We start from the raw sequence: 225,734 nt of genomic DNA, 5'->3' as shown, positions 1-225,734 counted from the left end.
TTGCCAGCCAGCGCGTAGTACAGGCTTTCCATCGAGGGTTGCGACGTCGTGCCAGACATTGCTGACTGGGCGACGTCCACGATATCGACACCGGCGCGGACGGCCTGCACGTAAGTCGCCACCCCATTGCCTGTCGTGTCGTGGGTGTGCAGGTGAAGCGGTACGTCAACGGCATCCTTCAGATCGGCGATGAGTTCGTAGGCGGCCTGCGGTTTAAGCAAGCCGGCCATGTCCTTGATGGCCAAAATATCGGCGCCGCTGGCCACCAGTTGCTTGGCCAGGTCCACATAGTAGGCCCGACTGTACTTCGGGTGCGTGTCGGCGAGGATGTCGCCAGTGTAGCACATCGTCCCCTCGGCCAGCTTGCCGGTGGCCTTGACCGCATCGATCGAGTGCGTCAGCTGTGGCACCCAGTTCAGGGAGTCAAAGATCCGAAATACATCGATGCCATTTTTAGCCGCCGTTTGAATGAACTGGCGAATGACGTTGTCGGGGTAGTTCTGGTAACCCACCGCGTTGCTCCCGCGGAACAGCATCTGAAGCAGCGTGTTCGGCATCGCCTGGCGCAACAGTTGCAGCCGCCGCCACGGGTCTTCGTTCAAGAAGCGGTACGCCACATCAAACGTTGCGCCGCCCCACATCTCCATGGAGAACAGATCCGGCAGCGCGTTGGCCATGTCCGGTGCCACCCGCAGCATGTCCCGGGTGCGCATGCGCGTGGCAAACAGGCTCTGGTGCGCATCGCGGAACGTGGTGTCCGTCAGCATCACCTTAGGCTGTGCCTTCAGCCACCGGGTCACCGCATCGGGCCCTTCGGTAGTCAGCAGCTGCACGAGGTTGATCTGCGGCACTGCCGGCGGGAACTGAAGCCGGTAGCGCCAATCCGGGTAGTACTTCTGCTCGTGACGCTCCAGGTCTGGGAACCCGTTAACGGTGATTTCGCCCACGTAAGTGATCAGCTGGCCCGTGGTGTTGCGCACCGGCTTGAACTTGAACAGCGCGGGGGTGTTGTCGATGAACGTGGTTTCGGCCAGCCCCTGCTGGAACGTGTCAGACTTCAACACATTTTCCAGGAATGGCAGGTTGGTTTTGACCCCGCTGATGCGGAACTCACGCAGGGCCCGCCGCATTTTGCGCACCGCACCGCCAAAACTGGCGGAGTGCACCGAGGTTTTGACCAACAGCGAGTCGTAGTACGGGCTGACGATGGCGCCGGCGTAGGCATTGCCGACGTCCAGCCGCACCCCGTAGCCACCAGGGCTGCGATAGGTGGTGATGGTGCCGGTATCCGGCATGAAGTTATTCGCTGGATCTTCGGTGGTGATGCGGCACTGGATCGCCGCGCCGCGGAACGTCAGCGCGTCTTGCTGGGGCAAGTCAAGGTCCGCAAACAGATCCTGCCCAGCGGCGACACGCAACTGACTCTGCACAATGTCCACATCGGTGATCAGTTCGGTGATGGTGTGCTCGACCTGCACGCGCGGGTTGACCTCGATGAAGTAGAACTGGTCGCCTTCGACCAGGAACTCCACGGTCCCCGCATTTTCGTAGTGCAGGCTGCTCATCAGCGCTACGGCCGCGTCACAGATCGCCTGCCGCAGCGGTTTCGGCAACCCGATGGCCGGCGCGATCTCGATCACCTTTTGGTTCCGCCGTTGCACAGAACAGTCACGCTCAAACAGATGGATCAGGTGGCCGTGCTGATCACCCAACACCTGCACCTCAATATGTTTGGCGGACTTGATGTACTTTTCAACATACATCCGGTTGTCGCCAAAACTCGCCACGGCTTCGTTCACCGCATTTTGGTACACCGCACGCAGCTCATCTTCCGAGTGGACGATGCGCATGCCCTTGCCCCCGCCCCCGCTGGCTGCCTTGAGCATCACGGGAAACCCATGCGCGTGGGTGAACGCCAGGATTTCATTGAAGTCTTCCGTCGGCTCCGGGGTGCCCGGGATCGTCTGTAGGCCGGCCGCGTGGGCCGCCTGCTTGGCCGCGACCTTGTCGCCGAAGATGTCCAGCAACTCGGGGCGCGGTCCAACAAAGGTCAACCCGGCTGCGGCCACTTTACGCGCAAAGGTCGCGTTTTCGGAAAGCAACCCGTAGCCCGGGTGGATCGCGTCCGCGCCACTCACCTTCGCAATGCGAATGATGTCGTCCATGTCGAGGTAAGCCGCGATCGGCGCTTTGCCGGCGCCGACCTGATAGGCCTCCTGCGCCTTGAAGCGGTGAATCGCCAGCTCGTCCTCCTCGGCAAAAATACCGACCGTCGCCAAGCCGAGCTCCTCTGCCGCTCGGAAAATCCGCACCGCGATCTCCCCGCGGTTTGCTACGAGTACTTTACGCATGTCTGCCTCCTTCAAGCCGTTTCTTCTCACTTGCACTGATGTTCAACATGATCCCCACACTGATTGAGAGCACTAGCATACTGGAGCCCCCGTACGAGATGAACGGCAGCGTCACCCCGGTCACCGGGAGCACGCCACACACCGCGCCCACGTTGAACACGGTTTGGATCAGCATCATCGTAGCTAACCCGTAAGCAATCAGCGCATGATAGTTATTTTTCGCGCGCACCCCAACGAGGTAAAAGCGCATGATCAAAAAGAAAATCCCCGCTAGGATCAGGGTCGCACCGACCAGCCCAAGCTCCTCAGTGATGATGGCGAGGATAAAGTCGGTGTAGGGTTCCGGTAGGTAACCAAGTTTTTGGCTGCTCATGCCCAGCCCGACCCCGAACAGGCCCCCATGGTCGATCGCCAAAAGCGAGTTGACCACCTGCAGGCCGTCCGTTTTGGCCATCTGGAAGGGGTGTAGGGCGGCCACCAGTCGCCGTACCTTGTAGCTTTCAAGCAGCGTCTTGGATAGCGTGACCTTGGACAGGCCATAGTACAGTCCCCCGACCAAACCGGCCAAGGCCATGCTAAAGCCCACCCCGTACTTGAGCGAGATGCCACTGGCAAAAAGCATGATCACCGTGATCCCCGTCAGGATCACCGCCCCACCGGTATCCGGCTGGTTGAACACCAGCGCGATACAGACCCCCACAAAGATCAGCGGCGGCCACAGCTCACGCACCCGAAAGTCTGGGCGCCGCATCTGGTCCTGCCGCTGGGTGAACATGTACGCCAGGTAGATGATCACGACCAGCTTGGCGAACTCCGTCGGCTGAATGTGCAACGGGCCGATCGGGATCCAGGCGCTGGCCCCGTTGATGGCAGCGCTTGGATCCAGCTTGCCCCACACCGCCAGGAAAAGTAACCCCGCAAAAATGGCCACCCACATCAGCAACTGCATGCCCTTACTTCGCAGCATCGACAGCTTGAAATAGAAGAAAAAGGCGATCAAAACAAGCCCGATCAAAACAAACAAAAGCTGCCTGATCATATAGGCGTTCTCGGCCAGCCCGAGGTGCACCCGCACGTAGTAGGCACTGGCCGAGTAGACCATGACGACACCGGTTGCGGCAAGCAACAGGAATGGCACGAGTATGTAGTAATCTAGATAATGGAGCTTTTTCAGCAAAGCACTCGCCCTTTCACGGCAAAATGTTGCCTGTATTATACCATACGATTCGCGGACTCGCGCCCCTTCCCTGCCTTCTCTCAGGCTGCAACCGTTCTCTTAGGCCCACTGCGCATCGCGGCCAAGCCCGCCGCACCAAAAAAGGACCGCCCCAGTCGGGGCGGTCCTGATCAAATCGGGTCAATTAAAGGTCTTTGGCCATCTTGCGGCGCTTGTCGGCCTTTTGGCGTTCGCCGGTGTTCAAGATCTTCTTGCGCAGGCGCACCGAAGTCGGGGTCACTTCGCAGAGTTCGTCGTCGTTCAGGAACTCGATCGACTCTTCAAGGCTGAGGTGCTTCGGGGTCTTGATGGCCGCCGCGTGGTCTTTACCAGAGGCACGCGTGTTGGTCAGGTTCTTCCCCTTGGTGGCGTTCACGGCGATGTCGTTATCACGACTGTTTTCGCCGACGATCATCCCTTCGTACACGTCGACCCCGGCATCGATGAACAGCTGGCCGCGGTCTTCAATGCTTTGCAGGGAGTAGGTCGTGGACTGGCCGGCGTTGATGGACACCAGCGCACCGGTGTTGCGGCCAGGTTCCCAGTTCTTGATGACCGGCATGTACTTTTCGAAGGTGTGGTTCATGATCCCGTAACCCCCGGTCGCGGACATGAACTCGCTGGAGTAGCCGATCAACCCACGGGAAGGCGCCAGGAAAATCATCCGCGTCTGCCCGTTGCCTTCGTTGACCATGTCGAGCATGTCGCCCTTACGCTTGGCCATCGCATCGATGATGGAGCCGGTGTATTCTTCCGGCGTGTCGATCTGCACTTCTTCGAACGGTTCGCTCAAGACGCCATCGATGTCGCGGTAGATGACTTCCGGGCGGCCGAGCTGCAATTCAAAGCCCGCACGGCGCATCTCTTCAACCAGGATGGACAGGTGCAGTTCCCCGCGCCCGGACACCATCCAAGCCCCCGCCTGATCCGTCGCTTCAACACGCAGGGACACGTCTGTCTGCAACTTGGAGTTTAGGTAGTCTTCGATCTTGCGTGCCGTGACCTTGTCGCCTTCGCGCCCGGCAAACGGGCTGTCGTTTTGCAGGAACAGCATCTGCAGGGTCGGCGGATCGATCCGCAGGACAGGCAAGGCTTCTGGGCTGCTGGCATCCGCCACGGTTTCCCCGACGAAGATGTCATCCATCCCGGACACGGCGATCAGGTCACCGGCCTTCGCGGTTTGGACCTCCACCCGCTTCAACCCGAAGAACCCGAACAACTTGGTCACCCGGAAGTTCTTCTTGGTGCCGTCAAGCTTCAGCACGGACACGGAATCCCCAACGGAAATCGTCCCACGGAACACGCGGCCGATCCCGATCCGGCCCACATAGTCGTTGTAGTCCAGCATCGCCACCTGGAACTGCAGCGGTTCGTCGGTGTTATCGATCGGGGCCGGGATCGTCTTCACGATGGTATCAAACAGCGGTACCATGGTGTGTTCCTGGTCCGCTGGGTCATCGGAGTAGCTGGACGTCCCGTTGATGGCACTTGCGTACACGATCGGGAAGTCGAGCTGGTCCTCTTCGGCGCCAAGGTCGATGAAGAGTTCCAGCACCTCGTCCACCACTTCAGACGGGCGGGCACCCGGGCGGTCGATCTTGTTGATCACCACCACAGGGGTCAGGTGCTGTTCCAGCGCCTTTTTCAGCACGAAGCGCGTTTGCGGCATCGTGCCTTCGAACGCGTCCACGATCAGGAGCACGCCATCGACCATCTTCATGATCCGTTCCACTTCGCCACCGAAGTCCGCGTGGCCCGGGGTATCCACGATGTTGATCGTGGTGTCGCCGTACTTAACCGCGGTGTTCTTGGACAGAATGGTGATCCCACGTTCCTTTTCAATGGCGTTTGAATCAAGCGCCCGGTCCCCGATGCTCATGTGTTCAGCCAGGGTATCGGATTGCTTCAGCATTTCATTGACCAGGGTCGTCTTCCCATGGTCGACGTGGGCAATGATGGCAATGTTGCGAATATCGTCGCGTGTCTTCACGTGTTTTAACTTCCTTTCAGCGTGTCGCTTTTGGTTACGGCATAAAAAAACGTGTCAGGTCGACACAGTCTTCGAGTAACCATTATAGCACAGACCCTATCGAAGTGGCAGTTTTCTGAAAACTTTATTTTGGTGTGGCGAAACTTACCGGCGGACGAATGTGTCCGAGGTCAGCCGGGCCAAAATCTCGGCGTGTGCGCGCGGCATGGCCGCCACCACGACACCTGGGGTCAGCAGATCCACCGGGCTACCGTCAGGGCGCGTCACCTGAAGGCCAAACGCCTGGCCGAAGGCCATGCCTGCGGCGACGTCCCACGGCTGCAGGTACGACACGTAGCCGACCTGCTGGCCTTGGGCAATGGCCAGGAACTCCATCCCAGCACTGCCCGTCATCCGGGGTCCAGCACTGGCCAGCGCCACTTGCCCGAGGTTAAAGCGATTATTGATGACCATCGGCGCATTCACACCCAAGAGCCCATCTGCTAGCGCTCGGTCTGGAACCAGTGGCAGCGGCACCCCGTTTTGGGTCAGCGGCAACTGCGGGCCGCCGGTGATCACCTCATCGCGCATCACATCGAGAATGGCGCCGTAAACGGGCTGGCCATCCTCGTACACGCCAATCATCACCGCAAAATAGGCCTGTTGCTTAACAAAGTTCATCGTGCCATCGATGGGGTCCACAAAAAAGACGCGGCCAGCCAGCGTGCTGACCTTTGCCGCGCTGCCTTCCTCCCCCTCGATCCGGGCCGTTGGATAGGCGGCCGTGATCCGGCTCACCAAGAAGCGCTGGTTGGCCTTGTCCACGTTAGTCACCAAGTCGTTGCGACCAGACTTCGTTTGTACGCAAACCGGCGCGGCCATCGCCGCGCGAATGCGCTTGCGACTCTCATCAAGCCAGCCCACCACCTGGCGATCCAGGTGGTGCAACTCAGCGGGCGTCATCAGCCATCACCTTGAGGCGTACCGTGTCGCTGGTGCGCGCCGCCTGCACGACCCGATAAAAGGAATACCCCGAGACCGCCTCAAACTCGCGCCCCAGCTGCCGCTCGGTGCCCTTATCCGGCACCACTTGCTTGAAGCCGTTGTAGGCTGCCAGCAGATTGGCCCGGTCCACCCCTTTTTCGTAGGCGTCTTCCACCTGCGCGTAAAACGTGGTGACCTTGATCATATCGGCCTTGGACCAGTCCATGTCCAAAGGATAGCCATAGTTTGGTTTCATGCGTTCTCCTCCTGTTCGATGATGCTCATCAGTTTGGCCTGCACGCCGGCTGCGATCGCATCCAGCTGCTGTTCCTCCGCATCGGCGCCCACGATGGGGGCGAGCAACGTGGCACCGCGCGCATCGACAAGCATCGGCTGGGCCAATGCTAACGCCGCCGTTCCCCGCGTCACCAGCGTCGTCACCGGGGTCAGCATGGCCTCACCCGCCAGCGCGGTCAAAATGCGGCCCACTGCCGTCGCCATGACGGTGTCGTCGGCCGCCTGCGCAAAGCGCTCACACGCCGCAATGGCCGCGCCCATCAGCGCAGCCGGGTCACGGTCTTTCAGCAAGCTCAACACCGGCGTCGCGCCGACGTATGCCCGACTCCACAGCAACGCGTAAGCCTGCTGCGTCCCCACCGCGTACGCCGTCACTGCCGCCTCGGGCACTTGCAGTTGCGTGGCCAGAAAGCGGGTGAACACCCGGGTCACCGCCAAGGTGCCAACGCCGATCACACTGGCTTTGGGCAACCCCGAAATGCGTTGCGCAAAAAAGGTGCCCACCGCACTGTCGCGCGTTGCCACCACAACAATGCCACCGAAGCCTGCTGCCATTGCCGTGTTCAACACCTGGCGCATCCCTGCAACGGTGACGCTTCGGCCGTGCTCGTCTGCGGCTGGACTATAATCTGTAAAGATCAGAATGTCCGCCGCGCCCAACACTTTGGGCGTGCTTTTCTGAAGCACGACCCCGTGCAACGTTGCCAGCGCCTGCAGCGCGTCAAGCGACATCTGGCTAGCCGGGGCAACTGCCACCCGCATTGCCAGTTCGCGTGCGATCAAGTGCGCGCACACCACGCCCACGCTGGTGTTCTGCCCGCATACCACTACTCTTTGCATTTGTGTTTCCTCCATTAAGGCTATTTTACGCATGTCATGGTCAAAACACAAAGAGAACGCAAAATCCCCCGATTCGCAGCCCACAAAAAAAACGCCGGCTTCTTCGGTCGACGTTACTCACTCAAATTACGTTTAGCTGAAGCGCCACGAGACAGGGTCCTGGTTATAGCGGAAGGCGGCTTCTTTAGCATCATGCCGCTCCGATCGAACCAGGGGCGCGCGGGTGTCCCCCACACGCATCAAAACTTGGGCTTGCATCCGTGCAGCCAGCGCGGGTTGTGCGATCAGAACCTGATTGCGGTGCATGCGCACCGTCACCTGAGCCTGACGGGCAACCGCCGCAATCAGCGTCTTCACCCCATCGGTCAGCCCCGCTAACACGCCTGTATCCCCCGTCATCATCAGGGCGTCACAACCCTGTGCGATGAATCGGTTGTCTGCAACAGCAAGTACTTCCACACGGGCGTCCGCAAGCAACCGGCTCCCGGCCAGCGCGATCCCGGTTGGCACTTGCTGGCCGGTCAGGGCGAGCACGACCCGCAACCACCCCGTTGGCTGTGCCGCAACCGGCGTCAACACATCGACCGGCAACAGCGTGCCGGCCTGAACCTGAACCAAGTCACCGGCAACCAAGTCGGTCACATCGGTGGCGCGGAGTAACCCTTCCCGGACCACCAACACCGTCTGATGGGCGTTGAACTGTGCAAGCCACCGCGCAAAGCGCCACTGGCTCAGCCCACCGGTAACCGTGATCAGCACGGCCAGCGCGATCCCGATCCATGCCGCATCGAATAACGCGTCGGCAACCAACCCAAGGCCGGTTGCCAGAATCAGGAGTGGCTTCAGTTGAAGCGCGGGGGCCAAGACCCCAACGCCGTTGACTTGGGCAAACTGCTTTTGCTTGACCTGAATCCCGGTCAAGCCACTACGTTCTTGCATCAACATCGTCATTCTCCTCTCTTCCCAGAGAGGTCAAGACGTGCCTCATTTATCTCATTGATATAAGTGGTGGCACACTCTCAAACCTTCCGGGATCTGCGTTATCCGGACTACCACCATCGATCGCTGTTTGTTTCATGCGCTCACCACCTTTCATTCACTCGCCGTTGTCCGCCGTTTTGCACTAAAAAAGCGCACACCGATTGGGTTTGCGCGCGATGACTGCATCCCAATCGTTTAGTTTTAGCACTATACGCCTAGAATTCCTTCAGTTGCATTAGCGCAAGCCTTTGTAGACAGGCGCAGTTGACTCATTGGCATCTCTGGATGTTTCTGAGCAGCAACATTGTACGTATAGGAGCCTCACCTAACGGAAAGCACTGGATTTGTTTACTCTTATATGATACGCAATTTAATTCGCCATGTCAAGGTCGGAGCTTGCAGAAAGACTTTTTTGTTCTCGACAGCTGTGGTAAGGTGAGAGGGAAACGATTAATTGGAGGTCATCCACGTGTATTTAATGAAAGATATCACCCGCGACGGGGCGCCGGTCCTGCGCCAGACTGCCGCACCCGTCACCTTCCCGCTTGCCGCTGAAGACCAGCAACTCGCGCATGACATGATGGAGTACCTCGTCATCAGCCAAGACGAGCAGCAAAACGAGAAGTACCAACTGCGGCCAGGCGTGGGCCTGGCCGCCCCTCAAGTGGGCGTGGGCAAAGCCATGGCTGCGGTGCTGGTACCCGGTCCGGAAGATGAGATCCTGTTCAAAGAAGTGCTCATCAACCCCAAGATCATCAGCCACAGCGTGCAAGACGCCGCACTCTCCGAGGGGGAAGGCTGCCTGAGCGTTGACAAAGACGTCCCCGGCTACGTCGTCCGCCACGACCGGATCACCATTCGTTATCAAAACCTGGCCGGCGAAACCAAGAAGGTGCGCCTCAAAAACTACCCGGCCATCGTCTGCCAGCATGAAATCGATCATCTGAACGGCATTCTGTTTTACGATCACATTGACAAGCAGCAGCCGTTCCACATGACCCCAGAAGGGATCCTGATCGACTAACGTCCCTCAAGCGTCGGAAGCGACGCTTTTTTACTGGGTCCACGGTGGCAATTGGGCCGCTTTGCGTTGCCCAATCGGCCAGACCGACTCAGACCCGCTCGACATCCATCACATACTCCGCGGTCGCCGCATTCGCGACGAACGCCACGTCAAAATGCAGCTGCGCCTCTCGCTGCCAAAAATCAGAAACCAGAAACGCTGGGGTCTGCGCGTCTAAGCCGTGAATGTCTGCCTCCACCGCCGCGGTCACCAGCGCCGCATTCAGTGCGGTCACATTCGGCGTTGCCGGCAGCGGAATCACGTACTCAAAGGCCAGAATGCCATGCCCCCACACGTCCGCCACCGGTTCAGAGACCAAGGGCCCCGCACTGACCCACTCAAGGTCCGCTAAGGCCCGGCGCACCGTTTGATCCGTGGTTTGCTGCGCCTGCCGCAGATATAACCGCAAGGCGCGCCGGCTGGCCACCAGCCGCCACCAGAACACCCCGGCCACCACCAAGCCGATGGCCAAAACTGCGATCAACCACCACATCGTCATCACCCTTTCTTGTCGCGTTGCCTGTCTTCAGTATACGCTATTGACCGACCCAGCTGGTAATCTGGCCGGCGCCAAGGGGCGTGGCATCACTGCCGGATGTATGATAAACTAATCATAACTGTTGAGCAGCCCTCAACAAACGACCGGTAAATCGCTGAGACACCCCGAGTGCGGGGCGTTCTTTGCGTAGACGGAAAGGAGCCGTAACATGATTTACAAAGTACTGTACCAACGCGACAAGGTTCGCAACCCGAAACGGGAAACCACAGAAACGCTTTACCTCGAGGCGGACTCTGCGGCATCAGCACGGGCACTCGTGGAAGACCACACCCCATACAACATCGAACTCGTGCAAGAGCTGACTGGCAACTTCTTGGATTTTGAGAAGCGCGAGCCAGACTTCAAGCTGACGGAGTTTTAATCTAGATGAAACTCAACGTCAAAAATAACGAAACCGCCGTTTTTGCGATCGGTGGTTTAGGTGAAATTGGGAAGAACATGTACGGGGTTCAGTTCCAAGATGAGATCATCGTCATCGATGCCGGGATCAAGTTTCCGGAAGACGACCTCCTCGGAATTGATTATGTGATTTCCGACTACTCCTACCTGGTGCAAAACCAGGACAAGATCAAGGCCCTCGTCATCACCCATGGTCACGAAGACCACATCGGGGGCATTCCCTACTTCCTGAAGCAGGTGCCCAATGCACCGGTTTACGCCCCACCGTTGGCAGCCGCGCTGATCCGCGGCAAGCTGGAAGAACACGGCCTGCTGCGCACCACCGAGTTGCATGAGCTCAAGGAAGACAGCGTGCTGAAGTTCCGGAAAGTCTGGATCGACTTTTTCCGGACCACCCACAGTATTCCTGATACGCTGGGTGTGGCAATTCACACGCCGCAGGGGGTCATCGTTGAAACTGGGGACTACAAGTTTGACTTGACCCCGGTAGGCGACCAACCGTCACCGAACCTCCAGAAAATGGCGCGGCTCGGTGAAGAAGGCGTCCTGCTGTTGATGTCCGACTCGACGAACGCTGAGGTGCCGAACTTCACCAAGTCCGAGCGCTTCGTCGGCCACTCGATTCGCCACCTGTTCGATGGCATCGAAGGTCGCATCATTTTCGCCACGTTCGCTTCCAACATCAGCCGAATTGCCCAAGCGGCTCAGGCTGCGATGGACCACGGCCGCAAAATTGCGGTGTTTGGGCGCTCGATGGAAACCGCGATGGTGAACGGCCGCGAACTCGGCTACCTGGACATTCCTGACGACGTGCTGATCGACAGCCACGAGCTCAACAAGATCCCGGCCGGCGAGGTCATGATCCTGTGTACCGGCTCGCAAGGCGAACCGATGGCCGCCTTGTCGCGAATCGCCAACGGGACCCACCGTCAGATCTCGATTCAACCGGGCGACACCGTCATCTTCTCCTCCAATCCGATCCCGGGGAACACGGTCAGCGTAAACCACGTGATCAACGAGCTGGAAGAAGCCGGGGCCGAGGTCATTCACGGGAAGGTCAACAACATCCACACCTCCGGTCACGGGGGCCAAGAGGAACAAAAGCTGATGCTACGGTTGATGAAGCCGAAGTTCTTCATGCCGATCCACGGGGAATACCGGATGCTGAAGATCCACACCGAACTGGCGCAGGAGTGCCACGTGCCGGAGGACCACTGTTTCATCATGGACAACGGGGACGTTTTGGCATTGACGCCGGACAGCGCCCGCCGTGCGGGCCACTTCCCCGCCGCTGATGTTTACATCGATGGCAGTGGCATCGGAGACATCGGCAATGCCGTCATTCGCGACCGGCGCCTGCTTTCCCAAGAAGGCCTCGTGGTCGTCGTGGCCACCCTCAACATGCAAAAGCAAGCGGTGTTGGCCGGCCCTGACCTGCTCTCCCGCGGCTTTATCTACATGCGTGAGTCCGGTGAGCTGATCAATCAGGCGCAACGCCGCGTCTACCGCACGATCAAGAGCACCTTTAAAGAGAACGAAAAGGTCACCGAGGCAATGCTCAAGGAAGCCATCACGGCTAACTTGCAGGAGTTCCTGTTTGACAAAACCGAGCGGCACCCAGTGATTCTGCCCATGCTGATCACCCTGTAACCCAAAAAGAGACCCGTCAGACCAATGCGCATTTGGCCTGACGGGTCTTTCTTATCGTTTCATCGCGTCAAATGGTCCCGACCACCGAGTCCAATCAGGGCGCCAATCCCGATGGTGCCCCAAACCCCACCGGCCACCGCCAGCAGTGCCGTGACTACGAGCAACGGCAGGTCGACATCACCCGTTCGCACCATGGTCCAGCCAACCAACCCGACTAGGCCGAACGCAAACACGGCAATGACGAGGTCCAGGACGATCAGACCCACCAGCTGCCCCTGCTGGGCTCGGGTGCGGTTTGGCTGGGCCAGCAGCGTTGTCAACCGCCGTGTCATCAGCGCAAAAGCCCCTCCTGCCGCCATTTTTTGCAAAAATCTTGGGGTCATCCCCTCACCTCCAGCTTCTGCCCTCAGTTTACGCGCGCCGGCTCACCCCCACCTCGGGCGCAGGGCTGATTCACGGGAAAAAGCGGCAGGGCAAAGTTTATGAGTTGTTTTATGCAAAACGGCCCGGTATAATCAACAATAGTGAAATTTGGAAGGGGTAAAGGCATGGCCGCTGTTTTTTTCTATATTATCTTCAACCCCGCCGCAGGTTCTGGCACCTCGGTGGCAACATTCAAGGCAGTGCGCAAGGTGCTCGATGAGCGCCACTACGACTATGAGATTCGGGTCAGTCGCTACGCCGGCCACGCCGTTCAACTCGGACACCAGATCAGTAGCTTCAACACGCACAAGAATGCCGTTGTCATGGTGATCGGTGGCGATGGCACGCTGAATCAAACCATCACCGGATTGCGTCAAAGTGACCAACCAGCACTACCGGTTGCGTACATCCCTGCCGGCTCCGGTAACGACTTTGCGCGAGGCATTGGTCTGCCGCAGGACCCGATGAAGGCGCTCGACCACGTGCTGGCTGCCACCCAGCCGGTCACGCTAGACATCGGCCGCTACACGGAACAGACCCGCCATGAAAGCGGCTATTTCGTCAATAACATCGGCTTTGGCTTTGACGCCGCTGCCGTTGCCGCGGCTAATCGCGGCAGCTACAAGAAGCTTTTGAACAAGTTGCACCTGGGCAGCCTCGCGTACATGTTCGGCGTTGTCAACGTCTTCTTCTCACGGCGCCCCTTCCCGGTCACCGTCCACGCCAACGGCAAGTACGAACACATTCCGCGGGCCTTTCTGTGTACCACCACGAACCATCCTTACTTCGGCGGTGGCATTCGGATCCTCCCCACCGCAACGCCGACAGATGGTGAGCTGGACCTGATCGTGGTCGAAAACCTCAACATCCCCTATTTCCTCTTCCTGTTGCTGGAACTGATTCGCGGCAAACACATGAAGTACAAGGCCGTGCATCACTTCAAATCGGATCACCTGGTCGTCGAAACCAATTCCCTGGAGTTCGGCCAGATGGACGGTGAGGAGATGGGTACGCGTGCGTTCCAACTCGACTTCAGCGTGACCCAGCAACCATTTTGGCTCAAACTGGACTAAACCCAAAGCGGCCCCGGCTTCCATACACTGGAAGCCGGGGCCGCTTTGGGTTAGGGTCAGAAGTAATCGGAGAAGTACGGTTCATCCATCGGGATCAGGTTTTCCAACAACTTCACGGCCTGCTTGGAGGCCTGAAGCCGCTCGATTTTCGCCAGGTAGGACGGCCGCCGGTAGCTCATCAGCATCGTCGTCAGCGTCTGAATGTCCAGGTGGACCGCTTCGCCCACCGGTCGATCGGTGACATGCAGGCCTGCTTTATCCCACCAAATGCCAAAGACGCCGTTGTTCCACTCAGCCAAGGGATCCGTGACGACAAAGTGTAGCGCGCCCGCTGGCTCCACGAACGGATAGGCCTTCAAGAATTCGGCCACATCCACGATACGCGCCATGTAGTACGGGTGAATGGTCTGCTGAATATCGCCGTCATCCAACAGAAAATGCAGCGGCTCGTTCTTGTAGATGTTCCCCTTAACGTGTTCGACCATGGAGAAGTGGGCCGCCACGAAGTTCCACAACCCGATGCGCGCCTCCTGCGTGTTGTACACCATTTCCTTGATGTGAAAGACCTCGTTGGCGATCCAGTACAGCACGTAGCCCTGCGGAATGTCATGGTCGTCGTAATAAACCCCGGCAATGCGCTCCTCTTCGTTTTCCCAGCGCCAGTACTCATCCCAGTTCAGCTGGTTACGGATCATCGCGCCATGGTTGTGCAGCGCAAAGCGGTTGTACGTCTCAATGACGTCCGGATCATCGATCTCCAGCCGCTCCACGTGCCCGGGCATGTTCGGCACTGCCTTGGGAAGCTGCGTATCACGCACATCGAAGGTCAGGTGGTCGGACATGATCTCCCACCCTTTTTTGCGGTAAAACGGAATGCTGTACGGGTACAAGTACGAAATCCACTGCTGATGCTCGCGCATGTGCCGCAGCCCCAGCTTGACTAGATCGTGCATCAGGCCGTGCCCTGCGTACTCAGGGTAGGTCCCGACCCCGGTCAGCCCACCCATCTCGTAAATCGTGCCGTGCAGGTTGACGCGGCACGGGTAAATCGCCAGCTGTGAAATCAGCTCATCCCCGTGGAACCAGCCGATCACGTCCGACTTCTCCAATACCGGGCGCTTGGCCCGCTCCAGCTCACCTTCCTCGTAGCCGCCTTCCTCCATGTCCTTGGCGGTCACCTGAAACACATACGCAAGCAGGTCATTGAATTGCTCAAGGTCAGCCGGCGTCAGTCGGCGAATCTCAAGTTCGGAACGTAAGTCTGACATAAAAACCTCTTTCTTATTCTTGGGCCGCGACAGTCTGCGGCGTGACCCCAGTCATCCCGATCATCGGGTCCACCAGGTTTTGGGTCACCATCGCCGTGGTCAACCGCGCAGGCGCAGCCGGCGGGTCAGCGATGGGGTCACTTTCATTATCCGCAGGCACCGATTCGCTGTCAACTTTGGTCAAAACGGTTTGCAACCGTTCGATCAAGGCGGTTTGGCGATTATCCGCCACGGCTTGCACCGCCAGCTCAAAGGCGCGCGGGTCGCCCATCAGGATCAGGAAGTCCTTGGCGCGCGTCACCGCGGTGTACAGCAGGTTACGCGCCAGCATCCGGCGACTGCCCAACGTCAGCGGCAAGACGACCACCGAGAACTCACTGCCCTGCGCCTTGTGGATCGAGGTCGCATAGGCCAGCGTGATCTTGGTCCAGTCGGTGCGCTTGTACGTCAGCTCGTTGCCGTCAAAGTCCAGCGTGAGCTCATCAGTTTTGGAGTCCGCTTGCTTGGCCAGCGTGATGCCGGCGACTTGACCCAGCTCGCCGTTGTAGACGTTGGCCTCCGGGTTGTTGACCAATTGGAGCACCTTATCACCGATGCGGTACACCCCGTCAACGGCCGCCACTTCCTTAGTCCGCTCGCTGCGTTTGGGGTTGAGGATCGCCTGGATCAGCGGATTCAACTGGTCGATACCGGCCGGTCCGCGGTACATCGGGGCCAACACCTGAATATTAGCCGGGTCAAACTTCTGTGCCGCCTTGCCGACCACCTGCCCCACCGCCTGGGCCAGCTGGTTGGGTGGACACAGGATGAAGGAGCGGTCGGCCTGATTATGCTGCCAATCCGGTGGCAAAACGCCGCGGTTGATGGCATGCGCCAGCGGAATGATCGAACTGTCGGCATCCTGGCGATGAATGTGGGTCAGCGCCATGCTTGGCAACGTGTGGCTACGCAGCATATCCGCAAACACCTGCCCAGGCCCAACGCTTGGTAGCTGGTCCTTGTCCCCGACCAAGATCAGCTTGATCCCCGGCTGCAACGCCGTCAGCAGGGTGCGAAAGAGGTACGTGTCGACCATGGACATTTCATCGACGATCAGCAACCCGTCCGGCAGGTCCTTGGGCTCAAACTCCTGCGTATCGACGGCCAACCCCAGCAGCCGATGAATCGTGCTGGCCGGCAACCCGGTCGCCTCCATCATGCGCTTAGCGGCCCGGCCGGTCGGCGCCGCCAGCATCAGCGGAAAGACCTCATCCTTGTACTGGTTAGGATCCAGAGACAGCCCGTTGAGCTCCGCGTACACCCGGACAATGCCGTTCACCACCGTGGTTTTGCCCGTCCCCGGGCCCCCAGTCAGCAAGAACACCTGCTGTTGCATCGCTGTTTGAATCGCCTGAGTCTGTGTGTCATCGTAGGTGATGCCTTCACGCTTTTCGATGGTGCGCAACGCCTTTTGGACGGACTTGTCACTGGGCGCGTCCGCGTTTTGCCCCAGCAGTAGCTTCAGCCGGTCTGCAATGGTCCCTTCCGCATCAAATAAGCGCTTCGGAAAGACGCGCTTTTCTTCGACATACAGCTGATTTTTGCGGGTCAGCGCGATCAGCGCCTCCGCCACCGCGTCCGGGCTGATCGCAACGTTGCGCGCCCCTTCCAAAAGCGTGATGGTGGCCTCGATCAGCGTTGCCAGCTGCGCGTAGGTGTCGCCGGTGCCGTCTGTCAGCTCGCTCAACGCGTCCAGCACCGCGCCCGCCAGCCGGATCGAGGCATCCGCAGCGATGTCCAACTTAGCTGCGATCGCATCAGCGCGCTTAAAACCGATCCCGTCCACATCGGCGATCAGCTGGTAAGGGTTATCGGCGATCACGTGCAACGCATCCGTGCCGTACAGCTGGTAGATGCGCGCCGCCATGTTACTGGTAAAGCCAAAGTCGTTGAGCCCGATGATCACCTGCTCCATGCCGAGGTTAGCGGTCAAGTTTTCGACCAGCACTGCCCGCTTTTGGGCGTTGAGTCCCAGTGGCCGCAGTACCGCCTCATCCTTGAGGATCTGATCGATCGCACTCATCCCCAGTGCGTCGACGATCTTGGCCGCTGTCTTCTGGCCGATGCCGAAAAACTTATCGGAGCTCAGGTAGTTGACCAGGCCCTGCTTACTGGTCGGCTTTTCCACCTGGTAGTTGGCCGCCTGAAACTGGCCACCGTACTTCGGGTGATTGACCAAGCTCCCCGTAAACGTGTAGGTCTCGTCCTCCTTGATGTCGCCAAAGCTGCCGGTCACCACGATTTCCTGCTCCGGCCAATCGAAGTCCTTGGTCTTGATGGCCACCAGCAGGATCTTGAAGAAGTTCGTGGGGTTCTGAAAAAAGATGGCCTTGACGCGGCCACTGACGGTGTGCGGCTCACTCATGCGCCTGTGCCTTCAAGAAGCCTGCGATATCGCGCACCTGCTTGGCCTGCTGGTCGTAACCGGCGGGGTCGAGCGCCTTAGCCGCGTCGAGCCACGCACTGCCATCGCGACCGGCACCGACTTGCGCCATGCCATACGTGAACAGCACCTTGGCGTCTTTCATCTTTAAAAATGGGGTCAGCATCGCGCCAGCCTGGTCGAACACACCGAGCGCCAGCAGGAGCTCCGCGGCCAACAGTGCCGCGTCCACGCGCGTGCGGTCCGCCTCGTGCGCCGTCAGCGCGAATGCCAGTGCCAGCTGTGGCTGGTCGAGCTGCTGGTAGCACAGCGCCAGCATGTACTGCGCATCGGCGCGCAGCGGATGCGCTGCAGTCAGCTGCTTGAAGTAACGTGTGGCCAACAGGTAGTTCTCCTGGGCATACGCCAGCAAGCCGGCGTCGTAAGTCAGCTCTCGGTCTCCCGGAAACAGTCCCTGCGCGCGCAGGATCAGCTGGCTCGCCTCATCGTAAGCGTGAATGCCGATCAGCATTGTGGCAAGCGTGGCGTAGCGCTTCGGGTCCGTCGGCTTGGCGTCGATGGCCTGCACGGCTGCCTGGATCGCCGCGTCGTGGTCTCCGCGGTTAAACTGCGCGATCATTGAATCTGCCATTATGGCCTCCTTGAAATCACTAAATCGTATCGGTGGGGTCAGGGGTGCGCGTCAAAAAGTGCGTGTCGTTCCAGCGAATCAGCTTGAACGGCAAGGTCGCACTGCTGGCCTCGAGGATCGTCACGCTGGAATTGGTCAACCCACCGTCTTTTCGCATCTGCGCAATGGGCGTGCCCAGCAGGCTCTGGATCAAGGCGACAAGGGCAGCCCCATGGCTGACAAACAGCAGGTTTTCACGCCCAGTTTCATCCGCCCTGACCGCATCCAGCACCACCGGTTGCATGCGGGCGATCAGCGCGGGAAACGTCTCCCCGTCGATCGCGGTGGGATCGTAATCAGCCGGCGCGTGCCGAAAGGCCTGCAGTTCCTTGGGGTAGCGTTTCGCGACGTCGGCAAACTTCATGCCTTCCATCTTGCCCAGATTGAACTCCCGCATCCCCGCCGTCGTGGTCGTCGGGATCGGTTGATCAAGGGCGGCGATCAGCGCAGCCGCCGTTTTTTGGGCGCGCGGCAGTGGGCTCACGTACGCGTGCGCGAAGTGGATCGGTCGCAGGCACGCGGCCAGTTGCGCGATCTGCGTGTAACTCTCCGGTAGCAACGGTGAATCCCCGTTAGCCCCCTGGTAGCGCCCCGCCAGATTCCACTGTGTCTTCCCGTGTCGAACAAAGTATAACCGCGTCACGTTTGGTCCCCCTTCGATTGTATCTCTTTAATTATCGCGATTCTGCGGCGACAATTCAAGGGTTCGGGCAGCGAACGTAGACGCCTGCCAGACATTAAAAGTAAAACAGCTCCTCAAAGGACACGTCGAGCGCCACGGACAGCACCAACGCTAACTTCGCCGTGGGCGAGAACTGGCCGGTTTCAATCGAGCTGATCGTGTTACGCGACACCCCCACAAGGTCTGCCAGCGCCTGCTGCGACAGGCCTTGCGCCGTGCGCGCCTGCTTGAGGTGCGTATGCAGCGTCAGCTGGTCCATCCGTGTGCCTCTAGCAGCGAGATGAGGCACAAGACTGTGCCGGCCACCGCCATCACGCCGGCGCTCCACGCTTCGATCCGCGGCCAGCCCACTACCCGCCCCGGTGCACGGCGCAGGCGCACCACCGCTTGCGCGCAGTCATCCCAACTCAGCAGCGCCAGTGGCAACCACGGCGTCACCCACGGTGTGGCGCCGCGCAGCTGCTGGATCAACCCTGCCAGCAACACGAGCAACAGCCCCCACCACACGATGAGGTGTCCCATCTGATCAGCGGCCGCCCGCACCTGCCGATCGCGCTCATCCCCCAGCAGGTTGGCGCGCCGACTGCGCGCCAAAATCGTTGCTTTTTTCATCCTTCCGCCTCCATTGCCAAGTTAACTTGTCAGTCCAAGCGTACGCTTGCCAAGTTCACTTGTCAATCCGATCATGCACACGATCGACTGGCACGCCCTCCAACTCGAGTAGCGCAACCTTGCGACGCAACCCACCGGCGTACCCGGTCAGCGCACCCGACACGGCCACCACCCGGTGACATGGGACAAACAAGCTGAGCGGATTATGACCCACCGCCCCACCGATCGCCCGCGGACTGGTCACACGGCCAGTATGCGCCAAGCGCGCGGCCAACGCCTGATACGTGACCGTGTGACCCCAGGGGATCTGCTGGAGCTGTGCCGCCACCGCCTGTCGAAACGGAGTCCCGGTTAGGCGCAGCGGCACCTTTTGCGTGGGTTGGCGCCCGGCAAAGTAGGCGTCCAGCCAGGCACTGGCCGCCTGCAACACCGGCGTCTCTCGATGGTGCGCCTGCGCGAGGTCAAACGCCCCGCCAAAGTAGGCCTGAGAATCAAACCAACAGCCCACCAAAGCGGCTTGATCGGCCAAAAGGGTCAGTGGGCCCAGCGGTGAAGCATAAGTGATGGTATCCATGGCGTCCTCCGTACATACGTTTGCTTTATTTTATCATCTGGCCACGCAAAAAGCAGCCAGCAAAGTGGCTGCTTCAGGATTAGATGTACTGCAGCACCTTGGCCTCGTTGTACGCCAGATCGATCGTGCCCCCACCGAGGCACTCCTCACCCTCGTACAAGACCACGGCCTGTCCCGGCGTGATCGCGCGCACAGGCTCGTCAAAGACGATCTTGGCGCGGTCGCCGTCAAGCGTCACCGTCACGCCGGTGTCGGCCTGCCGGTAGCGGAACTTCGCCGTGCAGTGAAAGGTCTGCGCCGGTGCGTGCCCGGTAAAGAAGCTCATGCCACTGGCGTCAAGGCTGGTCGCCATCAGGGCCGGGTTGTTGAAACCCTGGCCGACATACAACACGTTGTGGGCCAAGTCCTTGCCGACAACGAACCACGGCTCGGAGTTCTGGCTATTGCCGCCGATCCCCAGGCCGGAGCGCTGGCCGATCGTGTAATACATCAGTCCATCATGCTGGCCCATCGGCACCCCGTCCGTCGTCATCATCTGACCAGGCTGCGCCGGCAGGTAGGTCGAGAGGAACTGCTTGAAGTTGCGCTCACCGATGAAGCAGATGCCGGTGGAGTCCTTCTTCTTGGCGGTAGCCAACCCGTACTCCGCAGCGATCGCGCGCACCTCAGGCTTTTGCAGATGCCCGATCGGGAACAGGGCCCGCTTGAGCTGCTTTTGCGCCAGCTGACTCAAAAAGTAGGTCTGGTCCTTGTTGCCATCCGCCCCGCGCAACATGTGCACGGTGCCGGCCTCATCTGTGCGCGTCTGCGCGTAATGCCCCATGGCGATGTAGTCCGCGTCCAGTTCGTCCGCGTAGTCCAAGAACGCCTTGAACTTGATTTCCTTGTTACACATCACGTCGGGGTTGGGGGTGCGGCCGGCCTTGTATTCATCTAGAAAGTACTGGAACACGCGGTCCCAGTATTCCTTTTCAAAGTTGATCGCGTAGTACGGAATGCCGATTTCGCTGGCCACCTTGGCCACGTCTTCGTAGTCCGTGGTCGCGGTACAGACCCCGTTTTCGTCGGTGTCGTCCCAGTTTTTCATGAAGACGCCGACGACATCATACCCTTGCTGCTTCAGGAGCAAGGCGGTGACAGACGAGTCCACCCCACCTGACATCCCGACGACAACGCGGGTGTTGCTGTTGTCCAAAAAGATCACCATCATTTCAATCAGATTCTGGAGTTCTCCGATTTGAAGGTCGTCAATTCCAGTAGCCTTCATTATACCAGTGCCGCCGCCAAAAACAATCCTAACGAAAAGTTAGTGGCCCGCCGACCACGCAAAAAGGCTGCCTAAGCAGCCTTTTGCATCGCCTACAGCGCCACCAGCACCGACCGCTCGATCATGTTCTCGATCAAGTAGTGGTACTGTTCGACATTGTCTGCGGTTTTCTCATCCTTAAAGATGTTGACGGCCTTGAGCCCGTTACCGGTGGTGGCACTCATCTGAAAGGCGGACAGGTCCTTTTTGACCGTCACCTTGAGCTTGTTAGCCGCCGTGAACGGTGAGTTGGGATCCAAGCTGCGCTCCAGCTGGAAGTTGCCGTTCTTCGTCTGCACAAAGCCCAAGTCGATCAACGTGTACCGCTTCAGGTTCGGGCTAATTTGATAAGTCTTCGGGTCGCCCAATACCGACCCCGTTGTCGCTAATGCCATGTGATCACACTCCTCGCGTTGAATACCCTCTCATTCTACCATTGTCGTCGGTACTCGTGCACGCTACTTCTTGCGCAAACGGGTCACAATCTTGGTCAGCACCGTCGTGAACTGGGTGATTTCAAGCGCGGTCGTGGTGCTGCCGAAGCTGACACGAATCGATTCGGCAATACGGGGGCTCGCCGCCCCATACATCGCGGTCAGCACATGCGAGGGCTCGAGACTGCCCGCCGTGCAGGCCGACCCGCCGGACACGGCAAAGCCCGCCAGATCAAGATTGGTCTGAAGCGCATAGGTCGAAACACCCGGGAACCAGAGGTTGAACACGTGGTTGAGCGCATCGGCCTGAACGGTGCCGTTGACTTCAAACGCCACATCTGCCGCACGCAAGCCTGCCATGATCTGGTGCTTGAACCCGAGGTACTTCGCCTGCCGATCCGCCTTTTCCTGATCCGAGATCAGGCGCACAGCCTCGGCAAAGCCCGCGATGCTGACGACATTTTCCGTGCCGGCGCGGCGCTTCATCTCCTGCTCACCCCCGCGCATCAGCGGCGGGAAGTTGTGGTCGGCTCGCCGGTACAAAAAGCCAACGCCCTTGGGCCCATTGAGCTTATGCGCCGAGACGCTGAGCAGGTCAACGCCCAACGCGTCAACATCGATCGGCAACAACCCGTACGCCTGGGTCGCATCTGTGTGAAACCACGCCTGGTGCGCCGCCAACCGAGTCCCGATGGCCGCGATCGGCAAGTGGCTGCCCATCTCATTGTTCCCCATCATGACGGACACTAGGATCGTTTCGTCATCCAGCGCGGCGTCAAAATCCGCCAGACTGATCTGGCCGGTTTCGTCCACCGGCAGATACGTCACCGTAAAGCCTTCCTGCTCAAGCTGGGCCATCGGCTTCAAGACGCTCGGATGCTCAATGGCGGTGGTGATGATGTGCCGCCCGAGCGCCTGGCGGCTGTGGGCCGTTTGCAGGATGGCGGTGTTATTCGCCTCCGTCGCGCCGCTGGTGAACTGCAGTTCCGTCGGCTTAGCGCCAATGCTTTGCGCCAGCGTCTGGCGGCTTTGGTCCATCACCGTGTGGGCCGTGCGCCCGAACCAGTGCGTAGAACTCGGGTTGCCAAAATCCTGTTGCATTTGTTCTGCCATCACCGCGATGACCTGCTGAGCCATCGGTGTCGTGGCGGCATTATCGAGGTAAGTGTGCATGTTTTGAACTCCTTTAGACCGCTAGGCGGCCAGCTGCTGAATGTAAGCCAGAAGCATCGCGGCGCTTTGCTTGCCGGCCTCAATGATGAACGTGTCGAAGTTGACGCTGGCGCTTTCGTCCCCCGTGTCGCTCATCGCGCGAATCACCACGAACGGCACGTGGAACTGGCTGGCGACTTGGCCAATCGCCGCGCCTTCCATCTCGGCCGCCAGCGCTTCGGGGTAGATCCCGTGAATGCGTGCGATGGCCGCAGTGCTGTTGATGAACTGATCCCCAGAAACGATCAGGCCGACGTGGGTAGTCAAGGCCACCGTGTTGGCGGCGGTAGCGATCGCCTGCACCAGCGCCGGATCGCTTTCAAACCGTTGTGGCTGCTGTGGTAGCTGCCCCGGCAGGTAGCCAAACGCGGTCGAGTCGACATCGTGATAAGCCACGCTGCTGGCGATCACGACATCGCCAATGTTGAGTGCCGGGCCGATCCCCCCTGCGGAGCCGGTGTTGATCACGACATCCGGGTGATACTCGTTGATCAAAACGGCGGTGGTCATTGCCGCTTGCACTTTGCCGATGCCGCATTCGACCAGCGTGACAGCCACACCGTCAATGGTGCCGCTGTAATACGTTTGACTGGCAAAGACCTGTTCCTGTTGGTTGTCCAGTTGCCCCAGTAACGTGCGGATCTCTTCTTCCATCGCACAGATGACGCCTAACTTCATTGAATTCTCTCCTATCTTGCCGCACGCTTGACCGCGTGGGGCACAAGCCCTTATTTTACGCTCACTTTAAGTCAGTCACAACCAAAAGAGCACGCCCGCCACCAGCGCGATCAGCACGATCACAATGCCGATCGCCCAGTTCAGCTTCTTCTTGAGGCTGTTGACGCGCTTGTAGGTCACCTCATCAAAGCGCCCGGTGGTGGGGTGCGCCCGGTTTTCCTTCGCGTATTCCCGCTCAACCGATCGCCGCTTCGCATCGCGCGCGGCCGCTTCCGTTTCCTCGGTGTGTTGCGCCTGGCGGTATGCCTTGCGCGTCTTGATCTCAGCCATTGGTCCCCTCCATGCATTGCAGTTGCCACAACGCCAAGCCGATGACGGTTTTGGCGTCGCAGATCAGCCCCGTCGCTTGCGCCTGCTGCGCCTCCGCCAGTGTCAACCAGGTCCCGTCAAGCACCTCGCCGTCATCCAGCGGGCGCTGCACGTCTGGTCGGTGCAACTGATGCGCCTCAAACAGCGTCAAGTGCGCGTCAGAGAACCCGGCGCTTTGGTAAAAGGCCGTCAGCGGCTGCCAGTGGTTGGCCGCAAGCTGGCCCTCCTCGTTAAGCTCGCGCTTGGCGCAAGCGAGTGCCGTCTCACCAGGTTCGATCCGTCCCGCCGGTAGCTCCAGTGTCTCCTGGTTCAGCGGGGTGCGCCACTGACGCACGAACAGCACGCGCTCGCCGCGGTGCGCCAAGACCCCGGCCGCGCCATTGGTGTGCACGATCTCGCGCACTTGCCGGCGCCCATCGGGGAGCTCAACGCGCACCCTTGTCAGCGTCAGCACCCGACCTTCATATAATGTGGTTGCGTCCAGTTTGCGTTCCATCGTGTCTCACCCTTTCTGGTTCAATGATACCAATCTTGTGCCGCTTTACAAACGGCTTAATCAAAACTAAAGTAAAGTCCATCTTAGGGCGGATATTCCGCACTTTGTTCTATGGTAAACTTAAGGCACGATGAATAAGAGATTAGGAAGTGACGCGCCGTGAAAAAAACGCAAAAACGCATTCGCCTCTGGCGCATTGCCCTTTGGACGGTCGGCGGCTTCGCCCTCGGAGCGCTGAGCGGTCAATGGTGGCTTGCGCTGTTCGTGGCCGTGGTCTTCGGCGGAGCCCGGCTGATCGGGGAGCTGTCACGCCCCCGGCCACAAGTCCTCGAGGACACCCCACCGCTCACTGAAGCCATGGCGGCCCACTACGCGGACTCTGGCCTCAGTGACAGTGAAGTCGACCTGTTTCGGGACACCATGGACACCGCCGCCGAGCAAATTCGCCAATTCGATGCGATTGCCGATCGCGTTCCCAAGATCCGCGCGGTGGCCTTGAATCACGACCTGCAAGATGTCCTGCACGCCTACTTCAAGGCCGTGGTCAAAACGCCCGCCCAGCTGGCTAACGCCGGCCACTTTATCTACGAGCAGTTGCCCAACCTGGTGCGCATCGCCGAGAAATACGAGGAGATCAGCCACCACGAGGTCAAAACATCGGACACTTACACCGTGCTGACAACCGCCGCCAATACGCTGAGCGATCTGGCCGAAAGCATTCGCCAGGACTACGCGGCGTTCGTGGAAAATGACCTCGAGGCCCTGAGCGCCGACATCAACTTGGCGCGTAAGCAAACCACGCCGCGGCTGACCGAATCCACCGTTCAGCCCGGCCGCACCCTTTCCAAACAACCCGTTCAAGAAGAAATGGAGCATACGCATGAGTGACGAACAACCCCAAACCACCGATTCTCAATCCCTTGTGAACGACCTGCTGAGCCAGCCGTTTGCCGCCACCCCCCAGCCCACGCCAGCGGCCGCGGCTGAGGCGGCGAACCCCAGTGCGCGCCTGACCCCCGAGCAAGAGGCCCAGGCCCATGAGCTGGCCAAGCAGCTGGACGTCAAAACCCAAGACGCGGTGATGACCTATGGCGCGGCGGCGCAAAAACAGCTTGGGCAATTCTCCCAAACTATGCTGAACCAGGTGCAAAGCCAAGACACTGGCGCGGTCGGCGACGCGCTGACCAGCCTGATGGCCCGCCTGAACGAGGCCAACCCTGATGAACTGCGCGCCGAAAACAACAACATCTTCAAGAAGATGTTCGGCAAGGTGCGCCGCTCGATTTTTGAGATCACGGCCAAGTACCAGAAGATTGGCGCCCAGATCGACGCCATCGCCAGCCGCCTGGAAAAGGAGCAGCAAGGCCTGCTGACCGACAACAAGATGCTCGATGAGCTGTACGGCCAGAACAAGGCGTACTTTGACGCGCTGAACATCTACATCGCCGCCGCGCAGATGAAACTGCAGGAGCTGGACCAAACCACCATCCCCGCCGCCCTCGCAGATGCGCAGGCCTCCGGCGATCAGATGAAGGTGCAGGAAGTCAACGACCTCAAGCAATTCCAGGCCCGCCTGGAAAAGCGCGCCTATGACCTGCAGTTGGCCCGGCAGATCACCCTGCAGCAGGCGCCGCAGATCCGCCTGATTCAAAATACCAACCAAGCACTGGCCGAAAAAATTCAGGCCAGCGTCAACACGGCCATCCCGTTGTGGAAGAACCAAGTGGCGATCGCCCTCACCCTGTTGCGGCAAAAAGACGCCGTCACCGCGCAGCGCCAGGTCTCTGAAACCACCAATGACCTGTTGAAGAAAAACGCCGCCATGCTCAAGATCAGCGCGGTCGAAACCGCCAAGGAAAACGAGCGCGGCGTCGTGGACATCGAGACACTCACCCAGACCCAAAACGACCTGGTCGACACCCTCAAGCAGACGCTGCAGATCCAGCAGGACGGCCGTGCCAAGCGCAAAGCCGCCGAGGCCGAGCTTTCCAATATGGAAAACGACCTCAAGAACCACCTGCTCGACTACACCTCGGGCCGCATGCAGGGGCCGCAAGCTTAATCGTTCCCGGCCGCTTGACCACCGCCGCATCGCCTCGATCCTCACAAACTAAACAGGGCGGGCGCCTGATTCCTTCACGAGAAGGAGTCAGGCGCCCGCCCTGTTTGTGTGTGGTCGCGTTAATGCGCTTGCCGCTGCTGCCACATCCGCCACGCCGTCAGAAGGATCGCGACGAGGCACAGCACCGAGGCCACGTAGAAGGCCACGTGCATCCCGGTGATGAAGTAGTCCGGGTGCGTCGGCAGATAGGTGGTCACCTTGCGGCCGGCGGTCTGTCTCATGGACGCGAACAGCACCGTGGTCGCCGTGGAAATGCCGACCACCATGCCCAAGTTGCGCGCCAGTGCGTTCAGCCCACCGGCGATCCCGAGGTCGCTTGGGGCGACCGCGCTCATCACGATCGTGTTGTTCGGGGACTGGAAGACGCCGTTCCCAAACCCCATCACCCCGATCAGCAGCAAGAGCAGTGCCACCGGGGTGCTCAGGCTCAGCATCGCGTAGCCGATCTGGCTGACCAAAATCAAAATCAGCCCGACCAGTGTGATTTTGTACGGCCCGATCTTGTCCGATAGACTCCCTGCCAATGGGGCCACCACCACCTGAACGATGGGAAACAGCATCAGGATGTATCCCGCTGTCGTTGCGGAGAAGCCGCGCGCGTTTTCAAAGTAAAATGGCGAGATCACGTTGAAGAAGAAGTTCGTCACGAAGATCATAAAACCAGCAAGCAAGCTGATCGTAAACTCAGCGTTGGCAAACAGCTTGAAGGACACCAGTGGACGCGGATGCGTGCGCTCGATGTGGACAAAGGCCGCAAAGGCGAGCACCGCCACCGCAAACAGCGCCAGCACGCGCGCACTGCCAAAGCCGATGACCTGGCCCAGGTTGACCGCAAAGAAGAACGGCACAATGGCGACCACGAAGCTGAGGAAGCCCGGCCAGTCGATCGGCGCGTGGCTGGGTTCCAAGTCCTTCGGCAACACCACTTGGCCGATGATCATGGTCAACACCCCGATCGGCAGGTTGATCCAGAAGATGTAGCCCCACGGCAACTGCCCCAGGATCAATCCGCCCAGGCCTGGGCCGGCGATCGAGCCCACCGAAACGAACGACCCGATCAACCCGAGCGCCTTCCCGCGTTCCTTCATCGGAAAGACCTCGGTAATGATGCCATTGTTATTGGCCATCGTCATGCTGGCGCCCAGCGCTTGCACCACGCGCGCAGCCAGCAGCAACGCAAAGCTGTGGTTGAAGCCGGCAAACAGCGAACCAATGGTGAACAGGACCGTGCCCATGCGAAAGACCCGGATCTTGCCGATGGTATCGCCCAGTCGCCCCATCAACAACAGCAGCGCACAGATGACGATCAGATAACTGGACACGACCCATTCCGCTTGATTCATCGGAATCGCCAGGTCCTTAGCCATCACCGGTAGCGCAATATTAACGATCGACGCATCGAGCGTCGACATAATGGTGAACATCCCCACCGCGGTTATGATCCACCACCGGTTCTTTTGAACCTTGGGATCATTCACATAACTTGTCATGTTTGCCTCCATGTGGATTTTTTCGTGCTCACTCATTATACGCTGTGATTTTCAGAAAATGCAAAGGCGACATTTACAATCTTTACCCAACCGTAACGCATCATTTACGCCCATCGGAATGTCTTTACACGATTCTGCAGGCTTATTTACATGCACCGGGTATGCTTATCTCATCCCAAACATTGGAGGCACAATCATGAAAAAAACCGGTTTAGTTGTCGGGGTCGCCCTTCTCTTCGCCCTTGCAGGCTGTCAAAGCCAAGGCGCCCAAGGCACGGCCAGCAGTTCATCCAGCGCAACGAAGCAAACCAAAATTGTGGCAGTCGGCTCAACGGCGCTTCAACCTTTAGTCGAGGCCGCGGGCCAGCAATACACCGAGGCCACACCCGGGGCGGACATCACCGTTCAGGGTGGTGGCTCTGGCGCGGGCCTGAGCCAAGTGGCCAGCGGCGCGGTGACCATTGGGAACTCTGATATTTTTGCCCAAGAAAAAGACGGTGTGGATGCCACCGCCCTTGTTGATCATCAGGTTGCGGTCGTAGGGATCGCCCCGGTGATTCACCCCGGCGTCGGTGTCACGAATCTATCGCAAGCGCAGCTGGTCGACATTTTTACCGGCAAGGTCACGAACTGGAACCAAGTCGGTGGGACGGATCAGCCGATCGTGGTGATCAACCGGGCACAAGGGTCCGGGACCCGCGCCACCTTTGAAAGCCTTGCGCTCAAAACGGACAAGGTGATGACGGCGCAAGAACAGGATTCCAGCGGGACGGTCATGCAGATGGTCAAGTCGACCCCTGGTGCCATCTCCTACCTCGCGTTCTCCGCGATTCAAACCGGCGTCAACAAGCTGAGTATCGACGGGATCGCCCCGACCGATGCCAACGTCACCACAAACAAGTGGGTCGTGTGGGCATACGAGCACATGTACACCAAGGGCTCGCCAAACGCCAGCACGGCCAAGTTCATCAACTACATTCAGTCTAAGAAGGTGCAGGACGCGCTGGTTAAAAAGATGGGCTACATCACGATCACTGCGATGAAGGTCGCGCGGACACACGACGGCAAGATCGAAGACGTCAAATAGCATCACACTAGCACCGGCTACCTCCCCCTTGGCCGGTGCTTTTATGGCCCCCCAACACTGCACCACCTAAAAACGGCGGTCAACTCTTGCCAGAGTTGACCGCCGTTTGGGCTTTATTCGACGACCTTCACATTCGCCGCCTGCGGACCGCGCGGGCCCTCGATGATGACGAAGTCGACGATTTGATCAGGGGTCAGCGTTTTGTAGCCGCCTCCCTGAATGGCTGAGAAGTGGACGAAGATGTCCGGCTGACCGGGCACTTCAATGAATCCAAACCCCTTCTCTTCGTTAAAATTCTTGACCCGCCCCTTCATGCGTTAGGCCTCAAAGCCGTTCGCCACGGCTTCCGGGAAATTCTCGGTGACAATGGCCGCACAGCGCGCGCACAGCTGTGGGAAGTGGGCGTCCGCGCCAACCGTGGTGGTGGTCATGCGGCAACGCGCGCACACGTCGCCCTCGGCATGGGCGACCAGCACCGCCACATCGTCAAAGGTGACCGCCGTATCTGGGACGCTTGCGTCAACGGCCGCGATCGTCAGCGCGCTGGTGATCAGAAGCTGCGCCACGTTGGCGTCCAGCCCGGCCAGCAGGGCACTGACGGCTTGGCTTGGGTAAAGCGTCACGTGCGCCTCCAGTGACTTCCCGATCACCTTGGCATCACGCGCCATTTCAAGTGCCTTTTGCACTTCAGCGCGCAGGTGCATGAACGCGGTCCACTGGTTCAACAGCGCGTCCTGATCGGCGAACTGGGTCGCATCTGGTAGGTCACTGAGCGCGGCGTACTGTTCCGGTTGGCGCAGGTACGGCCAAATTTCCTCAGCCGTGTGCGGCAAGATCGGCGTCAGCAGCTTGGTCAGGCTCAACAGCGCCGCAAACATCACGGTTTGCATGCGCCGCCGGGCAAGCGAGTGCGCGCCTTCAATGTACACAACATCCTTGGCAAAGTCCAAGTAGAAGGCGGAAAGATCGTTGACCAAAAAGCTCGAGATGGTTTTTTCAACTGTGGCAAAGTCGTAGCGGTCGTACGCTGCCTTCACGGTGGCGATCACTTGGTTGAGCCGGACGGTCAAGTACTGGTCCACACTGCCCAGCGCCTCAAAGGCGACCCCGTCTTGTGCCGGGTCAAAGTCACTGGTGTTGGCAATCATGAAGCGCAGCGTGTTGCGAATCTTGCGGTAAGCTTCGGAGGTCTGCGCAAAGTTATCCATCGACACCCGCACATCGGAGCTGGAGTCCACGGTCGCCACCCATAGTCGGATGATCTCGGCGCCGAACTGCTTTTCAACGGTGTCCGGCACGATCGTGTTGCCCAAGGACTTGGACATCTTGCGGCCTTCCCCATCGAGCGTGAAGCCCTGCGAAAGGATCTGCTTGTACGGCGCGTGACCGTGCGCCGCAACACTGGTGATCAGACTGGAGTTGAACCATCCACGGTACTGGTCGGACCCTTCCAGGTACAGGTCCGCCGGATAGGTCAACTCGGGGCGTGCCTCACAGACGCCGGCCCAGCTGGAGCCGCTATCGAACCAGACATCCATGATGTCGGTTTCCTTCGTGAACTCGCCGTTCGGGGAGTGCGCGTTGGTGTAGCCGGCAGGCAGGAGGTCCTTGGCTTCACGCTGCGACCAAATAATCGAACCGTATTCCTCGAAGAGATCCGCCACGTGGTCGATGGTGGCCTTTTCAATAATCGGCGTACCGTCTTCGGCGTAGAAAATCGGCAGCGGGACCCCCCAGGCGCGCTGGCGAGAAATGACCCAGTCGCCGCGGTCCTTGATCATGTTGTACAAGCGGGTCTTCCCCCAGGCCGGCGAGAAGCTGACCCCTTCGATGGCGTGCAGGATCTGGTCACGAAAGGCGTCGACACTGGCGAACCACTGGGTCGTAGCGCGGAAGATGACCGGCTTCTTGGTCCGCCAGTCATGCGGGTAGCTGTGCGTGAAGAAATCGAGCTTCAACAGCGCGCCTTTTTCTTCCAGCGCCTGGGTGACCATCGGGTTGGCCTTGTCGTAAAAGACGCCGGTGAACCCTGGCGCGTCTTCCGTCATGAAGCCCTTCTCGTCCACTACGGACAGCACCGGCAGACCGTAAGCCATGCCGGCCTTGTAATCGTCTTCCCCGTGCCCTGGCGCGGTGTGGACCAGGCCAGTCCCGGCGTCAAGCGTCACGTGGTCGCCGAGGATGACCAGGCTCGTGCGGTCGTACAGCGGGTGCTGGGCCGTCATGCGTTCCATCTCGGTGCCCTTGAAGGTCTTGAGCACGTCAACATCTTGCCAGCCCAGCGTGGCTTGAATCGTCGCCAACAGCTCTGCGGCCACCACATACTTCTTGCCGTCTGCCAGCACCTGCGCGTACTCGAAGCGCGGGTTGACCGCGATGCCTTCGTTGGCTGGCATGGTCCACGGGGTGGTCGTCCAGATGATCAGGCTGGTGTCCTGATCAAGCAACCCCTTGCCGTCGACCACCTTGAAGGCAACATAGATGGATGGGGACTTGACGTCATGGTACTCAATCTCGGCTTCAGCCAGCGTGGATTCGGAGGACCAGGACCAGTAAACTGGCTTCAGCCCGTGGTAAATGTACCCTTTTTCAGCCATCTGGCCAAAGACGCGGATCTCTTGGGCTTCAAACGCCGGCTGCAAGGTAATATACGGGTTTTCCCAGTCACCCATCACGCCCAGGCGCTTGAAGTCCGCGCGCTGCTTGTCGATTTCCTTCATCGCAAACTGTCGACACAGCTCACGATAATCCGCCCAGCTCATTTCCTTGCGGTGCACGCCCTTTTTGGCGAGCTGCTGTTCGATCGGCAACCCGTGCGTATCCCAGCCGGGCACGTACGGGGCGCGGAAGCCGTTCATGGACTTGTAGCGCACGATAATGTCCTTGGACACTTTGTTCAAAGCGTGGCCCATGTGAATGTTCCCGTTGGCAAACGGGGGCCCATCGTGCAACACGAAGCTTGGCTTGCCTTCGTTGAGTTTTTGGCGCAGTTCATAGACGTGGTTTTCTTCCCACCCCGCCTGCATCTGCGGTTCCTTGGTCGGCAACCCGGCGCGCATCTTGAAGTCGGTTTTGCCCAGGTTCAGTGTGTCTTTGACTTTCATTGTTTCCTCCTTGTGTGCGTGAATCCGCCAGCGCAGTGCGTGGCAACAAAAAAGACCCCCATCCAGTTAGGACGAGCGTCTCGTGGTACCACCTAAGTTCGGGTCAAAACGACCCCTCTGACCCGATAACGGTGGTAGCCGGCCCAACCTACCTATCGGCGGGGCAACTGCGAACTGATATCTCACTCAGGGCCTGCCCGACTTTCACCATTCTCGGGTCGCTGTTCAGACTATCTGCGTCAGATGCGTGTTCATGCGTTTTTATTCTGCGTCAGGCAAGGTCGGCACAGCCGTGTCTGCGGCATCGGCCACATCTTCATCGGTTGGAAAGACGATTTCGGTGTACCGCGTCTCGCCGTCGCTAGAATCATTTGCCTCCGAGTGTACCGGTTCTTCCGGGGTGTTGTCAAGAGGGGATTCCCCTTGCGCCGGATCAAGGTACTCAGGCGCCTCCTGGGAGCTGGCCAACAGGTCCTTCCATTCCGGGCTCTTGACGACTTCCAACTGGCTTTCAAGCATCACTTGCAGGCGCTGGCGGAAGACGCGCGTCTGGCGCTTCAGGTCCTCGGTCTGCACGTTGATGGTCTTGGCCTTATCCGTGGCGTCACTCAGAATTCGGTTCGCCTTGTCGGTTGCGTCCGTCAGCAGGTTCTGCGCGTTCTTTTCGGCCTGTTGCGTGATCAGATCGGCTTCCTGGTCCGCATTTTTCTTGACCTTATCGGCCGCCTCTTGGGCGACGATGATGGACTGGTTCAGCGCGTCCTTCAGGTCAGTGAAGTACTTGATCTTGTCGTTGGTTTCCGCCAAAGACTTTTCGAGTTCCTCGTTTTGCTTCAAAACAGCGCTGTAGTCCTTGATAATCTGAGCCAGAAAATCATTGACCTGATCCTTGTCGTAACCGCGCATGCGGCTGTCGAAATCCTTGTTATGAATGTCTAATGGGCTCAATGCCATCGTCTTTTCCTCCTTAGCGTCACGGACGGCGCTTATTTATGAATGACCGAAACCGAGACGCGCTGCTTGCCCTTCTTGGTTTCGCCCGGTAGCGCATCAACGCGCACCCGACCGAACCCGCGCACGGAGACGATATCCGCCAGTCCCACTGCCAGGTCTGGGGCGGTGCTGACGGCAAAGTTCAGCTGGACCTTCTGGGCCTCGACCAGTGCTTTGGCCCGCGCCCGCGAAATGTTGAACGTGTGCCCGACTAGGCTGTCGAGGCGCACGCGCGTCATGGTGAGCTGGGCGGGCTCCCAGTCGTTCGTCGGCTGCACGACGGCAGCCAAGTCGATTGGCTCAAACCGCACCCCGATGCGGCCAATCTTATCGATGTTGCGCTGCGTCCAATCACTCATGGTGCGCGTCGTGAACACCTGCCACCGGGCGCCATCGGTGATGATATCACCGAACTGCGCGCGATCGATGCCACTATTGGCCAGTGTGCCCAGAACTTGACTGTGCGTCAACTCGGCAAACTTCGTCGGATACTTGAGCGCCAGCGGCGCCACCTCAAAGTCGCCCGGCGTCGGGGTGAAGTAGTCTGGGGCAAACAGCACGCGCACGCGCTCAGCCCCAGGGTAACCGCCAAACGCATGGGCCCGCACCTCACCATGTGCGCCGATCAACGTTTGGGCAATGTACCACTGCCGTGGGTCCAAAAAATCGGTCAGAACGGGGCGGTACTCCGTGGCTGCCTGACCGATGCTGTCTGCAAGCGCCGCGATCAGTGGCGCCTCGGACTTGCGAAAATGCTGATAAATCGCGTCCATTAGCCTAGCCCCGATTCATTGCGGCGGCAATCAGCCACCAAAGGAGCTGCTTGACCCCCTCGGAAATCACGCTAAGCACGAAAAACGCAATGATTGGCGAGAAGTCCAGCCCCATGATCGGCGGAATGAAGCGGAAAAGCCCCAAGAATGGCTCGACGATGCGGCCCAAGAGACGGCCTAACTTGGAGTCCAAGGCCCCTGGGAACCACGTCATCAGAATGTAAACGGCAATGGCGACCATGTACAGGTACAGGCCCCAATTGACGATATCATACAGGAGCGACAAAAATGTGATCATCGCGCCACCGCCTATTCTGGCAAGTCGGCGTCAACGCCGAGCGTGGCCGCCAAACTGCCATCGATCTGAAAGTTTGCCGGCGTTACCAGGAAGATCATCTCACCGATGCGCTTGATCTCCCCGTTGATGGCAAAAACCGTCCCCGTCAGAAAATCGACGATCCGCGTTGCCGAGGCCGGCTCGATCTGATCGAAGTTCACGACAACCGCCTTGTTATTCAGCAAGTGATTGCCGATCTCCTTCGCGTCGGAATAAATCCGGGGTTCGTAAACCACGATCTTGGCCGTTTTGGTCGTCGGTTCACTCATCGCAACCACCTTATTTCCCCGAAACGGCTTCGCTTGGGCCGCTTCGGTGTGGGTTGAAGCCGTTGCTGTCGGCGCCGCCGCTTGAGGGGTCTCAAGCGGGGCATCGTCTTCGGGATCCATGGCAAAAAACTGGTTAAATTTAGTTGAAAGCTTATCGAATGCCATTCGCTCACCTCCTGTGCGTCAGCTCGTGTGCCGGCTTACTGCCGCCGAAAGCGGAAGAATGGCGGCTTGTCATCGCCTTGATCCCCGTCCGTTGGATCCGGCTGGCTTTCAAAGATATCGAATTCTTTCTTCTCGGCCTGATCCAGGCTTGGGTCCGCTTTTGGCGCCGCAGCCCGCTGGCTTGGCTCACGCCGCATGTCCCAGTTGTCGCCAAATGGGTCGTCGGCGGTTTTGGCCGTTGGACCGGCTGCTGGCTTGGTTGCTGGCCGCTCTGCGTTGCGGGCCCCACGCGCGGTTTTGAGTGGCGCTTCTTCGATGCCGGTCGCGATGACGGTCACAACGACCTCATCCCCAAGCTCCTCGTTGATGGAGGTCCCAAAGATGATGTTGACGTCGCTGGTGGCTGCCTGGGCAACGATCTCGCTGGCGTCTTGGGCCTCAAACAGGGACAGGTCCGGGCCCCCGGTGATGTTCAACAGCACCTGCTTGGCCCCATCGATGGAAACTTCCAGCAGTGGGCTCGAAATCGCCTTCTTGGTTGCTTCGATGGTGCGGTTCTCGCCGGTGGCGGCACCGATCCCCATCAGCGCGCTTCCTTGGTTGGCCATCACGGTCTTCACATCTGCGAAGTCCAAGTTGACGTAGCCAGGGCTCGTGATCAGGTCGGAAATCCCCTGCACCCCTTGCCGCAGCACGTTGTCAGCGGCGTGGAAGGCCTCAAGCATTGGGGTCTTTTTGTCCACGATCTCAAGCAGGCGGTTGTTGGCGATGATCACCAGCGTGTCCACGTCTTCCTTGAGCTGCGCAATGCCCTCGCCTGCGTTCTTGGCGCGCTTAGGGCCTTCGAACGTGAATGGGCGGGTGACCACCCCAACAGTCAGTGCACCGAGGTCCTTTGCGATCTTAGCGACCACCGGGGCGGCGCCGGTCCCGGTACCGCCACCCATGCCGCAGGTGACAAAAATCATGTCGGCCCCTTCAAGGGCCTGTTGAATCGCTTCTTCGCTTTCTTCGGCGGCTTTTTGACCGATGTCCGGCGTGGAGCCGGCGCCCAGTCCACGGGTGAGCTTAGGGCCAAGCTGGATCTTGACTTCCGCGTTGGAGTTAGCCAGGGCCTGCACATCGGTGTTGGCCGCGATGAACTCAACGCCCTTTACATCTTCCGCGATCATGCGGTTCACGGCGTTACCGCCAGCGCCCCCGACCCCGATGACTTTGATCACCGCGCCCGTATCATTTTGTGCATCAAGTGAGAATTCCATTGTCGTTCCTCCTAAGTTTATTCGAAGAAGTTGTCGAAGAAGCGGTGGAAAATTCCCGGCTTCTTGTCAACGGGTGCGTCGGGTTCATCCGGCTGCGCCGCTTGGGGCGCGCTGGCCACCTTCGTGGGCTTGCTCGGCTGAATCGGCTTGGCGATGTCAATTGGCGTGGGCAACACGCTCGCCACCAAAGCGTCAATGTCGGTCATCTGCGCCGCGTATGTGATGAGGCCCAGTGCCTGCGTAAAGGCCGGGTGGCGCAAGCCCATTTCATCAGGCACAAACCGCTTGACGCGCACGGCCTGATCGCGCTCAGCACTGAAAATGTCCTCAGCTAACGCGACCGTTCCTGGCAACGCCGTGGTGCCCCCGGTGATCACAATGCCCCCGGGCAGATCCAGCGCATGCGCCTGGTCTAACTGTTGCTTGAGGCGGTTGAACACTTGGGTCAACCGGGCTTCGATGATCTCAGCCAAATATTTTTCAGAAATGAGGGCCGGCTCCGTCTTCCCCACTACCGTGACTGGGAAGCTGTTGTCCGCCTTGGCGGCCAGCGAATCGGCAGTGCCGTAGTCGCGCTTGAGCTTCTCGGCATCCTTCAGGTCCGTATTCAGCACCACCGAGATGTCCTTGGTGACGTACTCGCCGCCTTCAGGATCCACGGTCGCTAGCTTGAGCTTGTGGTCGTGAATGACACTCGCAGTGGTTTGACCGCCGCCAAGATCGATCAGCACCGTGCCAAAGTCCTGTTCCGCATCGGTCAACGCGACCTGCGCCGCAGCCAGTGGGTCCACAACGAGGCACTGGATCTTCAGGCCCGCCTTTTCGATGGCCTTTTTGGTGTTGTGCAACACCGTCTTTGGCACCGTGAAGAGGATCCCATGCATCTCCAGCCGCACCCCGACCATGTTCCGTGGGTCCTTGATGCCGTCGAAACCATCCACGATGAATTCCGTTGGCACCAGACTTAATGTGGCGCGCTCTGGTGGGAGGTTCCGCACCAAGGCGGCCGCAGCCACCGCTTGAACGTCCGCGTCGGTAATCTCTTTGCTCTGATCCCCCACGGCGATCATGCCGTTAACGGACTCAATTTGGAGCATGTTCGCAGGGACCCCTGCAACCACACTCGCAATTTTGATGGCGGCTTTTTCTTCCGCTTGGGCCACCGCGCTTTGAATGGCACTGGCCACTTTATCAATGTCAACGATGATGCCTCGAGACAACCCCGAGGACCGCTGACTGCCCACACCAATAATGTTTAATTGGCCTTGTACAGACTCGGCAACAATCACTTTTATTGAGGTGGTCCCGATATCAAGTCCGACGTACAAGGCTCGATTTTCCATGGCGACGGAACCTCCTTGCATTTCACATTATTTTTTTAAATGAAAACGTAATACTGGTTTTATTCTACCACAGGGCTACCATGTCTGTACCCCGTCGATTCGGGAAACATAATCAAAAATTGTGGTTTTTGCCTGTTATTTCGAATATGGGGTGAAGAACGCCCCGACTTCGAGGTCCACCGTCCCCTTGGCCTGCACCTGCGCCACGATGGCGGGATAGTAACTGATCTTCTCGGCCACAGTGCGGCTGTCGGCGATTACTGTGTTACCATCCGTCATAATCAGCGTGATCTGGTACGGATTACTGCCCCCACGCGTGCTGCGCACTTCGCTGATAGTGCGGCGAACCGCCGCCGGAAACTGGCGAATGGCCTTCGCCATCTTGGCCGCAGCCGCGTTGTTGAAGCCGGTGAAAACCGGGAAGTTATCCGCCGGCGTCTTGGAACTTGCCCGCATAATGGCGCCATTTTCGAGGATCATGTGATACGCGCCCTGCTTCACCACGTACCCCATCGGCACGAACTCTTGGACCTTGATGGTGAGCCGATTCAGATGAGTCAGGTGCAGGTTGACCGCCGCCACCTCCGGTACCGCCGCTTTAATCTGGCTGGCCAAGGCCGCCCGATGTGTGGCCACCCCGATCACCGTATCGGTTGGGCCAAGTTGGCTGGCGTCGATCACGGTTTGGATCGGGAGGTTCTGCGTCCCCGTCACGGTGATTTCCCCCACCTTGCTCAGCGGCGAAACCATGTAGCCAAAAAAGCCCAGCAGCAACAGAAGTGGCGTCAAGACGAGCACTAGGTTGCGCGTTCGGTGGTGGCGCCGCAGCGTGGTGACCTGCGGCAACGGGAGCTTGGGCCGGGCCCGGGTCCGGTGCGCTTGCTTGGCTTGGTATGCCTCCCAAGGCGTTAGCGGGTCGGTTTCGGCCGCCTTTTTGCGCCCCAGTTGAAACCAAGCCATAGTGTCACCTCATTTCATTACTTGTTCTAAAACCGCGATCACCTGATCACTGGCGTCTGGTGTACCCAGCGCCTTGGCCGCCCGCGTCATGCGCACGAGGCGCGCGTCATCGTCCATGAGGTCGATGATCGTCTGGGGGAAGCTGGCGTCTAACTCAGGCTCCGTGATCATCAGGGCCGCCCCTGCATCAGCCAACGATTTGGCGTTGACGTACTGGTGGTTGTGCGTAACGTTCGGGCTCGGGATCAAGACACTGGGCAGACCCAGCGCCGTCAACTCAGCCAGGCTGGTCGCGCCACTGCGCCCAATCACAAGTGCGATGTCCGGCAAAATCCCGGGCATGTCGTCAATGTAAGGCACCACCCGCACGTTTGCAGGCAAGTGCGCCAGGTGGGGCTTCACTTTCCCATAATTCGCGTTCCCTGTGACGAACAACGTCTGAAAATCAGCTTGGCCGAACGTCGGCAGCGCGGCCAACGCTGCCGCGTTGATCTTGGGCGCCCCGCGCGAGCCGCCGAAAATCAGCAGCGTGCGCTTCTTAGGATCGAGCCCAAAGTCCGCCAAGCGGTTGTTGGGCGTCAAGCCGGCCACCTGCTGGGCCCGAGGGTTCCCAGTGATCACCACTTTTTTAGCCGGAAAACTGGCTGCCACTTCCGGGAAGGTGATCGCGATTTTGTCCACAAAGTGTGCCAGAAACTTATTAGTCACCCCGGCGACGGAGTTCTGCTCGTGAATCACCGTGGGAATATGTTTTTGCGCGGCGGCAAACAGTAGGCCGGCTGATACGTACCCGCCGGTGCCGACCACGACATCCGGCCGGAAGTCTTTGATCAGCCGCTTCGCCTTTTTTTGCGAGGCCAAAAACAGCGTGAGCGTGCGGAAATTCTCAGCGGTCAGCTTGCGCTTGAACCCCTGCAACTCAAGGGTTTGAAACGGCAGGTTGGCGTTAGGCACGATCCGGCTTTCAAGCCCACGCTCGGTGCCCACGTACAGGACATCCTCGAGCAGTCCGCGCTCCTGGAGACGCTGGACCAAGGCTAAGGCTGGGTAAATGTGGCCGCCTGTGCCGCCACCAGAAATCATCAGACGCATGGTTAGTGCTCCTTTTTGTAGTGAGCGACGGCGGCGATGAATTCATCGCCGCGCGTCTCAAAGTTCGGGTACTGGTCCCAGCTAGCTGCAGCCGGTGACAGCAGGATCACGTCGCCGGGTTGGCTGGCGGCAAACGCCAGCGGCACCGCCGTTTTGACGTTGGCCGTGCGGGTGGCCGGAATGCCGGCCTGCTCGGCCACTGCCTCAAGCAGCGGCGCCGTCTCCCCGAAGGTCACCATGGCGCGCACGTGCTGTTGAATGAGCGGCAGCAGGTCGGTCATCGGCAAGTGGCGATCGAGCCCTCCCGCCAGAAGGATCAACGGCTGGTCGAACGCCTGGATGGCCACACTGGCCGCCTCCACATTGGTGGCCTTGGAATCGTTGTAGACTTTGTGACCCGCAACCGTGTCCACGTACTGGATCCGGTGCTTGACGCCGGTGAAGCGGCGCAAAACGGTCCGAATAGCGTCATCGGCCACCCCACTGAGCTTGGCCGCCGCAATGGCCGCCAGCGCGTTTTCGATGTTGTGGTCGCCTGGGATCTGTAACTCAGCCGCCGGCATGATCGGCGTGCCGTCAAAGCACAGGTTAACGCCATCGAATGTGGCCCGCGCCCCAGCCGCGTTTTGCCGGGAGAAGGGCACGATGGTGGCGTGGCTCTGCTTAGCCAGCGTGTGCATCTCCGGCAAGTCCCAGTTCATCACAAAGTAATCCGCTGAGGTCTGATTCTGAGTCAGCCGCATCTTGGCCGCAACATAATGAGCACGGTCCCCGTGATAGTCCAAGTGGGCCTCATAGATGTTGGTCAGTACCGCAATGTGCGGGTGCAGGGTCTGCGCGCCACAAAGCTGAAAGCTGGACAGCTCCGCGACGATCGTATCGGCCGCGGTCGCTTTTTGGGCGACTGCCGACACCGGAATACCGATGTTGCCGGCGTCGTATGCGTGCCCCACAGTCGCTCCCTCGTTGAGCATCAGCCCGATCAGGGTCGTGGTCGTCGTTTTGCCGTTGCTGCCGGTCACACCGATCCAGTGCGCATCAGAGACTTGGTACGCCAACTCAGGCTCCGTGATGATGGGGATGTGCAGAGCCTCAGCACGTTGCACCATCGGGTTGCTGTAAGGGATCCCCGGGTTTTTGACCATCAGGGTGAAATCCTCATCGAGTAGCGCCACCGGATGGCTTCCGGTGATCACTTTAATGCCATCCGCCAACAATTCCTGGGCTTGCTTGTTGGCCTCGAAGTCCTGCTTGTCATTGACCGTCACCAATGCCCCCAGCCGATGTAACAGCCGCGCAGCATTGACGCCACTTTTAGCCAAACCGAGGACGAGGACCTTCTTGTTCTGATACGTTGTGATTGATTTCATGCGCGCAAATTTGCTTCTTTCTCTAACGATTTTTCAGTCCATTGAATCCGTTAAAACAATACCAGGTACAGCACACTGCCCACGAGGCCGGTCAGCCAGAAGGTCACATCGACGCGCCACTCGGACCAGCCGAGCATCTCAAAGTGGTGATGGATGGGCGACATCTTGAAAATGCGCCGATGGAACACTTTGAAGCTAAACACCTGAAGCATCACGCTAGCGGTCTCACAGACGAATACGATGCCGACCAGGAGTAGCGACCACGGCCGGTTCAACAGTAGCGCGACCACGGCCAGCAAGCCACCCAGCGCCAGGCTCCCCACATCCCCCATGAAAATCTGGGCGGGTTTGTGGTTGAACAAGAAGAAGCCGACCATGGCGCCAACGGTGGTCAGGCAGATCAGCAGGACATCCGTGCGGCCTTCACGCACCGCGATCACGGCGTAAGTGGCAAAGGCAATCGCGCACAGTCCCGCGCACAGTCCATCAATGCCATCACTCAGGTTGACCGCGTTGGAAAAGCCCACCAGCCACACGATGGCAAACAGGCTGAACACCCACGCCACATCAAGCGTGCCCAATAACGGGATCGCCAGCGTGTGCGGAAAGCCTTCGTGGAAGTACGCGACGAGAAAGACGCCCGCACCCAGGATCTGGCCCAGCAACTTTTGCCAGGCGCGCAAACCTAGGTTGCGCTTCATCGCCACCTTGATGAAATCATCGGCAAACCCGAGCACGGCGTACAGCACCAGGATGAACAGCGCGATCCAGACGCTCAAGGTCAACTGATGCTGCCACATCGCGGCGCCGAGGGTCGCCACCACGATGGCCAGCGTGTTGATCGCGCCGCCCATGGTGGGCGTGCCGTTCTTATTTGCGTGCCACTTTGGGCCGACCTCGCGAATCGTCTGGCCCTCTTTTTTCAGGCGCATGTAGCCGATGAATAACGGCATCAAGATCACCGTGACGGCAAAGGCTGCCACCATCGGGATCAACATCTGTGTGAATTGCATGACACTCTCCTTGTGGTCGGTGTCGCACCGACGATTTATTGCGCGGTTTGTTTGAACGTGAGGGTGACCGGCTGATCCGTCAGCAAACTGCCGGCGGCCAGACTCTGATGCGTCACGTAACCGGACCCCTTCAACGTGAATTTTTTACCCGTCAATTGGGCTAATTTTAACACATCACTCTTAGACCAACCAGTGACGTCGGGCATCGTCATCGCCCCGTTGGTCAAGAGCACGACGCGCGCCCCGTCAAGTGCCGCCGCCCCCGCTGTTGGGAGCTGTTGGACGATGCGGTTCCCGGTCCCCACCGTGCTGACGGTCAGCTTGGCGGCCGTCAGCGTCGCCGTTGCCTTGGCGGGGGTTGCGTTGGTGACCGCGGGCACGGTCACCCGCACAGCCGCACCGGTGCCCGCGGCTTGCCCCTCATCTAACGCCAAGGCGCGCTTCAGTAGCGGCTGAAACACTTCATTGATGATCTGCGCCGCCGAGGCCGTTTGCTTTTGCGGCTCACGCATGTTCACGTAAACGACGTACTGTGGGTCACTTGCCGGGGCCACTGCCAGCACACTGTGGAGACTCGCCTCGGCGCCTTGAATGTAGCCCTTCCCGTCTGCCCGTGGCACCTGCGCCGTCCCCGTTTTCATCGCGAGGTCAACGCCATCGATTCGGTAAGGCACCCCGGTCCCATACGAGGCACTGACCACCTGCTTCATTTCATCTAGGACCGCACTAGCAGTGCTGGCCTTGATGGGGTGGCCCACCACTTGGCGCCCGTAGTTCGTGACCTTGCCCGTAGCAGACACCGTCTTGCTGACAATGCGCGGTTCGATCATGGCGCCTTGGTTCGTGATGGCGGTCACGCCGCGCAACAGCTGCATGACGTTGACCGAAATCCCTTGGCCAAACGCGATGTTCAGCCGCTGAAGCTCGTTGGTCAGGTTGTACGCGCCGGCATTTTCACTCGGCAGTGCAACGCCCGTTTTCTGGCCAAACCCAAATGCCTTCAGGTACTTGCTTTGGTTCTTGACGCCCACCGCCTGCTCGACCTTCACCATGCCGGTGTTGGCAGACCGCGCAAAGGCTTGACTGATGGGAATACTCCCCCAACCCTCTGGATCCCAGTCGGCCACGGTGCCCCCGGCCACCTTCATCGTCCCAGACTGGAAGGTCTCGTTTGGGTGGTAAGTCCCCGTGTCGATCGCGCTGGCCAGGGTAAAGATCTTCATGACCGACCCTGGCTCAAAAGCGTCCTCCACCAATGCGTTACGCCACACGGTCCCCAACCCTTCCCCGGTGCTCGGATCAAACGTGGGCCGTGAGCTGGCGGCAAGAATGGCCCCGGTTTTGGCGTCCATCAGCACAGCGTTCAGGACCTTGGGCGCGTATTCCGTTTCGACCGTGGTCATCAGCGTCTCTAGGTACGCCTGCAGGTTGGTGTTCAGTGTCGTGTACACGGCGCCGCCATCAACCGCCTTCTTGGTCGTTGCCTTCGTGTTCGGCAACGTGTAAGCACCTGAACTATCCGTCTGACGCTTAGTCCAACCGTCTGTGCCCTTGAGTAGCGTGTTGAACTGCTTTTCAAGGCCCATCACACCGGTCAATGCGCTATCGGTTTGCTCACTCGCCGCCCGGGCCAACCCGACCGTGTAACTCGCAAAGGCCCCGTTTGGGTACAGCCTTGAGGGACTGTCACTGAACCCGATCCCGGGTAACTTTTCCGCCTCGATCTGTTTCTTGATGGTTAAGGATAACCCGCGCCCGGCCAGACCAAATTCGACCTGTAACGTCTTCTTGTTGGCCGGCGTCAGGTAAGCCAAGATCTTGTCCTTCGCTAAGGGGAGGTACTTGGCGAGCACTGTTGCGGTTTTGTCCTTGTTCGTGACATACAGCTTGTGCTTCCCCACCACCTGCGTCTTGTCGAGCACCGCATATAAGGTGTAGGTGTTCGCGTCTTCAGCGATCACATTGCCCGTACTGTCGTAAATGGCACCACGCTTGGCCTTAAGAACCGTCCGCTTGTTGTAGTTCGTATTACGGTACGCCTGCAAGTTGTTGTTATCCACCTGCCCGCCAAGCGTAATGTACGCAAAACGACAAACGAACGCGAGCCCAATCAGTGCCGTTACGCCGATCAGGAGGATCCCGAAGCGCTTGCGGTTTCGTTCTGGGTGTCTCGCGTTCGTTTGTCGTTTGTGGGTTCTTTTTTTCATTTATTCGTCACACGCTTGATGTTGCCTTCGATCACCGTGAAATCGTGGGCCTTGGCATAGTTGTTAAGCCGACTGGCGTTCGACAGTTCCCCCACGGTCTGCTTGGCGTCTGAAACCGCCTGCTTGGCCACCGTGGTCTGCCGTTGCACGTCCTGATAGGTTCGACTGATGCCGGCCAGCTGGAACTGCCCGGTCAGGTATACCACCGCAACCCCCACCACCGCTAGGCCACAAAGCACCATCATCACGCGCTCCAGTGGGCTAAAGGCTAGGCGGCGCGCCGGCGCAGCGCTCGGTTGCGGCTGTGGGGCCGGGGTCGGCTGCGGACTCGGCTGAACGGCGGGCTGCGCCGCGTATAAGTCTCTTGCTGTATTATCGTTCATCCGTGGTGCCCTCCTTCAACTCTTTTTCGATCACGCGCAGCTTGGCACTGTGCGCCCGGTGGTTGGCTGCCAGCTCTGCGTCACTCGGTAGGATCGGCTTGCGGCCGACCAGCTTGAAGTCCGGCCGCGCACTGGCCGGAATCACCGGCAAATCGCGTGGGAGGTCCTTGAGACTGGTCGCTTCCTTGAACATTGTTTTCACCAGCCGATCCTCCAGTGATTGGAACGTGATCACACTGATGCGGCCACCTGGCGCCAGAAGAGTCAGCGCTTGCGTCAGCGAGGCTTCAAGGGCCCCGAGCTCATCATTGACGGCGATCCGAATGGCTTGAAAAACGCGTTTGGCCGGGTGGCCGCCGGTGCGCCGGGCCTTGGCCGGAATGCCGGCCTTGATCAGATCGACCAGCTCAAAAGTGGTTTCGATCGGCGCAGTTGCCCGCGCCCGTTCGATCTGCCGCGCAATTGGCTTGGCGAATTTTTCTTCTCCGTAGCGCGAAAAGATCCGTACCAGGTCCTGAAACGACCAGTCGTTGACCACCGTCTTGGCCGTCAACGCTTGGCTTTGGTCCATGCGCATATCAAGGGGGGCATCGAAGCGGTAGCTGAAGCCCCGCTGGGAGTCGTCGAACTGGGGCGAGGACACGCCCAAGTCGTACAGGATCCCATCAACCTGGGTCACCCCACGCGTCGCCAGTGCACTTTGAAGATTGCGAAAGTTCGTATGTATGAGGTGCAGCGCGGCCCGATCGCCTAGCGTTGCGCCGACGGCATCGATCGCCGCCTGATCTTGATCGAAGGCATACAGCTGCCCCGTCGTGAGCTGGCTGAGAATGCGCTCGGTGTGGCCGCCGCGCCCCAGCGTTGCGTCGACATATCGCCCGGTTGGCTGAATGGCCAGCGCATCCGTGGCCTCTTGAAGCAGTACGGTTTCGTGTTTGAATTCAGTCATCGTCATCACAACCCAAAGTCCATCAGATTTTCGGAGATTTCGTCAAAGTTTTCCTCGGCGTCTTCGGCAAAGCTTTGCCACTTCTCATCGCTCCACACTTCAATGCGGTTCGCGACCCCAACGAGGGTGCACCCCTTTTCGAGACCGGCGTGCGTGATCAACGGGTTCGGAATGTTGATGCGCCCTTGGCGATCCAGCTCGCACTCCGTGGCTGCTGAGTACAAGAAGCGGGTGAAGGTCCGCGCGTCCTTTTTGGTCAGCGGCAGGGTGGCAACCTTGGCCTGAAGCTTCTCCCACTCCGCCATCGGGTAACCAAACAGGCAGCCGTCCATGCCGCGGGTAAGCACGAAGCTTGCACCGAGCTGTTCGCGAAACTTGGCCGGAATAATCAATCGACCCTTCGCATCGATGCTGTGATGATACTCACCCATCAACATGGCGACACCTCCCCTAATATTGTTATTTCAAGTCTACCACATCCCCCCACAATCCACCACAATTCCTCCAAAAAAGCCTTGACAAAACTGGTGTTCGCCCCTTTTGCCCGTGAGCACACAAAAACGGCCTTGTGGTGACAGGCATCACAAGGCCGTTATTACGGTGGGGACTGGTGGGGGCTGGGCCCACTTATCTAAAGATTAACCCCGCAAACCACCAAAGCGTGGTGGCAAGTAACAAGGTGCGACTCAGCCAGTGGGCATACACTGGCATCAGCAGGTCGTGGTCGCGGCCGACCCGGTCGATCACCAGCAAAATCGCAATTGCCACGGCACAAAACAAACACGTCCAGATCAGGTCGCTCGTTGCCGGGGTGCGCATCACCCACAACGCGATCAGGTTGAACCCCACCGCCGCAAAGTAGAACAGATTATTCGCGAAGTGTGCCGCCACGCTCGCTAACACAAACGTCCAGCCAAACAAGGGCAGCGCAAACATCAGAATCGTCGTCATCGTCTTTTCCTCCCTTGCCACTATACCGGTTTTCTCGCCAGATGAAAAGCGGTCCCACTGGCATTGCATCAGGGTTGCCCTTCAGCGCAAAAACGGGTACACTGAAGCGTAAATGAATGGAAAAGGTGGTGCTTACGGTGAAACAGAAAAAGACAAAGTTCTGGTACATCACGCACATCGCCGCCGTCGCGATGCTCATCGTCACCGTCTTCGGCGCGGTTGCAGCTGCGTTTGCTGCTTTCTAAACAGCCCAAGCGTCAAAAACCGGATCGGCCCATCGGCCGATCCGGTTTTTGTTTACGGTGTGCGCTAAGCGTGCCCCAGCTTGCCGGTCGTTTTAGGCACGAACAGCTGCCGGACACTGGTGACGAGCACGGCCATCACGACTAAGCCTAAGAGCCCCGTTGCGATCGCACTGCCCCCGTTGATCACCAGCGAGTAAAGCCATGCGGGCATCCCCTTTGGCGCATACGCGCCCCAGAATACCCAGCCGGCCAGGAAGTGGCAGAAGTACTTGGCGACCACGCCGAGCAGAACGCCCGCGCTGGCCCAGCCCATGATCTTGTTGGTCGCACCGCCTTTGATCGCCTTTTGGAGCCGACCGGCAAAAACACCTCCGAGCCCGGCCACCGCGAAGGCCACCGGATACTCCAGCAACCCCTGAATCACGTTTAAGACGCTGCCTTCACCCATCCCGATCAAGAGCATATCCAGCAGTCCCCAGGTCAACCCAGCCGCCATACCTGCACCAGTCCCACGCCGCAGCGCCAGCACACTGATCGGGATGATCCCGTAACTCATCTCAACGGAGCTGATCCCTGTTTTGTGTGGCACATACTCCAGCGCCATCGCAAACGCTGCAATAATCGCAATTTCCATCAATACCAACAACTTGTCCGATGTTTTGGACATAAAAAGACCTCCCTTGTGATTTCCCTGTCCACAAAGAAGGTCGATCGCTCGACGTTCACAAATCCCTACGCTCGTACTAACGAACAGGTTCGAAGGGTCTGGGCTATGCCCACTCTCAGCGTTTCGCTCCCCTTTTGTGACGGTTCCTCACGTATTTAGTTTACTGGTTGACTATAGCATAGCCAGATTGAATTGCAAACAATCTGCCTTGTCTCCCACTGCCTATAAAATTGGCGTTAATAGTCGTGACAGCTCCTCACCCAAGCGCACCCGCCGCGGCTTACGCTTGGCCATCGCATGCGTGTAATGCGTGGCGTGGGCCAGGTCACGGGTGAACAGCGCCGTAGCTTGCGCCGCCAAGTCGGCATCATAGACAAATGCAGCAATTTCGAAGTTCAGCCGAAAACTGCGAATATCCAGGTTGGCCGTTCCCATCGCCAGGTACTGATCGTCCACGATAATTGTTTTGTTGTGCAGAAAATCATCATTATAATAGTAGATTTGCGCGCCGACCTGCACCAACCGGTCGAGGTAAAAGCGCGTGGCGCGGGCCATCATCGGCTGATTCGTGCGCCGCGGCACCATGATGCGCACGTCCACACCTGCGTTGACCGCGATCGCTAGCGCATCGATCAAGCTATCATCCGGCACAAAGTACGGGCTCTGGATCCAGATGCGCCGCTTGGCCATTCCCACCAGGCGTAGGTAGCCCAGCTTGATGGCTTCCAGTGGCTGCTCGGGGCCACCGGAAACGATCTGCAGCGTCGTCGTGCCGGTGTCTGCCGCCGGTGGGAAGTAATCCGCTTGGAAGTGCACCTTTTTGATCTGGGCGGTGGTGTTCCAGTCCATGAAAAAACGTGCCTGTAACACGGCGACCGCCTGGCCCTCCAGGCGCAGCTCGGTGTCGTGCTGAATCGGGGGATGCTTGGGGGAATGACCAAAATCAAAGCCCCCCATGTAGCCGATCCGACCGTCAATCACGACCAGTTTACGGTGATTGCGGAAGTTGATCCGCGGATCAGCGCGGCCAAACCGGGTCGCAATGAACGGTTCGACCAAGCCGCCGGAAAGAATCAGCGGCCGCCAAAATTTCTGGCTCAACCGGTGGGAGCCGAAGGGGTCGTAAATGACACGCACGCGTACCCCGGCCTGCGCCTTGGCGGTCAGTAGCGCCAACAGGCGACGCCCGGTGGCATCCGGCTCGATCGTGTACGCCTCAAGGTGAATGTGGTTGGTCGCCGCCGCAAGATCCGCGAACACCCGCGTCATAAACGTTTCGCGCTGCGCAATCAACTGGCACGCATTGAGCGTCGTGATCAGCGCCCCATCCGCTTGCAGCAATGCGCGGACCAGTTCAGGGACCCCGGCCGCCTGCGCCTGGGCCACCAATGCCTGCCCCGCCGCGATGGCCTCTTGCTGTGTGGCGACCATCTGGTCAATGCCCAGACGCTGTTGCGTGGCCAATGCGTTCAGTTTGCGCGTTGGGAGCTTGCGCCCAAACAGCCAGTACAGGCCAAACCCGACCACTGGTAGCAACAACAGCACCAGCAACCATCCCCATGTTGCAGAGATTTCGCGCGGCTGGCGCAGCACGGTGATCATTGCGCCGGCCGCGTTCACCACGACGACCGCCACGATCAGTCCCCATAACCACATGGTCACCCCTCCCTTCGTGACTTATTATACCAAACTCTGTGGCCGCAAAAACGCACCACCGCTCAACTGCGATGGTGCGTCTCACTTAATTCACGGTCGCCTTGCCGAACCACTTCTTGTTCAGCTTGGCCAGTGTCCCGTTTGCCTCAAGGGTCTTGAAGCCGGCGTTGATTTTGGCTTGCAGCGGCGTATCCGACTTGCGCATCCCGACTGCAAAATCCTCAGAGTCAAAGGTCCCGGACAGCACTTGGTAAGCGGTAGGGTCCTGTTGGTGCGCGATATAGTAGCGCGCGTACACCTCGTCCATGAAGATGCCTTGAATGCGGCCGGCGTTCAGATCCAAGAACGCGTCGGTGAAGGTGTCGTACAGCACCGGCTCCTGATTCTTGATGTACTGCTTCAACAGCTTGGGACTGCCATCAAGGGCGGCTGCGCCACTGGAGCCGGTTTGCACCCCCAACGTTTTACCGGCCATGTCAGCCATCTTCTTCACCCCTTCACTGGTCTTGGTGACCAGGATCTGGTGGTTGATCAGATAATCTGCCGAGAAGGCCACCTGCTTTTGACGCTCCGGTGTGACCGAGTAGCCGTTCCAGATCAAGTCGATGGTCTGGTTCTTCAACTCGGTTTCTTTCATCGACCATTCGATCGTCTGAAAGTCTGGCTTGATGCCGTAAAGCTTGAACACCGCCTTGGCCAGGTCGATGTCGTAGCCGGACAGCGAGCCGTCCTTATTCCGAAAGCCCATCGGCACGAAGGTGTCATCCAACCCGATGACCACCGTTTTGTCTTTTTCAATGCGGGCCCAGCTGTCCGCCGCTTTGGTGCGGGCACACCCGGCGACCGCGATCAGGGTCAACAGCAGGGTGGCGAGTGCTAGTAATCTCTTTTTCATCGCGGCCCTCCTACTTCGTGACGGTGTACGTGGTGTCGGCAACGCTTTGGGCAAAGTCCATATCGTGGGTCACCACGACTTGTGTGGTGCCCTGATCCTTCACGCTGTTGACCAGGTTCGCGACGCTTTGCCGCAGGTTCGGGTCAAGCGCGGAGGTCGGCTCATCATACAGCAGGATCTGGGGGTTCAGCGCCAGGGCGCGGGCGATCGCGACGCGCTGCTTTTGGCCGCCGGACAGGGAGAATGGATAAGCGTCCGCCTGGTCGGCCAAGTCCAAGTCGGCCAAGAGTTCAAGCGCGCGGTCCTTGGCGTCCGCCTCGCTTTGTCCTTGCAACATCGGGGCCAGGGTGATGTTTTTGAGCACAGTTAGGTTCGGAAAGAGCTCAAACCCTTGGAACACGACGCCGATGACGCCGTCTTTGCGCAGCTGCGCAGGGGTGGTGGCTTGGCCGTTCCAGATAAACGTGCCGCTGTCAGCCGCCGTCAGGCCGGCGATGATGCGCAACAGCGTGGTTTTGCCGGCACCGGATGGGCCGACGATGGCAAGGGTCTTTTGGTCTTCGATGGTCACCGACACGTCTTTGAGGACGACCTGGTCATTGAAGCGCTTGTTGATATTCTTCAGTTCTAGCATAATTGATCCTCCAAGGGCCCGCGGCCTATTTGTAGTAGTCGAACGACTTTTCGATCTTCTTTTGCGCAAAGGTCAACACCAGCGTCATCAGCAGGTAAATGACCCCGACCAGCGCCAGCGGCACCAGCGTGACATCGCGTGCGGTGGCGATATTGCCGGCCCGCAGCAGGTCGCCCAAGCCGATGACGTACACCAGGCTGGAGTCCTTGACCAAGTTGATCACTTCATTCCCCATGGATGGCAGGACGATCTTGAGCACCTGAGGGATCACGATGAAGCGCAGGGTCTGCCAACGCGTAAGATTCAAGACCGTGGCGGCTTCAAACTGCCCTTCGGCCACGGCGCCAAAGCCGCCGCGGAAGATCTCGGCGAAGTACGCCGCGTAGTTCAGGATGAAGGCAAATGCCGCGGCGTTGAAGCGATCGAACACGATCCCGATCAGCGGCAGTCCATAGAAGACAAAAATCAGCTGGAGCAGCAGCGGCGTGCCCCGGAACAGCCAGTCGTAGGCTTCGATCAAGCCCTTCAAGATGCGGAAAAACCACTTTTTAACGGCGCTTTCGCCTGCGGTTTCACGATGCATCAGGCCGACCGAAAGCAACATACCCAGTGGGATGGCGCCCACTAGGGTGAGGCAGAAGATCGACAGCGTCATCTTCGTGCCGGCAAGTAAAGCGGGTAAAATTGATGAAATGTAATCCATAATCAGTTCCTCCTCAGGATGCCTGTCATCAGGCGGATAGTGCTCGGTCGGCCTAACCGAGCGGGGTCAAAACGAGATTGGTCGGCGCAACGCAAAACGCGCCCCCTTATCCCAACGGATAAGAGGACGCGTCTGCGTGGTGCCACCTCAGTTCGTCGGTGCGTCACCACACCGACCTCACGTGGTTGAAAGACCCGGGGGAACCAAAAAACGCCCTCACACAGCTACTGCTGTATGAGGGCGCATCGCGCGGTACCACCTCAATGTCGCAACCTTGTCACCAAGGCTGCCTCACATGGTCTTTCAACCACAGCGATAACGAGCTCAACCGGCCTGACCTACTGAATTCAATCAGGCACTCTTGGATGTGAGGCGACAGGGGTGACGTCCGGCTTTCACCACTCCGGACTCGCTTAGGTCACTGGCCTTGCGCCATTTCCAATCAACGTTTTGAATGATTGTCTTAGATAATACTCATGCTTTTGCCATTTGTCAACCCTGGCGATGAAAAAGTCGCGCCCAAAAGCCCACTTTTTTTTGTTCGATGTTCAAAAGCGGCACGCTTTCGCCCAAAAGCCGCCGCGCAATGTTGCGGTAGCCCTGGCTTGCCAGATGATCGGGATCCATCACCACGGTTTCGCCCTTGTTCGAGCTGGCGATCACGTCGTCGTCATCCACGATGATGCCCAGCAAATCGATCCCCAGATGCTTGGTGATCTCATCGATGTCCATCGACCGGCCATCCGCCATCATGTGCTGACGGATCCGATTGATCACGAGGCGCGGCGGGAACACCATGTCGCGCTGCTCCAGCAGGCCCACGATCCGATCCGCATCGCTGACCGCGCTGATTTCCGGTGTGGTGACCACGATCGCCCCGTCTGCCCCTTCCACCGCGTTGCGGAAGCCTTGCTCGATGCCCGCGGGGGAATCCAAGATCACCCAGTCGAACTCAGGCCGCAACGCTTCCACGATGTCTTTGACCTGGGCGGGTTCAAGTGAATCCTTCTCGGCGTTTTGCGCCGCCGGCAATACATACAGCAAATCGTCAAAGCGCTTGTCCTTGATCAAGGCCTGGTGCAACTTGGCGCGGCCCGTGGCGACATCCACGATGTCATAGATGATCCGGTTGGACAAGCCCAGCACCACGTCCAGGTTCCGCAGCCCGATATCGAGGTCCAGCAAGCAGACGCGCTTGCCTTGCAGCGCCAGCGCGGTGCCGATGTTTGCCGTCGTGGTGGTCTTGCCGACCCCGCCCTTACCCGACGTCACGACCAGTGCATTTCCCATTACAAGTCCTCCAGTTTCCGGAATAGTTTTGGCCGCAGCTTGCCCAAGTCACTGAGCGCCCCGTGGTCCAGAATGTGCAGATCATTGATGTAACACAGCGTCTGGGGCCCATAATCATTGGCCTCAACGACCTCAACTGTGTCCGCGATGCGAATTTGGCCCGCCTTGCTGATGTCGCCGGCAATCACCGCGTCCTGGTCACCGGTGTAGCCGGCAATTAACAGCCCGGCAACCTCGCCGAGGACGAAAATGCTCCTGGTCGCGCGCAGGGTGGCGCTTTGGTGTAACGTGCCGACAAACAAAACGTCACCGGTGCAGTCGACCACCTGGCCGGAGCGTACGATCCCGCCGACAAGGTGGATGCTTTGGGCTAAGAAGCGCTGCCGCAGCGGCACCACGTGGTCCACCTCTGCGTGCACCGACTTGATCGAAAAGCGCGGGAAGTCATCAAACACGCGCGTCACTTCCGCCAGCTGATCGGCCCCCAAAACCCGGTCGCCGGTCTCGATCATAAAGTCCACATTGCCTTCCGGCGTATCCGTCGCAAGCCGCGCCAAAAGCGTCTGCAGTTGCGCCGTGAGTTCGCTGATGCCTGCCCAATCCGCCAGCTGCAGTTCAAAGCCCGCCTTACGTCCCTTAAGTGTGACTGCCTCCACGTTTTCACCCCGTTAATCTTAGTTGCTATCTTACCTATTATCGCACATTCCTACCCACTTTGGCGGATTAAAGCCAAACTTCTCCGGCCCGGCCCACCACCGCACCAGTGCAGGGCAGGACTCGGTCAGCTCGCACAAGCAAAACGACCGCCCGCACCCCCATGAGGGGGCACAGACGGTCGCGCAACACGGGCGTTAAACGGGCAGTTTGCCCATTCTCGCGTTAGGCACGCTGGTCTGGGCGCAACCGGTTCAGCACCTGCATCATTGGCGCGTAGATGACGGCGAACAAAACGAGGTTGACGGCCAGCCCGGGGCCCATGTGATGGGCGATCAGGTCAACCGGCGCGGCCGCCGTGAAGCCCAAAAAGCGGCTGACAAAGTAGTAAGCCCCTAGGTACACCGTCAGCGCAATGATCACCACGGAACCGACATACAGGGCCCCGCGCGGCACAAGCGGGGCCAGCTGTCGAATGACATACACCAACAGCGGCCAGAGCAGCATGTGCACTCCCAGCATGCCGGTGTAAAAACTGTCAAACACCAGCCCCGTGACCCCCGCGATGATGACGATATTGTCCTCTTCGGGTAGAGCCAAGGCGATCATCAACAGCGCGATCAGTGTCAGCTGCGGCACCCCCGTGAAGGTCGGGGTCATCAGCCACTGCGCCAACACCTGGCTGAGCGTGCCATCCAGGAGCATCGCCACCAGCAGGATCAAGGCCACCCAGCCGTGCCCAGTGAACGGCTTATCATTCTGCATTGCCGTCACCTTCGATCGTCCGGTCAATGACGGTCACCACCGCCGCGTCATTCAGATCAGCCGCAGGGGTCAGGTAAACCGTGTTGGCCAACCCAAAGTCGTCTTTTTTGATGCTTGCCACGGTGCCGATCAATAAGCCCTTTGGCGTTGCCCCACCGAGCCCGGACGTGACCACCTTCGCACCCTTCTTAATGGCTTCCGTGGTGTTGACCTGACCCAAAACGAGCTGACCCGTTTTTTCGTTGTAGCTGGTCACGATCCCGTTGATGGTCTTGCCCCCAGCCGTCATGATCATGGCCGCAAACCGATCAGCCGCCTTGTTATCTGTCGAGATCATCTCGACTTTGGCGTTGGTCTTGGCCACCTCCACAATGCGGCCGATCAGCCCAGAGCCGGACATCACCGGCATCCCCTTTGCGACGCCGGCACCGGACCCCTTGTTGATCACGAACACGTTGCGCCAATCATCCGGCGTGCGCGAGATGACCGTCGCGGAGATCTGCCCGTAGTCCATCAGGGTGGCATTCAACTTCAGCTGCTTTTTAAGCGACTGGTTCTCGCGCGTTAGGGTTTGGTTGCGGACCTTGGTCTGGGCCAGGTCATCGATCTGTGACTTCAAGCGTTTGTTCTCTTGGTACGCATTGAGCAGATCGTTGACCGAATCCAGCCCGTCTTTGACCCATTCGGCCGGTCCGGACACGACGCGCGCCCCGATGCCGACCACGTCGTTGCCGATCTGTTGCATCAGCGGCGGCGCGGCCTTATTGTTGCGCACCGAGATCGAGCTGAACACCAGGCCGAGGCTAGCCAGCAATGCGATCATCAGGATAATCATTTTTTTGTTGGAAAAAAACTTCTGCATGCCCTACCTCCAGCAGTTAGATACAAAGCCGCACGGGCTTTTGGGGGGCGTCGCGCGACGTGCGTCACGAACGCCGCACGCCATGCGCACGGCATCCGCGCCACCTCGCGCTGACACAAAAAAATGGGCCGGCCCACAACCAAGCGGTTGGTCACCGGCCCATGACCCCACAAGCAGGCCTAGTGCTTCTTCAATACGTCAATATTCTTGAGGGATTCGCCGGTCCCGATCGCTACGCAGTCAAGTGGGGCCTCCGCAACGAAGACCGGCACTTTGGTTGCTTCGGAGATGACTTCCGGCAGGTGCTTAAGCATCGCGCCGCCCCCGGTCAACACGATCCCGCGATCGATCACGTCAGCCGCGATTTCAGGCGAGGTCTCTTCCAGCGTCTCCTTGATGGCATCGATGATCGCCACCACAATTTCGTTCATCGCCGTGGCGATGTCGGTGGCGGCAATGTCGATCGTCTTCGGCAGACCAGTCAGCAAGTCGCGCCCGCGAATCGTCATCGCGTCGATATCCTTAGCCTTTTCGATAGACGCCGAACCGATCTGGATCTTCACGTCCTCTGCAGTTCGTTCGCCGATCAGCAGACTGAAGTTCTGGCGAATGTAGCTGACGATCGCTTCGTCGATCTTGTCGCCCGCCATACGAATGGAGCGGCTGGACACGATGCCGCCAAGGGAGATGGTCGCCACATCAGTGGTGCCACCGCCAATGTCAACGACCATGCTGCCGGTTGGGTCCATGACCGGCAACCCGGCGCCGATCGCCGCCGCGTAAGGCTCTTCAATGACAAACGCGTCCTTGGCGCCGGCCACCTTGGCCGCATCGATCACGGCACGCTTTTCCACTTCGGTGACGCCACTTGGGACGCAGATCATCACCTGCGGGTGGTTGCCCTTGCCGCCAAGCGCCTTGTCCATGAAGTACTTGAGCATCGCAGCAGTTGTGTCGTAGTCCGCAATCACGCCGTCTTTCATCGGCCGAATCGCGTTGATGTTCGCTGGTGTGCGGCCGATCATCGCCCGCGCTTCCTCGCCCACGGCAATAATTTCGTCTGTTTGTGTATTTTTCGCGACCACGGAAGGCTCGTGCGTCACGATCCCTTTCCCGTCAACGTACACGAGGGTGTTGGCTGTACCGAGGTCGATCCCGATGTTCTTCGATCCTAATCCAAGCAAAATGTTCTCTCCTTCAACTACTGCATCGTTTTTTCGGTCTTCATGATTATAGCATACCCCTGCAAGCGGCGCCCGGCTGATGCGATTTTCACGGCGAATTTGCAAAAACTTATATCTTCCCTGCCGCCGCAAACGAGAAGTAACGCCCACCGCCAACCACCAGGTGATCCAACAGCGCGATGCCGACCAGCTGCCCCGCGTCGGCGAACCGCTGGGTCAGGGTGCGATCCGCCGCCGACGGGGCCGGGTCACCGCTGGGATGATTGTGCACTAGAATCAGTTTGGCCGCATTAGCCAACAGCGCCTCGCGAAAAACCACCCGGGGATCGGCGATCGACTGATCGATCCCGCCTCGCGCGATCACCCGTTCCGCGATCACCGCGTTTTTGACGTCCAGTAGCACGGCGACTAGCACCTCCTGCACTTCGCCCGCCAGCCGGGCGATCATCTCAGTGCCCAGTGCCTGACTGGATAGGATGCGCCCCTGGCGGAGCACCTGGCGCGTCTGAATGCGCCGCCCAAACTCGACCGCGGCACACAGCAGTGCGGCCTTTCCCAATCCGATCCCAGGTAGTGCCATCAGGTCATCAACGGTCACGCGGGCCAACCCCACCAGTTGCGGGTAGGTGTCAGCGAGCGCCCGAACGGTTTGAGTCAGCGGAACCGTGGCCGAACCGCTGCCCAAAAGCACCCGAACCAGCGCCTCATCGGTCAACGTGCGCGCACCGTGCGCCTGCAATGCTTCACGTGGTTGCATCTTGCGTCTCCTCCTTGGCAATACACCGTTTAGAGAAGATTACGCCGTTTCATTTCCCAGCAATGTCTGACGCACGGCACTGACCAAGTATAGCGACCCGGCGATCACCACAGGGTCCTCACGCGCCGTTGCCAAGTGCGCCGCCAGCGCCGCCTGCCACGTCTCAAATGTTTGTAACTGCGCGTGCTGCGGATAATCGCTCAGCGCTTCGGCCCGCGGGGTATCAGGCACCGGCACCAACCAGAGCCGATACGGGGTGTGCGCCAACAGGGTGATCATCGTCGCCACATCTTTATCTGCCAAAATACCAACGATCAGCGTCAGCGGTTGGTGCCCGAACACCTGTTGAAGGGTGTCAACGAGGCCGCGAATGCCTTCCGGGTTATGCGCCCCGTCCAGCACGATCAGCGGGTCCTCACTCACACGCTCCATCCGCACCGGCCACGTGCTAGCGGCCAGCCCCTGACGGATTTCGCGCAGGCGAAGCGGCCAGTGCATGGCCGCCGCAGCGAGCTTGCTGGCCCGAATCGCCAAAGCTGCGTTGGTCAGCTGGTAGGGGCCGACCAGTGGCAGCTGCAGCCCCTTTTGCGGCCCGTCCTCGTCCCGGTAAGTGAATGTCTGCCCCCACCCCTGCAATCGGCCGGCATGCGCGTCAAAATCCCGCCCCGCCACCAGCCAGGTACTCCCCATGGCGGCGACGCGGGTGGCAATTGCCGCGGCCGCTTCTGGGGCCAAGGCCGCGGTCACCACCGGCCGCCCCGGCTTGATGATGCCCGCCTTATGCGTGGCCACACTCGTCAACGTGTGGCCCAGCAAGGCGGCGTGATCCAGCCCCACGCTTGTGATGACACTGACCAGTGGCGTGATGACGTTGGTCGAGTCCGTATCCCCCCCGATCCCCACCTCGATCACCGCGCAATCAACGCCGACATGGTCGAACCACCAAAAGGCCATTGCGGTGATGAATTCAAACTCCGTCACACCAAACGCGGCGTCCTGCGCCTGCAGTTGCGCCAACGCATCGGCAGTAGCGGTGTAGGCGGTCACCAAATCGGCATCGGCGATCGGAGTCGCATCGATCATCAGCCGCTCATTGAAGCGCATGATGAATGGCGAGGTGAACAGCCCCACCGTCAACCCACTGGCGGTCAAAATATGCGCGATCGCGTTGGCCGTTGAGCCTTTGCCATTCGTGCCCGTCACGTGCACAAAACGCCCGCGCGTCTGTGGGTCGCCAAGCGCCCCCAGCAGGGCCAAAATACGCTCGTGGCCGCCGGTTTTGGCCAGCCGCGGCAAGGCGTGAATCGCCGCCACAGCGGCCGAATAAGTTACTGACATACTTCTCCTCCACTTGTTGCGTCACTCAAAAACCGAGGCGGTGCGGACTCACTCCCGCGTGGGAGCAGTGCCGCACCGCCTCGGTCAACGGTCTGATGACTAAAAGACGATGACAGGGGTGCCCAGCGCCACCGCATTGTACAGGTTGGCAATGAATGCCGGTGGATTGTTCACACACCCGTGAGACCCGTGAGTCTGATACCAGGTGCCCCCGTACTGCGGCTGCCAGGAGCTATCGTGTAGCCCCACCCCGGTTGAATCGATCGGCATCCAGTAGCTGACCGGCGTTGAGTAATCCTCACCGTTCAGCGTGGCGTTGCGCTGCTTGGACCAGATGGAGAAGACCCCGCTTGGCGTTGGCGTTGACGGCTTACCGGTCACGACCGCCGTGTCCATGACCAGTTGGCCATCTTTGTAAAACCATTCGTGCTGATTCGCCTTATCGACTTCGATATAGGTATTCCCAATATCGGTGCCATCTTCGTGATACCCGGTCCCGACATGTGCCAAGGCGTGGGTGAAGTCCTTGCCTGCTTTGATCAAGGCCACCACTTTGGGCGTCTCGGCGGTTGTCGGAATGCTCCAACCATAGATCCCGGCCGGAACGGACACGACGCCACGCATGGTCGACGTGAACTGACGCGTCTTGGTGTAGGTCGCGTACTGCGTATTGATGTCCTGCAGGAACGCTTTGACCGCCGCATCGTTCACGGTGATCGCGCCGTTTTCGTAACTGATCCACTGGTGCAAGGTGGCCGTTGGCACCGTGACTTCGTGATTTTGAATGGTCAGCGTGGCCTTGATGCCACCGATGGCCTGAAACTTCTCAACCGCAGTGGTCAACGCCTTGTCAGTGTGCACCACCGCTGGCTGGATGTAAGCCTTCGTCAGGTTGACCTGCGTCTTGTTCGCGGCAATCGCACTTTGCAGCGTTGCACTGACAAGCTTGGCGTCCAGCTGGTTGCCGGCCTTTTCTTTTTCGATCACGTACTGGTCGTTTTGGTCCACGACCTTCGCGTCTGTCGGGGCCGTGCGCGTCTTATTCGCGGTCGCGACGAAGGCATTGACGTAATCGGTGAGCTTTTGGTCATCGGCCACCGTCAGCATGTCGGCTTTGTCGCTGCCAGCCAGCACTACGGCGTTGAAGCCCCATGGGTTTTGCTTCTTGAGCAGCGCCGTCAGCGGCTGCTTAAAGTCGCGACTGAGGCCCAGCTCGGTTCCCTTGACCGTTGCCACCGTCTGGCCCTTTTCCGTCAGCCGGTACGCGACTTTATCAAAGCGCTGCTTGATGGCGCGGTTGGCCGCACTCACGGTTTTATCGCCAACATTGACCCCCAGCACCTGGGTGTTCGGCAAGAACCGTTCCTGATAGTGCAACCCGCGCATTGTATAGACTCCGGCAGCGATCAATACCCCTGCCGCAAGCGCAATGAGCGCCACGTGCTTTTTTTTCATCTCGTCAAATCTCCTTGCTTCGCTTACCGCAATTGTCATCCAGTCGGTTGTCGTTCAGTATAGCATACTTTTAGTCAGTGACCGGCCCGACTTAGCCGTGCACACCCACTTCTGTCACCTTGAGTATACAATTATTACAGTTTCATGACAATGGGGCAATGCCGTAAAAAATGCCCCTCACACCGACCTAGTGTGAGGGGCATTCTCGGTCATTTTGGCGCCTACTTGGCCGCCTTCAGTTCAGCGATCCGCGCTTCGGTAGCCGCCAGCTTAGCGGCCAAGTCCGCCTGCTTGGCCTGCTGTTCCGCTACAACGGCCGCGGGAGCCTGCGCCAGGAAACCGGCATTGGCGAGCTTCTTTTCCACCCGCGTGATGTCTTGGGTCAGCTTCTGGCCTTCCTTGCCGAGCTTGGCGATCTCGGCATCCAAGTCGATCAGCTCGGCCAGTGGGACGTAGATGGTCGCGCCAGAGATGACCGCTGAAGCCGCCAGCGCAGGCGTCTCGAGGTCTGCACCGACTTCAAAGTGCTTACTGTGCACGAAGCGGTCGATGAAGTCGAAGTTCTGCTCGAACAAGTCACCCAACGCGGCGTCCTGTAGCCGCACCTGAATGTCCAGTGGGCTGGCCAGCGGTGCATTCACATCGGTGCGAATGCCTCGCACGGCCCGGATCAGCTCAATGATGGCCTGCATGTCCGTGATGGCCTGGTCGTTGTCGAACTCGGCGTGCACAACTGGATAGCTGGCCGTCACGATCGACTCGCCGTGGTGTGGCATGGTCAGCCAGATCTTCTCGGTCACAAACGGCATGATCGGGTGCATCAGGCGCAACACTTGGTCCAGCACATACATCAGGTTGACGCGCTTGGCCGCCTTGGCGGTTTCATCATCCCCGTACAGCACTTCCTTGGACATCTCGAGGTACCAGTCGGCCAGCTCGTTCCAGATGAAGTTGTACAGGTCACGTTCCGCTTCCCCGAATTCAAAGGTCTCAAACTTCGCAGTGACACTGGCCACCGTCTGGTTCAAGCGCGCAAAGATCCACTGGTCGGACAGGTCAAAGGTGGTCGGGTCTGGCTTTTGGTCTGCCGTCGTGTCGGCCAGGTTCATCAACACAAAGCGCGACATGTTCCAGATCTTGTTGACGAATTTCCAGCTGGCCCCCATCTTGTCCCACGAGAAGCGCGTGTCCTGACCAGGCGTGGAGCCGTTGACCAAGAACCAGCGCAACGCATCGGCACCGTACTTGTCAATGACGTCCATCGGGTCGATCCCGTTGCCTAGGGATTTGCTCATCTTGCGGCCCTGCTCGTCGCGAATCAGACCATGCAGCAGGACGTTTTTGAACGGCCGCTGCCCCGTGAATTCAAGCCCTTGGAAAATCATCCGGGCCACCCAGAACGGGATGATGTCATAACCAGTCACCAACGTATCAGTTGGGTAGTAGCGCTTGAAGTCCGGCGCATCCGTGTCCGGCCAGCCCATCGTAGAAAATGGCCACAGCGCGGAGCTGAACCAGGTGTCCAAAACATCGGGGTCTTGTTCCCAGTTCTCGGCGTCTTCCGGCGCGTCCATCCCGACGTACATCTCACCGGTTTGCTTGTTGTACCACGCCGGGATCCGGTGCCCCCACCAGAGCTGGCGGGAGATGACCCAGTCGTGAATGTTGTTCATCCAGTTCAGGAAGGTGTGCTCGAAGCGCTCCGGCACGAAGGTGACCTTATCGTCGCCAGCCTGATTCTTGACCGAGGCTTCTGCCAGTGGTGCCATCTTGACGAACCACTGGGTGGACAGCCGGGCCTCGACCTGAACGCCGGTGCGCTCGGAGTGGCCAACACTGTGGACGATCGGGTCGATCTTGATCAGATCGCCGCTGGCTTGCAGGTCCTTCACCAGGTTATCCCGGCACTCGAAGCGGTCTTGACCCTCGTACTTGCCGGCATTAGCATTCATCGTCCCGTCATCGTTCATGCAGTTGATGCGCGGCAGATCGTGGCGGTTGCCGACTTGGAAGTCGTTCGGGTCGTGCGCCGGCGTGATCTTAACGGCCCCGGTCCCAAACTCGGGATCGGCGTGCTCATCGGTGATGATCGGGATCCTGCGCCCGACGCCGGGTACGATGACTTCCTTGCCGATGACCGCTTGATAGCGCGCATCGTGAGCGTTAACGGCCACCGCGGTGTCCCCAAACATGGTTTCCGGCCGCGTGGTCGCGATCTCAATGCCGCCTGGCGTGCCGTCGGCGAACTTGTAGATCAGGTGGTAAAACGCACCTTGATCGTCCTGATGGATCACTTCGATGTCGGACAGCGCGGTGCGCGCCTGTGGATCCCAGTTGACGATGTACTCGCCGCGGTAGATCAGGCCCTTGTTGTACAAGTCAACGAAGACTTTGCGTACTGCGGTGGACAGCCCATCATCAAGCGTGAAGCGCTCACGGGAGTAATCCAAGGACAGCCCCATCTTGCCCCACTGGGTCTTGATGGTGGCCGCAAACTCATCCTTCCATTCCCAGACCTTGTCCACAAACGCGTCGCGGCCGAGGTCATAGCGGGTGATGCCTTCCTTGCGCAGCTTGGCTTCAACCTTTGCCTGTGTGGCGATCCCGGCATGGTCCATCCCCGGTAGCCACAGCGTGTCAAAGCCCTGCATCCGCTTTTGGCGAATGATCATGTCCTGCAACGTAGTGTCCCAGGCGTGGCCCAGGTGCAGCTTCCCCGTCACGTTTGGCGGTGGAATAACGATGCTGTATGGCTTGGCTTTTGAGTCGCCAGACGGCTTGAAGACGCCTTGCGCCAGCCACTTGTCATAGCGGCCGGCCTCGACCGCCTGCGGGTCGAATTTTGGTGCTAATTCTTCTTTCATGAGTACCTCCCAAAGTGTGATGCGAACAAAAAAACTCGCCCTAAAAATTAGGACGAGTCTGCTCGCGGTGCCACCTAAATTGGGGAAACCAGTTCCCCCAGCTCTGACCGATAACGGCGGTGACCCGGCTTCCCCTACTGCTTCAGGGAAACTGCTCGCAAGCTACAATCGACTAGTGGCTCAAGGCTCACACCCACCGCCTTGTCGCTGAAAACCCAGCTAGTCGACCCTCTTGTTCGTCGCGTTAAGGGCATTATAAACTAGTGAGAATGACCCGTCAACGCACAATCGCCCCGTGCCCGACTTTCTGATGCGCGGTGAACAGCAGGCTCTGCAGCTCCGAGGTCAGGTCGATGTAGCGGATCGTGGTCTGTGGCGCACAGGCCACCGGCTTGGGCGCAAACGTCAAGATCGCGTCAATGCCCGCGGCCTCCAGCGCATGGATCACTGCTGGCTGCGAGGCACTCGGCACCGCCAAAATCGCGGTATGCATCGCCGGGGTCAGATGCGCTGCCAGCGTGGCAAAGCTGTACACGGGAATGCCCGCCACCACACCAAGCTTGGCCGGGTCCGTGTCGAAGGCCATCGTGATGTTCAGGTCTGGATTGCGCCGGAAGTTATTCTGCATCAGCGCCGTGCCTAGGCCGCCAACCCCCACCAAAATGATTGCCTCTTTGGAATGTACATCTAAGAGTTTCCCGAACGCGTCCACCAGCGTGGTCACCTCGTAGCCGTAGCCACTCTTACCCAGTTCCCCAAAGCTGGAGAAGTCTCGGCGAATGGTGGCGGACGGAATATGGACGATCTCGCTGAGCTTGTCCGAGCGGATCCGACTGACGCCTTGCTGCTGCAACTGCTGAACAGCCCGATAGTACAGTGGAATGCGCCGGATCGTTGCCTTGGACACCTGCTCCCTTGCTTTTAACATAACAGCCACCCCTCGCGTATTGTTAGCGGTTTCACACAGTTAAGTTTACCACGCTGTTTGTGAACGGGCAAACAAACATTTTCGCCGACCACACAAAAACGCCGCTCGCAGGCGGCGTTTCGCTCAAAGCAATTCGGTGATCAGGGCCATGTTTTCGTTCATGTAGTCATCAGAGCTCCGCACCTCGGTGATGGTGATACCCTCAAGCGCGCGCTGCATCAGGCCGTCAACGTCTAGCTTGCTTTCATAGTAGCGGGCGCGGTCCATGTTTGGCTTGGTCTTCGGAGCCGGTGGGGCAAAAATCGTGCAGCAATCCTCAAACGGCATGATCGACAGCGCATAGGTGTCAATGTCCTCTGCTACCCGGATGATCTCGTTTTTGTCCATCGTTGCCACTGGTCGAATGATCGGCATCGTGGTTACATCGTTGATGGCCACCATGCTTTCAAGCGTCTGGGAGGCGACCTGACCGACAGACTCGCCGTTAAAAATCGCCAGCGCGCCTCGCTTTTGCGCGATCGCTTCGGCCAGCCGCAGCATCAACCGCCGCTGGATCGTCATCAGGTACCCTTCCGGCAAATTAGCCTTGATGGTTTCTTGGATCTCGGTGAACGGCACCTGAATGAACTTGATGGCGCCTACATACGGTGCCAGCTTCGTCGTCAGCTGCTTCGCCTTGGCCAAGGCCTGCTGGCTTGTGTACGGGGGCGAGAAGAAGTGCACCATCTCGATGTCCACCCCACGCTTGAGCGCGAGGTAGCCGGCCACCGGCGAATCGATCCCGCCGCTGAGCATCAGCACGCCTTTGCCGGCCGTTCCGACCGGCAAGCCGCCAGCCCCCAGCACCGTGTTGGTGGACAAGAAGATCGCCTCACGCCGCACTTCCACGCGCAACACATAATCGGGGTTCTTCATTTTGACCACGAGGTCCGGTCGCGCATCCGTCAGCATATCCCCAAGGTTCAGGTTCATCTCGTTGGTATCCAATTCAAAGTCGTGGTCAGAGCGCTTGGTCTGCACCTTGTAAGAGGCCCCGTTCGGCACCGTTGCCGCCATCAAGTCGCGAACAGCCGCGTGAACGGCCGGCATCTCCTTGGCAACCGCCACCGAGGGTGAGAAGCTCTGGATGCCAAACACCTTGCTCAGGCGCGCCATCACCGCCTCTGCGTCCTCGCCGTTGAGGTCGATGTGCAGCCGATCGCGCTTGGGGTGCATGCGCAGCGCGGGAAATTCGTGCAGCGCTTTGGTGACATTGCCGTTCAGCCGACCGATGAAGGCCTGCCGGTTCTTGCCTTTGGTGGAAAGCTCGCCGTAGCGAACCATGATTTCAGAGTATTGCACGGTTATTTATTCCTTTCAGCGCGCGTCAAAGCGCGGTTAGTTCGCCCGTGAAACGGGCTGCGTGTCGTCCTTTGGCATCAGTTTTTCAAACCCGGCGTACACCTGGTCGAACGCGGCATTGAACGCATCCGCCTCCGCCAGCGTGTTCTGGTCGTCCAGGCTGACGCGAATCGTGCTGGTGGCCACACTGCTTTGCACATGCATTGCGGCCAGCGTACTGGATTCGGTCCCTTTTTTGCTCGAGCAGGCACTGGTGGTGCTGATGTAGATGTCATGTTGCTCAAAAGCGTGGACGATGGTCTCACCGCGCACGCCGCGAATCGCGAAGCACAGAATGTGCGGAGCAAAATCCGGCGTCATCTGGCTAAACATCACGACGTTGGCGAACTGACTCACATGGTCGTAAATTCGCTGACGGATCGCCTGCTCATGCGCGACTTTCTGGGCCTCGTCCGTCAACAGCAGTCGCAGAGCCTTGGCCATGGCCGCAATGGCCGGCGTGTTTTCGGTGCCGGAGCGCAGGTTGTGCTCCTGGCCGCCACCGTTCAAAAGCGGCGCGATGTGGCGCCCTTCCTTCAGGTAGATAAACCCGGTGCCGCGGGGTGCGTGGAACTTGTGCCCGGAAAACGTGATGAAATCGATGCGCGGGTTGCGCAGCGTCGCCATCAGGTCTTTGCCGATCCCCTGCACGGCGTCAACGTGAAAATGGACGTTCGGGTACGCCTCAAGGATCTTGGCGCATGCGGCCAGCGGCTGCTTGGCGCCGACCTCGTTGTTGACCGCCATGATGGACACGAGAATCGTGTCATCGCGCAACGCGGCCGCTAAGTCTGCCGGGTCAATGAACCCCCGGTGGTCCACCGGCAGGTACGTGACCTCAAAACCCAGCTGCTCCAGCTGGTGCATCGTGTTGATCACCGCGGGGTGCTCGATCGCGGTGGTGATCAGGTGGCGGCCAAACTGGCGTTTTTCGATCGCCGTCCCTTTGATCACCCAGTTGTCCCCCTCCGTGCCGCAACTGGTGAAGACGATCTCACTTGGTTGCGCGTGCATCAAGTCCGCGATCTGCTGCCGCGCGCCTTGCAGCATCGCATCGCCCTTGCCGCCGACCGCATGCAGGCTGCTCGGATTGCCAAAAAAGTCCTCGGAGACCTTGCGGTACGTGTCCAGCACCGCTGGAAGCGCCTTGGTGGTCGCGCTATTATCAAAATAGATCATGCTTGTTCGCCGTTCCTTCCAAATTGTAAGTTCACTGGACACGATTATACCAAAAAACACCGGGATGCGGTAGCGCCGAATCACGCCACACAAAAACGCCACCGCGACTGGCGGTGACGTCCGGCCGCCCTAGAACAGGTCGGCCCCCTTACTGGCGTTGTAATCGTCTTGCACTTTCTTGACGCTTCCAGGTTCGATGCGTTCAAGCGCCGCACCGATCACATCTGCGGCCTGTTGGTAATTGTACTGCCCGTACAGCGTGTGAGCCGCCTCAACGGCCTTGCCGATGTCTTCGTGGGTGGCCTTGTAGCGGTTCGCGTACTGCAACAACTGCTCGGTCAGCGCTGCCGCATCGACCACATTGCGGCTTTCATCGCGCAACGTGTCAATGTCCGTCGCGATTTTGATCAGGAGCTTGGCGATCGCGTCCAGGTCGATCTTGATCTGGTTCAGGTCGTGATTCAGCGTGTCGACTTCCTTGGTGACGACCCGGAAGAATGCGAGGTAGTCCTTCGGGAGTCCCGGCAAGCCGTGGCGCGACACTTCATACTTAATGTCACGCAGGGTCATCTCGAACTGGCTCGCCTGATTCACAGCCTTTTGCTCGGTTTCTCGCAATCCTGCCACCGAGGTGTTGATCGCCTGTTGCTTCAACTCAATGGCCTTGAGGTCCTCTTTCATGCTAGCAAAGCTGTCGCGAACCTGCGAGAAAATTGCCGTATGGTCATCAATGCGGTCGATCGCCTGCACGTAACCCGCCTGAATGGTCTCGATCTGGCCGCGAAGGTCGGTGACGGTCTTCAGCTCATCGTGGTTCAACGCATACGACTGGTTCAGATGATCCAACTCGATCAAAAGCGTGTGGTTTTGCTTCAGGGCGTGGCTGATGAACTGGCGCAAGTCGCCGCTGGTCTGATCAACCGTGGCCTTGGCATCCAGTTCCTTTTCCATCAGGGCGTACAGGCCGTCAATCTGATTCGCGATGGTCGCCGTATTGGCGGACAGCGCGGTGACGTCCAGCGTCCGAATTTCTTCTTCCGCGGTGGTCACTAAGTCTCGAACCGCCACGACCCCATCCGGGACGGAATCCGTGAAGTGAAAATTACGTGCCGCAAGCTGCTCGTAGCCGCGTTCGATCTCGCTGAGCTGGGCCGGGAACTCGTTCACCACCGTGTTCACCAACGGTGGCAGCTGCTTGACCTGGTTTTGCACGGCGGCAACGGCCAGCTTCGCTTGATGCACCTGCTTCTTTGCGAGGTCGTAATCGCCTTCAACGTTGGTGGCGTTGATGGTCGCCAGTTGCGCCGAGATATCCTGCAACGCCGCCTCCAGCGGGGCCAGCGCCTCACCGTACGCAAAGCTCTTGGCCAGCACAGTCTTGCGCGCCTCCTGGTACGCATCGCGTAGCCGGTTGAGCTGGGCGCGATTCTCCGCCTCACTGGCCTGCAGCTGCTGCAATGCCGTGTGGATCACGCCAAGATGCTGCTGGGTGGCATCGCGAAGCTCGCCGAGCGTCTGCAAGTCTTCGCGCACGGCTTTGAACCGAAACTGCTTGTTGGCCTGCTCCACGTCGAGCAGTGCCGTCTGCAGATCGGTCAACGGCCCGGCGGCCAGCTCTTGATAGGCCTGCCGTTGCGCATTGAACTGCGTCAGGCTGGCCCCCGCCGTCCCAAGCTGATCGATGTTTCGAATCAGGCCGGTAATGGAGCCGTCGTCCAGCGTTGCCACCTGCGAATCGAGCTGTTGAATCGCCCGGTTGTTCTTGAGTTGGAAGCCCCAGATCACCAGCCCAATCAGAACGATGATCACGAGTATCGTAATAATGATCTCTAGCATATTTACACCTTCCGCACTTGCACCCAGATTGCATTTCACGCCTAACTTCGCTACAATTCACGTTATTGCACGGGCCAAAGTATTCCTCCTTAGTATCTCAAAAAGGGCCCAAACTTGAAAGGGTTAAATGCCGGTAAAACGCCGGTATCTCTGAATTTTTCGAAAGGTGGCTTCGCTATGTCCACACTTGATCCCCTGATTATCGCCCAAGTCGACGCTTTGTTGACCGATGAGCATAACCCGATTACGGCCCTCGCCAACGCGGCCGCACTACTTTACAACAGTATGAGCGACCTCAACTGGGCCGGCTTCTACCTTTATAGTGAGACGACTGATAGCCTCGACCTCGGCCCCTTCCAAGGGCAAGTCGCTTGCATGCACATCCAACCCGGCCGGGGCGTCGTTGGCACCAGCTACCGCCAAAACCAGGCGTTGCGTGTGCCAAACGTTCATGAGTTCGCGGGTCACATCGCCTGTGATGCCGCCAGTAACTCCGAGGTCGTCATTCCGTTGAGCGTTAACGGGCGCGTCATCGGCGTTTTGGACATCGACTCCCCCCTGCTGGACCGGTTCAGTGAAAGCGACCTGAAAACCTTGCAGGACTTCGCCCAAGCACTAACGCCACACCTTGACGCAACCATCCTTCGTAAGGTATACTGGCCTGCGAGTAATTTAATGCAGCAGTGAACGGCATGGTCGGCTCCAGTCGCGCACCCCACCCTGTGGGCGAGCGCAGTAACCGCGGCTGCATTGGCGAACCGCCTAGCGCGACTGCCCGTGTGCTGAGTTCACATCCCATTAACTTACTCCAATAAAATTTTTGGAGGAATTTCAATATGTCTCGTTATACTGGTCCTCGCTGGAAGCAGTCTCGCCGTCTCGGCCTGTCCCTTTCCGGCACTGGTAAGGAACTCGCTCGTCGTCCGTACGCCCCTGGCGATCACGGCGCCAACAACCGTCGTAAGATCTCTGAATACGGTCAGCAACTGACCGAAAAGCAGAAGCTTCGTTGGATGTACGGTTTGAACGAACGCCAATTCCAAAACCTGTTCATCCGCGCCGGCAAGATCAAAGAAGGGACCCATGGTGATAACTTCATGGTCCTGCTCGAACAGCGCCTGGACAACCTGGTATTCCGTCTCGGCCTTGCGACCACGCGTCCGCAGGCCCGTCAGCTCGTCAACCACGGTCACATCACCGTAGATGGCAAGCGCGTTGACATTCCTTCTTACGAAGTGAAGCCTGGTCAAGTGATCGGCTTGCGCGAGCGTTCCCAGAACCTCGCCATCGTCACCGAAGCCCTCGAAAGCACGGTTTCCCGCCCTGCTTACGTTACCTTCGACGACAACAAGAAGGAAGGTTCCCTGGTTCGTCTGCCGCAGCGCGAAGAACTGGAACCAGATGTTGATGAAGCGCTGGTCGTTGAATACTACAACCAGAAGCTGTAATTCAGCACCCCTGCCTGCCTTGGCAGATAAAAAAGCATTTGGCCGACTTGGTCAAATGCTTTTTTTGCATCTCTCGCGAATCATCTGGTCAGCAGGTTCACGTTGCCCGCTGATCTGCTTGCCGTGACTGCGTTGCGCTAATCCAACGCGCCCGTATACAGTAGCGGCTGGCCCGCGGCATCGACCATCACGGTCAGACCGCCGCCGCTGCCAAGTGACACGGCGAGGTACTGAACCCGAGTCTGACGGTCGACCAAGATGTCGACCACGTGCGCGCCTGCTAAGACTGCTTTTTCAACGACAACGAACCGCTTCTCTGCTTTTGCCATCATGCGCCTCCTCATTAAGTTGAATTCATCTTGGCAGTTCCGCTGACCAAATACAAGGGCTGAATCATGAGGACTCGCCAGATCGAAGCGTGCCTGCGCCCCCGATCATGACAAAAATTTTGGTCTTTCGGGCATATTACCTCGGTTTTAACTGATGTAAAATATTTTTGCTACACAAATCCGCCCGAAATCAATAGGCTGAGCATGAGGAGTGATGTGAGATGATTATTGGTGAACAACTACGCAAGGCGCGTTTAGCGGCCGGCATGTCGCAGGAAGAGCTGGCCGAGTTCATGGCGGTCAGCCGTCAAACGGTGTCGAACTGGGAAAACGCCCGGAGCTATCCTGATATTGAGCGTGTGATGCGCCTAGCCGAACGCTACCATCTCTCCTTAGATGAGCTATTGAGAGGTGATCAACAAATGGTGAAATCATGGCTGGACGCGGCAAACGTCGCGCGAACGGGAAAACTGCTCGCCGCCATGTTGGGACTTAATCTATTGCTAACGCTTGCCATCGTGGTAACCAGTCAGATCGTCTGGTTGGCTGCGGGGCTGCTGTTGTTGCTGGTTGGATGCATTGGCATGGCATTCTTCCTGATGATCAAACTAATTTGAGGTGCGGCTAATGATGCTTGGGTTACTACTGGTTCTTGTGACGGCGATGACGCTTGCCGTCTTCACACTGTGCGCTTTGCTGGCGCGGCTGCTGACCATTGACGCGACCGCGCGCCACCTGCCCCATCCGAAATTGATCGGGGTTTTGGCTGCCGGGGCGCAAAACGGTTCTGGATTACTGGCTTACCTCGCCCTTCGGCGGAGCCATCCGATTGATGCGATGAACGACCACCCCCAGTTGCGCGAACGGCTCAAGGTTGGCAGCCTTGGCACATTCGCCGTTCTACTCGTCAGCGGCCTCTGTGCGCTGCTGGTCTTACTGACGGGCCAATGGTAAATAGTGGAAAGCATTTGGCCGAGCGTCAGATGCTTTTTTCGTGCGCCAGCAGGTGACACGCGATTGTTCAGCACAGTTCCGGCACAATTTGTTCACACTTTCGGGATACGCTAAAAAACAATTAAGTGAAACACGGAGGATTACAAATGCTGGCATTCGACTTTCTCAACAAGGACACGCCGACCGGGCAAACTATGGTCCTGGATAAGGGCTTGGGCCTCAACGCAGTAGCCGACCTGATCGCCACGGCGGGGGCGTCGATCGACTTTGTGAAGTTTGGCTGGGGCACGGCAGCGACCATGGACCGGGCCCTGATTCAAGCCAAAACCGCGAAGTACCGGGCGGCCGGCATCATTCCCTACCCTGGCGGCACGCTGCTGGAGATTGCCAACCGGGCGGGCCAGTACACTGCGTTTCTCGCGGAGGCCGAGGCGCTGGGCTTCACCGGCATCGAGGTGTCAGACGGGTCCACCGAAATTGATGACGCCACGCGTGCGGCCTTGATCCAACAGGCACGCGCGGCCGGTTTTTATGTCATCACCGAAGTTGGCAAAAAGAATCCCGCGCTGGACCACCAGCTCTCGGCGGAGCAGCGGTTGGCCGCAATTCAGGCCGACCTGGCAGCCGGTGCCCATTACGTGATCTTGGAGGCGCGCGAAGCCGGCAAAAACATCGGCATTTACGATGCCAGCGGGGCCATCATTGAAGACGCGCTGGCGGCCGTGGCGACGATCGGCCCCGCGCACCTGATTTTCGAAGCGCCGCTGAAGGCCCAGCAGGTCGCGCTGATCCTCAAGTTCGGGCCACAGGTCAACCTCGGCAATATCGCGGTCGACGAGGCCACTGCCGTTGAGACCCTGCGCCGTGGGCTGCGTGGGGACACCGTGGGGCGCGTCTGATGCGGCGGCTGTTCATCATCCGCCACGGGCGGACGCAGTGGAATCAGGAGAAGCGGCTGCAAGGCGCTAGCGCCGATAGTCAACTTTTGACCGCCGACCTGACGGGCTACCATCAACTGGCAGCTTATCTGGACGCCTACCCCTTTGCCCAGGTGTACACGAGTCCCATCAGCCGCGCCGCCGAAACCGCTCGTATCGTCTGCACGGCCATGACGCAATCACTGCCGACCCCACAACCGCTGGCTGGGCTGGCTGAGCTGTCGTTTGGCCAGTGGGAGGGCCGTAAGCGAGACGACCTGATTGCTAGCCACCGCGCTTTGTTTGAGAAGCTGTCACGCCGCGAAAACGATCCGGGCTTAGCGGCGCTGGGTGTCGAGGACTTTACGCTGGCCCAGGCCCGTTTCGTGGCGGCACTCAACCAGATCGTCGCGGCGCTAAGCGACGACGAGAACGCGCTGATTTTTTCGCATGGCGGCATCAGCCAGCTGGGGATCCGCGGCGCCACCGGCAACGACCGCCTGCTGGGACTGAAAAACCTGTCCACCTCGATCGTGGCCAGCGTCAACGGGCAACTGTTCCTGGACGTCTACAACCAAACTGCTTACCTCGATCACGTGGCGCTGGACGAGGGTAACGTGTCGATCCTTTAACGCAAAGCACGCCCGTTCTGCCAGCAAGATGATTGCTGGCAGAACGGGCGTGCTTTTTGGACTCACTTGATGATCTCATTGGAGACGCGGCGCATGATGCGCAACAGCTCGCCGGCATCCGGCTGACCGATCACGTCCACCCACCGGTAGAAGCGCTCATGAATCGCTGTATTCAAGGCGTTGGTCACTTCCTCGCCCCGTGGCGTCAGCCGCAGGTAAAGGCGCCGGCGGTCCGTGGCGTCACGGTCTTGCACGATGTAGTCATGCTCTAGGAGCGTCTTGATCTGGCGCGAAATCGCCGCGCGAGTCACGCCGCGGTGCTTGGCCACATCGGAGATCGACAGGGTCCGCCCAGCCAAGAGGTCACGCATGATCAAAAACTGTTCGAACGACAGCTGATACTGCTTCATCGGCGCTGACACCAAGTCGCCGATATACTTAAAACTGGTCATGTAAACGTCGATGTAGTTGTCGAGCAGCTCATTGTCTGCCATAGCCTTCTCCTCCTTAGCCAAGCTCGCTGTGAATGTCGGTGGTGGTCGTTTTTTGCTTTGTGGCTTCGCTTGCCTTCAACTTAGCGGCCGTCGCCTCAGTGATCACGGGCAAATCAATGCGGAACACGGAGCCATGCCCCAGCGCGGAGTCCACTGAGATCTGGCCGTGGTAGCTTTCCACAAGTTGCTGGGCGATCGACAGCCCCAACCCATTGCCCCCTTTTTCACGACTACGCGCCTTATCCACGCGATAGAAGCGGTTGAAGACGCGATCGCTGTCCTTGGGGCTGATCCCTTCACCAAAATCCTGAACGGCCAGGGACACCCCATCGCTGTTCAGCGCAGCAGAGACGTGAATCTCCTTGCGGTCGGTCGAGTACTTGAACGCGTTATCCAGCAAGATGATCAGGATCTGCTCCAGATGGTTGCGGTAGACGCGCACCCAGGTCTCGCCTTTGAGGTCGTTATCCAGCGTAAACACGAAATCCGGGTGAATCATGCGAAAATCGTTGACGACTTGATTGATCGTCTGGTTGATGTCACACACGGCGTTCGGGAACTGCACGTCCACCTGGTCCGCCCGAGTCAGATCCAGCATTTCCTGAATCAGGCTCTTCATGCGCGTCACCTCTTGAAGACTGGCTGCCAAAGACTCGTCCAGCACTTCTGGGTCGTCTTTGCCCCAGCGGTTCAGCAACTGCAGGTGCCCCTCCAAGATGGCCACCGGCGTGCGCAACTCGTGGCTGACGTCTTGCACAAATTCACCCTGCTGGTCAATGAAGCGTTGGATGCGATCCAGCATCTGATTGAACTCGATCACCAGGTCACCGAGCTCATCGTTGCGCCGCAGCACCGGAATGCGAATACTGCTTTGCGGCTCCTCGTTCACCACATCGATCGTCTTGGTGATCAGTCGAATCGGCTTAAGGAAACGCCGGGCCATGAGAAAACCGATCAGCATGGACGCCAGTAGCGCCACCCCGAACAAGGCGATGATCAGTTCATAGACCTGCCGCATCGTGGTGAAAAAGTCGGTCATGTGATTGGTGACCTGCACGTAACCGATCATTTTGCCGGTCACAGTCGACACGATCGGCGCGCGGCCAAGCGTCCCGTTAAAATCGTGCGACCGGATCATCTCGATCTTCGTGGTTTGACTCCGCTGAAACGGCTGATCGCTGTGCTGCGAGGAGAAAAGTGTCTGGCCGTCTTTGTCAAAGATCGCCAGGCTGATATCCGCCCGCGAGATTTTCTGGATGACCGAGTCTGAAAAAATGCTCGCGCTCGGGGTATCCTCGATCGCGTTGGCCGGACCGTAATCGATGGTGGTCCCTTCAATGCGCGGCACCACGTTGGCCACCGTCAGATTATCAGCAGCGACTGGGGATAATCGCTGCTCAACGGCGCCGATGGTGTCACTCACGGCGTTGCGCTCCTGGGTCACCAGGATCTGGCGCATCACCGTGACCAGCACGAGAGACAACACTGCAAACGTCACAAAGACGCCGACCGCAACCAGCGCCGTCCACTTGAAGCCAAGTGGCATGCGGCGCCGCTGCGGTCGCGTCGACTGTGCGGGCTCAGCCATTAGGAGCGCATCACGTAACCGGTTCCCCGCACGGTTTGAATGTAACTCGGCTCGCCTTGACGGTCGATTTTGTTCCGAATGTAGCGCACATACACGTCGACCACGTTCGTCTCAACGTCGGAGTTGTAGCCCCAGACCTTGGACAGTAGCACGTCGCGCGCCAGGACCACGTTGATGTTTTCCATCAGTGTCAGCAGCAGTTCGTACTCGCGCTTGGTCAACTCGATGATGTCATCACCCCGACGAACGACCCGGTTTTCCTTTTCGATCGTCAGGTCGCGGTAGGTGATCGTGGTCTGCTTGGCCGCGTTGTGCTCCCCTTCGATGCTGATACGCCGCAACAAAGCGCGCAGGCGCGCCAGCAGTTCTTCAATGGCGAATGGCTTAACGATGTAATCATCTGCCCCGTGATCCAAGCCACTGACACGGTCAATGACAGAATCCCGCGCGGTCATCATAATGATCGGGGTGTTTTTGACCTGACGCACGCGCCGGCAGACTTCCAAGCCATTAAGTTCTGGCAACATCAGATCTAAGAGGATCGCATCCCAGTCTTCTGCCAGTGCCGCTTCCAACCCGGTGCGACCGTTAAAGTGCACGGCGGTCTCGTAGCCTTCATGCTTCAGCTCCAGTTCAACGAAGCGGGCAAGGTTTTTCTCATCTTCAATAATTAAAATTCGGCTCATTGTTCGACTCCTTAGGCATAATTGTGTGCGCTCGCAAAGTCGTGCTGACTTCTCATTATCCGAACGCCGCTTGCAACGGTTTTCTCATATCGTTCCTTGCCAGCCTAGTGTACCACAGGTTTTAGCCGTTGACTATCACAGAAACATTTAACGGGCGGCATTGAGACCATCAAGACAGGGACAGGGGTCGCCAATATCGGTATAGTCCAAATAAATCTATTGGACGTAATTAATTCAATTATCAGTTTTGGACTAGTCCAATATCGTCAGAACGGCCTTTAGCCCCGCAAAGCACGCCAAACAAACCGGTCGCCGCAAGGGCAGTCGGTTTGCGTGTATCAAATAAATGATAATTACAGTTTATGGGGCTTCGACCTCCTGGGTGTCCGCCGCCGGGGCCAGCGCCGTCCAATAAGTCTGGATCTGGAGCACCAGCAGCGCCGCATCCACTGCCATCGCGCCGGCGTCCACGGCAAACACCAAGAACGCCTCGATGGTATCCAGCACGATCAACGCCACCCCCACCGGCGCCGGTTGCAATGCTTCGCGCAGTTGACGCAGCCCACGCGCCACGAGCGTCGTCGTCCACGCGGGCATCGGCAGCCAAGTGATCGGCCGCATCACGACCGTCCACAGCTCACCAGTTGCCTCAAGCGCACTCGTCGCACCGGCCGCCGCCAATTCGCGGTAATACGTGGTCTGCGTGAACTGTTGCCACACCGCATCAAACGTTGGGTCTAGTTGTTGTCGCATGCCCATGCACCTCCAAGTCTTTTCCTAAGATTACGCAGCGCGGTCCCCCCATCCCCTCACCAGCTAAAAAAGCCTTCCCCGCTCGGAGGAAGGCAAGTCACGATCAGGCCTTGGCCTTAGCGCTCAGCTGGCGCAGCCCTGGCAGGCTCAGCATGGTGAGCAATGAAATGAGGTACAGCGCAGACAGGAATCCCATGGTGACCGTCAGCGTGTAGTGGTCCATCAGCAGGCCGATCACAACGGAGGAAAAGCCCCCGATGGCCCGGCCAACGTTCATGATGACGTTGTTTGCGGTGCTGCGAATGCGCGCCGGGTACAGTTGGCTGATCACCGCACCGTAGCCACCGAACATGCCGTTACTGCAGAACCCGACCACCGCACCGATGATCACCAGGATCGCCGAGCTGTGCGCCAGCGTGATCGCGTAAACGATCAGCGCGCTGGCCGATAAAAACGTGCCAAACGCCCAGCGTGGCCCGATGGCATCCAGAATGTTCCCAAAAACCACCATGCCGAGGCACATGCCAAAGATGGTCGCCACCATCCACAGCGCAGAGCCCGAGACGGATAGCCCCTGCTGCTTTTGAACGATGACCGGTAGCCAGTTCATCAGGCCGAAGTATCCGGCGATCTGCACGATCGTCATGACCATCAGTCCCAGCGTCTGGCCCGCTAACCGCCGCGTTTTGAACAGTTCGCCGAAGCTGACGCGCTCATGCTTGGCCACGGCTTCCGCACGCGCCGCCAAGAAATCGTCTGACTCCTTGAGGTGGCGCCGCACAAAGAAGGTCAGGACCACCGGCAAAACGCCGAGCAGGAATAACGCGTGCCAGCCCCACAGCGGCAAGATCCACCACGCAGCTAGTGCGGCGATGATCGCACCGACCTGGCCGCCGATCGCGGCAACCGAAGTCATCCGACCGATCTGGCGATGGTCAAAACTTTCTGCGATCAGCGCAATGCCGACCCCATACTCGCCACCAGCGCCAATACCGGCCAAGAAGCGCAACGCGTAAATCAGGGTGAGATTGTTGGCAAAGGCCATCAGCGCGGTGGCGATGGCAAAAATCAAGATGGTATGCGAGAACGTTTTGACCCGGCCGTACTTGTCGCCCAGTAGCCCAAAAAGCGCCCCACCAACCAGCATGCCGACGTTCGTGATCGAGCCGATCAGTCCGGCGGCCCCACTGGAAATGTGGAGGTCAGTGATGATCGGGGTCAGGGCAAACGAGAGAAACATAATGTCCATGTTCTCTAGCGAAAAGCCCGAAGCGGTGGATGCCATCACGAGTTTCTGCTCGTGACTCAAGGTCGTGGTGCGCAAAGATGCGTGTTCCATATTCAATTTTCCTCCCAAAACGAGCGCTCTCTGTCGCCCATTATTTTGTTCTGTAATAGCTTGCCACTTCTGCGACCGGCTTTCAAGCGCTGGGGCGGAAAAGATTCTGCTAGGTCACGCAAAAAGTGGCGACTGAAACAAAAAAGCCGCGCCTCTGCACGACTTGTCTGCTATTTGTTGGGCCGGGAATCGTAAGCCCGCTTGGACTTGTAGCCGGCGGCAAAGATGGTGCGCATCTGGGCCAGGTGCCGCGCCTGCGTTGCGGCTGCCTTGGCGCCCACGATGTAGCGCGCCCACTCGCGCTGGTACCCTGGGGTCAGCGCCGCGAAAAACGTTGCGCTGGCAGGATCATCCGCCAGTAGTGCCGCCACGGTTGGAATGTCTGCTGCGTAGTCTGCTAAGGGTTTGGTCATCGGTTTTCCTCACTTCAAGTCGGTATCGATCAAGACTCGGCCAACGCCGGTTTCATCATCAGATCTTCTGTTCAATGTCGTCAATGGTCACGACCAGTAGCCGCGTTAGCCACGGAAATTGCGCCTTTTTGGCGTCAAAGTCAGCGCCTTCAGTCACGAACGCCCCGGTGCCATGAACATGAAACCCGGCCCCAGGGCCAACGGTCCCTTCCACGGCCTTGGACCCAAAAGTCAGGGTCACGTGGTTGTCCGTAGCGAAGTCCGCCTCGATGCTGTGCATCCCGGCAGCGGGAATGAAGAGCTGACCGCCTTTTACCGTGACGTAGGACATCCACGTGTTCACCACATGTGCAGGGTTGCCGTTGACCGTGATGATGGTGACCGGCCCTTCGTGCTGCAGGACTTGCAAAAACTTCTCGTTCATCTGCTGACCTCCATTCTTTGATACCCCTACCTTACCATCGTGGCCACGTGCGGGCCTACCCAATCTGTTGTCGCTCGCTATCCTTTTGCCTCAAGCGACAGGCGGCGCAGGAGCGCCAAGTCTGGTATCATCAGGGTGGAGGCGCAAAATGACAACTAAAGATCAACTGGCCACCGCGCTCAAGCAGCTCATGCAGACCAAGGCGGTCGACCACATCACCATCAACGAGGTCGCCGATGCGGCGTTCGTGTCGCGCAACACGTTTTATTACCACTTCGCTGACATCCACGACCTGCTCGCTTACATCTACAACAACGAAATCATCGCCCAGCTCGACCATTACCAGAATCAGGCCGAGTGGAACGCCGGCCTGGCGGTGGTACTCGACTACATCGAGGCCAACCGTGCGTTTTGCCTGAACACGTTTCGCTCACTCAACCGCGACTTGCTGAACCAGTTCCTGTACCACCAGCTGTTTGCGATGGTGGCGGCGGTCGTGGATGAGCTTGCGCCGCACTGTTCGCGCGACCTGCGCGACGAAATCGCGAACTTCTACGGCTGGGCGCTGGTCGTTCAACTGATCCAGTGGCTCACGACCGACCTGGCGGAAGCCAAGAACGACTTTCTGGCGCGCATGTACGCGATGCTGCACACCACGATCGCCCACGTGCTGACCCAAAACACAACCTTAGACAGTTGACCGCGATTGTACATATCGAAACCCTTCGGCGTTCTCTACACTCGACAGTGAGGAAAACAAAGGAGGAATGATTATGTTCTTATTTCAGGACTTGAAACTCATCAACGTGGTGGCGTGGGTGGCCGTTGTGGCTGCGCTGATGCTGCTCAACGAACTGGCGCGCTCAAGCAAGGTCGCCTCAGTGCTCTCATTTTTGGTATTGCCCATCGTGCTGACCATTTTCGTTTGGCCAACCACCGCCGGCCCGCGTAGCAGCACCGGGACCTGGTTCCACTGGGCCAAGGTGTACTCGGCTTTGGCCGGGTGCTTGGGCTTCATGGCGTTGCGCTACTTTCCCACGCTACAGGCCAAAAAGTGGCTGCTGGCCTTTCCCCCGTTCATCTTGGCCTTCAACATCTGTGAAGCGGTCATCCGCGACTTTCAGGTGGCCGGCATGCACGGCATGGTCGATGGTGTCTTCATGAATGGCGGCGCGTGGAACATCATGAACGGTATCGCCGGGCTGATCAACATCGTCACCATCACTGGATGGTTCGGCATTCGCATCAGCCGCGACAAGCAGCATGACATGATCTGGCCGGATCAGATCTGGCCGTGGATCGTCGCCTACGATGTCTGGAACTTCGCTTACGTGTACAACTGCGTCGGCGACCACGCCTTCTACGCCGGTCTCGGCCTGCTCGTGGCGCCAACCGCGGCCGCCCTGCTGTTCCACAAGGGCACCTGGCTACAGGACCGCGCGCAGACCCTGGCGTTTTGGATGATGTTCACGATGAGCTACCCGACCTTCGTGACCGACAGTCCCTTTGCCATCGCGAGCGCGCACAACAGCACCGGCCTTTTCATCATCAGCTTTCTGGCGCTGGCCATCAACGTGGCCGTGCTCGTGATGCACATCTACCGCGTGCGTAAGTTCCACAAGAATGTGCTGACGGACGAAGTGTACGCCGGCACCAAGGCGTACAACGACGCCGTGAAAAACATCTAAACCCAAAAGCTGAGACCAATTGCGGCTTTACTCAGTGCACAAGCGAGGCGCCCCGTGAAACCTGAAAACTTAGGTTTCACGGGGCGCCTTACTGATCTGGAATGGACTTTTTGGACTGTCCCGGAATTGTATGCGCCATTCTTGGGTCGTTGATCCTGTCTGAAGCCCGATTGACCTTTTGGTGCCTACTTGACGCGCGGTGCGACCATGGTCAGCGCAATGCGTTCCCGCTTCAAGTCCACGGACTCGATCCAGACATCCACAATGTCACCGACCGCCACCACCGTTTTGGGGTCGCGGACGAACTTCGGCCCCATGTGGGACGCGTGCACCAGCCCGTCATGCTTCACACCGATGTCGACGAACGCGCCAAAGTCGACCACGTTGCGAACGGTGCCCTGCAGCTTCATTCCCGGGACGAGGTCGGCCATGGTCAACACATCCTGCCGCAGCAAAGGCGTCGGCATGCCGTCACGAAGGTCGCGGCCCGGATGGGCGAGACTGGCCGCGATGTCTTTCAGCGTCTCCAGCCCGGTAGTGGCACTGATCAGCGGCGCAAGCGCCACCGCCTGCAGCTTGGCTGTCCCGGTGACGGTACCGAGGTCGCTGGCTTTGAGGTCGGCCGCGGCCAGAAGCGTCAACGCCGCCGGGTAGCTTTCAGGGTGAATGTCCGTGTTGTCCAGCGGTTGCTTGCCCCCGACGATGCGTAAGAAGCCCACCGACTGCTCGAACGCCTTGGGCCCGAGGCGCGGCACCTTTTTGAGTTGCGCGCGGCTGGTGTAGCGGCCGTTTTCGTCACGGTAAGCGACAATGTTGGCTGCGGTGGTTTTGGTCAACCCGGAAATACGTTCCAACAACGGAACGCTGGCCGTGTTCAGATTCACGCCGACACGGTTGACCGCGCGCTCCACGACCGCATCCACCTCATCCGCCAGCGCCTTGGCGGGCAAATCGTGCTGGTACTGCCCGACCCCAACGGACTCCGGGTCGATTTTGACCAGCTCAGCCAGCGGATCCTGGAGTCGCCGCGCGATGCTGATGGCGCTGCGCTGCTCCACATGCAGGTCGGGGAACTCATCGCGCGCGATTGGGCTAGCCGAGTAAACCGAGGCCCCTGCCTCGTTGACAATGACGTAAAAGATGTCCTGCGGTAGCTCCTTCAGCACGGTCGCCACGAACTGCTCGGACTCGCGGCTGGCCGTGCCGTTACCGATCGCGATCATTTCAACGTGATATGCCAACAAAAGCGCCTTGAGCTCGCCGGCCGCGGCCCGGCGCTTGGCCTCCGGCGCCGGTTTGTGCGGGTAGATGACCGCCTTTTCAAGGAACTTGCCGTTTTCATCGACAATGGCAAGCTTGCAACCGGTACGGTACGCGGGGTCAAACCCCATCACGACCTTGCCCTTGATCGGCGCCTGCATCAACAGATGGTACAAGTTCTGGCCGAAGACTTGGATCGACTGCGCAGCGGCCTGCTCGGTCAGCGCCGCGCGCCACTCGCGCTCGATCGCCGGGCCGATGAAGCGCTTGTAGGCATCCGCGTAGGCCGCCTCGATGAACGCCGCAGCCGGACTGGTGGGATGCTGGCCGATCAGGCGGAAGTGGCAGTAGTTCAGGATCACGGCTTGGTCCACCGCAACCTTCACGCTCAGGATCTTGGCCTTTTCCCCGCGGTTGATCGCTAAGATGCGCGTGGCGGACAGGCGCTTGAGCGGCGCTTCAAAAGCGTAAAACTGCTGGTAGACGCCCAACTCGTCAAGCGCCTCTCCTTTGGGCCGTACGGTCACACGTAGCTGACCAGTGCGCCCCGTGTAGCTGCGCACCCAGTTGCGCACCGCGGCCAGCTCGCTGAACTGCTCAGCCAAGATCTCGTGGGCGCCGGCTAACACCGCCGCCACGTCAGGCACCTCCTTGTTGACGTAACGCTTGGCCTCAGCCTCTAGGGCCGTCGTTGGAAAACGCAACACCCAGTGGGCAAACGGTGCCAGCCCCTGCGCCCGGGCCACCGTGGCCTTCGTTTGGCGTTTCTGCTTGTACGGTAGGTACAAGTCCTCCACGACTTGTAGCGTTTGGGCCGCGGTAAGTTGCTTTTCCAGCGCCGGCGTCAGCTGGCCCAGCTCGGTGATGCTTTTGATCACCGCCGCCTTGCGGTCCTGCAACGCGGTGACGCGCTGGTAGGCCGCTTCGACCGCCTGGATCTGCACCTCGTCAAGGCTGCCCGTGCGTTCCTTGCGGTAACGGGCGATGAAGGGCACCGTATTGCCGTCCTGCATCAGGTCTAACACCGCGGCGACTTGCCGGTCGGTGATCCCGGTCAGGTCTTGTTGCATCAGTTGAATCGTTTGGTTTTCGGTCATGGTTGCCCCGCTTTCCGGCAGTCGCCTGCCCAGTGAGTCTATCTTAACAACCCAGCCCACTAGGCACAACAGTGACAACTTCCCCGATTTGATTTGATCAGCTGACTCACACCGGCGAACGTACCGGCCCTGTGCCGCTCAACGAGGTTCGCTCGGCGCAATCGCGGCAAATGCCTGAAGGGGTTTCCCCCAAGCTGCCAGCGCCGCGGCGAGCCCCGGAAAATTGGCCTCGGTGTAGTACGTTTGGGGGTGGCGCAGCGCCTGCCGCGCCACTCCCGTTTGAAGCCGTGCCAGCGCCCCAAGCTCGTCTTCTCGCCACTGCGGATGGCGACCAAGCGCGGTCAGAATATGCCTGCGGTTATCCAGCAGCGCATCGGCCAAGTGGCCCTCGCCTAGCTGCCAAAGCCCCACAATAATTGGCTGAGTGCGCGCCACCGCAGCGCCATCCGCATCGTCGAGCACGGTCAAATAAAATCGGGCCAACACATCGACCAAGTTATTCCCACGGTTTTCCCGTTGGGCGGTCACATAGGCTGCACGCGCCGACCGAACCCGCCCACGTACCGCATCATCAAAGCCACGCGTGAGCCACATGCTGGTGGCCGCCTCGGCAAACGGTGGGGTGTCCCGGTAGACTTGCAGGTCACGCCACAGCCGGTCACGAATGAGGTCACGTGCCGGTGGCTCAAAACGCAAGCTGATGAGCATCATCTTCAGAACGTCGCGAATCGACAGCACACTCGCCGATAGCGCGTAGGCTTTCAGCGTCGCCAGCTCAGCCGGTGTCAGCTCCCAGTCGATCCACCGGTTGAGCTTGGCGATGATCGCTTGTGCGGCGATGGCCTGCGGCAGGCGGGCCTGCGTCGTGGCGCCATGCGCGCGCTGCGCGGCAAACTCGGCGGGGCTCAACCCCAAGCGATGCAACAGCGTTTCAAGGTGATCCGCGCGCGGCACACTTTCCCCATTTTCCAGGCGGATCGCCTGACGCGGGGACAGCACGTCAGCATACAGTTCGGCTTGGCTGAGCCCCCTCCCCAGCCGCAGGCGACGCAACGTGGGCCCATAATCATCTGCCATTTTTGGCACCTCCTGTCTTTATCGTCAGTCTAGCAGACTAAGCTGGACGACAAAAGGAGGAACGCTCATGTTACAGCTTATTCGTCACCTGTACCGACCGCACCGCGGCCTGGTAGTCGCCTTGTTGCTGGCAGCGCTGGGCCTGAGCTTCGACGGGATCGTGCAGCCCTATGTCATCGGTCACTTCACCGACGCGATGACTACCCGTCACCTTGCCACCGGCCTGCGCCTGCTCGGACTATGGGCGATCGCGCTAGTGTTTCTCACCGCGTTCCAGTTCGGGTTTCAACTACTGCTGGGCCAAAATCGCCGCGCACTCAACCTGGATCTGCGCCAGCATATTGCCAAGATCGCACTCGCACCTGCCAACGCCACCCGCTCGGTCAGTCAGTTCACGGCCATGGCCCTCAACGAGGTCAAACAGATCGAGGCCGCGTTCGTTGACGCCTTGGCCTGGCTACTGTTTTGCCTGATGCAGGCGATCGTCACATTCACCTTCATCATGGTCACGAACTGGCGCCTGGGGCTCTTGTTCGTCGGGTTTGGCCTCTTGCCCACCATCATCTCACGCTTCACCAGTAAGTGGCTTCAAGCTGGCACCAGCGCTTGGCAAGCCGCTAACCAGCGCTACACCGAGCAGCTTGAGGAAACGCTGAGTGCCCGGCCGCTCATTCGCACGTATCAACTAGCACCCACGATGCTTCACCGCCTTTCGGTCAGCCTGCACCACAGCGAAACGCGCTACTTCCGCATGAATCTGCGGCAAAACGTGGCCAGCATGCTGGTGAGCCTCATGTACGACGCGGCCTTTCTGCTACCATTAGCACTCGGCGCCGTGCTGGTTGCACGCGGTCAGCTCACCATCGGCGCGCTTTTGACCCTGAACTCAGCAGCCGATCGCGTCACCACGCCGCTTGTCAACATGGCCCAGTACTACAACCGCCTCGTCTCTGCCAAACCGCTGGTCACACGGGTCCTCGCGACCCCAGCCGCCAAACCGCCGCGCGCGTTGGCCATCACCGCGCCACCGATTGTGCTCGCGTTACAGGCCCTTGAAGTCGGCTACACCACGCCGCTGACGCAACCCCTCACGCTCACCGTCACCGCCCAGGAACGTCTCCTGATCCAGGGCCCCTCCGGCACGGGCAAGTCGACCCTGCTCGCGACGCTGGCCGGTACGCTGGTCCCGCTGGGCGGCGAGCTGATGCATGCCGCCAACTGGGCCCAAAGCGTGGCATTGGTGGCGCAGACACCGTTTCTTTTTCATGACACGCTACGCTTCAACCTAGGCTTGGGCCGATCCTATGCTGACCCCGAGCTGCAAGCAGTCCTCCACCAAGTCGGCTTGGGCACGCTAACCCCACACCTCGATGCCACGCTTGGGCGCACCGAACGACCGCTTTCCGGCGGTGAGTTGAAACGCCTCGAGGTCGCGCGCGCATTGCTGGCCAAGCGATCGGTGCTCCTGGTGGACGAAGGGCTGAGCGGGCTTGACGACGCCACTGCGGCGCAGCTCAGTGCGCTTTTCCGCGCTTATCCAGGCACCGTCATCGAAGTCGAGCACCATGTGCCCGCGGCGACACGCGCGCAGTTTGACCAGGTGCTGGTGCTGACACCACGTGACGCGGGCTCGTCACAAAAGTTGCCTTAACAAAAATTCCATGTGTGGCCCATCATCGTTTTACCAGTTGATTAGCCTAATACTTCAGAATGCCAAGCGATTATTCAGTGTATTACCGGATGCGTAAATGATTATTTATTTTGAAATATTTACAAACTATATGTATTTTAGATCGTTATTCAGAAAAAATCGTTCTTTAACGCAATGTTATTCCACATTTTATGCAATTAACGGGTGAATCTAATTTACATTTGATAAATTGGGCGACATAAGTATTTTAGGCCTTGACTAATGATCTTGGTGCCTACTTTACTTGCTACATTTGTTGGGCGTCCGTTCACCAGTCCGGTACGCGCTTGTCACTGCGATGTCCACGCCGACACCGCCACCAGTCACTTGGAGGGGAACAACTATGCCAGAAATCGATCGTAACGGCCAGACCCACGCCGAAGTCAAGAAGTCGCGCAACGCTGCTTGGATCGAAAAAGAATTTGCCGCTAGCGTCTTCCTGTTTTTTATCAAGGGAAAGATTTCCGTTGATTACCGCGGGGTTCATGTGACCGAGCAGAATACCGTTCTCGGTTTGATTCCAGCCGGTCAGCGGAAGCAGACCATCCCACTCAACAATATCTCAGCAGCCACCATTAATACGGCTTACGTGGCCAAGCGCTTTATCTGGGGCTTCTTGATCGCCCTCTTTGGCCTGATGACGATTAGCAATTCACCTTTTGTTGGTCTGCTGTTTGCCGCTCTTGGTGTGATCACCTTCCTAAACGGAATCATGACCACCCTATCAATCGAAAAAAGCGGCAACACTTACGTTTTGAACGTACCATTCTTCAATAAGACTGACATCATGCAAGTTCAAGACGTCATTGAACAAGCGCTGAACACCGCGCAGGACAAGACCGACCAGAGCCTGTACCACAAGCGTCTGGCGGAAGACGAAATGAGCGAAATTGACTAACACACATCAAAAAAGCGTCACACCCCGGCTACAGCCGATGGTGTGACGCTTTTTCTGAATTCCTGGCGGGGATCATTCACCGACCCACGGTGGTTTTGTCACTCAACCACCCCCATACGGGTCGCCACGTCTGGTCGTTAGTCGGCGTCTTTCTTGACCAGTCCATGCGTAAAGGCGTAAATGGCCGCCTGCGTGCGGTCCTCGACTTCAAGCTTGGCCAGAATGTTCGACACGTGCGTCTTCACGGTTTTAAGCGTGATAAACAGCTCGGTCGCGATTTCCTGGTTGCTCTTGCCCTTAGCGATCAGCATCAGCACCTCGCGCTCGCGGTTGGTCAAGTCGTTGTACAGCGCTGGCTTTTGGGTCAGTCGGTTCATCATCTTGGTGGTGATCTGTGGCTCCAGCACCGACTCACCCTTGGCGGTTTGGCGAATTGCATCCGCGATTTCCTCAGCGGTCGCAGTTTTGAGAATGTAACTCGCTGCCCCTGCTTCAATGGCAGGATAAACCTTTTCGTCATCGATGAAGCTGGTCAGGATGATGATGCGCGCCTCAGACCAGGCGGCCAAGATCTTCTGGGTAGCCGTGATACCGTCCATATTGGGCATCACTAGGTCCATCAAGATGACATCGGGGCGCAGGGCCAAGGCCATGTCTAAGCCCTGCTGGCCGTCTTCGGCTTCGCCAATGACTTCAAGGTCGGGTTGCACGCCAAGATAGGTGGAAATGCCCAGGCGAACCATTTCGTGGTCATCTACGATCAATACTTTAATCATTTGCAACTTCCTTTGATAACGGGACGCGAATTTCGACGCTAGTCCCTTTTTTCGGGAACGAGATCACCTTGGCGCTACCGCCGATGCTGGCGGCCCGCTCGGTGATGTTCGACAACCCGTAACTCCCAGTGGTGTTTTCCGTTTTGGGGTCAAAACCGACCCCATCGTCAACGACGCGCAGGATCACGTTGGTGTCGACCCGGCGCAAGTACACCTCAAGCGATTGCGCCTTGGCGTGACGCAGCGTATTGCTCAAAAGCTCCTGTACGATGCGAAACAGGTTATCCTCCACCGCAGCGGGCAGATGCACATCGGCCAGCTCCCAGGTGATGGTGATTTTGATCTTGGTTTGCAACTCCTTGAGCAGTGCGATGATGCCTTCGCGCAACGACTTGCCTTCAAGGGTGGTTGGCCGCAGGTGCAACAGCAGCGCGCGCATCTCGGCTTGCGCCTCGTTGATCACGCTTTCGATGGTCGTGATCTGCTTGAGCTCTGGGGCGTCCGGCGTGTTCGCGTTCACCACACTGCGCAACGCTGAGAGCATCATCATTGCGGCAAACAATTGCTGGGACACCGAGTCGTGCAGCTCACGCGCCAAGCGGTGACGCTCCTGGGTCAGGATCTCCTCCTTGGACTCCCCAGCGACCAAAACCGGGGTGCTCGAGTAGCGCTCGATTTCGTGCTGCAGGCGGATCATTTTTTGGCGCAAAGCCTCCAACTGCTTGCCGACGTCTTGCCCCAGCGCATCGTTGGCTTGCGCGGTGCGCGCCAAGACCGGGGCCTCGTACTGCCCGGCAACGAGCTGGGTCAACCGGCGCGACAGCTGATTGTGCTGGGCGCGCATCATCGCATAGGTGGTGATGGTCACCAGCAGGGCCACCAGCACCGCCCCGGAAATCAGGTACGCCAACAGCGGACCGGCAAATACTGAGGCCATCAGCAGCGGCCAGAAATCTTGTTTGGTCGCAGTTGTCACCAAAAAGACGAGGCCCACTTCGAGCGCCGCGGTGATGCCAAGCGCGACCAAAAACTGCCAGATCAATCTGCGTTGCTTCATACGGACAGCACCTCCAGATCCCCCACGATGACGTTCGTGATGATGTGGACCCGCCGCGTTGCGGTGTCGTAATCGGGGCTAAAGTGCTTGACCGCTTCATTGTGCAGGGCCAACTCCACGCCGTCAAGGGTCAGTTCGCCAAACACGGCGCTGTGATCGACGAGCACGCCGACCCCAACCGGCACCAGAACGCGGGTTTTGCCAAACCCCTTGCGGATGACAACGGTGCTGTCGCCTTGGGGCAGCAGTGTGTTCCCCAGGTCAATGATGGTGTCGCCGGCCGCAACGGTCATGTTGATGTCGTCCCACTCGTAGACCGAGGTCCCGATGGCCTCATCGCCGATCCAAGTGTGGCGCCGCCGAGTCCCAGCCTTGGCGCTGGGCTCCTTGGTGCGTACGGCCACGTACTGCTTTTTGGCCCAGGGCACGATTCGATCGTGCTGACGCCCAGAAAACAGGCTCAGCAGGCCAAGCAAGGCAACGAACAGCATCACCCATACGATCGGGTTGATGAACACCGCCACCACCAGCAGCACCGTCCCGATCGTCAGCCAAAATGTGTGCCAAAAGCGGCCCTTCACGCCCAACAACAGCGCCCCCGCCCCGAATAAGACCTCGATGAGTGAGGTCGGGTTGGAAACGGTTTGATAGCCGAGCAGGAGCAACAGCACCAGCTCGATCAGCCAAAATATTTGCCAGCGTCGTTTCATTGCGGCCTCCTTCAGTGACTATTGCCATTATACGACAACACACAAGCCCATGCCTTAAGGCTTGCGACTGATTTTCCCCACCAAAAAAGGCGCGGGCGACTTCGCCACGCGCCATTCGTCTCAGTTACCCTTCGACTTTGGTGATCTTGATGGTCATGTCGCCGCCCGGCGTCTGCACGTTGACAGTATCGCCGACCTTGTGGCCGATCAGACCTTCTGCAATTGGGCTTTCGTTGGAAATCTTGCCGTTGAACGCGTCTGCCTCAGCGGCACCCACGATTTCGTATGTTTCCTCTTCCGTATCGCCGACTTCCACGAAGCTGACCTTCTTGCCCAAGCTGACCTCATCGGCCGCCGCGGCGTTGGCGTCAATAATCTGCGCATACCGCAACATGTTTTCGACGGTCACGATGCGCGTCTCAAGCGTGGACTGCTCGTCTTTGGCCGCTTCGTATTCCGAGTTTTCGGACAGGTCGCCAAAGCCACGCGCGATCTTAATGCGCTCGATGACCTCTGGGCGCTTGACGGTCCGCAGGGTTTCGAGCTCTTCTTCCAACTTGGCCTTACCGGCTTCCGTCATCGGGTACTGCTTATCTGCCATAGTTATTCTCCTCTTTGCCGCGTCAAGTCACGAAGGGGCGAGCAATCTGCCCGCCCGTCCGCGGCCTGCGCCGCGATTGGTATGTTCTCAATGAAATATGTTAGAAACAAACGGTGCGCTTGTCAACCTTTAGTCTTCCAGCCCACGCGTGGTCAGGATATCCTTGATCTTCGTCACGAGCAAGTCGATCGCCACGGTGTTGCGGCCACCTTCAGGCACGATGATATCAGCGTAGCGCTTCGTGGGCTCGATAAACTGGTGATAGGACGGCTTGACCGTCTTCAGGTACTGGCCGATGATATCATCCAGCGCCCGGCCTCGCTCCTTCATGTCCCGCCGAATGCGGCGAATGATGCGAATGTCGTCATCAGTGTCCACGTACACTTTGATATCCATCAGGTTGCGTAGCTCCTCATCGGCGAGGATCAAGATTCCCTCCACGATGATGACATCTTTAGGGGCAACATGCACCACCTGCTTGGCACGATTGTGGTCCGCGTAGTCGTAAACGGGCTTATCCACGGCTTCCCGGTTGATCAGCTGCCGCAGCTGCTGATGCAACAACGGCGTGTCAAACGCCAGCGGGTGATCGTAGTTGATCTTGCGGCGTTCCTCGAACGGCAAGTCGCTGTGCTTGTAGTAGGAATCCTGCTCAAGTAACAGCAGCGAGTGGCCCGAGAAGTGGTCAAAAATCGCGCGCGAAACGCTGGTTTTACCGCTTGCGGAGCCGCCCGTGACCCCGATGACGATTGGTTTTTGAACGGTCATGCGAAAGATTGCCTCCAGTGCGTGTTTTCTCATCGAAAAAGGGGGCGCGAGCGCGAGCCCCTTTTTCATGTCTCATGGTCAGTCGCGCGCCCAAAGTTCGCCGGCGGCCAACTGGTTCTACTGCGGCCGGCCTTGAACCCGGTTTGCCCCCCGTCGCTAGTTACCGTTATCTGCGGCGAAGCGCTGCGTGTTGATGTTGTGCTGCGCCAAGGTCCGGGCGTACAAAATCTCGCCCGTCTTCAGGTTTGCCACAAAGTACAGGTAGTCGGCATCGCGGTCCTTAGGTGACAACACCGCGCGAATCGACTCTTCGGACGGCTGGTCGAACGGTCCCGGACCATAGCCAGCGTTGACGTACAGGTTATACGGCGAGTCAACACTGGTGTCCTGGTTCGTCAGGTGCGTCTTGTGCGTGTTCAAGGCGTACATCACGGAGATGTCGGACTGAAGTGGCATCTTGATGTCAATTCGGTTCAAGAAGACGCCGGCAATCTTTTGGCGGTTCGTTTCATCGACCCCTTCACGCTCGACCAGGCTGGCCAAGGTGAGCACCTGCTGGACAGTCATGCCCCGCTTGGTGATCGTCGCGTAGTACGGACTCATCACGCTATCGGTTTTGGCCACCATGGTGGTGATAAGTGAGGCCGCGGTAGTTTTGGCTGCGACATCATACGTGGCCGGGAACAGGTAACCCTCCAAGCGATAGCGTACATCGGAAGCTTCCTGCGCGCTGGTCAACAGCTTCGGGTACTGCTTGACGAGGCTGTTGAAGAAGTTGTCGTCCTTCAGCACCGCCATCACCTTCGCCTTGCTCAGGTTGGCGTTCTTGGGCGCCAACTTGCTGATGCTGGTCGCGACCTCCTCGGCCGTCACCCCTTCACGCACGAGCACCGAGCCGATGGAACGATCAGACGCCGCGCCGCCGCGCAGGGCGAGCAAAATGTCATCAAACGTGTCCGCCTTCGTGAAGGTGTACGCTCCAGCCTGAAAGCTGGGCACGTTGTGAAACTTCACGTAGAACTTGAAAATCAGCGCACTTTGAATCACCCCGCGCTTTTCAAGCAACGTCCCGATGTCGCCGGTACTGGCGCCACTGGGAATCGTCACGGCGATTTTGGTTTTTGATTCGGCATCGAGCGGCTGCAGCGCGCGCCGCACATACAGCCCGACCATCAAAGCAATCGCCACCACCACCGTGATCGCGATACCGATGATCCACTTGACCAGTCTGCGGGAGACTTGCCCCGTCAGTTGATCGCGTTGCCGCTGCGGATTTTCGTTGGGAGATTTCGCCACGCCTTTGTCCTCCTAAAAAAGTTGCTCGCCCCATTATACAAAACCAATCTGTAAAAAGCGACTCCTGCCGGGCTTTACCCGCGGTGTAGCCGCGCCGACCCGCCACCGCTGAGGCGGGCGGGTCAGGGGCACAAGCCAAGGCCCACAGGCGGTGTCCAGCCCTGCGCCGGCTAGGTGATCCGGCTGGCCCCGCCGTACCGCCGCGTTGCCCGTCAACAGTCAAACAGGCCGAGAAGACTCGGCCTGTTTGCGAGTTAAGAATTCGTCAAGATTATCGGATCTGGGCGTTTAGGTCACGTTCCAGCGCTGCCACGACCTTAGCAAAAGCCGAGTTGACCTCGTCTTCCGTCAAAGTCTGATCATCACGCCGGTAGGTCAGGGTGTAGGCCAGGCTCTTCTGGTCGGCCGCGATCTTGTCCCCGGCGTAAACGTCAAACAGGTGGCTGGACTGCAGGTACTTGCCGCCAACGGTCGCGATCACTGCCTGAATCTGAGCGTTGGTAACGGTCGTGGCGACTTGCACCGCGATGTCGCGCGTCACGCTCGGGAACTTCGGCGCCAACGCCGCTTGCATCTCGCTGCGCGGTGCCGCCATCAAAGCATCCAGGTTCAGCTCGAAGACAAAGGTTTGCGGCAGGTTGTTGGCGTGCTCGAACGCCGGGTGCAGCCGGCCAACCAGCCCGATGACTTCATCCCCCAGCAGTAGCTTAGCGCTTTGACCGGGATGCAAGTCGGGATCGTCCGTCAGCGCTTCGTAACGCACAGGCGCCTCAAGCCGGTAATCCGCCAACAAGGCCGAAACGACTCCCTTGGCCGCGTAAAAATCAACGGGTTGGGCGCTTTGATGCCAGTTTTGTGCGATCACGTTGCCGGTCAGCGCACCACCGATGTACTCATGCTCCTCCGGCCGCGTGTGACCGGCCGAACGCGGAAAGACGCGGCCCTGTTCATACAGCGCCAGGTCGGTTTGCTTCCGCGCCACGTTGTAGGCGACGGCATCCAGTAAACCGGACACCAAGTTGCGCCGCAGCGTCTTGTGGTCCTCGGTCATTGGAAAGGCCACGCCGGTCGCTTCAGCCGGGGCCAGCGTGAAGCGCGCCGCCTTGGCGTCACTGGTCAGGCCGTAGCTGATGATCTGGGTCAGGCCAAGGCCTTCCAGCAGCTTGCGCGTCCGGCGCAGGCGCGCCTGCTTCGGCGTGAACTCACCGATGGTCATCGTGGTCGTCGGCAGCGTGCTCGGCAAGTTGTCGTAGCCGTAAATGCGCGCAACCTCTTCGATCAGATCGGCCTCGATGCTGATGTCCCAGCGCCGTGTCGGCACGGAAACGGCCAGTAGCCCGTCTGCAGCCGTCACACCAAAGCCAAGGCGCTTGAAAATGGTGGTCACAGTGTCAACGCTTAGGTCGGTGCCCAGCACGTGGTTGATCCGCGACAGGGAAATGTCCACGTTGGTCGGGGCCGCATCAATGGCGCTGGCCGAAACGGTGCCGGTGGCCACGGTCCCTTCGCCAAGCGCGGCAATCAGGCGGGCCGCTTCATCCAGCGCCGCGTTGATGGCGCCCACATCGATGCCCTTTTCAAACCGAGCCGAGGCCTGAGAGCGCAGGTTGTAGCGCAGGGCCGTCTTGCGCACACTGACCGGGGCAAACTTGGCGGCCTCCAGCACAACAGTGGTGGTGCTGGCGGTGATTTCGGAGTCGAGCCCGCCCATCACCCCAGCCAACGCGATCGGCTTTTGACCATCGGTGATCACAATGTCTTCGGGGTCAAGCGTGTGGTCGTTACCATCGAGCGTGGTCAGCGCCTCACCAGCCGTGGCGCGCCTCACCAGGATCTGCTGGCTCGGCAGCTTCTGATAGTCAAACGCGTGCAGCGGCTGGCCATAGCCGAGCATGATCAGGTTGGTCACGTCCACGATGTTGTTGATCGGGCGAATGCCAGCGTTCCACAGGCGCCGCTGCAGCCACAGCGGGCTGTCCTTCACCGTGACATCCGCCACCACCCGCAGCTGATAGGCCGGGGCATCGGCTGTGTCGGTGACCGTGGCGCTCAGGTAGTCGCTCACCGGCTTACCGGTTTCTTGCACCGGCTGGTCGTTGAAGTGCGGCACCGTATTGTAGGTGGCCCCGACTTCCCAAGCGACGCCGCGCATGCCCAGGGCGTCCGCGCGGTTCGGCGTGATCTCAAAATCGAGGATCGCATCATGCATCCCCAGTGCTTCAAGCGCGTCGCTCCCAGGAGTCAGGGGTTCGTCAAAGACGTAGATGCCATCATCGAAGGCTTTGGGCGCGACGGAATCGCTGAACCCGAGCTCCTGCAAGGCACAGATCATGCCGAGGCTTTCGACCCCGCGCATCTTGCCCTTCTTGATCTTCTCGTTGCCGCCAATGCGCGCCCCTGGCAGTGCGACCACCACGGTTTGGCCGACGGCGATGTTCGGGGCGCCACAGACGATTTGCCGTAGCGTCTCTTCGCCGACATCCACCTGCGCAATGTGCAGGTGGTCAGAGTCCGGGTGCTCGGTCAGTTCAACGACCTTGCCGACCACGACTTTTTTCATTTTCTGGTCGTCCGGGTAGCGCACGCTGTCAACTTCGATCCCCGTCCGCGACACCTTGTCCATCAGTTCTTCTGGGGTGGCTGGCACGTCCACCAATTCTTTGAGCCATGCATACGAAACGTCCATGAGTTAACCCTCCTGTTGGAACTGGGACAAGAAGCGGACATCGCCCTGATAGAAGCTGCGGATGTCGTCGATCCCGTACTTGAGCATCGCAAAGCGGTCCGGGCCAAGGCCAAAGGCAAAGCCCCCGTAGACATCGGCATCCACGCCGGCCGCGTTCAGGACGTTCGGGTGCACCATGCCGGCACCGAGCACTTCGATCCAGCCGGAGTACTTGCAGATAGCGCAGCCCTTACCGTTGCATCGGAAGCACGACACGTCGACTTCGACGGACGGCTCCGTGAACGGGAAAAAGCTTGGCCGGAGCCGAATTTGCCGGTCCGCGCCAAAGACGTGCTGCGCCAGGGCCAACAGCGTCCCCTTCAGGTCGGCCATGGTGATGTGCTTGTCGATGACGAGCCCTTCGATCTGGTGGAACTGGTGACTGTGGGTCGCATCATCGGTGTCGCGCCGGTACACGCGCCCGGGGCTGATCATCTTCAGCGGGCCCTGGCTGAAGTCATGGATCTCCATCGTGCGCGCCTGCACCGGGCTGGTTTGAGAGCGCATCAAGAGCTGCGAATCGATGTAGAAGGTGTCTTGCATATCGCGCGCCGGGTGGTCCTTGGGAATGTTCAGCATCTCGAAGTTGTAGTGGTCTTCCTCCACTTCCGGCCCGTCAACCACTTGGTAGCCCTGACCGATGAAGTATTCCTCAACGTCGTCCATGATCTGGGCCAAAATGTGCGGGGTCCCCTGCACGACCTGATCGCCAGGCAGCGTCACGTCAATGGTTTCCTGCGCGAGCTTCTGCTGAATTTCGGCCTGCTCCAAGGCCGCCTTGCGTGCCGCAATAGCGTCCTGTAGATCCGCCTTGATCTTGTTGGCAAAGGCGCCCACCTTGGGACGCTCCTCGTTGCTCAGGTCCTTCATGCCGCGCAAAACCTCGGTGATCGGGCCTTTTTTGCCCAACAGGTTCACGCGGATCTGGTTCAGCTCATCCAGGTCGCCGGTTTGGCTGATCTGCTGGTGGTTCTCTTCGAACAATTGCTCCAACTTGGTCTTCAGATCCATGCTGTTTCTCCTTTTCTTGTCATGGTCACGTCTCCGGGCACACAAAAACGCTTCGCCCTAAAAAGGGACGAAGCGTCGCATCGCGGTACCACCCTTGTTCACCCACTGCGGGTGCACTCAACATCATAACGGCAGGGCCGGAGCTTCCTTTCAGAAGTCTACTCGGGAAGTGAAAACATGCGCTTGACCTTGAGGCACCTTCCAGTCCATGGATGCCACTCCCTCACAAGGTCGCCCGCCTGAGCTTCCGTCATCGTATTTACGTCATCAATCTATCGCATTCAGTCTAGCACAGGCCCCCGGACCGCGCAAGGTGCGGCGGGTAATGCCGCCGCCAGCCCTGAAGTCCGCGGCGACTATTCCCCGCACTCCACATCGGTGAGCCAGCTGTCGCCCCACGTGTGCGCAGCGGCCATGACGGGCTGCAACGCCGCGCCTTTCGCGGTCAGTGCATACTCGATCAGAGAAGAGCCTTCGTGCGTCAGGCGATCGACCAGGCCTTCGCTTTCAAGTTCTTTGAGCCGCTCAACCAAGACGCGGTCGGAGCACTTCGCCACGATCCCCGCAATGTCCTTGAACCGGGATGGGCCATGGTTCAACAGCACCTCAAGAATCATCCCGTTCCACTTCTTCCCCAAAATCGAGAAAGTTTTCGTGAACTTGGGACAAAGCGTCATTTTCGTACAGTCTTCCGTCGCGGTCGCAATACTTTCAGCCATCTTCTTTTCACCTCATGTTAACGTCACTTACATTTAGATAGCATAAGTATAACGCAACCCTCAGAATTTACAAGCATCGAACGCAAAAACGGAGTGAAAGGTTCCCCTTTCACCCCGCCTGATCGGCTTCTAATCAGTTCACACTATATTTGAACGGGTGACGCACCTTGTGTAGCCAAGGGACGACCACCTCATCGACCGCCGCGTAATCATCGACTAACGACACCACCAGGCTCTCGCGGTAGCGCGGCACACCGAGGGTGGCCCCCCACATGTGCTTGATGATGATGTCTTTTTCCATCGGTGTCAGATCAGTCAACTTCTCCGCGTTGCGCAAGGCAATGCGGGGGTGGACATAGGCATGCGTGCCAAGGTCAAACTTCGTCGTCCGCCAGTCGTAGTAGAACAGATCGTGAAGCAGGCCCGCTCGAGCTAGCGCGCGGACATTCAGATGCCAGCGCTTACCGAGTAAGTAACTGCGGTAAGAGACGCTGATGCAGTGGTCCAACCGATTCGAGTAGTGGTGCTGCGTGTAGTCCGCCAGCCGCTGAACCGCCGGCTGATCTAACAGATCCTGGACAAGCGCCAGATACTCGGTGTCGTTGGTCCAATCAAGCTTGTCGCTCATTGAATATCCCCTTTTTACCAAAAATCGTTCAACACACCTATAGTATAACAGGTTCCCCCGTTAAAAGGCGGGGATTAAGCGATTCTTAACCCGCTAGGCGGTCAAGTGGAACAGGACCACTGCGGCCGCGATCGCAACGTTCAGCGATTCTGCCCGGCCCTTGATGGGAATGTATAGGTTGGTGTCGGTTTGCCGTAGCAAGCCCGCGTCCATGCCATTACCTTCATTCCCGACAATCAGTCCAAATTGGGCGCTCGGTGCCACCTCGGTGTAAGGCAAGGCGTTCACGTTGAGCTCTGTCCCATACACCGGCACGCCGGCCGCCTTCAACTGGTCCACCAGCGCCGGCAGTGGCGCGGTCACCAGGTTGACGTGGAACTGACTCCCCTGCATGGCGCGTAGCACTTTCGGGTTGAACGCATCGGCGGTACCGTTACCAAAGACTACCGTGCCGATCCCGGCTGCGTCCGCAGTGCGCACCAGCGTCCCCACGTTGCCGGGGTCCTGAATGCCATCCAGCAGCAGGAACTGACCGCTCAGCGTTTTGCTGAGCGCGCCGGGCACACGCGGCATCACGGCAAAAATGCCTTGAGGGGTCGGCGTCTCGGCCAAGTGATTGGCCACCTCCGGTGAGATTTCGGTGGTAATGTCATAAAACGGCTTGAGCAGCCGCTCGTTCAGGTACTTGTCCGTTGCGTAGAGCCGCTTGGGCGTCACACCCGCCTTGAGCGCCTCTTCCACCAGGTGCCAGCCCTCCAGTAAGTAGGCTTGCCCCTGCTTTTGGTACTTCTTGTTCGTCAGTTTCTTAGCCGCCTTAATGTGCTCGTTCTTCGGTGATGCGATGTATTCCATAGTTGCCTCCTTAAGCGTATGCTTCCTTGTCAGTCTATCATAGGCCGCCGGTGAATATGCTAAAATAGGAGAAGAAAACGGAGGCGAGACGATGACAAAAATCGCAAAAGCAATTCGGGTCGAGGGTCGCGTGCAGGGCGTGGGCTTTCGCTGGATGACGTTGATGGTGGCACAGCAACTCCACATTGTCGGGATGGCCCAAAACGAGGCTGACGGATCGGTCACCATTGAAGCGGTCGGTGAGCCCGAGGCCATGGCCAAATTCACCGCAGCCGTCAAGGCCAGCCCAAGCCCTAGCGGCCACGTCACCCACTACACGGAACGGGTGCTGGACCCCGTCCCGGCCTACAGCCGCTTCTTAGTCCGGTAGGTGAAGTGACACCCAGTGATTTCAGCCTGTGGCGGGTTGAAAGCCGCCGCCCCTTCAAGTAGAATGGTGTGCAGTATGAGATGAAGGGAAAGACAACATGCGTAAATTAAAACAATGGCTCGTCTTAGGGGGGCTGGGGAGCCTGACCGTTTTGCTGGCCGCCTGTGGTAACACGGCCAAACACGCCACTCTCAAAGCCCCCACCGGCTTTTTTGGTACTTTTTATAACCTGATCGGTAAGCCGCTCCAGCACCTGATGGAATGGTTGGCGCAGCTTGTCGGCACCGCCAACGGCTACGGGATCGCCATCATCATTATCACCCTGGCCGTGCGCCTGATCCTGTTACCGCTGATGCTGCGGCAACAAAAGAACATGACCGAGTCGCAAGAGAAGATGAAGATCCTCAAGCCGCAAGTCGACCTGATCCAAAAGCAAATGAAAAAGGTCAGCTCGCAAGAGGAGCAGATGCGTCTCAACGCACTGATGCAAGACGTCTACAAGAAAAATGGTACCAGCATGATCCCCTCGATGGGGTGCATGACGCTTCTGATTCAACTGCCGATCTTCTCCGGCTTGTACCAGGCAGTCGCCTATTCCCCGGAGATTTCCTCCAGCCGCTTCTTTGGGATCGCCTTGGGCCAATCGAGCATGATCATCACGATCATCGCCACGCTCCTCTATTTGGCGCAAAGCTACATCATGCTTCAGATGTACCCACCTGAGCAGCGCAAGCAGATGCAAACCAGCGCCTTCTTGAGCCCGCTGATGACCTTCTTCTTCTGTATGATGTACAACGCTGGCTTGGGCCTTTACTTCCTTGCTGGGGGGATCATCATCCTGATTCAACAGATCATCGTCACCTACATGATCACTCCGGCCATCCGCAAGCGGATGGATGCCGAACTGGCAGAGAACCCACCGGTCATCGTCGTGGATGAGAACACCTTCACCAACAACGCCCCGATCGCGGCCGCTAACGTGACCGAAACCACCATCGACCCTGCCAGCCGCCCAGAGCGCAACGGCAAGGGCCGCAATGCCGGCAAACAGCGCCACCACTAATCAGTTTGCACGCAACGCCACCCGCTAACCGGGTGGCGTTTTTGCGTCCAGCACCGCACGTGACGCCATAACGGTAGGTCTTCGAACCGCGACTTTCGGCCTCGCTTCCTTCTTTCCGTGCTTTGTCGCGCGACGTGGCAATTATTGGTGCAGTCTAAGCCTTATAACCGCGCCCCTTTGCTCTGGTCAAAAAAAACGACCCATTGCGGGGTCGTTTCGCGGTAATTCGGATTGTTAGTGGTGCAGCTTGCGGGCGATGATGTCGCCAACGAACTGGACCAGAAAGACGATGACGAGAATGAAGATCAGGGCGACCCAGATCACGTCGTTTTGGTAACGCTGGTAGCCGATCGCGATGGCGAGGTTCCCCAGGCCACCGCCGCCGACTGCCCCAGCCATGGCTGTCAGCCCAACAACGGAGATGATGGTCAGCACACCGACGCGCACGAGCTCGGACAGGCCTTCACGCAGGTACACGCGGAAGATGATGCCCAGCGGTGACAGCCCCATGGCCTCGGCGGCTTCGATCACGCCAGGGTCCACGGTCAAAAGCGCGTTTTGCACCTGGCGCGCAAAGAACGGCGCGGTGCCCACGATCAGGGGCACAAGGGCCGCCGTTGGCCCGATGCCGGTGCCGACAATGGCCCGGGTGACCGGATTCATCACCGCAAGCAGCACGATGAACGGAATAGCGCGTAGCACGTTCACAACTTTATCTAGGATGAAGTAGAACGGCCGGTTGGCAAGCAGCCCGTCCTCATCGGTGAGGATCAGCAGAATGCCAAGCAGCAGACCCAAGATTCCTGCCGCCAGCGCGGTCCACAGCGTCATGTACAGGGTCTGTTCGATGGCCTGCACGACCCCGTTGTCCCCGCTCCAGATCGGCACCACGTTCGGGAAGATTTTTTCGATGACTGACATTAGGCTTCCTCCTGCTCATTTAAGGCTTGAACGGTGACGTCGTTAGCTTTCAGGTAGGCGAACGTGCGGTCGAGGTCAGCTTGCGTGCCGCTGAGCACCACGATCAGGTTGCCAAACGGGGTCCCCTGCAGAATCTGGATATCCCCAAACAGGATGTTGGCTGTGACGCTGAATTCCTTGTACAGCGTGGCGACCAGTGGCTGGTCGGTGGACGCCCCGACGTAGGTCAGGCGTACCAATTGATCCGGCGCCTTGAGCGCCTGAACCGCCGGCTGCTTGCGCACAGCGGCCAAGGCCGCGTCCAGCTGCAGCGTCGTGTCGATAAAGTCCTTGGTCAGCTGCTGCTCAGGTTTGGCAAAAATGTTCAGTAGCGAGCCGCGCTCGATGATGCGCCCTTCGTCCATCACCGCCACCTTGTTGCAGATCTGCTTGACGGCTTCCATTTCGTGCGTGATCAGCACAATGGTTAGCCCCAGCCGCTCGTTCAGCGACTTGAGCAGGTCCAAGATCGCGCTGGTAGTTTTGGGGTCCAGCGCGCTGGTGGCTTCATCGGAAATTAGGATCTCAGGATCTGATGCCAGTGCGCGCGCGATCCCGACCCGCTGTTTTTGGCCCCCAGACAGCTCAGCCGGGTACGCGCTGGCGCGGTCGGCCAGCCCCACCAGCTCCAGCAGCTCGTCGACCTTGGCCTTGATCTTGGCCGCAGGCGTGTGGCCCTTGAGCGGGAATGCCACGTTTTCCGCAATGGTGCGCGAGTTCATCAGATTGAAGTGCTGGAAAATCATCCCGATGCGCTTACGCTTGGCGCGCAACTGGCGCGCGTCCAGTGCGAGCATGTCTTGGCCCAGCACGGTGACCGTGCCGGCGGTTGGCCGCTGCAGTAGGTTGATCACCCGCACTAGGGTGGACTTGCCAGCGCCAGAGTACCCTACGATCCCGTAGATATCGCCGCGTTCAACGGTCAGATCCACGTGGTCAACCGCGTGGACGCTACGCGTTTTTTCTTTGAATTCAACGTCGATCTGGTCAAGCGTAATAATTGCATCGTTTGCCATGATTTACCTCGTTTCGATTGATTAGTCTTGTGTGTCCCAAGCGGGCACGGTTGAGCCCTTGTAGTACTTCTTCAGCAGTGCCGCCGTCTGGTCGGTTTGGTACGCCTTGACCACCTTTTGGTAAAGCTTGTTGGTCTTGTCCTTAGCAGACTTGGCCACGATGATGTTAATCCACGGGTGGGAGGACTTGGAGATCTTTTCCACCGCGATGGCGTCCTTCGGATCAAGCTTAGCTGCGGCTGCGATGTCGTTGTTCACGATGGCCGCGGCCACGTCCTTCAAGCTGCGCGCGGTCTGAGCAGCATCCAGCTCGGTGAACTTCAGGTTCAACTTGTTCTCGGTGATGTCACGCACGGTTGGCGTCGCCACATCTTTGACCTTGATCAGCCCCTGCTGTTGCAAAAGCGCCAGCGCACGGCCCTCGTTGGTCGCATCGTTTGGCACCGAGACCTCATCCCCTGACTTGAGGTCCTGAAGTGACTTGATGTTATCGGAGTACGCGCGGATCGGGCCGATGTAAGTGTTGCCGATCGCGGCCAGCTTCGTGTTGTGCTTCTTGTTCCAGTTATCCAAGAAGTCGTGATGTTGGAAGGAGTTCAGATCCACATCCCCGTCCACGAGCGCCTGGTTCGGCGTGTTGTAATCGGTGAACTCAACGAGCTTCAGCGTGATGTCCTGCTTCTTGAGGCGCTTTTGGATATCCTGCCAGATTTCCTTATCGTTGCTCATGATGCCGACTTTGACGGTTTGACTATCTGCGGCCTTGTCCCCGCAGGCAGCCAAGCCTACCAATGGTAATACGAGTGCAAGTGATACGGCAACCTTTTTCCATAATTTCATTGTGTGATCCCCCTGATGTGTGTTATTTCCAGGCCGGTTCTGCCGAGCCCTTGTAGTATTTCTTGAGCAACTTAGCGGTTTGGTCGGTTTGGTAAGCCTCGACGATCTTCTGGTACGTCTTGTTGTCCTTGTCCTTAGCGGTCCGGGCGGCGATGAAGTTGACGTACGGTTCGGATGTCTTGTTGATCTTCTCAACGGCGATTGAATCGGCCGGGTTCAGCTTAGCGGCAGCGGCAATGTCGTTGTTGACGATGGCAACGGCCACGTCCTTCAGGCTGCGCGCCGTCTGCGCTGGGTCCAGTTCGCTGAACTTGAGGTTCAGCGTGTTCTCGGTGATGTCCCGCACGGTCGGGGTCTTGGAGTCGTTGAGCTTGATCAGCCCGGCATCAACCAAAACGCCCAGGGCGCGCGGTTCATTCGCAGCATCGTTTGGCAGTGCCACCGTGTCGCCCGTCTTGAGGTCCTTGAGCGACTTCAGGTCGTTCGAGTAGGCGCGAATCGGGGCGATGTAGGTGTCCCCCAGATCCACAATTTTAGTGTTGTGTTTCTTGTTCCAAGTATCCAAGAAGACATGGTGCTGGAAGGAGTTCAGATCCACGTCCCCGTCTTGCAAGGCCTGGTTCGGTGTGTTGTAGTCGGTGAACTCGACCAGTTTGATGTTGATGTCGTCCTTTTTAAGGCGGCTTTGGATATCCTCCCAGATTTCCTTGTCGTTACTCATGATGCCGACCTTGACGGTTTTTTCCGCGTTGCCCTGGCCGCATGCGGTCAGGCCAATGACAGGTAACACTAACGCGGCGGTGAGCAGTAATTTTTTCCACAGTTTCATGTTGGTTTCCCCCTAAATATTATCCCAAACAAAAATCCGCTCCTAACAAAAGTTAGAAGCGGATTAACCGCGGTACCATTCTAATTCAGCGGGAATCCCGGGTTCCCGCCCTCACTAACGGGTCGTATTCAACCCGCGTGCAAGATAATGGATGCCAGCCATTGCAGCCTTACAAGCAAGCTTGTTCGGTGCACCGATCCGTGAGCCATCTTCACGCCTGTTCACTACCCCGCTCTCAGCATCTCGGGTTTTCTGGACAGTCCCACAGGCATTACTCTCTCACATCGTTCGTTTGGTTACTGAATTGTCTATGATAATACCGAGTTCCAAAGGCCGTGTCAACCCTTGAAGTGAGAAAAACATGAGAAATGTTCACATTTTTCGATGAAGCCACCAAACCCCGCCCAGAATCGTGACGGTCAATGCGCCCAGGCCCGCCCACCAGTACCGCCGGACGCCGGCGCGCCGCACCGAGACGGATCTGGATTGGGTGGGTGTGGAACGATGGCCCACGGCCTTCGCCGGTAGCGTCACCGTGTCCGTCAGCGCCCCAGCCGGCACCGCGGCAAGGGGTGAGGCCACGGTGACCGTCGCGTCCTGGGCTTGCGTTGCCCGTGACACCACCAGCTTGAAGGCCCCGGTGGCATCAAGCGCCCCGGTGGCCAGCGTTTGCGCGCCGCGCTGAACCGTGACAGGCTGCCCCGCTTGGCCCCCGCCGCTCACGTGACCCGCAAGCGTGACCCGCTGCTCGCCCAACGGCGTCACAGAGACGGTCAAGGCAACCGGCGGCACCACGGCAGGCGTCAACAGCCCTAACTGCTGCTTTAGTGTCAGCACCCGATTCACCGCCGTGGTGACGGTTTGCCGCGGCAGTGTGCCGTCAGCAACGGCCTGCTTCAACAACGGGAGCGCCACGGCATAGTCGTCTGCCATGATGGCGTCATTCCCCGCAAGAAGTGCGGTCAGATCCGGCGTTGCCTGCCCGTGGGCCTGCGCATACTGCGTGATAGCCCCCATGTCCAAGCCATCCGTCACGATCACGCCTGAATAGCCGAGCTGGTCACGCAGCAACGTCGTCACCACTGCGTGCGAAAAAGAAGCGGGATGGTCCGCATCCAGTGCCGCCATGACGATGTGGGTCACCATCACGGCGTCCACCCCTGCCGCGATCCCGGCCTTGAACGGGACCAGATCCTCTGCCTCAAGCGCCGCCAGTGGCTTCTGCAGGGTGGCAAATCCGGTATGCGTGTCCCCCGCCGCACCGTAACCCGGAAAATGTTTCAGCGTTGCCGCCACACCAGTTGCCTGAATGGCCGGCACGACTTGGCGAATATACTCCGCTGTTGTCGCGTAGGACGCACTATAGCCGCGCGCCGCGATGAAACTGGTTGGATCGGTCGTCACATCCGCAACCGGGGCAAAGTTCCAGTTCACGCCCAGCGTCCGCAGCGCTTGGGCCTGCGCCTGTGCCGTTGCGATCGCGGCGGTCAGCCCACCCGCCTGTGCCGGCTCTGGATAGTTCTGATTCGCGTAGGTCAGGCTACTGTTCAGGCGGGAGACGGTGCCCCCTTCCTGATCCGTCGCAATCAGCAACGGGACTTTGGCCTGCGCCTGCCAGCCGGCCACCTTGGCCGCAGTTTGCGCCGCCGTCTCACCAGACAGGTCTGGGGCAAACAGAATCAGCCCGCCCACATGGTACTGACGGACGGCTGCCTCAACCGCGGCCGGGGTCGCTGGCGTCCGGCTGATGAACAGTTGACCCAGCTGCTCATCCAGCGACATCTGCGCGACCGTGTAGGCGATATCCGCCGCAGAAACCGGGGTTGCCGCCGCCACGGGGCGAGCGGGAACGAGCCAGAGGGCGAGGAGCAGTCCCGCCATTGCTAAAATAAGTTTCAATTTTCTGCCTCTTTTTGCTTTTCTCCATCATACCCAAACCACCGCGCCGAAACAATGGCCCCTCATCGCGTATGCGGATGTCCTCACAATCAGCCTGGCACTCACGACGAGGCCAGGGCCCAAGCGTCAGGCTAGTCGTGAACAGGTGATGCGAACCCGTGTGTGACAACCTGCACGGCGTAGAATCCTCCGCTCATCGCTGCGCCACTTCGCGCTGGACACAAAAGGCGGCCAGGTCGGCCGCCTTTTTACGCCTGATTCACTTATGCCTCAAAGCCTTCGCCTTCGCGCGAAAACATGTAGCTCTGGTGGTGATAGCGCATGGAAAGCACCATCCCCACCGACAGCATATTGGCCAGCAAGAACGAGCCCCCTTGCGACACGAACGGCAACGGGATCCCTGTCAGCGGCAAGAGGCCGATGTTCATCCCGATGTTTTCGAACACGTGGAAGAGGATCATCATGATGACCCCAGTCGCGATGTACGCGTAGAACTCGTTTTTCGTGTCAAACGTCACGCGGATCATCTGATAAATCAGCAGGAAGTACAGCAGGATCAAAACCGCGCAGCCGATGAACCCGAAGGCCTCCCCGATCGCCGAAAACGCCATGTCCGACTCGCGCACCGGCACGGTCACCTTCAGGTTATTGAACCCGCGGCCGGTCATCATCCCTGAGCCGATGGCCTTCATCGACTGCCACAATTGATACGACGAGTTCGAGGTCGAGGCGCTGGGGTCCAGCCAAGCATCGATGCGCTTGAACTGGTACTCCTGAAACCCGACGTTCGCCAGGATCTTGCGGCCCCAGTCCTGCGTCACCAGCAGAATGGTGCCGGTGCCAATGCCCCCGGCAACCAACCCGATGGGCAGAATGATTTTCCAAGTGATACCGGACACCAGCACGACCCCCGCAAAAATCGCGGCAAATACCAGCGAGGTCCCGAAGTCTTTTTGCAAAATCATCAGCACCAGCACGGGAATGGTCCACAGGATCATCTCACCGATCAGCCGCCAGTCATTGCCCCAGGTGTGCTTAAAGCGCACGTTGTGGTTCGTGACCACGCGGGCCAGCATCAGGATGTAGGCCGGCTTCATCACCTCGGACGGCTGGAAGGTCACCGGGCCAAACTTGAACCAACTGCGGGCGCCCGTGCTGGCGGCAACGTTGCGGTCGTACAGGAACAAGACCGCAATCAGCAGGAAGATGCCGAGGCCAAACAGCAGCGGCGCCACGCGCCACAGCTGCTCCGCGTCAAACTGCATGACGAAAAAGATGCCCACCCCGCCGATGGCATACCACAGCAGCTGCATTAACATGGCGCGCATCGGGGTCGCCGAGGCATCTGCGGTGACGGCCATGTAGATGGCAGCCATCCCAAACAGCGCCAGTAGCATCACCGACATGATGATCCCGTAGTCGATGCGATCGCCTTTTTTCTCATTCGTGACAGCACGTGCCAATCGCAAACACTCCTTTTGCCTCACCACGAGGCTAACTGCCCCGCGCGAGCTCTTGTCCATTACACCAAAAACCGCGCCGAAGGACAACCCGGCGCGGCAAACACAGCGAATTCTTAACTGTGGTGAAGGTGGTACTCCGAAATCAGGAAACTGACCGCATCGTCCATGGTCTTGAAGCGGTTCGCGTTGCTGGAGCCGGCCAGGTAGGCCAAGAAGCGCTTCTCTTCGGTTTCAACGAAGCCGATTTCGTTTTTGTTCACCGTCAAAACGGAAACGGTGTGTCCGTTGCGGGTCACTTCTTCCTGTTGCACGGTGATTTTTTGTTCTTTTCCCATAATAACTCCTTTAATCGTGAGACCCGTGGCGGTGATAATCGCCAACCGCGGCATCGGCCATGTTCTTCTCGGGGTGTGGGTTGCGCCGCACCGTGAAGAAGTCGGGTACCGGATCAAGCCCACCGCGCACAAACGGATTGCACCGCAAGATGCGCGCTATTCCCATCACGGTCCCCTTGATGGCCCCATGCTTCGTCAACGCCTGGATCATGTAGGTCGAGCAGGTCGGGTAGTAGCGACAACTCGGCGGCAAAAGCGGCGAGATGAAGCGCTGATAGACCCAGACGACCCCCACTAAAATACGCCGCATTCACTCACCTCAACTCAGGAAATCGAAAATGTGGGTCCAAGTGCTTGGCGCAAACACACGCCAGGGGTTGCCCCCACCGATTGCATAGCCGATCATGCTACCGCCGATCAGCGCCACCAGAATCAGCAGCAACCCGACCAAGAGGTGCTTCATCACCCGTTTTGCATACGCTGTGCTCACAAAAGTCCCCCGTTCTTATCACGCTTAGTACTGCTTGTGGTGGGCGATGTTGTCCAGCAAGACCCCGGTCCCGAGCGCAACCGCGTCCAGTGGGTCGTCCGCCAAAAGCACCGGCACCTTGAGTTCGGCGGCAAAGAGGTGGTTGACACCCTTCAAGAGTGCCCCCCCACCGGTCAGCATCACGCCGCGATCAATGATATCCGCGGACAGCTCCGGTGGCGTTTTTTCCAACACGTCCTTGGCCGCGCTGACGATCTGCATCATGGTTTCGTGCAGGGCCTCTTCAACCTCGGTGGCCGTTACCTCAACCTCGCGCGGCAGGCCGGTGGCGATGTCGCGCCCACGCACTTCCATACTGGAGGCAGGGTCTGCCTCATACACCGCACCGATCTGGATCTTCAGCTGCTCCGCCGTGTGTTCACCGATCAGCAGCTTGTGCTTGTTCTTGACGTACGCTGCAATGGCCGCGTCCATCTTGTCACCCGCCAGACGCAGGCTACGACTGGTGACGATCTCACCCATCGACAGCACGGCGACATCGGAGGTCCCACCACCGATATCGATCACCATGTTGCCCTGAGGCTGGAAGATATCCAACCCCGCCCCAACGGCTGCGACTTTGGGTTCGAATTCGAGGTAGACACGCTTGCCGCCAGACTTTTCTGCCGCCTGGATAATCGCCTTTTGCTCGATCGAGGTGATGTTCGTGGGCGCGCAAATCAGGATGTTCGGCTTGGACATGAAGCCCTTGACGTTCAGCTTGTTGATGAAGTACTCAAGCATCGCCTCTGTGATGTCAAAGTCGGCAATGACGCCGTCTTTGAGGGGGCGAATGGACTTGATGTTACCGGGCGTGCGGCCAACCATCTTGTACGCCTCTGTGCCGACCGCCAGCACTTTGCCAGTGTGCGTATCGATTGCAACGACGGACGGCTCGTTCAGCACGATGCCTTTGCCCTTCACGTTGATCAGGACGTTGGCCGTCCCTAAATCGATCCCAATGTCTTTTGCCATGGTTGATTTTCTCTCCTCAAAATGATTACTAACGATACATTATACCATACAACGTCACGCGTGCTTACAGCAAATAGCGCAGGTTCCCCGAGGCCGTCAAAAACGACAGGAAGAACTCGCTGACCAGATACCCCAAGGCAATCGCCAAAAACAGCATGAGCATGCGACTCTGTGCGACGTGGTTCGGCCGCAAGAGTTGTTCAAAGCGGAGCGCCTTAAGCAGGTGAAAGCTGACGCCGATAAACAGCACATGCGACAGCAGCGTCAGCAGCGCCGTCAAACCGAGATTGGTGTACATAGGGTCGTCTCCTTTGCTTAGTCCCTCCAAGGATAGCGAATTCACCGCGCGATTGCACGCGCAACTGCCGAACTTGGCAAAATATTCAGAGTTTCGAGTCGAATCGTTGGGCAAAGTCTATGACAGCGGTTACACTCGGGCTATCTCAGTTCTTCGCCGTAACAGAATGGAGGTCAACCATGTCCTACATGATCGGAATCGATTTAGGCACCACCAGCACGAAAACCGTCTTGTTTGACGCTGCCGGCCAAAATGTGGCCAGCGCAACTGTTTTGTACCCTTTGTATCAAGACGTGCCCGATGCCGCCGAGGAAGACCCGGAGGAGATTTTTCAGGCCGTCATCAGTGGCCTGACCACCGTCATGCGCAAGGGCCACATTCGGCCCGATGAGCTGGCCGGGGTCGGGTTATCCGCCGCAATGCACAGCGTCATCTTGCTTGATGCGGCCGACCAGCCCCTGACGCGCGTCATCACCTGGGCAGACAACCGCGCGGCCGCCTTTGCCGACCAGCTCAAAGCCCGACCAGATGCGCTTGAGCTGGTCCAGCGCACCGGCGTTCCGATCCACCCGATGTCACCATTGGTCAAGCTGATGTGGCTATCAGCGACCGATCCCGCCTTGGTGGCGCGAGCCAAACACATCGTGGGCATCAAGGACTACATCCTCTTTCGCCTGTTCGGTCAGTACGTGCAGGACTACTCACTGGCCAACGCAACCGGCCTGTTCAACCTGCACACGATGACGTGGGATCCACAGGCCCTGCAGCTCGCCGGTGTGCAGGCGGCCCAACTGCCGCAGCTCGTTGACACCGATTACCAGCTGCGCGGGCTGAACCCCGCTTACGCCACGGTGACTGGGGTGCCGATCGACACCCCGTTCATCATCGGCGCAAGTGACGGGACACTGTCCAATCTCGGGGTGAACGCGCTGGCGCCGGGGGTCTTAGCCGTCACGATCGGCACGTCCGGCGCGGTGCGGGTCGTGGTCGACCACCCCGTGGTGGATCCCAATGGCAAGTTGTTTACGTACTATTTAGCGCCGCACCGTTGGGTGGTTGGCGGCCCCGTCAACAACGGTGGCATCGTCTTTCGGTGGGTGCGTGACCAGCTTTTTGCGCCAGAAAAGCTGACGGCCGATCAGCTGCACTTGGACCCGTACAGCCTGCTCACTGAGATCGCAGCCACCGTCCCTGCCGGCGCTAACGGCCTGCTGTTTCACCCCTACCTGGGCGGTGAGCGCGCCCCACTGTGGAATGCGGCCGCCCGTGGGAGCTTCTTTGGCCTCACCCGCCAACACACCCGGGCACACATGCTGCGGGCGGCGCTTGAGGGGATCGTCTTCAACCTGTACGCGGTGATGCTCATGATCGAGGGCTTGACGGGCCGGCCCACAGCGATCCAGGCCACGGGCGGCTTTGCGCGCAGCGACCTGTGGCGGCAGATGCTCGCGGATATTTTTGAACAGGACGTGACCATCCCCGCCAGCTTCGAAAGCTCCGCACTGGGGGCCGCGGTGGTCGGCATGAAGGCGCTGGGCCTCGTCGATTCGCTGGACGCCGTCGGGGCGATGGTCGGCACCACCCACGTGCATCACCCGGACACCAGCACCTTCCCCACCTACCGCACGCTGCTGCCGATTTGGATTCGGTTAGGGCGCGAGATGGCAGGCGAGTACCAAGCCCTGGCAGAATTTCAACGCACACAACCGATGGAGGGAGACTAATGGCCTTACTGGTTTTATTCGCAGGGATTATTTTCCTGCTTCTGTTGATCATTCGCTTCAAGTTGAACACGTACGTCTCACTGATCATCACGGCAGTCGCGGTGGCGCTGGGCCTTGGCATGCCGGCGGCTCAGATCGCGACCAGCATTCAAAACGGGATCGGCGGCCAGCTCGGTGAGCTGGCGCTGGTCTTCGGCTTCGGCGCCATGCTCGGGCGGCTGGTCGCCGATGCCGGCGGGGCGTATCGCATCGCCCACACCCTGATCGACAAATTCGGCCGCAAACGGCTCCAGTGGGCCGTTGTGGTGGCGGCCTTCATTATCGGCATCGCCTTGTTCTTTGAGGTCGGGATCGTGCTGTTAGTGCCGATCATTTTTGCCATCGCGATCGAGGCAGGGGTCCCGATCCTCTACCTGGGGATCCCGATGGCCGCCGCACTGTCCGTGACCCACGGCTTCCTGCCCCCTCACCCCGCCCCCACGGCGATTGCCCAGGCGCTGCACGCCTCGGCCGGTGAGGTGCTGTTATACGGCATCATCGTCGCTATTCCAACCGTCCTGATCGCCGGACCGCTGTTCACCAAGATCGCGCAGCGCACCAGTCCCGCAGCCTTCACCCGCACTGGCAACCTGACCGCTCTGGGCACCCCGAAGCAGTTCAACCTGAAAGACACCCCCAGCTTTGGGCTGTCGGTGCTGACCTCACTGTTTCCGGTGATTCTGATGGCCATCACGACGCTGTACACCATGCTCGCGCACGGCGGCACCCTCCCCAAGAACCCCAGCGGGCTTGACAACGTTATCGCCTTTCTCGGGGCGCCGAGCATCGCCATGCTGATCTCGCTGCTGTTTGCACTGTGGAGCATGGGGATCCATCGTCACCTGCCGACCCCGCAGATCATGGCAACGATTGAGGAAGCCATTAAATCGATCGCCATGCTGCTTTTGGTCATCGGGGGTGGCGGCGCCTTCAAGCAAGTTCTGATCGACGGAGGCGTTGGCGATGCGGTCAAAACCGTGTTCCTGAACGTCAACGTCTCGCCACTCATCCTCGGCTGGCTGATCGCGGTCGTGCTGCGGGTCGCGCTGGGTTCTGCCACGGTGGCCGCGCTGACAGCGGCCGGGCTGGTCACCCCGTTGATGACGCAAAGTGGCGTCAACCCTGCCCTAATGGTTCTTGCCATCGGCGCCGGCTCACTGGCCTTTTCCCATGTCAACGACGCGGGCTTTTGGATGTTCAAAGAGTACTTCGACCTGAGTGTCAAGGAGACGCTTGCGACCTGGACGGTGCTTGAAACCATCATCGCCGTGGTGGGCCTGCTGGCCGTTTTGGCGCTGTCGCTGGTCGTGTAAGCCACGCAAAGAAAGAAGCTGCCAGCCTAAGCTGACAGCTTCTTTCTTTGCGTTACTTCCCCGTCTTGACGTGGATCCGGTTGATCGCCCGTTGCAGCGCGACCTGCGCCCGCTGGAGATCATCGGTATCAAGGTGCGCTTTGGCTTCTTCGATGCGCCGCTCGGCCCGCTGCCGCGCCGCTTGGGCCCGGTTCAGGTCGATATCACGGGCACGTTCCGCAGAATCCGCCACGATCGAGGTGATGTTGTTGGCGACTTCCATGAAGCCGCCGTTGACGGCGATCACGTCCTCGTGACCGGGGTTATCGATGCGGCGCACACGCACCTCACCGATGACCAGCGGTGCCACAACAGGCTCGTGGTTGGCCATGATGCCCATGTCCCCAGTGGTGGTCTTGACCACCACGAGGTTCGCGTGGTGATCATAGACTAAGCCGTTGGGGGTCACAATGTTGACGGTCATCACTTTCGGTTGTTCAGCCAAGAAGCATCCCCTCCTTAGTTTGCCGCCGCTTGCACGTCGTCTTCATCGGCAGATTGGGCTGGGTCATAACCCAGCGTCTTTGCCTTTTCAACCACGTCTTCGATGCGGCCGACCAGCCGGAAGGCTTCTTCAGGGTAGCCGTCCATTTTCCCATCAAGGATCATCTTGAAGCCCTTAACGGATTCTTCAACCGGCACATAAGTCCCTGGCAAGCCAGTGAATCGTTCGGCCACGTTGAAGGACTGGGACAGGAAGAACTGGATGCGCCGCGCACGGGCAACCGTGATCTTCTCGTCATCAGACAGTTCGTCCATCCCTAAGATGGAGATAATGTCTTGCAGTTCCTTGTAGCGTTGGAGCACTTGCTGGACGCGCGTGGCGACCTTGTAGTGTTCCTCGCCCACGATATCCGGAGTCAACGCACTGGAGGATGACTCCAATGGGTCAACGGCCGGGTAGATCCCTTGCTCAGTCAGGCGCCGTTCCAGGTTCGTGGTGGCATCCAAGTGGGCAAACGTTGTGGCAGGCGCCGGGTCCGTGTAGTCATCGGCAGGCACATAGATGGCCTGGATCGACGTGACAGAGCCCTTCTTGGTCGAGGTGATCCGCTCCTGCAGCTGACCCATTTCGGTCGCCAGCGTTGGCTGATACCCAACGGCGGACGGAATGCGGCCCAGCAAGGCGGACACTTCGGACCCCGCTTGCGTGAAGCGGAAGATGTTATCGATAAACAGCAGCACGTCTTGGCCCTGCACATCACGGAAGTATTCCGCGATCGTCAACCCGGTCAGGGCAACGCGCATCCGGGCACCAGGCGGCTCGTTCATCTGCCCAAAGACCATGGCCGTGTTCTCCAAAACGCCGCTTTCCTTCATTTCGAAGTAAAGGTCGTTCCCTTCCCGAGTGCGTTCGCCGACCCCGGTGAAGACGGAGATCCCGCCGTGCTCTTCAGCGATGTTGTGAATCAGCTCTTGGATCAAAACGGTTTTGCCGACCCCGGCACCCCCGAACAACCCAACTTTCCCCCCACGCAGGTAAGGTTCAAGCAGGTCGATGACCTTGATCCCGGTTTCCAGGATCTCAGAGCTTGTGTTCAGGTCTTCAAAGGCTGGGGCATCTTTGTGGATGCCATCGCGTTCGTGGTCAGGCCCAAATTCTGGACCGCCGTCGATCGTCTCGCCCAACACGTTGAAAACTCGCCCTAAAGTATCTTTGCCGACCGGCACGGAGATGGCGCCGCCGGTATCGGTGACGGCCATGCCGCGCACCAACCCATCGGTCCCATCCATCGCGATAGTCCGCATCACGCCGTCACCCAGTTCGAGTGCGACTTCCAACACCAGCTGCTTGCCGTCATCTTTGGCGACAGTCAGGGCGTTGTTGATCTGAGGTAAGTTTTCGTTGATTGGAAATTCGACGTCGACAACAGGGCCGATCACTTGCACGATTTTACCTAAATTACTCAATGAAATCGTCCTCCCTGTTGATTCGCCGTTGCCATCACTGGCAGCGGTCGTTATTCGAGTGCCGTCGCGCCGCCCACGATTTCCGTGATTTCGGTCGTGATCTGGGCCTGCCGGGCCCGGTTATAGGTCACAGACAGGCGCGAGATCAGATCGTTAGCGTTATCAGTTGCACTCTTCATTGCCGTGGTCGAAGCGGCGTGCTCCGCCGTCTTAGCGTCCATGATGGCCCCGAAGATCAAGCTTTCCGCGTACTGCGGCAAGATGGCTTCAAGCACGGCATCCGGATCAGGCTCCGTCAGGTATTCGATATTGGTGTCCGCCACCTCAGAGACATCAAGGTCTGTGATCGGCAGCATTTTCTCCGCCCGAAAGGCGGAAGTCAGTGAGTTCACGTGGTGGTTGTAGCACACGTAAAGCTCATCAAATACACCGTTATCAAACATCGTGACCGCGGTCCGCACGATCTCCCGCACTTCATCGAAGGTCGGAATATCGGAAACCCCGCGGTACTCGTAAGCCAGGTTCATCCCGCGACTCTTGAAAAAGTCCGCGCCGGTGCCGCCGACCGCCATGATCACAAAGTCTTCCTTGTGCTTATGGTCGTCGTCAAACATCTGCATCATGGCCTTCAAGATGGTGGAGTTGTAGGCCCCCACCAACCCGCGGTCACTGGTAATGACCAAATAACCCGTCTTCTTGACCGGGCGCTCCTGCAACAGGTTGGCCACCTGGAGCCGTTCGGCGGACACGTCCGTCCCGGCCAGGGCCTCGGTTTGCTGGCGCTCGATTTCAAGTAACTGGGCAGCCGCCAAGTGCGTGACGATTTCGCGCACCTTGGTTGCGTACACTTGGTACGCTCCGGCGCGCTTTTCGATCTGGCTCAACTTGGCCCCAGAAACCATCTGCATGGCCTGAGTGATCTGCCCCGTCTTCTTGGTCGACGCGATCTGGCGCTTGATGTCCATTAATGATTCAGCCATGCGGCACCTCCTTATTTGTCGGTGCTGCTAGAGAACCCGTCGACAAAACCCTTTACGAGTTCATCAAGCTTATCAGTCTCTGGCAATTTGCCGGTGTCCTTGATCTGGTTCAACAGGTCAGCCCCGTTGGAGTCCGCATACGCGAACAGCTCGTCTTGGAACCGGGCGATATCGTCGATGCCGACTGCGTCCAAGAACCCGTGGGTCAGGGCGTACAGGATCAGGACCTGCTTATCGACCGGCAACGGCTTGTGAACGGGTTGCTTCAGCACTTCAACAGTGCGGCGGCCACGGTTCAGCTTCGCTTGCGTTGCCGCATCCAAGTCAGAACCGAACTGTGTGAAGGCTTCCAGTTCACGGAAGGAGGCGAGGTCAAGCCGCAAGGTCCCGGCGACTTTCTTCATCGCCTTGATCTGCGCATCGCCCCCGACTCGGGAAACGGAAAGCCCGGCATCGATCGCAGGGCGCGTCCCAGAGTAGAACAGGTCGCTTTGCAGGAAAATCTGACCATCCGTAATGGAAATCACGTTGGTTGGGATGTACGCGGAGATATCCCCCGCTTGGGTTTCGATGACCGGTAGCGCCGTCATCGAGCCGCCCCCCAGTTTGTCGGAGAGCTTTGCGGCCCGTTCGAGCAACCGGGAGTGCGTGTAGAACACGTCCCCAGGGTAGGCTTCACGGCCTGGCGCCCGCCGCAGCAACAGAGACAATTCACGGTACGCGGTGGCTTGCTTGGTCAGGTCATCATAGATGATCAAGACGTGCTTGCCGTTGTACATGAATTCCTCACCCATTGCCGCGCCGGCATAAGGCGCGATGTAAAGCATTGGCGCAGGCTCAGACGGGCCCGCCGTCAAGACGATGGTGTAGTCCATGGCCCCGTACTTGCGCAGCGTTTCGACCTGAGTGCGGACCGTGGAGTCCTTCTGGCCGATGGCAACGTAGATACAGATCATGTTCTGGTCTTTTTGGTTGATGATGGTGTCGATCGCGATCGACGTTTTCCCGGTTTTCCGGTCGCCGATGATCAGCTCACGCTGCCCACGCCCGATCGGCACCAAGGCATCGATCGCCTTGAGCCCGGTTTGCAGCGGTTCCGTAACGGACTGGCGCTGCATGACGCCTGGTGCCTTCACTTCGATCGGCCGAGTCTTTGTGGTGTTGATCGGCCCTTGACCATCAACGGGTTGCCCCAGTGCGTTCACAACGCGGCCGATCAGCGCCTCACCGACCGGCACGTCCATGATCCGACCGGTTCGCTTCACCTGGTCGCCTTCGCGAATGTCGTCAAAATCCCCGAGGATGATGATTCCGACATCATCACTTTCAAGGTTTTGGGCCATCCCGTATGAGCCGTTGGCGAATTCCAGTAATTCACTGGCCATCGCGTTTTGAAGGCCGGTTGCCCGGGCGATCCCGTCCCCAACATAGGTCACGGTCCCAACTTCAGCCACGTTCAGGTCGTCTTGATAATTTTCAAGTTGTTTTTTGATCAGAGAACTGATTTCCTCAGTCTTGATGCTCATCCGGTTCACCTCTTTTGCTTAGTTGGTGAGCAACTGCTTTTGCAGTTTGACAAGGCGCGTGGCCACCGTGCCGTCGATGATCCGATCATCAGACACGACTTTTACGCCACCGATAATGCTCGGGTCGACCACTTGGGTCAACCGCACCGCACTTCCGTCAAACCGTTGCGCAATCGCTTGTTGCATTGCCTGCGCCTGCTGGTCATCCAGCGGGACGGCGGTGGTCACCGTGGCGTTCACAATTCCCGCGGTTTCTTCGTACCGCTTCGTGAATGCCTCGATGATCGCCACCAGGCCCCCAATGCGACCGTTGACGAACACAACATCGATCAGCTGTTGCACCAAGGGGCTCGCATCGCGCTTCAATAGCGCAAGCAGCGTTTCCTTGGCCGACTGGTCGAGGTCCTTGCCCGCCAGTGCCGGCAGCAGGTCAGGCGTTGCGTCGATCACAGTATTGAGCTGGGTCAAATCCGCCTGCGTCAAGTCAAGCCCATTTTGGGCTTGGGCCACTTCGAAGAGGGCCTTGGCATAGCGCGGCGCTACCATCTGATTAGTGACTGCCATTGGCATCACCTAAGTCCTTGATGTAGCTGTCGATCAGCTCTTTTTGGGTGTCGGCGTCTAATTCCTTGCCAATGATCTTCTTGGCGATCGCCAAAGACAGATCCGCAACATCGTTCTTCGCATCGTTCAAGGCATCTTGCCGCTCTTGGGCAATATCCTTAGCGGCGTTGGCCTTCAACGTTTCCGCTTCAGACTTGGCCGCTGACACGAGTTCCTGACGCTGCTTTTCGCCGTTTTCCTTCGCCGTGGTGACGATTTTAACGGCGTCAGCCTTAGAATTCTTCAGTTCCGCCTGCCGCTTTTCGGCCAATTCTTTGGCCTCTTGGCGGGCATTGTCGGCGTAGTCCAGATCGCCTTCGATCTTTTCTTGCCGCTGGGCCATGATCTTCGTGACCGGGCCCCAGGCGAAAATCGCAACAAGCACCATTAAGACAGCGAAGGTGACGATGGTAAAGAGCATATCGCCTGCAGTCATAATTGTTTGACTCCCTTCTAAACGCGCTCCGTGACGCTGATGGCAAGTGCTAGCACATCCTGACGCACGCCCCACCACAAACCGGTGGGACGCGTGTCAGGCGCGTCCAGCCCCAGCCATCACCCGCGTCACGTCGCGCTCTTGTCTTACTTGCTCAGCAACATAAATGCGATAACGATCGCCATGATCGGCACCGCTTCGATCATCCCGACACCGATGAACATGGTGGAGCGGAGTGAGCCGGAAGCTTCTGGCTGGCGTGCCATACCTTCCAGAGTCTTAGAGATAACTTGGCCGTTACCATAGGAAGCGGCGAGCGCGGCAAATGCGGCGGCGATAGCAGCTGCGATGTATTGCATGATTTTTCCTCCTATTATTCAGAAACTACCTTTTCGGACGTGTAAACCGTCGCTAAGGTGACAAAAATATACGCTTGGATCGTACCAATGAACACTGAGAACCCTTGCCAGATCATTTCGACCAAAAAGGCCCCAACGAACGACACAGCCCCAACGGCGCCATGCCCCGAGAACGCCAGCTGCTTAATCAGCAGCAACAGCACTTCCCCCGCGAAGATGTTCCCATAAAGACGCATCGACAGCGTGACGAAGTTCGTAAAGTTCTCAAGGATATTGATTGGGAGCAGAATCGGCACTGGCGAAACGTATCCCTTCAAGTACCCCTTCATGCCGTTAAAGACGACCCCGAAGAAGTGCGAAAGGACCATGACCATCATCCCCAAGCTCATGGTGATGATCGGATCTGCAGTCGCGGATCGGAACCAAGTCTTCCCCCCAACATCGACTTGGAAGATCAAGCCGATCTGGTTGTTCACAAAAATGAACAGGAACAGCGTAAAGGCAAACAAACCAAAACGACTGCCCTCCGCTCCTGGCATCGACTGCTTTACGATCCCATTAATGAAGTCGATCAGGTACTCCAGCACGTTTTGCTTACCGTTTGGCCGAATAGACGGCTTACGCGATAACCAGAACACGAACAGGAAGACGAGAACGGCACTCACAAGGATCGCCAGGTCGTTAGCCGGATTGAAGTGCAGTCCGAACAGTTCGAAGTCGGGATAACTTTCGTTCACAGAATTCACCTCCTTAACCGAAGCAATAGCCCCACGTTTATGTACGGACGAATTGACGGCGTGCAGTGGATGTTATTGTTTCAAAAATGTGGATTTCCGGATATCCATCCGTCAAACACACCAATCACTTTAACACCATTCCATGTAAAAGACAAAGCAAACCAAAAAATTTTCATGAATGCTTTCATGCCTTTTTCATCGATTATTTCACGGGTTCTCCCGCCTGGTGTCGTGCTTGGCGCATTGACCTGATTATGCCACACTCGCCGGTGCACAAGCAAGCCGTCCCGCGAACTCACAGCACGCTGGCCAGATTGGCGCAAGTGCCTATTGACACAGCCATTGGCCAATGGGCCCCAACATACAATAGTAGAAACACGACCAAGCGCTCACTGAACCAGCGCTTGCCCACAGTCTACCAGACGGCCTTGAGGCCTGTCGCCTGCCCACGCTCGGATCCATGGGTAGCCGTCAATTGGACTACCCACGGCTCCGGCGTGTTGAACGGCGCGCCCCTTGAAGCCAAAACAGCGCCGGCCCCCGCTTTACTGTGGGGTCGGCGCCGTTTGATAGGCTTACTTGGTGCCGAACAGGCGGTCACCCGCATCGCCCAGCCCAGGGAAGATGTAGCCGGTGTCAGTCAGGTGGTCATCGAGGGATGCCGCGTAGATGTCCACGTCCGGATGCGCTGCCTGAATGGCCTTAACGCCTTCTGGTGCCGCAACAAGCACAACGAGGCGCATGGACTTGGCCCCACGCTTTTTCAGCGCTTCGATCGCCATGTTTGCACTCCCACCGGTGGCGAGCATCGGGTCCACGATAATCAGGTCCCGCTGATCGATATCGGTCGGCATCTTCACGAAGTACTCATGCGGCAGTAGCGTCTGCTCATCGCGGTACATGCCAATATGACCCACCTTGGCCGCTGGAATGAGGCGCAACACGCCGTCCACCATGCCCAACCCGGCGCGCAAGATCGGCACTACGGCCAGCTTCTTACCTGCCAGCCGCTTTTGTGTCGTCTTCCCCATCGGGGTTTCGATCTCAACGTCTTCAAGTGGCAGATCGCGCGTGATCTCGTAAACCATCAACTCCGCAATCTCGTTGGCGATTTCGCGAAACTCCTTGGTCCCGGCGTTCTTGTCGCGGATCAGTGTCAGCTTGTGTTGGATCAATGGGTGGTTCAAAACCGTAAATTTGCCCATGTGCAAATGGCCCTCCTTTATTTATGGCAAACGCCAAGCCCGATTTCGGACTTGGCGCTTTTGGCATTGCTGCCCAAAACCTTATCTATGATAAAGGATGACGCCCGGTCAGCGCAAGTACCGATTGGCGAATCTGATCCAAAACTTCGCGGTTATCGCGATTTTGGATCGCTTGCGAGATCAGGTGCGCTACTTCTTTGCAATCTTCCGGGGTGAAGCCGCGGGTGGTGATGGTTGCCGTGCCGACCCGAACACCGGAAGTCTTGAACGGCCCGTTTTGTTCCCCAGGAATCTGGTTCTTGTTCGTGGTGATCATCACGGTGTCCAGTAGGTCCTGGACCTCGCGCCCGGTCACCCCGTAGCCGGTGACATCCAGCAGCACCATGTGGTTATCGGAGCCGCCAGAGATCATCTTGAGGTGCGCGTCTTCGGCAAAGCCTTCGCACATTGCCTGCATGTTGGTCACGATCTGCTGCGCGTAGTCCTTGAATTCTGGCCGCAGTGCTTCACCGAATGCCACCGCTTTGGCCGCGATCACGTGGTCCAGCGGGCCGCCCTGGATCCCCGGGAACAACGCAGAGTTGATCGCCTTACCGTACTGCGCCCGCGCAAGAATCATTCCCCCACGTGGCCCGCGCAGCGTCTTGTGCGTTGTTGTCGTCACGACATCGGCGTAAGGGATCGGGCTCATGTGCACCCCACCGGCCACAAGGCCCGCGATGTGCGCCATGTCGACCATCAAGAACGCGCCGACACGATCCGCGATTTCACGGAAGCGCGCAAAGTCAATCTCGCGCGAGTAGGCAGACGCCCCGGCCACGATCAGCTTTGGGTGCACGGCTTCCGCCTGCGCGGCGATCTGGTCATAATCCAACCGGCCCGTCTCAGGGTCCAAAGCGTAGTGGTAGAAGTGGTAGGTCTGGCCGGAAAAGTTCACGGCGGCCCCGTGGGTCAGGTGCCCCCCATCCGTCAGGTCCATCGCCAGCACCTTATCGCCATCCTCAAGGAAGGCGCGGTACACGGCCATGTTGGCCTGCGAACCGGAATGCGGCTGAACGTTCGCAAATTCGGCCCCGAAGAGTTCCTTCGCCCGGTCGATGGCGGCCTGCTCGATCACGTCGATGTACTCATTACCGCCGTAGTAGCGATGCTTGGGGTAACCTTCGGAATACTTGTTGGTCAACACGCTGCCCTGGGCGGCGCGGACGGCTGGGCTCACGATGTTTTCGGATGCGATCAGCTCAACGTTGTGCTGCTGGCGCATCTCCTCGTGTTGAATGGCAGTGAAGATTTCTGGGTCGTAACTCGTGTAATCCATGCTATCCCTCCTAATCGATTGTCCTCAGTATATCAGAACGTTCAATCCTCGTCAGGTTGAAAATGTTCGTTCCCAGCGGATTTTAATAAGCGGTTCATGTAAGCGACACCAAGCCCTTCCGGGGCAAACGCCTCGGCGAGAATCAGCGTGACTGTCGGATGAAGGTCGAACCAGCGCAGGCCGGCAAACAGGCTGCGGGTCGCCGAGGCCAGGTTCGCACCTAGGCTGTAGGTCGGGACCGCCGCAGGTAGCGTTGTCAGCACTGCGTCGGTCGCCATCACCCCGAATGGCTGGTGGTGCGCCGTCGCCCACGCAATGGCAGCCGGCCAATCTGCCGGATGATCGACAACGACCACCTGGGCAGTTGGCGCGTAGTGCTTATACTTCATCCCCGGCGCCTTCGGGGTTTCCTTGGCCCCCACCTTGTGGCGGTCAGTTGCTACCTCACCGATGTATGGCGCCAGCATCTGCGGCGTCACCTCCCCCGGCCGCAGGATCGCTGGCGGTTGCACCGTCATGTCGATGACGGTGGATTCCACCCCCACCGTGGTCGGCCCATCATCCAAGATGCCGGCAATCGCCCCATCAAAGTCGTGCAGCACGTGTTCCGGCCGCGTCGCGCTCGGTTTGCCTGAAAGGTTCGCCGAAGGGCCAACGATCGGCCGGTCCGCCAGGCGGATCATCTCACGGGTCAGGGCGTTGGCCGGCATCCGAAACGCTGCCGTTTGCAGGCCTCCGGTCACCACCATTGAAAGCGCCCCTGGCAGAATGTCTAAGATGATGGTCAACGGGCCCGGCCAAAAGGCATCCATCAGCTGCTGGGCCGCCGGCGTGATAGTCGCATAGCGTGCGACCATCGCCGGGTCCGCCACCGTCACGATCAGCGGATTATCCGCCGGCCGGTGCTTGGCCGCATACACTTTTAGCGCCGCCTTAGGGTCGGTGGCATCTGCCCCGAGGCCGTACACGGTCTCCGTGGGAAACGCGACGACCTCCCCGGCCTGAATCAACTTAGCGGCCGCGGCCACTGTGTTGTGATCAAAAACTTTGGTTTCCATGAGTTGTCTCCTTAGATTACACAAACTGCAGGCGCACCATTCGCGGGTGGCCAGCCATATCTTGGCGGAACGTCGCCGTGGCCTGTGGCACCACCGCCGCAAACAACGCGGCCAGCGCCGGCTGCTGGTGATACCCAAATTCTAAGTAAATGGCCCCACCGGGGGTCAGGTGCGCCGGAGCGGCGGCGATGAAGCGCTTGAACACCGCCAGCCCCTCGTCCTCAGCAAATAGCGCAAGCGCCGGCTCAAAGGCCAGTGTACTCGCATCCATCACCGCCGTTTCCGCGCGACTGATATACGGCAGATTCGCCACAATGAAATCGTAGCGCCCCGGCAAGGCGGCAAAAAGGTCACTATGCACAAACTGCACGGTGGCCTGCTGGACCTTGGCGTTGGCTTCAGCCACAGCCAAGGCGGCCGGCGATACATCGCTCAGCGTCATCGCGGTGCCAAGCTTGCGGCTGAGCGTCAGGCCGATGGCGCCGCTCCCGGTGCCGACATCCAAACCAGTCATGGCGTCAGTCTGGTCTTCGGCCACCCACGCAACCAGTTCCTCGGTGTCAAAGCGCGGGATCAACACCGCCGGCGACACCTGAAACAACACGCCGAAAAACGGCGCCACCCCCACGATGTACTGCGGTGGCTCATTGGCCAAAAGCCGCGCCACGTCTGCCTCGAACTGGGCGACCAGCGCGGTGGGCATGGCGTCACAAGCGTGCAGCCGCAAGCCGCTGGGCGTGAAGTGTCCCCGCATCTCCAACACGTAGCGCGCGCCGTCCGGGTCGATCCCGGCCGCAGTGAGCAAAGAAGACGCTCCACGGAGCGCCTCAGCATAGGTCTTACTCATTGACTTGTTCCAGCTTGGCGGTTTGGTCCTGAACGATCAGGGCATCGATAATGTCCTCCAGCTCACCGTTCATGATACGGTCGAGCTTGTTGAGCGTCAGCCCAATGCGGTGGTCGGTCACCCGGTTTTGCGGATAGTTATAAGTGCGGATCCGTTCAGAGCGATCCCCGGAGCCAATGGCTGTTTTGCGCTTTTCCGCGTACTCGGAGGCGTTTTGACTTTCGTAGTAGTCGTAGACCCGGCTGCGCAGGATCTGCATCGCCTTTTCCCGGTTCTGCTGCTGGGAGCGCTGGTCCTGCATGGTGACCACGATACCGGTCGGCAGGTGCGTCATGCGGACGGCACTGGAGGTCTTGTTGATGTGCTGACCCCCAGCCCCACTGGAACGGTACACATCCGTGCGAATGTCCTTGGGGTCGATCTCAAGCTCGACCTCATCGTATTCCGGCATGATCCCGACCGTTGCGGTACTGGTGTGCACCCGGCCGGCGGATTCGGTGGCCGGCACGCGTTGAACGCGGTGGGCGCCGTTTTCGTACTTCAGCTTGGAGTACACGGACTCGCCGGTGATCAGGACGGACACTTCCTTGTAGCCGCCAACTTCCGTGGGGTTCTCATCGATGATCTCCGTGTTCCACCCCTGCTTTTCGGCGTACTTCATGTACATGGTCAGCAGGTCGGCCGCAAACAAGCTGGCTTCGTCCCCGCCGGCGGCCCCGCGAATTTCCATGATAATGTTCTTGTCATCATTGGGGTCTTTGGGCAGCATCAGGATCTTGATCTGCTCTTCCAGTTCGCTTTGCTCCGGACGCAGGCTGGCGAGGTCTTCCTTGGCCAGCTCCTCCATATCCGGATCATGGCTTTCACGCAGCATCTCGTCAGCTTCAGCGATATCTGCTTTCACCTGCTTATAGCGCTTGTAGGCCGCGACCACCTCGCGCACGCTGCCTTCTTCTTTGGACAGCGCGAGGTACCGCTTGGTGTCTTGCAACACCTCGGGGTCAGACATCAGCTCCTGCAGTTCGTCGTAACGGTCCAACAGGCCGTCTAATTGTTCAAAAATCTTATCCATTGTTCCTCCTATACCGAACCTCACGCCTGCAAGTCTGCCGGTGGGAAGTAGTAGTGGTGTCGACAAACCGGGAAGTAGGACTCGTTGCCCCCGATTTGAATCTGCTCACCGGCATACACCGGCTGGCCTTCGTGCACCCGCAAGTTCATGATCGCCTTTTTGGCGCAGAACCAGCAGATGGTTTTCATCTCTTCGATTTTATCCGCGTACAGCAACAGGTACTTGGACCCTTCGAACAGCTCATTGCGAAAATCGTTCTTCAACCCGAACGCCATGACGGGAATATGAAGCTCATCGACGATGCGCGCGCACTCGTTGACGTGGTGCTTCTCCAAGAACTGGGCCTCGTCGATCAAAACGCACGCCGCTACGTCATTCAGCGCACTGACCAGCGCAAACACATCGGTATCCGAGGCGATCGGATGCGCGGCGCGTTCCATGCCAATGCGGCTAGCAACCACGCCAACACCCGAGCGGTCATCCAGCCCACTCGTCAGGATGATGACCTGCTTGTGCTGCTCCTCGTAGTTGTGGGCGACCTTCAGAATCTCAATGGACTTACCAGAATTCATTGCGCCATAGCGGAAAAATAATTGGGCCAAGCGAAGCACTCCCTCGAATCGAATTGAAAATACCCTTTCCAGTATACCGAAATTTTCGCTTTCAGTATACCGCAATTCACGCATTTGCCGGTGGGGATTGCCGCCGCGAACGGGGGCAAAATATGGTAGAATGAACCGGACACTATGAGAGGACGCAAGTTTATGAAAATTTCACTCAAGGCACACTGCGCCATCGCGGTCGGCCGCCTCGCTTACTGGTACCTGCACACCTTCCGCAACGGCGGGAGCGCCCTGCCTGGCAAGCTAGCCGCGCGCATCGACCCCGAAGTGCTGACGGCGCTCGGCCGCGGCCGTGACACCATCATCATCACCGGCACCAATGGCAAGACGCTGACCACCAACCTCGTGGTGAAAGTGCTCGCCCAAGAATACGATGATATCTTGACTAACCCCTCTGGCTCCAACATGCTGCGCGGCATCATCACCGCCTTCTTGGCGCACCGGCCTAAGCGCAACGCAAAGCGGGCCATCGCCGTGTTGGAAGTCGATGAGGCGAATGTTGCGGCCGTTTCAGCCGCGCTGCACCCGAAGGCGTTCGTTTTGACCAACATCTTCCGCGACCAGATGGACCGCTACGGCGAGTTCTACACCACCTACGAGAAGATCCTCACCGGCGTGCGGGCGAACCCGACGGCCGTGGTGATCAAAAACGCGGATGCCCCGATTTTCTCCTCACGTGAGCTGGTCAATCCACAGCGCACTTACGGCTTCGCGCTCAGCGATTTCACGGGTACCGACCAAGTGGCGCCCCCTAACACCGATGGCGTGCTCTGCCCGGTTTGTGAACACATCTTGCATTACAGCGGCATCACCTACGCCAACCTCGGGAGCTTCTTTTGCCCGCACTGCGGCTTCAAGCGGCCCGCGCTCGATAACGCCGTGACCGCGGTGCACACCCAGACGCCAAGCAGTGCCAGCTTCGCCATTGATGGACACGACTACGCGCTGCAAGTGGGCGGCACTTACAACATCTATAATGCGCTAGCCGCCTACGCGGTCGGCGCGGAGTTCGGCATTACCCCCGCGCAGATCGCCACCGCCTTCAGCTACGACGAGAAGGTCTTTGGTCGCCAGGAGCAGATCGTGATCAACGGCAAAACCGTGACGCTGATCCTGGTCAAGAACCCCGTCGGCCTCAATGAGGTCCTGCACATGATCGAGCGCCAGCCGGATGACTTCGCGTTTGCGATGCTGCTCAACGCGAACTACGCCGATGGCCGCGACACCAGCTGGATCTGGGACGGCGACCTCGAGCAACTGGTGGCTGACCCACAGGCCAAGACCTTCATGGTCGGCGGTGAGCGCCACGAAGACGTCGCATTTCGCATGCAAGTCGCCGGCGTCCCGGCCGACACCCTCATCGTCAAACCCGACCTGGGTGATGTCATTGACGCGATCAAAACCGTGCCGGAGCAGCAGGTTTACCTGCTTGCGACCTACACCGCGGTCTTGCAACTGCGCAAGAAGCTCGCCGCGGCGGGTTACATCAAGGCAGGGTTTTAGCCACCAAAAAGGAGATGCCGGCTGGCATCTCCTTTTTGGTAGCTTCAAGCGAGGTAGTCTTGTAGCGCCGGCAGCACCGCTTCGGCCTCGGCTCTGCCGGTTTCGTACAGCGCTCGCAGCTTGTTTGTGTCACTTTCAAGCCGGCTCACGTTGACCGGATTCTGCGGCGCGATCACAAAGATACGCCCCGCCTTCTCCAGCGCTTCTAGCTCGCTTGCCTGCTGATTATACATCGTCGGACGCGCGATGGCAGCTTGGACAAAGTCAGGATACGCCTCAAACGCCCGGGCGTACGCGCGAGCCAACACCGAACTGGTCGGCCGCTTGCGGTAGGCCCGCTCACGGGTGCGAATTACCACGATCCGGTCGACCCCAGCGCCCAGTGCATAGTGAAACGGGATCGAGTCCACGATGCCCCCATCTAAACACAGCCCATGCGTCGTTTGCGCCGGCGCTGAGATGAACGGCATGGCGCTTGACGCCTTCAGCGCCCCCACCAGCTCCGCGCCTTTTGGGGCCGTAAAGTAGATGGCTCGCCCCAAGGGTAGACTGGTCGCCGCGATCACGAAGCGCATCGGTGACGCCTCGTAAGTCGCCTCATCAAACTCTTCCCACTCGGCCCCATGCGGTGCGAACAGGTAGTCCAGGTTGATGATGTCCTGGCGGTGTAGCGCCCGGCGCACCGAGATGTAATTCTTGTCATGGCGATAAGTCACGTTGATCCGATTCGTTCGCCCCGGTTGCTGAGACACATAGTTGGTCCCACACAAGGCGCCGGCGGAAACGCCCACGACAAGGTCAAACAACTGCTGATGGGCCATGAAGGTGTCCAGCACGCCTGCGGTGTATTGCCCGCGCAGCGCGCCCCCTTCCAGAATCAAAGCGGTACTGGTCATGTGCGTCCTCCAATCATGGTACGATTTTTCGTTCGGGGCCTATTCTAACGCACCCCTCGCCTCATTGCCAAGTTGAACGCCCACACGCAAAAACGGGATCACAAGGATCCCGCTTTTTCGCCACCGCTTAGGCGTTCTCTTCTTCCAGTAGCTGACGGAACGGAATCAGGCTTTGTGCGGCATACAGCGACACGAACGCGTCAACTGCCGCAGGGTCCTGAGTGGCCTTGTCCAGCACCAGCTGCTCAACCGGCAGCGGCCGCAGGTCAGAAATTTTCACATCGATGACAACCGGGCCCTTGGCAGTTTGGGCCTCGGCAAACGCGTCCTTCAACTCCGCCAGCGTGTGCACCTCAAAGCCGGTGGCGCCCAGCGCACTTGCCGCCGTGCCATAGTCCGCGTCGATCAGGTCTACCCCGGAGTGCGGCTGGCGCGTGTCATCCTGCTCAGCCTCAATGAACCCCAGGCTTTCATTCGTCAAAATCACATTGATGATCGGCATCTGGTACTTCACCTGCGTCAGGATGTCCTGCATCACCATCGCATAGCCGCCGTCGCCGGAGATCGACCACACCTGCCGGTCCGGGAACTCAGCTTGCGCCCCGATTGCGGCCGGCAGCGCATAACCCATGGTCGCGTACCAGCCACTGGTCGTGAAGCGTTGATCCTCATCAATGGTCAGGTAACGCATGCCGTTGATGGTCACATTACCGACATCGACTTGGAAAATCGCATCACGGGTCGCCATGTCGTTGATCGCCTTGAAGACCGGCTCAACGCGCAACGGCGTGCTGTCGTCCGCCTCGAAACTCTTGATCCACGCCGCCCAGGTCGCCTTGTTGCGCAAGGCCGCCCGGTACCAGCCCGTTTCCGGCTGCTGCGTGCCGATGGCGAGCAACGCCTTCACCGTTTGCTTGGCATCCGCCAGCATCGCCAGGTCAACGTGATGCCGCCGGCCAAACTTAGTGCCGTCAATGTCGACTTGAATGTATTTGGCACTTGGCGCGATGAAGTACGGCAAAAATGGCATATCCGTTCCCAGGATCAGCACCGCGTCTGCTGCGCGCGCCACCTCAACCCCCGGCTTGGACGCCACGCGCCCAGCCGATCCCATGTAAGCTGGGTCGGAATCCGGGACAATGCCCTTGGCCAGTGCCGAGCTCATGATCGGCGCGTGTAACAGCTGACTGAGCGCCAAAATATCCGCCCGGGCCCCACGTGCCCCATTGCCGATATAGATCAGCGGACGCTTGGCAGCCTGCAGGATAGTCCACGCTTTTGCGACCTGCTCCGCGTCAGGCACCGGCAGGATCGGGGTCTGGTACAGGTTGGCGGACGAGACGTAATTGTCCTCGATTTCCTGCCAGCCCAAGTCCTTAGGAATGGTGACGACAGCCACCCCGCGCTTCGCGTACGCTTGACGAATCGCTTCATCCACAACGCTTGGTAACTGCGCCGCCGTCATCGCGGTGCGGTTGTACACCGACACGTCTGCGAACATCGGATTTTCGTTCATCTCCTGGAAATAGCTGGTGTTCATCGCGGCGGTCGGCACCTGGCCGACCAGTGCAAGCACCGGTACATGGTCGTACTGCGCATCATACAACCCGTTGAGCAGGTGCACCGCCCCCGGGCCCGCCGAGCCGAAGGTCACGCCCAGTCGGCCCGTGATCTTGGCCTCACCGACTGCGGCCAGCGCCCCCACTTCCTCGTGACGGACCTGAATGTAGTTCAGCGTTTTTTGCCGATTGTGCAACGCGTTCATCGTCGAATCGAACGATCCACCCGGTAACCCGTAAATATTCTTGACGCCCCAACTCTCAATGACCTTGAGCATTGCGTCTGATGCGTTGATCTTTGCCATTTGTTTTCGCCTCCGAATTTACTTACTTATTCCAAGTAATACGACCAGTATAGCCCTTTGCTAACAAAAAACAAGTGGGACAACTTGCCCTCTCTTCGACGATAACATGACTGTCGTGCAAACGGTAACAATATGCTCACCCAGTCCTCGCACCCACGCCAAAGGCCACCGCATGGTCGCGGTGGCCTTTGGGTGACACGGGATTCAGTTGGCTTGGTACTGCCGCTCCTGGCCAACCACGCCGGTCAGGACAAACGGCCCGCTGAACCAAGCCGGATTGGTGGTGTAATCCGCCGGCCCGTATGGGACCTTATCCGCGAAGAGCTGCTCGTACGTCGGGATACTGAGGGCGGCACGCGCGTCCAATAGGTGCGCATGGTCAATCCGGTGCAGGTGCGTCGCGTAGCCCGCCACCAGCGTCCCGCTGAAGAATTCACCGACCGCGCCCGAGCCATACGAGAACAGGCCGATGCGCGCACCTGCCGCCAGCGTGTCATCCAGCTCTAGCAGGGACAGCAGCCCCAGGTACAGCGAGCCGGTGTAGATATTGCCGATCCGGCGACTGTACTGGATGCTGCGGTCAAACCGGGCCAAAAGTGTGGCCTGCTGCGCCTCATCGGCGGCGGGTAACGCAAGCCGCAATGCCTTGAGCCCCATTTTGGTGTACGGCAAGTGGAAGCACAGCGCGGCAAAGTCCGCAACCGTCAGCCCGGTTTGGGCCTGATACTGCGTCCAGACGCGCTCGAAAAAGGCCAGGTACTGCTCGGTCGAGTATTTGCCGCGGGCAAGTGCCGTGTCCTGGTACACCGGCCGCCAGAAGTCCATGATGTCCGCCGCGTAGTGCACCGAATCATCCGCCAGCGCCAGGAGCCGCGGGTTGCTGGTGACAAGCATCGCCACGGCCCCGGCCCCTTGCGTCACCTCGCCGCCAGTGGCCAACCCGTAGCGCGCGATGTCGGTCGCGATCACCAGCGCCTGCCGCTCCGGATGCGCCGCCACGTAATCACGGGCCATCATCAGCCCGGCGGTGCCGCCGTAACAGGCCTCCTTGATTTCCAAGGCGCGCACCCACGGATTCAGCCCTAGTAGCCGCTGAATCGTCAGTGCGGCGGCCTTGCTGGCATCGATGCCGGTTTCCGTGCCGACCACGATGAGCCCGAGGCGCTCGGGGTCAATGGTGAGCTCACGCGCCGCCGCCGCCCCCATGGTGACCACGTCCTGGCTGCTCGGGGCCACGGCCTGCTGATCCTGCCCGATGCCGATCGTGTACTTGTCCGGATCATCGCCACGCGCCTGAGCGAGTTCCCGCAGGTCGATGTAAAAGTTGGGCGTGTACAGCCCCATTTGGTCAATCCCAATCGTCAAGTTGTCTCATCCTTTCGCAATGCGGCCAAAACAGCCTGCGCGTGTGCGCGGTCTTTCGGCACAGTTGCCAGTCCGGCGGCCACACGGTTGATTTCATCCCCTTGTGCGCCGACCGCAATGGCCAGCGCGCGCGCCTGCAACGTCATGTGCCCCGCCTGGATGCCGGGACCCACCAACGCGCGCAGTGCGGCGAGGTTTTGCACCAGGCCCAAGGCAGCCACCACCTGTTGGAGGGTCACCACATCCTTGTAGCCCCCAAGGCGCTGGGCCACTTGAGCGGCCGGCAGCGCACTGATCGCGCCGCCAACAACGCCGACCTGTAGCGGCAGTTTGAGCTCGCCTACCAGTGTGCCGGTAGCCGTCAGGTGCCACTGCGCAAGGGGCTGGTACTGCCCGCTGGCGGCGGCAAACGCCTGCACCCCGGCCTCCACGGCGCGCGTATCATTGCCGCTGGCCAAAATGGCCGCGTCGATGCCGTTCATGATGCCCTTGTTGTGCGTGACCGCACGGGCCACGTCACAGGTCGCCAGCTCACTGAGCGCCGCGATCCGCGCCGCGATGGCCGACCCATCAGTTGTCTTTGTCCCAAGGGTGGCCGGGTCTAACACCACCGTTGCCGTCGTCAGCTGCGCGCTGGCATTGGTCAAAATTGCTACCAGCGCCGGCTGCGCCAGCCACACCGTCAAGGTCGCGGCCACCGCCTCAGCAATTGTGTTGACGATGTTAGCGCCCATGGCAGCCTGTGGCGCCACAACCAGGGTGACTTTGAAGAAACGCCCCGGGGTTGACACCCGCACCGCCTGCAGCCCCCCGCCGCGGCGCACGATGGACGGGTGCGCCGCGGCGGCCACAGCCATGAGCTCGGCCGTCCGCGCGCGCACCAACTTGGCCGCGGCGACCGGATCGGCCACATGCTCAAACACGATCTCCCCTTCAACCAAGTGCGGCGTGGTGGTGGCCTGAACGCCCCCATTCAGCGCCGCCAACCGGGCCCCGTTGCTGGCCGCCGCAATGACGGACGGCTCCTCTGTCACCATTGGCACTTGGTAAGTCACCCCGTTGACCCGAAGATCTCGCGCAATGCCAAGCGGCAACGCAAACTGCCCCAGCTGATTCTCGGTCAGGCTGGCCGCCACCGCGGCCGGCAGGGGGGTGTCAGCGGCCAAAAATGCGGCGTCCGCGTCACTCAGCTGCCCCGCGTTGACCAGGGCAGCCAGGCGTTGTGCGCGCGTGAGCTGATAAAATTTCACCGGCGGACCTGCATCGCGACACCGATGCCACCACCGACGCACAGCGCCGCGATGCCGTTTTGCCCATCACGCTGCTGCATCGCATACAAAAGCGTGGTGAGCACGCGCGCCCCGGACGCCCCCAGTGGGTGGCCCAGTGCGATCGCGCCGCCGTTGACATTGAGCTTCGTCAGCGGTAGCGCCAACTCATTGGCCACCGCTACGCTTTGCGCCGCGAAGGCCTCGTTGATTTCGACCAAGTCAATGTCGGCCATTTCACTGGCCGTGCGCTTCAGCAGTTTCTCGATCACCCGCTTGGGCGCGTAACCCATGAAGTTCGGATCAATGCCGCCTTCATTGTACCCCGCAATGGTCGCGAGATAAGGAATCCCCTCGGCCTCAACTAGGTCCTTGCGCATCAGGATCAGCGCCGCCGCGCCATCGTTGATGCTGCTGGCGTTCCCCGCCGTCACCGTGCCATCCGCCTTAAAGGCCGAGCGCAAAGACGCGAGCTTGGTCAGGCTGGTGTCCGCCCGTGGCCCTTCGTCGGTGGTGACGGTCACGGGCCCCTTGCGCGTCTTGACGACCACTGGGGCAATCTCTGCGTCAAAGCGCCCGGCGGCTTGCGCAGCCACGGCCTTTTGGTGGGAGGCCAGCGCGAAGCGGTCCTGGGCCTCACGGGTGATGCTGAACTGATCGGCCACGTTCTCGGCCGTGATGCCCATCGGCAAGCCGGTGAACGCATCGGACAAGCCGTCCCGATAAAGGCCGTCCACGAATTCCACGTTGCCGAACTTATGGCCAAAGCGGGCACTCGGGGCGTAAAACGGGGCCTGACTCATGCTCTCGGTGCCACCGACCAAGACGATGTCGGCGTCGCCTAAAAGAATCGCACTCTGGCCCAGGCGCACCGCCTTCAGCCCGGAACCGCAAACCTCGTTGATGGTCATGGCCGTGCTGGTCGTTGCTAGGCCACTTTTGAGGGCGATCTGGCGCGCCACGTTTTGGCCCGAGTTGGCCTGCAAAACGTTCCCAAAAATCGCTTGGTCCACCCGTTCCGGAGCGAGCCCGGCGCGGTCAATGGCCGCGGTGGCCGCCACCGTGCCCAGGTCGACGGCGGATAAGCTGCTGAGCGCGCCCCCAAGCTTGCCGATCGGGGTGCGCGCGGCGCTGACAATCACTACTTCGGTCATAATACCCTCCAACTTATTTTTACGATTAGAAAATAATCACACAAATGGGCGCACGCGCCCACCGAATCTGTCTTGCTCATTATACGAAAAAGCACTGGCTGCGGCACGCCGCCTTAGGAAAACTTATAGAATCCATGCGTCCGCGCCCAAATGCGTTACAATGAAAGCAACCACTCTGATTGGAGGCTGCCATGCGCGTTTTAGACCTGCTGGCGCTGCTCAGCGATTACACCAAAAACACCGCCGTGCAACTCTGCATCGACGGTGCCCCTGTCAATATGGATCACTTCGAACTGACGACGGTGCTGGAAGAGCGCCGGCTCATCCTCATCCCCAAAGTCGGCGGCCACCCCCACAAGCTGTGGGAGTTGCGTCTATTGCTGGGGGCCCCCGCGCTGCGCACAGCGTACGTGTACCTGCAGGAGGCCGATGGGGTGCGGCCCGCGTTTGGCTTTCAGCAACGCCCCACCGCGCTGGTCATCAACTGACCTACGCTGGCAACCGCCGCATCAAGCGCCGCAACCGTGGCCGGTCGATCAGCATCACCCCGAGGTCCTCGGCCAGCTCCTTGGCCGAATCGCTGAACTCGGAGTTCGTGATCACCGCCGCCTCATCCAGCTTGTAGAAGTTGTGGCCTGTCCACACCTCCTGCACCGCTTTATTCCCCACGAAGCCCGTGTAGCGTTTGCACTGGAAGCCAATAGTTTTTTTCTTCTTCTTGGCGATGATGTCCACGCCTTGATCACCGGCCAACTGAGTGACCTGAATGTGCTTGAATCCGTTGCGGCGCAGCAGGTAAGCGCAAAAATGCTCGAACTCCTCGCCTTCCATCGCGTCGACCTGTTCCAGCTGAAGGTCGCGGTACTTGAAGTGCCAGCGATACAGGAGTAGCGCGTTACCCCCCACCCAGGTCGCGATCAAAATAAAGCTGGTCAAGTCGAGCTTGGCCTTGAACGCCACCGGCACATAATCGCGCCCGAGAAACGCGTAGCCCAGCGCCAGTGCAAAGCCGCCCGTGAGTAGCCAATACAGTTTTTTTAGGAATGCCCGCATGTTGTCACCTCGCCTACTAGCGTACCAGAAAATCGGGTGACTTGGCGGAATTTCGTTGATTCTTAACGCGTTATTCGGTACGATTGTAACAGATGCGAAAGGAAGCGGTTACAGTTGAAGATTGACTCAATGGTGTTCGTCAGACTGAGAGACGATGTCATTAAACAGTATACGTTAGAGAACGATAACGGGATGAGCCTCAGCTTCCTGACCTTTGGTGCGCGTGTCTCCCGCATGCGCCTGCCGAACCAAGCGGGCGACAACCCCAACCTAACGCTCGGCTACATCACCTTTCAGGATTACATCAATGAGCCCGGCTTGTTTGGCGCCACCGTTGGCCCGGTTTTTGGCGAACAAGGCAACCTGCCAGCCAACTCAGGGCGCACCGGCTGGCAGAACTGGAACTGGCAGGCAGAAACGCGCCAGGATGAAGCCCACGTTCAGATTCGGCTGACGCTCGCCCTCGGGGATGGTATGGACGGCCAGCCAGGCAGTCGCCGCATCGAAGTCCTGCACACACTCGACAACGACAACCACTGGACGATCGACTGGCATGTCGAAACGGACACTGCGATCCCGTGTCGCCCGCTCATCAACCTCCCCCTTGTACTGACCGGCGACCCAGCACAAACCGTGATGACCCAAAAACTCTTTTTGGATGGCGAACGGGTCGCGCTGCCAGCGGACCGCCCCTTGATCAGCGACGCCACCACCGCCCGACTGATCGGGAAGCACTGGGCGGCGACCCTTTCAACCGATGCCCTCGGCCTGACCATCACCACGTTTCCTGAGGTGGGGCCGACGAACTGCTTCAATGGGATTCTCGGTCAGCCGCACGTCGCGGTGGGCATTCGCCCGACCAACGGGAACTTCATGATGACGCCCGATCGACCATTCGACCGCCAAACCGTGCTGACACTGCACGCGCTTCACTAGGAGGACCCTGCCATGAAGCCCACTGACGCCGCGATCACGGCCCTCGCCTTGGTCGCCATTCAAACCGCAATTATCTTACGCCTCGTGCCGTTCAAGCGGCGCGGGCGGCTGATCCTCCTCACGTGCTCCGGCCTGCTTTGCGCCGGCCTCATCGCGATCTTGCTGCAACACTGACCGCCCCCACACGAAATGCCCGCCACACAAAAACGGCCGAACTCGCATGCGAGTTCGGCCGTTTTCAACTAAGTCTTTAGGCAAGTGCCTTCTTGGCAGTGTCTGCCAGGGCCGTGAAGCCAGCTGGGTCAGAGATCGCGATGTCGGCAAGCATCTTACGGTTCATGTCAATGTTTGCGACCTTCAAGCCGTGCATCAACTTGCTGTAAGAAATGTCGTTTTGGCGCGCTGCGGCGTTGATCCGGGCGATCCAAAGGGAGCGGAAGTTCCGCTTCTTGGCGCGACGGTCACGGAATGCGTAGCGATAGGAAACCATCACTTGGGCATTCGCAGCCTTGAACAGCAAGTGCTTGGCACCGCGGTAGCCCTTGGCGAGCTTCAGTACCTTCTTACGACGTTTGCGAGTTACAGTTCCACCTTTTACACGTGGCATCAGAAATTCCTCCTCAAATAATTAAGCGATAATGGTCCGTGTGAAGCAAAAGCGCGCAGGCGCAATTACTTCATCTGGCTGAGCATCTGGCGGATCCGCTTCATATCGGAGTGGGATACCAAACCTGACTTGCGCAGTTGACGACGTTGCTTCTTGGTCTTACCGTGGAAACGGTGGCTCGTGTAAGCGTGGCCCCGCTTCAAAGCACCACTAGCTGTTCGCTTGAAACGCTTGGCAGATGCACGGTGTGTCTTGAATTTTGGCATGACGATAATTCCTCCTAATGACTTAGTTGCTGGCTATTTCTTGTCAGCTTTTGGTGCGAGCATCATGAACATGCTCCGCCCGTCCATCTTCGGCCGGGCTTCAACAGCGGCCAAGTCCTTCACGGCTTCGGCCATCTGTTCCAGGACCTTTTGCCCGAGGTCCTTGTGGGTGATCGCACGGCCTCTAAACCGCACGGACACCTTCACCTTGTCGCCTTTTTCAAGGAACTTGGTGGCATTTTTCAACCGGGTGTTGAAGTCTGCCTCGCCGATGGTCGGGCTCAGGCGGATCTCCTTGATGCTGATGGTTTTTTGCTTCTTGCGCGCTTCACGCTGCTTTTTTTGCAGTTCAAAGCGGAACTTCCCGTAATCCATGATCCGGGCGACTGGCGGCTTAGCCGTTGGCGAAACCAGAACCAAGTCCAAGTTCGCCGTGGCAGCTAACTCCAACGCCTCGTGGGTACTCTTGACCCCGAGTTGTTCACCAGTTTGGGAAATCAGTCGAACTTCGCGGGAGCGGATCCCGTCGTTGACCATCATATCTCTTGCTATGGCAGTTCACCTCCGAAATTTTTTGGCGAAAAAACAAGAACGCGGAAGAGCCCACTATGAGCCCCGCCGCGTCGTTATATAACCGAACTATCAACCTAGCGGCCAGAGGCATAGGTGAGAAGCGGGAACTTCTGCTTGTTTTCTCAACGTTTAATAGTATACCTGCTGGCACGCGGGCTGTCAAACCCGTTTTGCTTAATCGAGCCCCTTGACCCCTTCACCGCGCTTGTGCTTGCCGTCGCGTGAGTAGTTCTTGACCTCCGCTTCAACGGCCTCCACGAACAGGGTGGCTGGCATGTCTTCAGAGTCGGCCTGACCGTACTTACGAACAGACACGCTGGCGGCATTCAGCTCGTCATCCCCCACCACTAACGTGTACGGGATCTTGTTGGTCTGCGCTTCCCGGATCTTGTAGCCCATCTTTTCGTTGCGGGCATCAAGCGCTGGGCGCAGGCCGGCCTTCAGCAGGCGGGCCTTCAAGTCCTTGGCGTAATCGAGGTGCTTGTCCGCGACCGGGATGATGGCCACTTGGGTCGGGGCCAACCAGGTCGGGAACGCGCCCTTGTAGATTTCGGTCAAGTAAGCGATAAAACGCTCCATCGTGCCCACGATCCCGCGGTGGATCATCACGGGACGGTGCTCCTGGTTGTCGTTGCCGACATAGGTCAGCTCAAAGCGTTCCGGCAGCATGAAGTCCAACTGGATCGTGGACATGGTTTCTTCGTTGCCCAGCGCCGTTTTGGTCTGAATGTCCAGCTTCGGGCCGTAAAACGCGGCTTCCCCTTCGGCTTCATAGTAGTCGAGGCCCAGGTCATCCATCGCGCCCTTCAGCATGGTCTGGCTGCGCGTCCACATCTCTTCATCATCGAAGTACTTCTCGGTGTTTTTCGGATCGCGGTAGGACAGACGGAAGGTGTAGTCGTTGATGTTGAAGTCTTCGTAGACATCCATGATCAGGCGCAGGATCTTCTTGAATTCTTCTTGAACTTGTTCCAAGGCCACGAAGGTGTGGCCATCGTTCAGGGTCATTTCACGCACCCGCTGCAAGCCGGACAGCGCGCCGGACTTTTCGTAACGGTGCATCATACCCAGTTCCGCGATGCGCAGTGGCAATTCGCGGTAGGAGCGAATGTGGTGCTTGTAGACCTGAATGTGGCTTGGGCAGTTCATCGGCCGCAGCTCCAGCAGCTCGCCATCACCCATATCCATTGGCGGGAACATATCTTCGCGGTAGTGGTCCCAGTGGCCGGACGTCTTGTACAGGTCCAGGTTGGCCAGCACTGGCGTGTACACGTGTTCGTAGCCATCAGCCAGTTCCTTGTCGATGATGTAGCGCTCGATCACGCGGCGAATCGTTGCCCCGTTCGGCATCCAGTAAGGCAAGCCGGCACCGACTTTGGGATCCACGAAGAAAAGGTCGAGGTCACGCCCGATGTTACGGTGGTCGCGCTCTTTGGCTTCCTGCCGCCGCTTGGCGTCTTCTTCCAGGTCTGCCGCTTTGTAGTACGCGGTGGCGTAGATCCGCTGAAGCATCGGGTTAGAGGACTTGCCTTCCCAGTACGCCCCGGCCACAGACAGCAGGGAGAAGTGGCGAAGGTCCTTGAGGCTTGGCAACAGCACGGTTTCTTCAAAGTCAAAGAAGTCGCCGAGCTTAAAGCCGCTCACGGTGTCGCCGGCCAGCTGATCGATCAGCTGCAGCTTGTAGGTATCCCCTGCAAACAGCGCTTGGGCTTCGGCCTTGCTCAGCGTCACGGCGTCAACGGCTGGGTCCGCCTTGGCGATCGCCGCCATTTTATCGGCAATGGCCGGCAGCTGGTCAACAGTCAGCTGACCGCCATCGCGGTCCGTGTCGTAGAAGAACCCGTCATCCGTTGCTTCACCGGCCCCGAGGCGCACGTCGCCATGCAGGGCCTTGATCGCGGCCGCCATCACGAATGCGCCGGTTTGCCGTAGCACAGTCAGGCCGTCCGCGGAATCCTTCGTGACAATCTCAAGGCTGGCATCTTCTGCCAGCGGTGCGTTGAGGCGGACCAGCGTCCCGTTGACCTTGCCCGCCACGGCCTTTTTGGCCAGGGAGGTGGAGATCGACTTCGCCACGTCAAGGACGCTGACGCCGCTATCGAATTCCTTCACGCTGTTGTCTGGAAATGTAATCTTAATCGCCATAATTCTTCTCCTTTTTCTGACTGCAACAGGGCCGCGGATAAAAAAAGTCCCGAATGTCATTTCTGACATCCGGGACGATAAACTCGCGGTTCCACCCGACTTGAAAGCACTGCTTTCCACTCATGCTGCGTATAACGACGCAACCCGGCCCACAAGGGGCACTCTCGGAAAGTGGTGCGGATCAGGTCCTGCTCGACTTTCAGCCACGGTCGAGGCTCTCTGGTGAAACATGGTCCTTATTGCTTTCGTCTTCGATACCTTGATTAAAACACGTTCGCCCGATGCGCGCAAGTCTTACTGGTCAAAAAAGTCTGACCTCGACTGACACGCGTTGACGCTTCGTGAACGCGTGTCAGCCGTTGCGCCGGTCGCGGCCGCCCACCTGGATCTCGGTGCTCAAAAAGCGCACCCGTTCCATGATCCGCTGCGCCTTGAGGCCCTCGTTGTTGCCGACATCGAGGCCCGCCAGAAAATCCGTCAGCTCCACCATCGTTTTGTTGGAGGTGAACAGCGTCGGCAGCTCCTCTTGCATGCGGTACTGCAAGATAATGCCGAGCACGTCATCACGGATCCACGGGCTGAGGCTTTCCGCGCCGATGTCGTCGATCATCAGCACCGGCGCCTTTTTGATCCGTTCCAGCTTAGGTAGCACGGTTTTGTCGCCGATGGCCGCCTTCATCTCCACTGTGAAGGTCGGAAAGTGCACCAGCGTGGAGGCGATGCCCTGCTTAGCCAGGTCGTTGGCGATGGCGCCCAGCAGGTAGGTCTTCCCCACCCCAAACGGCCCCGTCAGGTACAGTCCCTTCTGAAAATCCTTAGGGGCTTGGGCCACCGCCAGGGTGAAGTCAATTGCCGCCTCAAGTGCCTTATCGCGCGCCTGCGGGTCGTAGGTCGCGAGGCGCGCGCCGGCAATCGCCTTGGGCATGTTGATGGAGGTGATCAACGCGGCGCGGTCCGCCTGCGCATCCGCCGCCTGCTTCTCGGGCGTCGGCACGTAGGTGATGTCGATCAGCCGGTTGGACACCACCAGCTGCGGTGCATAGCCCGGTGCGATCAGCGGGTCCCCGGCGTGCAACCGGTTGCGCGCGGTCACGAACTCGTAGATCTTGGCGGCACTGCGGACCACCGCATCCGGTGCGAGCGCCTGCTGGTTGGCGGTCAAAAACGCCTGCACATCCGGATCAGCGACCGCCTGACGCATCATGTTGGCGTATTCGGTGCCCAGCTGCCGCTGGTTCATCAGCTTACTCAGTTCGGCCTTCATCGGCTTCATTCGCTTGTCCTCCCTCTTTTTCCATCGCCTGCAACCGCGCGAGTCGGTCTGCGATGCGCTGCCGGTTCGTGTCGCTGACCGGGGTCACCTCCGCCTGATAGTCTGGCTTCAGCCACGCCGGCGTCTGCTCCGAGCGCGTCGGGCGCGGATTGCGCCGCCCCGATTGCCGTGTCTTGCGGTTGGCAAAGGCGTGGATCTCGGCCAAGGCGCTTTCCGGCGTGGTCACATCGGCCTTCAACCACCGGTTGACGATCGCGTCAAGGAACGCCTGGTTGACGCTGTCGTTGGTCTGCAAAATGTAATCGATCAGCACGTTGATGGTGGCGTCCGGTAGCACGTGACGCTGCACCAGTTTGCGCACCGCGCTGATCTCGTTTTGTGCCGCGTACATGTTCGGGTTCTTGGCCTTCTTGGTCAGCTCAAGGAATTCCCGCACCGGCAGGCTGGCAGCACGCTTGAGCAGGTCCTGCTCGGCGGCGGTGAGCTTGCCGGCGGCCGCCGGGGTGCTGACCGCTGGGGTCGGCTCAGCGGTTTTGGTCCGCAACTGCGGCGTCTTAGTCGTGTAGCGCTGCTCGGCAAAGCGCCGCACCGTGCCCACGTTCAGCTGCCCGGTAGCAAAGTCAATGCCCTGCTCGATCAACGGGGCCAGCGCGGTCGGCCCCAGCCCGTAGAATTTGGCGATCTGGTACAGGGCCGCCTGATTGCGGTTCAGCTCCCCGTCCTTAAGATTGGTGCGCGCCAGCAGCTGGGCCAACAGCGCCCAGTCGTAGCCCTGCCCACTGCCCAGTGTCACGGCCGGGGCAGGCTTTTGCTGCACACTGGCATTGGCCGCCGCCGCCTTGGCATCTGGCAGCACACGTTGCAGGGCAAAGACATCCAGCAAGTTGGCCGAGATGTTGATCCAGGTGCTACTGTGCACGTTATGCAACGTGTACTGGTCGACCAACTCGTGGTAGCGCGCATCCCCCACCCGGTCGTACAGCAACAGCCCCAGCGTGGCATCGTTGAAAAACGCGTCCGGTGCCACCGGCCGGTGCAACTCGTAAGCGTAGTAACGCCCCAGCGCATCGGTGGTGGTGTAGGTCTGAAGCAGGCCCAACGCCTCCAGCCGCACACGGGCGTCATACAGCGCATCCACGCCGACCCCTAGCAGGTCCAGCAGGTAGGTCTGCGGCCGCCGGTCCGTAGCGGTTGGCGCCTGTTTCACGCGTCGCCACAGGCTGAGGTACAGCGCCAGCGCGGTCGGCCCGATCAGCGGCTGGTACAGGCACACCGCGACGTCTTGGTCCTGGTCGCTAAAATAGGTGGCCTGCGTGACGATGAAGTCATCCTGGGCCATGAAACTCTTGGGTCGATTCAAGTGGGGCTCCTTTCTTACCAGAGCGGCGTGGCACGGTTATGAGAGTTGGGCTTTCTACGCATGTCAGGCTGTCACTCACTGCGTTCGAACAGCCTGATCAAATCCAGCCTGACGCTTGCGCCCACATTTAGGCGCGAGTGGCAGGATGGCTTAGACCGCACCAACATAGCCACGCAGCTTGACGAACCAGGGCAAACGGCAACAAGCGGTTGCGCCCAGCAGATAAGCAAGCTGCCCCGCAAAACCCGCACTGAGGTTTTGTGGGGCAGCTTGCTTGGGCGGCCTGCGCTTCGTTGGCCCGCGTGACGAGCAGCCAACCGTTGGGGCGGTTTGGGTCGTCCTGGCCTAAAAAACGGGCGCATATCGCGCGGTTACGGAGGCTCAGCCGCTTTGACGTTGCGCCCAACGCGCGATCAGTGTTTGGTTTTCTCTTTTTTCATCATGTCCTGCAGCTCCTGCATGAACACGGACATGTCCTTGAACTGGCGGTAAACGCTGGCGAAGCGAATGTAGGCCACATCATCGACATCGGCCAGCTGTTTCATCACATACTCCCCGATGGCCTGACTGGACACTTCGTTTTCACCAATGGCGCGCAGCTTGTTTTCGACGGACTCGACAATGCTTTGCATCTGCTCCATCGTGACCGGCCGCTTTTCCGCCGCGCGAATCAGGCCCTTGAGGATCTTCTCGCGGTTGAACTCTTCGCGGGTCCCGTTTTTCTTGATGACCAAAAGTGGGGTCTGCTCAACGCGTTCAAAGGTCGTGAACCGAAAGCCGCAGTTTTCGCATTCGCGGCGGCGCCGAATCGCCCGTCCACCGTCTGTGGGCCGCGAGTCAACGACGCGAGAACTATTATGATGACAATGTGGACATTGCAAAGGGTCACCCTCTTAGTAGTTGATAACTCATTATAGCACACCAGATTTGGTGTTCCACCTTTGATTATAACAGCTCACTGCCGCGCCAAATGGGCAAGTAGCTCCGCGACCTGACGTTCGCGGGCGGCCGCCCCCTGCGAGTTATCCAGCAGGTAATCGGCCCGAGCGATCTTCTCCGCCAACGGGAGCTGCGCCGCGATCCGGGCCTTGGCCTGCGCTTCGGTCAACCCGTCTCGTGCCATCAGCCGTTCCAGCTGCAGGTGTGGGGGCAGCGTCACCACCGCGACCCCATCGAAGCTGGTTTCGTACCCGGTTTCGTACAGCAACGGGATCTCCCCCACCACCACCGGCACCCCGGTGGCCTTAGCTGCCGCCAGCGCATCGTTGATCGCCGCGCGCAGGTACGGGTGATCGATCGCATTGAGCTGCGCCAATTTTGCGGGATCATTGAACACAAGGTCCCCGAGCCGCTCGCGGTCCAGGCTCCCATCGCGCTTTTGCATCGTTGGTCCAAACGCCGCAACGATTTCGCGCAGCGCTGGCATCCCTGGCGCCACGATCTCGCGTGCGATCACGTCCGCGTCCACCACCGGGCAGCCGAGCCGCTTGAACACCGCCGCGACCGTGCTTTTGCCGGTGGCGATCCCACCGGTCAAACCAAGTAAATACGTCATCTGAGTTTTCGCTTCCTGAGGGGCTGACACTTGGGGCAGTAATGCGTCCCGCGTTGGCCCACTTTAATTTTTACGATCGTTGTGCCGCACCGGTCGCAGCCGGTACCTTCGCGGTCATAGACATGCAACCGTTCCTGAAAGCCGCCGCGTTTGCCGCTGGCGTCGACGAACGAGTGCACGCTGGTCCCGCCCAAGTCAGTGGCGGCCGCCAGCTCAGCGATGATCGCATCGTGCAGGCGCGCTGCCTCCTTTTGAGTCAGCGTGCACGCCGGCTGCTCGGGGTTGAGCTCGGCCAGCCACAGCGTTTCATCGGCGTAGATGTTGCCCACGCCAGCCACCACGCTTTGATCCAAGATGACCGACTTCACCGCCTGCTTATGGCGCCGCAGCTCGCGATAAAACGCTGGCGCCGCAAAGGTTTCAGCGGTCGGCTCCGGCCCCATTTTGGCCAGGCCTGCCACCGCTGTGGCCTCACTGCCGGTCGGGACCAGCTGCATGCGGCCAAACTTGCGCATGTCGTGGTAGCGCAACTGCGTGCCGTCGCTGAAGGTGAACCAGACGTGCACGAAGCGGTGCTTGGGCTCAGCGGGGTCCAGCACCAGCTGGTACTTCCCCTCCATGCGCAAGTGCGACACGAGGGTCAGCGCATTGTCAAAGCGCAGCAGCAGGTACTTACCGCGCCGTTCAACCGCCGTGACGGTGGCACCGGTCAGGGCCTGCTGAAAGCCCTCGAGGCCGCCCACTAGGATCTTGGCCCAATCTGTCCCCACCGCTTGCACCGTCTTACCGACGATCAGGGCAGTCAGGCCGCGGCGCACATTTTCAACTTCGGGTAATTCAGGCATTTTTTCTCCTTACTTTGCATCAAACCAGGTCGGGCCAAAGTGGCTTTCGACCTTCAGTGGGACATCCAGCGACACGGCCGAGTCCATCACCTGCGGCACCAGTGTCGCCAGCTGCGGCATTTCGGCTTCTGGCCCTTCAAAGATCAGCTCATCGTGCACCTGCAGGAGCATACGCGACTGTAAGTGATGCGCATCAAGCATCGCCTGCATCCGCACCATCGCGACCTTGATGATGTCCGCAGCGCTCCCTTGGATCGGCGTGTTCATCGCGGTGCGCTCAGCAAACTGGCGCAAGTTGAAGTTGCGCGAGTGGATCTGGCTGAGGTAGCGCCGCCGGTGGAACAGTGTCTCAACGAAGCCCTGTTCGCGCGCCAGGGTCACCATTTTGGCCATGTAATCACGCACCTGGGGGTACTGCTCAAAGTAGCCGTCGATAAAGGTCTTAGCCTGCTTGCGCGTGATGCCGATGTTCTTGGCCAAGCCAAAGTCGCTGATGCCGTACACGATCCCAAAGTTCACCGCCTTCGCCTGCCGCCGCATGTCCGGCGTCACATCCGCCGCGCGGTTGAGGCCGAAGATCTTCATCGCGGTGTTAGCGTGGATGTCGCGATCCTCTTTGAACGCTTCTTGCATCGCGGCATCCCCGGAAATATGAGCCAAGACCCGCAGCTCGATCTGCGAATAGTCGCTGGAAAAGATCTGCCAGCCCGGATGTGATGGCACGAAGGCCTGGCGCACCTGCTTTCCGTCGCCGCGCGCCGGGATGTTTTGCATGTTCGGGTCAACCGAGGACAGCCGCCCGGTTTGGGTCAGGGTCTGCAGGTAGCGCGTGTGGATCTTGTTGTCCGGCTGTACCGCCTTGATCAGGCCGGCCACATAGGTCGACTGAAGCTTGGCCACCGTGCGGTAGTCCAGAATGTCCTGAACGATCGGATTGGCATCGGTCAGCTGCTCCAACACGTCCACGCTGGTCGAGTAACCCGTCTTGGTTTTCTTGACGACCGGCAGCTGAAGCTTGTCAAACAGCACCTCGCCCAGCTGCTTCGGGGAGTTCAGGTTGAATTTCAGCCCCGCCGAACCGTAGATTTTCTCCTCCAGCACATGCATCGTGGTGGTCCACTCCGCGCCCATCGCCAAGAGCTTCGGCTGATCCAGCGTGATACCGGCGATTTCCATGCGCGCCAACACCTTAGCCAGCGGCAGCTCCAGCTCCGTGAACAGTTCCGTTTCCTTTTGGGCCGCCAGGTCTTCGGTCAGGTGCGGCCGCAGCTGACGGATCGCCTGCGCCTTTTGGGCAAAATGATTGAACAGCACCGGCTCATCCGGCACCTTGAGCTTGGCCCCCTTGCCGTAAACATCCACGTCAAACGGCAGCACGTAATCGTGATCCTGCGCGATCTGGCCGAAGTCATTGCTGTTTTGGTCCGGGTTCAGCAGGTAGGACGCCAGCAGCACATCAAAGTCGATCTGCGGCAGCGAGACACCGAGGCGGTTGGCCGCCACCAGGTTGCGCTTGGCGTCAAACACGCTCAGCGCGTGCGCCTTGAGGTACGCCTGCACCGCCGGCAGCGTCAGGAGCGTCACATCGCTGGACACGAAGGTCTCATTCGCCGTCCCGATGAAAAAGCCGATCATCTCCGCCGTGTGATAATTGTCCGTCAGCATTTCCAGCTCAAAGGTCACCGGGTCGCTGGTCGCCGGCAACTGGTCCAGCGTCTTGTCGCTCAACACGACATAGTGCAGCTGTTCGGTATCCTTCGGCGTCGCGCTCGGCAGCTTGGCCAGCGCCTGGCGCATGTCAAGCCGCGTGTAAAAGGCGCGCAGTCCTTCAATATCTGGCCCGGTGTAGGCAAGGTCGGCCAGGCCAATGGCGATCGGCGCATCTTGGTGGATCGTGGCCAGCGTCTGACTCAAAAAGGCGTTGGCGCGATCGTTGATCAGGTTCTCCTTCATCTTGCTGGCCTTGAGCCCGTCAACGTGCGCGTATAAGTTATCCAACGTCCCGTACTCGGTCACCAACTTCAGCGCGGTTTTTTCGCCGACCTTCGTGACCCCGGGATAGTTGTCGGAGGTGTCCCCCATCAGCGCCTTCACGTCGATCAGCTGACGCGGGGTGATGCCCAGCTTCTCCTGCATGTGCGCCGGCGTGAAGGCCTCAAGCTCGGCCACCCCTTTTTTGGTCACCTGCACCGTCACCGTATCGGTAGCCAGCTGGGTCAAGTCGCGGTCACCGGTCACGATGGTGGTCACCAGCCCCGCGGCCTCCGCCTCCTTGGCCAACGTGCCGATGATGTCATCGGCTTCGTAGTCCTGAAGGGCGTAGTGGGCCATGCCGTGCAGGGTGATCATTTCGTGGATCAGGGGCAGCTGCTCCAGCAGTTCGGCCGGCGCGTTGTCACGGTTCCCCTTGTAGTCGGCAAACAGCTGCGTGCGAAAAGTGCCGCCGCTTTTATCGAAGGCCACCAAGATCCGGTCGGGCTTCACCGCATCGACCAGATTATCCAGCATATTATTGAACGCGAACACGGCATTGGTGTGGATGCCTTCGCTGTTCGTGAAGCGGTCAAGCTGGTTGTACAGCGCGTAAAACGCCCGAAATGCGATCGAGCTGCCGTCGATCAGCAGTAATTTTTCTTTGGCCATGATGTCCCTCCAGATTGAATTCTGCCTTCATTGTACCATGCCATCCAGGCCAAGAAACCGCCGGTGGTGAATCCTCCGGCCGAAGCGAACCGCCGCTTGGCTTTGTCGCATCAAAAAAGCCCAAGCACGCGGCTTGGGCAAACGCATTCGGTCAGTTGCGGTCGGAACCGCCAAAGATCTGAACGATGGCTAAGAACAGGTTCAAAAAGTCGAGGTAAAGCCGCAGCGCCCCTTGCACCGCCAGGGCATTCAGCGAGTAGCTCGCCTGCCCGGACGCGTCAGCGGTCAGGTACATCCGCTTGAGGGCCTGATTGTCCCATGCCGTCAGGATGATGAAGATCACCAGGATCGCGTAGGACATCAGCAGCTGCATGCCACTGGAGTGCAGGAGAAACAGGTTGACCAGCGTCATCAAGATGACGCCCCAGATCGCTGTGTACGCGATGGCCCCTGCGCGGCTCAGGTCCTGCTTCGTCGTCCGACCCACCACAGACATCGTGATGAACACGACCGCGGTGGTGAACAGCGCCGCCGTCAGGTTGCCGATCGGGTAGATCAGAAACAGCGAGGCGTACGTGAACCCGAAGGAGGCGGTGATCATCAGGTAAATGATCGACGCATAGCCCGCGTTGGTGCGCGCCTTTTTGTTGTTGATCACAAAGGATAGGATCAGTGGCAAAAGCGTCATCGCGTAGAACACGATGTTGTTTTGCCGGATGAATGCGGTGTACTGGGCGGCAAAAACATTCCCCAGCAGGTAGCTGATCAGGCCCGTGACGCCGATGCCCAGCCCCACCTGGGCGTACACGCGGTTAAAAAAATCCGCTAAGCCAGTTTCATTGACAACACGACGTTCTTCCATCGTATCAGTCCTCTCTTTTTAAGTTGATAAGGTGATTATACCAGCTTTTGTTGATTTGTCAGTTGGACTTTAGGCTGATATCTGACAGCAGGTGCTCAAAGGCCACCTCGTACTGCTGAATATCGCCGGCCCCCATGAAGACAAATACGGCGTCTTGATAATCCAACAGCGGCGACATGTCGGCCAGCTCGATCACGTGGCCGCCCTTGGCCACCTTGGCCGCCAGATCGGCGGCAGAGACGCTCCCAGACTGCTCCCGTGCGGAGCTGAAAATCGGCGTGATGTACACGGCGTCCGCAGCGTTCAACGTCGTGGCGAACTCGTCCAGGTACGCGATCGTCCGCGAGAACGTATGCGGCTGGAAAACCGCCACGATCTGCTTAGTCGGGTACTTCTGACGGGCGGCATCCAGCGTCGCCTTGATCTCGCTTGGGTGGTGCGCGTAGTCATCAATAATGACCGCGTTGTTCATCTGCTTTTCGGAGAAGCGGCGCTTAACGCCTTGGAAGCTGGCCAGTTCACGCGCGGTGAATTCGGGATCCAGCCCTTCGGTGTACGCCACGGCCACTACGGCCAGCGCATTCAGCACACTGTGTTCCCCGAATAACGGCACATGGAAGTGGCCGATCAAGGTGTCCTTGTGGAACGCGTCGAAGCTGGACCCGGTGGTGGTGCGGCTGATGTTTTTGGCCACGAAGTCATCGCGGTCGGCGGTGCCATAATAGTACACCGGCACCGTCACGTCGAGCTTGCGCAGCCACGGGTCATCGCCCCAAGCGAAAATTGCTTTTTTGACCTGCTTGCCTTCCGCCTCAAAGGCCGAGTACACGTCCTCGATGCCGGTGTAGTAATCCGGGTGGTCGAAGTCGATGTTGGTCATGATGAGGTAGTCTGGTGCATACGCCAGGAAGTGCCGCCGGTACTCGTCGGCTTCAAACACGAAGAACTGCGAGTCAGGCGTCCCCTTGCCGGTGCCGTCCCCGATCAGGTACGAGGTCTTGGCGATGCCGCCCAGCGTGTGCGCGAGCAGGCCGGTGGTGCTGGTCTTGCCGTGCGCCCCAGCCACCCCGATGCTGGTGTACTGGCCCAGCAGTTGCCCGAGGTACTCGTGGTAGCGGTAAAACGGCAGACCGAGCGCCTTGGCCGCCTGCACTTCGGGATGGTCATCAGTGAAGGAATTCCCGCAGATGATCGTGTACCCTGGCTTAATGTTGGCCGCGTCAAACGGCAGCATCTCGATGCCCGCAGCGGCCAGGCCACGCTGAGTGAAGGTGTATTGCGTGATGTCAGACCCCAGCACGGTGTGCCCGAGGTCGTGCAGGATCAGCGCCAGCGCACTCATGCCGGAGCCTTTGATGCCGATGAAATAGTCAGTTTCTGTCATGTGTTCATGCTTCTTTCTTAGTACGCGCGAGGGTCGCGCGAGTCTTTGGGGGTGGGCAGGTCTTCTTTGTTGAAGTACACGTCGCGGGGCTTGGAGCCGTTGGCCGGGGAGATATAGTGCCGCATCTCCAGGTCATCGATCAGGTTCGCCGCGCGGTTGTACCCGATGGAAAACACGCGCTGAAGCTTGCTGGTGGAGACGTTTTTCTCGCCGGCGATGTACGTCAGCACGTCTGGAAACAGGTCGTCTTGCGCCTCGATGGCATCGGCCTTGGCCACCAGCTTATCCGGCTGGAACAAGTACTGCGGGGCGCGTTCGCCGCGAACGAACGCGACGATTGCGTCGATCTCGCGGTCCACGAACGTGCCTTGCAGGCGCAGGGGCTGGCTCGCCCCGTTGCCGAGGTACAGCATGTCCCCTTTGCCCAGCAGGCGCTCGGCCCCATTATGATCGATGATGGTGCGCGAATCAACCTGACTGGCCACCATGAAGGCCACCCGCGTCGGAATGTTGTTCTTGATGGTGCCGGTGATCACGTCCACGGACGGGCGCTGAGTGGCCACGATCAAGTGGATCCCGGCGGCGCGCGCTTTGGCGGTGATGCGGGCGATGTAATCCTGCACCTCACTGGCTGCCACCATCATCAGATCTGCCAGCTCGTCGATGATGATCACGATGTGCGGCATCACGAGGCCATAATCCCCGTGCGCCCGCGCCGACTCATTAAACTGGTCAATGCTGCGCACGCCGCCTGCGGCCATGCGCGTGTACCGCTTTTCCATTTCGTCCACGGCCCACTTCAGCGCGGCACTAGCCGCCTTGGGGTCAGACACCACCGGTGACACCAGATGGGGCAGGTCATTGTACACGGCCAGCTCAACCGCCTTGGGATCGATCAGCAGCAGCCGCACTTCCGCCGGGGTGGCCTTGTACAACAGCGAGGTCAACAGCGAGTTGATGAACACTGACTTCCCCGACCCCGTTGCGCCGGCGATCAGGCCGTGCGGCATCTTGTCAAGGGTGGTGACCACCGGCTGGCCGAATAAGTCGACCCCCAGCGCCACTGTCAGCGGCGACTTGGCGACCTTGAACTGCGGCGAGTTCAGCACCTCTTTGAGCATCACCGGCCGCGGATGCGGATTGGGGATCTCGATCCCAACAGTCGACTTACCCGGGATCGGCGCCTCGATGCGAATGTCCTTGGCCGCCAACGCGCGCTTCAGGTCATCCGTCAGGTTGGTGATCTTGTTGACGCGCACCCCAGCGTCCAAAGCAATCTGAAACTGCGTGACCGTGGGTCCGATCGTATGCGCCACGGTGTGCGCCCCCACGTGGAAGGCCAATAGCGTAGCGTCCAGCTTCTCCGTCTGGCTTTGCACCCAGGTCACCTGCGACGCGTCATCGATCACCACCGGGTCGCTCAACAGCGAAAGCGGCGGAAACTGGTACGCGGCCGGCGCGACGGTGGCACCCGGTTCCGCAAGGGGCGCCGAGGCCACCGGGGCCGGCGCACTCGGCTGGGTGGCGGCCGGTGCGGTGTGCTTCGCCGCCTTCTTAGCCTTCAAAAAGGCGCGCACGGTATCTCGCACCGCGTACGGGTTCGGCAACTTGCTTGGCCGCCCCCCTGGCACACGCTGGGCCTGCGCCGCGCGCGCCTCTGCGCGTAACTGCGGCTCAGCCGGCAGTGGCGTCGCCGTGTCAATCAGCTCAGACACCGTCGCGGGAACGGTCGGCGCTGGTGCTGGGTCACTTGATGCCGCCGGTACGGTGTCAGCCGCGGTGGCTTCAACGACCGGGGCTTCCGGCCGCACGTCACGCGCATTAACGGCATCGGCTTCATCCGGGACAGCAACTGCCGGCGCCGGCGCGGCGGCTGATGCCGCACTGGCCGGTTCCGTCACTGACGCATCGGCTGGCGTGGCCACTACGGCATGTACTGGCTCTTCCCCCGGCTCATCGGCCCGTGTGTCCCCTGCCGCATCGCGTTGTGCAACGGCCGGAACAGTTACCGGTGCACTGGCCTTCACATCAGCCGGCGCAGACAGTGACCCACGGCTTACGTCATTGATGGGCGCCTCGGCCGAGTCAAGCTGTGACTCAGGCGCCAACTTCGCCACGTCCCCACGCGACGTTTCATCGATCGCCCAGGGGGTCTCATCCGCCGCATCGCTCAGCAAATACAAGTCGGCCGCAGTCGGCTGCATCGTGGCCATAATTGCGGCGTAGTCCACCGCTTGCTTGGCCTGATGCCGGCGCGCGCGTGGCACGGCAATGAGTGCCGCCAGTGGGTCGACCGAATGCTGGCCCACCGCGGTCAGCGGCAGCTCCCGTGCCGGCGCTGGCTCAGCCGGCGTGGCCGGACGCCGCCGTGGGGTCCGCGGTGGCAGATCGTAACTTGGCTTCGACTGGGCCGGTTCCCGATTAAATGCCGGGCCATCATAGTGCGGCATATCATCAACTCCTTATTCACTCCGATGCACGCCGCCACACAACCAGCGCCGCACACCACTAATGGGACTATTTTACCATACGTCGCGGGGGTTCCCGCGTGCACGCACGAAAAAACCGCCGATCTTCACGATCGACGGTTTGCCGCTCAGGCTAAGCAGTCTGCGCCGCCACAACGGCAGTGGCCACCGCAAGGTCAAACGGCGTCCCAGCCGCTAACTCGTCTGGCATGATCAAGATCCCACGGGCCTGTGGTGCGCCAGGAATGGCCAGCTCCCGCGCCGCACACAGCATCCCATCGGATTCGACCCCGCGCAGTGCCCCAGCCCAGATGATCTTGCCATCTGGCATCATCGCCCCTGGCAAGGCCGCCACCACGGTTTGCCCCAGTGCGGCGTTGGGTGCCCCGCAGACGATCTGGGCCTGCGTGGCCCCCAAGTCGACTTGCGTCACGTGGAGGTGATCGGAATCCGGATGGTCCGCGATCGCGACGATTTTGCCAATCACAATGCGCGGCGTGGCTTCGTCAACCAGCTGACCGGCCAGACCGCTCGCCGAGATCGCCGCGTTGAGGGTCGCCACTTGGGCGGCGGTCAGCGTGACCTGCCCCTGCCCGCTAATGGCACCGAGCCACTGGCTCACATTGAAAAAATTGAAGCCGATCGCGGTGTCGGTCGCATCATAGATGCCAACGATATCGCCTGCTTGGCGGCTGGATTGGCTGGGGGTATCCGGCCCCATGACCGCGACAAGGGTGTCGCCCCAAGCGGCCGGGTTGTAGCTGGTGATCAACATGTTTAAATTCCTCCTCAAAAATGGCCGCACGTGGCGGCCAGGTTGTTACAGTGGCCAAGGCCACCGTGGGTTAAGCTGGCAACTCGTTGATGAAGGCTTCGACTTCAGCCTTCGTCTTCCGGTCGCCGTTCACAAAACGGCCGATTTCCTGGCCGTCTGCCAGAGCGATGAAGCTCGGGATGCCCATGACCCCTTTGTCTTGCGCGATTTCAATATTATCATCGCGGTCCACGTAGATGAAGTCGTAGTCTGGGTAGGCGGCTTCAATGGCGGGCATTGCCGGCTTGATGAAGGTGCAGTCCGGGCACCAATCAGCGGAGAAAAACAGCATCTTCTTACCGGGCGCGTTGGCCGCAGCGAGAATTTTTTCGTTCGAATCAAATTTTTGCATGCGTGACATCCTTTCGCTTACATATTATAAGTGTAGCATACACGGTTTTCGGCCGTTTGACAATGCAGTCAGTTTAGCTTTCGCGTATACTGAATGCAAGAAGAGAAAGAAGGGTCTCGATATGACGAAAAAAGCGCCCATCATCCTTGCCGCCGCAACCACCGCGGCGGTCGTCACGCTCATCGCAACGCACGCCCAAGGCTACTACTGGCACCACATCTTGCCGAATCGCCTGTTCAAGCAGATGCGCCGGCAACTGGCCGATGAGGCCAACGTCACCGGCGGCTGGATCAACATGCAACCCGACGCGGGGTGGCAGGACGATCGCCTGATCGCCGCCTACCGTGGTGGCATTACGACCACCACCAACACGTTCCGCTTCACGGTCAGCGAAACCGGCGCCCTCATCGACTTGACGCGCGACTAGAAGCGCGCCACCAGCTCGTAGATGCGGCCGCCCTTGGCGCTGAACTTGTGCTCGTACTCGGTTTCCACATTGCCCACGACCCGGTCGTCGTGATGTAAGTCGAGGGCCACGAGGTCAAACTGCATGCCAAAGTTGTTCATGCTGACCAAGGAGAACTCGAACAGGCCTTGGTTGTCGGTTTTGAACTGAAGCACGCCGTCTTTGGCCATGATCGCCTGGTACTGCGCCAGAAAGTGCTTGTACGTTAGGCGCCGCTTCTCGTGGCGCGTTTTGGGCCACGGGTCGGAAAAGTTCAAAAACACGCCGGCCACTTCACCCGGGGCAAAGTAATCCGTCAGGTCCGCCCCATCCCCCAACACGAGCTGCAGGTTCGGTAACTGCAACTCAACCTGCTTGCGCAAAATGTAGGCGATCGCGACATCCTGAATTTCCAAAGCGATGAAGTTCTGGTCCGGATGGGCCTGCGCCATCTCTGTGATGAACTTGCCCTTCCCGGAGCCGACCTCGAGAAACAAGGGACGGGCCTGGTCGAACTTAGTCTGCCAGCGGCCGGTCATCCCGACCGGGCGCACGGAAATGTACTCTGGGTGCGCAGCGATCAGGGGCGCCGCCCAGGATTTGTTACGTAATCGCATAAAGTCTCCTTATCGGGCCATGACGCCCTGAAAGGGCCGGGACAGGAATGTCTCGGCCCTTTTTTAGTCTTTGGGGTTCACCAGGCGATCTAGCTGCAAAAGCGCCCGGTTCATTTCGGTATAGTGTTGCTTCTCGTAGTTCTGCTTGATTTCGTTGAGCAGGTGGAGCTGGCCGTACCACTCGATGCGCGCCAAAAGCCCTGGCGTCAGCGTCGCGCCGTACGCCGCCAGCCACTGGCCCCACTCCCCGCGCGGCACATAGTTGATCAGCACCACACTGAGGTCAAAAGCAACATCACCCAGGCTCGCCTGATCCCAGTCCACGAGGTAGAGCTTGTTGGCGTCTGACAGCAGCCAGTTTTTGTGGTTCAAATCGCCGTGACAGACCCGCAACGTTGCCGGTGGCTGTGGCAAGGTCCGCAACGTCTGCGACACCGCCGCCACCAGCGGATGGTCGCGCAGTGCCTTGGGCAGATCGACCACGTATTGATCGCGCAACTGGGCCGGCGTTTGGCCGACCCCGCCCACTTTCTGAAGCATGCGCTTCAAAAGCGTCGAGCGGTGGACCTTGGCCAACAGCGTGGCGACCATCGTTGAGTTCATCTGCTCCCGTGTCAGTGTGCGGCCGTTCAGCCACTCCTGCGCCGTGAGCACATCACCGGTTGAAATGCGTTTGGTCCAGATCAGCTTCGGCGTGATGCCCTCAACTGATAATGCCGCCAAAAATGGGGACGCATTTCGTTTTAAAAAGAATTTCTCGTGGGCGTACACGCCCATAAATGCCCCGCCGGTCGTCCCGCCCACAGGCGATAGTGACCAGCCGGGATCTAAATCAAAATCCATTGGCTGTCTCCTTGAATTAAGTGCCGCAGGACTGGCCAAGCTTCGGCTCAGATTGCGTCTGATCGGTTCGCGAACCGATCCGTTCGATACCTCTTCAATCTTACTTGGCGAGCAGCCCAGCGTCAAGGCGCAAACAGTGGTTCTATGCCGGCCGCGCGAGTCGGTTGGGGAAGTACCACTGGGCCAAGCCCACTGCCGCCACGCCACCGGCCACCAGCACGACGCCGGCGGCCAGCCAGTGGCCACGCATCAGCGGGCCAAGCGCTAACACGCCAGCCAACAGGAGCAACACCCCCCGCGCAAGCTGCGTGAAAGCGTGCGTGCGCTGCGCATCAGGCAGCGGGTAAAGGTGGGTAAACACCACCTCCTGATAGGCCAACGCCAGCGGTAACAGCTGAAAGCCCACCAAGTAAACGAACAGAAGCGCCAATAGGGCCACCAGCCACACGGGCTCGACCAGCGCCAACACCACCGCCCCAATGAGCGCCAGCCGAACCGTCAGCCCTAAGAATTCGGTGCGGCGCAGAAAACCCCGCAAGAACAGGTAGGCCCACGTGTTGGCCGGCGTGCGCGCCACCAGTGGCAAGAACACGTCGAGCCACTTGCGGCGCCGCACACCACCGCCAAGGCCCGGGACATCGGTGAACAGGTTGTAGAAGCGGTATAAGCGCCCCATCCGCTTGTCCTCTGCTGCCACCAGCCCCAACCAATCCAGGGTGGCCGGGGCAAAGTGGTTCCCCACCGTCCAGCGTAGCGCGAGATTCAGGGCCACGGCCCCAAGCATCGCAATGGCCGGATGCCACCACAAACCGGCGGTCAAAAGCACAAAGGCCAAGCCCATCAGCAGGCCGCGCCTGCCCCAGCGCGGCAGGAACGCGCGGTAATGCGCCAGCAGCTGCAGCCACAGATCCGCATCTTTGAAGGCCCAAAGCGCCAGCACCAGCGTGAGCGTCCCGGACCAGGCGGCGATGTGAAGCACCACCAGCAGTGGCATCACGGCCAGCGCCGCCATCCCCAACACCGCGCCTGGCAGCAGCAGACTATAGCGCCGCGCCCGGAGTAAGAACTGCCCAAACGGGGCCGTCTGCGGGAGCAAGAAGGTGGCATCGGCCGGCTCAACCAACGCGGCCAGCTGCCCCAAGCTGAGGCTGGCGGTCAACCCTGCGGCCACGGCGGGGCGCAGCCACCACTGTGGGGTCAGCTGCTGGATCAGCTGGCTGTACCCGTACAGCAACGCCCCCGCCAAAATAATCAGCGCCAGGACAAAATGGTCGTTGAACACCAACTGTAGGTACTTGAACTGCGCCTTTTGGTGGCGGCGCAGGCGCGTTGTCCAGAGCTTACGCATGAGTCGCCTCTTTCGTCATGACGAGATACAAGTCGTCCAGGCTGGCCTCGGGCAGGCCGAACTGCGCGCGCAGGCTGGCGACATCCCCGGTCGCGCGGACCTGGCCATCCTTGAGCAGGACAAACGTGTCGGCGTACTGCTCAGCCGTCGCCAGAATGTGTGTGGACATCAAAACGGCGCCACCGGCCGCCCGGCGCGCGGTCACCAGATCCAGCAGGTCGTGCACGGCCAACGGATCCAAGCCCGTGAATGGCTCGTCGATGATGGTGAGCGGCGCTTCCGTCATGAAGGCGGCGACGATCATGACCTTTTGCTTCATCCCCTTGGAGAAGTTCGCGGGGAACCAGTCCAGCTTGTTGGCGAGGCGGAAGCGGTCGAGCATCGCGGTCGCCTTGGGCCATGTCGCCGCTTGATCCAAGCCGTACGCCATCATCGTCAGCTCAAGGTGCTCCTTGAGCGTCAGCTCTTGGTACAGCACCGGCGTCTCTGGGACATAAGCGATCGCCTGCCGGTAGCCGTCCGGGTCGGTTGCCAGCGTCTTGTCGTCAATCGCAATGGTCCCGCTTTGCGGTGCTAACAGCCCGATAATGTGCTTGATGGTCGTCGACTTCCCGGCCCCATTCAGGCCGATCAGCCCCACGATGGCCCCATCCGGCACCGTGAAGCTGAGGTTTTTAAGGACCGGCAGGCTACCGTAGCCCCCGGTCACATCGGTCAAGCGAAGTGTCATTGTTCTGCCTGCTTTCATCTGTGCTTTCGATTAAGAATATGATAGCATGAAACCAAACCAAATCCGCACGGAAAGAGGAATCAACATGACAGATTGCATTTTTTGTAAGATCATCGCGGGCGACATTCCAAGCGTCAAAGTGTACGAAGACGATGCGGTACTCGCCTTCCTCGACATCAGTCAGGCCACTAAGGGCCACACGCTACTGGTCCCAAAGCAGCACGTGGCCGACCTGTTCGCCTACGACGCCGACTTGGCGGCAACGGTCTTCAGCCGCCTGCCCAAGATCGCCCGGGCCATTCAAGCCAGCGACCCCGCCATTCAGGGGTTGAACGTGTTGAATAACAACGGCGAAGTCGCCTACCAAAGTGTCTTCCACTCGCACATCCACCTGATCCCGCGCTACGGGACCGACGATGACTTCAGCATCCACTTCGGCGACCACAGCGCCACCGTCACCCCTGAGACCCTCGAAACCACCGCAGCCGCCATTCGTGCAAAGGTGGTGGACTAAGATGAAATTTTCAACCGGTTTTTGGCTCGGCGTCGTGTGCGGCACCGGCTACGCCCTTTTCACCACCAAGCGCACCGGCGCCGACCGGCAGCAGGCCATTGCGCATTACGTGGATGATGTGACCGGGGCCACGCAATCCGTTCAGCAGTCCGTGCGCCGGCTGGGCAATGCCGTCACCGACCTGCAACGGGAGCTCAAGGACACCCTCGCCCCCAACGTCAAAGACATCACGGACGCCGTCACCGACTTTGAGTTCCAGACCCAGGCGCACACCGATGCCCTGTCAGAACACCTCGAAACCATTAGCGCCGCAGCGGATCAGATGGCCGCAGACGCCCCGATTGACCCTGCAAACTAAATTTGAAGCTTCTGTGAAGAAGGCCACGTTCTACGGCCGATGTGGTATAGTAAAAGGCGTGCAAAATAAACTCAATAGGATGTGTCATAATGAAAAAATGGATCGCAGGCTTAGCTGGCTTACTGCTCGTGGCGACCTTAGCAGGTTGTTCCAGCGGTAGCGAGACTGTTGCCAACATGAAGGGCACCAAGATCACGAAGGACGAGTACTACGAAGCGATGAAGACTTCCAGCAACGGTGGGGAAGCAACCCTTCGGAACCTGATCGTGGAAAAGGCCTTAGAGCAGCAGTACGGCGACAAGGTCTCCGATAAGAAGGTCAACGCGCAGTACAACAAGGTCAAGAAGTCCTATGAAGCCAGCGGCACCGATTTTGCCAGTGCCCTGTCACAAAGCGGCTTGACCGAGAAGTCCTTCAAGGAGCAGATCAAGACTTCCCTGCTTTCCGAAGTGGCCCTGAAGGCGCTTAAGAAGCCAACCCAAAAGCAGTTGGACGCGCAGTGGAAGAAGTACGAGCCAAAGATCACGGTTCAGCACATCTTGGTGGCCAAGAAGGAAACGGCTGAAGACCTGATCACGCAACTTCAAGCGGACAACACCGAAAAGAAGTTCAACGAACTGGCCAAGAAGAACTCTACCGATACCGGCACCGCAAGTGCTGGGGGGAAGCTGACCGCCTTTGACAACACCGACACGCAGCTGGATTCCACGTTCAAGGCTGCGGCATTCAAGCTGAAGCAAGGCGAAATCACCACCAGTCCAGTCAAGACCGACTACGGTTACCACATCATCCGCGCCATCAAGGTCCCAGCCAAGGGCACTGAAGCGTCCCACAAGAAGGACCTGACCGCCCAGCTTTACACGACCTGGCAGAGTGATGAAACCGTCATGACCAGCGTCATCAAGAAAGTGCTCCAAAAAGCGAGCGTCTCCATCAAGGATAGCGATCTGAAGGACGTCCTGTCCGTCTACCTGGGCTCCTCCTCTAGCTCTTCCAAGTAAGCCCAGGCTTTGCCTGAACACGCCAGCGCATGTCGCGCCGGCGTGTTTTTTTGGCTTCGCTCAAGCAAAAACGCCTGACAGTCACCTGCCAGGCGTTCGTTGCCTTAGTGTGGGTCCGGATAGGTCTGGCCGTTTTGCGGCCGGTAAAAGCGCCGGTTGTCCATGCCGAACAGCCGCTCTGAGAAGGTGCCAGGGTCCACGTGCTGATAGGCCGTGGTCATCATGTTGATGCTGGCATCTAGCTCGTCGAGGTCGTGCAGGATCTGGGCCTCCAGCAGCTGCGGGCGCACTGGACTGCCGTATTCCAGCAACCCGTGGTGCGCCAAGATCATGTGGCGCAGCATGATCATATCTTCGCCGTGGGCATCGATCTTCAGCTGATCGGCGGCCTCGACGATGGCCTCATCGACTAGGACGATGTGACCGATCAGGTTGCCTTCCACGGTGTACTCAGTGGACACCGGCCCGGTCAGCTCAATGGTTTTACCTAAATCGTGCAGAATTGCCCCCGCGTACAGTAGGGACTTGTTGACGCTGCTGTACTGTGCGGCCACGGCCTTGGCCAACCGCAGGATGCTGAGCGTATGAAAGGCCAGTCCACCGGTGAACGCGTGGTGGTTCGACTTGGCCGCCGGGTACGTCAAAAACGCCTGCTTGTGGTCGGCGAGCAGCTTGCGGACCACGCGGTTCCAGTTCGCATTGGTGATCTCGAAGATGAAGTTGTTCAGCTCCTCTCCCATGTCCGCACCGGATTCTGGGGCGTGTTCCACGAAGTTCGCCGGGTCATTGCCCTCCTCCTGCGTGGCGAGGCGCACGTTGTAGATCTTGATCTGTGGGTTGCCTTGGTACAGCTCGCGCTTCCCACTCAGCATCACGACTTCTCCCGCCTTGAACTGCATGATGTCATCCTCGGTGGCATCCCAAAACTTCGCGGTGATGTGCCCGGACGGATCCTGAAACGTAAACGCAATGAACTTCTTGTTGGCTTTCGTGAGGCGCACCTCGGCTGACTTGATCAACACTGCCAGCTTCACGTCAGCCCCATTGGGGTAATCAAAGAGTTTTTTTGCCATATCGTCACCTTTTCTCGCTTTTTGCTACGTTCATTCTACCAGTTCCCCCACCGCGCAACAAACGGGGGCCCACAGAAAAAAGCCCAGTGCACAGAGACGCACACCGGGCTTGCTCGCTTATTTATCTTGATACAGCTCAACGATCGGCTGGGAGATCGCTTTGTTCAGGTCATCCATCAGAATGGAAAGCGACTGTTCGCGCGCCATCAGATCCTGGATCGGCTGAATGTTTTGCATCTTGTCGCCCAAGTCTTGCAGTGGTTGAACGTCAGCCTGCGTGACTTCTTGGCCTTGCATCTGCTTTTGCTGCAATTCCATCTGCTTGTCCTGGAACTGCTTGAACAGGGCGTATGCCACAGCATCGAGCTTCAGCATGTCGTAAGCCTTCTTCAGATCCTGGTACTGCTGGCTTTGACGCAAGTCCTCAGCCAGTTGGTTCGCGGTATCATATACGTTTGCCATGAGGGGCCTCCTAATTTTTCGACCGGTCAGTTGAACCAGCCCGTGATGTCATTATACCATTGTCCAAGCGTATCCTTGGCCTTATCCAGCGCATTTTGCGCGCCGCTTTGGAAATTCGCCCAGATGTCGCCGCTATCGGTGGTCGGGGTCTGAAGGGCGGCGCGCGCCTTGGCGTCCTTGGTGCTAAAGGTGGTTTGCGCCGTGTATGGCAGCATGTTGGTCATCTCCGATTTGAACAGCGCGCTGGCACTGCTCCCCGGCTTCAGGTAGTGATCCTTGTCAGAGTTGGCAAACCCCGTCCAGGTCGCGACCACAATGTCTGGTGTGTAGCCCACCACCCAGCTGTCATGCGTGCCGGTCCCCCAGGCGCTGGGGATCTCCACCGTGCCGGTTTTCCCGGCAACGGTGTAGTTGCTTGGCTTTGCAGCGCGCCCGGTACCATCGTTGAACACCCCGATCAGCATGCTGGTCATTTCCTTGGCCGTGGTCTTGGCGATGATGCGCTTAGCCTTGGGTTTGGTGTTGTCCACAACGGTTTGGCCGCTGGCATCCACGATCTTGCGGATGAAGTGTGTCGTCGGCAGCGTCCCGCCGTTCGCATACGCCGAGTAGGCACGCGCCAGGGTCAGTGGGGAAAACCCGGTGCTGACCCCACCCAGTACGGAGGACAGCTGGTGCGCGTCCTTGCCCGTCAGCGTGATGCCAAACTTGTTGAGCTCGGTCACCCCTTTGTCGATGCCGATCTGGTTCATCAACCAAACCGCCGGTGCGTTGAGCGAATCCGCCAGCGCCTGATACATGGGCACGGACCCCAGGTACACGCCTTCCACGTTGGCCGGTGTGTAGTTGTCCTTGCCGTAGCTCAACTGCTTATCTGTCAAGGTGCTGTCGTAGCTGTAGCCGTTCTCAAGCGCAGTGGTGTACACCATCATCGGCTTGAGCGTGGAGCCCGGTGAGCGCTGCAGCTGGGTCGCGTAGTTGAACCCGAGGTAGACATGCGGCCCGCGGGAGCCGACAACGGCGAGCACGCCGCCGGTCGCCGGGTCAACCGCAATCGATGACGCCTGCGCCTGAGTGCCATCCGCCGCGTTGGCCGGGAACACCCATGTGTTGTTGAAGCTACTTTGCATCTGCGTCTGGTAGGTGGTGTTCAGGGTCGTGTAGATGCGGTAGCCCTTGTTGACCAGCGTGTCAGCATCAATGCCGTAACGGTTGCTGGCCTCAGAGATGACGGCGTCAAAGAAGTACGGGTACTTCTGCGCCCCGTAATCGCTGTACGTGTTCTTGAGCGTCAGTGTGGTGGCCTTTGCAGCGGCCGCGTCCGCCTTGGTCAGCTTCCCGTTAGCCACCATCAAGTCCATGACTAGGTTGCGGCGGGAGATGGCATTGTCCATGTGGTCGATCGGATTGTAGAAACTGGGACTGCGCAGCATTGCGGCCAGCGTGGCTCCTTCGCTGACGGACAGGGCGGCCGCATCTTTACCAAAGTAGCGCCGCGATGCATCCTGAACGCCCCACACCCCGTTGCCGAAGTACGCGTTGTTCAGGTACATCGCCAAAATGTCCTGCTTAGAGTACACTTTAGTCAGCTGCACGGCCAAGAACAGTTCCTGCCCCTTGCGCAAAAACGTCTGCTTCTGCGACAGCAGTGTGTTTTTCGCCAGCTGCTGCGTGATGGTGCTCCCGCCGCCTGTGATTGCCCCGCGGTGAATCACTAAGCCTGCCAAGGCGCGCAGGATCCCCTTGATATCAAACCCGAGGTTGGTGTAGAAGCTACGATCCTCTGTCGAGATCACCGCATTTTGAACGTTCACGGAGATATCCTTGAGGTCGACGTAGGTGCCTTTTTGCCCATACAGCACCCCGGCCGTCTGATCGTCTTGGTCGTACACGGTCGACTTGGTCTGCAGGCTACTCTTGATGTCTTGAACATCCGCGGTTTTGGCCTTATACGTGAACCAGCTTGACAGCCCCAAGACGAGCAGCAGGCTCAGTAGAAGCGCCCAGCGAATCAGTTGAAACCGGCGGAATACCCACGCGATCGCCCGACCCGCTTTGGCAAGGGCCGGCCGAATGGTGGCCCAAAGTTGCTTAAACAAACGGCGGTCCTCCTTCAAATCATTACGCTCATTCTACCATAACCGCCAATTCGCGCCGTCCGCCTGGCGGCCGATTTTTACGCAAAAACAAGATAACGGTCATAAGGAGTCTCCATGTCAACCTTCACCCTCACCGCGACCGCCCCGGCGGCCGCTTCAGTGCGTACCCTGCTCACCCAGTGGCGCGTGCCCAAAAAATGGCGCCATGTCCTGCGCACCACCAAGCTTGTCCGCATCAACGGGCAGTATCGCAACTTCAACGAGCCGGTGACTGCTGGCGAAATCGTGACCCTGCAGTTGACGGTGCCGGCGCCCGAGGCCTACCGCCCAGACGCCGGCCCGCTGACCATCTGCTATGAAGACGCGCAGCTCCTGATCGTTGCCAAACCGATCGGGATGAAGCCGCACCCCAACCAACCGGGCGAAACCGGCACGCTGATGAACCGGGTGGCCGCCTACCTCGCGCCGGCGCCGGCATTCATCACCCACCGCTTGGACATGGCCACCAGCGGCCTGACCCTGATCGCCAAGGACCCACTGACCCAAGCCATCTTGAATCAACAGCTCGGTGACAAAACCATGGCCCGCACCTACACCGCCTTGGTGCCTGCTGGCATTCCCAATGCTGGGACCATCACCGGGCCCATCGGCCGCGACCCGGCGGACAAGCGCAAGCGCATGGTGCGCCCGGACGGCGCCCCTGCGGTCACGCATTACACCGTGATCGCCCGCACCGACACCACCGCGCGGGTGCGCCTGACGCTTGAAACGGGCCGGACCCACCAGCTGCGCGTGCACCTGGCGAGCATCGGCTTCCCCATTCTGGGTGACCCGCTGTATGCGCCGGCATGGCCGGCCCCGCGCCTGATGTTGCACGCCAGCGCGCTCACGCTCTTGCGCCCACTGACCGCCACGCGTCTGACGATCACCTCCCCTGTGCCGTTTTGAGCGGGGGCCGATGACAATCTTGCATCATCACAAAAAATCGCCCGGCCAGCTCTCGTTGAGTTGGTCGGGCGATTTCATGTTAGTCCGTAAACGCGCGCTGGTACTGCGCGTTGAACCAGATGGCGCTGTCAACATCCGGGCTAATGACGACAATAGTGTCGTGCCCGGCCACGGTCCCCACCACCTGGGGAAACTTGATTTCATCGAGAATGGCCGCCAACAGGTTGCCATTCGAGGGTAGCGTCTTGATCACGTTGAGGAACTCAACGCGGGTGATGGATAGCCCCACCTCGCGCACCGAGTTGGCGAGCCGTTCAAGCTGCGACTCCGAGTCGCCGCGAAACAGCGTGTACCGCACGCTGCCCGTGGCATCCTGAGCTTTGACGATCCGCATTTCGCGAATGTCGCGCGAGATCGTCGCCTGCGTCGCATCGATGCCGGCGCGTTTGAGCTCGCTGAGCAGCTCCTCTTGCGTGCCGATCGGTTTTTGATTGATGATCCGTGCCAGCGCACTTTGGCGTTCAGTCTTGTTCATGACGGCTCCACCCCACTCAAGCAAGTTTGTGATAACTTGATTATACTACATCTCTGTCGGTGCGCCGACCCCCAGAAGGGCAAGCGCGCTCGTCAGCACGTCGGTGGTGGCCTGAACCATTGCCAAGCGGGCCGGCAGCTCGGCGTCATCGACCAGCACCTTGGTGTTGGCGTAGTACTTGTTGAAGGCCTTGGCAAGGCGCAGCGCGTACTTAGCCACGATCGATGGCTCATATGCCTTGGCCGCCCGCGCAACGATCGCCGGGTAATCCCCCAGCGTCTTAAGCACGTCCCAGGCGCTCGGATCGGTCAGGGCCACTTCGGCAGCCGGCTGGGTAGTCGTTTTACTTAAAATGCTGTTCGCCCGCGCGTTCGTGTACTGGACGTAAGGCCCAGTTTCCCCTTCAAAACGCACGACTTCTTCTAGGTTGAAATCAAAGGAATCCAGCCGCTCGTTTTTCAGGTCGTGGAAAACCACGGCGCCCACGCCCACGTCATGCGCCACCTGATCGGCATTCGCCAGATCTGGGTGCTTGGCCGCGATCTGTTCCTTGGCCAGCGTGATGGCATCATTCAGCACGCGCTCCAGCAAGATGATGTTGCCCTTACGCGTCGAGAGTTTCTTGCCACCTGAGGTGATGAGGCCAAACGGAATGTGGTGGATGTCATCTGCCCAATCGTAACCCATTTCCTTGATGACGGCCTTGAGCTGATCGAAGTGTTCGCGCTGCTCGTTGCCGACCACGTACAGCGACTGCACAAAGTCGTACGCGTTGTGCCGGTAAAAGGCTGCAGCGAGGTCGCGCGTCATGTACAGCGTGGCCCCGTCGGACTTCTTGATCAGTGCCGGGTTCAAGTCGTACTTGGCCAGATCGACGATTTCCGCCCCTTGGCTCTCGTGCAGCAGGTGCTTGGCCTCAAGTTCCGCCACAACGCCGCTCATCTTGTCGTTGTAAAACGCCTCGCCGTTGAAGGAGTCAAACGACACCCCAAGCATCTCATAGATGCGGGTGAATTCCTTCAGCGACTCTTCGCGGAACCAGGCCCACAGCTGGTGCACCTCAGGGTCGCCATCCTCAAGCTGCTTGAACACGGCGCGCGCTTCATCGTCCAAGCTTGGATCCTTTTCGGCTTCCTCGTGGAACTGCACGTAATACTGCACGAGGTAGTGGATCGGGTCCTTCTTGACGTCTTCCTCAGACCCCCACTTGCGGTACGCCACGATCAGCTTGCCGAACTGGGTGCCCCAGTCGCCCAAGTGATTGATCTTGATCGGGGAATACCCCACCTTGGCCAGGATATTGGCCAACGCGTTCCCGATCACGGTTGATCGCAGGTGCCCCATGCTCATCGGCTTGGCAATGTTCGGGCTCGACATGTCGATCGGCACGTTGCCATGGCCCAGTTGCTGGTCGCCATAGTGTGCCGGGTCCGCTGCGATCGTGGTCAACACGCTGTGGGCGTAGCTGACCTTATCGAGAAAGAAGTTCACATAGCCGCCCACGGCCTGCACGTCTTGAAACGGGGTCGCGTCAATTTTGGCCACTAAGTCGGCGGCAATCATCTTCGGCGCCTTGTGGTAAACCTTGGCCAGCGCAAAGGTCGGGAATGCGTAGTCCCCCAAGTCTGATGTTTTCGGGGTTTCAATGGCCTGCGTAATCGTGGCCACGTCGAGGTCCGCCCCTAAGGCCGCGTGTAGCGCAGCCACCACTTGCTGTTTGAATGTCATCGTCATGTCCTCCTTTTTGATTGCGAAAAAAACTCGTCTCTTTCACTGAATCCTGAAAGAGACGAGTCACCCCGCGGTACCACTCTTGTTGACAAATTGTCCACTCGATATTCAACTGTGCCTCCAAAGCGCGCCACCCGCCCGGCGAACCGCTCGCACTGACCGCGGTCTCACTGCACCCCAAGGCAGGGTTTCCTCTTTGTCATCGGCAGTCCTTGATGGTAACAAAAAACTGGCGCTCACGCACCAGTTCCATCAAGCGGTTGACGAGAATCGAACTCGCGACGCCAGCTTGGGAAGCTGGAGTTTTACCACTAAACTACAACCGCAACAACAGGAATTATTATATCGAGGATCACGCCAGATTGCAAGACCTCCACCGCGAAAAGTCCAAAAAGTTGGTCATAGGCCAATGATTAAAATAAGGTAAATAAGTTGCTCGCAATTTTAACCGTGTTATAATAATAAAGAGACACGAAAGGATGCGATGATGATGCCCAAAACAACCCGCCGTTACTACTTCGCGGCCCGTAACGAAAAAACGCCGCATGGCTACACGATCAGCTTTGTCAACATCCCCCACGCACAGGCCGTGGGCGTGATCTACGAAGAAACCGTCTACTACTCTTACCGCGTCTTGGCGGACTTTCTCGCCCACCTGCCGGCAGATGAGGCGGCTTTAACGGCCTACACGCTGACCCAGCTGCCAGCCAGCGAAGAACCCAATGTGTTCTACTCCCTTGTCAGTGTCACACCAGACTTTAACCCGCACAAAATGACCACGGACTTCACCCTGCCACAGGCCCCACCCGCCGAGATCCGGCGGCGCGCGGCTCAGTTGGCCGGCTTGATCGCCCCGGCCAGTCACCGGATCGCCCAATGAGCCGCATCACGCTCACCGTTTTTCTGGTGGCCGGTTTGATCTTCCTCATCAGCCTACCCGTGTGGCTGGTTGTGATGATTGTGAACCGCTCCCCGCGGTGGCCGCGCCGCATCACCCTGGCGGCCGCCGGTTTGGCCATTGCGGCCCTGGTACTTAACGCCTATCTCTAACCGCCCACCGTGACGGTTTTTGGTGTGCGCCGCAGCGGCGGGTGCGTGCACCGAGACTGGTCAAGTCACCCATTTTGTGGTTAAATTAGGCCTGACACACAGGACAATTCAAAGGAGTGGCAATTTTGGTCAATTTACGGACAACAATCGGCCCCTACACGTTTGACAATCCGCTGATGAACGCCAGCGGGGTCCACTGTATGACAGCAGCTGAGCTGGATGAAGTGGCCGCAAGCGTCGCCGGCACCCTCGTCACCAAGAGCGGCACCCCCGCGGCCCGCGACGGCAACCCGGCCCCGCGCTACGCCGCCCTCACACTTGGCAGTATCAACTCCATGGGGCTGCCGAACAAAGGCTTCGCGTACTACTTGGACTACGCGATCAAGTTCCAGCAAACCCACCCGACCCAACCGATTTTCCTCTCCATCGCTGGCACCGGCCCGGCGGACTACGCCGAGATGGCTAAAACCATTCAGGCCAGCGACTTCACCGGCCTGACCGAGTTCAACCTGAGCTGCCCGAACGTGCCGGGCAAACCGCAGATCGCTTACGACTTAGAGACCACGGAACAGATCCTCGATGACCTGTTCAAGGTTTTCAAGAAGCCAGCCGGCATCAAGCTCCCGCCATTCTTCGACCTGGCCCAGTTTGACGCAATGGCGGCGTTGCTGAACCGCTACCCGCTGACTTTCATCAACTCGATCAATAGTCTTGGCAACGGCCTGATGATCGACACCGCCACCGACACCGCGCTGATCCGGCCAAAAGGCGGCTTCGGGGGCATCGGCGGCGCATACGCCAAGCCGATCGCCTTAGCCAACGTGCGTGCGTTCCGGCAACGCCTGCGGCCAGACATCGCCATCATCGGCACCGGTGGGGTCACGACCGGCCGCGATGTGTACGAGCTGATCCTCTGTGGGGCAAGCCTTGTCTCACTGGGAACCGTGCTTCAGGAGGAAGGCATCCCCGCCTTTGCCCGCCTGACCTCGGAACTCGAAGCTGAAATGACGGCCAAGGGTTACGCCACACTTGATGAATTCAAGGGCCAACTGAAGACGCTTTAATCCAACCACGCAAAAAGTGCGCTTTGATCAAGCCGATCGAAGCGCACTTTTTGCGTGGGTCACGCCTGGCCAAAGACCTGCTCGCGCAGCTTCAGCCCAGTCGGTGTGGTCGCCAGGCCGCCTTCCGCCGTTTCCTTGAAGATCGTCGGCATCGCCTGCCCCACGCGATCCATGGCCTGGATCACCTCGTCTGGTGGAATCACGGTGCGCACCCCGGCTAGCGCCATGTCTGCACTGGTCAGGGCCTGCGCCGCCCCCATCGCGTTGCGTTTGATGCACGGGATCTCAACCAAGCCTGCCACCGGATCACAGATAAGGCCCATTAGGTTTGCCAACGTGATGGCCACCGCCTGCGCCGCCATGTCGGCCGTGCCGCCCTTAGCGCAAACAAGCGCTGCGGCAGCCATCGCGCTGGCGGAACCGACCTCAGCCTGACAGCCCCCTTCTGCGCCAGCGATCCCCGCATTGTTGGCAATGACCAGCCCGAACGCACCCGCCGTGAACAAAAAGTCAACCTGCTGCGCCCGCGTCAGCCCGAGCTGTTCGCGCACTGCCATCAAGCAGCCGGCCACCACACCGGCACTGCCGGCGGTGGGGGTGGCACAGATCAGGCCCATTTTAGCGTTGACCTCGTTGACCGCCACCGCATTGCGCACGGCGGTCAGGGCCGTTGTTCCCAGGTAGCTATCGCCCGCTGTCAGGTACGCATCTAAGCGCTTGGCGTCACCACCGGTCAGGCCGGTGACAGACTTCACGCCTTGAACGCCCTGCGCAATGGACTCGGCCATGACGTCGAGGTTGTGGCCCATGATCGCACGAATCTGGTCCGGCGTGCGCCCAGACTGCTCGGCCTCAACGGCCACCATGAAGGCCGCAACGGACGGATACGCCGCGCTTTGGGCCACTAATGCCGCAATTGTGTTAAACATGGTCGCTCCCCCTACTCAAAGTACGTGACATTGTCGACATGCGGCACCGCCTTCAGCGTGGCGACAAGGTCCGGTCGCCGGTCGTCCACTTCAAGGATCATAATGGCCTTCTCGCCCTTGGACTCTCGCGTCACGGTCATCGTCCCGATGTTGATGCCAGCGTCACTGAACACCTGTGTCACCTTGGCGATCATCCCCGGCACATCTTGGTGCACCGTGATGAAGGTCGGGGTCCCCATGCTCAGCGAGATCTTGAACCCGTTGATCTCGCTGATCTGAATGTTCCCTCCACCGATCGAAACCCCGAGCACTGACAGCTTGTGCGCCCCTCGGCTCAGCATGATGCGCGCCGAATTCGGGTGATCCACCTTATCGCTTTTGGGCACGAAGGTGACCTTGATGCCTGCCTCATGGGCGAGCCGCAGTGAGTCTGGGAGCCGCGCATCATCTGGCGCCATCCCGAGCAAACCGCCAACCAGCGCAATATCGGTGCCGTGGCCCCGATAGGTCTTGGCAAAGGATTCATAAAGGTATATGTCCACTCGCTCAGGTTGTTCCCCAAAAATGTTACGCACAACTTTGCCGATCCGCGCCGCGCCTGCCGTGTGGGAGGAACTCGGGCCGACCATTACCGGCCCGATAATGTCAAACACGCTGTGAAATCTCATTTCTTTTGCCATAACGCGCCTCTTCTCTTTTCTTAATCTAACCACGCTTGCCAGGGGAGCGTCAACCATCGGCCGTGCACGAAAAAAGCAGCCGCGAATGCTGCTGCTTCGTTGTGCTTACTTGAAATAGTAACGGCCGGTTTCCAGCGCGCTGGTCGGCATCAGTAATTGGCCATACTCCGACAGTACGGCTGAGCTGATGGCCACCTTGTCCCCGTACTCCAGCGCCACGGCGATCTGATCGCGGGCCTCGTCAACGGAAACATGGTTCGGATAGAACGTCAGCACGAGGTAGTAGTGGGCATTGTAGCGGTACAGGTCGCTTGAGGCGCCTTCCAGTCGCAAGACTTGCGCAAGGCCGATGAAGTCTTCAAAATCGGCCAGCTGTAGGACCAACTCTTGCTTGCCCGCTTCATTGACGGCGATAAAGCCGCCTTCGTCCGTTGCGTCCTGATCCCCGTTCGTGTCCAGCTGATTGAGCTGTTGGCGAATGAAGTCCGGCACGCCACCCTCGTCATCCTCAGGCGCATCAAGCGCGTTGTCTTCATCGTCTGACGCCTGATCGACCAGGCTCCGGCTGATCAAGAGCTCCAAGCCCGCCTGGCTGGGCATGACCTGAAACGTGACCGCCGAGTCGGTCGCAAAACTGTGATCGGCATCCACCTCATCGAGGATACTGTAGAAGAAGTTTTCAATTTGTTTGTGGTTACCCAACAGGTCGAGGACGGTGATCCCCCGCTCCGCCAAGTCATCGTTTCCAAGCAAGACGCGAATCGTGTCGTCGTTAATGCGTTCCATTTCCATAATGACTGCACCTCACTTTATCGGCATGGCTTTCCTTCTAGTATACCAGAAGTCTCATCGTTCGACATTCTACGCGTTCACACTGGCGAATGCAAGTGACCGCAAAAACCGCGGTCCCCACTGCCCTGAATGGGCAACGGGGACCGCGGTACAACCATGCGCGGGCTAAAACCCGGCAAGCAGTTGGGCCTGCTGTAGCTCCAATGCACGAACGCTACGAGGCAGGAACCGGCGAATCTCATCTTCATTATAGCCGACCTGAAGTCGCTTATTATCCATTATGATCGGTCGCCGTAACAGTCCTGGGTGAGCCACCACCAGCTCAACCAGCTGGCTCACGGTGAGGTCATCCAACTCAACGCCGAGTTCTTGAAAAATTTTCGAGCGAGTGGAAATTATTTCGGCGGTGCCGTCTTCAGTCATCGCCATCACCTGGCGAATCTCGGCGGCCGTCAGCGGATCAGCCATGATATTACGCTCCTCAAAGGGAATATTATTCGCTTTGAGCCACGCACGGGCCTTCCGGCAGGAGGTGCAACTTGTTGATGTGTACAGATAAACCATAAGCTCTCGCTCCCATCTTGGATCAGTCACTGTCCTTCTCTACAATATTTAGTATAAAGGATTGGCATATCCGAGAACAATCACATTCGGTAAATAATTTTTCGTTTTTGGGAACGCTATCCTTCTGTTAATGGCCCATTCACATCAAATTTACTCAATATTCACATCAAACAATTGAATCACAATCTGTCTTGTCAGCGGCATCGCGCCTCAGGATGCTCACAATTAATGAGATTTTTTTTAGTCATTTATCAAATCCAGCACCAGTCGCGGTTGGGCCAGCTGGACAGGAATCGCCCCGGTCGCCGCCTGCGCCTCTGCCGCTAGCTGCCCCAGGTCCACCTCTTGGGGCAGATGGGTGAGGAGCAATCGCTTCGCGCCGGCCGCCTTCGCCAACTCGCCCGCCTGCGTTGACGTCAGGTGCCACATCGGCGGCTGCTTGGCCGCCAGGAAGTTCGTGTCCGCCATCAGCAAGTCACAGCCCGCAGCAAACGGTGCCAGTCCGGCAAACGCGCGCGTATCACTCGTGTTGACAAGCACCTGACCGGTCGCCCGCTCGGTGACCCGCACCGCAAACGCCGGAACTGGATGCACCGTTTCAAGGAAGGTCAGCGTCAGCGGCCCGAGTGTCAGCGTGCTGTCCGCGGTGTAGCCCACCCCTTGCGTGAAGGCACCAAATGTCAACTGCGCAAAGTTCAACGGATCCTTGGTGTGGCCATAAATCGGGAGCGGCGTGACCTTTTTGGGGCCACTATGCAACTGGTAGTAATACTGCAAAACCCCCAGGTCGGCGATGTGATCATGGTGATAGTGCGTCAGGAGCACTGCGTCTAGGTCAAAGGGTGACCCACTCGCCTCAAGTGCCAGCAGAGCCCCACTGCCGCAATCCATCAACAGGTGGTAATCCCCACTGGTCACCAGGTAGGCGCTGGTCCCCACCCCATGATCGGGGTAGCCCCCGTAGTAACCCAATACTGTGATTTGCATCAAAACATCCCTTTCTAATCCGTCTGCGCGTTATACTGGAAGTGGTGGAGGTGGTCAAAATGGCCCATGAAATTCGGATGGTTCTGGGAACTAAATACTACTTAAAACAAATTATTGCCAAGCAACCGCAGTCGATGCGCCTGCTCGAAGGCCTCATCAAAGGCCAAAACGCGGCCCTACTCGACCCAACGGGCACGGTGCCGTTTGTGGCGCCCATGCGCGGACAGCTCCTGGTGACCAACGGGACGTTGCCGGAAACTGGGTACATGCACTTCATGTACTTCAAGCTGAACAAAGACGACGCCCCGATTTTTGCCGACCAAGCGCGCAAGTTGGTTGAACAGTCTGACCGGCTCACCGGCATCGCCGGGATGTGGCTGCTCAAATCGGACAGCAAGATCACGGAATACGTGCTCATGTCTGCTTGGGAGCGCAAATTGGACGTCTTCGCGGCCAAGGGGGCCCCGATGTTCGCCCCAATCTTACCGTTCATCACCCGGGCCAGCAACGGGTTAGGCTTCCACGAAGCAGCCTATCAGATCATCGACCCGAATGCCCCCGATCCAGTCCCCGATGCCGCCGCCGCAAGCAAGCCGGTCACCCTGAGCGACCTGTTCCGCGCACCACGCAAGCGTTAGCGCGCCGCCCAATCGTCCTGCTGGATCAAGCGCACGGTCAATAACGCGAACCCGATGTACACCCCAACGTACACCGCAACCACTGCGGCCACGAGCCCCAATCCCGGATCATCGAGAAATGTGCTGACCGAATGAATGATCAGGCCCGTGTTCAGCGCCCCAAAGCACAGCGGAAGGGCAAAAACAGCCAACGTCTGATGCAACACCACACGCCGAATCGCGGCAGCCGGCATCCCGAGTTGGGCCAGCGTCTGCCTACTGGCGCGCTCCTGCACCCCGGCCACCAATTGCTTCATCAGCAAAATGCTGGCGGTGGCGACCATAAACACAAATCCTAGGAGCACTGCAATGAACAGGCTCAGCCCGAACGTGGTGTTCATGAGCCGTAGCATCGGCGCTTTCAGACTGATTGCGCTGCGTGAGATCGTCCCACTAGTCGGTGAGGGGGTCACACGCAGCGTTTTTTGGCCGGTCAAAGCCGCCGCCTGATAGCTGGCATGGTCGCTTAGCGCGCGGTTATCCATCTTCGTCACATAGCGATCCACCGCCGCCCCAGTACTTAAGCGGTACCCGGTCAGCACATCCCGAGGCGCCTTCATCGCCGCATACGTCGCATCGCGCACCACCAGGGCGCGGTCAAAGTACGCGTTTCCGCCCAGCGGAAAGCGGCTGGTGATCTGCGTGATCGTTAATTGTGTCGCGACCCGGGGTAACTTAACAGTCCAGCGTTCATGCGGGGCCAGCCACGTACGGCGAATCAACGCCTGACCATAGAGGATCAACACCGCCCCATCCGCGGTGGGTGCGACCGTCGGCAACCCCGACTGTACCCGCCGAATACGCTGATAGTCGCTTAGTGCGATGACGTTATAAAGCGTTTTGTCTTTCGCGTGGCCCGCCCCCTGCAACGTCCCGGCCACCAACTTAGTGGGCAGGGTCACCGTTTGAGTCACCCACTCGGCCTTCGCCCCTTGCGCAAACGCCTTGCGTCCGCTGGCACTGACCACCCCGTCAAGCGCGATCGTCTGCTGCACCAGCCCTTGGCTGAACTGATACAGCATTGCCCCACTGCCTAGCACCGTCATCGTGAGCGTGGCCAGCATCGTGGTCAGAAACAGGGAGTGGCTGTTATGCCGGAGTCGTTTGCGCAAATCCGTCAGCGTCAAGAGCCACACCGCTTGGCGGCGCACCCACGGACTGCGCGCCACCGCGCCGGCCAAGCCGGGGAGCGTCAGGCGAAACAACCCGTACGTACACAACACCCCCAGTGCGATCAACCCCAACCATAGCACCGGCGCGGCGTTCGGGATCCTGGCAACCGCATAGGTCCACGGAATCAGGTTAAAGGCCCCCACATACGCGGCGAGCAAACCGGTCAGGCTCACGCCCCCCAAGACGCCGCGCCAACCCGTCAGCGGTGGCATCGTCCCGCCGGTGCTCGGCATCAGGACACGGCGCAGCGGCGTCCCTAGCACCGTTACGGCGTTGAGCGCGCCTAGCACCCCGTACACTAGGCTGAACAGCCCCGCCAGCTCAAGTGCCGCCCGCGGCGACCAAAGTAGCCCGGTGGTGAGCTTGAGTTGCATCATCCGCATCAGCATCATCACAAAAAACTTGGACAAGCCGACGCCGGCGATTAACCCGAGCACGACAGTGACCGCGCCCAGCGCCAGCGATTCGATCACCAGGCCAAGCGCCAAGCGGCTAGCGGGCATTCCAAGCATGCGGTACGTGCCGATTTCCGTGGTGCGCCGCGCCAGCAGTAGCGCGTTCATGTACAGCAGAAACACGATGGTGAACAGCAGAAGAATGACCGTCAGCACCACCAAAAACGCGGGGACCATATCGGGGGTGGCCGAGACTTGGCCCAGCCGCCGCATCAGCGCCACCGCGTCTGTCATCGCCAAAACGGCGTACACAACGGCCACCATCGCGGTGCCCATCAGCGCAAACAACCAATTCGTGGTGGCGTGGCGCTTAAGGCTGGTTCGAATCAGCTGCCCCACGTCGCCGCCCCCCTCCGTTGATGGTCGCCTCCATGTCGATGATGCTGTTAAAGAAGGCTTGCCGGCTCCCGTGCCGCGTGACCTCGGCAAAATACGCGCCGTCGCGGATAAAGATGATGCGATTGCAAAAGCTGGCGGTGAACGCATCGTGCGTCACCATCATCAGGGTCACATCAGCTTCCAGGTTCAGTTTGGTCAGGTACTGCAGTAATTCCGTGGCCGCCATGGAGTCCAAGCTCCCGGTCGGCTCATCGGCCAGAATCAACTTAGGTTGCGTGATCACGGCGCGGGCAGCGGTCACCCGTTGGCGCTGACCTAGGCTCAGCTGGTCCGGGTAACGCGTCAGCAGGTTGTTCAACCCAAGCAACGTGGCCACCGACTGCAGCCGGGCCGCCAAGTCCTTGGGCCGCGGCGGCACAAAGGTCAGGGGCAATGTGATATTGTCCGCTACCGTCAGGTCTGGGAGCAGGTTGAAGGTCTGAAAAATAAACCCGAGCGTTTCGCGCCGGTAGCGCGCCGCCGCGGCTTCACTGAGGTGGCTCAGCGACTCGCCCGCGACCCAAACATCCCCCATAGTCGGCGTGTCTAGAGTCGCGATCAGGTTCAACAACGTCGATTTACCGGCCCCACTTGGGCCCATGATCCCAACGAACTCCCCGGCATCCACGTGAAAGCTCAGATCGTTCAGTGCAGCCACGCGGTTCAACCGGTGCCCATAGATTTTAGACAAGTGCTCGACTTGCACCAAGCGCATACGCCCACCTCCTACTTCTTGATGTCCCCATCATACCAGAGTTCACCGCTCAACTGACCCGCATATCTTGTGATTCCCCCGCAAAACCGCTACCATGAATGAGAATGGAGGCCTGCTCATGTTCAAAATTATGATTGTCGAAGATGACCGCACCATCGCCACGCTGATCGCGCAAGCGCTCACCAAATGGCAGTTCATCCCTTACACCGTCACCGATTTCAACACCGTCGACCAGCAGTTCGACCGCGAGCACCCCGACCTCGTGCTGCTCGACATTAACCTGCCTGTGTACGATGGCTACTACTGGGTCCAAAAACTGCGCGACCGCAGCAAGGTCCCGGTGATTTTCATCTCCAGTCGCAACACCAACATGGACATGGTGATGGCGATGAACCTCGGCGCCGATGATTTTGTCAACAAGCCCTTCGCCATTGAGGTGCTGGTCGCCAAAATCAACGCCCTCCTGCGCCGCACCTACAACTACAGCGACGCCCCCAATGACACGCTGACCCATGGTGGGCTGACCCTCGACTTGCAAAGCGGCATGGCCGCCGTGGGTGAGACCCCGGTCAACCTCTCCAAAAACGAGTACAAGCTCCTGCAGATCCTGATGCGCGCGCATGGCAAGATCGTCAGCCGTAGTCGGTTGCTCAAGGACCTTTGGCAGGACGAGCGCTTCGTCGACGACAACACGCTCACCGTCAACATCAACCGATTGCGCAAGAAAATTGCGGAAGCCGGTTTGCCCAATTATATTGAAACGAAGGTCGGGCAAGGCTACATCATCCCCTGAATGACCCGCAGGCCCGCGAAAGGAACGCTATGCGATTACGCGATTACTGTCAAGACCACGCCCGCCAGGCGGTGCTGTTTCTTGTTGGCCTCGCCCTGTTTTGCTTCGGGGTCTGGCTCGATCCCAACCAACACGTGCAAGTTGCCACACTCCTGTACCTAGCGGCGCTTGCGATCGTCATCGCGACCGGCGGCGCCTGGTGGCACTACCGGCGCAAGCGTCAGTGGCTTCAGGCCTTCCAGGACCGGCTGGCGGCTAACGCAGGTGCTTTGGACTGGCCCCTGCCACCTGGGCGGACCCATGAACAGGCTGTGATCACAGCGGCCTACAACCATCTGCTTAAGCAGCACCAGGCCAGCCAAGCACAGCTCTTGACTCGGCAGCAGGACCAAAAAGCGTTCATCGACTCTTGGGTGCACGAAATCAAGGTGCCGCTGGCCGCCACCCAACTACTAGTGGACAGCCTTGATGGCCAAGCCCCTGAGGCGCCGCTGGACGAACTGGCCTTGCAACTGGACCGCATCGACCACTACGTTGAACAGGTGCTGTACTATGCCCGCCTGGACAGCTTTTCCCGTGACTACCTGCTTCACGAGCATCGCCTGACGCCACTCGTCGACAGTGTGGTCGCAAGCCTGCGCAACAGTTTTATCGCCAACCACATTCGCTTCAGCCTGAGCGGCCCGGACGCGCGCGTGGTCACCGATGACAAGTGGCTGCGCTTCATCCTCATGCAGCTGTTCTCCAACGCTTTAAAGTACACCCCTGCTGGTGGTCAAATCACCGCCACGCTGGCCACCACCCAACAGGAGGTGACGCTGGCGATCCAAGACACGGGGATCGGGATCCCAGTGGACGAGCAGCACCGCGTGTTCGAAAAAGGCTTCACCGGCACCAACGGCCGCACTGCCAACCAGAAGTCGACCGGCCTGGGCCTGTACCTGGCCCAACAGCTGAGCGCTAAACTGGGCCACACCCTCACCCTGACCGCGACGCCTGGCGTTGGGACCACCGTCACCATCCATTTCACCAATCTCAGCTACTACGGCGAGTCTGGTGCCACTTTGACCAAACCCGTTTTACCTCAGGAGGCGAGCCACCATGACCTTTGAGCGCTGGCAGTTAATGGAAACACTGAGTACCCGCTGGATCACCATCGCAATGATCGGGGCCATTCTGCTTCTGATGGCCCTAGCGATCGTCGCGCAGTCCATCAATAAGCGCCAACTGCGCCGCCGGTTACTCATTGGCCTGAGCGCGGCATTTGTCATTTTCATCGCCGGAGGGCTCGGCATGTGGCGCTACTGTCAGCCGTATCTGACGCTGCGCCACTACGTCACCCCGCGCGTGCGCGTTGCCCGGCCCGAGTTCTTCGGCCTCGTGCCAGAAAGCGGCACGACCATCGGGCTCAGCGCAGGCACAAATAACTACAAGGACCTCGACCGCCTGCCGATGTATGACCGCCATCTCGTGACCCAAGACGTCACCTACCTTGGGCTGGACAAAACCACCACCTACTTCATCATGAACACCCGCCTGTACAGCTACAGTGGCCCCGTGCGCTTCGAGGCAGTTGCCCACGCACGCCTGAGCGGCTACCGCTACACGCTCAATGATGCCCGCTACCAAGCACTTGGGTTCATCAATCCGACGAAATATTCCACGCGCGCGTTAGTCGTACCGCGCCACCAGCAGGGGCTCACCTACGACCTCCCCAATGCCAGCAAGGTTTACTACCTTCAAACAGCGGGCTTTCGCTGGACTACAGAAACCGCTAGCTCACTGGACCAGGTCAACTGAACCGCAGGCAGGCCGAGAAAAAGCGAGACACCCAAAATAAGCCGGCTGTCCTGGCAAACCCGCACTTAGGTTTGCCAGGACAGCCGGCTTATTCGGTCCGAGCGTGACTGTTCGGCTCGTCCGATTCTGGATCGTCATACGTCATTCATGCCCCGTTAGTGATGCCCAGTCCCTTTCGCGTGGCTTTACCCCCGTGCCCCAGGCCGCACCCGGCGCTAGCGCGTCAGCCGCGGCCAGAATTGGACGGTCCCTGCCGCCAGCGTGGCCGGCACATCGATGATGCGCTGGTTGCGACTGCCGCGAAACTGCAACGTCAGGTCCTTTTGCGCTTCGAGGAAGCGGCCGTCCACTAAGACATCGATCTCCTGAAGCAGGGCTAGCTTGTCCGGGGAGTCTTGCACCAGTTCATCCCACGTGTAGCCGGTCCAGCTCCAGATGTCCTTCGTCTGGCCGAACTCAGCCCGCACCCGCCGGCACAGCTGCAAACAGACCTGGGTGTTCAAAAACGGTTCACCGCCCAGCAGGGTCAAGCCCTGCACATAGGACTGGCTGAGGTCTTCGATGATCTGATCCTCCAGCGCCATCGTGTACGGCTTGCCATAGTGAAAGTTCTGTGCGACCTTGTTATAGCATCCCGGGCAAGCAAATTTGCACCCGGAAACGTAGATGCTGCACCGAACCCCTTCGCCATCGACGAAGTTAAAGGGCTTGTAACTTGCGACATACCCCTGCGACCAATCGGACGCGAGCCACTCAAGGGGTTGGGGATCATTAGGAAGGGTCTTGACCATTGCGTTCAACTCCATTTCATGACTATGCTACCACAATTATGCCGCTAGATATAGAACTAAAAACGGCCACAACACATGATGTTGTGGCCGTTCGCTTACCTAAGGCCTTTGGCGCCAATGTCCGTGCGGATCGCCAGCTCGCCTTGTAAGGGGGCCATCTTCGTGTACGCATCGCGCTGGGCGGCGGCCAAAGTGGCGCCGCTGCCGACCACGGTGAAGACCCGACCGCCTGCAGTGACCAGCCCGTTGGCCCCCAGCCCCACCCCCGCCGGGAGCCAGTAATTGCGCGCCGCTTGATCCGGGGTGAGCACTGGCAGGGCCGGGGTCGTCTGCTTGGGGTAACCCGGATGCGCGGCAACCACGCCGACGTAGGTTTGACCGGTCAGATTCAGCGGCTCGGCCGTTCCCGCCAGCAAGTCCACCGTCAGCTGATAGAAATCGTTTTGCACCTGTGGCAACAAGACCTGGGTCTCGGGATCACCAAAGCGCAGGTTATACTCCAGCAGCTTCGGCCCAGCAGCCGTGAACATCAGGCCGAGGTACAAGACCCCACTGCCGGCCAGCCCATCCGCGGCCATTCCGGCCAGCGTCTGGTCCACCAGCGCCACGGCCTGATCATGCTGCGCGGCCGTGAACTGTGGGGCCGGGCTGATCGCGCCCATCCCCCCTGTGTTCGGGCCGAGGTCGCCATCGTTGCGGCGCTTATGGTCCTGCGCCAACGGGAACAGCACTCGGGCGGTGCCATTGTACATCGACAGCACCGAGGCCTCCTCCCCTTGCAGGTACTGCTCGATCAACACTGATGCACCGGGGTGGTCCGTGTACAACGCGACCAGCGCCGCATCCGCGGCCGCTTGCGTCAGCGCAACGGTCACGCCTTTTCCGGCCGCCAGCCCATCCGCCTTCACCACCACTGGAATGCCGGTCGCGGCAACCGCGGCTTGGGCTTCGGCCAGGCTGTGGGCCACCGTTGCCTGCGCAGTCGGCAAGCGGTGGCGCGCCATGAAGGCCTTGGCAAACTGCTTACTGCTTTCCAGCTGCGCGGTTTGCGCGGTTGGGCCAAAAATCGTGAGCCCCGCCGCGGTGAAGGCGTCCACAATGCCCGCCGCCAGCGGCTGCTCCGGCCCCACGAACGTCAACGCCACGTGGTCCCGGGCAAACGCGATGAGCGCAGTGAAGTGATCCTCCCGCACCGGTAGCACGGTCAGGCCCAACAGCGACATGCCGGGATTCCCCGGGGCGACAAACACTTGCGCAACTTGCGGCGAGACCAAAAAGGCTTGACCAAGGGCGCTTTCACGCGCCCCGCTGCCGATAATCAGTACATTGACCATGATTTTCCTCCTCATGTCCATGACACGTTTCGTGGGGCGGACACGGCGAAGGACACGCGAGTCGCGAATCCGACTGACGTGCCCCAGCGTGACCAGTTTTTGGGTGCCGATTTAGTGACGGAAGTGCCGGACGCCCGTCGTCACCATGGCGATGCCGTATTTATCGGCCATGGCGATGGAGTCCTTGTCGCGAATGGAGCCCCCCGGCTGGATGATGGCGCGAATGCCGTGCTGTGCGGCGTATTCCACGCAGTCGTTCATCGGGAAAAAGGCGTCTGAGGCCATCACGGCGCCGGCGAACGCGACGTTTTGCTGCGCCTGCTTCAGCGCAATTTCAACGGACCCGATGCGGTTCATCTGCCCCGCCCCGATGCCCAGGGTCTGCCCATCGCGTACCACGACGATCGCGTTGGACTTGACGTGCTTGACCACTTGCTGGCCAAACAGCATAGCGCGCATCTGTTCTTCAGTCGGCTGCACCTTGGTGACCACGGTGACGTCCGCTTCAGTCTCGACCTTGTCATCGCTGTCTTGGATCAAAAGCCCGCCCAGGATCGCGGTGGTTTCCAGGTGTGGCGTTTCGCGCTCAGGGGCGAGGTTGATCTGCATCAGACGCAGGTTCTTCTTCTTCGCCAGCACCTCAAAGGCATCGGCATCAAAGCTCGGCGCCATGATAATTTCCAAGAACAGCTCGTGCATCTTGGTGGCCGTGGCCAGGTCCACCGGCCGGTTCAGCGCAATGATGCCGCCGAAAATCGAGGTGGAATCCGCCGCGTAGGCTTTGTCCCACGCTTCTTCGATGGTGGCGCCTTGGCCGATCCCACACGGGTTCATGTGCTTGACCGCCACCACGGTTGGAGCGGCGAACTCGTTCATCATTCCCAGCGCCGCGTCGGCATCGCGAATGTTGTTGTAAGAGAGCTCCTTGCCGTGCAGTTGCTTGGCGTTTACCAGCGATTGTGCCGGCGCCTGGGGGGCGGCATAGAAGGCCGCCTGCTGGTGACTGTTTTCCCCGTAACGCAAGGATTGCTGCTTCACGTAGGTCGGCGTGAAGCGGTCCGGGAACGGCTCAGGGTCCAAGTACGCGGCGATCTGGGCATCGTAAGCCGCGGTCACCTGGAACACCTTGGCGGCCAGGCGCGCGCGCAGTTGCGCATCATCGGCATCGAGGCCTACCAACACAGCCGGATAGTCCGCGGCATCCACCACGGCCCAGACGCTGTCGCTGTTTTTCGCCGCGGCGCGCAAGGCACTCGGCCCACCGATGTCGATCTGCTCGATGGCTTCCGGCTTCGTCACGTCAGGTTTGGCGATGGTTTCGGCAAACGGGTACAGGTTCACACAGATCACATCGATCGGCGTGATGTCATGCGCCTCAAGCGCCGCCATGTGCGCCGGTGTGTCCCGCTTGGCCAAAATGCCGGCGTGGATCCGCGGGTGTAGCGTCTTCACGCGCCCGTCGAGCATCTCAGGAAAGCCGGTCACGTCCTCGACGCCGGTCACCGGCAAGCCGGCCGCCGCCAGCGCCTTAGCCGTGCCGCCGGTGGACACCAGCTCGAACCCGCGGGCCACTAGCCCCTCGCCGAATGCCACTAACCCCGTTTTATCAGACACACTAAGCAATGCACGTTTCAAATCAAATCGCTCCTTCTTCAATGAGATTGTCTATCGTCTGAGGTAACAATTGGTGCTCCACTTGGTGGATCTTGGTTTCTAAGGCGTCAACCGTCATGCCGGCGGTAATCGCCACCGGCGCCTGGGCCAAAATGCGCCCGGAGTCAACGCCCGCATCGACCACGTGGACGGTGACGCCTGTCACCTTCACCCCGTAGTCGTAGGCGTCTTGAATACCAGCCCGGCCCGGAAAACTGGGCAGCAAGGCCGGATGCAGATTGATGATGCGGTCCGGGTACGCGGCCAGCAGGGTCTTGCCGATGATGCGCATGTAGCCGGCCAACACGATCAGGTCGGTCGCCGGTAGCATGGCGACCAGCGCGGCCTCGGCCGCCTGCTTGGTCGGGTAGCCCTTGTAATTGATGGTGATGGTGGGAATCCCTGCCGCCGCGGCCTTAGCGAGCACCGGGGCATCTGCGTGGTCGCAGACTAAGGCAACAATGGCCACCCGGGCACTCGCCTGATAATGCGCCACCAGCGCGGCAAAATTGCTGCCGGTGCCCGAGGCAAACACGATTAGTCGCTTCATGCTTCCCTCCAGACCAAGGCGGCCTGTTCGCGTGGCACCAGCTGGCCGATGCGCACAGCGCTCGGCAGCTTGGCCAACACGCCATCCGCGCTGGCCGCCGGGACAGCCAGCACCATGCCGATGCCCAAGTTAAAGGTGCGGCGCATCTCGGCCAGTGAGAGGTCCCCCGCTTGCTGGAGCCGCTGGAACAGCTCCGGCCAGGTCCAGCTGGCTGGGTCGATCACGGCTGCTAAGTCCTCCGGCAGCATCCGTGGCACATTGTCGGTGAAGCCGCCGCCGGTGATGTGCGCCATGCCGTGAATCAGACCGCTTTGCACCAGCGGCAGCATGTCTTTGACGTAGATCTTGGTGGGGGCCAGGAGCGCCGTGGTGATCTCGGTGCCATCGGTCAGTGGCAAGTTACCGAGGTTGGTTTCTGCCAGCAGCTCGCGCACCAGCGAGAAGCCGTTGCTGTGCACGCCGCTGGACGGCAACCCGATCAGCACATCGCCGGCCGCCATGTCGCGCGGCAGCATGCGGGTCTCATCCGCGACCCCGACCGCAAACCCGGCAAGGTCGTAGTGGTGCTGCGGGTACATGCCTGGCATCTCCGCGGTTTCGCCGCCGATCAGCGCCATCCCGGCTTGGCTGCAACCGTACGCGATGCCGCGCACAATGGTTTCGATGCGACTCGGCACCACCACATCCGTCGCCAGGTAGTCGAGGAAAAACAGCGGCTGGGCGCCGTTGGCCAGCAGATCATTGGCGACCATGGCGACCAAATCGATGCCGATGGTGTCGTGCTGATCGCACTGCAGGGCCAACAGCAGCTTGGTCCCCACGCCATCCGTGGCGCTGACCAGCACCGGGTTGGCGACGGCGGGCATCCGGTAGGCGGCCGCAAAGCCGCCGATGTTGGCCAGTACGGCCGCGTTTTGGGTGGCCTGCGCCAGCGGGGCGATGCGGGACACGCTTTCGTTACCCGCCGCGATGTTCACCCCAGCGTGTTCGTAATCGATGGTCATGCGGAAACCTCCTTGACGTTGATGCTCAGGTGCGACAATTCGCGCTGGAGGTTCGACGTGTAGTCGTCCAGCTCAGTCGGGTAAACGCCGGTGAAGTACGCGACACACAGGCCCCGGTTCGGCGCCGTGGTGTTGAGCGCCACACTGTCTTCCAGCCCTTGAACCGACAGGAACCCGAGGGAGTCGACGCCCAGCTTAGCCTTCATCTCGGCAATGCTGTAATTGGCGGCAAATAGTTCCTTCGTGGTCTGAATGTCGATCCCGTAAAAGCACGGGAACCGCAGCGGCGGGCTGGCAATGCGCAGGTGCACTTCCTTGGCGCCGGCATCCTTGAGCAGCTGCACCAGCTGAATGGCGGTCGTGCCACGCACGATCGAATCATCCACCAGCACCACCCGCTTACCGGCCACCACCGCGCGCACGGCGCTGAGTTTCATGCGCACACTTTTTTCGCGCAGGGCCTGCGTCGGCTGAATGAAGGTGCGGGCCACATACTGGCTCTTCACTAAGCCGAGCTCGTACGGCAAGCCGCTTGCGCGGGCGTAGCCGATGGCCGCAGACAGCGAGGAGTTGGGTACGCCGACCACGATGTCGCCGTTTGCGGGCTGCTCCTTAGCCAACTTTTCGCCCATTTTCACCCGGGCCTGGTACACGTTGACGCCGTGGATCTCGGAGTCGGGGCGGGCGAAGTAAACGAACTCCATTGAACACACGGCCAGCTGCGTGCGGGTCGTGTAGGCCTCCACCGTCATGCCGTCATCCGTGATGGTGACCAGCTGCCCCGGTTGAACGTCGCGCAGGTAAGTCGCGCCGACCGCGTTCAGGGCGGCCGTTTCGCTGCAGACGATCAGGCCACCGTCCGGCCGTTGTCCCACCACCAGCGGCCGAAACCCGTTCGGGTCCACCGCCGCGTACAGCGCCGTTTCTGTCAGCAATTCAAAGGCAAAACCGCCGTGGACCTGGTTCAGCGCATCCTTGAGCTGCGCCTTGAACGTCGGCTGGGGGCTGCGACGCAACAGGTGCATCAGCACCTCGGTGTCCGAGGTGGACTGGAAAATCGCGCCTTCGGCCTCCAGCTGCGCGCGCAACGTGATGGCGTTGGTCAGGTTGCCGTTGTGGGCCAACGCGATGGCCTCATCGGTGAACCGAAACAGCAACGGTTGGATGTTTTCGAGGATGCGCCCGCCGGCTGTGGCGTAGCGCACGTGACCCAAGGCAGCGGTGCCGCGCAGCTGGGTCAGCGACTCCGGCTGCGCGAACACCTCAGACACCAGGCCAAACCCGTAGTGCCGCCGCAGCCCGGCCGCGGTTTTGCCCACGATCCCCGCACCTTCCTGGCCGCGGTGCTGGAGCGTGTGGAGCCCAAGGTGCGTCACTTCAGCCGCGTGCGGGTCCCCCCAGACGCCGAAAACGCCGCATTCCTCATTCAAACTCTTTACTTCAGCTGGCATGACAGCCCCTCCATGTTGATCTGCTTGAGTGCCGCCACCGGCGCCTCAATGGTCTGATCCGTCGCGGTGACCTTCAGCGTACCGGCCTCCGTGGTGCCGATGTGCGTTGCCGCGGCGCCGGCCATAGCCTCAAAGGCCGCCTGATGCGCCGCTGGGACCGTCAAGATAAAGCGGCCCTGCGTCTCGCTGAACAGCTGTGCGGCCGGCAGGTCAACCGTCGCCTTAAGCCCGATGCCGCGGCCAAAACTCATTTCGGCCAGCGCCACCAGCAGACCGCCATCCGCCACATCATGCGCCGCGCTCACCAGGTGCGCGCGAATCGCCTGCAGCACCAGGTCCTGCTTGGCCTTTTCGGCGGCCAGGTCCAGCGGCATGAGCGTTCCAGCCACACCACCAGTCAGCACCTGCTGAAGCAGGGAGCCGTTGAAATCGGCCCCGGTTGCGCCGATGACGTACACGCCCTCGCCGACCTGCTTGAAGTCCTGCGTCGTGATGGTGGTCAAGTCCTCGATCAGCCCCACCATCCCGATCATCGGGGTCGGGTAAATCGCGACGCCGTTGGTTTCGTTATACAGCGAGACGTTCCCGGAGATGACCGGCGTGTTGAACACCTTGGTGGCCGCCGTGATGCCCTTGGCGGATTCGGCCAGCTCGTAGAAGATCTCCGGCTTGGTCGGGTCACCGTAGTTCAGGCAGTCGGTGATGCCCAGCGGCTCAGCGCCGGACACGACGAGGTTGCGTGTTGCCTCAGCCACGGTGATAGCGCCGCCCACCTCGGGGTCGAGGTACAGGTAGCGGCCGTTAGAATCCGTCGTCATCGCCAGCGCTCGGTGCGTGCCGCGCACCCGGACCACGCCGGCATCGCTGCCCGGCGTGACGCAGGTGTTGGTTTGCACCTGCGCGTCGTAGCGCTGATACAAGAACGCCTTGTCGGCCACATTGGGGTCGGCCAGCAGCTGCTTCAGCGTTGCTAAGGCGTCTGGCACGGCGGGCACAAAGTCCGCGGCCGGGTGCGCCAGGCGGGCAGGTTGCTGGCTGGCCTGGTGGTAAACCGGGGCGTCGGACGTCAGCGCCGACACCGGCACATCGCAGACCACTTCCCCGTGGTGCAGCAGGCGGTAGCGGTGCCCGGCTTCAACGTGCCCGCACACCACGGCGTCCAAGTCGTACTCCTTGAACAGCGCGATGATCTGGTCCTCACTGCCGGCGCGCACACAGAGCATCATGCGCTCCTGCGACTCGCTCAGCATGATCTCAAACGGGGTCATGTGCGGCTCGCGTTGCGGGATCAGGTCGAGGTCCAGCACCATGCCGGAGTCAGACTTGTCCGCCATTTCAACCGTGGAGGACACCAGCCCGGCGGCCCCCATGTCCTGCATCCCCACCAGCGCCGCCTGATGCCGGTCGGTCACTTCCAGGCAGGCGTCCATCAGCAGCTTTTCCATGAACGGATCGCCGACCTGCACGGCCGAACGGTCGGCCGCGGCCTCATCGGAGAATTCGGCGGAGGCGAAGCTGGCCCCGTTGATACCATCACGGCCGGTTTTGGCACCGACGTAGATCAGCGCGTTGCCCACGCCGGCCGCCTTGCCTTTTTGGATCTTGGCCTTGTCCATCACGCCGACGCACATCGCGTTGACCAACGGGTTCTTCGCGTAGGAGTCGGCGAAGCGGATCTCGCCACCGACCGTGGGGATCCCGATCGCGTTGCCGTAGCCGCCGATGCCGGCAACGACCTGATCGATCAGCTGCTTGGTGCGTGGGTCAGTCGGTGAACCGAAGGCCAGCGAGTCAAGCACGGCGATCGGCTTGGCCCCGATGGAGAAAATGTCGCGGATGATGCCGCCTACCCCGGTCGCGGCCCCTTCGTAGGGCTCCACGGCGCTGGGGTGGTTGTGGCTTTCCGCCTTGAACACGACGGCCTTGCCCTCACCGATGTCGATGACCCCGGCGCCTTCGCCCGGGCCCATCAGCACGCGGTCGTTTTTGGTCCAAAAGCCCTTTAGCACCGGCTTGCTGAACTTGTACGCGCAGTGCTCGCTCCACATCCCACTGGCCAGCCCGATTTCGGTGTAGTTCGGCAGGCGGCCCAGCAGTTCGGCATAGCGATCGTACTCGGCTTCCGTCAGGCCCCAGTCGAGGTAGGGCTTTTTAACGCGGATCGTTTCTGGACTCATCTCAGTTTGCAGCAACGGTCGTCGCTCCTTTCGTCGCGTGGATCAGGGACTGGAACACCCCAAGGCCATCGGTGCCTCCGAGCAGCGCCTCCACGGCCCGCTCCGGGTGCGGCATCATGCCAAGCACGTTACCGCGCGCGTTGGTCACCCCGGCAATATCGTTCAGGCTGCCGTTGGGGTTGTGCGCGTAGCGGAACACCACCTGCCCGTTGGCCTCAAGCGCTGCTAGCGTGGCCGGGTCGGCGTAGTAGTTACCTTCCCCGTGCGCGATCGGTAGTGTGATAGTCTGATCGGCGCGGTAGGCCGTGGAAAAGGCGGTTTGGTTGTTGGCCACCACCAGCGGCTCCGGCTCGCAGATGAACTGCAGGCTCTGGTTCCACTGCAAGGCACCGGGCAACAGCCCCGCCTCGGTCAGAATTTGGAACCCGTTGCAAATGCCGATCACGTAGCCGCCGGCATCAGCGAAGGCCTTCAGCGCGGTCATCACCGGGGCAAACTTCGCGATGGCGCCGCTGCGCAGGTAATCCCCGTAGGAGAACCCGCCCGGCACCAGCACGAGGTCAAACCCGCTCAGGTCCGTGTGGTTGGCCGCCACCATCTCGGCCTCTTCGCCGCAGATATCACGGATGGCCCACAGCAGGTCGGCGTCGCAGTTCGACCCCGGGAAGCTCAGCACTGCGGCCTTCATGCGGTCACCGCCGCCACATCATAGCGGTAGCTTTCCATGTTGACGTTGGCCAGCATTTCATCGCAGATCCGATCGACCTGTTGCTCGGCCGCTTCCTTGGAGTCGGCGCTCAGCGTCAGCTCGAAGTATTTGCCGACCAGCACTGAAGCGACGTTGGTCTGGCCCAGCCGGCCCAGCGTCTTCTTGATCACTTCGGCTTTGGGGTCCAGCACGCTCGGCTTGTAGTTGACATAGATCGTGGCTTTAAACATGTTGTGCTCCTTTCAGGCGGTCGAGAACGGTTTGATAAACGGGCTGCAGCGGGCCTTGGTCTTTGCGGAAAACGTCCTTGTCCAGCGACCGGCCGCTTACCTCGTCCACTAAGCGGAAGTTGTCTGGTGACAGCTCATCAGCTAAGACCAGGGTGCCATCAGCCAGGCGGCCGAACTCCAGCTTGAAGTCCACCAGGTCGATCCCGATCTGGGCAAACCGGGCCTTCAGGTAGCCGTTCACTGCGTCGCTCATGGCGTGAATGGCCACCAGCGTCGCCTTATCCGCATAGCCCAGTGCGACGATCTGTTCGTCGTTGATGAACGGATCGTCCAAGGCGTCCGACTTGTAGTAAAACTCGTGGACGGCTGGCACCAACGGCTGCAGGTGCGCCGCGTGGAACTTGCGCTCAAAGCTCCCAGAGGCGAAGTTGCGCACAACGGCCTCCAGTGGGATCATCGCGCATTTCTTGACCAGCATCGTGGTGTCGTCCAGCGTCTTGAGGTAGTGCGTGGCAAACCCGTTGGCGTTCAGCTCCTCAAACAGGAGACTCGAGATCTGCCGGTTCAGTGCGCCCTTGCCCGGGATCTGAACCTTTTTCTTCCCGTTCAGTGCCGTTGCCTGGTCCATGTATTCGACCCACAAAACGTCAGGGTCGTCCGTTGCGTACATTGTTTTTGCCTTACCGGTGTACAGCAGTTCAGTCTTTGTCATGGTGATCCCCTTCCAGTGTCACTGAAGTCAACAGTTCCTCAAGCTTGGGGCCGCACACGGTGAGGTGCCCCATCTTCCGGCCCGGCCGCGCCGCCGCCTTACCGTAGTCGTGCAGGTGCCATTCTGGGTGTGCGGGCCAGGCCGCCCGCGCCGCCGCCAGATCATCCCCCAGCAGGTTGCGCATCACCGCCGGTTGCACGAGTTCGATCGGGGCAATGGGTAGCCCACAGATACTCAGGATGTGTGCCGCAAACTGGGAAAAATTGCACGCCTCGATCGAGTAGTGCCCCGAGTTGTGCGGTCGCGGTGCCAACTCATTGACCACAACGCCACTGGTCGTCTGAAACAGCTCGATGCCCAACACCCCACGCAAGTCGAGCGCGGTGGCGATCGTGGTGGCTAAGCCCGCGATCTGCCGCCGCAAGCCCAGCGACAAGTCCGGGGCCGGGGCAATGGTGGTGTGCAAAATGTGATTGGCATGCCGGTTTTCCACGATCGGGAACGTGCGCACGTCATCATTCCCATCGCGCGTCACCATCAGGGACAGCTCCCGCTGAAACGGCAAGCGCTCCTCAAGAATACACGGTGTCTGAGCGGCCAGTGCCTGTGCCTTGGCCACATCGGCCGCGGTGTTGAGATCGACCTGGCCGTGGCCATCGTAACCGCCGGTCGCGGTTTTGAGGATGCTCGGCACCCCGATCTGGTGAATCGCAGGCACCACGGCCGCGGCGTCTGGAACGGCAGCAAAAGCCGCGGTCGGAATACCATTGTCACGCAGGAACGTTTTTTCGCTGAGCCGATCGCGCGTGATGGCCAAAAGTTGCGTCCCTTGCGGCAGGGCCGCTTGTTGCTTCGCGGCTTCAAGCGCGTTCAGGTCAACGTTCTCGAATTCGTAGGTCAACACATCCGCCCGTGCGGCAAGTTCGTTGAGCGCCGTGACATCCGCGTAGTCTGCTTGCAACTGAAAATCTGCCACCTGCCCGGCCGGGGCGTTGGGCGTCGGATCCAGCACGCCCACCGTGTATCCCATGGCCTTGGCCGCCAGTGCAAGCATGCGGCCGAGCTGACCGCCACCGACGATGCCGATCGTGGCCGGTGGCACGATTGCCTTAGTCATCAAGTTGCGCCTCACTTTCGATTGCCTGCTGCGTCTGGGCCGCCCGAAAGGCCGTGAGCGCCTCAGCGACAGCGGCGTGGGTCAGGCCCAACACGCTCGCCGCAAACAGCGCCGCATTCTTAGCGCCTGCCTCGCCGATCGCCATCGTCGCCACTGGCACGCCAGCCGGCATCTGCACGATCGACAGCAGCGAGTCGACTCCGTTTAATGTTCGGGTTTTGATTGGCACTCCGATGACGGGCACCGTGGTGTTGGCGGCCAACATGCCGGGCAGGTGGGCAGCGCCCCCCGCGCCTGCAATGATGAGATCGATCCCATTCGCCCGGGCTTCTTGAGCAAAAGAGGTCAGGGTCGCCGGCATCCGGTGCGCCGAGATGACGTGCTTTTGGTACGGAATATTGAGTTGGGAAAGCAGTGTTGCGGTTGTTTTCATTGTCGGCCAATCCGAGACCGACCCCATGACGATCGCCACTTGCACAGGTGTCACCCACTTTCTTAAGTTGCTTGTAGTTTAGCACGGACACGACTGGGATTCAACCGAGATTAGGAACTATTAATGATAAAAGTAATTATATCGTTCGTGTTTAACGAGGGCAAAAAAATCCCCTATCGTTCGGATAGGGGCAAACCAATCAATGCGTCTGTTTAAAGTTAGCCACCGCGCCCATCAGGTTGGCCGCTTCCAGGTACTGACAGCACAGTACCTGGGGCCTGATGGCGGCGATCGCCACTGTTGCCAACACCTGGTCTAAGTGGTGGTTAATCCCCGGAATCAACGCCGGGTTCCGGGAGATGGCCCCACCGATGAGGAACAGCTCGGGGTCATAACTGTACTGCAGGTTAAAGATGGCTTCGGCCAACGCCTGATAGAAGTCTTCCGTCAAGCGGACCGCCAGCGCATCCCCGGCCCCCGCCAGGTCAAAGACCTCCTTGCCGCTGACCGTACGGCCGCTTGCCGCGTTGTATTTGGCTGCCACAGCGACCGCAGTGGCTTGATGGCTCAAGGTGTCCCCGTTTTGGAGCATGTACCCAAACTCACCGCCGGATAAGTGGGCCCCATGCGCGACGTGCCCATCCGCAATGATCGCCCCGCCAACGCCCGTGCCCAGCACCAGCACCGCCACGCGTTGCCGGCCAGCCGCAGCGCCGGAGTCGACCTCTGCCAGCGCCGCGCAATTGGCATCGTTTTCGATGGCCACCGGCAGGCCGAAGCGGTGCTCAAGCTCCGGCACGATCTCGAAGTTGTGAATGTACGGCAGCGCACTCGCCCCCTCGATCACGCCGGTCGCCTGATTCACCGCCCCGGGCGAGGAAATGGCCACCCCGACGAGGTCCCCGGCCCGGTTCAAACGGGTCACGGCCGCACTTAACACCGCATAGAACTCAGCTAATGTGGCCGGTGTGTCCGACGCAAAGCGCTCACTGAGCATCGTCCCGTCAGCCCGCGCAAACTTGATGGTGGTGCCCCCAATATCAATCACTGCAAGTGCCATTTTGTTTTCCTCACTCTCAACTGGTTTCGCCATTAAAGGCGCTAAGTTCAGTGTAGGCAAGCATGTAACCGGTGTCAATGACTGCACTAAAAAACCGCTGACGGTCGGTCAGCGGTTCTCAAATGTGCTTACTTCGTTGCTTCCTCGACGAGCTTCTTGTTGTCATCGTTCGAAATGGATTCGTTGAGTGCCTTATCGGCCAACTTCGCCATATCTTCCGTGGACAAGCGCTTCATCAGGCTGCGGATCTTCAGCACGCTGGTGGCGGACATGGAGTATTCGTCCAGGCCCATGCCGAGCAGGATCGGCACCATGATCGGGTCCCCTGCGGCTTCCCCACACATGCCGGCCCACTTGCCTTCCTTGTGCGCCGCATCGATCACGTTCTTGATCAGGCGCAGAATGGATGGGTTGTAAGGCTGGTAAAGGTAGGACACGTGCTCGTTCCCGCGGTCAGCGGCCATGGTGTATTGGATCAGGTCGTTGGTGCCGATGGAGAAGAAGTCCACGTGCTTGGCAAACTGGTCAGCTAAAACGGCTGCGGCTGGGATCTCGATCATCATCCCGAGTTGGATGGTGTCAGAAACCTTGACGCCGGCGTCAACCAGCTTGGCCTTTTCTTCCAGGAAGACCGCCTTGGCGGCTTCAAATTCCTGAATCGTTGCGATCATTGGGAACATGATGCGCAGTTCACCGAACGCGGACGCGCGGAGCAAGGCCCGCAACTGGGTGCGGAAGATGTCCTGCTTGTCCAACGAGATCCGGATCGCCCGGTAACCCAGGAATGGGTTCTGTTCTTCAGGTAACGGCAGGTACGGGAGGTGCTTATCCCCACCGATATCCATCGTCCGAACAACCACCGGCTTCGGGTTCATCGTTTCGAGCACCTTCTTGTAGGCGTCGAACTGATCGTCTTCCGTCGGCAGTTCAGCAGAATCCATGTACAAGAACTCGGTCCGGTACAGGCCGATCGCTTCGGCACCGTTCGCCAAAACGCCATCGAGGTCCTTCGGGGTCCCGATGTTGGCGGCAACATCGAAGTGCTTACCGTCAGCCGTCACGGACTTCGCGGACTTGAGCAGGGCCCATTCCGCCTTCTGGTCAGCGTAAGCCTTGGCTTCCTTAGCGGAGGCTTCAACTTGTTCCGGCGTTGGGTCGATGGTGACGTCACCGGTCAGCCCGTCAACGGTCAGCATCTGGTCTGCGACAACGCTCGCGGTGATATCCTGGGTCCCAACAACCGCTGGGATCTCCAAGGAACGCGCCATGATCGCACTGTGCGCGGTCCGGCCACCGATGTCGGTGACGAAGGCCTTCACGTACTTCTTGTTCAACTGTGCGGTGTCAGATGGCGTCAAGTCGTGCGCCACGACGATCACTTCAGAGTCGATCAAGGCAGGGTTTGGCAAAGCACGGCCCAGCAGGTGCGCCAAAACGCGCGTGGACACGTCGCGGATATCCGCGGCGCGTTCTTGCATGTATGGGTTGTCGGTCATCGCCTCGAAGGTGGCGATGAACATATCGGAAACCGACTTGAGTGCGGCTTCAGCATTGACCGAGTCGTCCTTGATGTTGCTTTCAACGGCACCGGTGAATTCTGGATCAGACAGAATCATCATGTGCGCATCAAAAACCTGCGCCTCTTCTTCGCCGAGGGATTCGGCCGCTTTGGCGCGAATGATCTTCAGCTCGTTGTTACTCTGGTCGAGTGCTTGGTGCAACCGATCGATTTCTTTTTCTGGATCTTCAATAGTAGACTGAGAAAATGACAAATCGGGTTGCACTAACATGTAGGCTTTCGCAGTTGCGATGCCGTCACTAGCGGCGATCCCTTTGAGTTGCTTTGTCATTAGTCAGACAGACCTTCCTTTTTCATCGTGTCTTCGATTGCAGCGATGGCTTCGGCTTCGTCAGCGCCTTCAGCGGAAATCGTCACATCGGCACCCTGGCCAACACCAAGGCTCATAACGCCCATGATGGACTTCAAGTTAACGCTCTTGCCCTTGTATTCCAAGTTGATGTCAGAGTTGAACTTGCTTGCGGCCTGAACCAAAAGGGTTGCTGGGCGGGCGTGGATCCCTGTTTCTGCAATAACATTAAATTCGCGTTTTTCCATGAGTAATCTGCTCCTTCGCATATTAAGTCTTTTGCCGAATAGAATGGACGATTCTATTTCTTGTAAACCTTACCATTATTCCGTTTTCGCGGCAAGTCAAAACCTTACTTTATCTCATCTGCCACCGATTGGTAATGGTAGATGATCTTCCCGTCGCGCTTGGCCTCACCGACAATCGTCTCGCGCCCCGCGTAATTGGTCCAAACTGCGCGAAATGCGGTGAATGTCTCAGGCGTGATCTCAATTGTCGCCAGCTTCCCGGCGCGCAAGTCATCCATCATCTGTTGGTAGTCCGGTGTCATTCGCCTGCCCCCTTCTGGCCGTCACGCCGTTAAGCACCCGAGTTGACGGCTTTTCCCTCACACGATTATGCTAGCATTAAGCCGATGAAACCGCAAACATTCCCACCGACTGGTTCACTGCTGCCTTACTAAGATACCGGCTTTCGTGGCGAGGTGCAAGCAAATTAGCACTCGGCAAGCGAGAGTGCTTGATTTTTCATCCGGGTGTTGTATACTATTGGCAAGGTCAAAAAAGGTCAGAACCCTTTTACCCATCACCCGCGGCGTGCCGTGGGGAAGAAAGGTTGTGAAATCGTGCTATGTGAGAACTGTCATCAAAACCCTGCGACCATCCACCTGTACACCAGCGTGAATGGTCAACGCCAAGAGATCAACCTATGCCAGAGCTGCTACCAACAGCTCAAGGCTCAAGCAGGAGGTTCTATGAATCCAACGAACGCAACAAACGACCCCTTTGGCTTCAACAGCTTGGATGATATCTTCCGGGCCATGAGCCAAGGGAACCAGCCCGAACAAGGGCAACCACAAGATCAAACCCCGCCGACCCAAGGCGGCCGCACCGGCGGCAATCGTCGCGGCGGCCAGAACCAAGGCGTGCTCGCCCAATTCGGTGTGAATCTGACCGACAAAGCCAAGAACGGTGAAATCGATCCGGTCATCGGCCGCGACCAAGAAATCGCGCGGGTCATCGAGATCCTCAACCGGCGCACGAAGAACAACCCGGTTCTGATCGGGGAAGCCGGGGTCGGGAAAACCGCGGTGGTCGAAGGACTCGCCCTGAAAATCGCCAACGGTGACGTACCGGCCAAGCTTCAGGACCGCCAAGTTATCCAGCTCGATGTCGTGTCGCTGGTCCAAGGCACCGGGATCCGCGGCCAATTCGAACAGCGGATGCAGCAGTTGCTGGACGAGTTGAAGAAGAACCCGAATGTCATTTTGTTCATCGATGAAATCCACGAAATTGTCGGCGCTGGGAACGCGGAAGGCGGCATGGATGCCGGCAACGTGCTCAAGCCTGCGCTGGCGCGCGGTGAAATGCAACTGGTCGGCGCCACCACCAATAACGAGTACCGCCAGATCGAAAAAGACAGCGCCCTCGCCCGCCGTTTGCAGCCCGTCACCGTTGACGAGCCAAGCGTGGCCGAGACTGTCAAGATTTTGCAAGGGATTCAGCCGCGCTACGAGGACTTCCACCACGTGACCTATACGCCGGAAGCCATCACCGCCGCCGTGACCCTGTCCAACCGTTACATCCAGGATCGCTTCCTGCCAGACAAGGCGATCGATCTGCTGGACGAGGCGGGCTCGCGCAAGAACCTGACCATCACCGTAGCCGACCCGAAAACGCTGCAAACCAAGGTCGACGACGCCGAGAAACAGAAGCAGGCCGCGCTGAAGCAGGAAGACTATGAGAAGGCCGCCTTCTACCGCGACCAGGTCACGAAGCTTCAGAATATGCAGGAGAAGCAAAAGCTCGATGCCAAGGACGACACGCCCACGGTGACCGAAAAGGACATGGAACAGATCGTCGAGCAAAAGACCAACATTCCGGTCGGCGAGCTCAAGCAGCAGGAGCAAGCGCAGCTGAAGAACCTTGCGGCCGACCTTGAAGCCCATGTCATCGGGCAGGACCGGGCCGTGGACAAGGTGGCGCGGGCGATCCGCCGCAACCGCATCGGCTTCAACAAGACGGGCCGGCCAATCGGGAGCTTCCTGTTCGTCGGGCCCACGGGGGTCGGCAAAACCGAGCTGGCCAAGCAACTCGCCAAGGAACTGTTCGGCGCAACGGAGGCCATGATCCGCTTTGATATGTCGGAGTACATGGAAAAGTTCAGCGTCTCCAAGCTCATCGGGTCACCGCCAGGCTATGTCGGGTATGAAGAGGCCGGCCAGCTGACCGAGCAAGTGCGGCGCAATCCGTACAGCTTGATCTTGCTGGACGAAATTGAAAAGGCCCACCCGGATGTGATGAACATGTTCCTGCAGATCCTCGATGACGGCCGTCTGACGGACAGTCAGGGCCGCACCGTCTCCTTCAAGGACACCATCATCATCATGACCAGTAACGCCGGGTCCACCGATGCCGAAGCCAACGTCGGGTTCGGCGCGTCCCTGTCAGGTACGACCAAGAGCGTGCTGGCACAGCTGGGCAACTACTTCAAGCCAGAGTTCCTGAACCGTTTCGATGATATCATCGAGTTCCAGCCGCTGGACAAGGCCGCGCTGCTGAAGATCGTCTCCCTGATGATCGACCAGACCAACGCCAACATCCACGACCAAGGGCTGACGATCCACGTCACCGACCCCGTGAAGGAAAAACTCGTCACGCTTGGATTCGATCCGGCCATGGGCGCCCGCCCGCTACGCCGGGTCATCCAGGAACAGATCGAAGACCGCGTGGCCGATTTTTACCTCGACCACCCGACCGCCAAAGCGTTGGAAGCGCGCATCGCCAACGGTGACATCGCGATTTCTGAAGCTGAAGCGAAGTAAGCCAATCGCCCGCATGCCGAAACATGCGGGCGGTTTTGCGTCAATCTGCCGAAATCTGTGTGAATCAGTGGAAAGTTTTTATTTTTGGCCCAAAGTCCCTTATAATAGAAAGTAGATCAGAAGAACGGGGGCATGAATATGCGATTAATAGACATCACGAACAGCTACCCGCACCTCGTGGCGCAGCAGCTCGCCCACACCGACACGACATACATTAAACTCTACTCACTCGGCAATGTGACCGTTGTCTACACCAAGGCACCGGGGCACGATGAGTTGCTGTTCACCAGTGAGACGCGCAACATCAAGGACGCAGAAATTGCGTTTGCGCTCAAGAAACTCTGCGATGTTGACTTCAATCACGTTGACGTGATTCGCGGTGACAAGATCGCGGAAGTCACGCTGAACACCGCCACCCACTAATCGTTCAGTCCTGCAAGAAAAACGCCGGCAGCGCCGGTGTTTTTTCGCATTTGGAGAAGCTTATGGGATTTATCCACACACTTAAGACTTGGCTGGGCCGCCGCCGTAGCCACCGGCAACCGCCCTCGGTCACACCGCCAACCCAACAAGCCCCAGTATTGCCGCAAGCGAGCCGGCCAACCCCTGTGGCACAACCGCCGGCAACCGGGGCGGCCGCAAGCTAGGTACACGTGACTGTTGTTTATTACGCACAGGATCAGACCCGCGACCTGAAGCCACCGCTGCAGCTCACCGGCCACCCCGGGGCCGCACTGACGCTGGTGCCGCCGATCATCGAAGGGCACGAGCTGGTGGCGGTCGTGGGCTACCTCAGCACCTTCCCCGCCACCAACCAAACGGTCATCTGCCGCTACCAGCCGCGTGTCGCAGCGCCGGTTCTCGTTTACCACCGCGACACGCATGGGCGGTTGCTTGCGCCGCCAGCGCTATTGGTCGGGAAGCTCCACGCGCACTTCACCCCGGCCCCCTTGCCTGCGTTGATCGAACAGCTGACCGCGACGCCAGCGCTTGGGCAGTTCACCGAGCTGAGCCAGCGCATCACGTTCACCTACACCGTTGACCCGTTGACTCACGGCAAACCACCAACTGCCGCCTACATCGAGCTACTCACCACCAAGGCCGCCTTTGCCCAGCCCAACTTGACAACACCGCTGACAACCGCGCTGCCCGCCCATACGATTTGGCGCGTGTTTGACTTGGCCCGCACGCCAGACGGCACCGTTTGGCTCAACATCGGCGGGAGTCAATGGCTGACGGCGCAGGACACCCGGCCGCAAGCCCACGGCCCGTTCCAGCTTCCGGCCGCCCCCCTGCGGCTACCGGCGGCCAACATCGCGTACACCATGCAAGCCACGCGGTACTCCGCCACCGTGGCGGGTGGCGCAGCCGGCGTGACCCAGTGGCAGGCGCCATACGAGGCGCCGCTGGATGAACGGCTCGAAACCGGCACCCAGGTGTTCGTCACCCACACCGCAACGACGCGCACCGGCAGCACATGGGCACGTCTAGCCAATGGCCACTACGTGCTTGTACAGTACCTCAACTAAGCTTTCAGCCCCCTTGGTGGGGCTTTTTTTGGCGCTAAGCGCAAAAAAACACGCCCAATCAGCGTTGGGCGTGCGTTGCTGGCACTAAGCTTCGTAGGTCGTCGTGATGTCTTCGACCAGCGCTTTGGAATCGTCATCCAGTGGGGCAATGCTCAACCCCAAGGCTGGGTTGTCCTTCAGCTGGGCCTCCCCAACCTGGCTCAGCCGGTCGGCAAGGCGCTGTTTGGTGGCATCGTCGGCGTCTGGGGCATCAACGACCAAGATCAGGTGTTCCTGACCATCGTAGTGCATCAGGCGCAACCAGGCACGTCGGATCACGAGGTGGTCGGCCAGCTCATGTTCAAGCGCGGCCCACAAACCTTCGGGGAGGTTCTCGGGATCGGACACCGCGATCTGCACCTCGTTTTGCTCAGCGTGGCGCGCATCGGCCTGCTGCGCGAGGTCCGCAAGCACATCACGCTGCAGGTTGATGTTGTCAGAGAACGGGTTGACCACGATGCCGGCCACGTCGTCGTTGTCGGCGATCAGGTGCGCCATGTCCAAGAAGCCCACCGGCAGCGCGTGGGCGCGCGCCACATTGGCACTCAGGCCGCCTTCGTTCCAGTTATCGTACAGCTCGTTGACCGCCAACCAGTCGGTGAACAGCGGCTGGACGTGCAGGTCATCGGTGGTGGTCAGCAGCGGGAACTGCAAGTCATCATTGTCCGCCTGCGCGACATCGACGCCATCGTCCGCCAACACCACCATCAAAAGCGTGGAGTGTTCGATCAGCTCCTCCAAAAAGGCGCTCATCGCCTCTTGGCTTTGGTCGAGTGAGAAGGTGCGCCACTTGGCCAACAGGTCATCGTTAGTGATGGCGTGAACCGCCGCCTGATCAGCGGCCGGTGTTTGCTTAGCAGGTTCTTTTGCCCCAAATAATCCCATGTTTTGACTCCCTTTCTGATTATAGCTTCGCGGTCAGGCGCACTTCCGGGTACTTATCGGCAAACCACCGGAGGGCGTACTGGTTTTCAAACAGGAACAACGGCTCGTCGTGCACGTCCTTGACGAGCAGGTTGCGCGAGCTCGACATCCGCTCATCCAGTTGCTCCGGGTCGATCCAGCGCGCCACCCGGCTGCCGATCGGCGTCATCACGACTTCCGAGTTGTACTCGTTTTGCATCCGGAACTTGAAGACCTCGAACTGCAACTGACCGACTGCCCCGAGGATGTAGTCGCTGGTGGCATAGGTGCGGTACAACTGCACCGCCCCTTCCTGCACCAGCTGCTGCATCCCCTTGTGGAAGGACTTTTGCTTCATCACGTTCTTGGCTGTCACGCGCATGAATAGCTCCGGCGTGAACTGCGGGAGCGCCTCGTATTCGACCGGTTGCTTGCCGGCATAGATGGTGTCGCCGATCTGGAAGTTCCCGGTGTCATACAGCCCGACAATGTCACCAGCCACGGCGTTTTCGACCGTTTCACGTGAATCAGACATGAACTCCGTCGCGTTGTTCAGCCGCAGTGGCTTGCCCGTGCGCTGCAGGGTCACGTCCATGCCACGCTCGAATTCACCGGCCCCGATCCGGATGAAGGCGATGCGGTCGCGGTGGTTTGGGTTCATGTTGGCCTGGATCTTGAAGACAAAACCGGAAAAAGCCGGGTCAGTGGGCGCCAGCTCGCGACCGTCCTGCAGGGTGTGGAACCCGGGTTCCGGGGCCAGGTCAACGAAGTGGTTGAGGAAGGTCTCGACGCCAAAGTTCGTCAGCGCGGAGCCGAAGAACACCGGGGTCTGGTCGCCGGCCATCACCTTTTTGAGGTCAAACTGGTTACCCGCGTCATCCAAGAGCTCGATGTCATCCAACGTGTCGCGGTAGATGGACTCGTTGACCAGTGGCTCGGTGGGCGCCAGGTGCCCATTGTCATCCAGCGGCAGGTAGCGCTCGCCGGCCTCATTTTCCCGGTACAGCTCGATGCGACTGTCGACCCGGTCGTACAGCCCGACAAGTCCCTTTCCCATTCCGATGGGCCAGTTCATCGCGTAGCCTTCGATGCCCAACAGCTCCTCCAGCTCCGCGATCAGGTCCAGCGGCTCGCGGCCATCGCGGTCCAGCTTGTTCATGAAGGTGAAGATCGGAATGCCGCGCTTTTTGACGACCTTGAACAGCTTCTTGGTCTGCGCCTCGATCCCCTTCGCGGAGTCAATGACCATGACCGCGGCATCAACCGCCATCAGCGTCCGGTACGTGTCTTCGGAGAAGTCCTCATGCCCCGGCGTGTCCAAAATATTGATGCGCTTGCCCTGATAGCCAAACTGCATGACCGAACTCGTGACCGAGATGCCGCGCTGCTTTTCGATGGCCATCCAGTCGGACTTGGCAAAATGCCCCGACTTCTTGGCCTTCACGGTCCCCGCCTCGCGGATCACGCCCCCGAACAGCAGCAGCTGCTCGGTGATCGTCGTTTTCCCAGCGTCAGGGTGAGAGATAATCGCGAATGTGCGCCGCTTGGCCACCGCGTCCTTCAATTCTTGTGGTTTCATCTAATGTTCCTTTCGTGTTGCCGTGCCTGTGGTTGTGCCACAAAAAATCCCCGCGACTGCGAGGACTGTCCAAGCTTAATTATAATGAACCGTGTCTCATGTGGCTAGTCTCCGGACGAATTTGTTGACGCGGGGGCATTCGGCAGGTGCAGGTGGACGTTCACCAGGCGTGCCCCCTCGACCTTCCCGGTGGTCAGGGTCATGCCGTTCTCAAACGTCAGCGTCTGCTGCTTGTGGTTGGTCGGGATCGCGCCCAGCCGCGTGATCATGAACCCGGCGATCGTGTCGACGTCTGGCTCATCCAGGCTGGTACCAAACTCGGCGTTGAACTCGTGCAACGGCATGCCCCCGGCCACCAGGTAGTCGTCCTGATCCAGCTTGGTCACCCGCACGGTGGCGGAGTCGGATTCGTCATCGATATCCCCGACGATCTCCTCGATCAGGTCTTCGATCGTCACCAACCCGACGACCCCGCCGTACTCATCGAGCAGGATGCCCATCTGCTGCTGGCGGATGCGCATCTCGGTCAGCAGGTCATCCACCGAAATGGTTTCCGGCACGAACAGCGGATCGGTCATGATGGCCTCCAGTCGCACCTGGTTGAAGCCCACCTGTCGCGCCTCGCGCAGCAGGTTTTTGATGTGCACCACACCGATGACGTTATCTTTGTCCCCTTGGTAAACCGGAATGCGGGAGTAGATGTTGCCCAGAATCGCGTCAATGGCGGTGGCATCCGGCTCATTGGCGTCGATCATGAACGCGTCGATCCGCGGGACCATTACCTCGCGGGCCATTTTGTTATTCAGGCTGATAATGCCTTCCATCATCTCGTACTCATCGGGTTCGATGGCGCCGCTTTGCTTGCCGCTTTCGATCATCGACACCATTTCGTCGCGGGTGACCTGGTTGGCGGTGTCCGAAAACTCCACTGGCGTCAGCTTGAGCAGCAGGTTCGTGGAAGCCGAAAGCAACCAGACGAACGGGCGCATCGCGACACTCAGCCAGGAAATCGGCGTCACCGCGGCCTTGGCCACTTTTTCCGTCATCGCAAGCGCCAGCTGCTTAGGGTACAGCTCACCAAACACCAGCGAGAAGTACGACAACACAATGGTCACGAGCACCACCGCCAGCTCCTGCGCCCCTTGAAAATTCCCCAGCACCGGCGCGAGCCGGCTGGCGATCGCCGTGGCGGCAGACGCCGAGGACAGGAACCCAGCAAAGGTGATTCCGACCTGGATCGTCGCGAGGAAGTTGGTCGAGTTTTGCATGATCTGTACCAGCTTGGCCGCCTTCTTGTCGCCGGCCTTGGCCTGGCCTTCCATCTTGCTGCGGCTCAACGACACCACCGCAATTTCCGCGGCGGCAAAAAACGCATTCAGCAAGGTCAACACAAGGATCAAGCCAATCTGGCCCCATATCGAGCCGGAATCGCCACCCATAAACAACACGCACCTTTCGGGTTCAAGTTACTCACAGTATAACAAGGGCACCCCAGCAGTTCAATTCGCTCAGTCCTTTGGCGCCGGCTTGGGCGCCGGCAACTCGGTGAGCGTCAGCTGGGCCTGCCGGTGGAAGCGGTAAAGCTCCAGCGCGTAAGTCAGCACCGTTTTGCACACCGCGTACACGGGGACTGCCAGGATGGTGCCCAGGATCCCGTAAAGGTTCCCGACCACCAGCAGCAACACGATGATCGTCAGCGGATGAATGTCCAGGCTGCGGCCGATGACGTTTGGGTAGATCAGGTTGCCATCGGTTTGCTGCACGATCAGCACCACGATGACGACCAGCAGCACCTTCGTCCAGCCTGCCGTTGCCCCGACGATCAGCGCCGGCGCGATCCCGATGTACGGCCCCAAGTACGGAATGATGGTGACCACCCCGGCGATGAACCCGAGCAAAAAGGCGTAAGGCATGCCGATGATCAGGTAGCCAATGAAGGTGGCGACGCCCACGAACAGACACTCGAGCGCCTGCCCCGCGATGTAGTGCGACAGGGTCTCACTCATCCGGGTAAACACCGTGGCGATCTCGGTGGCGTAGCGATCCGGCAGCGCGCGCTGCACCGCCGGCACGAACTTGTCCCCATCCTTCAGCATGTAAAACAGCAGCACTGGAATCGTGATGACATTGATGACGACGCCTGCCACCGACCCGATCAGCCCCGGCAACCCGGTGGAGAACCCGCCCAGCACCTGCGCCAGTAGCTTGCTGGGCTCGACGCTGATTTTGCTCAGCAGTGTCTCCACGTCCAGCTGCTGATACCAGCGGTACTGCGCCAGCTGGCGCACCGCCTCCCGCAGGCCGCGCAAGGTGGCAGGGAGGCCCGTGATGACCTGCGTGATCTGCGTGACCAGATTCGGAATGATGGCCGAGATGATCAGGACCAGCCCGCCGAGCACCGTCAGAAACACCAGCCCGATCGCGACCCCGCGCGCCACATGTAGGCGCCCCAACAGTTTGATCAGTGGGTTGAACAGGTAAAATAGGAACCCGGCCGCGATGATCGGCACCAGCAGGGTTGAAAAGAAGGTCCCGATCGGCGCAAACAGGAAGCTGATGTTTGTCAGCCCAATGATCAGAAACACGAGCACCAGTCCCTCAACCGACCAGAACATCAGTTTTGACTGTCGCAATTTTTCGAACATGATGGCCTCCAGATTAGGGCCGTGACCGACCCGATGTAGTGCTATAATAGCAGAAATATCCGCAAAAGCCGTGAAAGATGTGACGAAAAAATGGAATTTAATGTAACGACCGACCTCACCAGTCCCACCTACCAAGACGCTGTGGGCATCCGTACCACCGTGTTTGTGACTGAACAACACGTCCCCCAGGAGCTCGAGCTTGATGCCGACGAAGCCCGCGCGATCCACTTCGTCGCGTACGAAAATGGTCTGGCGCTGGCCACGGCCCGCCTGCTCCCTGAAGTGTACGGCTATCACGTGCAACGTGTGGCCGTTCTCGCCCCTTACCGCCACCATGGCGTCGGCAAGATCCTCCTCGATCACCTGGCCGACTACGCCGCCGCCCACAATGCGGCCGAACTGCGCCTGGGCGCGCAGGTCCAAGCCGTTGGGTTCTACAAAGCGCTGGGCTACCAGCTCACGGACACCCCAGAGTTCCTGGACGCCGGCATCCGCCACCGGGAAATGCGCCGCGTGCTCACCGAGTAGTCACCGCGCCACTGCAACCACAGAACAGGCCCTGCACCGCCGCCATCTGGCGGTTGGTGCAGGGCCTGCTTGTGACTTCAACTGAGCCGCGTGGGGCGTTACTTCGTATACGCCTCAATGATCGCGTGCATGGCGGCTGCGGCGCGCGCATCCCCCACCAGCTTGGTGTAGTACACAGTGAACCGCTCGTCGGCCACATACATTTCGCCGAACGCGCGGTGCATGGCGGGCGTTAGCTGCGGCGTGGTGGCCAAAAGCCACTGCCGGTGCGCGGCGTACGCGCTGGCGGCGGCTGCGCCTGGCAGCGCCGGGGCCGCCAGGTAATCGCGCAGACTTTGGGCCAGCGTGGCCTCGGCTGCCTGCATCGTGGTGTACTGCGCCGCCATGAGGCCAGCGTAGCGTTGGTCTGCGGCCGCCTTCGCCGCCTGGCCGTAGCGCGCAGTGACCTCCGCGCCGAACTGGGCATCGTTTTCAGCGATGCGGGCCTGTTTGAAGGCCGCGAATTTGTCTTGATCTGACATGGGTGTCTCCCCTTTCTGAGTGGTCAGGGTCACCTCCAGTTGCGTTCGCACCTGGATCAGCCGGGCGATCTGCGCGTCAAGGTAGGCGCGCTGGTCGCGTAACTTGGCCAGCCGGGCCACCTCGGGCAGGGCCAGCAGCTGGCCAATTTCGTCAAGCGAAAAGGCCAGCGCGCGATAGGCCAAGATCAGCTGCAGGCGCTTGACCTCAGCTGGCCCGTACTGGCGGTAGCCGTTGGGCGCCACCGGCGGCGTCAGCAGCCCGATCTGATCGTAATAACGCAGCGTGCGTGCGCTGACGCCACTGAGTGTGGCTAATTCCTGGGTCGAATACAGCATGGTTTCCCTCCATCACTCAGCATAAAGGGTGACGTGGCGTCAGGGTCAAGCCCTAATCGAACTCATCATAGCCTTCCAGTTGGTCCAGGTTGATGTAGAGCTTGTATTCCACTTCCTGCACCTGCCCGTCCGCAACGTTGTAGCGCTCGAAGTAGTAAGGGTGATCCGTCTGCCCGATGTGTTGGGGAATTGGGAAGCCCGCCTTCTCCAGCTGCTCCAGGCCTTTGCTGAAGCTGGTCTGAACCGGCAGTTGATTCAGGATGCCGTTGGCCGGCACGGTCACCTGGCCCACGGTCCCGGCGGGCATCTGGAAGCTCTCCAGCCCGGCAGGTGCGGCCGCGGATTGCGGCACAATGCTGCCGATCCAGTACTGGAACTGCCCGTACGGCGAGAAAATCACCATGTAGCTGCGGTTCGGCTGCGGCGTCAAGGCGTCCAGCTGCGCGAACCAGCCGGCCTGCGTAAACTCTTCCCAGCAGGCAAAAAACGTGCCCATCTGGTCGCTGTCGGTGACGGTGTACACTTTGCCGATAAACTTGGCGCGCGGTTGTTCGATCAATGCTGTCATGTGTGTCTCCTTTGCTGATAAGAAATAAAAACGCGAGGCGCACCTCGCGTTCGGGTCTACACCCGGTGGGACAGTTGCAAGTACCGGTTGTACCACAAATCAATGTAGGCTTGTGAGAACGGCCCCTTGCCGTGATTGATCCAGTCCACGAGCACGCGGACATTAGCTTTCAAGATGCGATCAGTGGTGGCGGGATACTGCCACTTGCGGCGGTGCGCCTCGTACTCATCGACATCCAGCAGCCGTTTTTCGCCGTCTGGAAAGACCTTCACGTCGAGGTCGTAGTCAATGTACTTGAGTGCTTCTTGGTCCAGCGTCACGGGGCTGGCGAGGTTGCAGTAGTACGACACGCCGCCTTCGCGAATCATCGCGATCACGTTGAACCAGTAGTGTTTGTGGAAATACACGATGGCCGGCTCGCGGGTGAGCCACCTGCGGCCATCGGATTCGGTCACCAAAGTGTGATCGTTACAACCGATCAATGCGTCTTCGCTGGTCTTGAGAACCATCGTGTCCCGCCATGTGCGGTGCAGCGTCCCTGGGTGCTTGTAGCTTTGAATAGCGATATAGTCGCCTTCCTTAGGGATCCGCATAGTTAACCAGCTTTCACAAAAATCTGTTATCACAGCCGATTATAACAGATTGCCTGGCTTCGCGCGAGGCCCGTTAAGCCTCATCACCGGCCGCTTCCAAGGCATCCAGCACCGGGGTGATGTCGTCCAACGCAAAGCCTTTGCGAAATAGCGCCTGCTTGACCCGGTTGCGCCGCTCGTAGCCTTGGTAGCGGGCTTTTTGGCGCCACTGCTTGGCGGCCTCAACGGCGAGGCGGTCAGCCTCACCCACCTCATCCTTTTGCAAGGCCAAGTCCGCCAGGGCCGCGGCACTTTGGTCCGCGTCAAAGCCCTTTTGCATCAACGCCAGGCGGATCTTCTGCTGCTGGTCGTGAAAGGCACGGCGCGCGTTGCGCCGCGCGGCCTTGGTCGCCACGCGACCCGCGACCTGCGCCCACTCCCCCGCCGTGATCGTGGCCAGGGCATCATCGATGGTGGCCGGGGCCACCCCTTTTTCCCGCAGCCGCGCCGTGACCTGCTTGGGGCCGCGCTCGCCCATCAGCACATTGTCGCGCGCAAACGCCGCGGCTAGGCGCGCATCATCGAGGTAATGTAAGTCCTTCAGCCGCGTGATCACAGGGGCGATGGCGGCTTGCGGTAACTCTTCCTGGCGGAGGCGCAGCACCACCTCGTGCACGCTGCGCATCTGGTGGCTGAGGTAATCCAGCGCCACTCGGTTGGCCGTCGCCTCGACTTCAGCGGTTTTGATCGCCGCTTCAAGCGGATCCGGCAGTTCCATCCCCTTGGCCAGCGTAAAGCGGATCAGGGTGCTTTCACTCACCGGAAAAGCGTACTGGCCGTCGACAAAGATGTTGTAACGGCCCTGGCGTTTCTGGGCCGAAATCGCGGTAATAATTTTCACGGGTTGACCTCCTTCGGTTGGTCATGCTCATTCTATGAGATATAATAGTCCTAAATGTGATTTGGGAGGGCAAGAAGTTGTTTGAGGCCTACTTTTTTGACAAGCGTGCCACCACCAATTACCGGGTGTTTCGCCTCCTCAAGGCGCTGCAAGAAGACGTCTTCACGATCAACCGGCTCGCTCAGGATAGCGGTCTCAGCTACTCCCAGACCTACAATGCCTTTCAAGATATCATGGTGGAGCTCCAGATGATGTCCAATCATCCGGTCGCGGATGTGAACGAAACCGACTTCAAGGCAGTCGGTGGCAGCGTCTCCGTCGACAGCTACCGCTTTCACCTGCTGAATGACACGCTGGCCTTTCGCTTCTTTGACTACCTCTTCACGGCGCCCACCCCTGACGTTCACGTATTTTGCACCGAACACGGATTGTCGATCCCAACTCTGCGCCGCCGCATTGCCCCATTCAAAACCTACCTCGTGAGCTTTGGGCTCCGCCTCAATGCGCTCACTTGGGCACTTGAAGGCCCCGAGCTCCAGATCCGGATGCTGATGCTCACGTTCTACCAGCTGGCCTACCGGGGCGTCGGCTGGCCCTTTTCCGTCGCGCGGTTTCGCCAGGCCAAAGGTAATCTCGACCTGATCAACCGGCTCGACCCCGCCTGGTTCCAGCCGGAACAGCTGTACACCAAGCAGGACTTGTTGATTCTGGCCGTGCAGCAGCTGCGCATTGAAAACGGCCATGCCCTGACGCCTGATTCGCGGTGGACCGCGCTGGTGGCCGCCACGCAGCTGCCGCTTCAGCCGCTCATTTACACGCGCAATCGCTTCCCGTCATTGACGCCGCGCAAGTGCCTTGCGGAACGCGACTACTACTACTTCTGCCGCATTCACTACCTGTCGTTCGGCCAGCGCGTGACCGCCACCCAAAGCCTGGTGATGCGCGCCTTCGACCAGCCCACGCTCATCATCAACCAGTTTGCGGACGGCTTGCTCGATACGCTGATCGCCGCCAGCGACCCCACCGCCACCGAATCGCTGCGCAGTGCCCATACCGTTTTGCGCGTCAACCTACATCGCATGGCCGTTTCGTACTACGTGCTTCACGGCCACTTCGCCAAGCGGATCGATTTTCTCGACCGGCGGCCTCAAGATGCCGAAAGCGGACGCCTCCCTGAACTCATCCATCAGTTCTTTCAGACGATGGCGCCAACCGGCCCGCTTGCGCCGTTTGCGGGGCACTGGGCCCACATGCACCGGGAACTCTACCGCGTTATCGCGCCAGACTTTCCGGTGCTCGATGCCGACCACCAGCTCAAAGTCGCGGTGTTTGTGGACGGTGGGACCTTCGTTGCCCGCGACCTCCATCAATTCCTGGCCGGCCTGCATTTCGTCCGCCGCCTGCCCAACGACCCGAACCAAGTGCCGGACATGATCATCTCGGCACTCAGCGACGCGACCCTGATCACTGATTTTTATGCCGGGCACGATTTGAGTCGGACACCGATCATTCCGTGGGCAACGGATGCAGACGACAATGACTTCTTCCGCCTGATGACCATCCTGCGACGCGCGCGGCTGGGGAGCACCGACACACTGGAGCTCTGGTGACGGGCCACCCTCATGGCGTGTGCGCAGTTGTAGTGTGAAACGAAAACCGCCGAGGACGCGTGCTGCAGGTGCAGTACAGGGTCCTCGGCGGTTTTTGGCGTCCTCAAGGTGACTACTTGCGCTCGCCTGGATGCCACGGCACGGCTTGGTAGCCGGTGAAATAATTCAGGGCCTCATACCCGATCAGCGCAATGACGACAATGATCGTTAGCCAGAGGTTGTCGATTTTTTGGAACACGAAGAGCACCCCAACCAGGATCAGCAGCGCCGCGACAAACAGAAGCTGCAGCTTCTTGTTCGGCTGAATCATAAACGTGGCGTCCGGAGACTGGAAGTCAATTTTGTGCGTCGCCGCGAACTTGCCCACACGGTAGCGCACATCATCGCCGCGTTGCACCTTTAAGTCGAGCTCCTGACCCGGGGTCACTTCATGCGTCTGGTCCTGAAAAAAAACGTACGCCGGCATGCGGCCCTGACCGTTATTCGTGTATTTGATTTTCACGTTCTATCCTCCATTGACCGCAGTGGCGGCCCTCACCCAGACATTATACCGGAAAATGCCGGGGTTTGGTATAATACGAAGGACATTCAAAGGAGACCACATGGACAATACTGTAAAAATCGGCCAGCGCTTTCCGCTGACCATCAAACGACTGGACATCAACGGCGCCGGCATCGGCTACTACAAGCGAAAGATCACCTTCGTCACTGGCGCCCTGCCTGAAGAAGTGGTGGTGGCTGAGGTCACCGCCGTGCATGACCGGTATCTGGAGGCGCGCACGCACCGAGTCAAGACCCCTTCCAAGCACCGAGTGACCCCGGTCGATCCACACTACGGCCAGGTTGGCGGCATCGAGCTTGGCCACCTAGACTACGCCGCCCAGCTCGCGTTTAAGCGCGATGTCGTGGCGCAGGCCCTTGCCAAGTTCAAACCCACTGGCTGGCAACACTATGAGCTGCGTCCCACCATTGGCGCCGCCAATCCGCTACACTACCGCAACAAGGCCCAGTTTCAGGTGCGCGTCCAAGACGGCCACGTGCGTGCCGGGCTGTATGCCCCTAACTCGCACACCCTGGTACCGCTGGCCGACTTTGCCACCCAGATGCCCCTGACCCTGCGCGTCATCAACCAGCTGTGCACGCTGCTTGAGACGCTCAACGTCCCGATTTATGACGAAGCCCACAACAGCGGCATCGTCAAAACACTCGTCGTGCGCGAATCAAGCGCCACCGGTGAGGTGCAGCTGACGCTGGTCACCAACTCCGAGAAGCTACCGCACCAGACGCAACTGCTCGCCGCCATCGCCCGCGACCTGCCAATGGTGGTATCCGTCAGCCAAAACGTCAACCCAGGCAAAACCAGTTTGATCTGGGGACCACACACCACGCTTTTGGCCGGCGTGCCGTACATCACCGAGCGCTTGCAAGGCCTCGACTTCCGGCTGTCCCCGCAGGCCTTCCTGCAACTCAACCCGGCCCAAACCGAAGTGCTTTACGCCGAGGCCACTAAAGCGCTGGGGCTCGCGCCACATGAAACGCTGGTCGACGCTTACGCCGGCATCGGGACCATTGGTCTGGCCTTGGCCCACACCGCCAAGGAAGTGCGCGGCATGGAAGTGATTCCGGAGGCCGTTGCGGATGCCAAGATGAACGCCGAACTGAACCATATCACCAACGCCCACTACGAAGTCGGCACCGCAGAAACCGTCTTCCCGCAGTGGCTGCGCCAAGGCTTCAAGCCGGACGCCGTGATCGTCGATCCGCCCCGCGCAGGGCTTGAGCCGTCGTTCATCCGCGCCCTGCTCAAGGCCAAGCCCAAGAAGTTCGTCTACATCTCCTGTAACCCGTCAACTCTGGCCCGCGACCTCGTGCCTCTCAGTCGCGACTACCAAGTCGATTACATTCAATCGATCGACATGTTCCCGCAAACCGCACGCTGCGAGGCCATCGTTAAGTTCACGCGCAAAGCGTGACCCCCGCCCGGTCGATCGACCGAATGCAACGCAAAGCGCTGACCGCCAAGGCTTTTACCTTGTCAGTCAGCGCTTTTTTCGTGCGCCGGAATTCCGGCTTATCACGTCTTTTGCCAGCGACTAATCGTGTTGCCGCCGCTTCTTCACCGCCAGGCCAAGCAGGCTGGCCAAGCTGATCAGTAACAATCCGAGGGCGGTTGTTAGCGGGCTCGTCTGCTCACCGGTCTGCGGCAGCGCCTGGGTCGGTGCTGGTTTTGGCGCCGGTTGCGGTGTTGGTGTCTTCGTCGGTTCGTCGGCCTTGGTGGCAGCGTAAGTGACCGTTGCCGTCAACTGCACCGGTCCAGCCACGGTCTCAGCGGTGACGCTGGCAGGCGTTGCCACCTTGCCTGCGATCACTGGACTCACCACAGCCGCAAACGTCTCGCCCGCGTCCGCTTCCCATGGCCCATAAACCACCGTTGCATTACCGCCTGCATCAAAGGTGACGGTGGCGGTGCGGTGGAAACCAAGCGTGACTGTGAGACTTGGCGCGATCGGCTGGCCCGTGACGGCATCCAGGTAGCGAATCACGCGTGTCGCCACTTGGTTCAGATCCTGCGCGGTTAATCCCGCCGGGTAACGCGGACTCTCAGGATCGTCTGGGATCACCGCGGTGCCTGGGGTCACCGGCTTATCCGGGGTGACAAGGAGCGTCTGGCGATCATACTTGACCACCACTGCGAACACGGTTTCATTTGCAACGTCTGCCGCGGTCACGGCCTGCGCGGCCACCGTTGCAGTGCGCGGCAGCAGCCCGGCAAACTGGGCCGCTGGTAACGCGGCCAAGGCGGTCGCGGCTGGCGTCCAGTCACTGTAGACCACCACTGGCGCCGCGGTCAGAGAATCAAACGTGACCGTAGCCGTGCGGGTGTACGGCGTCAGCTGCAGGTCCGTGCCGAGGACCGCGCCGCTCGCCGCATCCACATACGTGATGGTGCGGGAGACCGTGTGATTCAAGTCTTGCTCGCTCACCCCGGCCGGGTACTGTGGGCCCTCAGGATCGGTGGGCTCAACCAACGTTCCCGGGTCCTTCGGCTGGTCCGGCGTCACGGTCACCTCGCGCAAGTAGTACTTGACGGTGACGGTGAACTGCCACGGCGCCTCGCTGTCGTTTTCGACCAAGGTCAGGCCACTCGGCCAAGTAACCGCGGCTTGACTCGCAAAGTACCTTGCCAGCGCCGGCGTTGCAACGGTCTCAAAGCTGTCCTGCGTCACCGCAGTCCACGGCGCGTAGGAAACGACGCCGGTGGCCGCGTTCAATTCCTCCGGTGTGGTGCCAGCCCATTGGATGGTTGCGGACCGCTCAAAGTGAAGTGTCTGCACCTGGTCTGCCGGAGCGGTGACCGCCCCACCCGCGACTTCATAGTGCACCGTCACTTGAACGGCTCGGTTCAAGTCGGCCACGTCCACGCCTTCGGGGTACTTCTGGCCCCCGTTGTCATCCGGGTTAGTCGGTGTGCCTGGCGTCTTGGGTCCGGTTGGGTCCGTTTCGGTCACCGGTTCCTTCGGGCCGACCACCAGCTCCTCGTACGGTGGCTGGCCGTACAAGGCGATCCGCGTCACCGGTGCCAACGTGGCTTGCGTCAAGTCCACCTGAACCGCGCCCACGGTGGTTGCCAGCGGTTTGTACGCGGTGCCGTCTGCATCGTACAGCGTCCCTGGCAACGCGTAAGCGGCAAACTCAGCGGTGGTGACTGGTGTCCAAGCCGCATACGTGACGGCCCCACTGACCAGATTCCATGTGGCGGTGCGCGTGAAGTCCAGCACCACCACGGTGTCTTGCTGCGCAGTGCCCGTCGTCTCGCTGAACAGGGCCGCGCCATTTCGTGCCACGTGGCGGATGGTTTCCGTCACGCTGGTCGTCAGCGCATCTGGCGTCAGGGTGTCAGGTACGACTGGCGTGTCTGGGTCCTCAGGGTTCAACTGACCCGGGGTCAGCGGTGTCTCAGGTGTCACCGTCAGCGTCTCTGGGTAATAGTAGACCTTCTCAGTCAACGGCGTCCCGGCCGTGATCTGGTCCTGCGTCAGCGCCTGAGCGACCACGGTTGGCTGGGTTGTGAACAACCCCGTCACAGTTGGCGCGGTCACAGCGTCAAACGCCGCTGCCGTGACCGGGAGCCAGTCAGAGTAAACCACTTGGGTGTCACCGGTTGCGTTCCCTTGGTCGTCCAAGTCATAGGTGATGGTGGCCGTGCGCTTGAACGCTAAGGTCTGCGTGGTTTCAGGCGCCACACTTTGGGTCACGTCAAGGCCGTTCCAATAGCTCACGGTGCGTGTCACCGTTGTGTTCAAATCGGTTGCCGTCACCTTGTCAGGATAAACTTGCACGCCTGGGTATTCTGGGAAAACCTCGTCACCTGAGTTTTTCGGGTCCTCTGGTTCGACGATCACCACTGCCTGGGCCTTCTTGACGTACGGGATCACCGCTCGCCGGTCGGTTGGGACACCGTCAACCAGGGCGGGCTGCGCGCTCAGCGCAGTCATCGCCGCACTCAGACCCGCCAGTGTGGCAGGAATGGCCGTGAATTCAGGGTAGTCGGTCGTCGTGACCGCTTCCCAAGCCCCGTATTCAACCGCGCCTGTCATCAGGTTGACCGTGGCCGTGCGCGTAAAGTTCAAGGTGACCATGACGTCTGGTGCAACCGGCGTGCCCTTCACTTGATCGATGAATTGGATCGTCTGGGTAGCGCTGGTGTTGAGGTCACTGGCCGCGACCCCTGCCGGATACTCGGGCCCGCCCAAGTTATCTGGGTCAACCGCGTCGCTTTCGTTGAACGGCTGGTCCGGGGTCACGGTCACAATGGTGGCGTAATAGTCCACGGTTTGCGTCAAAGGCGGCTGCGTCAGCGGCAAGGTGGTGGTCAGCGTTGCGCGATCCACCGTCAGCTCAGGGGTGGCCGTGACTAACGTGAACCACTCACCCACCGTAGTCGGCGGTGTGAACGACTCAAAAGTCGCTGTCGTAACTGGTTTCCAGGCGCTGTACACAACGGCCGGCGCCGTCAGACTGACACTGTAGTCGATCGTTGCCTCACGGATAAAGTTGAGACTACCCCCGGCCACCTCTTGCAGCACGGTATTCCCCAGCGCATCCCGGTAGATGATCGTGCGGGCCACCGTCAACGTCAGCGCGTCCGCCGTGACGCCGGCTGGATACGTTGGGCTGGCGTCATCGCCTGGAACCGTCAGGTCGCCCTCGGCCTTCGGGTCATCGGCAGTGACCGTCCGCTTAGCTGGGTAGTAGGCAACTGTGGTCGTCAGCGGCGCGCTGTCAGCCGTCACCGAAACCGCCGCAACGCTTGCTTGTGGGTGCACCCAGTCCGCAACGTCTGGCACCGCGTACTCGCTAAAGGTATCCGAGTCTGCGACCCATTCGCTTGACGTTTCGGTGCCGTCCTCATTCTCGGTCACCGTCCGTGAGAAGTGCAGCGCCCGTTCAACCGCTTCGAGACCAATTGGCTGACCCGTTGCGCCATCCACGAACTGAATGGTCTGTGTGATGGTCCGCGTCACATCCTTGTCCCCCGGATTGGTCGGGGTGAACACAGTCCGCCGATACGTGATCGTCACCGGTTCGGCGTCGCTTGGGGTGGTTGTCGTCGCCCCTGCCGCCACCGGCACGGCATCAACCTGCGGCTGATCCGGCCGGTACTCGGCCAACGGTGGCGTCACCAGCGCGTCAAAGCCCACCGTTTGCGTGTAGGTGACCGCATCAACAGGCGTGGTCAGCTGATCCGCATAGTTTTGCGCGTACAAATCGGTGTCCTCGGTCCACCGGCCGGTCTGCGTCACTGCCGCCGGCGCTGGGACCGCGCCATCCTCAACTACGTAGGTGATCACGCGCTGAACCGGCACCGAGGCCGTGATGTGGCGGTGCCGCAGCTCGATGGTGATCGTGTCACCCGCTTGCGCCGCGAACTGTTCCTGGCCATCAATGATCGTGCCATTTTCTGCCGCGAGCGCGGTGGCGTCTGCGACCAACTCAAGGGCGTACTGCCCTGCCCCCACGCCGCTGGTCAGCTGGACATCGCCGTAGTGGCTAGGCGCCGTGGTGGTGGCCGTGCCGTGGTACGCCGTGATGAGCCGATCGCCGTCATCCACATCAATATAGCGAATGTGGATCTGACTATCCGTGTACGTCACCACCCGGGTGATCGTTGTCGTCGCCCCCACCAGTGCCACTGCCAGGTCATTAGCGGCACTGTCTGCGTTTAATTGCACCGCTTGATCCGACCCGTCGCCAATGGCGGTGCCGTTCGCCGTGATGGCGACTTGCGCCGTCCAGCCACTGGCCCATGCCGCGTCCCCGTTCTCAGGCATCGGCAAATCATCCCCCAAAGCGGCAATCAAGTCGGTGTCCGCTTGGTCCAGTGTCCAAGCGCTAAGACCGGCGATTGTATCGCCATCCGCGGTTGGGGTCAACGTGATCGTGCGACTAAACGCCACGGTGGTCGTGCGCTCAGGCTCATTGACCGGCGCGCCAAAGGTTGTCGTCACGGTGACGGTGTGGGCCAACTCAGCCTCTGGGTAGTACCAGATCGTCCGTGTCAGATCGGCCGAATCTTCCGTGACCGTCACCGCCGCGATTGCGCCAGCGTGCTGATAACCCGGCTGGTCCGGTGCCGGGTACTCGGCGAACGTGTTGTTATCGGTTGCCCACGGGTCATGAACGACTGTGGCCACCAACGTCCCTGCGGCGTCATACGCGTATGTGATCGTCGCATCGCGTTTGAAATCAATCTCACGCGTCACTGCGTCTTGAATCGCTTCACCGGTCGTCGCATTAACAAACCGCAGCGTTTGCGTAACCGTCCGGTTCAGACTAGCGGTATCAACAGTGGCCGGATAAACCCGCGGATCTTCTGGGGTCTCACCCACAAGGCTACCTGCCGTCTGGCCCCCATCAGCCGGCACCCGGATCGTGCTGTTGTAGTACGTGACCGTCACTGGGTCAGGCGACTGAATTTGCGTGTGCGCATCTCCCTCGCCTAAATTGATTGTGACTGCCGCCACCGTTGGCACATCTGGCACCTTGTCCGTCAAGTCAGGGCTAACAGCGGCAATAAAGCCGTTCTCATAACTGGTTAAATCCGCATTGCCACTCCCATCATCGACTGAATCCAACTCCCATGCCGCATAATTGAGGACCGGATTCGTCAAGTCAAGAAAATCAGCGGTTCCCGTGCGCCGATAACGTAACGTCACGACACGATCGGGCGCCGCAACAGAACCATCCGCGTTCTGATACCTAATTGTCTGCGTCAACTGCTTAATCAGATCCGTCTGGGCCAATCCCGTTGGAATTTTTGGTCCCTCTGGACGGGTCTCAACAACGGGGTCTCCTGGCCCTCGTGTATCATCCGGAGTGATTGTCACAAAACGCGGGTAGTAAACAATCGTGATTGTGCTGTCATCACCAACCTGCACGGTCTGGTCAGGAACATCCGCGTCTACCTGGCGCACATAGTCCGTCACGCTGGGCATATCGCCTACCACAATCCCGGCTAGTGTCCCTGTTTCGGCATCGCGTGTAATGGTCACGCTGGTCCCTTCAAGGGTTGTTCCTGCTGCGCCCGCAGCACGCGTTACCTGGGCCTCACCGGTCGTGATCAAGTCGATCGTCTGCTCAACAGTATCAATGACTTCATCGGTGTCCGCCTTAACGTAACGAATCGTCCGTGTCACTTGATCTGCTCGCGGCACAACCGCAACCCCTGGAAAATCGGTCCCCGTCGCATTGCTTTCAACAACATACAATCCTTCACTCAGCAGAACACTTGCGTTAGAGAGGTCAATCGACCACTGGCCATCACTGCCAACCGTTGCCGTCAATCCAGTATCAGTCCCGTCATCACGGTACAGAGAAATGAGATCACCTTCCCCGCTGCCCGTGCCAGAAAGCGTTGTTGCATCCAGCGCCGGTGTCGTGACTGTTGGTGCGAGGTTAATTGAGAAAGTCTGAGGTAGGCCAAATGTAGTTCTAAAAATTACACCCTGCTTCACGCCAGCGATTTGTGTGGGTAGCGTCATCTCTTCAACAAACGCCAAAAACGATCGGTACGTGGTTTCATTCCCCAGTTGGCGCAAAGAAAACGAATAATCACCGCCAGCAAATGTAAGTGTTGGCGCATCAACGTCCAAAGGCGCAACCGGCCCATTCACATTTGCAACCGGGACCAAATCAATATTAGTCCAATCTAAGTCTGCATTGATTCTTATGCCCATACTTTCTGTGTAGGCCAATCCACTTGGAAGTGTAATTGTTTGCCTCGGAATGTGAACCGTTACGATGGAGTCTTTCGTGAAGACCAGCGCACCAACTGGATCAGTCGAATAGTCAGTTCTCATAAATGTTGCTGAAACCGTGTATTGTAATTGACTCCCACTAATAAACAAATTATCTATGATGGCCGCATCAGGGTTTTCAGCAGGATTAGCTGGATAGGTAACATCATTCATTGAATCCCCCGGCCTCACCGACCACCTTACAATTCCAATAGAGCGGCCATCACTCGTCACATAACCAGTATTGGCAGGAGAACCACCCCGCTCAAGCAATAAATCCGTCACATCCTCGGAGCCTGTTCGGACCGCGCTCACTTCAATCCCAGCTGCACTACGACTAGCAGCTGAACTCGCTAACTCTTCTGTCGATGTAGCTTGAATCGCGGCAATGCTGCCGGTTGCGGTCAATAGCTGAGCAGCCGGCTCATCTGACACTTGCTCGCCGGCATCTGGTTCTGAACTGTTAGTCTCGACTGCTGTCTGCGGTCCCGTTGTGCCATCAGAAATTGTGCTTTCTGGCTCAGCAGGCTCATCATTATCACGCTCAACGATTGTTTCAACTTCCGAACTTTCTTCACTAAGCGTCTCGTCATTAGTAGCAGAACTATCAGTGTCTAAGCCATCAGCAGTGCTCGCGATACCCTCACTGAGAGAATTGCTCGATTGAGTCGAACGCAGTGCTTCCGGCACTTCCTCGTCCGCTTTCACCAAATTAGGCCCGGTTGCCAGTCCCACCCCGAAAAACAGGGTGGTTAACCCCGCAACGACCCATGTGCGGCCGCGCTTATAAAGGCGGAACCGCACCCGCGTCTCCGCGGTGGCCTGAACCATTAGTTCCCGTCGCTTGTCTGCGTCTTTTGACATGTTCAAAGTCCTCCCTCCAAGCTCGGTGACCTCAAGGAGATCACCACAGGTCGACAACATCAATTACCAATCTAACTTGTGATTAGCAATTTGGTTGAGCATATCAAATGTCTTGGAAAACGGATACACAATGCCGATTTCGCATAATATAGGTAGTTTTGAGGCCACTTTTGGGCCTCAGACAATCACCCTGAACACGATTCAGCTAAATTAAATAACAGTCGTTTGTCAGTCTCGACAGACCGATGCACCAATCGTCACGCAAATTTACCTGTAAAGCGACGCGAGCAGAATTAACGCGCGATGCGGCAAAACTCGCCAACTATTTCAAAATAAATACGCGACACGAGTTGTTTTATACGCCAGTCGCCTCGAAGTGATGGCATACAAAACATGAAAAACGAGGTGGATGCCCCCACCCTCACCAGAAATGACGATACGCGAATAAACGGCGAAAAAAGTTTAAATCTCACTAAAATTTAATCAAAAAAGACTCACCCTTCGTAACGGGTGAGTCATCTGCTTGATCAGTTGCGGCGCTCAGCACGCCAGATGGTGAAGGCCTTGCGCATCCCCCTGAGCATCCCGGCATCGGAGTAAACCAAAACGTTGGTGCGGTAGATGTTGACCGCCAACCAGGTGAACCCCGCCAGGAAGACCACGGAAACCGCGAGGCTGAGCCACGCCGCGCCCATCGTTGCATGACCGAGGGCGAGGCGCACCGGCATCAGCTCAATGCTTAAAAATGGCACGTAACTGGCCACCCGGATCAGTGCGGCGTCACCAGTTTGCGCCATGAACGCCAGCATGTAGCCCGCCATCCCCAGCAGTGAGATCGGCATTACCGCCGCGTTGACCTGTTCTTGGTTGGCGACCAGCGAGCCACACACTGCGGCCAGCACTGCGAAGGTCAGTGTGCCGATGATGAAGAACAAGATGGCCAACAGGCTGGTCATGGACCACAACACCGACAGATCCACCGATGCCAGCAGTTGCTTGACGAACGCCTGCCGTGAGGCCCAGGTCCAGGCAACCACGCCTGCAACGGCGTACACCACCAGTTGCGTGGCGAGCAGCGCCAAGATACCGGCCAGCTTACCGAAAAACTGCGTGGTTGCACTGACGGAAGACAGCAGGATCTCCATGATCCGCGACCCTTTTTCCGTGGCGATTTCCTGCGCGAGCATCGAGCCGTAGACAATGCTGATGACCATGATGAACACCGTCAGCACGCTGGCAAACCCGCGGTTGACCAGCGCAGTCGTGTCGTTCTTGGCGACCTGCTTGCCGGCCTCGATCGCAACGGTGCGCTTCTTGACTTGGGCTGGCGTCACCAGCGCCTGCACCTGCGCAGCGGAGAGGTTCAGGGCCGCAGCGGTTTGTTGCAACTTCAGCTGCGACAGGACGGCCGTCAGGGTGCTAGTGTCCACGCCAGTCTCTGCGTTGGCCCGTTCCACATAGGTGGCACTGAGGGTCGGTGCGGTGGTCACCGTCAGGATGCCGTCGATTTTCTCGGCGGTCAAGCGGCGGTTGGCCGTGGTCTTCGCCGCCGCAGTGTACGTCACATCGCCATCCGCCGCCTTGTTCAGCGCGCGGACAACGGCCGGCTGATCCGTAATGACCGCCACCTTGGCAGGCGCCGCGGTTTGGCTGACGAACCAGCCAACCGCCACTGCAATGCCGAGGAAAAGTAGCGGCGAAAGCACCAAGAACAGCCAGGAGCCGCTCTTAACATTTTTCTTGTAAACCTGCTGCATCACGATCCAGAACTTAGTCATGGTCTGCACCTGCTTTCATGCGGAAAATCTCATCGAGACTCGGCGGCACCTGACGGAACTCGGGGATGTAGCCCCCCGCTGTGGCCGCGGCAAAAATTCGCTGTCCCACCGCGGGATCAGCCAGGGTCAGCTCAAACTGCGCCCCGTGCTGGGTCAGCGCGGTCACGCCCTCAAAGGCCCGCAGTGCCGCCTCATCCAGCGGCGACTCGATGAACAACTTGGTGCGACCAAAACTTTCACGAATCGCGTCCACGGTACCGTTCAACACCGTGGCCCCGTTGCGCAACATCACCAAGTGGTCCGAGATGGCGGCAACGTTGCCCATGTCGTGGCTAGAGTAAATGATGGCCGCCCCGTTGTCGCGCAGCATCATAATGCCGTCCTGCAGCAGGCTGGCGTTCACCGGATCGAGGCCGGAGAAGGGCTCATCAAGGATCACCAGCTTAGGCATGTGAATCAGCGTGGCGATCAGTTGCACCTTCTGCTGGTTCCCTTTGCTCAGATCCTTCACCTTGTCCGTCAGCTTCCCCTTGACCTGAAACCGCTCAAGCCACGCCGGAATTTGCGCCTTAATGTCAGCAGTTTTCATTCCGCGCAACCGGGCGAAGTAGATGATCTGGTCTTGGACGCGCATCTTCGGGTATAGGCCGCGTTCCTCGGGCAGGTAGCCGATCATATCGTAATCCGCGCGCGTCAGCGGCTGCCCGTTCCACGTGACCGTGCCGCTGTCCGGCGTCAAAAAGTTCAGGATCATGCGAAACGTCGTGGTTTTGCCCGCCCCATTTTGGCCGATCAGCCCCATGATTTCGCCCGGCGCAACAGTGAAGCTTTCGTGGTCCACCGCGGTCATCGGGCCGAATGTTTTGGTCAAGTCTTTTAATTCTAGCATTCTCATGCCTCCTTCTTCCCGTTCAGCTGGCCCGGGCGGCCAGGCGCTGGATCCGCCGAGTCAGTGCCCAGGCATTGTAGCCGTATAAACCCGCCAGCACCACAATACAGCCGACCAAAAACCCAACGCGCAACGGCGTGGGCGCCGTGTTCAGCAGCACGATGAGAAAATACGCCTCAAGCACCAGCATCAACGCGCCAAAGCCGGTCCACACCCGGCGCATGCGCTGGAGCAGGTCGATCTGCGAGGCGGCATCCGAGTAGATCCGCGCTGCTTGGTCCGGGTGGTACCAGTACAGCCAACTGCCGCCGAACGCTGGGCTGCGCTGCCACAGGGTCCACCCGGCATCCGCCATCAGCGCCTCATACTCCGGTAACGCCGCCTTGGGCTGATAATCCAGCGCCACGCGCCCTGCCAGCGGCGTCTCCGCCGCAAAATGGTAAACCAAGCCACGCCGGCGCGTGAGCCGCCAGCCCTGATGCGCCAGTTGGGTCAAGAACGCGGCCTCCTGGTCACTTTGCCACACCCAAAACAGTCTAATCTTGCGCATTATCCAACACCTCCGCATTGCGCACGAGCTCCTGCAGGCGCGCGCGCTCCGCCGTGAGCAGCGCGCGGCCGGCCGCCGTTGCCTGATAAACTTTGCGGTCGCCATCGGTGGCCACCAGCGCGATCAGGCCCTCGCGCTGCAACTTTTTCAACGTGCCATACACGGTACCGGCCCCGAGCTGGACCCGGTCTGCGGTAATGGCCGCCACATGCTGGATCACCCCGTACCCGTGCAGCGGGTGCAAAAGGGCCAGCAAAATGTAAAAGGCGCTTTCGCTCATCGGTAGTTCATCCGTCGTGGTCATGCCCCGCCTCCCATCATATCACGATGCGATATATCTAACCTGGCTATATCGTACTACGATAGGGTCGTCGTGACAACTTCTTTTTGTTCCCCGCCCTGCTGCGGTGTATCATGGATTCAAACTGGAGGTGCCCCATGAAAATCTACTTTGCCAACGGCCTGTTTTCGCACGCCGACTTCAATTACAACGCCGCCCTTGTTCAGCAGCTGCGCACCGCGATGCCCAGCCTCGACATCTACCTGCCCCAAGAAAACGCGGCGATCAACGACAAGCAGGCGTACGCCGATGCGACGATGATCGCACGCGCGGACACTGAGGAAGTGCTCGCCGCAGACTTGATGATCGCCGTGCTCGACGGTCCCGTCATCGACGCCGGCGTGGCCAGCGAAATTGGCGTGGCCTACGCGAAGGGCCTCCCGATCATCGGGCTTTACACCGACTCGCGCCAGCAAGGGGCCGAGAACGCCCAGAAGCTTGCGGCGCTGGCCGAAGTCGCCGAGAACCAGTTCCACTATTTGAACCTTTACACCATTGGGCTGATCAAGCTCAACGGCACGGTCGTCACCAGCGAGGAAGCCTTGATCCAAGCGGTGGCCGCGCGCCTGACCGACTAGCCTTGGATCATCCCCACTGCACGCCCCTTCGCCATCGGTTGAAGGGGCGTGTTTGCGTGGCCTGATGCCGGGCGCATGCAAAAAGCGCCAAAGTAGCAACGTTGCTGCTTTGGCGCGCATTGTGACGCGTTAGTCTTCTTGCCCCGGCGTGGAGGTGATCATCATCATCTGACCCTCAAACTGCCAGTCCTTGATCTGGTTCGGAATGATGAAGTGAACGCCCTTCTTCAGCGGGAACTGTTGCCCATCCGCGGTGATGCTGCCGGCGCCTTCCAGCACCGACACCAGCGTGTACGGTGCATCAGCGTGCTGCGTCAGCGTGCCGTTCAGTTCGATTTTGTACACCGAGAAGAACTTGGAGACCGGCGCGGTGACAAAGGTGGTGATGATCGCATCGTCAACGGTCTGGGTCGTGATGTTGAGCTGCGGATCGACGCTTGGCACATTGGTCATGTCAATGCTCTGCTGCAAATGTAGCTCACGCTTGTTGCCTGCTGCATCCGTCCGGTCGTAATCATACAGCCGGTACGTCGTGTCAGAGGACTGCTGCGTCTCCAGCACCATGATCCCCTTGTTCAGCGCGTGAATGGTCCCGCTTGGCACGTAGACAAAGTCACCGGCCTTCACAGGCACCTTGCGCAACAGGTGTTCCCAGTCGCCCGCGTGGATCATTTCGGCCAGTTCCGCGCGCGTTTTCGCGTGGTGCCCGTAGATCAGGTATGACCCAGGGTCGGCAGACAGCACGTACCAGCACTCGGTTTTGCCGAGTTCACCGGGGCGCTCATGCGCCGCCGCGTAGGCATCATCCGGGTGCACCTGAACGGACAGGGAATCGTTGGCATCCAGGATCTTGGTCAGCAAGGGGAAAACCTTACTCTTCTGGTGGCCAAAATATTCCTGATGGTCCCGCCACGCCACGTCCAGCGTTGTGCCCGTTAGTGGCCCGTTGGCGATCACATCGGGCCCGTTGGGGTGCGCCGAAATAGCCCACAATTCGCCAATCTTACCGTCCGGTAGGTGGTAGCCGAAGTCAGTCGCAAGTTTGCGGCCGCCCCAGATCTTCTCGTGAAATACGGGTTCAAGAAAAATCGGTTCTGTCAAAATGGTTGCCCTCCTCGTGTCTTATCGAACAAATTTTAACACATTCACGCAACCGTTCTCAGAAATTCCGCAATAAATTCATCACGCCACGGCAGAAACGCGGGATTGACCACGGGATGCACCCGGTTCGTCAACACGATCAAGGCCTGCTTGATCGTGGGCTGAATCAGCCAAAACGTGCCCGTGTAGCCCGTGTGGTAGAGCCACAGCCGGTCCTGCCCATCGCGACGCAGGTCCCACCCCAGGCTGCGGCCAAGACCGTTGACCGTCTGATCCTGCAACAGTTGGTCGAACGTCGCTGGCCAGGCATCGTTGGTCTGCTGACCAAACGCAAAGGTTGAAAACCGCATCAGGTCCCCTAGGCTGGCAAACAGCCCGGCCGCCCCGCTGTGGCACCCGAGGATCGCGCTTTTTGGGTCATGCACCAGCCCCTGGCGCAGCGTTTGGGTGGCCGCGTCGTAAGTCGTGGGCACGCAGCGGCGCGCGACTGGGTTGAATGTCGCACTCGTGAGCCCCAGCGGACTGAGCACGCGCTGGCGAATCAGCAGCTGGATCGGCGCCAGATCAATTTTTTCCAGCGCCCAACCCACCAGCAACAAGTTGACATCGCGGTACACCACCTGCCGATCGCACTCGGCCGTCACGGTCAGCTGCGTGAGCAACGCCTGCTTCAGCTCGGCCGCCGGCAAGTCATCTCGGTGCGGAATGTACCCTTCCAACCCTGAGGTATGCGTCAGCGCCTGGCGAAATGTGGTCGCGTGGGGAAACTGCGGCAAAAACGTGCGCAGTGGGGTGTCCGGCGTCAGTCGCCCCGCTGCCCACGCCTGAAGGAAAACCGTGGTCGTGCCGAGGACCTTCGTCAGTGAGGCCACATCATATAATGCCCCCGCATGCAGCGGTTGCCGCTCGGGCACCGTTTGGGCATCCCCCAGCACCAGCATTTCACTTACGCCGTCATGCAAATACGCCGCACTGACCCCGGGCGCAAGGCCCTGCGTGATCAATGGGCGCAGTTGGTCCAATTTGCTCATTATGTCACTTCCCTGTGTCAGTATACCAGATTCAGCGAACGCTAAACCAGAGCGTCAACCGATTCGGGCCAGTGACCATCAAGTAGTTCGCACCGGGGTCGAAGTAAAAATCATGCCACCCCTGTGACACCAGATTGGCGTACATGCGGGCCAATACCATTTTGTCCGGCACCACCAGATTCACATACTGCACGCCCGCATGTTCCGCCCGTCGCGGCCGCGCTTTGACATCCAGCTGAACGGTTGCGCCGATGTGGCGCACGGCGTCCCCACTGGTCAGAAACGAAAAATCTTGCTCATGCTGTTGCCGCACAAAGCCCAAAACATCGCGCAGGTACGTCGTGGTCGTGGCAAAGTCAGCCGTTCGGATGACGAACCGGCCGATCCGCGTCCCCCCTGGCATCACTGCCAAGGGGGGCGTGCTTTGCCGCGGCTGCTTCACCGGCGTCAGGCGCCCGTCCGCAAAATCGTACCCGCGCAGCACATCAGCCTGAGTCCCGCGGTCGTACTCCACCAAAACCAGGTTCTGTTCCGGGTCACGCACCGCAAACCCCAGCGAGAAGCCGGTTTGGTGCCAACCCAGCACCGGCACCCCGCGGGCAGTCAACCCCGCCGCCAAGCCCAGCAGCGCCACGCGGCTGGGGACATTGAGGCTATAGCCGGCCACACCAGCCGGAAGTTGTTTCAACATCCGACCGCCGGCTTCAAGATCCAAAATCACATGGTGATCGGCACCGATGCCCATCAGCACCCGCACCCCATTATCTTGCAAGACCACCAATCCCAGCGCATTCGAATACCACGCCCGCATCGCGTCAAGATTGTGCACGCGGATCGAGATAAACCCCACGCGCGTCTGCGGGCTGATCACAAACCGTGTCATATTAGTTCCCCCTTATGCACGCCACCGCGTGCCACTCGCCTGTCACCTCGTCCTGAGGAATCGCGTCCGGCGTAGACGCATCCTGTCGTTTTGGGTCAGCTTACCTATCAATTAGCTAGAATGCCAGAAATTTGCTTGTGTTTTTGCGTACAGGTCTGGGGGCGTATGAACACAAAAAAACCGCGCCTCCAGCGAGACGCGGTCATGATTGGGTAGATAGGGATCGAACCTATGATTATGGATTCAGAGTCCACTGCGTTACCACTTCGCTACTACCCAATAACTTAACGAACGAATATCAGTTTATGGGATAATCCCCCGGGTGTCAACTGCTCACACAAAAATAATTGAACTTATGCTGTGGTTGGGACCAGTTTCCAATTCGGTGAAATTGAGCGTACACTGAAGCTAACACTTTGGAAAGAGGGGTTCCCAAATGAAAAAAGAAACTGCCTGTACGTCGATCCTGGTCGGCAAACATGCCAGCATCGATGGCAGCACCATGATTGCCAGAAACGACGACACGTTCCACGTCCTGGCCCCGCACCGCTTCTACATGCACCCGGCCTGGAAGGGTGAGAAGGGCCTGAGCGTGAAGTCCCCACTCAACGGCTTTGAAGCGCCACTGCCAGAAAACGGCTACCGCTACAACGCGGTGCCAAACGTCGACAAGGAACACTTGGGCGACTACGAGGAAAGCGGGATCAACGCCAAGAACGTGGCGATGTCCGCCACAGAGTCCACCTACGGCAACGAGCGCACTCTGGCGTTTGACCCACTGGTTGCCGACGGCCTGGATGAAGACCTGATTGTCAACATGACCCTGCCCTTCGTCGAATCCGCGCGCCACGCGGTCGAATACCTCGGTCAGCTGATCAAACAGTACGGTTCACCAGCCGGCAACTCCGTGCTGTTCTCTGACAACGACAACGTCTGGTACATGGAAATCGTCACTGGGCACCACTGGGTCGCCCAACGTATTCCGGATGACGCCTACGCGGTCGCCGCTAACCAGGTCTCGATCCAGCAGGTGGACTTCAACGACTCGGATAATTTCATCTGGAGTGAAGGCATCCAGGAGTTCGTGGCTGCCCATCACCTGAACCCGGACAAAGACGGCTGGAACTTCCGCCATATTTTCGGCACGATGAACGAAAAAGACCGCCACTATAACACACCGCGGGTCTGGTACGCCCACCACATTCTGAATCCAGAAACGCCGGAAGAACCCGAATCCGCTGAGCTGCCATTCATCATGCACACCGACCATCTGATCACGCGCGAGGATATTGCGCAGATCCTGGGTTCGCACTACAACGAGACCCGGTTTGATCCGCTGGGTCACGGCAGTGATGCCGACCGCCTGCGTTACCGGCCGATCGGGTTGAACCGGACCCAGAACTCGCACATCTTGCAGTTGCGCAACGATGTGCCGGAGGGTCAGGCCGCCATCATGTGGCTGAACATCGGTCTGCCGACCTACAGCCCTTACGTGCCGTTCTACTGCAACGCCGATGACACGGACCCAAGCTACTCGACCACCCCGCTTGAGCTGGACGTCGACAAAGACTCCGCTTACTGGTTGCACCGCAGCCTCGGCATGCTGGTGGAAAGCCACTACAGCAAGTTCATCCAGCAAAACCGCGACTACCTAACGGAATCTTATCGCTTGTTCCGGGTCCACCTGGCGGCAACCGACCAGGCCACCGCCGAGCTGACCGGTCAGGCGTTGACCGATGCGCTGACGCAAGCGAACTATCAACTGGTCGCCGCCGTGAAGGCCGAGGCCAAGAAGCAGATCGCCAGCATGCTGATGCAGGGCCTGGAGCTCTCTCAGCTGACATTCAACATGGACAAGAACCTGTAACGCCCCTGAGGCCACCGCTATTGGTGGCCTTTTTTGCGGACCGGAACTTTTTTAGTGAAACGGTTGACGCGCTCTGCCATTCCTGTATAATAGTGTTTGTTCTTGTTACAAACCATTGCCCGTTGGTCAAGGGGTTAAGACGTCGCGTTCTCAGCGCGAAAACACGGGTTCGAATCCCGTACGGGTGATCATGATAATCAAGAAGCGCCGGAATGCCTTTGCAAAGGCATTCCGGCGCTTTCTTCTTTTTCTCAGAGCGTCTCTTCTTTTTAAACGTCACCGCGGCGCGGCCGTTGAAACGTTGGGTCGGCGCCCAAAAAAACCGAAGATCTTGTGATTCTTGCACCGCGGCAACCAACATCTTTTTAATCAGCCGTTCGCAGCGGTGCGGTGCGCACCCTTACTGCAGGTCAAGCGGAATCAGATCTATCGTCACGACCACGGGTTGACCGGTCGCCGCCAGCTGACCGCGCAAAGTGACGCGCACCCCTGCAAAGGCGTCAGGCGTCGGCTGGCGGTAGGTCAACCCTGTCGTCGGTAAGGTCACCGAAAACGTGGGCAGACTGGCGGCGCGCACGGGCCAGTCCCGCACCAGCCCCTGCCCGCTGGCCACGGTTGCGCGCATCAGGTGCAGGCCGGTGGCCGGCCGCAGCGTGGCCGCCACGCACGTGAGGTGAACGCGCCCATTGTCGCGCCGGTATGTCAACGTCACCCGATAGCGCAGGGCCAGCGTTTGCCGCGACTTAACGCCAATGCCAAACTGGCCTGTCAGCGTTTGGGTCGTGGTCGTGGTGGGTAAGGTGTGATCGCCAAAAAACACCACTGGCACCGGCTCGCCGGGCATCGTCACTGCCACCCGGGCCTGCCCTTCCTGGCGCGTGCCAAGGCTGACGCCGGCCGTCGCCGCCGGTGAAAAAAGCACTGCTGGATCGGCATCGATCCGCGTCTGATAGTCACTCAACCCCGCAGCAAAGCTGCCCATCAGCACAAGCGCCAGCCCACCGGCGAGAAGTCGTTTCATCATGCGCTCACCCCCCAATACAGGGAGTGTATCATGCGCGGGCCAAATAAAAAAGCGCTACCACAAGGGTAGCGCCATCGCTTAGTACTGGCCGAGGTCGGCTTTGAATTCGGTGAAGGCTTCGGTGCCGTTCAGTGACTTGTAGGCCTGGTACGCTTTGACCCAGTCCCCTGCCGCCACTGCTTCGCGCACCGGCTGAAGGGCGTCATTGGCAAACAGCAAATTGGCCGCTGCGGTGGCCTGATTCGTGCTGGCACCGGTGGTGGTTTTCAGCAGGCTGGTCATCTGTGCCTGATCACCGGCTGCGGCCACAATGCGGCTCATTTTGGTGTTTTTGAGCGTTGTGGCCGCGGCGTCAAGCTTGGCGTCCACGGTGGCATCCCCGGTTTTGCGCGCCTCGATCTGCTTGACCAGTTCGTTTTTGACCACGGTATCCGCAGCGGTGTCGTTGCCAGTGGCGTTGCGCACCGTGTTGTTGAGCTGGGGGAAGAAGACGACGCACAGGCCGCCTGCCACCACTAAGCCGATGAGGACGGCGGCGAGCACCTTAGGCCACCGCTTCTTTTTCTTCTGAAATGAAAGTCGTCGTTCACGCCGCATCGTTTGGCCTCCTTATTTTCGTCCAGTATACCGCATTCCGCCCACCGCGTTTATGAAGTTTTTGTGTTGTGTTGCGTGCCGATGTGAATCACGCGGGAAAAACGCAGGTAGGCGATGAAGTGAAACACAACGCCTGCCACCAAAAGCGCCCCAGCCAGCAAGTTGGAAAAGCTGGTGGCGACCGCAGAGGCGAGATAAATGGCGACGCTGCGCGCCGGGTCCATTCGGATGCGATTGTAGTGCGATTCAATGCTTGTGAAGGTGCGCAGTTCGGGGTGGTGCTCAAGGTAGCGGTACAGGCCGAGAAACGACAGCGAAATGCCGAGCGCCACCGCATCGTAAACGATGAACGCCAGCTGAATATCTTGGGCGTTTTGGTTCGTCAGCGCCTCGATCAAGAGCACCATCGCGTAGTTGACCAGCGTGACGGTGAACAGCACGAAGAGGTTCAGGACGTTCAGGGTACGGTTGGTTTTTTTGACATACTGAAAGTAGTCATGATGAAACAACCAGCTCGTGCCGACGTAAAAGTACGACAAGGCGTACATCGCAAACAAGGGCGCCTGCCGCGTCAGCATCGCGCGAATCGACCCTGGGGCCAAGCTGGTCGGTTGAAAATCGAGGATCAAAATGGTCAAAAGAATCGCAAACACACCGTCGCTCAGCGCGTTGACCCGTTCCTTACTCATGCGTGCACCTCCTTGAGAATATGGGCGCAGGCCACGGCCACCGGCTGTGCAGGCAAGCGGCGGTCCGCCCGCGTCAGCACGTCATCCGGTCGCCACCAGCGGCGCAGGGTGGCCGCGTCGAAGCGGCCGGCATTGTGCGCCACTGTCACGGCGAAGGGCACATCCAGATAGTAGACCCACGCATCGGGCCCAAACGCGGCGACCGCCGCCTGCAGCATGGTGCCATAGACATCGCGCCGGAGAATGCCTTCAACGATCGTCACTGGATACGCGGTGCGGCCAAAAGCGATCAGGTCGCGAATCAGCGCAATGGCCGGGGTGCCAGGGTGGTCAGGCGCACGTAGGACGGTTCGCCGTAGCGTGTCTTGGCTCAGCACCAGCGCCTGGTCGCCCAACGCGGTCCCGAGGTGCTGCGCCAGCGTGGTTTTGCCACTGCCCGAGTTGCCTCGAATCAAGATCAAGGTTGCCATGGCGTCCCTCCTTTGCGTCCCCATTATCCACGCTTGAGAATCTGCATGCAAGCCTCACCCGCCCGACAAGAACCATGCC

The 225,734-nt window shown here is 59.3% G+C and carries 223 protein-coding genes, 3 tRNA genes, 2 pseudogenes, 2 riboswitches and 1 other annotated feature (1 of these 231 only partly in view); of the genes and pseudogenes, 47 read left to right on the top strand and 181 right to left on the bottom strand.

Going from position 1 to position 225,734, the window contains the following annotated elements; genetic code table 11:
- From EKM88_RS03550 to EKM88_RS03520, 7 genes are all read right to left on the bottom strand, one after another.
- Positions 1-2,351, bottom strand: partial view of a pyruvate carboxylase gene (locus tag EKM88_RS03550; protein ID WP_125703186.1) — the 5' portion only. It extends 1,084 nt beyond the left edge of the window; only the first 2,351 of its 3,435 coding nucleotides appear in the window; its start codon is at positions 2,349-2,351; its stop codon lies off the left edge, out of view.
- Positions 2,344-3,525 (bottom strand): FtsW/RodA/SpoVE family cell cycle protein, encoded by a 1,182-nt coding sequence (locus tag EKM88_RS03545; protein ID WP_125703644.1) that lies wholly within the window; start codon positions 3,523-3,525, stop codon positions 2,344-2,346. The genes EKM88_RS03550 and EKM88_RS03545 overlap by 8 nt, the downstream gene beginning before the upstream one ends.
- A gap of 187 nt (positions 3,526-3,712) precedes the next feature.
- Positions 3,713-5,557, bottom strand: coding sequence for a translational GTPase TypA (typA, locus tag EKM88_RS03540; protein WP_125703184.1), 1,845 nt, complete (start codon positions 5,555-5,557; stop codon positions 3,713-3,715).
- Between the two features lie 144 nt (positions 5,558-5,701).
- Complete coding sequence (locus tag EKM88_RS03535; RefSeq protein WP_125703182.1) at positions 5,702-6,499, bottom strand: inositol monophosphatase family protein; 798 nt, start codon at positions 6,497-6,499, stop codon at positions 5,702-5,704.
- Complete coding sequence (locus tag EKM88_RS03530) at positions 6,486-6,776, bottom strand: UPF0223 family protein (protein WP_125703179.1); 291 nt, start codon at positions 6,774-6,776, stop codon at positions 6,486-6,488. Before EKM88_RS03530 ends, EKM88_RS03535 begins: the two co-directional genes overlap by 14 nt.
- Positions 6,773-7,657, bottom strand: coding sequence for a Rossmann-fold NAD(P)-binding domain-containing protein (locus tag EKM88_RS03525; protein ID WP_125703177.1), 885 nt, complete (start codon positions 7,655-7,657; stop codon positions 6,773-6,775). Before EKM88_RS03525 ends, EKM88_RS03530 begins: the two co-directional genes overlap by 4 nt.
- A 132-nt stretch (positions 7,658-7,789) precedes the next feature.
- On the bottom strand, positions 7,790-8,602 hold the full coding sequence (locus tag EKM88_RS03520; protein ID WP_125703174.1) for a hypothetical protein: 813 nt from the start codon (positions 8,600-8,602) through the stop codon (positions 7,790-7,792).
- A 215-nt stretch (positions 8,603-8,817) separates the two neighbouring features.
- Positions 8,818-8,978: riboswitch (M-box (ykoK) riboswitch) on the bottom strand.
- A 129-nt stretch (positions 8,979-9,107) separates the two neighbouring features.
- On the opposite strand from EKM88_RS03520, the gene def reads away from it, so the two are divergent.
- Positions 9,108-9,662, top strand: coding sequence for a peptide deformylase (def, locus tag EKM88_RS03515; RefSeq protein WP_125703171.1), 555 nt, complete (start codon positions 9,108-9,110; stop codon positions 9,660-9,662).
- 88 nt (positions 9,663-9,750) lie between these two features.
- On the opposite strand, the gene EKM88_RS03510 is transcribed toward def, so the two are convergent.
- On the bottom strand, positions 9,751-10,194 hold the full coding sequence (locus tag EKM88_RS03510) for a hypothetical protein (RefSeq protein WP_125703169.1): 444 nt from the start codon (positions 10,192-10,194) through the stop codon (positions 9,751-9,753).
- A 214-nt stretch (positions 10,195-10,408) separates the two neighbouring features.
- On the opposite strand from EKM88_RS03510, the gene EKM88_RS03505 reads away from it, so the two are divergent.
- Together EKM88_RS03505 and rnjA are read left to right on the top strand one after the other, a co-directional pair.
- Entirely contained in the window at positions 10,409-10,621 is a 213-nt protein-coding gene (locus tag EKM88_RS03505) for a DNA-directed RNA polymerase subunit epsilon (RefSeq protein ID WP_125703168.1), read from the top strand.
- A 5-nt stretch (positions 10,622-10,626) separates the two neighbouring features.
- Complete coding sequence (rnjA, locus tag EKM88_RS03500; protein WP_125703167.1) at positions 10,627-12,309, top strand: ribonuclease J1; 1,683 nt, start codon at positions 10,627-10,629, stop codon at positions 12,307-12,309.
- Positions 12,310-12,368: 59 nt separating this feature from the next.
- Here the strand turns inward: rnjA and EKM88_RS03495 are convergent, their stop codons facing one another.
- Positions 12,369-12,692 (bottom strand): hypothetical protein, encoded by a 324-nt coding sequence (locus EKM88_RS03495; RefSeq protein ID WP_125703166.1) that lies wholly within the window; start codon positions 12,690-12,692, stop codon positions 12,369-12,371.
- Positions 12,693-12,857: 165 nt separating this feature from the next.
- Between EKM88_RS03495 and EKM88_RS03490 the strand changes: the two genes are divergently transcribed.
- Positions 12,858-13,805, top strand: a complete 948-nt coding sequence (locus tag EKM88_RS03490; protein ID WP_125703164.1) for a diacylglycerol/lipid kinase family protein — start codon at positions 12,858-12,860, stop codon at positions 13,803-13,805.
- Positions 13,806-13,861: 56 nt separating this feature from the next.
- Here EKM88_RS03490 and EKM88_RS03485 read toward each other — a convergent pair whose 3' ends face one another.
- The 13 genes from EKM88_RS03485 to EKM88_RS03425 all read right to left on the bottom strand — a co-directional run bounded on the left by EKM88_RS03485 (position 13,862) and on the right by EKM88_RS03425 (position 24,528).
- Positions 13,862-15,073: a GNAT family N-acetyltransferase gene (locus tag EKM88_RS03485; protein WP_125703161.1), complete on the bottom strand. Its 1,212-nt coding sequence runs from the start codon at positions 15,071-15,073 to the stop codon at positions 13,862-13,864.
- 13 nt (positions 15,074-15,086) lie between these two features.
- Positions 15,087-17,477 carry an SF1B family DNA helicase RecD2 gene (gene recD2 / locus EKM88_RS03480; protein WP_125703159.1) on the bottom strand — a complete coding sequence of 797 codons (2,391 nt, stop codon included), beginning with the start codon at positions 17,475-17,477 and terminating at the stop codon, positions 15,087-15,089.
- Positions 17,470-18,126, bottom strand: coding sequence for a tetratricopeptide repeat protein (locus EKM88_RS03475; RefSeq protein WP_125703157.1), 657 nt, complete (start codon positions 18,124-18,126; stop codon positions 17,470-17,472). Before EKM88_RS03475 ends, recD2 begins: the two co-directional genes overlap by 8 nt.
- 19 nt (positions 18,127-18,145) lie before the next feature.
- Positions 18,146-18,808 carry a histidine phosphatase family protein gene (locus EKM88_RS03470; RefSeq protein WP_125703155.1) on the bottom strand — a complete coding sequence of 221 codons (663 nt, stop codon included), beginning with the start codon at positions 18,806-18,808 and terminating at the stop codon, positions 18,146-18,148.
- 94 nt (positions 18,809-18,902) lie between these two features.
- A complete protein-coding gene (locus EKM88_RS03465) occupies positions 18,903-19,106 on the bottom strand; it encodes a helix-turn-helix transcriptional regulator (RefSeq protein ID WP_125703153.1) in 204 nt (67 codons plus the stop codon).
- Positions 19,094-19,459 (bottom strand): hypothetical protein, encoded by a 366-nt coding sequence (locus EKM88_RS03460; RefSeq protein ID WP_125703151.1) that lies wholly within the window; start codon positions 19,457-19,459, stop codon positions 19,094-19,096. The genes EKM88_RS03465 and EKM88_RS03460 overlap by 13 nt, the downstream gene beginning before the upstream one ends.
- Positions 19,460-19,514: 55 nt before the next feature.
- Complete coding sequence (locus EKM88_RS03455) at positions 19,515-20,033, bottom strand: methylated-DNA--[protein]-cysteine S-methyltransferase (protein ID WP_125703149.1); 519 nt, start codon at positions 20,031-20,033, stop codon at positions 19,515-19,517.
- 79 nt (positions 20,034-20,112) lie between these two features.
- Positions 20,113-21,243, bottom strand: coding sequence for a tRNA 2-thiouridine(34) synthase MnmA (gene mnmA / locus EKM88_RS03450; RefSeq protein ID WP_125703642.1), 1,131 nt, complete (start codon positions 21,241-21,243; stop codon positions 20,113-20,115).
- 149 nt (positions 21,244-21,392) lie between these two features.
- Entirely contained in the window at positions 21,393-21,734 is a 342-nt protein-coding gene (locus tag EKM88_RS03445; RefSeq protein WP_125703147.1) for a DUF1831 domain-containing protein, read from the bottom strand.
- Positions 21,735-21,797: 63 nt separating this feature from the next.
- A complete protein-coding gene (locus EKM88_RS03440; protein WP_125703145.1) occupies positions 21,798-22,946 on the bottom strand; it encodes a cysteine desulfurase family protein in 1,149 nt (382 codons plus the stop codon).
- A 21-nt stretch (positions 22,947-22,967) separates the two neighbouring features.
- Positions 22,968-23,663 (bottom strand): 5'-methylthioadenosine/adenosylhomocysteine nucleosidase, encoded by a 696-nt coding sequence (locus tag EKM88_RS03435; protein ID WP_125703143.1) that lies wholly within the window; start codon positions 23,661-23,663, stop codon positions 22,968-22,970.
- Positions 23,664-23,738: 75 nt separating this feature from the next.
- Entirely contained in the window at positions 23,739-23,993 is a 255-nt protein-coding gene (locus EKM88_RS03430; RefSeq protein ID WP_125703141.1) for a hypothetical protein, read from the bottom strand.
- A complete protein-coding gene (locus EKM88_RS03425; RefSeq protein WP_125703139.1) occupies positions 23,986-24,528 on the bottom strand; it encodes an NUDIX domain-containing protein in 543 nt (180 codons plus the stop codon). The genes EKM88_RS03430 and EKM88_RS03425 overlap by 8 nt, the downstream gene beginning before the upstream one ends.
- A gap of 159 nt (positions 24,529-24,687) precedes the next feature.
- Between EKM88_RS03425 and EKM88_RS03420 the strand changes: the two genes are divergently transcribed.
- Both EKM88_RS03420 and EKM88_RS03415 read left to right on the top strand, forming a co-directional pair.
- Entirely contained in the window at positions 24,688-25,416 is a 729-nt protein-coding gene (locus EKM88_RS03420; RefSeq protein WP_125703137.1) for a 5-bromo-4-chloroindolyl phosphate hydrolysis family protein, read from the top strand.
- Positions 25,409-26,590, top strand: a complete 1,182-nt coding sequence (locus EKM88_RS03415) for a toxic anion resistance protein (protein ID WP_125703135.1) — start codon at positions 25,409-25,411, stop codon at positions 26,588-26,590. Before EKM88_RS03420 ends, EKM88_RS03415 begins: the two co-directional genes overlap by 8 nt.
- A gap of 119 nt (positions 26,591-26,709) precedes the next feature.
- Here the strand turns inward: EKM88_RS03415 and EKM88_RS03410 are convergent, their stop codons facing one another.
- A complete protein-coding gene (locus EKM88_RS03410) occupies positions 26,710-28,140 on the bottom strand; it encodes an MFS transporter (protein ID WP_125703133.1) in 1,431 nt (476 codons plus the stop codon).
- Between the two features lie 196 nt (positions 28,141-28,336).
- Between EKM88_RS03410 and EKM88_RS03405 the strand changes: the two genes are divergently transcribed.
- On the top strand, positions 28,337-29,227 hold the full coding sequence (locus EKM88_RS03405) for a phosphate ABC transporter substrate-binding protein PstS family protein (protein WP_125703131.1): 891 nt from the start codon (positions 28,337-28,339) through the stop codon (positions 29,225-29,227).
- A gap of 113 nt (positions 29,228-29,340) precedes the next feature.
- On the opposite strand, the gene EKM88_RS03400 is transcribed toward EKM88_RS03405, so the two are convergent.
- From EKM88_RS03400 to EKM88_RS03320, 17 genes and pseudogenes are all read right to left on the bottom strand, one after another.
- Positions 29,341-29,541, bottom strand: a complete 201-nt coding sequence (locus EKM88_RS03400) for a cold-shock protein (protein WP_125703129.1) — start codon at positions 29,539-29,541, stop codon at positions 29,341-29,343.
- Positions 29,542-29,544: 3 nt separating this feature from the next.
- Positions 29,545-32,331 (bottom strand): isoleucine--tRNA ligase, encoded by a 2,787-nt coding sequence (gene ileS / locus EKM88_RS03395; protein ID WP_125703127.1) that lies wholly within the window; start codon positions 32,329-32,331, stop codon positions 29,545-29,547.
- A 261-nt stretch (positions 32,332-32,592) separates the two neighbouring features.
- Positions 32,593-33,285, bottom strand: coding sequence for a DivIVA domain-containing protein (locus EKM88_RS03390; protein ID WP_125703125.1), 693 nt, complete (start codon positions 33,283-33,285; stop codon positions 32,593-32,595).
- A gap of 32 nt (positions 33,286-33,317) precedes the next feature.
- On the bottom strand, positions 33,318-34,097 hold the full coding sequence (locus tag EKM88_RS03385) for a YlmH family RNA-binding protein (RefSeq protein ID WP_125703123.1): 780 nt from the start codon (positions 34,095-34,097) through the stop codon (positions 33,318-33,320).
- Between the two features lie 4 nt (positions 34,098-34,101).
- On the bottom strand, positions 34,102-34,395 hold the full coding sequence (locus EKM88_RS03380) for a YggT family protein (protein WP_125703121.1): 294 nt from the start codon (positions 34,393-34,395) through the stop codon (positions 34,102-34,104).
- Between the two features lie 11 nt (positions 34,396-34,406).
- Positions 34,407-34,868, bottom strand: coding sequence for a cell division protein SepF (locus EKM88_RS03375; RefSeq protein ID WP_125703119.1), 462 nt, complete (start codon positions 34,866-34,868; stop codon positions 34,407-34,409).
- Positions 34,869-35,166: 298 nt separating this feature from the next.
- Positions 35,167-36,130 (bottom strand): annotated as a pseudogene (ftsZ, locus tag EKM88_RS03370) (cell division protein FtsZ); the annotation flags it as partial.
- A gap of 17 nt (positions 36,131-36,147) precedes the next feature.
- Entirely contained in the window at positions 36,148-37,473 is a 1,326-nt protein-coding gene (gene ftsA / locus EKM88_RS03365; RefSeq protein WP_125703115.1) for a cell division protein FtsA, read from the bottom strand.
- A 135-nt stretch (positions 37,474-37,608) separates the two neighbouring features.
- On the bottom strand, positions 37,609-38,433 hold the full coding sequence (locus EKM88_RS03360) for a cell division protein FtsQ/DivIB (RefSeq protein WP_125703113.1): 825 nt from the start codon (positions 38,431-38,433) through the stop codon (positions 37,609-37,611).
- 9 nt (positions 38,434-38,442) lie between these two features.
- Positions 38,443-39,525 (bottom strand): undecaprenyldiphospho-muramoylpentapeptide beta-N-acetylglucosaminyltransferase, encoded by a 1,083-nt coding sequence (gene murG, locus EKM88_RS03355; protein ID WP_125703111.1) that lies wholly within the window; start codon positions 39,523-39,525, stop codon positions 38,443-38,445.
- Between the two features lie 2 nt (positions 39,526-39,527).
- Positions 39,528-40,895, bottom strand: coding sequence for a UDP-N-acetylmuramoyl-L-alanine--D-glutamate ligase (gene murD / locus EKM88_RS03350; RefSeq protein ID WP_125703109.1), 1,368 nt, complete (start codon positions 40,893-40,895; stop codon positions 39,528-39,530).
- A 50-nt stretch (positions 40,896-40,945) separates the two neighbouring features.
- Positions 40,946-41,908 (bottom strand): phospho-N-acetylmuramoyl-pentapeptide-transferase, encoded by a 963-nt coding sequence (gene mraY, locus EKM88_RS03345; RefSeq protein WP_125703108.1) that lies wholly within the window; start codon positions 41,906-41,908, stop codon positions 40,946-40,948.
- Between the two features lie 35 nt (positions 41,909-41,943).
- The gene (locus tag EKM88_RS03340; RefSeq protein WP_125703105.1) at positions 41,944-44,115 is read right to left on the bottom strand and encodes a penicillin-binding transpeptidase domain-containing protein; all 2,172 of its coding nucleotides are present in this window, start codon (positions 44,113-44,115) and stop codon (positions 41,944-41,946) included.
- Positions 44,112-44,498: a cell division protein FtsL gene (locus EKM88_RS03335; RefSeq protein ID WP_125703103.1), complete on the bottom strand. Its 387-nt coding sequence runs from the start codon at positions 44,496-44,498 to the stop codon at positions 44,112-44,114. The genes EKM88_RS03340 and EKM88_RS03335 overlap by 4 nt, the downstream gene beginning before the upstream one ends.
- Positions 44,488-45,447, bottom strand: a complete 960-nt coding sequence (gene rsmH / locus EKM88_RS03330) for a 16S rRNA (cytosine(1402)-N(4))-methyltransferase RsmH (RefSeq protein WP_125703101.1) — start codon at positions 45,445-45,447, stop codon at positions 44,488-44,490. The genes EKM88_RS03335 and rsmH overlap by 11 nt, the downstream gene beginning before the upstream one ends.
- 5 nt (positions 45,448-45,452) lie before the next feature.
- A complete protein-coding gene (gene mraZ, locus EKM88_RS03325) occupies positions 45,453-45,884 on the bottom strand; it encodes a division/cell wall cluster transcriptional repressor MraZ (RefSeq protein WP_125703099.1) in 432 nt (143 codons plus the stop codon).
- A gap of 190 nt (positions 45,885-46,074) precedes the next feature.
- A complete protein-coding gene (locus EKM88_RS03320) occupies positions 46,075-46,398 on the bottom strand; it encodes a hypothetical protein (protein WP_125703097.1) in 324 nt (107 codons plus the stop codon).
- 116 nt (positions 46,399-46,514) lie between these two features.
- Between EKM88_RS03320 and EKM88_RS03315 the strand changes: the two genes are divergently transcribed.
- Positions 46,515-46,643: a DUF4044 domain-containing protein gene (locus EKM88_RS03315; RefSeq protein WP_125703094.1), complete on the top strand. Its 129-nt coding sequence runs from the start codon at positions 46,515-46,517 to the stop codon at positions 46,641-46,643.
- 64 nt (positions 46,644-46,707) lie between these two features.
- Here EKM88_RS03315 and thiT read toward each other — a convergent pair whose 3' ends face one another.
- From thiT to ezrA, 18 genes are all read right to left on the bottom strand, one after another.
- On the bottom strand, positions 46,708-47,310 hold the full coding sequence (gene thiT, locus EKM88_RS03310; RefSeq protein ID WP_125703092.1) for an energy-coupled thiamine transporter ThiT: 603 nt from the start codon (positions 47,308-47,310) through the stop codon (positions 46,708-46,710).
- A 45-nt stretch (positions 47,311-47,355) separates the two neighbouring features.
- A riboswitch (TPP riboswitch) is annotated at positions 47,356-47,453 on the bottom strand.
- Positions 47,454-47,532: 79 nt separating this feature from the next.
- Entirely contained in the window at positions 47,533-48,966 is a 1,434-nt protein-coding gene (gene cls / locus EKM88_RS03305) for a cardiolipin synthase (RefSeq protein ID WP_125703090.1), read from the bottom strand.
- Positions 48,967-49,051: 85 nt separating this feature from the next.
- Positions 49,052-49,861, bottom strand: a complete 810-nt coding sequence (locus EKM88_RS03300) for an amino acid ABC transporter substrate-binding protein (protein WP_125703088.1) — start codon at positions 49,859-49,861, stop codon at positions 49,052-49,054.
- 10 nt (positions 49,862-49,871) lie between these two features.
- A complete protein-coding gene (locus EKM88_RS03295; RefSeq protein WP_125703086.1) occupies positions 49,872-50,495 on the bottom strand; it encodes an amino acid ABC transporter ATP-binding protein in 624 nt (207 codons plus the stop codon).
- Positions 50,496-50,520: 25 nt separating this feature from the next.
- Positions 50,521-51,198, bottom strand: a complete 678-nt coding sequence (locus EKM88_RS03290) for an amino acid ABC transporter permease (protein ID WP_125703084.1) — start codon at positions 51,196-51,198, stop codon at positions 50,521-50,523.
- Between the two features lie 492 nt (positions 51,199-51,690).
- Complete coding sequence (gene minD / locus EKM88_RS03285; RefSeq protein ID WP_125703081.1) at positions 51,691-52,488, bottom strand: septum site-determining protein MinD; 798 nt, start codon at positions 52,486-52,488, stop codon at positions 51,691-51,693.
- On the bottom strand, positions 52,488-53,144 hold the full coding sequence (locus EKM88_RS03280) for a septum site-determining protein MinC (RefSeq protein WP_125703080.1): 657 nt from the start codon (positions 53,142-53,144) through the stop codon (positions 52,488-52,490). Before EKM88_RS03280 ends, minD begins: the two co-directional genes overlap by 1 nt.
- 223 nt (positions 53,145-53,367) lie before the next feature.
- Positions 53,368-53,907 carry a rod shape-determining protein MreD gene (gene mreD, locus EKM88_RS03275; RefSeq protein WP_125703078.1) on the bottom strand — a complete coding sequence of 180 codons (540 nt, stop codon included), beginning with the start codon at positions 53,905-53,907 and terminating at the stop codon, positions 53,368-53,370.
- On the bottom strand, positions 53,897-54,769 hold the full coding sequence (gene mreC, locus EKM88_RS03270) for a rod shape-determining protein MreC (protein WP_125703076.1): 873 nt from the start codon (positions 54,767-54,769) through the stop codon (positions 53,897-53,899). The genes mreD and mreC overlap by 11 nt, the downstream gene beginning before the upstream one ends.
- 179 nt (positions 54,770-54,948) lie before the next feature.
- The gene (locus EKM88_RS03265) at positions 54,949-55,953 is read right to left on the bottom strand and encodes a rod shape-determining protein (protein WP_125703075.1); all 1,005 of its coding nucleotides are present in this window, start codon (positions 55,951-55,953) and stop codon (positions 54,949-54,951) included.
- 109 nt (positions 55,954-56,062) lie between these two features.
- Positions 56,063-56,710 (bottom strand): RadC family protein, encoded by a 648-nt coding sequence (gene radC, locus EKM88_RS03260; RefSeq protein WP_125703073.1) that lies wholly within the window; start codon positions 56,708-56,710, stop codon positions 56,063-56,065.
- Positions 56,711-56,749: 39 nt separating this feature from the next.
- Positions 56,750-58,048, bottom strand: a complete 1,299-nt coding sequence (locus tag EKM88_RS03255) for a bifunctional folylpolyglutamate synthase/dihydrofolate synthase (protein WP_125703071.1) — start codon at positions 58,046-58,048, stop codon at positions 56,750-56,752.
- A gap of 99 nt (positions 58,049-58,147) precedes the next feature.
- A complete protein-coding gene (locus EKM88_RS03250; RefSeq protein ID WP_164511984.1) occupies positions 58,148-59,503 on the bottom strand; it encodes a L,D-transpeptidase family protein in 1,356 nt (451 codons plus the stop codon).
- Between the two features lie 221 nt (positions 59,504-59,724).
- Positions 59,725-62,367, bottom strand: a complete 2,643-nt coding sequence (locus EKM88_RS03245; RefSeq protein WP_125703067.1) for a valine--tRNA ligase — start codon at positions 62,365-62,367, stop codon at positions 59,725-59,727.
- Between the two features lie 45 nt (positions 62,368-62,412).
- Positions 62,413-62,616: a binding site (T-box leader), on the bottom strand.
- A gap of 28 nt (positions 62,617-62,644) precedes the next feature.
- Positions 62,645-63,295 (bottom strand): redox-sensing transcriptional repressor Rex, encoded by a 651-nt coding sequence (locus EKM88_RS03240; protein ID WP_125703065.1) that lies wholly within the window; start codon positions 63,293-63,295, stop codon positions 62,645-62,647.
- A 123-nt stretch (positions 63,296-63,418) separates the two neighbouring features.
- Entirely contained in the window at positions 63,419-64,636 is a 1,218-nt protein-coding gene (gene thiI / locus EKM88_RS03235; RefSeq protein ID WP_125703063.1) for a tRNA uracil 4-sulfurtransferase ThiI, read from the bottom strand.
- Positions 64,637-64,672: 36 nt separating this feature from the next.
- Positions 64,673-65,854 (bottom strand): cysteine desulfurase family protein, encoded by a 1,182-nt coding sequence (locus EKM88_RS03230; RefSeq protein WP_125703061.1) that lies wholly within the window; start codon positions 65,852-65,854, stop codon positions 64,673-64,675.
- A 129-nt stretch (positions 65,855-65,983) separates the two neighbouring features.
- On the bottom strand, positions 65,984-67,690 hold the full coding sequence (gene ezrA / locus EKM88_RS03225; RefSeq protein ID WP_125703059.1) for a septation ring formation regulator EzrA: 1,707 nt from the start codon (positions 67,688-67,690) through the stop codon (positions 65,984-65,986).
- A 177-nt stretch (positions 67,691-67,867) separates the two neighbouring features.
- On the opposite strand from ezrA, the gene EKM88_RS03220 reads away from it, so the two are divergent.
- A complete protein-coding gene (locus EKM88_RS03220) occupies positions 67,868-68,377 on the top strand; it encodes a GAF domain-containing protein (protein WP_125703057.1) in 510 nt (169 codons plus the stop codon).
- Between the two features lie 149 nt (positions 68,378-68,526).
- Positions 68,527-69,138: a 30S ribosomal protein S4 gene (gene rpsD / locus EKM88_RS03215; protein ID WP_125703055.1), complete on the top strand. Its 612-nt coding sequence runs from the start codon at positions 68,527-68,529 to the stop codon at positions 69,136-69,138.
- 137 nt (positions 69,139-69,275) lie between these two features.
- On the opposite strand, the gene EKM88_RS03210 is transcribed toward rpsD, so the two are convergent.
- Positions 69,276-69,467: a DUF6440 family protein gene (locus EKM88_RS03210; RefSeq protein ID WP_125703053.1), complete on the bottom strand. Its 192-nt coding sequence runs from the start codon at positions 69,465-69,467 to the stop codon at positions 69,276-69,278.
- A 221-nt stretch (positions 69,468-69,688) separates the two neighbouring features.
- Here EKM88_RS03210 and EKM88_RS03205 point away from each other — a divergent pair, with 221 nt between their 5' ends.
- The 4 genes from EKM88_RS03205 (at position 69,689) to EKM88_RS03190 (ending at position 71,970) form a co-directional block, all read left to right on the top strand.
- On the top strand, positions 69,689-70,084 hold the full coding sequence (locus EKM88_RS03205; RefSeq protein WP_125703050.1) for a helix-turn-helix domain-containing protein: 396 nt from the start codon (positions 69,689-69,691) through the stop codon (positions 70,082-70,084).
- A 10-nt stretch (positions 70,085-70,094) separates the two neighbouring features.
- Complete coding sequence (locus EKM88_RS03200; protein WP_125703048.1) at positions 70,095-70,421, top strand: hypothetical protein; 327 nt, start codon at positions 70,095-70,097, stop codon at positions 70,419-70,421.
- Between the two features lie 146 nt (positions 70,422-70,567).
- Positions 70,568-71,320 (top strand): phosphosulfolactate synthase, encoded by a 753-nt coding sequence (locus tag EKM88_RS03195; protein WP_125703046.1) that lies wholly within the window; start codon positions 70,568-70,570, stop codon positions 71,318-71,320.
- Entirely contained in the window at positions 71,320-71,970 is a 651-nt protein-coding gene (locus tag EKM88_RS03190) for a histidine phosphatase family protein (RefSeq protein WP_125703044.1), read from the top strand. The genes EKM88_RS03195 and EKM88_RS03190 overlap by 1 nt, the downstream gene beginning before the upstream one ends.
- A gap of 62 nt (positions 71,971-72,032) precedes the next feature.
- Here EKM88_RS03190 and EKM88_RS03185 read toward each other — a convergent pair whose 3' ends face one another.
- The 7 genes from EKM88_RS03185 to EKM88_RS03155 all read right to left on the bottom strand — a co-directional run bounded on the left by EKM88_RS03185 (position 72,033) and on the right by EKM88_RS03155 (position 77,667).
- Positions 72,033-72,464, bottom strand: coding sequence for a MarR family winged helix-turn-helix transcriptional regulator (locus EKM88_RS03185; protein ID WP_125703042.1), 432 nt, complete (start codon positions 72,462-72,464; stop codon positions 72,033-72,035).
- A gap of 13 nt (positions 72,465-72,477) precedes the next feature.
- Positions 72,478-74,052 carry a HAMP domain-containing sensor histidine kinase gene (locus tag EKM88_RS03180; protein WP_125703040.1) on the bottom strand — a complete coding sequence of 525 codons (1,575 nt, stop codon included), beginning with the start codon at positions 74,050-74,052 and terminating at the stop codon, positions 72,478-72,480.
- Positions 74,052-74,738 (bottom strand): response regulator transcription factor, encoded by a 687-nt coding sequence (locus EKM88_RS03175; protein ID WP_125703038.1) that lies wholly within the window; start codon positions 74,736-74,738, stop codon positions 74,052-74,054. The genes EKM88_RS03180 and EKM88_RS03175 overlap by 1 nt, the downstream gene beginning before the upstream one ends.
- Positions 74,739-75,098: 360 nt before the next feature.
- Positions 75,099-75,491: a hypothetical protein gene (locus tag EKM88_RS03170; protein ID WP_125703036.1), complete on the bottom strand. Its 393-nt coding sequence runs from the start codon at positions 75,489-75,491 to the stop codon at positions 75,099-75,101.
- A gap of 103 nt (positions 75,492-75,594) precedes the next feature.
- On the bottom strand, positions 75,595-76,830 hold the full coding sequence (locus EKM88_RS03165) for an MFS transporter (RefSeq protein ID WP_125703034.1): 1,236 nt from the start codon (positions 76,828-76,830) through the stop codon (positions 75,595-75,597).
- Positions 76,831-77,000: 170 nt separating this feature from the next.
- Complete coding sequence (locus tag EKM88_RS03160; RefSeq protein WP_125703032.1) at positions 77,001-77,243, bottom strand: YdeI/OmpD-associated family protein; 243 nt, start codon at positions 77,241-77,243, stop codon at positions 77,001-77,003.
- A gap of 58 nt (positions 77,244-77,301) precedes the next feature.
- Positions 77,302-77,667, bottom strand: a complete 366-nt coding sequence (locus EKM88_RS03155; protein WP_125703030.1) for a pyridoxamine 5'-phosphate oxidase family protein — start codon at positions 77,665-77,667, stop codon at positions 77,302-77,304.
- 148 nt (positions 77,668-77,815) lie between these two features.
- On the opposite strand from EKM88_RS03155, the gene EKM88_RS03150 reads away from it, so the two are divergent.
- Together EKM88_RS03150 and EKM88_RS03145 are read left to right on the top strand one after the other, a co-directional pair.
- Positions 77,816-78,367: a TetR/AcrR family transcriptional regulator C-terminal domain-containing protein gene (locus EKM88_RS03150; protein WP_125703028.1), complete on the top strand. Its 552-nt coding sequence runs from the start codon at positions 77,816-77,818 to the stop codon at positions 78,365-78,367.
- A gap of 73 nt (positions 78,368-78,440) precedes the next feature.
- Positions 78,441-79,355: a DUF5692 family protein gene (locus EKM88_RS03145; RefSeq protein ID WP_125703026.1), complete on the top strand. Its 915-nt coding sequence runs from the start codon at positions 78,441-78,443 to the stop codon at positions 79,353-79,355.
- A 185-nt stretch (positions 79,356-79,540) separates the two neighbouring features.
- On the opposite strand, the gene EKM88_RS03140 is transcribed toward EKM88_RS03145, so the two are convergent.
- Both EKM88_RS03140 and EKM88_RS03135 read right to left on the bottom strand, forming a co-directional pair.
- The gene (locus tag EKM88_RS03140; protein WP_125703023.1) at positions 79,541-81,712 is read right to left on the bottom strand and encodes a Tex family protein; all 2,172 of its coding nucleotides are present in this window, start codon (positions 81,710-81,712) and stop codon (positions 79,541-79,543) included.
- 138 nt (positions 81,713-81,850) lie between these two features.
- Entirely contained in the window at positions 81,851-82,789 is a 939-nt protein-coding gene (locus tag EKM88_RS03135; RefSeq protein WP_125703021.1) for a helix-turn-helix domain-containing protein, read from the bottom strand.
- Between the two features lie 67 nt (positions 82,790-82,856).
- Here EKM88_RS03135 and EKM88_RS03130 point away from each other — a divergent pair, with 67 nt between their 5' ends.
- Together EKM88_RS03130 and EKM88_RS03125 are read left to right on the top strand one after the other, a co-directional pair.
- Positions 82,857-84,440, top strand: a complete 1,584-nt coding sequence (locus EKM88_RS03130) for an ATP-binding cassette domain-containing protein (protein WP_125703019.1) — start codon at positions 82,857-82,859, stop codon at positions 84,438-84,440.
- 382 nt (positions 84,441-84,822) lie between these two features.
- Positions 84,823-85,377: a hypothetical protein gene (locus EKM88_RS03125; RefSeq protein ID WP_125703017.1), complete on the top strand. Its 555-nt coding sequence runs from the start codon at positions 84,823-84,825 to the stop codon at positions 85,375-85,377.
- Between the two features lie 137 nt (positions 85,378-85,514).
- On the opposite strand, the gene EKM88_RS03120 is transcribed toward EKM88_RS03125, so the two are convergent.
- From EKM88_RS03120 to EKM88_RS03070, 11 genes are all read right to left on the bottom strand, one after another.
- Positions 85,515-86,153, bottom strand: a complete 639-nt coding sequence (locus tag EKM88_RS03120) for a response regulator (RefSeq protein ID WP_125703015.1) — start codon at positions 86,151-86,153, stop codon at positions 85,515-85,517.
- Positions 86,146-87,210, bottom strand: coding sequence for a sensor histidine kinase (locus tag EKM88_RS03115; protein WP_125703013.1), 1,065 nt, complete (start codon positions 87,208-87,210; stop codon positions 86,146-86,148). Before EKM88_RS03115 ends, EKM88_RS03120 begins: the two co-directional genes overlap by 8 nt.
- Positions 87,207-87,920 (bottom strand): cell wall-active antibiotics response protein LiaF, encoded by a 714-nt coding sequence (liaF, locus tag EKM88_RS03110; protein ID WP_125703011.1) that lies wholly within the window; start codon positions 87,918-87,920, stop codon positions 87,207-87,209. The genes EKM88_RS03115 and liaF overlap by 4 nt, the downstream gene beginning before the upstream one ends.
- A gap of 124 nt (positions 87,921-88,044) precedes the next feature.
- Complete coding sequence (greA, locus tag EKM88_RS03105) at positions 88,045-88,521, bottom strand: transcription elongation factor GreA (RefSeq protein ID WP_125703009.1); 477 nt, start codon at positions 88,519-88,521, stop codon at positions 88,045-88,047.
- A gap of 129 nt (positions 88,522-88,650) precedes the next feature.
- Complete coding sequence (gene udk, locus EKM88_RS03100; RefSeq protein ID WP_125703007.1) at positions 88,651-89,289, bottom strand: uridine kinase; 639 nt, start codon at positions 89,287-89,289, stop codon at positions 88,651-88,653.
- A gap of 156 nt (positions 89,290-89,445) precedes the next feature.
- Positions 89,446-90,585 (bottom strand): endolytic transglycosylase MltG, encoded by a 1,140-nt coding sequence (gene mltG / locus EKM88_RS03095; protein ID WP_125703005.1) that lies wholly within the window; start codon positions 90,583-90,585, stop codon positions 89,446-89,448.
- A 271-nt stretch (positions 90,586-90,856) separates the two neighbouring features.
- Positions 90,857-93,271, bottom strand: a complete 2,415-nt coding sequence (gene pheT, locus EKM88_RS03090; RefSeq protein ID WP_125703003.1) for a phenylalanine--tRNA ligase subunit beta — start codon at positions 93,269-93,271, stop codon at positions 90,857-90,859.
- Between the two features lie 3 nt (positions 93,272-93,274).
- Positions 93,275-94,321, bottom strand: a complete 1,047-nt coding sequence (gene pheS, locus EKM88_RS03085; protein WP_125703001.1) for a phenylalanine--tRNA ligase subunit alpha — start codon at positions 94,319-94,321, stop codon at positions 93,275-93,277.
- Between the two features lie 356 nt (positions 94,322-94,677).
- Positions 94,678-95,040 (bottom strand): winged helix-turn-helix transcriptional regulator, encoded by a 363-nt coding sequence (locus EKM88_RS03080; protein WP_164511983.1) that lies wholly within the window; start codon positions 95,038-95,040, stop codon positions 94,678-94,680.
- Positions 95,041-95,173: 133 nt separating this feature from the next.
- Positions 95,174-95,668, bottom strand: a complete 495-nt coding sequence (locus EKM88_RS03075) for an HD domain-containing protein (RefSeq protein ID WP_125702999.1) — start codon at positions 95,666-95,668, stop codon at positions 95,174-95,176.
- A 93-nt stretch (positions 95,669-95,761) separates the two neighbouring features.
- A complete protein-coding gene (locus EKM88_RS03070) occupies positions 95,762-96,520 on the bottom strand; it encodes a TrmH family RNA methyltransferase (RefSeq protein ID WP_125702997.1) in 759 nt (252 codons plus the stop codon).
- A 91-nt stretch (positions 96,521-96,611) separates the two neighbouring features.
- Between EKM88_RS03070 and EKM88_RS03065 the strand changes: the two genes are divergently transcribed.
- Both EKM88_RS03065 and yidC read left to right on the top strand, forming a co-directional pair.
- Positions 96,612-96,890, top strand: a complete 279-nt coding sequence (locus tag EKM88_RS03065) for an acylphosphatase (RefSeq protein WP_125702995.1) — start codon at positions 96,612-96,614, stop codon at positions 96,888-96,890.
- Positions 96,891-96,987: 97 nt separating this feature from the next.
- Positions 96,988-97,953: a membrane protein insertase YidC gene (gene yidC / locus EKM88_RS03060; protein ID WP_125702993.1), complete on the top strand. Its 966-nt coding sequence runs from the start codon at positions 96,988-96,990 to the stop codon at positions 97,951-97,953.
- Positions 97,954-98,187: 234 nt separating this feature from the next.
- Here the strand turns inward: yidC and EKM88_RS03055 are convergent, their stop codons facing one another.
- From EKM88_RS03055 to EKM88_RS03005, 11 genes are all read right to left on the bottom strand, one after another.
- The gene (locus EKM88_RS03055; protein ID WP_125702991.1) at positions 98,188-98,874 is read right to left on the bottom strand and encodes a methionine ABC transporter permease; all 687 of its coding nucleotides are present in this window, start codon (positions 98,872-98,874) and stop codon (positions 98,188-98,190) included.
- Complete coding sequence (locus tag EKM88_RS03050) at positions 98,874-99,929, bottom strand: methionine ABC transporter ATP-binding protein (protein ID WP_125702989.1); 1,056 nt, start codon at positions 99,927-99,929, stop codon at positions 98,874-98,876. The genes EKM88_RS03055 and EKM88_RS03050 overlap by 1 nt, the downstream gene beginning before the upstream one ends.
- Before the next feature lie 21 nt (positions 99,930-99,950).
- Positions 99,951-100,769: a MetQ/NlpA family ABC transporter substrate-binding protein gene (locus EKM88_RS03045; protein ID WP_125702987.1), complete on the bottom strand. Its 819-nt coding sequence runs from the start codon at positions 100,767-100,769 to the stop codon at positions 99,951-99,953.
- Positions 100,770-100,791: 22 nt separating this feature from the next.
- Positions 100,792-101,598, bottom strand: coding sequence for a MetQ/NlpA family ABC transporter substrate-binding protein (locus tag EKM88_RS03040; protein WP_125702985.1), 807 nt, complete (start codon positions 101,596-101,598; stop codon positions 100,792-100,794).
- A gap of 372 nt (positions 101,599-101,970) precedes the next feature.
- Entirely contained in the window at positions 101,971-103,497 is a 1,527-nt protein-coding gene (locus EKM88_RS03035) for a glycoside hydrolase family 3 protein (protein ID WP_125702983.1), read from the bottom strand.
- 263 nt (positions 103,498-103,760) lie between these two features.
- Positions 103,761-104,903 carry an FtsW/RodA/SpoVE family cell cycle protein gene (locus EKM88_RS03030; RefSeq protein ID WP_225418431.1) on the bottom strand — a complete coding sequence of 381 codons (1,143 nt, stop codon included), beginning with the start codon at positions 104,901-104,903 and terminating at the stop codon, positions 103,761-103,763.
- Between the two features lie 170 nt (positions 104,904-105,073).
- Positions 105,074-105,295: a DUF2969 family protein gene (locus tag EKM88_RS03025; protein ID WP_125702979.1), complete on the bottom strand. Its 222-nt coding sequence runs from the start codon at positions 105,293-105,295 to the stop codon at positions 105,074-105,076.
- 10 nt (positions 105,296-105,305) lie between these two features.
- Positions 105,306-105,605, bottom strand: a complete 300-nt coding sequence (yidD, locus tag EKM88_RS03020; protein ID WP_125702977.1) for a membrane protein insertion efficiency factor YidD — start codon at positions 105,603-105,605, stop codon at positions 105,306-105,308.
- A 9-nt stretch (positions 105,606-105,614) separates the two neighbouring features.
- Positions 105,615-105,758 (bottom strand): DNA-directed RNA polymerase subunit beta, encoded by a 144-nt coding sequence (locus tag EKM88_RS03015; RefSeq protein WP_125703638.1) that lies wholly within the window; start codon positions 105,756-105,758, stop codon positions 105,615-105,617.
- A gap of 51 nt (positions 105,759-105,809) precedes the next feature.
- Positions 105,810-106,799: a rod shape-determining protein gene (gene mreB / locus EKM88_RS03010; RefSeq protein WP_125702975.1), complete on the bottom strand. Its 990-nt coding sequence runs from the start codon at positions 106,797-106,799 to the stop codon at positions 105,810-105,812.
- A gap of 64 nt (positions 106,800-106,863) precedes the next feature.
- Complete coding sequence (locus EKM88_RS03005) at positions 106,864-107,097, bottom strand: DUF1146 family protein (protein WP_125702972.1); 234 nt, start codon at positions 107,095-107,097, stop codon at positions 106,864-106,866.
- Positions 107,098-107,276: 179 nt separating this feature from the next.
- Between EKM88_RS03005 and gntK the strand changes: the two genes are divergently transcribed.
- Both gntK and EKM88_RS02995 read left to right on the top strand, forming a co-directional pair.
- Positions 107,277-108,821 carry a gluconokinase gene (gntK, locus tag EKM88_RS03000; RefSeq protein WP_125702970.1) on the top strand — a complete coding sequence of 515 codons (1,545 nt, stop codon included), beginning with the start codon at positions 107,277-107,279 and terminating at the stop codon, positions 108,819-108,821.
- Positions 108,821-110,173, top strand: a complete 1,353-nt coding sequence (locus tag EKM88_RS02995; RefSeq protein ID WP_125702967.1) for a gluconate:H+ symporter — start codon at positions 108,821-108,823, stop codon at positions 110,171-110,173. Before gntK ends, EKM88_RS02995 begins: the two co-directional genes overlap by 1 nt.
- Positions 110,174-110,225: 52 nt before the next feature.
- Here the strand turns inward: EKM88_RS02995 and EKM88_RS02990 are convergent, their stop codons facing one another.
- The 14 genes from EKM88_RS02990 to EKM88_RS02925 form a co-directional block, all read right to left on the bottom strand.
- On the bottom strand, positions 110,226-110,636 hold the full coding sequence (locus tag EKM88_RS02990; RefSeq protein WP_125703636.1) for a F0F1 ATP synthase subunit epsilon: 411 nt from the start codon (positions 110,634-110,636) through the stop codon (positions 110,226-110,228).
- 35 nt (positions 110,637-110,671) lie between these two features.
- Positions 110,672-112,123: a F0F1 ATP synthase subunit beta gene (gene atpD / locus EKM88_RS02985; RefSeq protein ID WP_125702965.1), complete on the bottom strand. Its 1,452-nt coding sequence runs from the start codon at positions 112,121-112,123 to the stop codon at positions 110,672-110,674.
- A 50-nt stretch (positions 112,124-112,173) separates the two neighbouring features.
- Complete coding sequence (locus tag EKM88_RS02980) at positions 112,174-113,103, bottom strand: F0F1 ATP synthase subunit gamma (RefSeq protein WP_125702964.1); 930 nt, start codon at positions 113,101-113,103, stop codon at positions 112,174-112,176.
- Between the two features lie 11 nt (positions 113,104-113,114).
- Positions 113,115-114,629, bottom strand: coding sequence for a F0F1 ATP synthase subunit alpha (gene atpA / locus EKM88_RS02975; protein WP_125702962.1), 1,515 nt, complete (start codon positions 114,627-114,629; stop codon positions 113,115-113,117).
- A gap of 18 nt (positions 114,630-114,647) precedes the next feature.
- Positions 114,648-115,193 carry an ATP synthase F1 subunit delta gene (gene atpH, locus EKM88_RS02970; RefSeq protein WP_164511982.1) on the bottom strand — a complete coding sequence of 182 codons (546 nt, stop codon included), beginning with the start codon at positions 115,191-115,193 and terminating at the stop codon, positions 114,648-114,650.
- The gene (gene atpF / locus EKM88_RS02965; protein WP_125702958.1) at positions 115,180-115,668 is read right to left on the bottom strand and encodes a F0F1 ATP synthase subunit B; all 489 of its coding nucleotides are present in this window, start codon (positions 115,666-115,668) and stop codon (positions 115,180-115,182) included. The genes atpH and atpF overlap by 14 nt, the downstream gene beginning before the upstream one ends.
- Positions 115,669-115,814: 146 nt before the next feature.
- Positions 115,815-116,027, bottom strand: coding sequence for a F0F1 ATP synthase subunit C (atpE, locus tag EKM88_RS02960; protein ID WP_125702956.1), 213 nt, complete (start codon positions 116,025-116,027; stop codon positions 115,815-115,817).
- Between the two features lie 14 nt (positions 116,028-116,041).
- Positions 116,042-116,764, bottom strand: a complete 723-nt coding sequence (gene atpB / locus EKM88_RS02955; protein ID WP_125702954.1) for a F0F1 ATP synthase subunit A — start codon at positions 116,762-116,764, stop codon at positions 116,042-116,044.
- 575 nt (positions 116,765-117,339) lie between these two features.
- Entirely contained in the window at positions 117,340-117,969 is a 630-nt protein-coding gene (gene upp, locus EKM88_RS02950) for a uracil phosphoribosyltransferase (RefSeq protein WP_125702952.1), read from the bottom strand.
- Between the two features lie 85 nt (positions 117,970-118,054).
- Positions 118,055-119,287, bottom strand: coding sequence for a serine hydroxymethyltransferase (glyA, locus tag EKM88_RS02945; protein WP_125702950.1), 1,233 nt, complete (start codon positions 119,285-119,287; stop codon positions 118,055-118,057).
- Positions 119,288-119,328: 41 nt separating this feature from the next.
- On the bottom strand, positions 119,329-120,345 hold the full coding sequence (locus EKM88_RS02940) for an L-threonylcarbamoyladenylate synthase (RefSeq protein WP_125702948.1): 1,017 nt from the start codon (positions 120,343-120,345) through the stop codon (positions 119,329-119,331).
- Between the two features lie 16 nt (positions 120,346-120,361).
- Positions 120,362-121,192: a peptide chain release factor N(5)-glutamine methyltransferase gene (gene prmC / locus EKM88_RS02935; protein ID WP_125702945.1), complete on the bottom strand. Its 831-nt coding sequence runs from the start codon at positions 121,190-121,192 to the stop codon at positions 120,362-120,364.
- On the bottom strand, positions 121,185-122,264 hold the full coding sequence (prfA, locus tag EKM88_RS02930) for a peptide chain release factor 1 (RefSeq protein WP_125702943.1): 1,080 nt from the start codon (positions 122,262-122,264) through the stop codon (positions 121,185-121,187). Before prfA ends, prmC begins: the two co-directional genes overlap by 8 nt.
- Before the next feature lie 20 nt (positions 122,265-122,284).
- On the bottom strand, positions 122,285-122,866 hold the full coding sequence (locus EKM88_RS02925) for a thymidine kinase (RefSeq protein WP_125702940.1): 582 nt from the start codon (positions 122,864-122,866) through the stop codon (positions 122,285-122,287).
- Positions 122,867-123,028: 162 nt separating this feature from the next.
- On the opposite strand from EKM88_RS02925, the gene EKM88_RS02920 reads away from it, so the two are divergent.
- Complete coding sequence (locus EKM88_RS02920) at positions 123,029-124,390, top strand: Mur ligase family protein (RefSeq protein ID WP_164511981.1); 1,362 nt, start codon at positions 123,029-123,031, stop codon at positions 124,388-124,390.
- Between the two features lie 44 nt (positions 124,391-124,434).
- Here EKM88_RS02920 and EKM88_RS02915 read toward each other — a convergent pair whose 3' ends face one another.
- From EKM88_RS02915 to EKM88_RS02895, 5 genes are all read right to left on the bottom strand, one after another.
- Complete coding sequence (locus tag EKM88_RS02915) at positions 124,435-125,286, bottom strand: patatin-like phospholipase family protein (RefSeq protein WP_125702939.1); 852 nt, start codon at positions 125,284-125,286, stop codon at positions 124,435-124,437.
- Positions 125,287-125,413: 127 nt separating this feature from the next.
- On the bottom strand, positions 125,414-127,150 hold the full coding sequence (spxB, locus tag EKM88_RS02910) for a pyruvate oxidase (RefSeq protein ID WP_125702937.1): 1,737 nt from the start codon (positions 127,148-127,150) through the stop codon (positions 125,414-125,416).
- A 204-nt stretch (positions 127,151-127,354) separates the two neighbouring features.
- The gene (locus EKM88_RS02905; protein ID WP_164511980.1) at positions 127,355-128,515 is read right to left on the bottom strand and encodes a hydroxymethylglutaryl-CoA synthase; all 1,161 of its coding nucleotides are present in this window, start codon (positions 128,513-128,515) and stop codon (positions 127,355-127,357) included.
- Positions 128,512-129,765, bottom strand: coding sequence for a hydroxymethylglutaryl-CoA reductase, degradative (locus EKM88_RS02900; RefSeq protein WP_125702935.1), 1,254 nt, complete (start codon positions 129,763-129,765; stop codon positions 128,512-128,514). The genes EKM88_RS02905 and EKM88_RS02900 overlap by 4 nt, the downstream gene beginning before the upstream one ends.
- Positions 129,762-130,937 carry an acetyl-CoA C-acetyltransferase gene (locus tag EKM88_RS02895; RefSeq protein WP_125702933.1) on the bottom strand — a complete coding sequence of 392 codons (1,176 nt, stop codon included), beginning with the start codon at positions 130,935-130,937 and terminating at the stop codon, positions 129,762-129,764. The genes EKM88_RS02900 and EKM88_RS02895 overlap by 4 nt, the downstream gene beginning before the upstream one ends.
- Positions 130,938-131,128: 191 nt before the next feature.
- Here EKM88_RS02895 and EKM88_RS02890 point away from each other — a divergent pair, with 191 nt between their 5' ends.
- Positions 131,129-131,425: a hypothetical protein gene (locus tag EKM88_RS02890; RefSeq protein WP_125702931.1), complete on the top strand. Its 297-nt coding sequence runs from the start codon at positions 131,129-131,131 to the stop codon at positions 131,423-131,425.
- A gap of 1 nt (position 131,426) precedes the next feature.
- Here the strand turns inward: EKM88_RS02890 and EKM88_RS02885 are convergent, their stop codons facing one another.
- Positions 131,427-131,990: a restriction endonuclease gene (locus EKM88_RS02885; protein ID WP_125702929.1), complete on the bottom strand. Its 564-nt coding sequence runs from the start codon at positions 131,988-131,990 to the stop codon at positions 131,427-131,429.
- Positions 131,991-132,104: 114 nt separating this feature from the next.
- On the opposite strand from EKM88_RS02885, the gene EKM88_RS02880 reads away from it, so the two are divergent.
- Both EKM88_RS02880 and EKM88_RS13220 read left to right on the top strand, forming a co-directional pair.
- A complete protein-coding gene (locus EKM88_RS02880; protein WP_125702927.1) occupies positions 132,105-132,926 on the top strand; it encodes an aldose epimerase family protein in 822 nt (273 codons plus the stop codon).
- Between the two features lie 12 nt (positions 132,927-132,938).
- Positions 132,939-133,100 (top strand): hypothetical protein, encoded by a 162-nt coding sequence (locus tag EKM88_RS13220; RefSeq protein ID WP_164511979.1) that lies wholly within the window; start codon positions 132,939-132,941, stop codon positions 133,098-133,100.
- Between the two features lie 76 nt (positions 133,101-133,176).
- Here the strand turns inward: EKM88_RS13220 and rplT are convergent, their stop codons facing one another.
- The 15 genes from rplT to EKM88_RS02805 form a co-directional block, all read right to left on the bottom strand.
- Positions 133,177-133,533 (bottom strand): 50S ribosomal protein L20, encoded by a 357-nt coding sequence (rplT, locus tag EKM88_RS02875; RefSeq protein WP_125702925.1) that lies wholly within the window; start codon positions 133,531-133,533, stop codon positions 133,177-133,179.
- A gap of 65 nt (positions 133,534-133,598) precedes the next feature.
- Entirely contained in the window at positions 133,599-133,799 is a 201-nt protein-coding gene (gene rpmI / locus EKM88_RS02870) for a 50S ribosomal protein L35 (protein ID WP_125702923.1), read from the bottom strand.
- 33 nt (positions 133,800-133,832) lie between these two features.
- Positions 133,833-134,336: a translation initiation factor IF-3 gene (infC, locus tag EKM88_RS02865; RefSeq protein WP_225418430.1), complete on the bottom strand. Its 504-nt coding sequence runs from the start codon at positions 134,334-134,336 to the stop codon at positions 133,833-133,835.
- A gap of 210 nt (positions 134,337-134,546) precedes the next feature.
- Positions 134,547-136,517, bottom strand: a complete 1,971-nt coding sequence (thrS, locus tag EKM88_RS02860; protein ID WP_125702918.1) for a threonine--tRNA ligase — start codon at positions 136,515-136,517, stop codon at positions 134,547-134,549.
- Positions 136,518-136,869: 352 nt separating this feature from the next.
- Positions 136,870-137,790: a primosomal protein DnaI gene (gene dnaI, locus EKM88_RS02855; RefSeq protein WP_125702916.1), complete on the bottom strand. Its 921-nt coding sequence runs from the start codon at positions 137,788-137,790 to the stop codon at positions 136,870-136,872.
- Entirely contained in the window at positions 137,762-139,129 is a 1,368-nt protein-coding gene (locus tag EKM88_RS02850; RefSeq protein ID WP_225418425.1) for a replication initiation and membrane attachment family protein, read from the bottom strand. The genes dnaI and EKM88_RS02850 overlap by 29 nt, the downstream gene beginning before the upstream one ends.
- A 434-nt stretch (positions 139,130-139,563) precedes the next feature.
- Complete coding sequence (gene nrdR / locus EKM88_RS02845; RefSeq protein ID WP_125702912.1) at positions 139,564-140,031, bottom strand: transcriptional regulator NrdR; 468 nt, start codon at positions 140,029-140,031, stop codon at positions 139,564-139,566.
- Positions 140,032-140,105: 74 nt separating this feature from the next.
- Positions 140,106-140,705, bottom strand: coding sequence for a dephospho-CoA kinase (coaE, locus tag EKM88_RS02840; RefSeq protein WP_125702909.1), 600 nt, complete (start codon positions 140,703-140,705; stop codon positions 140,106-140,108).
- A complete protein-coding gene (mutM, locus tag EKM88_RS02835; RefSeq protein WP_125702907.1) occupies positions 140,702-141,550 on the bottom strand; it encodes a bifunctional DNA-formamidopyrimidine glycosylase/DNA-(apurinic or apyrimidinic site) lyase in 849 nt (282 codons plus the stop codon). Before mutM ends, coaE begins: the two co-directional genes overlap by 4 nt.
- 9 nt (positions 141,551-141,559) lie before the next feature.
- On the bottom strand, positions 141,560-144,196 hold the full coding sequence (polA, locus tag EKM88_RS02830) for a DNA polymerase I (protein ID WP_125702905.1): 2,637 nt from the start codon (positions 144,194-144,196) through the stop codon (positions 141,560-141,562).
- A gap of 148 nt (positions 144,197-144,344) precedes the next feature.
- Entirely contained in the window at positions 144,345-145,055 is a 711-nt protein-coding gene (locus EKM88_RS02825; RefSeq protein ID WP_125702903.1) for a Bax inhibitor-1/YccA family protein, read from the bottom strand.
- A 58-nt stretch (positions 145,056-145,113) separates the two neighbouring features.
- Complete coding sequence (gene murC, locus EKM88_RS02820) at positions 145,114-146,439, bottom strand: UDP-N-acetylmuramate--L-alanine ligase (RefSeq protein ID WP_125702901.1); 1,326 nt, start codon at positions 146,437-146,439, stop codon at positions 145,114-145,116.
- A 17-nt stretch (positions 146,440-146,456) separates the two neighbouring features.
- Positions 146,457-148,889, bottom strand: a complete 2,433-nt coding sequence (locus EKM88_RS02815; protein ID WP_125702898.1) for a DNA translocase FtsK — start codon at positions 148,887-148,889, stop codon at positions 146,457-146,459.
- A 151-nt stretch (positions 148,890-149,040) separates the two neighbouring features.
- The gene (ytpR, locus tag EKM88_RS02810; RefSeq protein ID WP_125702896.1) at positions 149,041-149,682 is read right to left on the bottom strand and encodes a YtpR family tRNA-binding protein; all 642 of its coding nucleotides are present in this window, start codon (positions 149,680-149,682) and stop codon (positions 149,041-149,043) included.
- A gap of 70 nt (positions 149,683-149,752) precedes the next feature.
- Entirely contained in the window at positions 149,753-150,073 is a 321-nt protein-coding gene (locus tag EKM88_RS02805) for a thioredoxin family protein (RefSeq protein ID WP_125702894.1), read from the bottom strand.
- 121 nt (positions 150,074-150,194) lie between these two features.
- Here EKM88_RS02805 and EKM88_RS02800 point away from each other — a divergent pair, with 121 nt between their 5' ends.
- Positions 150,195-150,500: a hypothetical protein gene (locus EKM88_RS02800; RefSeq protein ID WP_125702892.1), complete on the top strand. Its 306-nt coding sequence runs from the start codon at positions 150,195-150,197 to the stop codon at positions 150,498-150,500.
- Here the strand turns inward: EKM88_RS02800 and trmB are convergent.
- The 4 genes from trmB to EKM88_RS02780 all read right to left on the bottom strand — a co-directional run bounded on the left by trmB (position 150,497) and on the right by EKM88_RS02780 (position 154,056).
- Positions 150,497-151,135: a tRNA (guanosine(46)-N7)-methyltransferase TrmB gene (gene trmB, locus EKM88_RS02795; protein WP_125702890.1), complete on the bottom strand. Its 639-nt coding sequence runs from the start codon at positions 151,133-151,135 to the stop codon at positions 150,497-150,499. The genes EKM88_RS02800 and trmB overlap by 4 nt on opposite strands.
- A 63-nt stretch (positions 151,136-151,198) precedes the next feature.
- Complete coding sequence (locus EKM88_RS02790) at positions 151,199-151,978, bottom strand: phosphotransferase family protein (RefSeq protein WP_125702888.1); 780 nt, start codon at positions 151,976-151,978, stop codon at positions 151,199-151,201.
- A 142-nt stretch (positions 151,979-152,120) separates the two neighbouring features.
- On the bottom strand, positions 152,121-153,326 hold the full coding sequence (locus EKM88_RS02785; RefSeq protein WP_125702886.1) for an ABC transporter permease: 1,206 nt from the start codon (positions 153,324-153,326) through the stop codon (positions 152,121-152,123).
- Positions 153,319-154,056 (bottom strand): ABC transporter ATP-binding protein, encoded by a 738-nt coding sequence (locus EKM88_RS02780; RefSeq protein ID WP_125702884.1) that lies wholly within the window; start codon positions 154,054-154,056, stop codon positions 153,319-153,321. Before EKM88_RS02780 ends, EKM88_RS02785 begins: the two co-directional genes overlap by 8 nt.
- Positions 154,057-154,141: 85 nt before the next feature.
- Here EKM88_RS02780 and EKM88_RS02775 point away from each other — a divergent pair, with 85 nt between their 5' ends.
- The 3 genes from EKM88_RS02775 (at position 154,142) to EKM88_RS02765 (ending at position 155,929) form a co-directional block, all read left to right on the top strand.
- A complete protein-coding gene (locus EKM88_RS02775; RefSeq protein WP_125702882.1) occupies positions 154,142-154,570 on the top strand; it encodes an HIT family protein in 429 nt (142 codons plus the stop codon).
- A gap of 1 nt (position 154,571) precedes the next feature.
- A complete protein-coding gene (locus EKM88_RS02770; RefSeq protein ID WP_125702880.1) occupies positions 154,572-154,928 on the top strand; it encodes a YtxH domain-containing protein in 357 nt (118 codons plus the stop codon).
- 89 nt (positions 154,929-155,017) lie between these two features.
- Positions 155,018-155,929 carry a peptidylprolyl isomerase gene (locus EKM88_RS02765; RefSeq protein ID WP_125702878.1) on the top strand — a complete coding sequence of 304 codons (912 nt, stop codon included), beginning with the start codon at positions 155,018-155,020 and terminating at the stop codon, positions 155,927-155,929.
- Between the two features lie 104 nt (positions 155,930-156,033).
- Here EKM88_RS02765 and EKM88_RS02760 read toward each other — a convergent pair whose 3' ends face one another.
- The 3 genes from EKM88_RS02760 to EKM88_RS02750 form a co-directional block, all read right to left on the bottom strand.
- Entirely contained in the window at positions 156,034-157,002 is a 969-nt protein-coding gene (locus EKM88_RS02760; protein ID WP_125702876.1) for a 3'-5' exoribonuclease YhaM family protein, read from the bottom strand.
- 117 nt (positions 157,003-157,119) lie between these two features.
- Positions 157,120-157,464, bottom strand: coding sequence for a YlbF family regulator (locus EKM88_RS02755; protein WP_125702874.1), 345 nt, complete (start codon positions 157,462-157,464; stop codon positions 157,120-157,122).
- 26 nt (positions 157,465-157,490) lie between these two features.
- The gene (locus EKM88_RS02750) at positions 157,491-159,563 is read right to left on the bottom strand and encodes a PBP1A family penicillin-binding protein (RefSeq protein WP_404819956.1); all 2,073 of its coding nucleotides are present in this window, start codon (positions 159,561-159,563) and stop codon (positions 157,491-157,493) included.
- A gap of 114 nt (positions 159,564-159,677) precedes the next feature.
- Here EKM88_RS02750 and EKM88_RS02745 point away from each other — a divergent pair, with 114 nt between their 5' ends.
- Entirely contained in the window at positions 159,678-160,511 is an 834-nt protein-coding gene (locus EKM88_RS02745) for an RluA family pseudouridine synthase (protein WP_125702872.1), read from the top strand.
- Positions 160,512-160,590: 79 nt separating this feature from the next.
- Here EKM88_RS02745 and EKM88_RS02740 read toward each other — a convergent pair whose 3' ends face one another.
- The 3 genes from EKM88_RS02740 to EKM88_RS02730 all read right to left on the bottom strand — a co-directional run bounded on the left by EKM88_RS02740 (position 160,591) and on the right by EKM88_RS02730 (position 163,103).
- Complete coding sequence (locus tag EKM88_RS02740; protein WP_125702870.1) at positions 160,591-161,046, bottom strand: arginine repressor; 456 nt, start codon at positions 161,044-161,046, stop codon at positions 160,591-160,593.
- 45 nt (positions 161,047-161,091) lie between these two features.
- On the bottom strand, positions 161,092-162,774 hold the full coding sequence (gene argS, locus EKM88_RS02735; RefSeq protein WP_125702868.1) for an arginine--tRNA ligase: 1,683 nt from the start codon (positions 162,772-162,774) through the stop codon (positions 161,092-161,094).
- A 258-nt stretch (positions 162,775-163,032) separates the two neighbouring features.
- Positions 163,033-163,103: transfer RNA gene (locus EKM88_RS02730), tRNA-Gly, on the bottom strand.
- A gap of 164 nt (positions 163,104-163,267) precedes the next feature.
- Between EKM88_RS02730 and EKM88_RS02725 the strand changes: the two genes are divergently transcribed.
- From EKM88_RS02725 to EKM88_RS02720, 3 genes are all read left to right on the top strand, one after another.
- Complete coding sequence (locus EKM88_RS02725; protein WP_125702866.1) at positions 163,268-163,657, top strand: hypothetical protein; 390 nt, start codon at positions 163,268-163,270, stop codon at positions 163,655-163,657.
- Positions 163,654-163,827 (top strand): hypothetical protein, encoded by a 174-nt coding sequence (locus tag EKM88_RS13215; protein ID WP_164511977.1) that lies wholly within the window; start codon positions 163,654-163,656, stop codon positions 163,825-163,827. Before EKM88_RS02725 ends, EKM88_RS13215 begins: the two co-directional genes overlap by 4 nt.
- A 125-nt stretch (positions 163,828-163,952) precedes the next feature.
- Positions 163,953-164,891: a dihydroorotate oxidase gene (locus EKM88_RS02720; protein WP_125702864.1), complete on the top strand. Its 939-nt coding sequence runs from the start codon at positions 163,953-163,955 to the stop codon at positions 164,889-164,891.
- Between the two features lie 59 nt (positions 164,892-164,950).
- Here the strand turns inward: EKM88_RS02720 and sdaAA are convergent, their stop codons facing one another.
- The 5 genes from sdaAA to EKM88_RS02695 all read right to left on the bottom strand — a co-directional run bounded on the left by sdaAA (position 164,951) and on the right by EKM88_RS02695 (position 168,843).
- The gene (gene sdaAA / locus EKM88_RS02715) at positions 164,951-165,820 is read right to left on the bottom strand and encodes an L-serine ammonia-lyase, iron-sulfur-dependent, subunit alpha (RefSeq protein ID WP_125702862.1); all 870 of its coding nucleotides are present in this window, start codon (positions 165,818-165,820) and stop codon (positions 164,951-164,953) included.
- Between the two features lie 11 nt (positions 165,821-165,831).
- Positions 165,832-166,500: an L-serine ammonia-lyase, iron-sulfur-dependent subunit beta gene (sdaAB, locus tag EKM88_RS02710; protein WP_125702859.1), complete on the bottom strand. Its 669-nt coding sequence runs from the start codon at positions 166,498-166,500 to the stop codon at positions 165,832-165,834.
- 105 nt (positions 166,501-166,605) lie between these two features.
- Complete coding sequence (locus tag EKM88_RS02705) at positions 166,606-167,292, bottom strand: adaptor protein MecA (protein WP_125702857.1); 687 nt, start codon at positions 167,290-167,292, stop codon at positions 166,606-166,608.
- A gap of 165 nt (positions 167,293-167,457) precedes the next feature.
- Positions 167,458-167,856 (bottom strand): Spx/MgsR family RNA polymerase-binding regulatory protein, encoded by a 399-nt coding sequence (locus EKM88_RS02700; RefSeq protein ID WP_125702855.1) that lies wholly within the window; start codon positions 167,854-167,856, stop codon positions 167,458-167,460.
- A 240-nt stretch (positions 167,857-168,096) separates the two neighbouring features.
- Positions 168,097-168,843, bottom strand: coding sequence for an MBL fold metallo-hydrolase (locus EKM88_RS02695; protein WP_125702853.1), 747 nt, complete (start codon positions 168,841-168,843; stop codon positions 168,097-168,099).
- 59 nt (positions 168,844-168,902) lie between these two features.
- Here EKM88_RS02695 and EKM88_RS02690 point away from each other — a divergent pair, with 59 nt between their 5' ends.
- Positions 168,903-169,481, top strand: coding sequence for a hypothetical protein (locus EKM88_RS02690; RefSeq protein WP_125702851.1), 579 nt, complete (start codon positions 168,903-168,905; stop codon positions 169,479-169,481).
- On the opposite strand, the gene EKM88_RS02685 is transcribed toward EKM88_RS02690, so the two are convergent.
- Positions 169,478-171,487 (bottom strand): FtsX-like permease family protein, encoded by a 2,010-nt coding sequence (locus EKM88_RS02685; RefSeq protein ID WP_125702849.1) that lies wholly within the window; start codon positions 171,485-171,487, stop codon positions 169,478-169,480. The two genes, EKM88_RS02690 and EKM88_RS02685, sit on opposite strands and share 4 nt — an antisense overlap.
- Positions 171,459-172,241: an ABC transporter ATP-binding protein gene (locus tag EKM88_RS02680; RefSeq protein ID WP_125702847.1), complete on the bottom strand. Its 783-nt coding sequence runs from the start codon at positions 172,239-172,241 to the stop codon at positions 171,459-171,461. Before EKM88_RS02680 ends, EKM88_RS02685 begins: the two co-directional genes overlap by 29 nt.
- A gap of 118 nt (positions 172,242-172,359) precedes the next feature.
- Here EKM88_RS02680 and EKM88_RS02675 point away from each other — a divergent pair, with 118 nt between their 5' ends.
- Genes EKM88_RS02675 through EKM88_RS02665 form a run of 3 tightly spaced genes read left to right on the top strand, consistent with a single transcriptional unit; the run spans position 172,360 to position 174,834 of the window.
- On the top strand, positions 172,360-173,034 hold the full coding sequence (locus EKM88_RS02675) for a response regulator transcription factor (protein ID WP_125702845.1): 675 nt from the start codon (positions 172,360-172,362) through the stop codon (positions 173,032-173,034).
- A gap of 29 nt (positions 173,035-173,063) precedes the next feature.
- Entirely contained in the window at positions 173,064-174,146 is a 1,083-nt protein-coding gene (locus tag EKM88_RS02670) for a sensor histidine kinase (RefSeq protein ID WP_125702843.1), read from the top strand.
- Positions 174,136-174,834 carry a hypothetical protein gene (locus tag EKM88_RS02665; RefSeq protein WP_125702841.1) on the top strand — a complete coding sequence of 233 codons (699 nt, stop codon included), beginning with the start codon at positions 174,136-174,138 and terminating at the stop codon, positions 174,832-174,834. The genes EKM88_RS02670 and EKM88_RS02665 overlap by 11 nt, the downstream gene beginning before the upstream one ends.
- A gap of 215 nt (positions 174,835-175,049) precedes the next feature.
- Here EKM88_RS02665 and nrdG read toward each other — a convergent pair whose 3' ends face one another.
- The 16 genes from nrdG to EKM88_RS02585 all read right to left on the bottom strand — a co-directional run bounded on the left by nrdG (position 175,050) and on the right by EKM88_RS02585 (position 190,473).
- Positions 175,050-175,625: an anaerobic ribonucleoside-triphosphate reductase activating protein gene (nrdG, locus tag EKM88_RS02660; protein WP_125702839.1), complete on the bottom strand. Its 576-nt coding sequence runs from the start codon at positions 175,623-175,625 to the stop codon at positions 175,050-175,052.
- 95 nt (positions 175,626-175,720) lie between these two features.
- Positions 175,721-176,959 (bottom strand): phosphoribosylamine--glycine ligase, encoded by a 1,239-nt coding sequence (gene purD, locus EKM88_RS02655; protein WP_125702837.1) that lies wholly within the window; start codon positions 176,957-176,959, stop codon positions 175,721-175,723.
- 111 nt (positions 176,960-177,070) lie between these two features.
- Positions 177,071-178,594 (bottom strand): bifunctional phosphoribosylaminoimidazolecarboxamide formyltransferase/IMP cyclohydrolase, encoded by a 1,524-nt coding sequence (gene purH, locus EKM88_RS02650; protein ID WP_125702835.1) that lies wholly within the window; start codon positions 178,592-178,594, stop codon positions 177,071-177,073.
- A 1-nt stretch (position 178,595) separates the two neighbouring features.
- The gene (purN, locus tag EKM88_RS02645; RefSeq protein ID WP_125702833.1) at positions 178,596-179,162 is read right to left on the bottom strand and encodes a phosphoribosylglycinamide formyltransferase; all 567 of its coding nucleotides are present in this window, start codon (positions 179,160-179,162) and stop codon (positions 178,596-178,598) included.
- The gene (gene purM, locus EKM88_RS02640) at positions 179,159-180,166 is read right to left on the bottom strand and encodes a phosphoribosylformylglycinamidine cyclo-ligase (RefSeq protein ID WP_125702831.1); all 1,008 of its coding nucleotides are present in this window, start codon (positions 180,164-180,166) and stop codon (positions 179,159-179,161) included. The genes purN and purM overlap by 4 nt, the downstream gene beginning before the upstream one ends.
- The gene (gene purF / locus EKM88_RS02635; RefSeq protein ID WP_125702829.1) at positions 180,163-181,617 is read right to left on the bottom strand and encodes an amidophosphoribosyltransferase; all 1,455 of its coding nucleotides are present in this window, start codon (positions 181,615-181,617) and stop codon (positions 180,163-180,165) included. Before purF ends, purM begins: the two co-directional genes overlap by 4 nt.
- Entirely contained in the window at positions 181,602-183,809 is a 2,208-nt protein-coding gene (gene purL / locus EKM88_RS02630; protein ID WP_125702826.1) for a phosphoribosylformylglycinamidine synthase subunit PurL, read from the bottom strand. The genes purF and purL overlap by 16 nt, the downstream gene beginning before the upstream one ends.
- Positions 183,796-184,482: a phosphoribosylformylglycinamidine synthase subunit PurQ gene (gene purQ / locus EKM88_RS02625; RefSeq protein WP_125702824.1), complete on the bottom strand. Its 687-nt coding sequence runs from the start codon at positions 184,480-184,482 to the stop codon at positions 183,796-183,798. The genes purL and purQ overlap by 14 nt, the downstream gene beginning before the upstream one ends.
- Complete coding sequence (gene purS, locus EKM88_RS02620) at positions 184,479-184,733, bottom strand: phosphoribosylformylglycinamidine synthase subunit PurS (protein WP_125702822.1); 255 nt, start codon at positions 184,731-184,733, stop codon at positions 184,479-184,481. The genes purQ and purS overlap by 4 nt, the downstream gene beginning before the upstream one ends.
- Positions 184,726-185,445: a phosphoribosylaminoimidazolesuccinocarboxamide synthase gene (locus tag EKM88_RS02615; RefSeq protein WP_125702820.1), complete on the bottom strand. Its 720-nt coding sequence runs from the start codon at positions 185,443-185,445 to the stop codon at positions 184,726-184,728. Before EKM88_RS02615 ends, purS begins: the two co-directional genes overlap by 8 nt.
- On the bottom strand, positions 185,432-186,562 hold the full coding sequence (gene purK, locus EKM88_RS02610) for a 5-(carboxyamino)imidazole ribonucleotide synthase (RefSeq protein ID WP_263853026.1): 1,131 nt from the start codon (positions 186,560-186,562) through the stop codon (positions 185,432-185,434). Before purK ends, EKM88_RS02615 begins: the two co-directional genes overlap by 14 nt.
- Positions 186,555-187,049: a 5-(carboxyamino)imidazole ribonucleotide mutase gene (purE, locus tag EKM88_RS02605; protein ID WP_263853025.1), complete on the bottom strand. Its 495-nt coding sequence runs from the start codon at positions 187,047-187,049 to the stop codon at positions 186,555-186,557. The genes purK and purE overlap by 8 nt, the downstream gene beginning before the upstream one ends.
- A gap of 145 nt (positions 187,050-187,194) precedes the next feature.
- Positions 187,195-188,055 (bottom strand): ROK family protein, encoded by an 861-nt coding sequence (locus EKM88_RS02600; protein WP_125702816.1) that lies wholly within the window; start codon positions 188,053-188,055, stop codon positions 187,195-187,197.
- A 128-nt stretch (positions 188,056-188,183) separates the two neighbouring features.
- The gene (gene ptsP, locus EKM88_RS02595; protein ID WP_125702814.1) at positions 188,184-189,905 is read right to left on the bottom strand and encodes a phosphoenolpyruvate--protein phosphotransferase; all 1,722 of its coding nucleotides are present in this window, start codon (positions 189,903-189,905) and stop codon (positions 188,184-188,186) included.
- On the bottom strand, positions 189,905-190,171 hold the full coding sequence (locus tag EKM88_RS02590) for a phosphocarrier protein HPr (RefSeq protein ID WP_054723064.1): 267 nt from the start codon (positions 190,169-190,171) through the stop codon (positions 189,905-189,907). Before EKM88_RS02590 ends, ptsP begins: the two co-directional genes overlap by 1 nt.
- A gap of 104 nt (positions 190,172-190,275) precedes the next feature.
- Positions 190,276-190,473 carry a hypothetical protein gene (locus EKM88_RS02585; protein ID WP_125702812.1) on the bottom strand — a complete coding sequence of 66 codons (198 nt, stop codon included), beginning with the start codon at positions 190,471-190,473 and terminating at the stop codon, positions 190,276-190,278.
- A gap of 294 nt (positions 190,474-190,767) precedes the next feature.
- Here EKM88_RS02585 and EKM88_RS02580 point away from each other — a divergent pair, with 294 nt between their 5' ends.
- The 3 genes from EKM88_RS02580 to EKM88_RS02570 all read left to right on the top strand — a co-directional run bounded on the left by EKM88_RS02580 (position 190,768) and on the right by EKM88_RS02570 (position 194,495).
- Positions 190,768-192,966, top strand: coding sequence for an ATP-dependent Clp protease ATP-binding subunit (locus EKM88_RS02580; protein ID WP_318530863.1), 2,199 nt, complete (start codon positions 190,768-190,770; stop codon positions 192,964-192,966).
- Positions 192,967-193,104: 138 nt separating this feature from the next.
- Positions 193,105-193,389, top strand: a complete 285-nt coding sequence (locus tag EKM88_RS02575) for a DUF1827 family protein (RefSeq protein WP_125702808.1) — start codon at positions 193,105-193,107, stop codon at positions 193,387-193,389.
- A 230-nt stretch (positions 193,390-193,619) separates the two neighbouring features.
- Positions 193,620-194,495 carry a MucBP domain-containing protein gene (locus tag EKM88_RS02570; RefSeq protein WP_125702806.1) on the top strand — a complete coding sequence of 292 codons (876 nt, stop codon included), beginning with the start codon at positions 193,620-193,622 and terminating at the stop codon, positions 194,493-194,495.
- An 84-nt stretch (positions 194,496-194,579) separates the two neighbouring features.
- Here the strand turns inward: EKM88_RS02570 and EKM88_RS02565 are convergent, their stop codons facing one another.
- From EKM88_RS02565 to EKM88_RS02550, 4 genes are all read right to left on the bottom strand, one after another.
- Positions 194,580-195,419, bottom strand: a complete 840-nt coding sequence (locus EKM88_RS02565) for an enhanced serine sensitivity protein SseB C-terminal domain-containing protein (RefSeq protein ID WP_125702804.1) — start codon at positions 195,417-195,419, stop codon at positions 194,580-194,582.
- Positions 195,420-195,438: 19 nt separating this feature from the next.
- Positions 195,439-197,016: a peptide chain release factor 3 gene (locus EKM88_RS02560; RefSeq protein WP_125702802.1), complete on the bottom strand. Its 1,578-nt coding sequence runs from the start codon at positions 197,014-197,016 to the stop codon at positions 195,439-195,441.
- Positions 197,017-197,120: 104 nt separating this feature from the next.
- The gene (locus EKM88_RS02555; RefSeq protein WP_125702800.1) at positions 197,121-198,455 is read right to left on the bottom strand and encodes a hemolysin family protein; all 1,335 of its coding nucleotides are present in this window, start codon (positions 198,453-198,455) and stop codon (positions 197,121-197,123) included.
- A gap of 69 nt (positions 198,456-198,524) precedes the next feature.
- Entirely contained in the window at positions 198,525-199,661 is a 1,137-nt protein-coding gene (locus tag EKM88_RS02550; RefSeq protein ID WP_125702798.1) for an AI-2E family transporter, read from the bottom strand.
- A 90-nt stretch (positions 199,662-199,751) separates the two neighbouring features.
- Here EKM88_RS02550 and EKM88_RS02545 point away from each other — a divergent pair, with 90 nt between their 5' ends.
- Positions 199,752-200,189, top strand: coding sequence for a GNAT family N-acetyltransferase (locus tag EKM88_RS02545; RefSeq protein WP_125702796.1), 438 nt, complete (start codon positions 199,752-199,754; stop codon positions 200,187-200,189).
- A 98-nt stretch (positions 200,190-200,287) separates the two neighbouring features.
- On the opposite strand, the gene EKM88_RS02540 is transcribed toward EKM88_RS02545, so the two are convergent.
- From EKM88_RS02540 to recX, 4 genes are all read right to left on the bottom strand, one after another.
- The gene (locus tag EKM88_RS02540) at positions 200,288-201,046 is read right to left on the bottom strand and encodes a MerR family transcriptional regulator (RefSeq protein ID WP_125702794.1); all 759 of its coding nucleotides are present in this window, start codon (positions 201,044-201,046) and stop codon (positions 200,288-200,290) included.
- Positions 201,047-201,098: 52 nt separating this feature from the next.
- A complete protein-coding gene (locus EKM88_RS02535; RefSeq protein ID WP_125702792.1) occupies positions 201,099-201,614 on the bottom strand; it encodes a GyrI-like domain-containing protein in 516 nt (171 codons plus the stop codon).
- 56 nt (positions 201,615-201,670) lie between these two features.
- Positions 201,671-202,207: a nucleoside tri-diphosphate phosphatase gene (gene ntdP / locus EKM88_RS02530; protein ID WP_125702790.1), complete on the bottom strand. Its 537-nt coding sequence runs from the start codon at positions 202,205-202,207 to the stop codon at positions 201,671-201,673.
- 73 nt (positions 202,208-202,280) lie between these two features.
- Entirely contained in the window at positions 202,281-203,087 is an 807-nt protein-coding gene (gene recX / locus EKM88_RS02525) for a recombination regulator RecX (protein WP_125702789.1), read from the bottom strand.
- 77 nt (positions 203,088-203,164) lie between these two features.
- Between recX and EKM88_RS02520 the strand changes: the two genes are divergently transcribed.
- Entirely contained in the window at positions 203,165-204,697 is a 1,533-nt protein-coding gene (locus tag EKM88_RS02520) for a helix-turn-helix domain-containing protein (RefSeq protein ID WP_125702787.1), read from the top strand.
- A gap of 112 nt (positions 204,698-204,809) precedes the next feature.
- Here the strand turns inward: EKM88_RS02520 and EKM88_RS02515 are convergent, their stop codons facing one another.
- The gene (locus tag EKM88_RS02515) at positions 204,810-205,199 is read right to left on the bottom strand and encodes a hypothetical protein (protein ID WP_125702785.1); all 390 of its coding nucleotides are present in this window, start codon (positions 205,197-205,199) and stop codon (positions 204,810-204,812) included.
- A 100-nt stretch (positions 205,200-205,299) separates the two neighbouring features.
- Between EKM88_RS02515 and rlmD the strand changes: the two genes are divergently transcribed.
- Positions 205,300-206,670, top strand: coding sequence for a 23S rRNA (uracil(1939)-C(5))-methyltransferase RlmD (gene rlmD / locus EKM88_RS02510; RefSeq protein ID WP_125702782.1), 1,371 nt, complete (start codon positions 205,300-205,302; stop codon positions 206,668-206,670).
- A 120-nt stretch (positions 206,671-206,790) separates the two neighbouring features.
- On the opposite strand, the gene EKM88_RS02505 is transcribed toward rlmD, so the two are convergent.
- The 6 genes and pseudogenes from EKM88_RS02505 to EKM88_RS02485 form a co-directional block, all read right to left on the bottom strand.
- The gene (locus tag EKM88_RS02505; protein WP_225418429.1) at positions 206,791-212,739 is read right to left on the bottom strand and encodes a mucin-binding protein; all 5,949 of its coding nucleotides are present in this window, start codon (positions 212,737-212,739) and stop codon (positions 206,791-206,793) included.
- Positions 212,740-213,699: 960 nt separating this feature from the next.
- Positions 213,700-213,825 (bottom strand): annotated as a pseudogene (locus EKM88_RS13660) (KxYKxGKxW signal peptide domain-containing protein); the annotation flags it as partial.
- Positions 213,826-214,385: 560 nt separating this feature from the next.
- A complete protein-coding gene (locus tag EKM88_RS02500; protein WP_125702778.1) occupies positions 214,386-215,636 on the bottom strand; it encodes an ABC transporter permease in 1,251 nt (416 codons plus the stop codon).
- Complete coding sequence (locus EKM88_RS02495; protein WP_125702776.1) at positions 215,629-216,525, bottom strand: ABC transporter ATP-binding protein; 897 nt, start codon at positions 216,523-216,525, stop codon at positions 215,629-215,631. The genes EKM88_RS02500 and EKM88_RS02495 overlap by 8 nt, the downstream gene beginning before the upstream one ends.
- A gap of 22 nt (positions 216,526-216,547) precedes the next feature.
- Positions 216,548-217,075, bottom strand: coding sequence for a DUF2812 domain-containing protein (locus EKM88_RS02490; RefSeq protein WP_164511975.1), 528 nt, complete (start codon positions 217,073-217,075; stop codon positions 216,548-216,550).
- On the bottom strand, positions 217,062-217,379 hold the full coding sequence (locus EKM88_RS02485) for a PadR family transcriptional regulator (RefSeq protein WP_125702772.1): 318 nt from the start codon (positions 217,377-217,379) through the stop codon (positions 217,062-217,064). Before EKM88_RS02485 ends, EKM88_RS02490 begins: the two co-directional genes overlap by 14 nt.
- A 134-nt stretch (positions 217,380-217,513) precedes the next feature.
- Between EKM88_RS02485 and EKM88_RS02480 the strand changes: the two genes are divergently transcribed.
- Positions 217,514-217,993 carry a nucleoside 2-deoxyribosyltransferase gene (locus EKM88_RS02480; RefSeq protein WP_125702770.1) on the top strand — a complete coding sequence of 160 codons (480 nt, stop codon included), beginning with the start codon at positions 217,514-217,516 and terminating at the stop codon, positions 217,991-217,993.
- A gap of 129 nt (positions 217,994-218,122) precedes the next feature.
- Here EKM88_RS02480 and manA read toward each other — a convergent pair whose 3' ends face one another.
- From manA to EKM88_RS02460, 4 genes are all read right to left on the bottom strand, one after another.
- On the bottom strand, positions 218,123-219,094 hold the full coding sequence (gene manA / locus EKM88_RS02475) for a mannose-6-phosphate isomerase, class I (protein ID WP_125702767.1): 972 nt from the start codon (positions 219,092-219,094) through the stop codon (positions 218,123-218,125).
- A 44-nt stretch (positions 219,095-219,138) separates the two neighbouring features.
- On the bottom strand, positions 219,139-220,125 hold the full coding sequence (locus EKM88_RS02470) for a serine hydrolase domain-containing protein (RefSeq protein ID WP_125702765.1): 987 nt from the start codon (positions 220,123-220,125) through the stop codon (positions 219,139-219,141).
- Between the two features lie 31 nt (positions 220,126-220,156).
- Positions 220,157-221,008: a VOC family protein gene (locus EKM88_RS02465; RefSeq protein ID WP_125702763.1), complete on the bottom strand. Its 852-nt coding sequence runs from the start codon at positions 221,006-221,008 to the stop codon at positions 220,157-220,159.
- Positions 221,009-221,216: 208 nt separating this feature from the next.
- A tRNA-Gln gene (locus tag EKM88_RS02460) sits at positions 221,217-221,287 on the bottom strand.
- A 157-nt stretch (positions 221,288-221,444) separates the two neighbouring features.
- On the opposite strand from EKM88_RS02460, the gene EKM88_RS02455 reads away from it, so the two are divergent.
- Positions 221,445-222,875 carry a C69 family dipeptidase gene (locus EKM88_RS02455; protein ID WP_125702761.1) on the top strand — a complete coding sequence of 477 codons (1,431 nt, stop codon included), beginning with the start codon at positions 221,445-221,447 and terminating at the stop codon, positions 222,873-222,875.
- Between the two features lie 116 nt (positions 222,876-222,991).
- Positions 222,992-223,063, top strand: a tRNA-Glu gene (locus EKM88_RS02450).
- Between the two features lie 212 nt (positions 223,064-223,275).
- Here the strand turns inward: EKM88_RS02450 and EKM88_RS02445 are convergent.
- The 4 genes from EKM88_RS02445 to EKM88_RS02430 form a co-directional block, all read right to left on the bottom strand.
- The gene (locus EKM88_RS02445) at positions 223,276-223,899 is read right to left on the bottom strand and encodes a hypothetical protein (RefSeq protein WP_125702759.1); all 624 of its coding nucleotides are present in this window, start codon (positions 223,897-223,899) and stop codon (positions 223,276-223,278) included.
- 78 nt (positions 223,900-223,977) lie between these two features.
- Entirely contained in the window at positions 223,978-224,496 is a 519-nt protein-coding gene (locus EKM88_RS02440; RefSeq protein ID WP_125702757.1) for a hypothetical protein, read from the bottom strand.
- Between the two features lie 50 nt (positions 224,497-224,546).
- Positions 224,547-225,185 (bottom strand): TMEM175 family protein, encoded by a 639-nt coding sequence (locus tag EKM88_RS02435; protein ID WP_125702755.1) that lies wholly within the window; start codon positions 225,183-225,185, stop codon positions 224,547-224,549.
- Positions 225,182-225,655: an AAA family ATPase gene (locus EKM88_RS02430; protein ID WP_164511974.1), complete on the bottom strand. Its 474-nt coding sequence runs from the start codon at positions 225,653-225,655 to the stop codon at positions 225,182-225,184. Before EKM88_RS02430 ends, EKM88_RS02435 begins: the two co-directional genes overlap by 4 nt.
- Positions 225,656-225,734: the final 79 nt, after the last annotated feature.

The organism is Lacticaseibacillus daqingensis (genome assembly GCF_003946115.1).
GTDB classification, from domain to species: Bacteria; Bacillota; Bacilli; order Lactobacillales; family Lactobacillaceae; genus Lacticaseibacillus; species Lacticaseibacillus daqingensis.
The sequence above is the reverse complement of the archived record's forward strand: the minus strand, read 5'-3'. Positions and strand labels throughout refer to the sequence as shown.

Coding starts and splice junctions, on each gene's coding strand:
- purK (WP_263853026.1), bottom strand. CDS start 186,562: ATGACTAAGGCAATCGTGCCACCGGCCACGATCGGCATCGTCGGTGGC.
- EKM88_RS03490 (WP_125703164.1), top strand. CDS start 12,858: ATGGCCGCTGTTTTTTTCTATATTATCTTCAACCCCGCCGCAGGTTCT.
- rpsD (WP_125703055.1), top strand. CDS start 68,527: ATGTCTCGTTATACTGGTCCTCGCTGGAAGCAGTCTCGCCGTCTCGGC.
- EKM88_RS02445 (WP_125702759.1), bottom strand. CDS start 223,899: ATGATGAAACGACTTCTCGCCGGTGGGCTGGCGCTTGTGCTGATGGGC.
- EKM88_RS02465 (WP_125702763.1), bottom strand. CDS start 221,008: ATGACACGGTTTGTGATCAGCCCGCAGACGCGCGTGGGGTTTATCTCG.
- rnjA (WP_125703167.1), top strand. CDS start 10,627: ATGAAACTCAACGTCAAAAATAACGAAACCGCCGTTTTTGCGATCGGT.
- atpE (WP_125702956.1), bottom strand. CDS start 116,027: ATGCAATACATCGCAGCTGCTATCGCCGCCGCATTTGCCGCGCTCGCC.
- EKM88_RS03290 (WP_125703084.1), bottom strand. CDS start 51,198: ATGGATTACATTTCATCAATTTTACCCGCTTTACTTGCCGGCACGAAG.
- EKM88_RS02575 (WP_125702808.1), top strand. CDS start 193,105: ATGCGATTAATAGACATCACGAACAGCTACCCGCACCTCGTGGCGCAG.
- EKM88_RS02560 (WP_125702802.1), bottom strand. CDS start 197,016: ATGAAACCACAAGAATTGAAGGACGCGGTGGCCAAGCGGCGCACATTC.
- EKM88_RS03150 (WP_125703028.1), top strand. CDS start 77,816: ATGACAACTAAAGATCAACTGGCCACCGCGCTCAAGCAGCTCATGCAG.
- radC (WP_125703073.1), bottom strand. CDS start 56,710: ATGCAACCACGTGAAGCATTGCAGGCGCACGGTGCGCGCACGTTGACC.
- EKM88_RS03475 (WP_125703157.1), bottom strand. CDS start 18,126: ATGGCAGATTCAATGATCGCGCAGTTTAACCGCGGAGACCACGACGCG.
- atpA (WP_125702962.1), bottom strand. CDS start 114,629: ATGAGCATCAAGACTGAGGAAATCAGTTCTCTGATCAAAAAACAACTT.
- EKM88_RS03315 (WP_125703094.1), top strand. CDS start 46,515: ATGGAAAAGGTGGTGCTTACGGTGAAACAGAAAAAGACAAAGTTCTGG.
- EKM88_RS02800 (WP_125702892.1), top strand. CDS start 150,195: ATGACGAAAAAAGCGCCCATCATCCTTGCCGCCGCAACCACCGCGGCG.
- EKM88_RS02990 (WP_125703636.1), bottom strand. CDS start 110,636: ATGACCGTCAACATTGTGACCCCCAACGGCTTAGTCTATGATCACCAC.
- mreD (WP_125703078.1), bottom strand. CDS start 53,907: ATGCAGAATGATAAGCCGTTCACTGGGCACGGCTGGGTGGCCTTGATC.
- ptsP (WP_125702814.1), bottom strand. CDS start 189,905: ATGACAAAGCAACTCAAAGGGATCGCCGCTAGTGACGGCATCGCAACT.
- EKM88_RS03015 (WP_125703638.1), bottom strand. CDS start 105,758: ATGAAGCACCTCTTGGTCGGGTTGCTGCTGATTCTGGTGGCGCTGATC.
- EKM88_RS03040 (WP_125702985.1), bottom strand. CDS start 101,598: ATGAAACTGTGGAAAAAATTACTGCTCACCGCCGCGTTAGTGTTACCT.
- EKM88_RS03120 (WP_125703015.1), bottom strand. CDS start 86,153: ATGATTAAAGTATTGATCGTAGATGACCACGAAATGGTTCGCCTGGGC.
- EKM88_RS03025 (WP_125702979.1), bottom strand. CDS start 105,295: ATGGGAAAAGAACAAAAAATCACCGTGCAACAGGAAGAAGTGACCCGC.
- EKM88_RS02615 (WP_125702820.1), bottom strand. CDS start 185,445: ATGACAAAGACTGAACTGCTGTACACCGGTAAGGCAAAAACAATGTAC.
- EKM88_RS03380 (WP_125703121.1), bottom strand. CDS start 34,395: ATGATCACATTTTTGTCGCTCCTGTATGATATCGTCAATTGGGGCCTG.
- EKM88_RS02430 (WP_164511974.1), bottom strand. CDS start 225,655: ATGGCAACCTTGATCTTGATTCGAGGCAACTCGGGCAGTGGCAAAACC.
- EKM88_RS03065 (WP_125702995.1), top strand. CDS start 96,612: ATGACAAAAATCGCAAAAGCAATTCGGGTCGAGGGTCGCGTGCAGGGC.
- mreB (WP_125702975.1), bottom strand. CDS start 106,799: ATGGCAAAAGACATTGGGATCGATTTAGGGACGGCCAACGTCCTGATC.
- EKM88_RS02540 (WP_125702794.1), bottom strand. CDS start 201,046: ATGCTGTATTCGACCCAGGAATTAGCCACACTCAGTGGCGTCAGCGCA.
- coaE (WP_125702909.1), bottom strand. CDS start 140,705: ATGACGTATTTACTTGGTTTGACCGGTGGGATCGCCACCGGCAAAAGC.
- rsmH (WP_125703101.1), bottom strand. CDS start 45,447: ATGACTGAATTCAAACACGAAACCGTACTGCTTCAAGAGGCCACGGAT.
- EKM88_RS03295 (WP_125703086.1), bottom strand. CDS start 50,495: ATGCTAGAACTGAAGAATATCAACAAGCGCTTCAATGACCAGGTCGTC.
- EKM88_RS02565 (WP_125702804.1), bottom strand. CDS start 195,419: ATGGGATTATTTGGGGCAAAAGAACCTGCTAAGCAAACACCGGCCGCT.
- atpF (WP_125702958.1), bottom strand. CDS start 115,668: ATGACTGCAGGCGATATGCTCTTTACCATCGTCACCTTCGCTGTCTTA.
- EKM88_RS03460 (WP_125703151.1), bottom strand. CDS start 19,459: ATGAAAAAAGCAACGATTTTGGCGCGCAGTCGGCGCGCCAACCTGCTG.
- EKM88_RS02700 (WP_125702855.1), bottom strand. CDS start 167,856: ATGGTTTATCTGTACACATCAACAAGTTGCACCTCCTGCCGGAAGGCC.
- EKM88_RS03160 (WP_125703032.1), bottom strand. CDS start 77,243: ATGACCAAACCCTTAGCAGACTACGCAGCAGACATTCCAACCGTGGCG.
- EKM88_RS02805 (WP_125702894.1), bottom strand. CDS start 150,073: ATGCAAAAATTTGATTCGAACGAAAAAATTCTCGCTGCGGCCAACGCG.
- EKM88_RS03075 (WP_125702999.1), bottom strand. CDS start 95,668: ATGAGCGACAAGCTTGATTGGACCAACGACACCGAGTATCTGGCGCTT.
- greA (WP_125703009.1), bottom strand. CDS start 88,521: ATGGCAGATAAGCAGTACCCGATGACGGAAGCCGGTAAGGCCAAGTTG.
- EKM88_RS03140 (WP_125703023.1), bottom strand. CDS start 81,712: ATGACCGAAAACCAAACGATTCAACTGATGCAACAAGACCTGACCGGG.
- thiT (WP_125703092.1), bottom strand. CDS start 47,310: ATGTCCAAAACATCGGACAAGTTGTTGGTATTGATGGAAATTGCGATT.
- EKM88_RS02435 (WP_125702755.1), bottom strand. CDS start 225,185: ATGAGTAAGGAACGGGTCAACGCGCTGAGCGACGGTGTGTTTGCGATT.
- EKM88_RS02675 (WP_125702845.1), top strand. CDS start 172,360: ATGTTCAAAATTATGATTGTCGAAGATGACCGCACCATCGCCACGCTG.
- EKM88_RS03425 (WP_125703139.1), bottom strand. CDS start 24,528: ATGGAACGCAAACTGGACGCAACCACATTATATGAAGGTCGGGTGCTG.
- EKM88_RS03335 (WP_125703103.1), bottom strand. CDS start 44,498: ATGAACGATAATACAGCAAGAGACTTATACGCGGCGCAGCCCGCCGTT.
- EKM88_RS03230 (WP_125703061.1), bottom strand. CDS start 65,854: ATGATCTATTTTGATAATAGCGCGACCACCAAGGCGCTTCCAGCGGTG.
- EKM88_RS03200 (WP_125703048.1), top strand. CDS start 70,095: ATGATGCTTGGGTTACTACTGGTTCTTGTGACGGCGATGACGCTTGCC.
- spxB (WP_125702937.1), bottom strand. CDS start 127,150: ATGGCAAAGATCAACGCATCAGACGCAATGCTCAAGGTCATTGAGAGT.
- EKM88_RS03055 (WP_125702991.1), bottom strand. CDS start 98,874: ATGTCAGTCATCGAAAAAATCTTCCCGAACGTGGTGCCGATCTGGAGC.
- atpH (WP_164511982.1), bottom strand. CDS start 115,193: ATGGCAGTCACTAATCAGATGGTAGCGCCGCGCTATGCCAAGGCCCTC.
- EKM88_RS02915 (WP_125702939.1), bottom strand. CDS start 125,286: ATGACCAGTACCGCTTTGATTCTGGAAGGGGGCGCGCTGCGCGGGCAA.
- mraY (WP_125703108.1), bottom strand. CDS start 41,908: ATGCAATTCACACAGATGTTGATCCCGATGGTGGCAGCCTTTGCCGTC.
- EKM88_RS02745 (WP_125702872.1), top strand. CDS start 159,678: ATGTCAACCTTCACCCTCACCGCGACCGCCCCGGCGGCCGCTTCAGTG.
- EKM88_RS03175 (WP_125703038.1), bottom strand. CDS start 74,738: ATGAGCCGAATTTTAATTATTGAAGATGAGAAAAACCTTGCCCGCTTC.
- EKM88_RS02775 (WP_125702882.1), top strand. CDS start 154,142: ATGACAGATTGCATTTTTTGTAAGATCATCGCGGGCGACATTCCAAGC.
- EKM88_RS03125 (WP_125703017.1), top strand. CDS start 84,823: ATGCCAGAAATCGATCGTAACGGCCAGACCCACGCCGAAGTCAAGAAG.
- EKM88_RS03435 (WP_125703143.1), bottom strand. CDS start 23,663: ATGAAGTTAGGCGTCATCTGTGCGATGGAAGAAGAGATCCGCACGTTA.
- EKM88_RS03340 (WP_125703105.1), bottom strand. CDS start 44,115: ATGAAAAAAAGAACCCACAAACGACAAACGAACGCGAGACACCCAGAA.
- EKM88_RS02480 (WP_125702770.1), top strand. CDS start 217,514: ATGAAAATCTACTTTGCCAACGGCCTGTTTTCGCACGCCGACTTCAAT.
- infC (WP_225418430.1), bottom strand. CDS start 134,336: ATGGTCAACGACGGGATCCGCTCCCGCGAAGTTCGACTGATTTCCCAA.
- EKM88_RS03415 (WP_125703135.1), top strand. CDS start 25,409: ATGAGTGACGAACAACCCCAAACCACCGATTCTCAATCCCTTGTGAAC.
- rpmI (WP_125702923.1), bottom strand. CDS start 133,799: ATGCCAAAATTCAAGACACACCGTGCATCTGCCAAGCGTTTCAAGCGA.
- nrdG (WP_125702839.1), bottom strand. CDS start 175,625: ATGGTCAAGACCCTTCCTAATGATCCCCAACCCCTTGAGTGGCTCGCG.
- EKM88_RS03505 (WP_125703168.1), top strand. CDS start 10,409: ATGATTTACAAAGTACTGTACCAACGCGACAAGGTTCGCAACCCGAAA.
- EKM88_RS03375 (WP_125703119.1), bottom strand. CDS start 34,868: ATGGCATTCGATAAGCTTTCAACTAAATTTAACCAGTTTTTTGCCATG.
- EKM88_RS02850 (WP_225418425.1), bottom strand. CDS start 139,129: ATGGCCCAGGATGACTTCATCGTCACGCAGGCCACCTATTTTAGCGAC.
- EKM88_RS02725 (WP_125702866.1), top strand. CDS start 163,268: ATGCCCAAAACAACCCGCCGTTACTACTTCGCGGCCCGTAACGAAAAA.
- EKM88_RS03240 (WP_125703065.1), bottom strand. CDS start 63,295: ATGTTAAAAGCAAGGGAGCAGGTGTCCAAGGCAACGATCCGGCGCATT.
- EKM88_RS03030 (WP_225418431.1), bottom strand. CDS start 104,903: ATGTCGGTGATGCTACTGGCGCTGTTTGGGATGGCTGCCATCTACATG.
- argS (WP_125702868.1), bottom strand. CDS start 162,774: ATGACATTCAAACAGCAAGTGGTGGCTGCGCTACACGCGGCCTTAGGG.
- EKM88_RS03115 (WP_125703013.1), bottom strand. CDS start 87,210: ATGAAGCAACGCAGATTGATCTGGCAGTTTTTGGTCGCGCTTGGCATC.
- pheS (WP_125703001.1), bottom strand. CDS start 94,321: ATGGATCTGAAGACCAAGTTGGAGCAATTGTTCGAAGAGAACCACCAG.
- EKM88_RS03445 (WP_125703147.1), bottom strand. CDS start 21,734: ATGGCATTAGCGACAACGGGGTCGGTATTGGGCGACCCGAAGACTTAT.
- EKM88_RS03485 (WP_125703161.1), bottom strand. CDS start 15,073: ATGTCAGACTTACGTTCCGAACTTGAGATTCGCCGACTGACGCCGGCT.
- EKM88_RS03520 (WP_125703174.1), bottom strand. CDS start 8,602: ATGTTGATGCAAGAACGTAGTGGCTTGACCGGGATTCAGGTCAAGCAA.
- EKM88_RS02680 (WP_125702847.1), bottom strand. CDS start 172,241: ATGCGCTTGGTGCAAGTCGAGCACTTGTCTAAAATCTATGGGCACCGG.
- EKM88_RS03180 (WP_125703040.1), bottom strand. CDS start 74,052: ATGGCTGAGCCCGCACAGTCGACGCGACCGCAGCGGCGCCGCATGCCA.
- EKM88_RS02885 (WP_125702929.1), bottom strand. CDS start 131,990: ATGCGGGCATTCCTAAAAAAACTGTATTGGCTACTCACGGGCGGCTTT.
- EKM88_RS02505 (WP_225418429.1), bottom strand. CDS start 212,739: ATGACGCTACCCACACAAATCGCTGGCGTGAAGCAGGGTGTAATTTTT.
- EKM88_RS02535 (WP_125702792.1), bottom strand. CDS start 201,614: ATGACAGCATTGATCGAACAACCGCGCGCCAAGTTTATCGGCAAAGTG.
- ftsA (WP_125703115.1), bottom strand. CDS start 37,473: ATGGAAAATCGAGCCTTGTACGTCGGACTTGATATCGGGACCACCTCA.
- rlmD (WP_125702782.1), top strand. CDS start 205,300: ATGGACAATACTGTAAAAATCGGCCAGCGCTTTCCGCTGACCATCAAA.
- sdaAB (WP_125702859.1), bottom strand. CDS start 166,500: ATGGCAAAAGAAATGAGATTTCACAGCGTGTTTGACATTATCGGGCCG.
- EKM88_RS03525 (WP_125703177.1), bottom strand. CDS start 7,657: ATGCAAAGAGTAGTGGTATGCGGGCAGAACACCAGCGTGGGCGTGGTG.
- EKM88_RS03165 (WP_125703034.1), bottom strand. CDS start 76,830: ATGGAACACGCATCTTTGCGCACCACGACCTTGAGTCACGAGCAGAAA.
- EKM88_RS03510 (WP_125703169.1), bottom strand. CDS start 10,194: ATGTGGTGGTTGATCGCAGTTTTGGCCATCGGCTTGGTGGTGGCCGGG.
- EKM88_RS03220 (WP_125703057.1), top strand. CDS start 67,868: ATGTCCACACTTGATCCCCTGATTATCGCCCAAGTCGACGCTTTGTTG.
- EKM88_RS02790 (WP_125702888.1), bottom strand. CDS start 151,978: ATGGATTTTGATTTAGATCCCGGCTGGTCACTATCGCCTGTGGGCGGG.
- EKM88_RS02995 (WP_125702967.1), top strand. CDS start 108,821: ATGGCCTTACTGGTTTTATTCGCAGGGATTATTTTCCTGCTTCTGTTG.
- purD (WP_125702837.1), bottom strand. CDS start 176,959: ATGGTCAATGTACTGATTATCGGCAGCGGGGCGCGTGAAAGCGCCCTT.
- thrS (WP_125702918.1), bottom strand. CDS start 136,517: ATGGCGATTAAGATTACATTTCCAGACAACAGCGTGAAGGAATTCGAT.
- mreC (WP_125703076.1), bottom strand. CDS start 54,769: ATGCAGAAGTTTTTTTCCAACAAAAAAATGATTATCCTGATGATCGCA.
- EKM88_RS03145 (WP_125703026.1), top strand. CDS start 78,441: ATGTTCTTATTTCAGGACTTGAAACTCATCAACGTGGTGGCGTGGGTG.
- EKM88_RS02940 (WP_125702948.1), bottom strand. CDS start 120,345: ATGGAAACCAAAGTTTTTGATCACAACACAGTGGCCGCGGCCGCTAAG.
- upp (WP_125702952.1), bottom strand. CDS start 117,969: ATGGGCAAATTTACGGTTTTGAACCACCCATTGATCCAACACAAGCTG.
- EKM88_RS03170 (WP_125703036.1), bottom strand. CDS start 75,491: ATGCGACAACAACTAGACCCAACGTTTGATGCGGTGTGGCAACAGTTC.
- EKM88_RS03135 (WP_125703021.1), bottom strand. CDS start 82,789: ATGGCAGATGATTATGGGCCCACGTTGCGTCGCCTGCGGCTGGGGAGG.
- EKM88_RS03385 (WP_125703123.1), bottom strand. CDS start 34,097: ATGGACGCGATTTATCAGCATTTTCGCAAGTCCGAGGCGCCACTGATC.
- cls (WP_125703090.1), bottom strand. CDS start 48,966: ATGTGGTTATGGGGACTGATCGTGGCGGTCGTCGTGGTGAACGCGGCC.
- murC (WP_125702901.1), bottom strand. CDS start 146,439: ATGACAGAAACTGACTATTTCATCGGCATCAAAGGCTCCGGCATGAGT.
- EKM88_RS13220 (WP_164511979.1), top strand. CDS start 132,939: ATGAAGCCCACTGACGCCGCGATCACGGCCCTCGCCTTGGTCGCCATT.
- yidD (WP_125702977.1), bottom strand. CDS start 105,605: ATGCGGCGTATTTTAGTGGGGGTCGTCTGGGTCTATCAGCGCTTCATC.
- EKM88_RS03255 (WP_125703071.1), bottom strand. CDS start 58,048: ATGTCAGTAACTTATTCGGCCGCTGTGGCGGCGATTCACGCCTTGCCG.
- EKM88_RS03530 (WP_125703179.1), bottom strand. CDS start 6,776: ATGAAACCAAACTATGGCTATCCTTTGGACATGGACTGGTCCAAGGCC.
- EKM88_RS03300 (WP_125703088.1), bottom strand. CDS start 49,861: ATGAAAAAGAGATTACTAGCACTCGCCACCCTGCTGTTGACCCTGATC.
- EKM88_RS02780 (WP_125702884.1), bottom strand. CDS start 154,056: ATGACACTTCGCTTGACCGATGTGACCGGGGGCTACGGTAGCCTGCCG.
- minD (WP_125703081.1), bottom strand. CDS start 52,488: ATGGGAAATGCACTGGTCGTGACGTCGGGTAAGGGCGGGGTCGGCAAG.
- EKM88_RS02825 (WP_125702903.1), bottom strand. CDS start 145,055: ATGGAAGAACGTCGTGTTGTCAATGAAACTGGCTTAGCGGATTTTTTT.
- EKM88_RS03410 (WP_125703133.1), bottom strand. CDS start 28,140: ATGACAAGTTATGTGAATGATCCCAAGGTTCAAAAGAACCGGTGGTGG.
- EKM88_RS02550 (WP_125702798.1), bottom strand. CDS start 199,661: ATGTTCGAAAAATTGCGACAGTCAAAACTGATGTTCTGGTCGGTTGAG.
- sdaAA (WP_125702862.1), bottom strand. CDS start 165,820: ATGTTTAACACAATTGCGGCATTAGTGGCCCAAAGCGCGGCGTATCCG.
- EKM88_RS03245 (WP_125703067.1), bottom strand. CDS start 62,367: ATGAAAGAAGAATTAGCACCAAAATTCGACCCGCAGGCGGTCGAGGCC.
- EKM88_RS03390 (WP_125703125.1), bottom strand. CDS start 33,285: ATGGCATTGAGCCCATTAGACATTCATAACAAGGATTTCGACAGCCGC.
- EKM88_RS02785 (WP_125702886.1), bottom strand. CDS start 153,326: ATGCGTAAGCTCTGGACAACGCGCCTGCGCCGCCACCAAAAGGCGCAG.
- EKM88_RS03185 (WP_125703042.1), bottom strand. CDS start 72,464: ATGGCAGACAATGAGCTGCTCGACAACTACATCGACGTTTACATGACC.
- EKM88_RS03440 (WP_125703145.1), bottom strand. CDS start 22,946: ATGCACACTTACCTCGATAATGCCGCCACGACACCGATGGCTCAGCAG.
- EKM88_RS02705 (WP_125702857.1), bottom strand. CDS start 167,292: ATGGAAATGGAACGCATTAACGACGACACGATTCGCGTCTTGCTTGGA.
- EKM88_RS03495 (WP_125703166.1), bottom strand. CDS start 12,692: ATGACCCCAAGATTTTTGCAAAAAATGGCGGCAGGAGGGGCTTTTGCG.
- EKM88_RS03080 (WP_164511983.1), bottom strand. CDS start 95,040: ATGGCTGAAAGTATTGCGACCGCGACGGAAGACTGTACGAAAATGACG.
- EKM88_RS02470 (WP_125702765.1), bottom strand. CDS start 220,125: ATGAGCAAATTGGACCAACTGCGCCCATTGATCACGCAGGGCCTTGCG.
- prfA (WP_125702943.1), bottom strand. CDS start 122,264: ATGGATAAGATTTTTGAACAATTAGACGGCCTGTTGGACCGTTACGAC.
- EKM88_RS03195 (WP_125703046.1), top strand. CDS start 70,568: ATGCTGGCATTCGACTTTCTCAACAAGGACACGCCGACCGGGCAAACT.
- recD2 (WP_125703159.1), bottom strand. CDS start 17,477: ATGAGTGAGCCGCACACCGTCAGTGGCCGCGTCAAGGCCATCTTTTTT.
- pheT (WP_125703003.1), bottom strand. CDS start 93,271: ATGGACGTTTCGTATGCATGGCTCAAAGAATTGGTGGACGTGCCAGCC.
- EKM88_RS03130 (WP_125703019.1), top strand. CDS start 82,857: ATGTTACAGCTTATTCGTCACCTGTACCGACCGCACCGCGGCCTGGTA.
- EKM88_RS02455 (WP_125702761.1), top strand. CDS start 221,445: ATGAAAAAAGAAACTGCCTGTACGTCGATCCTGGTCGGCAAACATGCC.
- EKM88_RS03155 (WP_125703030.1), bottom strand. CDS start 77,667: ATGAACGAGAAGTTTTTGCAAGTCCTGCAGCACGAAGGGCCGGTCACC.
- liaF (WP_125703011.1), bottom strand. CDS start 87,920: ATGAAACGACGCTGGCAAATATTTTGGCTGATCGAGCTGGTGCTGTTG.
- EKM88_RS02500 (WP_125702778.1), bottom strand. CDS start 215,636: ATGACTAAGTTCTGGATCGTGATGCAGCAGGTTTACAAGAAAAATGTT.
- trmB (WP_125702890.1), bottom strand. CDS start 151,135: ATGCGATTACGTAACAAATCCTGGGCGGCGCCCCTGATCGCTGCGCAC.
- EKM88_RS02690 (WP_125702851.1), top strand. CDS start 168,903: ATGGCCCATGAAATTCGGATGGTTCTGGGAACTAAATACTACTTAAAA.
- EKM88_RS03405 (WP_125703131.1), top strand. CDS start 28,337: ATGAAAAAAACCGGTTTAGTTGTCGGGGTCGCCCTTCTCTTCGCCCTT.
- mutM (WP_125702907.1), bottom strand. CDS start 141,550: ATGCCTGAATTACCCGAAGTTGAAAATGTGCGCCGCGGCCTGACTGCC.
- EKM88_RS03320 (WP_125703097.1), bottom strand. CDS start 46,398: ATGACGACGATTCTGATGTTTGCGCTGCCCTTGTTTGGCTGGACGTTT.
- ytpR (WP_125702896.1), bottom strand. CDS start 149,682: ATGTTGATCACCAGCTACAACCCGGCCGCTTGGGGCGACACCCTTGTC.
- EKM88_RS02490 (WP_164511975.1), bottom strand. CDS start 217,075: ATGCGCAAGATTAGACTGTTTTGGGTGTGGCAAAGTGACCAGGAGGCC.
- udk (WP_125703007.1), bottom strand. CDS start 89,289: ATGACCGTTCAAAAACCAATCGTCATCGGGGTCACGGGCGGCTCCGCA.
- EKM88_RS03535 (WP_125703182.1), bottom strand. CDS start 6,499: ATGACGCCCGCTGAGTTGCACCACCTGGATCGCCAGGTGGTGGGCTGG.
- glyA (WP_125702950.1), bottom strand. CDS start 119,287: ATGGATTACACGAGTTACGACCCAGAAATCTTCACTGCCATTCAACAC.
- EKM88_RS03400 (WP_125703129.1), bottom strand. CDS start 29,541: ATGAAGGGGCGGGTCAAGAATTTTAACGAAGAGAAGGGGTTTGGATTC.
- EKM88_RS02760 (WP_125702876.1), bottom strand. CDS start 157,002: ATGGCAAAAAAACTCTTTGATTACCCCAATGGGGCTGACGTGAAGCTG.
- EKM88_RS03045 (WP_125702987.1), bottom strand. CDS start 100,769: ATGAAATTATGGAAAAAGGTTGCCGTATCACTTGCACTCGTATTACCA.
- EKM88_RS03070 (WP_125702997.1), bottom strand. CDS start 96,520: ATGGAATACATCGCATCACCGAAGAACGAGCACATTAAGGCGGCTAAG.
- EKM88_RS03190 (WP_125703044.1), top strand. CDS start 71,320: ATGCGGCGGCTGTTCATCATCCGCCACGGGCGGACGCAGTGGAATCAG.
- EKM88_RS02485 (WP_125702772.1), bottom strand. CDS start 217,379: ATGACCACGACGGATGAACTACCGATGAGCGAAAGCGCCTTTTACATT.
- EKM88_RS02555 (WP_125702800.1), bottom strand. CDS start 198,455: ATGGGTGGCGATTCCGGCTCGATATGGGGCCAGATTGGCTTGATCCTT.
- EKM88_RS02920 (WP_164511981.1), top strand. CDS start 123,029: ATGAAAATTTCACTCAAGGCACACTGCGCCATCGCGGTCGGCCGCCTC.
- yidC (WP_125702993.1), top strand. CDS start 96,988: ATGCGTAAATTAAAACAATGGCTCGTCTTAGGGGGGCTGGGGAGCCTG.
- mnmA (WP_125703642.1), bottom strand. CDS start 21,243: ATGATGGTGATCTTTTTGGACAACAGCAACACCCGCGTTGTCGTCGGG.
- EKM88_RS02740 (WP_125702870.1), bottom strand. CDS start 161,046: ATGAACAAGACTGAACGCCAAAGTGCGCTGGCACGGATCATCAATCAA.
- ezrA (WP_125703059.1), bottom strand. CDS start 67,690: ATGCTAGAGATCATTATTACGATACTCGTGATCATCGTTCTGATTGGG.
- purM (WP_125702831.1), bottom strand. CDS start 180,166: ATGACCATCGATTACGAACACGCTGGGGTGAACATCGCGGCGGGTAAC.
- ileS (WP_125703127.1), bottom strand. CDS start 32,331: ATGAAAGTCAAAGACACACTGAACCTGGGCAAAACCGACTTCAAGATG.
- EKM88_RS03455 (WP_125703149.1), bottom strand. CDS start 20,033: ATGGATACCATCACTTATGCTTCACCGCTGGGCCCACTGACCCTTTTG.
- EKM88_RS03360 (WP_125703113.1), bottom strand. CDS start 38,433: ATGGCTTGGTTTCAACTGGGGCGCAAAAAGGCGGCCGAAACCGACCCG.
- EKM88_RS02815 (WP_125702898.1), bottom strand. CDS start 148,889: ATGCCGCACTATGATGGCCCGGCATTTAATCGGGAACCGGCCCAGTCG.
- EKM88_RS02890 (WP_125702931.1), top strand. CDS start 131,129: ATGCGCGTTTTAGACCTGCTGGCGCTGCTCAGCGATTACACCAAAAAC.
- prmC (WP_125702945.1), bottom strand. CDS start 121,192: ATGAGTAAGACCTATGCTGAGGCGCTCCGTGGAGCGTCTTCTTTGCTC.
- purN (WP_125702833.1), bottom strand. CDS start 179,162: ATGAAGCGACTAATCGTGTTTGCCTCGGGCACCGGCAGCAATTTTGCC.
- EKM88_RS02585 (WP_125702812.1), bottom strand. CDS start 190,473: ATGACACCGGACTACCAACAGATGATGGATGACTTGCGCGCCGGGAAG.
- EKM88_RS03465 (WP_125703153.1), bottom strand. CDS start 19,106: ATGGACCAGCTGACGCTGCATACGCACCTCAAGCAGGCGCGCACGGCG.
- EKM88_RS02980 (WP_125702964.1), bottom strand. CDS start 113,103: ATGGCTGAATCATTAATGGACATCAAGCGCCAGATCGCGTCGACCAAG.
- EKM88_RS03210 (WP_125703053.1), bottom strand. CDS start 69,467: ATGGCAAAAGCAGAGAAGCGGTTCGTTGTCGTTGAAAAAGCAGTCTTA.
- EKM88_RS02765 (WP_125702878.1), top strand. CDS start 155,018: ATGAAAAAATGGATCGCAGGCTTAGCTGGCTTACTGCTCGTGGCGACC.
- ntdP (WP_125702790.1), bottom strand. CDS start 202,207: ATGCGGATCCCTAAGGAAGGCGACTATATCGCTATTCAAAGCTACAAG.
- EKM88_RS02590 (WP_054723064.1), bottom strand. CDS start 190,171: ATGGAAAAACGCGAATTTAATGTTATTGCAGAAACAGGGATCCACGCC.
- purF (WP_125702829.1), bottom strand. CDS start 181,617: ATGCCAGCTGAAGTAAAGAGTTTGAATGAGGAATGCGGCGTTTTCGGC.
- purQ (WP_125702824.1), bottom strand. CDS start 184,482: ATGAAGGCCGCAGTGCTGAGCTTCCCGGGGTCGAACTGCGACGCCGAC.
- mraZ (WP_125703099.1), bottom strand. CDS start 45,884: ATGTTGATGGGTGAGTATCATCACAGCATCGATGCGAAGGGTCGATTG.
- EKM88_RS03250 (WP_164511984.1), bottom strand. CDS start 59,503: ATGAAAAAAAAGCACGTGGCGCTCATTGCGCTTGCGGCAGGGGTATTG.
- EKM88_RS02670 (WP_125702843.1), top strand. CDS start 173,064: ATGCGATTACGCGATTACTGTCAAGACCACGCCCGCCAGGCGGTGCTG.
- murD (WP_125703109.1), bottom strand. CDS start 40,895: ATGAAATCAATCACAACGTATCAGAACAAGAAGGTCCTCGTCCTCGGT.
- EKM88_RS02895 (WP_125702933.1), bottom strand. CDS start 130,937: ATGACCGAAGTAGTGATTGTCAGCGCCGCGCGCACCCCGATCGGCAAG.
- EKM88_RS02665 (WP_125702841.1), top strand. CDS start 174,136: ATGACCTTTGAGCGCTGGCAGTTAATGGAAACACTGAGTACCCGCTGG.
- EKM88_RS02545 (WP_125702796.1), top strand. CDS start 199,752: ATGGAATTTAATGTAACGACCGACCTCACCAGTCCCACCTACCAAGAC.
- EKM88_RS03050 (WP_125702989.1), bottom strand. CDS start 99,929: ATGGCAAACGATGCAATTATTACGCTTGACCAGATCGACGTTGAATTC.
- purS (WP_125702822.1), bottom strand. CDS start 184,733: ATGTTTAAAGCCACGATCTATGTCAACTACAAGCCGAGCGTGCTGGAC.
- rplT (WP_125702925.1), bottom strand. CDS start 133,533: ATGCCACGTGTAAAAGGTGGAACTGTAACTCGCAAACGTCGTAAGAAG.
- EKM88_RS02600 (WP_125702816.1), bottom strand. CDS start 188,055: ATGGCACTTGCAGTGATTGATATTGGGGGCACCACCATCAAGTTTGCG.
- murG (WP_125703111.1), bottom strand. CDS start 39,525: ATGCGTCTGATGATTTCTGGTGGCGGCACAGGCGGCCACATTTACCCA.
- EKM88_RS03005 (WP_125702972.1), bottom strand. CDS start 107,097: ATGTACACCAATCTCGGTTTGACGGCGCTGCTGACGCTGCTGTCGCAT.
- EKM88_RS02495 (WP_125702776.1), bottom strand. CDS start 216,525: ATGCTAGAATTAAAAGACTTGACCAAAACATTCGGCCCGATGACCGCG.
- EKM88_RS02695 (WP_125702853.1), bottom strand. CDS start 168,843: ATGCAAATCACAGTATTGGGTTACTACGGGGGCTACCCCGATCATGGG.
- EKM88_RS02755 (WP_125702874.1), bottom strand. CDS start 157,464: ATGGCAAACGTATATGATACCGCGAACCAACTGGCTGAGGACTTGCGT.
- EKM88_RS03205 (WP_125703050.1), top strand. CDS start 69,689: ATGATTATTGGTGAACAACTACGCAAGGCGCGTTTAGCGGCCGGCATG.
- EKM88_RS13215 (WP_164511977.1), top strand. CDS start 163,654: ATGAGCCGCATCACGCTCACCGTTTTTCTGGTGGCCGGTTTGATCTTC.
- gntK (WP_125702970.1), top strand. CDS start 107,277: ATGTCCTACATGATCGGAATCGATTTAGGCACCACCAGCACGAAAACC.
- dnaI (WP_125702916.1), bottom strand. CDS start 137,790: ATGAAGCCGATGAAGGCCGAACTGAGTAAGCTGATGAACCAGCGGCAG.
- EKM88_RS02770 (WP_125702880.1), top strand. CDS start 154,572: ATGAAATTTTCAACCGGTTTTTGGCTCGGCGTCGTGTGCGGCACCGGC.
- EKM88_RS03430 (WP_125703141.1), bottom strand. CDS start 23,993: ATGGCTGAGATCAAGACGCGCAAGGCATACCGCCAGGCGCAACACACC.
- EKM88_RS02440 (WP_125702757.1), bottom strand. CDS start 224,496: ATGCGGCGTGAACGACGACTTTCATTTCAGAAGAAAAAGAAGCGGTGG.